Here is a 223,943-nt window from a genome sequence, read left to right on the forward strand (position 1 = left end):
CATCTGCGGGCTGCAGGTGCACGTCGGGGTGAGCGACCGCGACCTCGCGGTGCAGATCGCCCAGCGCGTGGCACCGACGCTGCCCGCGCTGCTGGCCCTGAGTGCGTCGAGTCCGTTCTGGAACGGGCAGGACACCGGGTACTCCTCGTTCCGCAGCATCATCTGGCAGCGGTGGCCGTCCGCCGGCAGCTTCGGTCGGGTGTCGAGTGCGGCGGAGTACGACAAGGTGCTCGACGACCTCATCGCGTCGGGCGTGATCGCCGACAAGAAGATGGCGTACTTCGACGTCCGGCCCTCGTCCCACGCGCCGACGCTCGAGCTCCGGGTCTGCGACGCCACCCCCGTGGTCGACGACGCCGTCCTGATCGCCGGGCTCTTCCGCGCCGCGGTCCGCAAGGCCGAGCTCGCGGTCGAGTCCGGCGCCGAGTGGCACCCGCGCAGCGAACCGCTGCACCGGGCGGCGATGTGGCAGGCCGCCCGCAGCGGTCTGAGCGGCGAACTGCTCGGGCTCGGGCAGCACCCGGAGCGCCTTCCGGCAGAGATCGCGGTCCGACAGCTCGTCTCCCGCCTGCGTCCCGAGCTCGAGGAACTCGGCGACTGGGCCACGGTCGCCGACCTGGTCGAGGACACGCTCGCTCGGGGCACCTCCACCGACCGGCAACGCACCGCGTACGCCGAGCGCGGCAGCCTGGACGACGTCGTCGCCCAGGTCATCGCCGACACCGCGGGGACGCCCTCCGGCCACGAGGAACACCCCGTGGTCGCGATCCCGTCCTACCGGGTGCGCGCGGGCGACGAAGCGGTCGGACCCGGTGCCCGCCCGCGCCCCGCCTTCCGCGACCTGGCCGCGTTCTTCCGCGGCTGGGACGCCGACACCACGATCGAGCGCTGCGCCGCGCGGGACGTCTGGACCCGCGAGCACGAGGTCGGGTTCGTCGTCGACGGCGGCGTGCAGGTCTTCGGGTGCGACCTGGTGCCGCGCACGATCAGTGCCTACGAGTGGGCCCAGCTCGAGGCCGGTCTCGCCCAGCGGGCACGGGCCATCGAGCTCTTCCTGCGTGACGCGTACGGCGCCAGACGGATCGTCACGGACGGTGCGATGCACCAGGACGACTTCGTCGGGGCGAACGGCTGGGACCCGGATGCGGCTCGGCTCCCCGCCGATGCCGTCCGGGCGTCGGTGATCGGCTTCGACCTGATCCGGAACGAGTTCGGCGGGTGGCGCGTGCTCGAGGACAACGTTCGCTCGCCCTCCGGTGTCGCGTACGGACTCGCCCTGCGCGAGATGATGGACGACGTGGTGCCGGACGCCCCCCGCCCCGACCGGTTGCGCGACCCGCACACCGTCCTCGGTCTGCTGCGTGACACCCTCTGCGCGAACGCGTCCGCCGTCACCGGCCACCCGGACCCGGTCGTGGCCCTGGTGTCGGACGGCCCGGGCGCCGGTGCCTGGTACGAACACCGTCGCCTGGCTGACGGCGCCGGCATGCGGCTGGTGTCCGAGTCCGACCTCGACGTCCGCGACGGGCAGGTGGTCCATGCCCCGTCGGGCGAGGTCCTGCACGCGCTCTACCTGCGGATCGACCGCGACGTCAGCGCGCTGCGGACCGACGCGACCCCGGACCTCGGCGCGCGGATCCTCGACGCGGCGCAGGCGGGCACGGTGCACCTCGCCAACGCGCCGGGCAACGCGCTGGTCGACGACAAGGCGATGTACGTCTGGGTGCCGGACCTGATCTGGTACTACCTCGAGCAGAAGCCCCTGCTCGAGTCCGTGCCGACGTACCGCACCGGCATCGAGGTCGAGCGGCTGTCCGTGCTCGACCGCGTCGGCGAGCTCGTCACCAAGCCCGTCGACGGCGAGGGCGGCCGCGACGTGATGATCGGTCCGAGCGCGAGTGCCCCCGAGGTCGCGGAACGCCGACGCGCGATCGCCGCCGACCCCGCGGGCTGGGTGGGGCAAGAGGTCGTGCAGCTGTCGTCGCACCCCACCATCGGCCCCTCCGGCCTCGACCCGCGGCACGTCGACCTCCGGGCGTTCGTGTACGTCACCGGGACCGGCCCGGACGACGTCCACCTGGCCGACGTCGCGCTGACCCGCGTCGCCCCCGAGGGCAGCATGGTCGTCAACTCCTCGCGGGGCGGCGGCGCCAAGGACACGTGGATCATCGACGCGGAAGCAGCGCGCTGATGTGCGGGCTCGCGGGCGAGATCCGCTTCGACGGCACCGCACCCGACGTGGTCGCGGTCGCCCGGATGACGGGCTGCATGGTGCACCGGGGCCCCGACGGCGACGGCCTGTGGGCCCGCGGCCCCGTCGCGCTCGGCCACCGACGTCTGTCGATCGTCGACCTGTCCACCGCCGGGGCGCAGCCGATGGTCGTGGCGCGGCTGGGTCTCACGATCGCCTACAACGGCATGGTCTACAACTACCGGCAGCTCCGCGACGAGCTGCACGGCAAGGGCCACACCTTCGACTCGACGTCGGACACCGAGGTCATCGTCGCCGCGTACGCCGAGTGGGGCACCGCGTTCGTCGAGCACCTGGTCGGGATGTTCGCGATCGCGATCTGGGAGCACGCCAGCGGGCGGCTCGTCCTGGCGCGGGACCGCCTGGGCATCAAGCCGCTCTACGTCGCTCCTGTGCCCGGCGGGCTCCGGTTCGCGAGCTCCCTGCCCGCGGTCCTGGCGGGCAGCGGCGGCGGCAGCCATGACGTCGACACGTCGATCGACCCGGTCGCCTTCGCGTCGTACATGACCTTCCACTCGATCGTCCCGGCTCCGCGCACGATCCTGTCCGGTGTCGGCAAGCTCCCGCCCGCGACCGTCCGGGTGGTCGAGCCCGACGGCACGACCACGGACACCGTGTACTGGGAACCCCGGTTCGAGCGTGACCCGGCCAAGGCCGACTGGTCGGACCAGGACTGGCAGCACGCCATGGTCGAGTCCCTCCGCACCGCGGTCGGACGGCGCATGGTCGCCGACGTCCCCGTGGGCGTGCTGCTCTCCGGCGGCATCGACTCCTCGCTCGTGGTCGCCCTGCTCGCCGAGGCCGGTCAGCGCGACCTCGCCACGTTCAGCATCGGCTTCGAGGCGGCCGGCGGTGAGTCCGGCGACGAGTTCGAGTACTCGGACCTGGTCGCCCGGCACTTCGGCACCGACCACCACCGCATCCGCATCCCGTCGTCGCGGCTGCTCGACGGCATCGACGGCGCGGTGGCGGCGATGAGCGAGCCCATGGTCAGCCACGACTGCGTCGCGTTCTGGCTGCTGTCACAAGAGGTCTCGCAGCACGTCAAGGTCGTGCAGTCCGGGCAGGGTGCCGACGAGATCCTGGCCGGCTACAGCTGGTACCCGCCGCTGGCGGACGTCCCGCGGGACCAGGCCGCCGAGGCGTACCGCTCGGTGTTCATGGACCGCCGCTGGCCGACTCTGCAGGGACTGCTCGGGGAGCGCTGGCGCAGCGACGACGACACCCCGTCGGCGTTCGTCGACCGCGAGTTCGCCCGCCCCGGTGCCGACGACAGCGTGGACGCCGCACTCCGCAGCGACACGACCATCATGCTCGTCGACGACCCGGTCAAGCGCGTCGACAACATGACCATGGCGTGGGGGCTCGAGGCCCGCGTCCCGTTCCTCGACCACGAGTTCGTCGAGCTGGCCGGGGCGGTCCCGACGGCGCTCAAGCTCGCCGACGGCGGCAAGGGCGTGCTGAAGCGCGCGTCGCGCGGCATCGTCCCCGACGCCGTCATCGACCGCACCAAGGGCTCGTTCCCCGTGCCGGCGATCCGGCAGCTCGAGGGCCCCTACCTCGAGCGCGTCCGCGTCGCGCTGCACGCACCAGAGGCGCGCGAGCGCGGCCTGTTCGACCCGGCGACGGTGGAGCGGATGCTCCGCGACCCGAACACCACCAGGACCGAGATCGGCGCGAACGCGCTCTGGCAGCTCGGCCTGATCGAGATGTGGCTGCAGCACCAGGGGGTGCGGTGAACCGGGCAGGAGGCCCCACCGACGTCGCCAGGCGGGCGACGGTCGTCGGGTCGGTCAGGACCGAGGCCGCGGCCGACCTGGGCGAGCGGCTCACGGCCGCCTGGGGGTCGTGGGGCCCGACGATGACGCGCAACGCGCGCCGTGTCGCCTTCGTGAGCGATCGGTTCGGCACCCCAGAGGTGTTCGTGCAGGACGTCGTGGTGGACGGCCCACCCCCCGAGCCGACCCGCATCGCACTGTCCGACGACCCGGTCATCCGGGTGTCGTGGTCCTCGGACGGCGAGTGGCTCGCCGTGGCGATCGCGACCGACGGCGGCGTGAAGCAGCAGGTCTGGGTGGTCCGTCCCGACGGTTCCGACGCGGCGCAGATCGCCGGGTCGCGGTACCAGCACGCCGAACTCGGACCGTGGAGCCGCAGCGGGCACCGCGTCGTGATCACCCTGCCGTCGACCGAGCCCGAGCAGCCCGCCCGCGCGTACCTGGTGGACCCGGTGTCCGGCGACCGCGACGACCTGGCGGTCGGCGAGCTCATCCACGTGCTCGACCTGTCGGTCGAGGAACGCTTGGTGGTGCTGCGCGACGGGCAGCGCGGGCAGGAGTTCGTCGTCGCCGTCGACCGGTTGACCGACGAGAGCCACCCGCTGCTGACGGACCCGCCGTCCGGATCCGCCGAGATCGCGTTCCTGCGGCCGTCCCCGGCGAGCGAGACCAGCCCGCTCGTGGCGTACGTCGCCACCGAGGCCGGTGCTCCGCGCCGCCAGCTCGTCGCACAGCCCGTCGGCCCGCACGGGTGGCGCGGACGGTCCCGACGCATCGTCGGACGTGACGACGCCGAGCTCGAGTTCCTCGACGCCGACGACGCCGGCCGCACGCTGCTGCTCGGGTGGAACGTCGACGGGCGCAGCGAGCTCGAGCTCGTCAACACGCACGACGCCTCGCGCACCCCGGTGCCGGACCTGCCCGGTGCGGTCGTCACCGACCCGGTGCTCAGCCGCGACGGCCGCAGCGTCATCCTCGCCGTCGAGGGACCGACCAGCCCCCGCGGTCTGTGGCGTCTCGACACGAACGCCCTGACCTGGAGCCGCGTCACCGACGCCCCGGCACTGCCGGACACCCCGCTCGTCGAACCCGTGTTGCAGCGCTTCGCCGCACGCGACGGACTGGAGCTGACCGGATGGCTCTACCCGGCGGTCGAGCCGGCCGCGGCGTCACCGGCGGCTGACGACGTCGACCGGGCCGTTCCTCCCGTCCGTCGCGCAGCGATGGTCCACCTGCACGGCGGGCCGGAGTCGCAGGAACGGCCGACGTTCTCGCCGCAGCACCAGGCGCTCGCCGCGGCGGGCATCACCGTCTTCGCACCGAACATCCGGGGTTCCTCCGGGTACGGCGCCGCGTTCGTGCACGCGGACGACCTGGCCCTGCGGTGGGACGCGCTGGCCGACGTCGTCGACTGCGCCCGGTGGCTCGTGTCGTCGGGCTGGGCAGACCGGTCGCGCGTCGCGGTCGAGGGCCGCTCGTACGGCGGCTACGCGACCAACGCCTCGTTGGCGTTCACCCCGGACGTCTTCGCGGCCGGGGTCGCGGTGTGCGGCATGAGCGACTTCGCGACGTTCTACCGCGACACCGAACCGTGGATCGCGGGAGCCGCGGCGACGAAGTACGGGCACCCGCTGCACGACCACGAGCTGCTCGCGTCGCTGTCGCCGATGCGCGCGGTCGACGACGTGACGGCGCCGCTGCTCGTCGTGCACGGCGAGCTCGACACCAACGTGCCGATCGGCGAGGCGCACCAGCTCGTCGCCGCACTGCGCGACCGGGCGCACGACGTCGAGTACCTCGAGCTCGCGGGCGAGGGGCACGAGTACCGCCGGGCGACGTCGCGTGCGGAACTCGTCCGGACGATGGTGTCGTTCCTGGCCTCCCGTCTCGGGTGAGACCCGGCGTTCCCTAGGATCGAGGACGTGACCACCACCGTGCCCGGCTTCCCGACGGGACGCATCACGCAGCGCGGGCTGCGCGACCGCGTGTACGACCGGGTGCTCGACGTGCTGATGGGGCACGACGTCGAGCCGGGCATGCGCCTGTCGATCGACGGGCTCGCCCGGACGCTCGGTGTCTCGCCGACCCCGGTGCGCGAGGCGCTGGTGCAGCTCGAGCGGACCGGCCTGGTGGTGCGCGAGGCGAACAAGGGGTACCGCGTGGCTCCGCCGCTCGCCGGCGACCAGCTCGAGGCGCTGTTCGACGCCCGGCTCATCATCGAGAGCGGCGCGGTCGACCTCGCGGCCCGGGGTGACGTCGGCGCGCTGCGTGCGCGACTCGAGGCGGCACTCGGGCAACAGGCGGCGGTGGTCCGGGAGATCGCGGCCGTGGGGGTGCAGGCCGCGCCCGAGGAGCTGATGGCCCGGTTCTTCCGGAGCGACTGGCAGTTCCACCAGGTCGTGTTCGACGCCGCACGCAACCCGTTCCTGCAGGAGATGTCCGAGGTCATCACGACGCGGGTGCACCGGATGCGGCAGATCGTCGAGGGCGGCGACGACGACACCGACCGTGCCGTGCACGAGCACCAGGCGATCGTGGACGCGCTGGGGGTCGATCCCCAGACGGCGGTCGCCGCGATGCGGACGCACATCGACGCCGTCCGCGAGCGGTCGCGGGCGGACGCGTCCCACACGCCCTGACGGTCGCGCTGGAGAGCGTCGTCCTGATCGTCCTGATCGTCCTGATCGGCCTGATACGGGGGGACGCCCGTGCCGAGGTTCGGGTCAGCGGCACGGGCGTCCTGATCCTCCGAGCCCGGTCTCCTTCGGAGCCCCCGTGCGGGGGGTTTGGTCCGATCGCTTGCGGTCTCGCCGTGTCGGAGTACGGTTCCTATAGGAAAGAGGTTCACCGCCGAACCGCCGCATGCGAAGGAGCATCCCGTGAGCACACCGCAGGACTGGGTCCAGCAGGACTGGGACACCACGACCTGGACCGCCGAGACGTGGCCGATCGCCGTGTGTCTGCACGGGTTCGCCCCCGTCGGCCGCGACGGTGTCGCCTTCCACGACGCCGACCCCGCGGTGTGGGACGACGTCTTCGGCCAGATCGCCGCCGCCGGGTTCTCGCTCGCCGAGCTCGCCGACAGCCACGTCCGCCCCGCCGACTTGGAACCGTCCCGCCGGGACGAGTTCTTCGCGGTCGCGCGGTCGCACGGCATCGGGATCCCGTCGGTGCACCTGCAGCGCCGGAGCATCATCCAGCCGGGGCACGAGGCCGAGAACCTGGCGTATGCGCACCGCACCATCGACGCGGCGGCCGAGTGGGGCATGCAGGTGTTCTCGACCGGGCTGCACCAGCCGTTCAGCGACGCCCAGAAGCAGGCGCTCTGGTTCTGGACGGCGCAGGGTCCGAAGGACCCGGACGACCCGGAGGTCTGGGCCGCCGCGGTCTCCCGGCTGCGGGAGCTCGGGGAGCACGCGGCCTCGGTCGGGCTGCCGATGGCGCTCGAGCTCTACGAGGACACCTACCTCGGCACCGCCGACAGTGCGGTCCGCCTGGTCGAGGAGATCGGGCTCGACACCGTCGGGCTCAACGCCGACGTCGCGAACCTGATCCGCCTGCACCGTCCGGTCGAACCGTGGCGGGAGCTCTTCGCGAAGACCATGCCGTACGCGAACTACCTGCACGTCAAGAACTACACGCGCGACGAGGCAGCGGACCAGAGCTGGTCCACCTCGGTCCCGAGCACGATGGAGACCGGGCTCATCAACTACCGCCAGGTCCTGCGCGACGCGGTGGCCGACGGCTTCCGCGGCATCGTGATGACCGAGCAGTACGGCGGCGACAGCCTGGGCGTGTGCGCGACGAACCAGGACTACATCCGAGGTGTCCTCGCCACCGCGGACCTCAGCACCACCACCACCGAAGGAGCAACTCGATGAGCACCCTCGACATCGCCGTCGTCGGATCCGGCTACATGGGGGGCGGGATCGCTCAGGTCCTGGCCCTCGCAGGACACACCGTCCGCATCAGCGACGTGTCCGGGGACATCGCTCGCGCGAACCTGGACCGCCTGCTCGGCGAGACCGCGCAGTTCGTCGCCGACGGGCTGTTCCCGGCGGACGCCGTCGAACGGGTCCGCGAGCACCTCAGTGCTGCCGAGACCATCGAGGAAGCGGTGGCCACCGCCGACTTCATCGAGGAGGCGGTGCCCGAGAAGCTCGCGATCAAGCACGAGACCCTCCGCCGCATCAGCGCCGCCGCGCGTCCGGACGCCGTGATCGGATCGAACACCTCGACGATCCTCATCGAGTCCCTCGCCGAGGCCGTCACCGGTCCCGAGCGCTTCCTCGGGGTGCACTTCTCGAACCCCGCGCCGTTCATCCCCGGCGTCGAGCTCATCCCCCACCCGACGACGAACGACCACGCGGTCGAGGTCGGCGAGGTCGTCGTCGCCGCCACGGGCAAGCAGTCCGCACGCGTCAAGGACTCGACCGGGTTCGTCCTCAACCGCCTGCAGTACGCCCTGTTCGACGAGGCCACGAAGATCGCCGACGAGGGCATCGCGACCCCTGACGACATCGACACGATCGTCCGGACGACCTTCGGCTTCCGCCTGCCGTTCTTCGGCCCGTTCGCGATCGCCGACATGGCCGGACTCGACGTCTACGCGTTCTGCTTCGAGTCGCTGCAGACCCGCTGGCCCGAGCGCTTCGCGACCCCGCCGTCGCTGCAGCAGCACGTCGACGCGGGCGAACTCGGCACGAAGTCCGGGTCCGGCTACCTCGACGTGCCGGCGGACCGCACCCCCGAGCTCGTCGCCTACCGCAACCGCGCCTACGTCGCCATGCAGAAGCTCCTCGACGAGCTCGGCCCGGCGCCGATCCACTGAGGAGCACGGACATGACCACCACCGACCAGCGCCGAACCGTCGTCCTGACGGGTGCCGCATCCCCACGCGGGATCGGGCGCGCCACCGCACACCACCTGGCCGAGGCCGGATGGGACGTCGGGATCATCGACCTCGACCACGACGCATCGCAGGCCGTCGCCGCCGAGGTCCGGGACGCCCACGGTGTCCGCGCCGTGGGCGTGGGCGCCGACGTCAGTGACGAAGCCGCCGTCCGGTCCGCGTTCGACGCCATCGAGGCCGAGCTCCCGCCGCTCGTCGCACTCGTGAACCTAGCGGGCGTCTCGTCGGCGCACGCGTACCTGGACCTCCCGCCGGGGGAGTGGCACCGTGTGCTGTCGATCAACCTCGACGGCGTGCACTTCGCCAGCCTGCGCGCCGCGGAGTCGATGGTGGCGAACGGGTACGGGCGGATCGTGAACCTGTCGTCGGTCTCCGCCCAGCGCGGTGGCGGCACCTTCAGCAAGACGCCCTACACGGTCGCGAAGGCGGGCGTCATCGGGCTCACCCGGGGGCTCGCCCGCGAACTCGGGCCGCGCGGTGTGACCGTCAACGCGATCGCACCGGGACCGATCGACACCGACATCATGGGCGGCACCCTGACCGAGGAACGCAAGACCGCGATGGCTGCCGACGGGGTCCTGCCCCGCATCGGGACGCCGCGGGACATCGCCGCCGCGGTGGCGTACCTGATCAGCGAGGACGCCGGGTTCGTCACCGGTCAGACGCTGAACGTCGACGGCGGCCTGTACATGCACTAGGGCCAGCCGCCCACGGGTCGCGCGCCGACGACGCGACGCGTGCCTCCCGTCCGGACCACCGAACCACCGAACCACCGTCCACCGGTCCCGGACCCCCCGCACCAGCACCGTGCTCGCAAAGGAGCGAACCCCGTGTCACTGCCCCATGCCCCCGCGCTCGGATCAACCAACGACCCCGGCCTCAAGTCCGCCATCGGCAAGGCGACCAAGCACCTCATGCCGATGCTCGTCATCCTGTACTTCGTCGCATTCCTCGACCGCACCAACGTCGGGTTCGCGGAAGAGGCGCTGAGCGTCGACCGCGGCATCTCGGACGCGGCCTTCGCGCTCGGTGCCGGCATCTTCTTCATCGGCTACGCGATCTTCGAGATCCCGTCCAACCTGCTGCTGAAGCGCTTCGGCGCCCGGTTCTGGCTGGCCCGCATCGCGATCACGTGGGGCATCGTCGCCGCGCTGTTCGCCTTCACCACGAACGACACGATGTTCATCGTGCTGCGGTTCATCCTCGGCGTGACCGAGGCCGGGCTGTTCCCGGGCGTGATCATGTACCTCTCCGAGTGGTTCCCGAACAAGGTCCGCGTGCGGATGTTCGCGATCTTCTACCTGGCCCAGCCGTTCTCGCAGATGATCGGTGCGCCCCTGTCCGGCGGCCTGATCAGCGTCGGCGACCAGGCCACGCCCTTCCACGGCTGGCAGGTCATGTTCGCGGGCGAGGGCGTCCTGGCGGTGCTCGCCGGCATCGCCGCGCTGGTGTTCCTGACGAACAGCCCGCAGAAGGCAAAGTGGCTCGACCAGGGTGAGAAGGACTCGTTGACCGCAGCCATGGCCCGCGAGGACACCGCCCGCAGCCAGGACGGCCCGACCGGCATCTGGAAGGCGATGGCGAGCGGCCGCGTCTGGTACTTCACGGTCATCTACTTCTGCCTGCAGGTCGCCGTGTACGGCACGACGTTCTACCTGCCGCAGCAGGTGTCCTCGCTGCTCGGGCAGGACGTCGGCTGGCAGGTGGGGCTCGTGACCGCGATCCCGTGGCTCGTCGGGCTCGTCGCCTGCTACCTGGTGGGCTCACGGGCGGACACGGTCGGACGGCGTCGACGCTGGGGGACGATGTTCTACCTGACGACGGGGCTGTCGATCCTGGGGTCCGCCTGGGCCGGTGCGAACGGCCAGCCCGTCCTCGGCATCCTCTTCATCACGCTGGCCGTGGCGAGCTTCCTGGCGGTCGGCCCGATCACGTGGGCCTACCCGACGGCGTTCCTGACCGGTGCGGCGGCAGCGGCAGGCATCGGCCTGATCAACTCGCTCGGCAACCTGGGCGGGTTCGTCGCCCCGATCATGCGGACCGCCATCAACGAGGTCGTCCCGACGGACAGCGGTGCGTTCGGCATCGTCTCGCTCGGGGTGCTCGCCTTCCTGGCCGCGGTGATGATCTTCTGCACGAAGTACTTCCGCGAGGCCCGGGCCGACGAGCTGCTCGACACCACCCACGTCGCGACGAAGGAGCCGACCCGATGACCCGGCTGTTCAACGACCCCGCCGACTTCGCCGACCAGGCCACCGAGGGGTTCGTGGCCGCCAACGGCCGCTGGGTCCGCCGTGTGCACGGCGGCGTCGCGCGGGCGACCACGAGCCCGGACGGCACGGTGGCCGTGGTCATCGGCGGCGGCTCCGGTCACTACCCGGCGTTCGGCGGACTCGTCGGACCGGGCCTGGCCGCGGGTGCTGCGCTCGGCAACCTCTTCGCCAGCCCCAGCGCCCAGCAGGTCGCCGGCGTTGCGCGAGCGGCCGACCACGGGGGCGGGGTGCTGCTGAGCTACGGCAACTACGCCGGTGACGTCCTGAACTTCGACGCCGCGGCCCGCACCCTCGAGCAGGAGGGCATCCCGGTGCGCACGGTGCGGGTGACCGACGACGTCGTCTCGGCCCCGGCGGACCGCCAGCACGATCGTCGTGGGATCGCCGGTGACCTCTGCGTGTTCAAGGTGGCGGGGGCGGCGGCCGAACAGGGCCGTGACCTCGACGCCGTCACCGCCGTCGCGGAGCGGGCCAACGAGCGGACGCGGTCCTTCGGCGTCGCGTTCTCCGGCTGCTCGCTGCCCGGCGCGGACGAGCCGCTGTTCACCGTGCCCGAGGGGCGGATGGCGATCGGGATGGGCATCCACGGCGAACGCGGGATCGACGAGACGGACGTGCCGAGTGCCGACGGGCTCGCCGACCTGCTCGTGTCGCGCTTGCTCGACGAGCTCCCCACCGGCGTCCGGGTCGACGGAGCGCGCGTGGTGCCGGTCCTGAACGGGCTGGGGAGCGTCAAGTACGAGGAGCTCTTCGTCGTCTACCGGTCCGTGCAGCGGCTGCTCGCCGACGCCGGCGCGGTCCTGGTCGAACCCGAGGTCGGCGAGCTGGTCACCAGCTTCGACATGGCCGGGGTGTCGCTGACGCTGTTCTGGCTCGACGACGAGCTCGAGGAGCTCTGGGCAGCGCCCGCCGACACCCCCGCGTACCGCAAGGGCGGGGCGACACCGCAGGAGCGCGTGCCCGCGTCGGACGCCGAGGCCGACCTGGAGGCCGTCCCCGTCGGTCCGGCATCCGACGCCTCCCGCGCGGTCGCCGCCGACGTCGCCGCGGCGCTCGCCGCGACCCGTGCCGCGATCGACGAGCACGCGGACGAGCTCGGCCGCATCGACGCGGTCGCCGGGGACGGCGACCACGGCATCGGCATGCAGCGGGGTGCGCACGCCGCCGACGAGGCCGCCGCCGACGCCGTCGCACGCGGTGCCGGGCTCGGCAGCGTCCTGCGGATCGCCGCGGACGCCTGGTCCGACCGGGCAGGCGGCACGTCCGGCGCGATCTGGGGCGCCGGCCTGGAGGCCCTGGGTCGCGTCCTCGGGGACGACGAGCGCCCGACGGGTGCGCGCGTCGCGGACGCGGTGCACGCCGCCACCGAGGCGGTGCTCGCCTTCGGCGCGGTCCCCGGCGACAAGACGATGGTCGACGCCCTGGTGCCGTTCGACTCGGTCCTGCGCGAACGGCTCGAGGCCGGGGACCCGTTCGCCGGTGCCTGGCGTGCTGCGGCGGACGCCGCACGGGCCGCCGCGGACGACACCGCCGCGATGCTGCCCCGGAAGGGCCGCGCCCGGACCCACGCGGACCAGGCCGTCGGCACCGTGGACCCCGGCGCGCTGTCCTTCGCACTCGTCGTCGCCGCAGTCGCCCCGTGACCACGATCGGCGTCTCGCTGAAGACGTACTTCTCCCACGCCCGCACGCTGTCCTGGGCGGGTGCCGTCGCGGACATCGCCCGGCGGCACCCCGCCGTGCAGTCCGGCGCGGCGACGCTGTTCGTCGCACCGACGTTCCCGGCGCTGGTCCCCGTGCGGGACCTGCTCGTCGGATCGGGGGTCCGGCTCGCCGCGCAGGACCTCGGGTCGTCCGACGCGGGACCCTTCACGGGCGAGGTCTCCGGCGCCGAGCTGCACGAGATCGGGGTCGACCTCGTCGAGATCGGGCACGCCGAGCGACGCGCACTGTTCCACGAGACGGACGAGGTTGTCGCGGCCAAGGTGCACGCGGCATTCCGCAACCACCTGCGGCCACTGGTGTGCGTCGGTGAGACGACCCGGTCCTCCCGGCCGGACGGCGCCGTGGCGGACGTGTCGGCGCAGCTCGACCGGGCGCTCACCGCGTCCGACGCCGCCGGCGCGACCGGTCCGCTGACCGTGGCCTACGAGCCCGTCTGGGCGATCGGCGCGGCCGAGCCCGCTCCCGAGGACCACGTGGTCGCCGTCCTCGACGGCCTGACCGCGCACCTGGCAGCGCGGGCGGACCTGGTCGGCAGCGACGTCCTGTACGGCGGGAGTGCCGGTCCCGGCCTGCTCACCCGCGCCCAGGGCAGGATCGGCGGGCTGTTCCTCGGCCGGTTCGCCCACCACCCCGCGGCCGTCGAGCGGGTCCTGGACGAGGTCCTGGCCCTCGGCTGACCCGCGCAGTACGGTTCCTGCATGAGCGCACCCGTGCCGTACTTCCACTTCCCCGGGACCGCCGCCGACGCCCTCGACACCTGGCAGCGGGTGTTCGGCGGTTCGGTCGAGCGGCACACGTTCGCCGAGTTCGGTCGCCAGGACGGACCACCCGACGCGGTCGCGCACGGCGAGCTGCGCGGCGCGGTCGACCTGTTCGCCGCGGACACCGCCGACGGCGAGAGCCCGACCGCGGTGGACGGCGTGCTGTTCGCGCTCCTCGGGGCGGCGGACGCTGCGACCTCGGCGCGGTGGTTCGATGCGCTCGCCGAGGGTGGCACGGTGGTGGACCCGCTGACGCTCCGGCCGTGGGGCGACCACGACGGGCAGGTCCGCGACCGCTTCGGGGTCACCTGGCTGATCGGGTTCCAGGGACCGGCGGCCGACTAGGCGTCGCGCGCGCCGGCCAGGCCATGGTCGTGCGCGTACACGACGAGCTGGACACGGTCGCGCAGGGCGAGCTTGCCGAGGATGCTCGAGATCTGGGTCTTGACGGTGGACTCCGTGACGAACTCCCGGCCCGCGATCTCGGCGTTCGACAGCCCGCGTGACGCCCAGCCGAACACGATGCGCTCACGGTCGGTCAGGGTCTGGAACTCGGGCGGCTGCGGCGCCGGCGCCCGTTCGACGTCCGCGCCGAAGAGCTGCGACAGGTCGTTCGGCGCGATCACCGAGCTGCCCTCGTGCACCGCCCGCACGGCCGCGAACAGGAACGGCGGCGTGGTGTCCTTGAGCAGGAACCCGCTCGCGCCCAGGCGGATCGCGGTGGCCGCGGCCGGGTCGAGGCCGAACGTCGTCAGCACGACGACGCGGGGGAGCGGACCGTCGACCGCGCCCGAGAACAGCCGGCGGACGGTCTCGACGCCGTCCATGCCCGCCATCCGCATGTCGAGCAGGACGACGTCCGGTCGGAGCTCCGGGATGAGCGCGAGTGCCTCGGCGCCGTCGGACGCCTCGCCGACGACGACCATGTCGGGCTGTGCGTCGAGCACGACCCGCAGCCCGGCGCGGAACAGGGACTGGTCGTCGGTGAGCAGGATGCGGATCGCGTCGGTCATCGGTTGGTCCCCCCATGGACGTCGAACGGGATGCGTGCGCGTGCGGTGAACACGGCGTCGAGGACGGCGGCGTCGAACGACCCACCGAGTGCGGCCAGCCGGGACTGCATGCCGACCAGGCCCCGGCCGGAGCCTGCGGTGGAGGGCCGCGGGTCGATCCCGAGCCCCTCGCCGACGGCCGGTTCCGCGCTGGGCACGGCGTTCTCCACCTCGAGCACCAGGTCGGCGGAGCGCCAGGTCTCGCGGACCGTCACACTGCCGCCGGGAGCTCCGTGCCGGAGCGCGTTCGTCAGCATCTCCTGCAGCACGCGCCGCGCGGCCGTGCCGGTCTCGTGGCCGAGGGAGCCGGCGGCACCGCGCACACTGTGGTCGACGGCGACACCGGCCTCGCGGATGCCCTGCACGATCGCGTCGAGCGACGCCGGGTCCGTCCCGATGTCGGAGCCGTCGATGTGGCCGAGCACCTGACGTACCTCGACCAGGGAACTGCGGGCGGTGCTGGCGATGGTGGCGCTGACCTCGCGGATGCGGGCCTCGTCGGCCAGGAACGGCACGGAGTCGGCCTGCGCGATGATCACGGCGAGCGAGTGACCGACGACGTCGTGCACGTCCCGGGCGATGTCGGCGCGGATGCGTTCCGACTCGGCCTCGTCGACCGCGCGGGTGGCGACGGCCTCGGCGCGGCTCGCGACCTCTTCGGCACGGGACGCGGCGGCCTCGGCGTCGGCACGGCGCACGGACTCCCGGACCTGGGACCGCACGGCCCGGGCGGCGAGGCCGACGGCCCACACCGACAGCAGCGCCAGCGCCGGGGCGGCGAGGACGATCGCCGCCTGGTCACGGGGGCCGTTCAGCAGCAGCAGGTAGCGGTAACCTGTTCTGGACAGGTACAGCGATGCGGTCACGCCAGCGACCACCGACAGCACCCCGGCGAGCACCACCTCGATCCGCGTCCCGACGATCGCCACCGTGCCGACCACCACGAACAGGGCGATGTCGACGAGGGACGGGCGTTCACCGCCGAGCACCTGGACGACGCCGAGCGCGACCGCGATGAGCATCGCACCCGACGGGGACATCCGTCGGACCGCGATCGCGAGCGTCGCCGCGGCGACGGCCGGCAGGCTGGCGTGCTCGAGCTCGAGGTCGATCGGCGCCAGGAACACCAGCGCGGCGACGAGGGCCCAGGCCAGGTCGACGACGATCGACCGCGGGGACAGCGCCCTGGTGAACCCGCGCCCGTCCCTCACGGCTCGATCATCGCACGGCGACGGACGCCGAGGCGGGGGCGTCCGCCCGGGTCTCGGGAGCGTGGGTGCCGCCGATCGCCCAGCACGCCACACCGGTGACGACGGCGATGGCGACGAGGGTGACGGCGGTGGCGCGGGTGGTCGAGTGCATGCTCCCAGCCTCATGGGCCGGGACCGTCCGGGCATCGACCGCTCGACCGAAGCGGCTCGGTCGTGGGGTGGAGATCGCGTCAGGACGGGACGGGAGGCCCGGTGCCAGCTGGCACCGGGCCTCCCGTCCCGTGGGGGGACCGCCGTCAGGCGGCCTTGATCAGGCCGTTCGGGTTCAGGATGTACTTCGTCGCCGCGCCCTTGTCGAACTCGGCGTAGCCGCGCGGGGCGTCCTCGAGACCGATCGCCTTCGCGTTGACGTTCGCCGCGATGCTCGTCCGGTCGTGCAGGATCGCCATCATCAGCTGCCGGTTGTACTTCATCACCGGGCACTGGCCGGTGGTGAAGGACAGCGACTTCGCCCAGCCGGTGCCGAGGCTCAGCGAGAGCGAGCCCTTCTGCGCGGCCTCGTCGACCCCGCCCGGGTCACCCGTGACGTAGAGCCCGGGGATGCCGAGGGCTCCACCGGCCGCCGTGACGTCCATCAGCGAGTTCAGCACCGTCGCGGGTGCCTCGTCACTCGATCCCGCGCCGTGCCCCTTGGCCTCGAAGCCCACGGCGTCGATGCCGCAGTCGACGAGCGGTTCACCGAGGATCTGGTCGATCTGGTCGGCCGGGTCGCCCTTCGTCAGGTCCACGGTCTCGCAGCCGAAGCTCCGCGCCTGGGCCAGCCGGTCGGCGTTCATGTCGCCGACGATGACGACGCTCGCGCCGAGCAGCAGCGCACCGGTCGCCGCCGCGAGTCCGACCGGTCCGGCGCCGGCGACGTACACGGTCGAGCCGACCTCGACGCCAGCGGTGACCGCACCGTGGAACCCGGTGGGGAAGATGTCGGACAGCATCGCCAGGTCGAGGATCTTCTCCATCGCCTGGTCCTTGTCCGGGAACTTCAGCAGGTTCCAGTCGGCGTAGGGCACGAGCACGTACTCGGCCTGCCCGCCCACCCATCCGCCCATGTCGACGTACCCGTAGGCACTGCCGGGACGGTCCGGGTTGACGTTGAGGCAGATGCCGGTCTTGCGCTCCTTGCAGTTCCGGCAGCGCCCGCAAGCGATGTTGAACGGCACGGACACCAGGTCGCCGACCTTGATGAACTCGACGTCCGGGCCGACCTCGACGACCTCGCCGGTGATCTCGTGACCGAGCACCAGGTCGGTGGGGGCGGTGGTGCGACCGCGGACCATGTGCTGGTCACTGCCGCAGATGTTGGTCGCCACCGTGCGCAGGATCGCGCCGTGGTTCACCTTCCGCCCGACGTTCGCCGGGTTGACGCCCGGTCCGTCGTGCAGCTCGAAGGTCGGGTAGTCGACGTCGATGACCTCGACCTGCCCCGGTCCCTTGTACGCGACTGCGTGGTTCGTTGCCATGTGGTCCTCCTTGATCACAGTGCGGCGGCGCCGCCGGCGGCGGTGCCGTGGTCAGGTGGTCCGTCCTGGGGCGGCTCCGCCCTGGGGCGGGTCCGCAATGGGGGCGAACGGTCAGAACGTGCGGATCGGGATCTCGGCGGGCGCGGCGAGCAGGTCCTTGACCTCGTCGTCCAGCTTCACCAGGGTGATCGAGGCGCCGGCCATGTCGAGCGAGGTGCAGTACTCGCCGACGTAGCTGCGCACGGGGGTGATGCCCTGCGCGACGAGCTTCTCGTGGGCGATCCCGTACAGCAGGTACAGCTCGCTGATCGGGGTGCCGCCGAGCCCGTTCACCATGAGCGCGACCTCGTCACCGCTCGAGAACGGCAGGTCCGAGACGATCGGTTCGAGCAGGATGTCGACGATCTCGTCCGCGGGCACGATCTTCTGCCGTGCGCGGCCGGGCTCGCCGTGGATCCCGACACCGACCTCGATCTCGTCGTCGCCGAGCTCGAACAGCGGCGACCCCTTCGCCGGCGGCGTGCAGGCGGTCAGCGCGACGCCCATCGTGCGCGTCACCGCGTTGACCTTCTCGCCGACCCGGACGACCTCGTCGAGGTCCGCACCGGCCTCGGCCGCGGCCCCGACGGCCTTGATGACGAAGAAGTTGCCGGCGACCCCGCGGCGACCGATCGTGTACGTGGAGTCCTTGACGGCGACGTCGTCGTCGATGAAGAGCGTCTTGACCTTGATGCCCTCGGCCGCGGCGAACTCCTCGGCCATCTCGAACGCCATCTTGTCGCCCGTGTAGTTGTTGACGAGCAGCAGCACGCCCCTGGGGCTGTTCACCCGGCGGGCAGCCGCGATCACGTAGTCCGTCGGCGGCGCCGCGAACACGTCACCGGGGCAGGCGGCGTCGAGCATGCCCCTGCCCACGACCATCACGTGCGCGGGTTCGTGCCCCGAACCGGATCCCTGCACGATCGACACCTTGTCGTCGTTCGGGGCGTCGGCCCGGACCACGAGGTTGAACTCGGGGTCGTAGGTGAGCGTGTCGGGGTTCGCGAGTGCGAGTCCCTTGAGCATGTCGGGCACGAACTGCTTCGGGTCGTTGACGAACTTCTTCATTGCGGGTGCCTCACTCCTTCGTGATGGATCGCGGGGTGTCTCTGGTCGGGGTCAGGATCGGGTCGGGTTGGATCGGGTCGGGTCGGGTCTCACCAGGTGTCGGCGATGCGCTCGGCCAGCACCGCCACGGCGACGGCGCCCGGGTCCGGCGACCCGATGCTGCGCTCGCCGGTGTAGGACGCGCGGCCGCGGCGGGCCTGCAGTGCCGACGTCGCGTCTGCTGCGCCCCGGGCGACCTCGGCCGCGTGCCGGGCGATCGCGCCGCCGTCGGTGCCGTCCGCGGCATCGGCCTCGATCGCGTCCGTCATCGGGACGATCGCGTCGAGCAGGGTCTTGTCGCCGAGGTCGGCACCGCCGCGCTTCTTGATCCCCTCGACCGCGGCTCGGAGCATCGCGACGACGTCGTCGGCGCGCAGGTCCGGCTTGCCCTTGACGACCACGGCGGCCCGCAGGAAGGCCGTGCCCCAGATCGGGCCGGACGTGCCGCCGATCCGGCTGCTCATCGTCATCGCGACCTGCTGCAGGAACGCACCAGGGTCCTCCTGGTCGTACCCGTCGAACTCGGCGAGCACGTTCTCGAACCCGCGCGCCAGCGAGTACCCGAAGTCGCCGTCCCCGGCGACGGCGTCGAGGTCCGAGAAGTACGTCTCGTTGTCGACGCAGGTCTGGGCGATGCGCTGGACGACGGTCGCCAGTCGGGTGGTGGTCTCGGTGGTCACGGTCGTCCTCCGGTCAGACGCAGCAGTTCGGTGAGGGTGTCGAGCGTGACCTGGCCGGTCGGCTCGACGTGGTGCGGGTCCTGCAGCACCCGGTCCGGTGTGTCGGGCAGGTCGCCCAGGCTGTCGACCACGAGTGCAGCGCCGGTGAAGTCCTCGTCGGCGGTGTAGCTGCTGATGGTCACGACGGTCGTGAGCCCGGCGCCGACCGCGGCACGCAGGCCGTTGGCGCTGTCCTCGACCACGACCACGTCGGTGGGACTGACGCCGAGCTCGCGGACGGCGAGCTCGTAGACGTCCGGTGCGGGCTTCTTGCGCGGCACGACGTCGCCGGCGAAGACCGCGAACCACGCCGCCGCGTCCTGGCCCACGACGTGCTCGAGCACCGCGCGCACGGACGATTCGGCGGAGGTCGACGCCACCGCCAGCAGCCAGCCCGCGTCGTGCGCCTCGTGCACGATCCGTGCGATCCCGGGACGCCCCGGCAGGTCTCCGGCCCGGACCCGGGCGGTGTACCGGCGCGTCTTCTCGGCGTGCCAGTCCGTGACGGCGGCGCGCTGCGCCTCCGGGTCGGACGGGAGGCCCGCACGGGTGACGAAGTCGGGTGTCAGCAACGACGTCAGCCGTTCCTTGCCCCCGCCGATCCGCAGGACGCTCGCGTAGTCGTCCTCGCTCCAGTGGACGGGCAGACCGAAGTGCTCGAAGGTCTCGTTGAAGGCGGGCAGGTGCCCGTCCCGCTCGGTGTCGGCGAGCACGCCGTCGCAGTCGAAGACGAGTGCGGGCGTCATCGGCGGTCGGCCTGGCCGTCGGCCTCGAACCACTGCACGTGCTCGGCGATGACCCCGCTCACGGCCGACTCGATCGCGGCGACGAGCTTCGGCGGGTCCCAGCTGTCCGTCTCGCGCGCGTGCTCCAGGTGGTCCAGCGACGCCTGCATGTAGGCGTGCTTGACGGCCGTCGAGATGTTGATCTTGGACACTCCGGCACGGATGAAGGCGCGGAAGTCGGAGGCGCGCAGACCGGTGCCGCCGTGCAGGACGATCGGTCGGTCGGTGAGCGCGGCGAGTTCGGCCGCGCGCTCGGGCAGCAGCACGGGGTCGGCCTTGTACAGGCCGTGGCTCGTGCCGAGCTGCGGCGCGATCAGGTCGGCGTCGGTCTGCTCGGCCACCGCGGCCAGGCGCTCGACCGAGTAGGCGTGCCGGGAGTCGTCGCTGCCGACGCCGTCCTCGACGCCCAGGATGTTCTCGACCTCGGACTCGACGTCCACCCCTGATGCATGGGCGGCGATGGTCACCTCGCCCGTCTCGCGCACCGCGTCGTCGAGGTCGCGGTCGGACGCATCGAAGAGGACGCTCGACCAGCCGGCGGCGATGACGTCGTCGAGGACCCGACGGTCCGGGCAGTGGTCCAGGTGCAGGGCGACCGGGACGGCGACGTCGCGGGTCAGCGCCCGGAACAGGTCGGTGGTGAAGGCCGTCCCGGAACTGCGGACGGTCTTGACGGAGATCTGCACGATGAGCGGCGCGTGGGTGCGTTCCGCAGCGGCGATCACCGCCCGCATGCTCAGCTCGTCGAAGACGTTCACGGCCGGGACCGCGTAGCCGGCGTTCCGGGCGGTCCTGGTCAGGGCCTTGGTGGACACGTCCATCGGCACTCCTCACTCCGTCGTGGGATGGTCGTCAGCATCGACGACGTGATCGGACTGTACCTGTCTAGACAGGGCTCGACAAGTACACTGTCCGATCATCCGGCGAGAGTCGGCCGAGCAGCGAGGTGGTCCGTGATCGACGCAGTGGAACGCGACTCCGTCGTGCCCATCTACCAGCAGCTCGAGGACATCTTCACGGCGAAGATCGCGAGCGGCGAGTGGCTGCCGAGTCAGCGGATCCCGTCCGAGAACGAGCTCAACCGGCACTACGGGCTGAGCCGGATGACCGTTCGCGGGGTGCTCAACAAGCTCGCCGCCGACGGCCTGCTGACCCGCGTCCCGGGCAAGGGCACCTTCGTCGCACCGGACAAGATCAACGCCGTGTCGCCGGCCTACCGCGGCATCCGCGAGCAGCTCGAGGTGCTCGGGTACGACATCACCACCGAGCTCGTCGCGCTCGACCGCGGACCCGCCCCGGCACGCGTCCGGGACCGCCTGGGACTCGGCGCGGACGACGACGTGTTCGCCATCGTGCGGCTGCGGTCCGTCGACGGCAAGCCGCTCAGCGTGCACCGCTCGTTCGTCCCGGCCACGATGGCACCGACCCTCGACACGCTCGACGTCGTCGGGGAGCAACTCTGCGTGGTGCTCGAGGACTCGTTCGACCTGGCGATGCACGACGTCGCCGAGGCGCTCGAGGCCGTCGCGGTCGCCGAGTCCGACGCCACGTTGCTCGACCTGCGCCGCGGTGACCCGGCGCTGCAGCTCACCGACGTCATCTCCGACCGGGCGGGCACGACGTTCGAGTACTCGACGATCGTGTTCCGTGGGGACCGGATGCGCCTGCAGTTCGACTACACGCGGCCCTGACCGACCACGTGGAAGCCTCGGACGACGTCAGTCGACGCGAGGCCAGTCCGACGTGCGTCCGAGGCGTCCTACGCGGTTGATGAAATCATCGCGACTGGCAGTGGCCCCTGGTAAATTTATCAAGCAGCGTCCCACTCAGACCGACACGGACCCGAGCATCCGGTGCGCGATGGAGATCGACTCGCCGGACACGACCGACAGCGGCGACGACAGGAACGCGACCAGGTCGGCGATCTGCTGTGGGCTCGACTCGCCACCGGCGCCGCGCTGCACGGAGCCCGACGGCTCGTCCGTCACCGTGCCGGGGTTGACCACGTTGACCGTGACCCCCGATCCGGCGGACTCGTCGGCCAGGTTCTTCGCGATGACGTTCGTCGCTGCGTTGCGCAGTGATGCCGTGATGTTGCCCGAGATGTAGGCGTTCTGCCCGCTGATCACGACGACCCGCCCGAAGCCGGCGTCGCGCTGCCCGGGGAGCACGGCGTTCGCCACGCGCAGGAACCCGAGGGCCTTGCCGTCGATCGCGTCGGCGACCTGGTCGGGGTCGGACTTCTTGGCCGGGTCGAGCGTTCCGGCACTCGGGGCTGCGGTCACGACCAGGACGTCGATGCGCCCGTGCCGGTCGAGGACTTCCCGGACGCCAGCGTCAACCGACTCCTGCGACGCGGTGTCGATGGCCACCCCGTCGGCACCGGCGCTCCGCGAGGCGACGACGACGGTGGCCCCTTCTGCGCGGAGTCGGTCTGCGACGGCGGCGCCGATGTAGCCCTTCCCCCCGACGACGAGTGCGACACGGTCTGCGAGTTGGAGGTCCATGCTCCGACGCTATCCCCGACCGGCTCGGCCGTCCCAGCGCTTCAGTGCGCGAAACGTACAAGTCCCGAACTGTTCGTTGCGCGAACCGTTCGCGTTCTGAAACACTTTCACCGTCCGATACGGACGCATGGACACGGTCAGGAAGGTGGAAGCACGCATGCGCAGCACGTACCTCGGGATCGAGCACCGTACCCGACCCGCCGGCTCCCACCCCCGGGTCGGCCTGACGCCCCCGTCCGTCATCGAGGCCTTCGTGACGGCCCGGATCCAGGACCCCTCGCTGCTGTCCCGCCGGACGGAGCCGTCCTACGCCGACTTCTTCTCCGTCCCCCGTTCCTGACCGGGAGTCCGTGACCACATGCCGTTGACCGTCGTCCGCCGCGAGCACCACCACCTGTACAGCCGTCTGCCCCGCTCGGCCGACGCGCGACGGGCCGTCGACGCCCTGCTGCGCCTGCAGCACGCCGAGGAACAGCAGATCGAGCACGCCCGTGCCGAGAGCGGGCTCGCCAAGAACGAGTTCCTGGCCGTCCGGTACCTGCTCCAGGCGCACCGGGACCAGCGGGCGATGGGGCCGAAGGACCTCGCCGTGATGCTCGCGGTGTCGAACGCGTCGGTCACGAAGCTCGTCGACGCGCTGGTCGAGTCCGGCGACGTCGTCCGGACGGCACACCCCACCGACCGGCGTGCGCAGGTGCTCGAGCCGACCGAGCAGGCCGCAGCCAAGATCGATGCCGCGTACGCGCGGTTCCACGAGATCGTCGTCGAGGTCTTCGACGGCCTGTCCGACGACGACAACCGCGCGGTCGCGCAGGCGCTCGGCCAGGTCGTCGACGGACTGTCCCGGGCGGTGCCGGAGCCGGCCGACGAGTACACCGTGGGTGTGGCGGCCGACGCGACGAGGTGACGGATAGGAGGCTCGGTGACGGCTCGCGCCGTGCCTCCCGTCGGTTTCCCCCACCGGAAACCTTCCAGCGGTAAGTTGGCAGGATGACTGCCGCCGAGGACGCCGAGACCGCGCCTCGGCGCGGGTACCGCAAGGGCGCGGAGCGACGGACGCAGATCCTCGACCAGATGATCCGGATGGTAGCCGAGCAGGGTGTGGACGCGTCGTCGCTCCGGTCCGTGGCCGAGGCCCTCGGCATCACCCACGCCGCGCTGCGGCACTACTTCCCGTCGCGCGACGAACTGCTGCTCGCCGTCTACCGCGAGCACGAGGTCCGTGAGCAGGGGGCGCCCGACCGGCTGAAGTCGGCGATCGGGGACATGCGGGAGAGCGCCGGGCGCAACCGGGAGATCCCGGGGCTCGTGCAGCTCTACACGACGCTGGCAGCCGACGCCGTGGGTGAGGGGCATCCGTCGACGAGTGCGTTCATGCGGGAGCGGTTCGCCCGGCTGCGCGGCGAGCTGTCCGAGTTGATCGCGCGGGACCAGGCGGCGGGACGCATCCGCGCCGACGTCGACCCGACCGACCTGGCATCGCTGAGCATCGCCGCGTCCGACGGGTTGCAGGTCCAGTGGCTGCTCGATCCGGACGCGGTCGACGGCGAGCGGGTGCTGCGGTTGCTCGAGTCGATGGTGCCCGCGTCCGAGGACTGAAGTAACAGCTCGGTAACGGTGCAGGATCCGACCCATCCTCTCCGGCGGGGGTGCCGAATCATTGTCACCAGCCGGGAAACACCCGGAGCGCTCACCAGCCGCAGGTCGCTGGTTCTCCACCCCTTGTCGGGGTGTGTTCGGCGTGCACACAGCAACAGCGCGTCGAGCGCGACAAGCAAAGGACTCACCACCATGCGCAAGATCACCAAGACCACCCTCTCGGTCGCCGCTGCCGGCGCGATCATCCTCGGCGGTGCCGGGTTCGGCATCACCGCCGCGAACGCCGCGACGCCCACGATCCACACGGTCGCGTCGTCCTCGTCGAAGATCCCCGCCCCCGTCGCATCGGTCCCCGAGGTCAAGGGCGGGAACACCTCCGTCGCCCTCGACTCCGGCTTCACCGACGCCCTGACGAGCCTGGGCCTGACCCCGGGTGTGTCGGGTTCGGCGAAGCTCGCCGACGGCGCCGTGTCGTTCCCGATCACCGCCGGGTCCGTCACCTACTGGTCCCCGGACGGGTCGTACCGTCCCTACGTGCAGGGCCTGCTGAACCACAACGGTTCGGGTCTGACCCTCGCCGCGGGCGGCACGACGGTCACGCTGGAGAACTTCGTCGTGAACCCGGGCTCGTCCAAGCTCTACGGTGACGTCCTGGTCAACGGTGAGGTCGCCGCGTCGAACGCGTACCTGTTCTCCCTGCACGGTGGCACGCTCAAGCCGCTGCAGCTCGAGGGCGACAACGCGATCCTGACCGGCACCACGGTCCACGTCTCCGACGACGCCGCGAAGCTGCTCAACAGCACCTTCAAGACCGACGCCGTCAAGGGCGGCCTCCTCGTCGGTACCGCCACCATCACCGCCCAGATCAAGTAACACCCCCCGCACCACCAGCGCACAGCACCACGCCGAACACCCCTGCGACGCACCGTCGCGGGGGTGTTCGTCGTCGTGCGAGGTCACACCCCGCACTGGGGTGTACCGATCTGTCCGCCACGGCCTAGTGTGAGCGCTCCACCGGCAGGGAGACGCTCATGCACCACACGCACTCCGATGACCAGCTCGCCTCGATCGCGTTCACCACGGCCTACCGCCAGCACAGCGTCGGTCTCCGGCGATTCGTCGGGGCGATCATCCTCGACCGGTACATGGCGGAGGACGTCGTCCACGAGACGTACCTCGAGCTCTGGCGCCACCCGGAGCGCTTCGACCCCACCCGCGCCGACCTGCAGTCGTGGTTGCGCACGATCGCGCACCGGCGTGCGGTCGACCGGATCCGGAGCACCCAGAGCGCCCGTGACCGTGACGTGCGCGTCGGCACCCGCGACCACCACGACGTCGACCGCTCCAGCGACCAGTGGGACGCCGTCTTCGGTCGACCCGAGCTCCGTGCGGCGCTCGCGACCCTGACCACGAAGCAGCGCGATGCCGTCGTCCTCCGCTACCTGGGGGAGCACAGCACGCCCGAGGTGGCGGAACACCTCGGGGTCAGCGTCGGGACCGCGAAGACCCGCGTCCGTGACGGTCTGCTGGCCCTCCGCGTCCAGCTCCACGAGCCGTCGTCCGTGGCGTGACGGACACGACGACGGCCGGCCCCCGCAGGGGGACCGGCCGTCGTGTCGTCGAGCGGTCTACGCCCCGGCGGTCAGGACCGCGGCTGCGGGGTCGAAGTCCTCGGGGAGCGGCGGGATGGCGTCCACGGTCGACGCGATGTCCACGGCACTGCCGTTCGCAGCGGCGTCGCGGATGCCGAGCAGCACGTCCAGCACGTGCAGCGCGGTCGCACCCGAAGCGCGCTCCGGACGGTCCTCGGCGATCGCGCGGGCGAGCTCGACCACCCCGGTGCCGCGGCCCCAGGTCGAGCCGACGGCGGTGATCGTCTCGGGCTCGTCCTGGCCGTAGCGCCAGAGGGTCGAATCGCCTTCGAACGTGTTCGGGTCCGGCAGTGAGATCGTCCCGAGCGTGCCGTTGATCTCGACGAAGCCCATGCGGGGCAGCGCGTGCTGGAACGAGAACGTCGACTGTGCGGACTGCCCGCCGGCGAACTCGATGAGTGCCGCGTGGTGCGTCGGGACCTCGACCGGGAACGTCTCGCCCGCGCGGTCGCCGGACGCGATGGTCCGACGCTCGAGCGACTTCGACGACACGGCCTGCACGCGGGTGGCGGCACCGAGGGCGTGCACGAGCGTGGTCACGTAGTACGGGCCCATGTCGAACAGGGGCCCGGCGCCGGTGGCGAACAGGAAGTCCGGGTTCGGGTGCCACGCTTCGGGCCCGGGTACGTGGAACATCGTGGTCGCGGTCAGCGGCTCGCCGATGTCGCCGCGGGCGATGGCCCGCAGCGCCGTCTGGATGCCGGCCCCGAGCACGGTGTCCGGTGCCGTGGCGACACGCAGCCCCTTCGCCTTCGCGGACGCGAGCACCGCGGCCGCGGAGTCGTGGTCGGTGGCGATCGGCTTCTCGCTCCACACGTGCTTGCCCGCGTCGATGATCTGCTGGTCGACCTCGGCGTGCGCGGCCGGGATCGTCAGGTTGATGACGATCTGCACGTCGTCGCGCGCCAGGAGCTCGTCGACCGAGCCGGAGTTCGGCACGCCGTACTCCGCTGCCTGGGCCGCGGCACGGTCGAGCAACACGTCGGCGACGAAGCGGACCTCGACGTCGGCGAACTGCGTCAGGTTCGTCAGGTACTGCGTGGAGATGTTGCCGGCACCGATGATGCCGATCCCGACACGGCTCACTTGTCGTTGTCCTTGAGCCAGGCGAGGGACTCGGCGATGCCCTCGAAGACGTCGCCCTTGTACGCGTCGAACTCGACGACGCGGATGGCCTGGGGAGCTGCCGCGAGGATCGATGCCACGTCGACGTCGCCCTGGCCCGCGGGGGTCTGGTTCTCGAAGGCGCGCTGCAGTGCCTCGGGGACGATGAGGGCGCTCTCGGACGAGGGGAGGGCGTCGCGGATGTCGCCGTCGACCTGGCCGTCCTTCACGTGGATGGCGACGACGCGGTCACCGAGGGAGCGGAGCACGGCGGGGGCATCGGCACCGCCGACGGTCGCCCAGAAGGTGTCGAGCTCGAGCACGGTCTCCGGGGCGAGCTGCGCGACGAAGTGCTCGTAGACCGTGCGGCCGTCGACCTTGTTCGTGAACTCCCACTGGTGGTTGTGGTACCCGAACTGCAGGCCACGGGCCGCGGCTTCGGCGGTGAGCTCGTTGACGCGTTCGGCGATCTTCGCGACGTCGTCGGCGGTCTGCCAGCGGTCGGTCGGGATGAACGGGTCGATGACCGTCGTGATGCCGAGACGCTCGGCAGCGTCCCAGATCGGCGCGGTGTCGGTGGCGTCGATGACCGCGACGTGACCGGAGGGTGCCTTCAGGCCGGTCGCGGCGAACGCACGCTCGAGGTCGGCGGCACGTTCGACGAACGCGTACGGCTCGACGTTCTCGTAGCCGATCTCGGCGACACGGGCGATGGCCTTGTCGAGGTCGGCGGCGATCGCGTCGCGCAGTGAGTACAGCTGCACAGAGGTGGTGGGCATTGCTCGAAGCTCCTTCGGTCCTGACTGGGTGTCGCGGTCCGTCGAGGAGCGATGCTCCACGGCGAGATCGATGACGACGCTACACGGAAAACCACCCGCTGTGTAGTTTTCCAGGCGGGGAGTTCAGCGACGGGTGTTGTGGAAGGTCGTTTCCATGTAGGCTCGCGCTCGGCAAAACCGTACACGGTACGGTTTTCATCGACTCAAGGAGGCGTCATGAGCACACCCGAACCCGCGGAGACCCCGACCCTGGTGCACCCCGAAGCGGGCATCACCCAGCCGGTCAGCACCCTGAAGGTGGGGATCGGCTACCAGGTCGCCCTGTTCCTCGGGCAGTTCGGTCTGTTCGTGGCCCTCATGGCGCCGGTGTACGTGAGCATGCAGCTCAAGGCGCAGGCGCTCGTCGGTGACGACGCGGCGAACGTCATCGGCACGGTGCTGCCGATCGGCGCCTTCGGTGCGCTCATCATGAACCCGCTGGCCGGCGCGCTGTCCGACCGCACCCGCACGCGCTGGGGACGTCGTCGTCCGTGGATGCTGACCGGTGTGGTCGTCTTCGCGATCGCGCTGGCGTGGATCGCGTTCGCCCCGGACACGCTCCAGCTGACGCTCGGGTGGCTGCTCGCCCAGCTCGCCGCCAACACGGTGCTCTCGACCCTGACCGCGAGCTTCGCCGACAACGTGCCCGAGTTCCAGCGCGGCAAGTCGTCGAGCATCATCGCCCTCGCGCAGAACCTCGCCGTGCTCGCCGGGACCTACCTGTCCGTGTTCTTCGTCGCGAACCTGCCCGTGCTGTTCATCGCGCCGGGCATCCTGGCGATCATCCTGGTGGTCGTCTACGCCGTGGTCGCCCGCGACGAGCTGCCGACGTACACGCTCAAGAAGTTCACGTTCCTCAACCTCATCGCGTCGTTCTGGACGAACCCGATCAAGAACCCGGACTTCGCGTTCGCGTGGTGGTCGCGCTTCCTCATCATCTTCGCGACCTTCATGTTCACGACGTACCGCCTGCTCTACATGCAGGAGCACATCGGGATCGCCGACGCGGGCGAGGCCACCGCGGCCGTGGCGTTCGGCGTGCTGCTGTACACGATCGCGCTCCTGGTCAGCGCGGCGGTCTCGGGCTGGCTGTCCGACCGGCTCGGGCGTCGCAAGGTCTTCGTCGCCGGCTCCACCGCCCTGTTCGCGGTCGGCCTGGTCGTCCTGGCCCACGCCGAGACGGTCAACGGCTTCTACGTCGCCGAGGTCGTCATGGGCTTCGCGTACGGCATCTACTCGGCGATCGACACCGCGCTCGTCGTGGACGTGCTGCCGAACGCGGACCGTCCCGGCAAGGACCTCGGCGTGATCAACATCGCGAACGCGCTCCCGCAGTCCCTGGCACCCGCCGCCGCGCTGTTCTTCCTGAAGATCGGCACCGACGGCACGGCCGACAACTACCAGCTGATGTGCTGGGCGGCCGGGGCCGTCGCGATCGTCGGCGCCCTCGTGGTGCTGCCGATCAAGCGGGTGCGCTGACGCGCTGACCCGCCGGCGCCCGCTGACGCCCACCCGCGTCGCACCCGCGTCGCACCCGCCTCGCACCCCCTCGCGGACATCGCGCCCCGTCTCCTCGGGGCGCGATGTCCGTCCCGGGGTGCGGACCCGATCTGACCAGACCGGCCGCACACCGGACTCGCCGTTGTCGATCCACCGGGCTCGCACCGAGCCTCCCGGGCTAGCGTGGGCTGGTGCTCGACGACCTGACCCCGACCTTCGACAGCCCAGCAGGACGGATCCGCGGGGTCCGCGACGGTGCCGTGACCCGGGTGCTCGGTGTGCCGTACGCCCGCGCCGAGCGGTTCCGGCCCCCGCAGCCCGTCCCGGTGTTCGCCGAGGTGTTCCAGGCCGACCGGCCCGCGCCCGTCGCCCCGCAGCCGCGTGCGGACGTGATCGACCAGCTCCTGCACGTCGTCGAGGCCGAGGTCGACGAGCACTGCCAGGCGCTGTCGATCACGCTGCCCGGGGACGCCCGCGCCGACGAACACCTGCCCGTGATGGTCTACGTCCACGGCGGGTCCTACGTGATCGGTGGCGGCGACCTGCCGATCAATGACGCCTACGACCTCGTCAGCGAGCAGCGCGTCATCGTCGTGACGGTGACCTACCGGCTCGGCGTGCTGGGGTTCCTGGGCGACGGTGAGCGCGTGCCGGCGAACCTCGGGCTGCTCGACCTGATCGAGGCCTTCCGCTGGGTGCGCGCCAACATCGCCGCGTTCGGCGGCGACCCGGAGACGGTCACCGCGTTCGGCCAGTCCGCCGGTGCCGACGCGATCGCGCACCTGATGATCAGCGACGGAGCCGAGGGGCTGTTCCGCCGTGCCGTCATCCAGAGCGCTCCGCTCGGCTTGTCCCGTGGCCGTGCGCGGATGAACCGGGCGATGGTCCGCGCCGTCGGCGAGCTGTCCGCGGACACCCCGCTCGACGACCTGCTCGCCCGACAGGCCCGCGGCACCAGGGTCGCCGCGCCGTACGGACTCCGAGGCGGCATGCCGTACGGCACGCAGTACGGACAGGCTCCGCTGCCGGCCGAGCGGGACCTGGCAGACGCCTGGCGCCGGGTCGCGCCGCGGTACGACGTCCTCATCGGTTCCGGCTCGGACGAGGCCGGCATGTACGTGCCCGTGACGCCCGGGCTGCGTCGGGTGGTCCGGAACCGCGTGGCCCGGGCACTCGTGCGCTGGTGGGTCGTGCGGCCGCTCACCGCGGTGATCTACGGGCGCGATGCCCGGGCCTTCGCGGAACGGCACCGACAGGCGGGCGGCACGGCGGTCGTCTACCGGCTGCTGCGCGGCGCCACGGCGTCGCCGACGGGGGCGGTGCACATGAGCGACCTGCCGCTGCTGCTCGGGCGCAGGGAAGCGTGGGCCGGCAGCCGGTTCGTCCCCGAACGGGACTGGCCCGAGGTCGAGCGCCGCGGCCCGCGCGTCCGGGCGATCTGGGCCGAGTTCGCCCGGACCGGGCGGGTGGCCGCCGCCGACGACGAGACGCTGACCTTCGACCGCGGCTGAGGTGACCGCCTGGAGGCCCGGCACCGGTTCTCCGGACCGGCACCGGGCCTCCAGGCGGTCACGACCCCACCGTCCACCGGGCGCGCGCGATCCCCCGAACGGGCGGTCGCGTGCCCGTCGCTGGCGCAGGAGAATCGACGCATGTCAGCGACCGAGGCCGACCTCCGCGACCGCATCGTGTCGGCGGGGATCTTCGCGTACCGTGCCGCCGACTTCCACGAGGTGGACGCCGATGCCGTCTCCCTGCACGCCGACGTCACCGTCGAGGACTTCCGCCGCGCCTACCCCGTGTGGGAGCTCTTCATCATCGCCGTCATCGACCGCTGGTCCTCCGCGCAGCAGGCGGCCTTCCGCCACATCGCCGAGCAGGAGGGCGCGGTCGCCCTCGTGCGCGCCCGGCTCGAGACGGGCCTGGCCGACCCGGCACTCGTCCGCCTGCGCCTGGCACTGCTGAGCGCGGCGTCCAACCCGACGCACGCGGCCGCCGGCTGGTTCCGTCGGCAGTACGCGCTGACCTTCGAGGACCTCACCCTCGCGCTCGTCCGTGACGTCGTCCTCGGCCGGGAGAGCCGTGGCGTCGCGCCGCGCCTCGTTGCCGAGCAGCTGCTGGCACTCTACGAGGGGCTGCAGATGCAGTCGCTCCTGCGGGACGACGTCGACCTGCTGCCCGGCTTCGACCGCGCCGTTGCCCGGATGCGGGTCGGGTGGCGCTCGGCCCTGACGGACGAGGTCACGGCGCTGCGGTAGGCGCCGGTCGCGCGCGGCCGCTCCTCGGCTCGATCGGCGGCCAGCGGAGTCCGACCGACGGACTGGAGGCCCGGCGCGGCATGCCGAGGATGTCTCCCGTTGCTGGGATGGTCACGCCATGGAGTACACCGACTACGACACCCGGCTCGCCGCCTACGGCGTGGCCGTCCGCAACGGGCGCGTCCTGCTCGCGATGCAGCGGTTCCCCGAGGCCGGCACGTGGGCGCTCCCCGGTGGCGGGGTCGAGTACGACGAGAGCGTCGAGCAGGCCGTGGTCCGCGAGTTCATGGAGGAGACCGGGTACGAGGTCGCCGTCGGTCAGTTGCTCGGCGTGCGGCACCTCCTGGTGCCCGCGGAGCGACGCATGCACGAGAACGGCCGACCGATGAAGGCCGTGCAGGTCGTCTTCCGCATGACGGTCACCGGCGGCGAGCTCCGCGACGAGACCGACGGCTCGACCGAGCGCGCCGAGTGGATCCGGATCGCCGACCTGCCGCACCACCGTCACGGGCTGGTCGTGCCGATCGCGCTCGGGTGGGCCGGCGAGCTCACCGCCTGAGGTCCGGCCGTCACTCCGCGATGACGCTGAACACGTTGCCCGACGGGTCGGTGAACCACGCGATGAGCGGTCCGCCCTTCCGGTTCACGCCCTTCTCGTCGGTCATGCCCTCGTAGTGCAGGAACGTCACGCCCCTGCCGGCGAGCTCGTCCACCGCGGCGTCGACGTCCGGCACCGGGAAGTTCAGGACGGTGAACGCGGCGGGCTCGTGCGCCGGGCCCTTCGGGTAGACCAGCACGTGCCGACCGTCGCCGAGCTGCAGCCCGAGCATCCCGTGGTCCTCGGTCACGTCGAGCCCGAGGACGTCCGTGTAGAACGCCTTCGCCTCGGCGGTGTCCCGGACCGAGAACCCGCTGAACGCCTTCGTCGCATCGATGCTCATGCTCGACAGTGAACACCTCTGCGAGGATGACGGTGTGCGCGCGCAGGGAACGGTCGACCAGGCCGTCGACCGCGCGGTCGGACTCGCCGCGTCGGGGGCGCGGGCCGTGCTCGGCATCGCCGGCGCGCCGGGAGCGGGCAAGAGCACGCTGGCCCGCCGCGTCGTCGCCGAGGTCGACGCGCGCCTGGGCTCCGGCACCGCCGTGCAGGTGCCGATGGACGGCTTCCACCTGGCGAACAGCGCGCTCGACGCCCTGGGCCGTCACGACCGCAAGGGCGCGATCGACACGTTCGACGCCGACGGCTACGTCGCCCTGGTCCGCCGACTGGTGGACGCGACCGAGCCGGTCGTGTGGGCGCCCGACTTCGACCGTCGCGTCGACGAGCCCGTCGCGGGCAGCATCGCCGTCCCGCGCGACACCCGGCTCGTGGTCTCCGAGGGCAACTACCTGCTCGACGAGGACACACCGTGGTCCGCGCTGCCGGGACTGTTCACCGAGACGTGGTTCTGCGCCGTCGCCGACACCGTCCGCGTCGACCGCCTGGTCGGTCGGCACATGCGGCACGGCCGCGACCACGAGGCCGCCCGCAGCTGGGCGGTGGAGGTCGACGGCGTGAACGCTGCACGGGTCGCACCCACGGTGGGCCGGGCCTCCTGGACGATCCTGACCTGACCACCACCGAGAGGAACCCCGCATGACCATCGCCATCACCGGAGCCACCGGCAACATCGGGGGCGCCGTCGCCCGCGCGCTCGCCGCGGACGGCGTGCCGTTCCGCATGGTCGTGCGGGACGCGTCGCGTGCACCCGAGCTCCCGGGCACCGAGGTCCGGACGGCCACGTTCGCCGACGCCGACGCGTCGCGCGCGGCGCTCGAGGGCGTCGACGTGCTGCTCATGGTGTCCGGAGCGGAGGCCCAGGACCGCCTCCAGCAGCACCGCACCTTCGTGGGCGCCGCCGCCACTGCCGGGGTCCGGCACGTCGTCTACACGTCGTTCTCCGGCGCGGCCGCTGACGCGACCTTCACCCTCGGGCGCGACCACTGGGCGACGGAGGAGGCGATCCGGGCGACGGGGATGGCGCACACGTTCCTGCGCGACAACTTCTACCTGGACTTCGTCGAGGACCTGGTCGGCGAGGACGGCGTGATCCGGGGACCGGCCGGCGACGGCGCCATGGCCGCGGTCGCCCGTGCCGACGTGGCCCGGGTGGCGACCGCGGTGCTGGCAGACCCGAGCGCGCACCTCGACCGGACGTACGAGCTGACCGGGCCGGTGGCGATCACCCTCGAGCAGGCCGCAGCGACGGTCAGCGCGGAGCGGGGCCGAGCGGTGTCGTACCACCGGGAGACGCTCGACGAGGCCTACGCGTCGCGGGCGCAGTGGGACCCGGAGCCCTGGCAGGCCGACGCCTGGGTCAGCACCTACACGGCGATCGCCGAGGGTGCTCTCGCGCGGGTGTCCGGCGACGTCGAGCGGGTGACGGGTCGTGCGCCGATGACCCTGCAGGACGTGCTGCGCGCGGGCTGACCACGTCCTTGGGAGGTCGAATCGCGCGTTGGTGCTGGGAAGAACGGACCCGGTACGCGCGATTCGACCGACCACGCGCGGAAGCGCTGGCGGGCTGACGCGTCAGGGCACCCGGCGGGCGGCCAGCGTGCCGACGACACCGAGCACGAGCACCGCGACCAGGACGGTCAGCAGCGTGGCCGTCCAGCCGCCGGTGGCGTCGTGCAGGGCCCCGGCGACGAGGGGCCCGGCCGACCCGAGCAGGTACCCGCCGCCCTGCACGAACGCGGACATCCTGCGGGCGTCGACGTCGTTCGAGACCAGCCGCACGATGATGATGAAGATGACGGTGATGCCGCCACCCTGTGCCGCACCGCCGAGCACCGACCACAGCAGCCAGAGCTGCGGCGCGAACAGCAGGCCGAGGGGCATCGCGAGCCAGAAGAACGCGACGAGGGACAGGATCGCGCGCGGACGCCAGCGCGACGCCAGCACCGGCACACCCAGGGCCCCGACGACCGCCAGGATCTGGAACACCGACGAGCTCGCCCCGGACGACGCCTTCGAGAACCCGATCTCGTCGTGCAGCAGCGTCGGGATCCAGGCGGTCAGCGCGTAGTACGAGAACGCCTGCCCGCCGAAGGCCAGCGTCAACCCGATCGTCACCCACCGCGCCGGTCGAGCGGCCCGCGCCGTGTCCGTGGCGGTGTGCGTCGTCGTCCGGATCGATCCGGTGTCGAGCACCTGGTCGATGGGACCGGTGACGGGCAGCGGCTCGGCGGGTGACCCACGGCGCGGGCCGAGCCAGGCCGCGCGGGTGCCGACGGCGTACGACCACCCCAGCGCGGCGACGACCGCGAGCACGCCCCAGAGCGCGATCGCGACCGGCCAGCCCCACAGCGCGGCGATCGGTGCGGTCCCGAGCGAGGTGGTCATCGACCCGACGTTGAGCGCCGACGTGTACACGCCGGTGACGATGCCGACGCGCTCGGGGGAGGTGTCCCGCCGGATGACGACCGGGATCACCACGTTCCCGATCGTGATGCCGATGCCGATCACCGCGGTGCCGACCAGCAGCGCCGCAGCGCTCGGTAGCGACCGGACGACGGTGCCGACCAGCACGATCAGCAGTGAGAGCGACACCGCGCGCTCGGGCGTGGCCTTCGCGATCACCCAGCTGGCGAGCGGCGTCGCCAGCGCGAAGCAGAGCACCGGGATCGTGGTCAGCAGTCCGGCGACCGTCGTCGTCAGCCCGAGGTCGAGCCTGATGTCACCGATCACCGGCGCGGGCGCCACGATCGGCCCGCGGAAGTTCAGCGCGACCAGGACGATGGCGACGGGCAGGACCCACCCGGCGCGGCGGAGGGCGGTGGCGCCGCTCACGACCGGACGGCCGCGCTGGCGGCGGCGTCGGGGGCATCCGATCCCGGCAGCAGGATCGGCAGCAGGTCCAGCGGGGTGGCGGCCCGCGCGATGGTGCCCTCGGCCTCGGCGGGGGAGCCGTAGCCCCACTCGGCGAACACCGTCGGCACGCCGTGCACGGCGGCGCCCTCGACGTCGTGCAGCCGGTCCCCGACGAGCACCGGACGCGAGATGTCGAACCCACGGGCATCGAGTCGTCGCAGGGCCTCTTCGACCACGTCGGCCTTCGACGACCGCACCTCGTCGTCGCTGGCGCCCGTGATGACGTCGATGTCCCCGGTCAGGCCGTAGTGGTCGAGGATGTACGTCGCCGGGGTCTCGGGCTTGCTCGTCGCCGTCGAGATCGGCAGTCCCGCCCGGTGCAGGGTGCGCAGCACGACGTCGATCCCCGGGAACATCGCCGAGTCGAGTGCGCCGTGGGACAGGTAGTGCTCGCGGTACACCGACAGGGTGCGCTCGGCGAGCTCGTCGTCCATGCCCATCGCGATGTGGAACGTGTCGAGGATGGGCGGCCCCACGAAGGACAGCAGCGTCTCGTGGTCCGGGACGGGGACGCCGACCTGCCGGAACGTGTACGTCAGGCTGTCGAGGATGCCCGGTGCCGAGTCGCTGATGGTTCCGTCGAGGTCGAAGAGGATGGCGCTGAACGGGCTTGTCATGACCTGTCCACCCTATCCGGGGCGGTGGACGCGTCCCCTCGGGTCCGCAGCCGACGCGACGATGGCGGACGGGCCTCGCGTCAGAACAGGCGGGTGTGCCCGCCCTCGATGCCGCGCATCGCGTCGTAGTCGAGGACCAGCACGCGGATGCCGCGGTCCTCGGCGAGGGTGCGTGCCTGCGGTGCGACGGTCTGCGCCGCGAGCACGCCCTGCACCGGGCGCAGCATCGGGTCGCGGTTCATCAGCTCGAGGTACCGCGTCAGCTGCTCGACCGCATCGATGTTGGCGTTGCGCTTCATCTCGACCGCGACACTGGCGCCGGCATCGTCGCGCGCCAGGATGTCGACCGGGCCGATGGCCGTCATGTACTCGCGCCGGACCAGGGTGTGCCCGTCGCCGAGCAGCTCGATCTGCTCCGACAGCAGCTGTTGCAGGTGGGCCTCGACCCCGTCCTTGACGAGCCCCGGGTCCACGCCGAGGTCGTGGCTGTCATCGGCGATGACCTCGTACAGGCTGACGACGAGCTTGTCCTGCGTCTTCTTCTGCGTGACGGTCCAGACCTGTTCGATGCCGGCCTCGGCCTGTTCGTCGGTGGGCTCGCCGATCTCGATCGAGCAGGGCGGGCTCATCCAGTTCAGCGGCTTGTAGCTGCCGCCGTCCGAGTGGACGAGCAGCGAGCCGTCGGCCTTGAGCATGAGCAGGCGCGTGGCGAGGGGCAGGTGGGCCGACAGGCGACCGGCGTAGTCGACGGAGCAGCGGGCGATGACGAGACGCACCCGGGAAGCCTAACGGCCCTGGAGGCCCGGCTCGGCTCCGTCGGTCCGGGTCGCGTCCGGCGTCGACTCGCGTGCCGCGCCCGATGCCAGACCGGCCGCGATGATGAACACGAACACGATGAGCAGGCCGTTGAGCAGTCCGAACTGCTCGCCGACGAAGCCGATGATCGGCGGGCCGGCCAGGAACGCGACGTAGCCGATGGTGGCGACGGCGCTGACCTTGGCGGCTGCGGTGCGGGGGTCGTCGGCGGCGGCGGACATGCCCATCGGGAAGCCGAGGCTGGCCCCGAGCCCCCAGAGCACCACGCCGACGATCGCCAGGGGGACGCTCGGCACGAAGATGAGCATGCCGAGGCCGACCACCGCGACGGCCGCGCTGGTCCGGAGCACCGGCACTCGGCCGAACCGGTCGATCAGCGGGCTGCCCGCGACACGTCCCACGGTCATCGCGGCGAGGAACACGGTCAGGACCGCCGAGCCGCTCGCGTTGTCCAGGCCGTGGCCGTCGATCATCGCCAGGGGCAGCCAGTCGTTCGCCGAGCCCTCGGCCAGGGCCATGCCGAGCACGATCACGCCGATGAGCAGGGTCGAGGGCTGCTTCCAGACGGCCCAGCGCGAGATGGGGAGCTGCACGGGGCTGGTGTCCGTCGGCTCGGGCTCGGTGATGCGCTCGTCACCGAACCAGCGCACGGCGGTGCCGAGCGCCACGCAGGTGACGACGCCGATGACGATGAAGTGCAGCGCGACGGGGACCTCGAGCCGCTCAGCGAGCGCGCCGAGCCCCGCACCGGCGAGCGTGCCGAGGCTGAACGCGGCGTGGAAGAGCGGCATGATCGTGCGGCCGCCGAGTCGCTCGGCCGTGGCGCCGGTGACGTTCATCGACACGTCGCACAGCCCGTTGCCGAAGCCGAACGCGATCAGGCAGACCCAGATCGCGGCGAAGCCCCACCCGGAGCTCACGGCGATGCCGGCCATCACCAGACCGAGTGCCAGGCAGACGGCGGCGATCTGCACGCCCCGCTTCGCGCCGAGCCGTCCGACGATGTGCCCCGCGAAGGTCAGGCCGGCGATGGAGCCGACGCTCATGCCGACGACGAGCAGGCCCATCTCGAACGTGCTGGCGTCGAGTTCGTCCCGCACGCTCGGGATGCGGCCGAGCCACGTGGCGATGGCCAGGCCCGACAGGGTGAACACGACGAACACCGCGTTGCGCCAGGCGGTGGTGGTCGGGATCGTCCGGGTGGCTGACGCCGTCGTCATGGTCTCGGTCCTGTCGAATCGATTCGAGTGGGGTTCTCGGATACGCTAACCGGCGATGGACGACACGGCAACACCACGCGGCGCGTCGGACCCGGGCGCGGGTGCGACGGGCTCGACGGGCGCGGACGCGGACGGGCGCCGGGGGGCGGCCCGAGCGGTCCGTGCTGCTCGACCGACGCTCGTCGCGGTCGCGCGTGCCGCCGGGGTCGCTCCGTCCACGGCGTCGCTCGCCTTCAGCGGGACGGGCCCGGTGTCCGACGAGACCCGCGCTCGGGTCCTCGCCGCAGCGGCCGAACTCGGCTACGACGGGCCCGATCCGCGGGCGCGCTCGCTGCGCCGGGGCCGGTCCGGGGTGATCGGGGTCGTGATGGACGACCGGCTGAGCGACGCCTTCCGCGACCCGGTGAACGTCCTGACGCTCGACGGCATCGCGGAGGTCGCGGGCGAAGCGGGTGCGTCCCTGCTGCTGGTCCGCAGCCCGCTCGACGACGAACGCGGCGCGGGGCCGCTCGTCGACGCTCCGATGGACGCCGTCGTGCTGGTGGGCTGCAACGTGCGGGTCGACCCGGCGGTCGCCGTCCTGCGGCGTCGGGGGATCCCGGTCGTCGCGATCGAGGCCGACGACATCGAGGGCGCGGTCCCCATCCAGCTCGACAACCGCGAGGGCTCCCGCCGAGCCGCCGCGTTCCTCCGTGACCTCGGGCACGAGTCGGTGACGGTCGTGACGCTGCCGCTCGACGCATCGCACCACCGCGGCCCGATGTCCGCCGAGCGGTTCGCCGCCGGTGCCGCGCACACGACCATGGAACGGCTGCGCGGTGTGCGCGGCGTGTACCCGGACGCCGTCGCGATCGAGGCCGGCGGCAGCTCGGTCGAAGAGGGCCGCATCGCCGGAGACCTGCTGTTCGGGCCCGGCGGGACGCGTCCGACCGCGGTCGTGGCGCAGAGTGACCTGCTCGCGGTCGGGGTCATCTCGGCCGCGCTCGAGGCCGGGCTCCGCGTCCCCGAGGACGTCAGCGTGGTGGGCTTCGACGGCATCCGCGTGGACGACAGCCTGCTGCACCGCTCGCCGATCCGGCAGCTGACCACGCTCGTGCAGCCCTTCGTGCAGAAGGGCCAGGCGGCCGCGCGGGCAGCGCTCGCCATGCTCGAGGGCGCTTCACCCCAGGGTGCGTCGTTCCGCTCCGAGCTCCGCGTCGGCGACACGACGGGCCCCCCGCGCGCGTCCTGAGCCCGGTCGACGAACCTCGCACCGTGCCGGTTCGCCGGCCGCTCGTGCGAGTTTGGTGGCTCGGTGCGAGCTTGTTTCCTCGCACGGAACCGCCAACCTCTCACCGAGCGCGAACCTCGCACCGTGCGCGAGCCCCGCACCGGCCGCGAACCTCGCACCGTGCGACCGCACGCCCCCACCCCCGTCACCGCGTCAGGGCCACCGCGATCCACCCCGGCCGGTGCGCCCGGACCCCGAGCGTGACCGCCCGCACGCCGATGTACCCGAAGGCGAACACCGCCCACAGCGCCACGAGCCCGTGGCCGAACGCCCACAGCAGCGGCAGGTACACGACCAGGTTCACCCCGCCGGCGATCGCCAGGTACCGGGCGTCACCCGCGCCGATCAACACCCCGTCGAGCACGAACACGTAGCCCGCCACCGGCATCCCGACCGCGATGAGCACCAGCACGAGCGGCAGCGCCGAGCGGACCGCCGCCGAGTCGGAGAACACCGGCCCGAGCACCCCGCTCACGGCGAGCGTCAGCGCCCCGAGCAGCACGCCGCCGGCGATCCCGAGCACCACGAGTCGGGTCGTCACCAGGCGGACCCGCTCGGCGTCCCGGGCGCCGAGCGCGTGCCCGACGAGCGCCTGCCCGGCGATGGCCAGGGCGTCGAGCGCGAACGCCAGCGTGCTGAACACCGTCAGCCCCACCTGGGTGGTCGCGAGCCCGGTCGTCCCCAGCCCCGCCGCGACACCGACGGTCGCGAGCATCGCCACGCGCAGTGACGCCGTCCGCAGGAACAGCCACGCGCCCGAGCGCAGCGCCCGCACCACGCCGGAGGTCCCCGGACGCAGCGCAGCGCCCACCCGCCGCGCTGCCCGGACCGCGATCACGATGTACACCGCCGCCATCGCCCACTGCACGACGACCGTGCCGGCCGCCGACCCCGCGACACCCCACCCGAAGCCGTAGATCAGCAGTGCGTTGAGCAGCCCGTTCGCCACGAAGCCGACCGTCGCGACGACGAGCGGCGTCCTGGTGTCCTGCAGTCCGCGCAGCAGCCCGGTCGACGCGGTCACGAGCAGGATCCCGGGCAGCCCGACGAGCGACACGGTCAGGTACGACGTCGCCGCACCGGACACCGCCGCGTCCGCGCCGAACAGCGCCACGAGCGGTCCAGCGAGCGGCCACCCGACCAGGGCCAGCACGACCCCGAGTCCGAGCGCGAGCCACATCCCGTCGATCCCGGCGTGCACGGCGCCGCGTCGGTCACCGCCACCGAGCGCGCGGGCCACCGCGGGCGTCGTCGAGTACGCCAGGAACACGAGCAGTCCGGTGACAGTCTGCAGCACCGCGCTCGCGAGCCCGACCGCGGCGAGCGGGGTCGCCCCGAGGTGGCCGACCAGGGCCGTGTCCGTCAGCAGGAACAGCGGCTCGACGACGAGCGCACCGAGCGCCGGCAGCGCCAGGCGGACGATGTCGCGGTCGACGGCGCGACGGGACGGGGGCATCAGGTCATCATGCCGGACCGGCCGGGAGGCCCTGGTCGCCCCGCGTGCACACCGTGCGGTGCGTGGACACGGCGCCCACGGCCTCCCGTCCGGGGGCGAGACCGTACCGGCTGCGCGTCAGTCGGCGCGCGGTTCGGCGGGGACGCCGCCGGTGGCGGCGTGCGCGGTCTCCGACGCGTCCGGGACCGCGGGGTCGGTGCCCCGGGCGCGACCGATCAGGTCCATCAGGTGGTAGACGACGATCGCGGCGACGGTACCGACGATGATGCCGCCGAAGCTGGCCTGCCCGAACGAGAACGTGAAGTCCGCGATGCCGATGATGAGCGCGATGCCCGCGGTGAGCTGGTTCTTCGGCTTGGCGAAGTCGACGCGGTTCTCGACCCAGATGCGGATGCCGATGACGCCGATCAGGCCGTAGAGCGCCGTGGTCGCTCCGCCCAGGACACCCGCCGGCACGCTCGAGATGACCGCGCCGATCTTCGGGGACAGCCCGAGCAGCACGGCGGCGATCGCGGCGACCCAGTACGCGGCGGTCGAGAAGACCCGCGTGGCCGCCATCACGCCGATGTTCTCGCCGTAGGTCGTGGTCGCTGACCCGCCGCCGACACCGGCCAGCACCGTCGAGATGCCGTCCGCCATCAGGGCCCGGCCGGTCAGCGGGGTGAGGTCACGGCCGGTGAGCTGTCCGACGCCCTTGACGTGCCCGACGTTCTCGGCGACCAGCGCGAGCACGACCGGCACGAACGCCAGGTAGATCGGCAGCTGCGCGGGGTCGAACGCCGGCGCGGTGAACTCGGGCAGGCCGATCCAGGGCTTGTCGGCCACCGTCGAGAAGTCGACCTGCCCGCCGATGAGCGCCGCGACGTACCCGATGACGACACCGATGACGATCGACAGCCGCCCGAGCAGGCCCTTGAAGAGCACCGTGACCAGGATGATCGACAGCAGGGTGATGAGCGCGACGACGGGGGACTTCGTGAAGTTGTCGCGGGCCGCCGGCGCCAGGTTGAACCCGATCAGGGCGACGATCGCGCCGGACACGATCGGCGGCATCAGCCGGTCGATCCACCCCGCGCCCGCCAGGTGCACGACCAGGCCGACCACGGCGAGCAGGGCACCGACCACGATGATGCCGGACAGGGCGAGCGGGATGCCGCCGATCTTCGTCGCGGCACCGATCGGCGCGATGAACGCGAACGAGGAGCCGAGGTAGCTCGGCAGCCGGTTGCCGGTGATGAGCAGGAACAGGATCGTCCCGATGCCGCTGAACAGCAGGGTGGTCGACGGCGGGAACCCGGTCAGCAGCGGGACCAGGAACGTCGCGCCGAACATCGCGACGACGTGCTGGACGCCGAGCCCGATCGTGCGCCCCCAGGTCAGGCGCTCGTCGGGCGCCACGATCGTCGTCGCGGAGACGGTCGTGCCGTCGCCGTGCAGCTTCCACGGAAGTCCCATGCGACGACCGTACCGGCCGGGCGCGGATCCCCGACGCGGGGTGGACCGCAGGGCACCGGTGACTATCGTGGATCGCATGACCGACGTCGCAGGCACCACAGGGATCCAGACCGACGAACTCGACGAGACCGTGCAGCCCGGGGACGACCTGTACCGCCACGTCAACGGACGGTGGATCGACGCCACGCCCATCCCGGACGACAAGGCGCGCTACGGCTCGTTCACCGTGCTGGCCGAGGCCGCCGAGGTCGCCGTCCGCGAGATCATCGAGCGCTCGCAGCAGGCCGCACCCGGCACCGAGGAGCGCAAGGTCGGGGACCTCTACACGTCGTTCACCGACGAGACCGCACTCGAGGCACTCGGCACCGGCCCGATCGAGCCCCTGCTGGCCGAGGTCGCCGCCGTCGAGACCACCGCTGACGTCATCCGCATGGTCGGCCGCTTCGAGCGACTGGGCCTGCCGAGCTTCCTGCAGCTCTTCGTCGACAACGACCCGGGCGACCCCGAGTCCTACGTGGTGTTCCTCGAGCAGTCCGGTCTCGGGCTGCCCGACGAGTCGTACTACCGCGAGGAGCGCTTCGCCGACATCCGCGACAAGTACCGCGAGTTCGTCGCGGCGATGTTCCCGCTCGCCGGGTACGACGAGAGCGCCGACCGCACCGAGCACGTCATCCGGCTCGAGACGGCGCTCGCCGGCAAGCACTGGGACAACGTCGCCACGCGGGACAGTCAGAAGACCTACAACAAGCTGCCCTGGTCCGAGGTGGCGGCACTCGCTCCCGGCATCGACCTGCAGCTGTGGTGGGAGGCGATCGACGCCCCGCTCGGCGCGTTCGAGACGGTCGTCGTCCGCGAGCCCTCGTTCCTGACCGGCCTGGCCGAGCTGCTGCAGTCCGAGACCCTCAGCGCCTGGAAAGACTGGCTGGCGTGGCAGGTCATCCGGGGTTCGGCGCCCTACCTGACCAGTGCCTTCTCGGCGACGAGCTTCTCGTTCTACGGCACCGCCCTCACCGGCGCACCCAAGCAGCGCGAGCGCTGGAAGCGGGGCGTCTCGCTCGTCGAGGGCGCGATGGGCGAGGCCGTCGGCCGGATCTACGTGCAGGAGCACTTCGACGAGACCTCGAAGGCGACGATGGACGACCTCGTCGCGCACCTGGTCGAGGCGTACCGGCAGAGCATCACCGCGCTCGACTGGATGACCGACGAGACCCGTGGCCGGGCCCTCGAGAAGCTCGACAAGTTCACCCCGAAGATCGGCTACCCGGTGCGGTGGCGCGACTACTCCGCGCTGCCGGTCACGGCGGACGACCTGCTCGCGAACGTCCGCGCGGTGGCGAGCTTCCAGGTGGACCGCGAGCTCGGCAAGATCGGCAAGCCGATCGACCGCGACGAGTGGTTCATGACCCCGCAGACCATCAACGCCTACTACAACCCGGGCTTCAACGAGATCGTGTTCCCGGCGGCCATCCTGCAGTTCCCGTTCTTCGACGCCGGCCGGGACGCCGCCGCGAACTACGGTGCGATCGGTGCCGTCATCGGGCACGAGATCGGGCACGGCTTCGACGACCAGGGCTCGCAGTACGACGGTGACGGGCGCCTGCAGAACTGGTGGACCGAGGCCGACCGTGCCGCGTTCGAGGAACGCACGAAGGCCCTCATCGCGCAGTACGACGCTCTCGTGCCGGCCGAGGTGCCGGACAACCACGTCAACGGGGCGCTCACGATCGGTGAGAACATCGGCGACCTGGGTGGGCTGTCCATCGCGTGGAAGGCCTACCTGCTCTCGCTCGACGGCCACGAGCCCGCCGTGATCGACGGGCTCTCCGGTGCAGAGCGGTTCTTCCTGAGCTGGGCCCAGGCCTGGCGGATGGCGATCCGACCGGAAGAGGCCGAGCGGCTGCTGACGATCGACCCGCACTCGCCGAACGAGTTCCGCTGCAACCAGGTCGTCCGGAACATCGACGTGTTCCACGAGACCTTCGGCGTGACCGAGCAGGACGCGATGTACCTCGACCCCGCCGAGCGCGTCGCGATCTGGTGATGGTCGAGCCCGACGCGGCCCCGTCCTCGCGGCGGCGACGCCAGGACGGTCGCGCGGGCGCGGGGAGCCGTGCACGTGGTCGCCACCGCGGCGGCGGCGAGGACCGGTTCTCCGCGACGGTCGAGGCCCTCGGGGGACTCGCGCTGGACGGAGCCGGTGTCAGCGCGTCGGTCATCGACACCTCGAGCGGTCGAGCGCTGCTGGCCGTCGACGACCGCATGGTCCAGTCCGTCGGCGGACTCGGACGGGTCCTGCTGCTGATCGAGGTCGCGGCGCGGCTCGAGGACGGTCGGCTGCACGGGGACCGGCTGCAGCGGATGGCGCGCGACACCGCCGCGGGGCCGGGCCTCTGGCAGTTCCTGCAGGAGCCGACGATGCAGGTGTCCGACCTGGCGACCCTGGTCGGGGCGACCGCCGACGCGTGGGCGACGAACGCCCTGCTGTCGACGGTCGGCATCGACGCCGTCCGTGAGCGCGCCGAGTCGCTCGGGGTCGAGCGGTCCGCGTTCATCGACCGTGTCCGTGACCGCCGGGGCCCGGACGACGCGCCCGACGTCGCCGTGGCGGCGGCCGGCGAGCTCAGCTGGGTGATGCGGGGCCTCGCGCTCGGCGAGGTCGTGGACGAGGGCGTGTCGAACCGTGTGCTCGGGTGGTTGTCCCTGGCGAGCGACCTCAGCCTGGTCGCGGGGTCGTTCGGTCTCGACCCCCTCGCGCACCGGGCGCTCGACCACGGTCTGCAGGCGGTCGCCGTCACCGGGACGGGCCCGGGAGTCCGTTCCGAGGCGGGGGTCCTGCGCGGTCCCGGCTCGTCGGTCAGCTACGCGGTGACCGTGACGTTCGAGGACGACACCCTCGACCGGCGTCTGGCCGTCGTCGAGGCGCTGCGGACCATGGGCACCGAGGTGCTCGACGCGGTCCACGTGACCGTGACCCGCTGACCCGCTGACCCGCTGACCCCACGCACGAACGCCCCGGCCGTGTGACGGTCGGGGCGTTGCGTGACGGAGGCAGGTCGTGCCTCCAGGCCGGTCAGCTGTGCTTCTTGGCGGCCTTCTCGAGCTTCTTGCGGAGCTTCTTCCGCGACTTGCGGGCGTGCGGGTCGTTCCACATCTTGCGGGCGGTCTCGCCCTTGGACTGCTTGATCACGGTGCGGTTGGACCGCGAGCCGAACCAGAACCCGATGAGCACGATGGCGGCGATGACGAGCAGGCGGTTGCGCATGGTGAGTCCCTTCAGTGTCGGATCCCGGCCGGTCAGCCGGTGATCCGTCGTACGAGGTCGGTGATGATCGGCCACACGTCGCCGGCCCGGTCTGCCGAGCCGATCGCGACGGTGACGAGCGGGTAGGCCGTCACGGCGAGGGTGACGAGGACCGCGAGGACGACCGGCACCCACGCTGCCACGCTACGACGCCGGGTGACGGCGAGGATCAGCAAGGCGAGCACGACGACCCCGCCCAGGATCGTCACGAGGGTGACGCGGACGAACGGGAACGGCACCAGGCCCGCGGTGGTGGCCGTGACGCCGGCCAGGAAGCCCGTCAGCGGCAGGAACGCGCCGACGAAGAGCAGGAGGACGGCGAGGACGCCGACCACCGCGGCGATCCAGACGCCGCGGGCGCGCGGCGGACGTTCCCGACCGAAGCGACGGCCGCGGCGTCCGGACCACACGGTCATGCGCGTGCGTCCGTGTCCCGCGCCGTGGCTGCGGCGTCGTGTGCGTCGTCGGCAGCGGCCTTGGTCGCGTCAGCGGCGTGGGCAGCGGCGTCCGCCATGTCGTCCGCGGCGCGCTTGGTGGCGTCGACGGCGTCCTCGGCCTCGGGGCTGACCGTGTCAGCAGCGTCTGCCTTCGCCGCGACCGTGTCAGCAGCGTCGTCGGCCTTCGCCGTCGCGGTGTCGACGGCGTCGCCGGTCTTGTCGGCGACGACCTCAGCCGCGTCCTGGGCTGCGTGCCGTGCGTGCGTCGCGGCCTCCTTGGCGGAGTCCGCAGCGTCCTCGGCGGCGTCGGCCGCGTCCCCGGCTGCTTCGGAAGCGCGGTCCAGCGCGTCGGAGCCGGCTTCCTTCGCGCGGTCCAGCGCGTCCGACCCGGCTTCCTTCGCGCGGTCCACGCCCTCGGCGGTGGAGTCACGGACCTCGGCTGCGGCCTCGCGGGCGCGGTCGGCGGTCTCGGACGCGGTGTCGCGCACCTGGTCGAGCGCCTCGGCGGCGGCCTCCTTGGTACGGCCGGCGGCGTCACGGGTGCGGTCCGCGACGTCGGCGCCGACTTCCTGTGCCTTCGCGGCGGCGTCGGACGCGGCGTCCTTCACCGACTCGGCGGCGTCGGACGCGACGTCCTTCACCCGGTCGGTCGCCTCGGACGCCTTCTCGCGGGCGGCGTCGACGGCCTGGGAGACCTTCGAGGGCTCGTCGTCGAAGGGGCCGTGCACGTCGGTGACACGGACCTCGACGGTCGCCGGCTTGCCGGCCACCTGTGCGACGGCGTGCGCGACCTGCGAGCGGACCTCCTCGGCGACCCGCGTGACGGGTTCCGGGTAGGTGACCACCAGGGACACCTGGACGGCGAGGGCGCCGTCGGTGTCGTCGACCTTCACGCCCAGGGCGCTTGCGGTCCGGCCGAGTCGGGAGCGGACCTGGTCGGCCGCGCGTTCGAGCACGCCACCCAGGTGGTGCACCCCGTCGACACCGATCGCGGTCACGGCCGCGGTGCGTGCCGCGACGGTGAGGGCGCTGGCGTCCTCGGGCAGTGGTTCGGTGAGCGACGCGGGCAGTGCCACGTCGACGACCTGTGTGCGGGCGTGGGTCTCGTTCTCCATGATGTCCTCCTCGGTCCGGACAGGAGACGACGGGGCACCCGATCGCGGATGCCCCGTCGTCGTCACTGCAGCTGCCTAGTTCTTGAAGACGTCCTTGACGTCCTCGCCCGTCTGCTTCGCGCTCGCGGCGGCCTGGTCCTTCTTGCCCTCGGCGACCTTGGAGTCGTCGTTGGTGGCGTTGCCGAAGGCTTCCTTCGCCTTGCCGGCGATGTCCTGAGCAGCGTTCTTGATCTTGTCGTCGAGACCCATGAGGGTGTCCTTCCGGTGGTCGGGCTCATGCCCGGGGTGGTGTTCGAGGAGGAGGTGGGCCGGGAGGCCCGTGGTGCGTCCGGAGACCGGGGTCAGTGGACGCGGACCGACTTCGCCAGCGCGGAGCGGGTCCCGCCGGTCAGGTGCACGAGCACCGGAACCGGGCGGCCGAGGGTGCGGTCCAGCACGGCGAGCGTGCGGTCGACCGCGTCCAGCACGGCGACAGCGTCGCCGCCGCGGCGCACCGCGACGCGGATGCGAGCGGCACGCTGCTTGCGGACCTGGTAGACGTCGACCTTCGCGTTGACGACGTCGCCGACACCGCTGAGCTCGTGGTCCACGACGTCACGGACGAGCGCGACGTTGATGGTGACCGCGTCGTCGCCCGAGCGTTCCCGCACGGCGACCGAGGTCCCGCCGCCGCCACGGGTGAAGACCCAGATGAGCGACAGGACGATGACGACGGCGCACACGGCGGCGACGATCCACAGCGAGGCCGCGGGCACGTCGACGCTGCGCGGGAAGGTGACGTAGGGCTTGATCGCGTCCCGGACGGCCGGCAGGACGCCGGCGCCGATCGCGAGTCCGACCACGACGGCCACGAGGCCCAGGACGAACAGGATGATGCGGTTCATGGTGCGGTTGCTCTTGGTCATGACAGCCTGCCCTGTTCTGCGATGCGGACCTTGACGCGGCGGCCGAAGCGCTCGTCGAGCCGACCGAGGCGTTCCTCGACGGCGGACTTCACCGCGGACTCGTTGACGGCGACCCCGGAGACCGGGACGATCCGGACCTCGGTGGTGGTGCCGCGCGAGCTGGCCGTGGTGTTGTCCTCGGGCACACCGGCGGCGGAGCTCGCCGCGTTGGCGGCGGTCGCGGCGATGATGCGGGTGTCGATGACGACGGCACCGCGGTCGTGCGGCACCACCGAGCGGTGCTGTCGTCCCGGCTTGAGGGCCAGGACGACCAGGATGACGCCCAGGACCACGAGGACGACTGCGATCACCTCGGCGATCGTCAGGAACGCGGAGTCCGGACGGAGTGCCGTGTTGACGGCGGTCTGCGGGTCCGCCAGGAGCGGAGCCGAACCGACCGCGCGCAGGACCGACTCGGTGCCGATCCATGCCGCCACCAGGACGAGGACCACGAGCGCGATGGACACCGCGGTCGACCGGGAGCTGTGGATGCTCCGGCGACGGATGCGACGCTCGACGCTGTTGTTGCTCATGATGTCTCCTACCGGACTCGGGTGTCGCGCTCGCGCACGATCCCGGTCAGTTCGATGTGGGCACTGCCGACCTGTCGGCCGGTGAGGGCGCCCACCCGGTCCTTGACCTCGGACGCGGCAGCCGTCGCGCGGCCGACGATGTCGTCAGCCGCGGCGATCGGCCCCGTGATGTCGAGGGCGAGGAGGCCCTGGTGGTCGCCGAGGGCGACGCGGACCTGCTTGGCCGGAGCGCCGAGGCGCTCGGCGGCGACGGCGCGGGCGCACGAGGTCAGGGCCCGCGCCGTGATCTCGACGCGGCCCGGGACGTCCGGGCCGCCGGTCACCGGGAGCTCCGGCGTCCGGTCAGCACGTCGGTGAGGGCGCCGCGGTCGATCTTGCCGGAGACGAGCGCTGCGACGAGCGCACCGATCGCACCGAAGACGATGACCAGGACGAAGCCCCAGAACCCGAACTGCAGTGCGACGACTGCCAGGATGGCGCCGATCAGGGCGCCGATGAAGGTGGTGCTCATGCGACTCGCGACTCCTTCTTGTCGTCATCGTCGTCGTCGTCGCCCGGGATGAAGACGTCCTGGACGGTGACGTTGACCTCGGCGACCTCCATGCCGACGATCTGCTCGAGGGCACGGGCGACCGAGGAGCGGACGCCGTCGGCGACCTGCTGCAGCGGCACCGGGTACTCGGCGACGATGACGATGTCGGCGGCGACCTGCTTCTCGCCGACCTCGACCTTGACGCCCTGACCCAGGTCGCGCTGACCGATGGCGTCGCGGATGGCGCCGATGGCGCGGGCTGCGCCGCCGCCGAGGCCGTGCACGCCGTTGACCTCGCGGGCGGCGATGCCGGCGACCTTCGAGACGACGGTGTCGTCGATGACGGTCTTGCCGGCCGTGGAGCCGGAGGTGTTCTGGCTGCGGGCCGCCGTGGTGGCGGTGGAAGCGGTGGTGTTCGTGGTGTCGGCCATGGGGTCTCCTTCCGAAGTGCCCGCCGGGTGTTCCCAGCGGTTGCTGTTCACGGATGAGACGGGCTGGATCCGAGAGAAGTCACGCCGCCGTCACGCTTCCCAGCGAGCTGCCAGGCTCGGGCCGTTCCGGGCTGTCTTTGTCCCCCGGAAGCCGGACACGTCAGCGGTCAGCGCGCTTTTCGTCCGCCCCGTTGCGCTCGGCACGTTCCGCGCGGACACGCCGGAGTGTGGCCATCGGGCTGCTCCCGCACTCGGCCTGGAACAGCTGCTGCAGTCGACGTGGTCGTACCCCGACGGCATCGGCGATGCGCTCGATCGTCACCGGTTCGTCCGCGTGGTCCTCGATGAACGACAGTGCCCGCCGCACCCGCTCGGACACCGCGCCGGTCCCTGGTCTCGGTCCCCGTGCCTCCCGCATCGTCGTCCCGGGGCTCTCGCCGAAGCGCTCGCGGTAGGCGGTGGCGAAGCGGCCCGGGTTGGAGAAGCCCCACATCCGGGCGACGTCGGACACGCCGCCCTCGACGCCCCCGTGCAGGAGCACCTGCCGCGCCCCGTCGAGCCGGGTGTCGCGGAGGAACCGGCTGGGAGTCACGCCGAGCGTGCGCAGGAAGACGTCCTGCAGGCTGCGCTCGGACAGCCCAGCGGCCTCGGCGATCGCCCGGACTGCCGGCCGCTCGCGTGCGTGCTCCTCGATGAAGCGGATGGCGTCCCGCAACCGGCTGGCCACCGGGACGTCGTCGCCGCGGTCACGCAGGGGGAAGGTGTCGAGGATCACGACCGCGAGGCGCCGGTTCAGGGCGGTGCGCATGGCTCCCTGCACCCGCTCGTCGAGCAGCGCCGGGCCGAGTTCGCGGATCAGACGACGCAGCGGCTCGCGCCGGGCGATGAGCTCGTCCTGCTGCTCGAACAGCATCGGGCCGTCGGGCTGGTGGTACCCGAGCTCGCGGCCGACCCGGCGGAGGAACGCGTCCGCGACGTGGACGCCGTTGTAGACCGTCTCCTCGGACTCGAACCGGTAGGCCTCGGATGCCGAGGCGATGTAGGGCGACCCCGGCCGCACGACACGGACCCGGTCGGCGAAGTGCATCTCGAGGTGTCCCTGTGCGAGCCAGAAGACGACGTGGTCCTCACGTGGCCCGATCACGCCGGACCGGCGCCCCCCGGTGGCCCGCATCGTCCGCAGGGACAGGTCGTCGTCCCCGACGACGAGGTACTCGTAGTGCGTGCCCGGCGCGGCCTCGGTCTCGGTCGCGAAGTCCGAGCCGTGGTACTCCGAGCTGAAGATGGCGGCGTAGTCGGAGCCGTCGTCGTCCGTGAACCGCTGCTTGCGGAATCCGTTGCTGGACGACGTGCTCACACAGACATCATCACATCCCCGTCGTCAGGACGTCGCCTGCCCCTCGGGGACCAGGGCCTGCACGGCGAGCAGCGTCGCGGACGTGTTGCCGCAGGCGCGGTAGTCGGTGTCCTTCACGAAGAGCGACTCCTTCGACCCGGGCGGGTACACGCGGAAGCCGTCGGGCGTCGTGGCGTCGCAGTCGGCCGCGCTGTAGTTGCCGGCCTGTCCGATCTTGAGCGGTGCGACTGCCGCCTGCCCCGGCGTGAGCGTCACGGTCGGGTTCGGCGACCCCTGCTCCTGCGTGGCCGCCGCGCCGATCTGCTTCCCGGTGCCGCCCCCGACGAACGAGACGCCGGGCCAGCCCTGCAGCGTGCACGTGGTCGAGCCGGTGTTGGTCAACACGAGGTGCACGATGACGCTGCCCGCCGCACCACCGCTGCCGGGCGCGATCGACCCCGTGAGGTCGGCAGTGGCGCACCGACCGGAGGCCGTGCCGCCCGTCCCGCCGGCACTGCCCGTGCCGCCCGTCGCGCTCGGCGTGGACGAGGGGGATGCCGGCGTGGGGGTGGCGGTCGGGGTCGCGGTGACGGTGCGGGTGGCGGTGGCGGTGGCGGTCGCCGTCGCGTCGGAGCTCCCGCCCGACGCGCACCCGGCGAGCACCCCGACGGCAGCCAGCGCGACTGCGCCGATGACGATCGGTCGTGCGGTGTGTTGCATGCCCACAGGAAACCACTTCCACACCGGTACGTCCGAGGGAGCACTCAGGGACCCCGAGCACACTCGCGGGCGTGCGGCGCAGTGGCCGTCACACCGATCTGGAGGATCACCATGGCAGGCAAGCACGAGCAGGTCCGCGGCGAAGCAGACCGGTCCGACGGCGTCGAGACGCGGGCGGGTGCCTTCACCGACAGCGACATCCCGGGCGAGCCCACGGTCCACTCCGACGAGCCCGTCGGCGAGTTCGTCGGCAGTGACATCCCGGGCGAGGACGTCCCCACGAGCACCCAGACGGACGGTGAGTACGTCGAGTCCGACATCCCGGGTGAGAACGACCCGCGTCCGTCCGGCGAGGTCGGGCACTACGTCGACTCCGGATCCGGCACCGACGACACAGAGAACGGCTGAACAGCTGACGGCTGAACAGCCGGACGTCAGTCGAGCAGGCCCGCCCGGACCAGCAGGCGGAGGGTCTCGATCCCGGCGGGTGGGCACCGGTCCGCGTCGGCGGCGGTGACCCACTCGACCTCGTCCACCTCGGCCGAGGCGACGGGTCGGGCCGTGTCCAGGACCCCGGGCGTCCGGGCGACGAACAGGGTCATCGCGACCACCGTGCCCGGCTCCTGGCCGTGCGCCGGTTCGGTCACGACGGCGAACTCGTCGACGTCGTCCGGCGTGAACGTCAACGACGTCTCCTCGCGTGCTTCGCGCACGACGGCCTGGACCGCTGACTCACCCGGTTCGACCTTGCCGCCCGGCAGGTAGAGCACGTCTCGTCCGCGCGCGCGGACCATCAGGACCCGGCGGTCGCGCACCAGCACCAGGGCGCTGACCTGGAGGATCAGCTCGCGTCCGCCTCGGAGTCGTTGCGCGGGCAGGCGGTACGGTCCGCCAGCGGGACGACCGGAGCGGCGACGTCCGGCAGGGCCTCCGGCTCGGGCCGCACGCCGAACAGTGCGTCGAGCGCCCCGACGAACTCCTCGCCGCGACCGGCTCGACCGAGTTCCCGCGCGCGCACCGACGGGCGATGCAGCAGCACCCCGACCAGGTGACGCAGCGCACGCTCGGTCTGTTCGGCGGACTCCGGCGTGACGTCGCCCCGTCGGGTGGAGCGCTCGATCTCGTCGTCGAGGATGCCGAACACGTGCTTGCGGAAGGCCACGAGCGCCGGCGTGGTCGACTGCTCGAGCGCCTGGGCGCGGAAGCGGGAGACGGCGTCGTCGACCATCGCGCGGGCCTCGGACTCGGCGTTCAGCTCGGCGACCGGGGCGTGGATGCTGATCGTCTCGAGGTCGAGCAGCTCGACGCCGGCGACGTGCACGGCCTCGGGGTCGACGTTGCGCGGCAGCCCGAGGTCGATGACGATCCGGCGGACACCGTCGTCGAGGTCGCCCGCGCTGATGACCGGTGCCTCGTTCGACGTGCAGGTGATGACCACGTCGCTCGAGGCGATGGCCTGGCGCAGGTCGTGTGCGGCGACCAGGTCGTGCTTGGTGGCGAACCACGGTGCACGGCCCGATGGCGAGTAGACCTGGATGCGCTGCGCGCCGCGGTCGCGCAGCGCGGCGATGGTCGTGGCGGCGTAGCTGCCGGTACCGACCAGGAGGACGTGCGCCCGGCCCCAGTCCGTCACGCGGGAGGACGCGAGCTCGAGTCCGAGGCGGACGAGCGAACGGCCGGCGGCGCCGATGCGGGTGCGGGTCTTGACGCCGCGCGAGGTGTGGGCGGCCTCTTGGAACAGCCGCTCGAGGTCGGACGTCGTCGTGCCGTTGGCGCGGGCGTCCTCGAGTGAACGACGGACCTGCCCGGAGATCTCGGTCTCGCCGATGACCACGGACTCGAGCCCGCTCGACACGGCGAACAGGTGCTGCACGACGTCCTTGCCGTCGAGCACCGTGACGGAGTCGAGGACGTCGGTGCCGGACAGACCGCTGGCGGTTGCCACCGCGTCGACCGTTGTGGCCACGGCCGAGTCGCCGTCGTCGCCGGCGATGTCGAGGTATGCCTCGAACCGGTTGCACGTCGCCAGGACCACGGCGCCGTCGAGGACGTCGGAGTCGGTCACCAGACGGGAGGCGGCCGCGGGCGCGCCGATGCTCAGTCGCTCCAGGAGATCGAAGCTGGCGTTGCGATGCGACGCCGTGAGACAGATGAGCACGTACTCGAGGGTACCGCGCCCGACCGACAGTCGCTGCTGCGACAATCGACAGGTGACCGATGCACGCACCACAGCCCTCCCGTCCACGCACCCCCTGGCCGACGGACGCACCGCCGGATCCGCGCTGGTGCGGGCTCTGCGGGGGGACCGACCGGAGACGCTGCCGGTCTGGTTCATGCGACAGGCCGGGCGTTCGCTGCCCGAGTACCGCGAGCTCCGGGTCGGCACCGACATGCTGGACGCCTGCCTCGACCCGGCGATGGCGTCCGAGATCACCCTGCAGCCGGTCCGTCGGCACGGCGTCGACGCGGGCATCTTCTTCAGCGACATCGTCGTGCCGATCAAGCTGGCGGGCGTCGACGTCGAGATCGTCCCCGGCCGCGGTCCGGTGCTCGGGTCGCCCATCCGCACGCCCGCCGACGTCGACGCGCTGCAGGACCTCGACCCGGACGCGCTCGCGCCGATCCGCGACGCCGTGGCCCGCACCGTCGCCGAGCTCGGGTCGACGCCGCTCATCGGGTTCGCCGGCGCGCCGTTCACCCTGGCCGCCTACCTGGTCGAGGGCGGCCCCTCGAAGGACCACATCCGCGCACGCACGCTCATGCACGCCGACCCGGAGACCTGGTCGCGACTGCTGTCGTGGGCGGCCGGGGTGTCCGGCACGTTCCTCCGGGCGCAGGTGCTCGCGGGGGCGTCGGCCGCGCAGCTCTTCGACTCGTGGGTCGGCTCGCTGTCGCGGGCGGACTACGTCGAGCACGTCGCACCGCACTCGGCCGAGGCGCTGTCGCACGTCGCCGACCTCGGGGTGCCGCGCATCCACTTCGGCGTCGGCAGCGGCGAGGTCCTGCGGGACATGACCACCCTGGGCGACGAGTCCGCGGGCCCCCGCGTCGACGCCGTGGGAGTGGACTGGCGTCTGCCGCTCGACCAGGCCGTCGAGCGCGTCGGCACCGGCGTCACCGTGCAGGGCAACATCGACCCGGCCGTGCTCGCCGCCCCGTGGGACGTGCTCGAGTCGCACGTCCGCGACGTCGTCCGACGTGGCGGCTCCGCGCGCGCCCACGTCGTGAACCTCGGGCACGGGGTCCCGCCGGAGACGGACCCCGCGGTCCTGACCCGGGTCGTCGAGCTCGTGCACTCGCTCGGCAGCGGGGTGTCGGCGTGACGGACGCCGTCGTCGTCGGTGGCGGGTTCGCCGGGCTCCTCGCCGCACGCGACCTCGCCAAGGCCGGCGTGCACGTCGTCCTGGTCGAGGGTTCCGGCGACCTGGGCGGCATGGTCCGCCGGCACACCGTCGCCGGGATCGAGCTCGACATGGCGGCCGACTCGTTCGCGACCCGCACGGACGCCGTCGCGACGCTCGCGATCGAACTCGGCCTCGGCAACGAGCTGGTCGACCCGGACCCGCGCGGTGCCTGGCTCATGACGCGGGACGGTCGCACGGCGAAGATGCCCGCGACCGGTCTGCTCGGGATCCCCGGCACGCCGATGGCCGCCGACGTCATCGCCGTCGTCGGGCAGCGCGCGGCGATCCGGGCGCAGATGGACTCCCTGCTGCCGTCCCCGGTGGGCGCCCGCGCCGCATCGCTCGGTGAACTCGTCCGACGACGGATGGGCGCGCGGGTCCTCGACGACCTGGTGACCCCGGTCGTCGCCGGCGTGCACTCGACGCACCCGGACGACCTCGACCCCGACCGCGTGGCTCCGGGGCTCCGAGCGGCGCTGCAACGACAGGGGTCGCTCGCGCGCGCCGTGCTCGCCCTGCGCGAGCGCGCCACCGCCGGGTCCGCCGTGCAGGGCATCCGCGGCGGCATCGTCCGGCTGGTCGACGAGCTCGTCGCCGACCTCGACACGTACGGCGTCGACGTCCGCCTGCACACGCGAGCGACCCGCGTCGAGCGGGCCGCGGTCCAGGTGGTCGGTCCCGACGGCGCCGCCGAACGGTTGGTGGCCGACCACGTCCTCGCCACGGTGCCGGACCCGGAACGACCGGTGTCGCCGACCCGCTCGGGCATCGAACTCGTGACCCTCGTCGTCGACGACCCGGCGCTCGACGCCGCCCCGCGCGGCACGGGTGTGCTCGTCCACCCGGACGCCACCGGTGTGCGGGCGAAGGCGATCACCCACGCCACGGTCAAGTGGCCGTGGCTGGCCGATGCGGCCGGCGGACGCCACGTCCTGCGGCTCAGCTACCGCACGACCGCAGCCGACGCGGCGGACGTGGCCACGAGCCTCCCGGTCGACCCGTCGGACGCGACCGGCGTCCGCGCCGTGACCGACGCCGCGGCGCTCCTCGGTGTGCCGTTGAAGACCGCGCGTGTCGTCGGCGCCGCGACAGTCCGGTGGCACGGCCCGGACACCCAGGCGGCGGGTCTCGCCGAGGGCGTCGTGGGCATCGGCGAGGCGTCGAGCGGACGGGGTCTCGCGGGCATCGTCGGCACCACCCGGTCGCGCATCCGGGACCTCCTGGGTTCCTGAGCGGACCCCGCACCCACCGAGGGCTACTGTTGGTCAGACGTCGACACATTCCGCTCGGCGTATGACCACTGCACACTTGAACTCTCGGAGGAACCATGCGAGGCAGGCTCCTGTTCGTCGCCGGCGCAGCACTCGGGTACGTCCTGGGATCGCGAGCCGGACGGGCGCGGTACGAACAGATCAAGACCGTCAGCGGCAAGATCTGGAACAACGGGAACGTCCAGAAGGGCGTCCACACGGTCGAGGAGTTCGTCGCCGACAAGACGCCGGACGTCGCCGAGTTCGTGGGTGAGCAGACGAAGAAGGTCGTCCGCAAGGTCGGCCAGAAGAAGGACCAAGCGACCTCATGACGGACACCCGTGACCGGAAACCGCGATCGCTGTTCGGTCTCGTCGGGGACGTGCCCCAGCTCGTCAAGAACCTCGTCAAGGGTGAGATCGCACTCCTGAAGGCCGAGCTGACCGGCAAGGCCAAGGTCTTCGCTCTGGCGGCCGCGCTGCTCGTGGTGGCGCTGGTCATCGTGCTGTACGCGATCGGCGTGCTGCTGACCGCAGCGGTCATGGGCCTCGCGACCGTCATGCCCGCGTGGCTGGCAGCCCTCGTGCTCGCGTTCGTGATGCTCGTCGTCGCCGCGATCCTGGGCTTCGTCGGGTGGAAGCGGTTCAAGAAGGGGCTGCCCGTCACACCCAAGCGCACGATCGCCAGCGTCAAGAACGACATCAACGCGGTCAAGGGGCTCGGCAAGAAGCCCACGCCCGAGACCCAGCACGCGTCCCGCAACCCGGACGTCGGCGGCCGGTTCTGACGCTGCCGCGTCGCGACCCCGGCACCATCCTTGGAGTACCTGTGACCGACCAGCACCCGCACGACCGACTCGCCGACGACGTCGCCTCGACCCGGGCCCAGCTCTTCGACACCCTCGACGCGATCGAGGACAAGCTCAACGTGCCGAAGCAGCTCGGCATCGCCGCATCGAAGGTGAAGCGTGGCGTCCTCGAGAAGCGTCCCCCGTACCTGGTCGGTCTCGCAGCGGGCGTGGCGGTGGTCGGGGGTATCGTCGTGACGGTGCTCCGACGGCGGTAGGTCCGGATCACCGGGCCCACGGCCCAGGGGCGCCCGCCGGCCCGGTGCCCATCGGCGCAGGAACCGGCGCACCAGTTCCTGCAACCGATAGGACCAAGGACCACATGAGTTCCGACGTGCCCACGCAGGGCGTGCCCGATCAGGGCGCAACCGCGTCCGCCCACCCGCACGAGACCGCTCCGGACTCGGGGATCGACCCGAACCTGCTGACCGCCTACGCGCTGTGGGCCGTCTTCCGGCGTCCCGTGGGTGCGGTCCCCACCCCGGGTGGCGACGCCGTCGCCGAGCTCGACGCCGTGGTGGCCGCGGGTGCCGACCAGGGTGTGACGATCCGCGGCTTCTACGACGTCTCCGGCTTCCGCGCCGACGCCGACGTCATGATCTGGCTGCACGGCGACGACGCCCAGGTCATCCAGTCCGTGCTCCGCAGCATCCGCCGCACCGCGCTGTTCCAGGACGCCGAACCGGTGTGGCACGTCATGGCCATGCACCGCGAAGCCGAGTTCAACAAGCGGCACACCCCCGCGTTCCTGCGCGGCAAGGACCCCGAGGCCTGGATCACGGTCTACCCGTTCGTCCGCTCCTACGAGTGGTACCTGCTGCCGGAAGCGGAGCGCTCGACGATGCTCCGCGACCACGGTGTCGCCGGTGCCAAGTACCGTCGGGTCCTGACGAACACCATCGCGTCGTTCGCACTCGGCGACTACGAGTGGATCCTGCCGCTCGAGAGCCCCGACCTGGTCGACCTCGTCGACCTGATGCGTGACCTGCGCTACACCGAGGCCCGCATGCACGTGCGCGAAGAAGTGCCCTTCTACACCGGTCGTCGCGTGACGACCGCCGAACTCCCGGAGGTCCTGTCGTGACCGACACCACCCTGATCACCAACGGCCAGGGCGTCCTCGCCGCCACCCCGGCTGCGGCCTCGGGCCCCGAGCACGTCGAGACCCCGACCGCGTACGACGCCATCCTGCTCGCGGGCTTCGGCGGTCCCGAGGGCCAGGACGACGTCATCCCGTTCCTGCGCAACGTCACCCGCGGGCGCGGGATCCCGGACGAGCGCCTCGAAGAAGTCGCCCACCACTACCGGCACTTCGGCGGCGTCAGCCCGATCAACGCCCAGAACCGCGCGCTCAAGGCCGCGCTCGAGGGCGAACTCGCGAAGCGTGGCATCGACCTGCCCGTGCTGTGGGGCAACCGGAACTGGGAGCCCTACCTCGAGGACGCCTTCACCGAGGCCGGCGAGAAGGGCTACACGAAGCTCATCGCCATCGCCACGAGCGCGTACTCGTCGTTCTCCAGCTGCCGGCAGTACCGCGAGGACTACGCCCGCGTGCTCGACGCCACCGGGCTCATCGACACCATCCAGATCGACAAGGTCCGGCAGTTCTTCGACCACCCCGGATTCGTCCGCCCGTTCGTCGACGGTGTGCGCGACGGCCTGGCCCGGGCGATCGCCGAGAACGACGGGCTCGACGTCGCGACCGAGCTGCACGTCCTGTTCTCGACGCACTCGATCCCCTCGACCGACGCAGCGAAGTCCGGACCCGACTTCCGCGGCTTCGGGGACGGCGGCGCGTACGCGGCCCAGCACCAGGCGGTGGCGCAGGTCGTCCTCGACCAGGCCTGGGCCGAGCTGCTCGAGCAGCCCGAGCACGCACACCTGCAGGGCACGGCGAAGCCGGCCTGGAAGCTCGTCTACCAGTCGCGGTCCGGCCCCCCGTCGCAGCCGTGGCTCGAGCCGGACATCAACGACTTCCTGAACGAGGACCTCAAGGGCGGCCCCACCCGCGCAGTGCTCATCGTGCCGCTCGGCTTCGTGAGCGACCACATGGAGGTCATGTGGGACCTCGACGAAGAAGCGACCGAGACCGCCGGCGAGCTCGGCTTCTGGTCGCTCCGCACGCAGACCCCCGGCGTGGACCCGGCGTACGTCGCGGGCCTGGTCGACCTCGTGCTCGAGCGGGTCAACGGCCTGTCCAAGGCCGAGCGGCCGCACATGACCGACATCGGTCCCTGGTACGACGTCTGCCGTCCGGGGTGCTGCGAGAACGAGCGCGCCGGGTTCAAGCCGGCGGCCGCCGGCGTTGCCCCGTGACCACACCCACCGACCAGTCCGACGCCGTCCGGCCCATCCGCCTCGGCACCCGCGCCAGCCGCTTGGCGGTCGCCCAGTCCCAGGACGTGGCGGACCGTCTGGCCAAGGCGGCGGGTCGTCCGGTCGAGCTCGTGACCGTGACCAGCGAGGGCGACACGAACCGTGCCTCGCTCGCCAGCCTCGGCGGGACGGGCGTGTTCGCGTCCGCGCTGCGCGAGGCCCTCGTCGCCGGCCAGGTGGACGTCCTCGTCCACTCCCTCAAGGACCTGCCGACCGCGCCGTACCCGGGGCTCACCATCGCAGCGGTGCCCAAGCGTGCCGACGCCCGTGACGTCCTGGTGGCCCGGAACGCGGCCACGATCGAGACCCTGCCCGAGGGCGCCAAGGTCGGCACGGGTTCGCCCCGCCGTGCGGCGCAGCTCCGGGCCAAGCGTCCCGATCTCGACGTCGTGGACATCCGCGGCAACATCGACACGCGGCTCGGCCGGGTACAGGACGACCTCGACGCCGTCGTGCTGGCTGCGGCCGGGCTCGGGCGCATCGAGCGGCTGGCCGAGGCGACCGAGCTCCTCGACCTGGGCTTCTGGCCGAGTGCTCCGGGGCAGGGTGCACTCGCGATCGAGGTCCGAGCGGACGAGTCCGACCGGAACCTGGTGGCTGCACTGCGCAAGATCGAGCACGCGCCCACCCGCCTGACGGTGTCCGCCGAGCGTGAGGTGCTCGCGAAGCTCGAGGCCGGCTGCTCGGCCCCGATCGGAGCGACCGCCATCGTCGACGCCGAGATGCTCCTCGTGTCGGCCACGGTCTACCGCCCGGACGGCTCCGAGTACCGCACGGCGTCCCACGCCGCGGTGCTCGACGGCTCCGCTCAGGACCGCCTGTCCGAGGCGCTCCAGGTGGGTGGCCGTGTCGCCGCCGAGCTGCTCGAGAACGGCGCGGGTGACCTCGCCGACCTCGCCGACAGCGTGCAGTAGGACCCGCCACGGACACGCGCTCGCCCGTCGTCGTCATCCCCCGGGGTGGCGCGTGGGGCGAGCGCGTCGCCCTGGCCGCTCGGGCCCGCGGGCTCGACCCCCGGATCGTGCCGCTCATCGCGACCGAGCCGCCGCTGGATCCGGCACCGCTGGACCGTGCCGTCGCGCGGCTGGTCGCGGCCACGAGCGACCGGTCGGACTCGCCTGCTGACGGCGTGCGAACCAGCGTCGATGGTTACGCATGGATCGTCGTCACCAGTGCGGTCGCGGTGACGGTCCTCGCCGGCCGCGTCCCCGGCCTCCCGTCCGGTGTCCGGGTGGCGGCGGTCGGCGAGGCGACCGCTCGAGCCGCGCGTGCTGCCGGTTGGCGCGTGGACCTGGTGCCGGACGACGCGTCGGCGGCGGGCCTGGTGGCGGCACTGCCGCACATGGACGGCACCGTGTTGTTCCCCCGGTCCGAGATCGCCGCGCCCACCCTGGTCGACGGCCTGCGCGCACGCGGGATCGACGTCGACGACCCGGTCGCGTACCGTACCGTGGGGACCGGCGACGAGCCGGTCGTCCTCGACGCGGTGCCTGGCGCGGTGCTCGTGACGAGCGGCAGCGTCGCCCGCGAGATCGCCCGCCGGATGACCCCGCTCGACCCCACGACCCTGGTGGCGTGCATCGGGCCCGGGACCGCCGCCGACGCCCGTGCCGCCGGACTCCCCGTGCACGTGACCGGAGCCTCGCGCTCCGCAGAAGCCCTCCTCGACGCCGTCGTCGAGGCCCTCGACCCCTCCACTCCCGATCAGGAAGGCCACCCGTGACTGGACGCTTCCCCCAGGTCCGCCCGCGTCGACTGCGCGCGACCCCCGCCATGCGACGCCTGGTGGCCGAGACCCGGCTGCACCCGGCCGAACTCGTGCTGCCGATGTTCATCCGCGAAGGCGCCACCGACGCCGTCGACATCTCGAGCATGCCGGGCGTGCAGCAGCACTCGCTCGACTCGTTCCGCCGGGCGCTCGTCGGGGCGGCCGAGCAGGGCGTGGGCGGAGTGAACCTGTTCGGCGTCCCCACTGCGAAGGACGCGACGGGGTCTGGCGCGACCGACCCCGACGGCATCCTGAACGTGGCGATCCGGGTCGCGAAGGCCGAGGTCGGTGACGCCCTGGTGGTGCAGTCCGACCTGTGCCTCGACGAGTTCACCGACCACGGGCACTGCGGCGTCCTGGCCGCCGACGGCTCGGTCGACAACGACGCCACCCTGCTGCGGTACCGCGACATGGCGGTCGCCCAGGCCGAGGCCGGCGCCGAGCTCGTCTGCCTGAGCGGCATGATGGACGGCCAGATCGCGGCGGCCCGCGACGCGCTCGACACGGCCGGTCACAGCGGGACGGCACTGCTGGCGTACGCGGCGAAGTACGCCTCGGCGTTCTACGGCCCGTTCCGCGAGGCCGTCTCGTCCTCGCTCGTCGGGGACCGTCGGACGTACCAGATCGATGCCGCCAACGGGCGTCAGGGACTCCGCGAGGTCGCCCTCGACGTCGACGAAGGTGCCGACATCGTGATGGTGAAGCCGGCGATGAGCTACCTCGACGTGCTCGCCGAGACGGCCGCCACGTCGCCCGTCCCGGTCTGGGCCTACCAGATCTCGGGCGAGTACGCGATGATCACCGCGGCCGCGCAGAACGGGTGGATCGACCGGGACGCCGCCGCCATGGAGTCCCTCGTCGGCATCAAGCGCGCCGGGGCGGACGCGATCCTGACGTACTTCGCCGTGGACATCGCACGCAAGCTGAACCAGGAGGCCGGTCTCCGCACCTCCGGCACCACCGCCGACGTCCCCGGCATCGCATCGACCGGGAAGGCCCCCGAATGACCGCCACAGCCACCGCGACCAACGACCAGCTCTTCGGCCGCGCCAAGAACAGCATCCCGGGCGGTGTGAACTCGCCGGTCCGTGCGTACGGCTCGGTCGGCGGGACGCCTCGCTTCCTGGTGTCGGCGAAGGGCCCGTACGTCACCGACGCCGAGGGGCGCGAGTACGTCGACCTGGTCGCGTCGTGGGGCCCGGCGATCCTCGGGCACGCGCACCCCGGCACGGTCGAGGCCGTCCAGCAGGCCGCCGCACGCGGGCTGTCCTTCGGGGCGTCGACCCCCGGCGAGACCGAGCTGGCCGAGCTCGTGAAGCAGCGGGTCTCGGTCGACGGCGACGGCCCGATCGAGAAGATCCGCATGGTGTCCACCGGCACCGAGGCGACCATGACCGCGATCCGTCTGGCACGCGGCTACACCGGCCGCGACCTGCTCGTGAAGTTCGCCGGCCACTACCACGGCCACTCCGACTCCCTGCTGGCCGAGGCCGGCTCGGGCGTCGCGACGTTGGCGATGCCGGGCAGCGCGGGCATCACCGCCGAGACCGCGGCCCAGACGCTGGTGCTGCCCTACAACGACCTCGACGCCGTCCGGGCCGCGTTCGACACGCACTCCGGGCGCATCGCCGCCGTGATCGTCGAGGCCGCCGCGGCGAACATGGGCGTGCTGGCCCCGGACCGCGGGTTCAACCGCACGCTTGCCCAGATCACCCAGTCGCACGGTGCGCTGCTCATCGTCGACGAGGTCCTGACCGGGTTCCGCGTCGGTTCGGCCGGGTGGTGGGGGCTCGAGGCCTCCCGCACGGTGCCGGACGGCGCCGGCTGGAAGCCCGACATCATCACGTTCGGCAAGGTCATCGGAGGTGGCATGCCGCTCGCCGCGCTCGGTGGCAAGCGCGAGGTGATGGACTTCCTCGCCCCGCTCGGTCCCGTCTACCAGGCCGGCACCCTGTCCGGGAACCCGCTCGCAGTCGCTGCGGGCATCGCGACGCTCCGTGCGGCGACGCCGGCCGTGTACGAGTCCCTGAACCGGACGGCGGCGGTGATCTCGTCCGCGACGAGCGAGGCACTCAGTGCCGCCGGTGTCGCGCACACCGTGCAGCACGCGGGCAACCTGTTCTCCTTCGCGTTCACCGACACCGCGCCGCGCAACTACGACGACGTCCGCGCGCAGGAGACCTGGCGCTACGCCCCGTTCTTCCACGCCATGCTCGACGCCGGCGTGACCCTGCCGCCGAGCGTGTACGAGGCCTGGTTCGTCACGGCCGCGCACGACGACCGCGCTGTCGACCGGGTGCTGCAGGCGCTGCCCGCCGCGGCGCGCGCGGCCGCGAGCGCGCAGCCGTAGACCGGCGCACGCACTGGACGGGAGGCCCGTGGCGCGACCGCCACGGGCCTCCCGTCCGTCGTGCGGACCGGACCGGCGTGTCAGAGCGGCCAGGTCAGCCAGAGGAACACGATCGCGACGGGCTGCAGCCCCAGGGAGGCCGCGCACGCCACGGCGAACCGCCGCCGCGTGCCCGTGAAGGTCGCCGAGGCGAGCGCGGGAGCGGCGGGCAGCAGCAGCCGGAACAGGCTCTGCTGCGGCAGGAACACGGCGACCACGTACAGGCCGTACGACAGCACCGCGGCCCGGAGCGGCACCGCAGCACCCCGTGAGCGGCGGACCGCCACGACCGCCACCGTGCCGAGCGTGACCGCGGCGACGACGACGTCCACGACTCTGCCGAGCGACCACCCGAGCAGGAAGGACGGGGTCAGGGGCACGAAGTCGACGACGCCGACGATGTCCCGCCACCAGGAGAGCTCCGTCAGGACGTAGGCGTCCGGCGTGTGGGTCACCGCGGACACGACGACGGGCCATGCCAGGCCCGCTGCCGCGGTGACGAGCCCGGCGCCGACCAGGGCGGCCCACCGGCTCCACCGCATCCGGCGCCGCCGCAGGACGGCCTCCAGGAAGACGACGCCGAGCGCGGCCGGGATGAACAGCGCCCCGGGCCGGACGATCGACGCGGCGACCGCGAACGGGACGAGTGCGACCCACCGGCCCCGCACGAGCAGCGCCAGGGCGGTGAAGGCCAGCGCCAGGAACAGGGTCTCGGCGTAGGTGACGTGGAAGACGATCGACAGCGGGTTGCACGCGAACAGCGCCGCGGCCCGGACGGCCCGGTCGGTGCCGAACTGGTGGACGACCACGGCGTAGAGCGCCAGGACCGCGACGGCACCGGCCACGAGGGTCACCAGCGCGCCCGCTGCCGGGAAGTCGAGTCCCGTCCACGCAATCACCCACCGGGTGACGGCCGGGTACCCGGGCAGGAACGCCCACTCGTTCTGCTGGACCAGGCCCTCGGCGGTCCGTGGCAGGGTGCTCGGGTACCCCTCGGTGGCGATGACCTGGTACGCGTGGCCGTCCCACCACTGCAGGAAGCCCCCGAAGGACCGGCCGGTGTCGTAGTTCGTCCAGGGCCACCACCCGGACCGTGCGCCGACGTGGGCGAGCGCGAGCAGGCTCACGGTGACCAGGCGTGCGGCCGCGTACCAGGCCAGGAGGACCGCGACGGCGCGCGCGTGCACGGATCGGGAGTGCGTCGACCACACGGTGGCCGTGGACAGGGGAGCCGGGAGGGTCGTGGCCGGGGTGATCTGCACGGATGCAGAATATGAACGGCCGGTCCACCACCGCGTGGTACCACGGTGCCGGAGCGGTCACGCCGCCGTGCCGACGTCGCGAGCAGCTCGTGCGGTGTCGTCAGCGCTGCACGGCTCGCCGTGCGTGCCAGCGGCCCTCGGAGCGGACGATCGCGAGCGGGAAGTCGAAGGCGTGCGACACCGCTGACGACGTGATCACCTGGTCGGCATCCCCCTGGGCCACGACGGCCCCGTCCCGCAGCAGCATCGCGTGCGAGGTCGACGCCGGCAGGTCCTCGAGGTGGTGCGTGACCATCACGCTGCCGAGGTCAGGGTGGCGGTGCCGGAGCGCGTCGACGGTCTCGAGCAGGTGTTCGCGTGCGGCGACGTCGAGCCCGGTCGCCGGCTCGTCGAGCAGGAGCAGCTGCGGGTCCGCCATCAGCGCACGGGCGATCAGCGCGCGACCCCGCTCGCCCTGCGACAGCACCGGCCAGCGGGCGTCCCGGCGTGCGGTCAGCCCGACGTCGGCGACGTGTTGGTCCGCGCGCTCGAGGTCGTCGGCGGTCGGTTCCCACCGCGGCATGAGGTCGGTCGTCCCGGTGCGCCCGGTCAGGACGGTCTCGTGCACCGTCAGCGGGGTGAGCATCCGGTGCCGGGGGTCGACGTGCGCGATGTGTTCGCGGAGTTCCCGGACGTCGACACGGCCCAGGCGACGTCCCAGGATCTCGACCGACCCGGCGGTGGGGTGCCCGGTGGCCCCGAGGACGGCCAGCAGCGTGGACTTGCCCGCGCCGTTCGGTCCGAGGAGTGCCCAGTGCTCGCCTCGACGTACCGTCAGGTCGACGTCGTGCAGCAGGTCTCGGCCGGACCGGGTGACGCGGACGGCGGTGGCGCGGAGCAGGACGTCGGACATCACTCCATCGTGCCGTACCGCGCGCGGACCTCGGCGACGTGGGCGTCGATGTGCAGGCCGTACGCGTGCATGGCCTCGGTGGCGACGTCGGGGTCGCGCTGGTGGACCGCGTCCGTCGCGAGCTCGAGGAAGTCATCGAGCGCGAACTGCCGGAAGGCCGTGCGGTCCTCCATGATGTACGCGGTCCGGTCCAGGGCGATGCGGCCCGAGTCGCGCAGGAACGAGTTGCCGAGTCGGTCGACGCAGGACCGCGCGAACGACAGCAGTGCGACGACGTAGCCGAAGTCGCGCGCGCGACCGAGACGGCCGATCCGGCGCAGGGTGGCGACGGCCACCGCGGCGTCCGCGTCGGACAGGTCGGCGACCATCCGTCGGAACGCGGCCTCGAAGACGCCGGTCGCGACCTGGACGGAGTCCTGCCAGTCGCGCAGGTCCGGTGTGCGGACGACCACGGTGTCCTGCGTGCCGGGGACAGCCCGCAGCAGGCTCATGAGCTCGAGACGACGGACGATCGGCACCAGGCGGGCGGCGGGCAGGTGGAACCGCCGGGCGAGGTCGCGCACCGAGACGGGTTCACCGGCCGACCACGTCCCGTCGCGGACTGCGCCGAGCACGTCGAACCACGCGGCATCGGGCTCGTCGTCCACCAGCACGGTCGCGTCCGTCGCCGGCGCGGGGTTCCGGAGCACGTCCGGGTCGTCCGTCCCGGTCGCCGCCGCCACGTCCGTCAGGTGGTCGGGCCACATCCGCGCCAGGACGTGGACGGCCTGCTGGGCGCTGACGACGTCAGCACGCTGGACAGCCCGCGAGGACGCCGCGAGCCAGCGGTCGATGCCGTCGACCCGCCACCGTGGCGACGGGTCGAGGCCGTACCGGTACTGCTCCAGCGTCCGGTGCAGCAGTCGTCCGACGAAGTGGTTGGGCGTCTCGTCAGCCCAGAAGGCGATGGTGGCGAGCATCGACGTGTCCAGCCCGTCGGAGCGCAGTCGGACGTCGCGGTCGGCCGCGGCGACGAGCTCCCGGTACCGGCGCGCCTGGTCGGGAGTGAGATCCGGCACCGTCGCTCGGAACGCGATCTCGAGCAGGTCGAGCACGGCCCAGCTGCCCTCGGCCCACCGCTCGGGCGTGAGGGGCTCGAACCGCACGGTCGTCGGGCCCGTGCGACGCGCCAGACCGAGGTACACCAGGCGGAAGAGGGCGCCGCGCAGCTCACCGAGACCCGCGTCGACGCGGTGTTCGAGCTCGAGCTCGTCGTGGTCGGTCCCGCGCTCGAGACTGCCCTCGCGGATCGCGGCGAGCAACCGACGGTAGGTGCCCTCGAACGGCTGTGGGTCCGCGTCCTCGCCGACGGGCAGCATGGGTCAGGCGCGCGCGGCGCGGACCGACTCGATGTGCTGCTCGAAGTTGCGGGTCAGGGCACGGCCGGCTTCGGCGGCGGTCTCGCCGTCGCGCTCCGGCAGGGCCTCGCGCAGGATCGAGAAGAACGCCTCCGATCCGTACTGCTCGAAGGCCGGCGTCGGGTTCAACGTGAAGCGCACGCGTTCGAGCGCACCCTGGGCTGCGTTCTGGACGAGCGGGTTGCCGGAGTGGGCGATCGCGAACTCGACGATGTCGGTCACGGCGCCGCTGAAGCCGTTGTCGCGGACCTTGCGGAGTCCGTCCGCCCGGTCGAGCAGCCGCTCCAGGGCATCGGCGTCGTCCTCGGAGTACTCGGGGACGCCCCACCGCAGGCTGAGCTCGAAGAAGCCCACCATCGCGCGGGTCGCGGTCACCCAGTCGTCGAGCGTGGGGGTCGCGACCCGGGTGTACCGGTTCGCCTCCATCTCGACCAGGCCGATGTCGACGAGCTTCGCGATCGCCTCGCGGATGGGCGTCCGACTGACGCCGAGCCACTGCACCAGTTCGTCGTCGTTGAGCCGCTCACCGTGCTGCAGGGTGCCGTCCCGGAGGGCGGCGAGCATCTTCTCGTAGACGACGTCGCGCAGGAGCTTGCGGGGCGAGGTCTCGACCGTGGACTTGGGGACCGGCATCAGGAACTCCACTCAGTGGCGCGTGTGTGACATGCCGATCCTAACGTGTTGATGTGCAAGCGCTTGTGAAATGCGGTGCGACTGCATCTCAGCGGCGGACGTCGACGATCGTGCGTCCGTGCACCCGTCCGGCGACCACTTCTGGGCCGACCGCGATCGCGTCGGACAGCGTGACCGTGCGCGTCACGTCGGTGAGCAGCGCGGGGTCGAGTTCAGCGGCGAGCAGGTCCCAGGCCTGCCGGCGGAGCGCAGCCGGGGCGTCCACCGAGTTGATGCCGAGCAGGGAGACCCCGCGCAGGATGAAGGGCAGCACGGTGGTGTGCAGCTCGACGTCCTGCGCCAGGCCGCACGCCGTCACGGCCCCGCCCCACCGGGTCGACGCGAGCAGGTTCGCCAGGGTCGCTCCACCGACGCTGTCCACCGCGCCGGCCCAGGTCGCCTTCTGCATGGGCCGGCCGCGGTCGCTGAGCGTGGCACGGTCGACGACGTCCGTCGCACCGAGGGCACGGAGCGCATCGGCGTTCCCGGTGCGGCCCGTCGACGCGGTCACCCGGTACCCCCGACCGGCCAGCAGGGGGATCGCGACCGACCCGACGCCGCCGGAGGACCCGGTCACCAGGACCGGCCCGTCGGTGGGGTCCACGAACCGTGCGAGGGCGAGCACGCTGAGCGCGGCGGTGAACCCGGCGGTGCCGATCGCCGCCGCGAAGTCGTCGCCGACGCCGTCGGGCAGCACGACGAGGGCGTCGGCGGGCACGACGGCCCTGGTCGTCCAGCCGCCGTGCCGGTTCTCGCCCGCGCCGGCACCGTTGAGCACCACGCGGTCGCCGATCCGGACCTGGTGCACGCCCGGTCCGACCGCGGCCACGGTGCCGACGACGTCGATCCCGGGCACGAGCGGGTCGATCCGCGCGACGCCGGGGTCACGCGCCAGGGCGAGCCCGTCCTTGTAGTTGACGCTCGAGTACACGACGTCGACGAGGGCCTCGCCCTCACCGGCGTCCGGGACGTCGACGTCGGTGACGGTGGGGGCGGCGGAACTGGAGACGAGGACGGCGCGGGTCACGCGCCGAACGCTACCCGCGCCTCCAGGCCGTGGACCGCACTGACCGGCCCGAACCGGTGCGTCAGCCGAACAGGATCGCGGCCTCGTCGAAGCGCGACTGCGGGACGGTCTTGAGCTCGCCGAGCGCGTCCGCGAAAGAGACGTGCACGATCTCGGTGCCGCGCAGCGCGACCATGCGTCCCCAGCGCTCCTCGACGACGGAGTCGACCGCGGCCAGCCCCAGGCGCGTCGAGAGCACCCGGTCGTAGGCGGTCGGCGTGCCGCCGCGCTGGATGTGCCCGAGGGTCGTCGCGCGCGTCTCGATGCCCGTCATCTCCTCGATCAGCGGCGCGAGGCGCTCGCCGATGCCGCCCAGCCGCGGACGGCCGAACGCGTCGAGGCCGCGCTCGGAGTGCGCGTTGTCCTCGTGGTCGGGGACGAAGCCCTCGGCGACGACGACGAGCGGGGCCCGTCCGCGGTCGTACGCCGACCGCACCCAGGCGGCGATCTGCGCGAGCGAGGTCTTCTGCTCGGGGATCAGGATCGCGTGCGCGCCCGCGGCCATGCCGGACTGCAGCGCGATCCAGCCCACGTGCCGTCCCATCACCTCGGCGACCATGCAGCGGGAGTGCGACTCGCCGGTGGTGCGCAGGCGGTCCATGGCCTCGGTCGCGATCTCCACCGCGGTGTCGAAGCCGAACGTGTAGTCCGTCGCGCCGAGGTCGTTGTCGACGGTCTTCGGGACACCGACGATCTTCAGCCCGGCGTCGGTCAGGCGCTTTGCTGCCGCAAGGGTGCCCTCGCCGCCGATCGCGATCAGGGCGTCGATCCCGTGGCGCTCGAGGACGCGCTGGATGTTCTCGACGCCGCCCTTCTCGCCCTCGAACGGGTTCGTCCGGCTGGTGCCGAGGATCGTGCCGCCCTGCTTGGCGATGCCCTGGATGTCCTTGCGGCCGAGCGGGACGATGTCGCCCTCGACGACACCGCGCCAGCCGTCCCGGAACCCGACGAACTCGTACCCGTGGATCGCGATGCCCTTGAGGACCGCGGCCCGGATCACCGCGTTGAGTCCGGGGCAGTCGCCGCCGGACGTGAGGATGCCGATGCGCATGGGGAACTCCGTTGTCGGGTGGGTGGGACAGGACCCATCTTGGCCGACGGTGGTTTCGCTTACCATCCCTGTCATGCAGCAGGTCCGTCTCGCCCCGCGTCCGTCAGGGGACACCCGGCTCGACACCGTGTACCGACCAGCAGGACCCGTGGACGTGGCCGCGACGCTCCGGCCCCTGCAGCGCGGCTCCGGCGACCCGGCCTTCCGCGTGGTGGGGTCGGACGTCTGGCTCGCCCTGCGGACGCCGGCCGGCCCGGCGTCGGTGGCGATCCGCCAGGCTGGCGACACGATCGCGATCTCGGCGTGGGGCGACGGCGCCGCGTGGGCGGTGCAGCACGGGCCCGACCTGGTCGGCCGCGGGGACGACTGGAGCGACCTCGACGTGTCGGGACACGGGTTCCTGGCCGACGCCCGGCACCGGCAGCCCGGGCTCCGGCTGTGCCGCACGAACACCGTGGTCGCGATGCTCGTGCCGGCGGTCATGGAGCAGAAGGTCACGTCACGCCAGGCCTGGGGTGCGTGGCGGTACCTGCTCCGCCGCCACGGCACGCCCGCACCCGGTCCCGCCCCGGCCGGCATGGTCGTGCCGCCCTCCGCCGACGAGTGGGCGCGGATCCCGAGCTGGGAGTGGCACCGCGCGGGCATCGAACCGGGACGCTCGGCCACGGTCATGCGGGCGGTCCGGGTCGCGCCGGCCATCGAGCGGACCCTGGCGCTCGGCCGGGGCGGGTCCGTCGTCGCCGCGCGGCTGCAGACGATCCCGGGCGTCGGGGTGTGGACCGCTGCCGAGACGACGCAGCGGTCACACGGCGACCCGGACTCGCCGAGCGTCGGTGACTTCCACGTGCCAGCGCTCGTCGGCTGGGCGCTGACGGGCGGGCCCGTCGACGACGACGGCATGCTCGAACTGCTCGAGCCCTGGCGCGGTCACCGGCACCGGGTCGTCCGGCTGATCGGCGGCAGCGGCTTCCGCAAGCCCGCCTTCGGTCCGCGCATGACGATCCAGGACCACCGGGGCCACTGACGGGTCCGACGCCGGCCGGTCGGAGACCCGGGTCGGACGCCGACCGGTCAGAGACCCGGGTCGGTCGGGCCGAGCGCGTCCTGGACCCGCGCGCTGACGGACCGCAGCGTGTCCGCGTCCCCCGCCACGGGCCTCCAGAACAGCTGCTCGAGTGCGGCGGTGTGTGCGCGGATTCCGGCGAGCACCGCGCGCCGACCGTCCGGGGTCATCACGACCCAGCTGCCGCGCCCGTCGGTGGGGCAGTCGGAGCGCTCGACCAGCCCGCGGCTCACCATGCGCGTGACCTGGTGGCTCACGCGCGACTTCTCCCAGCCGATGCCCGCGGCGACGTCGCGCACGCGCAGGCGGTGGTCCGGCTGCCGGTGCAGGCCGATCAGGATCTCGAACTCCGGGACCGAGATGCCGGCGCCCTGCTGCACGGCGTGGTCGAGGGCCCGGTCGAGCCGGCGCCAGACGTCGTGGTAGGCGTCCCACGTCGCCCAGTCGTGACGGTCGGCCCCCTGCTTCGGCATCCCCCCAGCGTATCCATCCGGGTCGCAGGTGGCGCATCGCTGACACGTCGCTGACTGTTGGCCCGCACCCGGCGCGCTCCGAGGTCGCGTCGGCCCCGCGGCATACGATCGGAGGATGCCGCGCGCCCGCCTCCAGGACTGTTCCGACGACGCCGCTGCCCTCGTACGACGGTGGCTCGCAGCGTCCGCGGACGTCAAGCCCGATCCCGGTGCGGCGCGGCTGGCCGATGTCCTCCGTGACGAACAGGGCCTGGACTTCACGCTCGGCTTCATCGACCGCGTGGTCCGCCCCGAGGACCCCCGCGTGGCCGCGCGGCACCTCGAGCAGCTCAGCCAGGGCGTGCCGGACGCGCTCGCCTGGTACCTCCGCGGCGCCGTGTCCCTCGGCGGCGGCTTCGCGACGATGGCACCGTGGGCCGTCATCCCCACCGCGCGCCGGATCCTGCGCCGCATGACCGGTCACCTGGTCGTGGACGCCGCCCCGTCGAAGCTCGGGCCGGCACTCGCCAAGCTCCGCGCCGACGGCACCCGCCTCGACGTCAGCCTGCTCGGCGGGCCGGTGCTCGGCAGCGCCGAGAGCGACCGCCGGCTCCAGGGCGCCATGGACCTGCTCGCCCGCGACGACGTCGACCGCGTCTCAGTGGCCATCGGCACCGTCGTGCCACAGTCGGCACCGTGGGCGTTCGAGGAGACGGTCGCACGCGCGGTCGACCGACTGGTCCCGCTGTACCGTCTGGCGGCGTCCGCCCCCACGCCCAAGACGATCACGCTCGACCTCGACGAGCACGGCGACCTCGACCTCGCCGTCACGGTCTTCCGTGCCCTCCTCGACCGGCCGGAGTTCCTCGGGCTGCACGCCGGCATCGTGCTGCAGGCGTACCTGCCCGACAGCGCCGGGGCGCTCGAGTCCCTGACGCAGTGGGCGCTGACCCGGCGGGCGCACGGCGGCGCACCGATCACGGTCCGGCTGGTCAAGGGCGCGCACCTGGCTGCGGAACGCGTCGACGCGATCCTGCACGACTGGCCCCTCGCCACGTGGGGCAGCAAGCGTGAGACCGACACGGCCTACCTGCGCATGCTCGACGCCGCGCTGACGACCGAGCGCACGGACGCCGTCCGGATCGGCGTGGCGAGCCACAACCTGTTCGACCTGGCCACCGCGTGGGTGCTCGCCCAGCGCCGCGGGGTCACCGACGCCGTGCACGTGGCGATGCTGCTCGGGATGACGGCGACGCACGCCGACGCCGTCCGCGCCGAGGTCGGCGACCTGGTGCTCTCGACCCCGGTCGTGCACCCGGACGACTTCCGCGGGGCGATCGGGTACCTCGCCCGGCGACTGCAGGAGCACGCCGGCGGTGACAACGCCATGTCCACGGCGTTCGAGATCGGCCACGACCAGGCCGCCCTCGACCGCGAGCAGGCACGGTGGACGGCCTCGGTCGACGCCCTCGACACCCCTGTGCCGCCGACCAACCGCACGCAGGACCGTCGACTCTCCCCGGGCGACCCCATCCCGCGCGACGCCTTCCGGAACGCCCCCGTCACCGACCCGACGCTGCCCGCCAACCGGCAGTGGGCCGCGGACGTGCTCCGGCGGGTGCCCCGTTCGCAGCTCGGCGCGCAGACGATCCGCGGGTCGCGGGTGCTCGACCGCACCAAGCTCGAGCGGATCGTCCGCAGCACCGCCCAGGCCGGCGTCAACTGGGGGCGGCAGGACCCGGTCGACCGCGCCGAGCTGCTCGAGCTCATCGGGCACGAGCTCGAGGGCCGCCGCGCCGACCTGGTCGAGGTCGCCGTCGCCGAGACCGGCACCACGCTCACCGAAGCCGACGCCGAGGTCAGCCGGGCGATCGACTTCGCGCACCACTTCGCCGACCGCGCGCGGCACCTGGTGGACGTCACCGGCGCGACCTTCGTCCCGCCGCGCCTGACCGTGGTCGTGTCGGAGTGGACGGAGCCCATCGCCGGACCTGCGAGCGGCGTGCTGGCGGCGCTCGCCGCGGGCAGCGGGGTGCTGCTCAAGCCGGCACCCCAGGCCAAGCGGTCTGCGGCCGTCGTGGCCGACGTCCTCCACGACGCCGGGGTCCCGCACTCCCTGCTCCAGCTCGTCGACCTGGACGAGGACGTCCTCGGCCGCCAGCTCATCGCGCACGCGGCGGTCGACCGGATCGTGTTCTCCGGCGCTGCCGACACCGCCCGGTCGTTCACGTGGTGGCGTGCCGGGCTGCCCCTGACCGCGGCCACCGGCGGCAGGAACGTCGTCGTCGTGACCCCGTCAGCGGACGTCGAACTCGCCGTCCGGGACATCGTGCGCTCGGCCTTCGTCCACGCGGGGCAGCGCCCCGACGCCACGTCGCTCGTGGTGCTGGTCGGGTCCGTCGCCGAGAGCGAGGGGTTCCGCCGACAGCTCGTCGACGCTGCCCGGACGGTCCGCGTGGCCTGGCCGGACGACCCCACGGCGCAGATGGGCCCGCTCGTCGCCGAACCGACCGGTCCGCTCCTGCAGGCCCTCACCGAGCTCGAGCCGGGGGAGTCGTGGTTGCTGCAGCCCGCCCCTCTCGACGACTCCGGCCGGCTCTGGTCGCCGGGCATCCGCGACGGCGTCCGTGCCGGCAGCGACCGGCACCAGACCGACCACGCGGTGCCGGTCCTCGACCTGATGCACGCCGAGACCCTCGACGACGCCATCGCGATCCAGAACGGGACCGACCACGGGCTCGTCGCGGGTATCCACTCCCTCGACGTCGACGAGGTCGGGGACTGGGTGCAGCGGGTCCGCGCGGGCAGCCTCGTCGTCAACCGCGGCACCACGGGCTCGGTCGTCGGCCGGAGCCCCCTCGGCGGCTGGAAGCGCTCAGCGGTCGGCACCGGAACGAAGCCCGGTGGCCCGATGTACGTCGCGACGCTCGGCCGCTGGGAGCCCACACCCCGCACGGTGCACAAGAGCATCCAGCTGCACGGCCTGTCCCAGCGCGTGACCGCGGTGATCGAGGCGGCGCGCAGCGGGCTGTCCTTCGAGGAGTTCGACCAGGTCCGTGCCGGAGCCACCAGCGACGTGCAGGCCCGCGCGGCCGAGTTCGGCGTCTCGCACGACCCGGCCGGGCTGGTCGTCGAGCGGAACGTGCTGCGCTGGCGGCCGCAGTCCGTCATCGTGCGCCAGGCCGAGGACGCGTCGAACGGCGATCTCGTGCGCGCGCTCGTCGCGGCCACGGCCAGCCGCGCGCACGTGCTGCTGAGCACGTCGCGGCCGTTGCCCGCGCCGCTCACGCAGCTGTTCGCGGCACGCCGGTCGCCACTCGACGTGGTCGACCACCTGGTGGAGTCGGACGAGGAGTTCCTGCGCCGCGCAGCCTCGGGTGCGGTGTTCCAGGACAACTGGTCCGACCCCGACGACGAGCCGCAGGACGCGATCGAGCTCGTCCTCTCCCAGGGTCGCGAGCGTCCCGCGCACACGGTGTTCGGTGGGCCGGGAGCCCGCATCCGGCTGATCGGCGGCGACGCCCTGGCACTCGAGGAAGCGCTGGGCGCGAGCATCGACGTCGCGGTGTTCGCCGCGCCCGTCGTCGAGGCCGGCCTGATCGAGATGCTGCCGTACCTGCGTGAGCAGTCGGTGTCGATCACCGCACACCGGTTCGGCGAGGTCGACTCGGAGTTCAGCCACCTGCGCGTCTGAGGAGCGCGCGCAGGCCGCTCGTGTCCGGGACGACGTCGGGTTCCCGCTCCGCGCGCCACCGGCCGACCAGTTCCAGCGCGCGCAGCGCGGTCCCTGGGACCAGCGGGCTGGCCGTCAGCGCCGCCACCTCGGCAGCCCGTGCGTCCCAGGGGGTCGGCGACGGGTGGTGGTCCGTCCCCGTGGCGGCGTCCGCGGTACGCATCGACTCGACCAGGGCCTCCCGTCCGATGCCCAGCACCAGGTGGAGGCCGATGAGCCGGTTCCCCCGTCCCAACCGCACCGCGGCGAGTGCCGCGTCGAAGCGGACGGCGAGGTCGGCTGGCGGTGCCGGCAGCACCACGTCGGCCCCGTCGACCGTCAGGTCGACGAACCGCCCGTCGGCGGTGACCAGCCGGACGACCGCGCCGGATGCCTGCCATGCCCAGAGGCGCGCACCGAGCAGTCGCTCGACGTCGAGGGGACCACGGGACTCGACGCGCACGTCCAGGTCGCTCCAGCCGTCGGTGCTGTCCGTCGTCACCGATCCGTACGGGGCGACCGCGGCGAGCAGCGGCGATGCGCGGAGCCGGTCGAGCAGGTCGTGCCGCCAGTCGCTCATGCCCGGCCCTCGCTCCTCGGCCTGGAGGCCCTGGGCACCTTCCGCGACCCCGTCACCTGAGTGACGTGGTCGCGTCAGCGCTCGGGCTCAGTCCTCGGTGTCGCCGCGGTCCTCGTCCTCGACGCCGGTCTCGTCCATGCGGTCGCGCAGGTGGTCGGCCATCGACGCGGCACCCTCGTGTCCGTGGTCGTGGTTGACCTGCTCGATGAGGCCCGAGAGCTTCTCGTGGTTGGTGGCATCGGTGGCGCCGTCCATGACGGGCTCGGTCTGTTCTGCGTCGTTGCTCATGTGACGGACGCTACGCGGCGATCCGGGGAGCGTCTCGGGGTTCAGCCGGTTGACGCCCGAAGTGGGGTACCGACCTGTCTGTCCCCCTAAGGGCGGACCGGGTACAGTCGTCATCAGCGAGCCACCCCCGATCGGCGGGTCCCCTGCCCCCGAGGCTCGTGAGAGCGTCGACGCTCCGGCTCTTGAGCGTCCCCTGTGCTCGAGCCGGAGCGCGACCGCCCATCGCCGGAGCCGCAGAGCATGCAACCAGGCAGCGCCCCGATCGGTCCGCGTGCTGCCGGTCAGCGCTTGCGGCCGGACCCGACCAGGGCGACCTCGGCGATCGCCAGGGCGAGCGCGATCACGAACTGACCGACGGCGACGCGGCGCCACCGCCGTCCCACGAACATGAGCGGCAGCATGGTGACCGCGTGCGTGGCGTCCACCGCCGCCCCGAGGGTGTGCGCGTCGCCGGAGCCGGCCCGCGAGAGCACCCCGGCCTGCACCAGCTGCCGGACCCCGAGGACCCGGTGGAACGTCGCGGTCGCCGGGTCGGACCCCGCGCGGATCAGGTGCAGCGCCCCGAGTACGGCACGGGCTCCCTCGACGACGGTGGCACTTCGGCGACGGTCGCGTGCGCGGCTCATCGTCGGCGTCCCACGGCGAGCACGGCTGCTCCCGCGACGCCGAGTGCCGCGCCGATCAGACCGTTGCCGAGCCGGCGGTGCTCCACCCACCAGGTCTGCGGGGACCAGGCGTGGGCGCTGTCGTCGAACACACCGTGCGCGCCGTGGTCGCCGGCGACCGGCTCGTAGAGGTTCGAGGGGAGGGACTCCCCGTCCTTCTCGGCGATCTGCTGGCCGGACACCAGGGTCTTCGCCGCGTACCAGTCGGCGAACCGACCGCTGATGCGGTTGCCGAGGATGGTGTACACCGTCGACTCGCCGACCCAGGTCCGACGACGCGGTCGCTCGGCCGTGGCGGCGATGGCCCGCGCACCGACCTCGGGCTGGTAGATCGGGGCGACGGGCTGCGGGTGGTGCGGCAGGTTCGACTTCACCCACTCGAACTGGATCGTGTTGAGCGCCGGCATGTCGACGCGCGACACCTGCACCTTGCTGCCCTGCTCGATGAGCTCGGAGACGACGGACTCGGTGAACCCGACGATCGCGTGCTTCGCGCCGCAGTACGCCGCCTGCAGGGGGATGCCCCGGAAGCCGAGTGCCGAGCCGACCTGGATGACCTGCCCGCGGTCACGCGGGACCATCCGCGACAGGGCCGCCCGCGTGCCGTTCACGAAGCCGAGGTACGTCACGTGCAGCGCGCGCTCGAAGTCCTCGGGTGCGGTGTCGAGGAAGCGACTGAACACCCCGACCATCACCCCGTTCACCCACAGGTCGATCGGACCGAGTTCGGCCTCGATCCGGTCAGCCGCCACCTCGACGGCTTCGCGGTCGGCGACGTCCACCGACAGCGCGAGACCCCGACGCCCGGCTGCCACCACCTCGGCGGCTGCGGCGTCGACGCCCTCCTGGCCGCGGGCGATCACGGCCACGTCCCACCCGCGCGCCGCGAGTTCCCGCACCGTCGCCCGTCCGAGTCCCGCTGATCCACCGGTCACCACTGCCACACGTGTCATCTGCCCGTTGTACCGGTACCGCCCCCGGAACCACCCCAGCCGCAGCGCCCCGTGGACCTCCGGACGGGCAGACTGGGCCGGTGGAGACGCACGACCAGGACGAACGCGAACCGGCGCCGCCGAGCTGGGTGCTGCGGACGCCGACCCGGCAGCGCGAGGTCTGGACGCTGCCCGCCCTCGCGCTCGTGCTCGCCGTGGGGCTGATCGTCTTCCCCGTGCTGTTCGGCGACCAGCTCGCGGCCGTCGTCGGCATCGTGACCGGTGGCCTCGTCGCCGTAGGTGCCGTCGCGCTCGCGGTCGCCGGTCTCCGCGCGTACTCGGAGCAGTCCCGAGCCGCGTCGTGGCGGCTCCACGTGGTGCGCGTCGTCGTCGGGTTCGGCACGGCGACGATCATCACGGCCGGCGGTCTGATCGCGGGAGCGTCCGTCGGCACCGCGGCGGGCGTGCTCGGAGTCGGTACGCAGGTCTTCCGGAACGCACGATCGGTTCCCCGGCTCGATCGTCTCGTCGCCGCGGTCACTGCGTTCGTGATGGCGGTCACATCGGTGGTGCTGGTCCTGCTCGGGATCCTGCTGCCCGCGGTGCCCCACCACCGCGCGTCGGTGTGGGTGGGCGGCGGATGGGTGGTCGCGGTCGTCGCCGCGGCCATTGCGGTGGTCCAGTTCCGCGCCGCGTCCCGGGCACCGCGCGACTGACGGTCGACGCACCTTCCGCCCTGACCACCGGTGGAACGACATCCGCGCTGTCGTACGACATCGCTCCTGTCGTTCGGGCGGCGGCGTACGGCCGGCGCGACAACTGCGCTGTCGTACGACATCGGTCCTGTCGCACCAGCACCCGCCCGACCGGCCCGACCCGAGTCAGCACCAGCACCCGCCCGACCCGCAGCACCCGCCCGCAGCGCCCGACTCAGCGCCGTCCGGCCCCGAAGCGCGTGGTCACCCCCGGCGAGTACAGCACCGAGTCCGGCTCGAGCTCCGTCAACGCGAACGGCAGCCCCGCGGCGCCGACCAGGTCGTCCCGCAGCGACACCACCGACGCCCGGTGCAGTGCCCACGACGCGTGCTCGTTCGGCCAGAACCGCGTCGCACCCGCCCGGTGCACGTGCATGCCCCACCGCGCCGTCAGGAAGGTCTCGAGCGCGGTCGGCTCCGCGACCTCCGCTCCGACCTGCACGTCGAACATCGACCGCAGATGGGTCCCGTGCCGGCGCATCGCGTACCCGACGCGCCCGTCGCCCGTGCGCATCTCGGCGTTCGCCCACCAGTACGGCAGGCCGGTCGCGACGCGCGCTCCGACCGTCGGCAGGAGCTTCCCCGCGTCGAGGGACAGGAACACCACGCCTCGCCGTCCCTGGTCGTCCCGCGTGTAGACGCGCACGTTGACCTCCACGAAGTCACCGATGCGCCCGGTCCGCCCCAGGGGGCCGAGCGGCGGGAACCGCGTGTCCGTGAACCGGAAGCCGATCAGCCCGACCCAGGTGGTCGCGTCGTCGTCGGTGCCGTCGAGCGCCATGGTGTCCGGCCGCGTCCCGGCCGGCAGCAGCGGCGCGACCGCCGACGCGTCGACCCGCCAGTGCACGAAGACCACGTCGAGCCAGTCCTGCGAGATCCACGGCCGTCCGGTCAGGTCCGGTGCCGCGGCCGTCACGGACTGGAGGACCGGTCCGCTCCCGCCGACCCGGCCGGCGGTCACGACCCGCTCCGGTCGTCCAGGTGGGTCGCGACGGACACGTCGTCCCACCCCTGCTGCGGGGTGTCGCAGGTGTCGCGGAAGACGTACTGCGACGGCCGCTTCCGTTCGCTCGACGTCCAGTCGATCGCGGGTCGTCGACGCTCGGGCGGGAGGTACCCGATCCGGTACACGGCCATGAGCTCGAGTTCCGACGGCACGCGCAGCAGGTCCTCGATCTCTGCCCAGGCACCGGGGGCCTCCATCGGGAACGACACGAACTGGATGCCGAGGCCGAGCTCGGTCGTGGCGAGCCAGATGTTCTCCATCGCCGCGCCCATGCTGAACACCGAGTAGAAGCCGGAGAGCTCCTCCTTCCGGTACTCGTGCCGGTCGAGCATCACGCCGAGCAGCAGCGGGGAGCCGGCGACGAGCTTCCGGTTCTCCTCGCCGAGGGTCTGCGGCACGCGCAGGGTGTTCATCAGCAGCTGCCCGCGCCTGGTGAAGACCTGCTTGGTGAACGGCTTGAGCGGACCGGGCAGCTTGTCGAAGAGCATCCCGTCCCGGCGCTCGTCCATCTCCTGCTGGCTGAACCGGAAGTACGGCTTGTAGCGCTGGAAGAACGTGCCCTCGGCCATCGTGCGGGTCATCGAGCGCCCGCTGATCTCCGCGACCCGGTCGATCGTCGTCCGGTCCTCGACCAGGACGAAGCGCCACGGCTGGCTGTTGAGCTGCGACGGAGCCCGACCGGCCAGCTCGACGAGCAGCCGCTGGTGCTCCTCGGAGACGGGGTCGGGCTGGAACGCCCCGTTCGTGGTGCGTCGCCGCCGGATCGCTTCGAACAGTTCCACCGTGTGTCCTTCCTCGCGTCTCAGCGCCGCGCGAGCAACGCCCCCAGGTAGGACGGTGCGGCGGCGACCGCGACGCTCCAGTGTGCTCTCGACCTCGGGTCCGTGCGTGGAGCGACCGCCAGCGGGACGAGTGCGGGCAGCAGGAACAGCGCCGACCGTGAGCGGGTCCACAGCGGGGTGGTGGCCGCGACGCCCGTCAGGGTGGCGGTCACGACGAACAGGCCGTGGTGCACCACCCGGAGCTTCTTCGTCCGGATGACACCGACTGCGACGGCGGTACCCCACAGGCAGTTGGTGACGTAGGCGATCGACGCGGCCGCGACCAGACGGCGGGCGGGACGCGATCCTGCGTGCGTCGGGCCGGGCCTCCAGGACGTCGAACGGAACCGGGACACGGCGGTGACCTACGCGGACTCGCGCGAGACCAGGCGGGAGAGCACGATCGCGCTGCGCGTGTGGTCGACCTGCGGCGCGAGCCGGACGCGGTCGAGCGCTTCTTCGAGCGCCGGGAGGTCCTTCGAGCGCATGTGCACGACGGCGTCGGCGCTGCCGGTGACCGTGCCAGCGTCGACGACTTCGGGGACGGAGTCGAGCAGCGACCGGAGTTCGTCGGGGGAGACCGTGCCGCGGCAGTACAGCTCGACCCAGGCCTCGGTGCCGCGGTCCTCAACCGCGGGGTCGACCTTGATCGTGAAGCCGCGGATCACGCCGTCGGCGACCAGACGGTCGACGCGGCGCTTGACGGCCGACGCCGAGAGCCCGACGACCGACCCGATGTCGCCGTAGCCGGCGCGGGCGTTGTCCCGGAGTCGATCCAGGATGCGGTGGTCGAGCGAATCCATTGCCGCAATGCTACGCGTGGTTTCTTGCGAGGAGCCCGGCTGCACGCACGAAACGTGCGCGCGTCCACAGGCTCCAGGCCTCGGGCGTTCCCTAGACTGAGCCTCGGCGTCGACCTGGTCCGCCGCGGTACCGGTGAGTGAGCCTGCATCTCACCGAGATCACCTCAGGAGTGGTTCCTGGCAGGCTCGGGCCCGAAGTCCCCCAGGAGGACTCCAGTGTCGAACGCAGCAACCGAGACCGTGGCGGCTCCGGCCCGCACCGCCACCAAGCGCACGATCCTCATGTGCAAGCCGGACTTCTACACGGTGAGCTACCGGATCAACCCGTGGATGCACCCGGAAGAGCCGACGGACACGTCCAAGGCCGTCCAGCAGTGGCAGTCGCTCGTCGCGGTCTACGAGCAGCTCGGCTTCGACATCTCGTACATCGACCCCATCGACGGCCTGCCGGACATGGTCTACGCGGCGAACGGCGGCTTCGTGCTCGACGGTGTCGCGTACGGCGCCAAGTTCCAGTACCCCGAGCGGCAGCCCGAGGGCCCCGCGTACATGGACTGGTTCCGCAGCGCCGGCCTGACCGTCGCAGAACCGCGTGAGACGAACGAGGGCGAAGGCGACTTCCTGCTCATCGGGAACACGATCTACGCGGGTACCGGCTTCCGGTCGGACAGCACCTCGCACGAAGAGCTCGCCGAGGTCTACGGCCGCGAGGTCGTCACCCTCAAGCTCATCAACCCGAGCTTCTACCACCTGGACACCGCCATCGCCGTGCTCGACCCCGAGCCGTCCGCGGACGGGACCAGCAACATCGCGTACCTCGAGAGCGCGTTCGACGAGCCCTCGTTGGCGATCCTGCGCGAGCGCTTCCCGGACGCGATCATCGCCACGGAGGAGGACGCCGCGATCCTCGGGTTGAACTCCTACTCCGACGGCTACAACATCGTGATCGCCTCGCGTGCGACCACGTTCGCCGAGCAGCTGCGCGAGAAGGGCTACAACCCGATCGGCGTCGACCTGTCCGAGCTGCTGCTCGGCGGCGGCGGCGTCAAGTGCTGCACGCTCGACCTGCACCCGGTCGGCACCGGCAACTCCGTGGCACGGTCCTGATGACCACCGCATCCACGGCGCTCGGCACCGCGACCGCTGCGGCGCTCGCCGTCGAGGACCGGGCCCTCGCCCACAACTACAGCCCCCTGCCCGTCGTGATCGCCTCCGGAGACGGCGCGACCGTCACCGACGTCGACGGCCGCACCTACCTGGACGGCCTGGCGGCGTACTCAGCGGTGAACTTCGGCCACGGCAACCCGCGGCTGCTCGACGCCGCGCGGGCGCAGCTCGACCGCGTCACGCTGACCAGCCGTGCCTTCGTCAACGACCGCCTCGGGCCGTTCGCGGCGAGCTTGGCCGAGCTCACCGGTACCGACATGGTGCTGCCGATGAACACCGGTGCCGAGGCCGTCGAGTCCGCGATCAAGGTGTCGCGGGCGTGGGGCTACCGCGTGAAGGGCGTGCCGGCCGACCGCGCGACGGTCATCGTCGCGAGCGGGAACTTCCACGGGCGGACGACGACGATCATCTCGTTCTCGGACGACCCCGACGCCCGCAACGACTTCGGTCCGTACACGCCGGGGTTCCGTACCGTGCCCTACGGTGACGCCGAGGCCCTCCGTGCCGCGATGGACGAGACCGTCGTCGCCGTGCTGCTCGAACCGATCCAGGGCGAGGGCGGCGTGGTCATCCCACCCGCGGAGTACCTGCCGTCCGTGCGCGACATCTGCGACGAGTTCGGTGCGCTGTTCGTCGCCGACGAGATCCAGTCCGGGCTCGGGCGCACCGGCCACACGCTCGCGGTGTCGCGCGTCGGTGTGCGCCCCGACCTCATCACCCTCGGCAAGGCGCTCGGCGGCGGGATCGTCCCGGTCTCGGCTGTCGTCGGCTCGCGTGACGTGCTCGGCGTCCTGCGTCCGGGCGAGCACGGGTCGACCTTCGGCGGCAACCCGCTGGCCGCGGCCGTCGGGGCCGAGGTCGTCGCGATGCTCGCCGAGGGCACGTTCCAGCAGCGGGCACTCGACGGTGAACCGCTGCTGCGCGGGCTGCTCGAGGACCTGGTCGGCAAGGGCGTCGTCGCACACCGCGTCGCCGGGCTGTGGGCCGGCATCGACATCGACCCGGTGATCGGCACCGGCAAGGAGATCGCGAAGGCCATGGCGGCACGCGGGGTCCTCGTCAAGGACACCCACGGGTCGACGATCCGCTTCGCGCCCCCGCTCGTCGTGACCGACGACCAGGTCGCCGAGGCGATCGACGCACTGGGCTCGGTCCTGCGCGACCGCAGCTGACGCGCCGGACCCGCACCGGGCCTCCCGTCCGTCGGTGTCGTTTGGACCCGCACAACCGGAACCGGCTCGCACCACGTGATCACGTGGTGCGAGCCGGTTCGCGTTGTGCGTCGACGTGTCGAACCGCGGTTCGCGGGCCGTGTGTCAGACCGCCCAGCGCTCCGCGAGCTGGTCCATCAGCGCATCGAGACGCTCGTCGACGACCTGTTCCTCCGGGTGCGCCTCGTACCAGGCGATGACCTCGCGCACACCCTGCCGGTAGGGCGTCCGCGGCCGGTACCACGGCACGAGCGAGCGGATCTTGCTGTTGTCGAACACCGAGCTGTTCGCCTTGTCGCCGAGCAGCGCCGCGCCCCACTCGGCGTCGACGGCGTTGATCGCGTCCGCCGGCACGTGCACGATCTGCAGGTCCTCGACGCCCGCCGCTGCTGCGATCTCGTGCGCGATCGCGTTCCAGGTCGGGGCCTCGTCGCTCGTGATCGTGAACGCCTCGCCGATCGCCGACGCGTTGTCGAGGAGCCCGGTGAACCCGACCGCGAAGTCACGGCTGTGGGTGAGCGTCCACAGGCTGCTGCCGTCGCCCGTGATGATCACGGGCTTGCCCGCGCGCATCCGCGCCACCGCGGTCCACCCGCCAGACAGCGGCAGCTTGGTCTCGTCGTAGGTGTGTGAGGGCCGGACGATCGTCACCGGGAAGTCCTGCTCGCGGTACGCCTGCATGAGCAGGTCCTCGCACGCGATCTTGTCCCGCGAGTACTGCCAGAACGGGTTCTTCAGCGGCGTCGACTCCGTGATCGGCAGGTGCGTCGCCGGGGTCTGGTACGCCGAGGCCGAGCTGATGAACACGTACTGGTTGGTCCGCCCGGCGAAGAAGTCGATGTCCGCCTGCACCTGGTCCGGGGTGAACGCGATCCAGTTCACCACCGAGTCGAAGCGGCGGTCACCGAGTGCCGCCGCCAGGGCGTCGCGGTCCGACACGTCGGCCTGGAGGCGCTCCACACCCTCGGGGAGCGGCCTGCCCCCGGTGGTCCCGCGGTTCAGGACGGTGACGTCGATCCCCTGTCGGGTCGCCTCCGTCACGCACGCGGCACTGATGACGCCGCTCCCGCCGATGAACAGGACACTCGCTCCGTTGCTGGTCATGTGCCCACGAAACCACGTTCCGGACACGGCACCGTGCAGCTTCGCGGTGCCGTGACCGTTGCCCAGTGCCGCGGACGCCGCCGTTGCTGGGCTGTCGAGGGTCGCCGCGGGCTACCGTCGGACGCGACGCCGCACCGACGCGGCACGGGAGGAACACAGCACATGGAGTACCGCTACCTCGGCAACTCGGGCCTCAAGGTCTCCGAGATCACCTACGGCAACTGGCTGACCCACGCGTCCCAGGTCGAGAACGACGCCGCGATCGCCTGCGTCCGGGCCGCGCTCGACGTCGGCATCTCGACGTTCGACACGGCCGACGTCTACGCGAACACCGGCGCCGAGACCGTCCTGGGCGAAGCCCTCAAGGGGGAGCGTCGTCAGTCGCTCGAGATCGCCACGAAGGTCTTCGGACCGACCGGCCCGAAGCAGCACAACGACACCGGGCTGAGCCGCAAGCACATCCTCGAGTCGATCGACGGCTCGCTCGGCCGCCTGCAGACCGACTACGTCGACCTGTACCAGGCGCACCGCTTCGACCACGAGACCCCGCTCGAAGAGACCATGCAGGCGTTCGCCGACATCGTGCGGCAGGGCAAGGTCCTGTACGTCGGTGTCTCGGAGTGGACCGCCGACCAGCTGCGGGCCGGAGCCGCACTGGCGAAGGAGCTCGGGTTCCAGCTCATCTCGAACCAGCCGCAGTACTCCGCGCTGTGGCGGGTCATCGAGGGCGAGGTCGTCCCCACCTCGAAGGAGCTCGGCATCTCGCAGATCGTCTGGTCGCCCATCGCCCAGGGCGTGCTCACCGGCAAGTACAAGCCGGGACAGCCGCTGCCCGAGGGATCGCGTGCCACCGACGACAAGGGCGGCGCCGACATGATCAAGCGGTTCATGCGGGACGAGGTCCTGTCGTCCGTGCAGGAGCTCGAGCCGATCGCGAAGGAGCTCGACCTGTCGATGGCGCAGCTCGCCGTGGCGTGGGTCCTGCAGAACGAGAACGTCGCCTCGGCGATCATCGGTGCATCGCGCCCGGAGCAGGTGCACGACAACGCCGGCGCTGCTGGCGTGGAGATCCCGGCCGAGCTGATGTCCCGCATCGACGACGCCCTCGGTGGTGTCGTGGAGCGCGACCCGGCCAAGACGAACGACAGCAGCCCGAAGACCCGCGAGGCCTGACCCCGGCACAGAACCACGAGACGGACACGGCACCGCGAACGACCATGGTGCTGTGTCCGTTCCGGGGTTCCGTGCGGACCTCCCCGGAAACGGAGAAGGCCCCTCACTCGCGTGAGGGGCCTTACTCCGTGGCTGGACACGGCATCGATCCGTGGACCTTTCGATTTTCAGTCGAACGCTCTACCAACTGAGCTATCCAGCCGTGGCGACCCTGACGGGACTTGAACCCGCGACCTCCGCCGTGACAGGGCGGCACGCTAACCAGCTGCGCTACAGGGCCATGTTGAATTGCTGTTCGATGCTGATCCGTGCTGCTTGCTGTCTCACGAGGAGTGACCCCAACGGGATTCGAACCCGTGCTGCCGCCGTGAAAGGGCGGTGTCCTAGGCCACTAAACGATGGGGCCGCAAGCAGTACATCGCTGCACCGGAGACCAAGCATACGGAAGCCCTGCGTGGATGACAAATCGAGTCCCCCGAGCCCCGGCCGCCCGGCGTGTCGCCGCGTCATCGTCCCCGTCGGCGGGCTTCACTCGCGACGGACCCGGCAGTGATCCGGGACCCGATTCTGCGCCGTCGGTGTTCGAGTGCGACCATCGTCGTCGGCCCTGTCCCTCGTGCGAGGGGCTGCCCCGGGCCGGCACCTGTTGTTACTGTTGCGGTTGTTGACAGTGTTACGTGCGTGAGCCATGCCGCGCTGTTACGAAATCGAGATGTATGTCGACCTCACTCACTCTGATCCCCCGCTTCCGCCGCCGCGTCATCGCCGCCGCGGTCGCCGTCGTCCTCACCGCAGGGGCGATCGCCGCGTTCGCACCCGCTGACGGGGCATCGGCGACCAGCTACCCGAGCTGGGACGACGTGCAGGCCGCCAAGGCGTCCCAGTCGGCGCAGCAGGACAAGGTGACGGAGATCAAGGGCCTGATCGCCGACCTGACGAGCCAGGCCGCCGCCAAGCAGAAGTCGGCCGAGGCCGCCGGCACGGCGTACCAGACGGCGCAGACCAAGTACGACGCCGCGACGCTGCAGCAGCAGAAGCTCCAGCAGCAGGCCGACGAGTCCGAGAAGACCGCCGCCCAGTCCGAGGCACAGGCCGGACAGCTCGCGGCGCAGCTCGGGCGAGCGAGTGCGAACGACGTCACCACCGACCTCCTGACGCACCCCACCGACTCGAAGGACTACCTGTACGAGCTCGGCGCGATGTCGAAGCTCAGCGAGCAGGCCGACGGCATCTACTCGCAGGCGACGCAGGACCGCGGCACGGCACAGGCCGAGTCGGACAAGGCGGACGTCGCGAAGAAGGCCCTCGGGGACCTGGCTGACGCCGCCCAGCAGAAGATGCGGGCTGCCCAGTCCGCCGCCGATGCTGCTCAGACGGCCGTCGACGCACAGAACGACAACCAGTCGCGGCTCGAAGCGCAGCTCACACTCCTGACGTCGAACGCCACCGACGTCGAGGCCAAGTACAACAAGGGCGTCGAGGTCGAGAAGGCCCGCCAGGCCGCGCTCGCCAAGCAGCGCGCCGACCAGGCCCGAGCGGCGGCAGCGGCTGCTGCGGCGGCCGCGCGGAACGCGCCCGCGCCGAGCAGCGGCGGGTCCAGCGGCGCCGGGTCCAGCGGATCCGGCGGCGGTGCCCCGACCTCGTCCGGCTGGGTCCGCCCGAGCGCCGGCTACCAGACGAGCCCCTACGGCTACCGCATCGACCCGTACACCGGCGCACACGCACTGCACGCCGGCGTCGACCTGGCACCGGGCTGCTACTCGCCGATCTACGCCGCGCACGAGGGCACCGTGACCTTCGCCGGCAACGGTGGCGGGTACGGCAACGAGGTCATCCTCGACAACGGCGGTGGCATCTCCACCGCGTACGGCCACATCGTCAACGGCGGCATCATGGTCGGCAACGGCCAGCACGTCTCCGCCGGGCAGCAGATCGCCCAGGTCGGTTCGACCGGCTGGTCCACGGGCTGCCACCTCCACTTCGAGACCCGGGTGAACGGCGCCGCCGTCGACCCGGTCCCCTTCATGGCTGCGCGGGGGATCTCGGTATGACCGTGTGCGCGCCCGAGAGGCACTGACACCACATGAAGAAGCCTGCGCGTTCCCTCGCCTGCGGCATCGCCACCGTCTCGTTGCTCGGCATCGGACTCTCGGTGGGGATCGCGGGACCAGCCGGAGCGACCCCCGCGAAGGCCCCGTCGTGGGCGGACGTGCAGGCGGCGAAGTCCGACCAGGCCGAGTCACAGCAGACGGTCGACGAGCTCGCCTCGCGCCTGTCATCGCTGCAGGACTCCGCCGACCAGGCCGGCGTCGTGGTGCAGCAGGCCGGCCAGACCTACGCGTTGGCCGCGTCCGAGCAGCAGGAGGCCCAGTCCACGCTCGACGACCTGACCTCGCAGGCCAAGCGGGCGAAGGCAGCAGCGGACGAGTCCGCAGGCCAGGTCGCTGCGCTCGTGGTCGAGCTCTCGCGGAGCGGCGGTGGTGACCTGTCGACGAGCATGCTCGTGGACGCCTCGGACGCGAAGGACCTGCTCTACCAGGTCGGCACGATGACGCACCTGTCCGAGCGGTCGGCCACGGTCCTGGCCAAGGCGCAGGCGGACCAGAACACCGTGGACGCACTCGCAGCGCAGAAGCGCCAGGCGACCACGGCCCTGGCGACCGCGACCGACGCCACGAAGACCGCCCTCGACACCGCGAACTCCGTCGCGGCCCGGGCGAACGGCAAGCTCCAGGACGCGCAGAGCCAGCAGGACGAGGTGCTCGAGCAGCTCGCCTTCCTCAAGGGCACGACGGTGGCAACCGAGAGCGCGTACTACAGCGACCAGCGCGCGAAGCAGGCGGAGACGCAGCTCGCGGCGCAGGCGACGAAGGACGCCGCCAGCGGAACGGGTGCACCCACGCGCACGACGACGTCGAACAACCCCGCACCGAGCACCGGCTCCGGCAACACCGGCGGCGGCAACAGCGGCGGCAGCAACACCGGCGGCGGCAACACCGGCAGCAGCAACCCGGCCCCGGCTCCCGCGGCCCCCGCACCCGCCCCGGCGAAGCCGAGCACCCCGTCGAAGCCCGCACCGGCTCCCGCCCCCGCCCCGGCCCCGGCCCCCGCCCCGAGCACCCCGTCGAAGGCGGCCGGCGCGATCGCCTACGCCCGTGCCCAGCTCGGCAAGCCGTACGTGCTCGGCGGCGCCGGTCCGAACACGTGGGACTGCTCCGGCCTGGTGATGATGGCCTACAGCTCGCAGGGCATCTCGACCGGCGGGCACAACGTCGTCTGGCAGTACAACCACTTCGCGTCCATCGGACGCCTGGTCCCGTTGTCGCAGCGGCAGCCCGGCGACATCCTGTTCTACTCGAAGACGGGTACGGCCTCGGGTGGCTACCACGACACGATCTACACGGGCGGTGGCCGCATGATCGAGGCTGCGCGCCCCGGGGTCGGCGTCGTCGAGCGCGCGGTCTGGGGCACCGGTGACCTGCTGCCCTACGTCGCCCGCCCCTCCGGCTCGATGTAGCTCCCGCACACCGAGGCGCATCGCGCCCCACAACGAACATCGCGCCCCGTGGAGACGGGGCGCGATGTCATTGCGGGGGTGCGATCGGCTGGCGACGGCGACGCCGCCCGCTGAACGACCGGTGTCAGTGCGCGCTGGGCACGTACGCGGCCTGGCCGGCCGTGACGATCGCCTCGGCCTCGGCGGCGTCGCCCCAGCCCTCGGCCTTGACCCACTTGTTCGGCTCGAGGTCCTTGTAGCGCTCGAAGAAGTGCGCGATCTCGGCCTTGGTCTGCTCGTCGACGTCCGAGATGTCCTGGATGTGCGCCCAGCGCGGGTCCTTGGCCGGGACGACGAGGACCTTCGCGTCGATGCCGGCCTCGTCGCTCATCTTGAAGACGCCGACCGGGCGGACCTTGACGCCGACGCCCGGGAACGTCGGGTACTCGAGCAGCAGCAGTGCGTCCACGGGGTCGCCGTCGTCCGCCAGGGTCTGCTCGAAGAAGCCGTAGTCGGTCGGGTAGACGAACGACGTGAACAGCACGCGGTCGAGGTACACGCGACCGGTCTCGTGGTCCACCTCGTACTTGTTGCGGCTGCCCTTGGGGATCTCGACGACGACGTCGTACGCGGCCATGTCTGCACTCCTGGTGTGTCGGTGGGGCTGTCGGTGGTCCCGAGAGCGCGGCTAACGTTACCGGGTGAACTCTCCGCGTCCCCGGCTCGACCCCGCCGTCGCCGCGACCCGGCTGGCGGTCCGCAGCCTGCTCGCCCGGGCACGGGACGAGCGGCTCGTCCACGACGGTGACCTCGTGCTCGTCGCGCTGAGCGGCGGGCCGGACTCGCTCGCGCTCGCGGCGGCCACCGCGTTCGAGGCGACCAAGCAGGGGCTCCGCGCCGGCGCGGTGGTCGTGGACCACGCGCTGCAGGCCGGTTCCGAGGCGGTGGCGAGCCGGGCCTCCAGGCAGGCCGCCGAGCTGGGACTCGACCCGGTGACGGTCCGGCGGGTCATGGTCGGCTCCGACGGTGGTCCCGAGGGTGCCGCCCGGGAGGCCCGCCACGCGGCCGTCGCCCAGGTCGCGTCCGACGTCGGGTCACCCCTGGTGCTCTTCGGTCACACCCTGGACGACCAGGCCGAGACGGTGCTGCTCGGCCTGCTGCGCGGCAGCGGGCCGGACAGCCTGTCCGGCATGCCGCCGCTCGCGCGGCGCGACGACGGACCGGCCTACGGTCGACCCCTGCTGACGGTCCGGCGTCACACGACCCGGCAGGCCTGCGCGGCCGCCGGACTCGCACCGTGGCACGACCCCCACAACAACGACGGGGCCTTCACCCGCGTGCGTGTCCGGAACGCCGTGATGCCGGTGCTCGAACGGGAGCTCGGTGCCGACGTCGCCGAGGCCCTGGCCCGCACGGCCGACCAGCTGCGCGAGGACGCGGCGGCGCTCGACCACTTCGCCGAGGAGATGGCCGAGGACCTCGCCGAGCACTCCGAGGCCGGCATCGCACTGTCGGTGCGGCAGCTGCAGGCGAACCCGCCGGCCCTCCGCCAGCGCCTGGTGCGTCTGGCGGTCGAGAGCGAGTTCGGCGTGACGCTGTCCCGCGTCCAGACGCTCGAGGTCTGCCGGCTCGTGACCGAGTGGAACGGGCAGGGGCCGATCGACCTGCCCGGCATCCGGGTGTCCCGCGACGGCGACCGGCTGTCGTTCTCGGCCGCCTAGGGCCGGTTAGGCTGGACCGGTGGAACTCTCCGACGTGCAGGACGACCTCTCCGAAGTGCTCTTCACCCCCGAGCAGATCGACGACAAGATCGCCGAGCTCGCCGCGGCGGTCGACCGCGACTACGCCGACAAGGACCCGCTGCTGGTCGGCGTCCTCAAGGGCGCGGTCATGGTCATGGCGGACTTCTCCCGCCACCTGACCCTGCAGGCGAAGATGGACTGGATGGCCGTGTCGTCGTACGGCTCCGGCACGAAGTCGTCCGGCGTGGTGCGGATCCTCAAGGACCTCGACACCGACCTGCACGGTCGCGACGTCATCATCGTCGAGGACATCATCGACTCCGGGCTCACGCTGTCGTGGCTCAAGCAGAACCTCGAGTCCCGCGGCGCCGCCAGTGTCGAGATCGTCACGCTGCTGCGCAAGCCCGAGGCCGCCAAGGTCCAGGTCGACGTCCGCTACGTCGGCTACGACATCCCCGACGCCTTCGTGGTGGGCTTCGGGCTCGACTACGACGAGCGCTACCGCAACCTCCGGGGCATCGGCGTCCTGGCCCCGCACATCTACTCGTAGACGAACCGGGAGTTCGCCCGCAGAGGACACCCATTCTCGCCACAGAATCGCGGCCGTATGCTGGCGAGCACGCAACTCCGGCAGAGAAAGGCTCGGGCCACAGCGCCCGGATCACATGGACTTCAAGCGCATCCTCCGCGGGCCGTACCTCTACGTGCTCATCGCACTCGTGGGGATCTGGATCGGATGGGCCTTCATCAGCCAGTCCGGCACGCAGCAGATCGACACCCAGAAGGGGCTCGAGCAGCTCTCTGACGGCAAGGTCTCCTCTGCGGTGGTCAACTCCACCGAGCAGCGGGTCGACCTCACGCTCAAGGACGGCGGCACGACCGAGCAGTTCTACTACTCGACGCCGCGTGGTGCCGAAGTGGTCGACGCGATCGCCCAGGCCGACCTCCCCAAGGGCTACAACGACACCGTCCAGCAGTCGAACTGGTTCGTCTCGCTCGTCCTGACGCTGCTGCCGTTCCTGCTGATCCTCGGCCTGTTCTGGTTCCTGCTCTCGAGCGCCCAGGGCGGCGGCTCGAAGGTCATGCAGTTCGGCAAGTCCAAGGCGAAGATGAACAACAAGGAGAACCCGCAGGTCTCCTTCGCGGACGTCGCCGGCTCGGACGAGGCGATCGAGGAACTCCACGAGATCAAGGAGTTCCTGAAGGAGCCGGCCAAGTTCCAGGCCGTCGGCGCGAAGATCCCGAAGGGCGTGCTGCTGTACGGCCCTCCCGGAACCGGCAAGACCCTCCTCGCGCGCGCCGTCGCCGGCGAGGCGGGGGTCCCGTTCTACTCGATCTCCGGCTCGGACTTCGTCGAGATGTTCGTCGGTGTCGGTGCCAGCCGCGTGCGTGACCTCTTCGAGCAGGCCAAGGCCAACTCGCCCGCCATCGTCTTCATCGACGAGATCGACGCCGTCGGTCGTCACCGTGGTGCCGGCATCGGCGGTGGCAACGACGAGCGCGAACAGACGCTGAACCAGCTGCTCGTCGAGATGGACGGCTTCGACGGCAAGACGAACGTCATCCTGATCGCCGCGACGAACCGTCCCGACGTGCTCGACCCCGCGCTGCTGCGCCCGGGCCGCTTCGACCGCCAGATCGGCGTCGACGCGCCGGGTCTCGCCGGCCGCAAGCAGATCCTCGAGGTCCACGCGAAGGGCAAGCCGCTCGCCGCGAGCGTCGACCTCGAGCTCCTCGCCCGCAAGACGCCCGGGTTCACCGGTGCCGACCTGGCGAACGTCCTGAACGAGGCCGCGCTGCTCACGGCCCGCTCGAACGCGCAGCTCATCGACAACCGTGCCCTCGACGAGGCCGTCGACCGCGTGATGGCTGGCCCGCAGCGTCGCACGCGCATCATGTCCGACCAGGAGCGCCTGATCACGGCCTACCACGAGGGCGGCCACGCCCTGGCGGCGGCGGCGATGCGGCACACCGACCCGGTCACGAAGATCACGATCCTGCCGCGCGGCCGCGCCCTCGGCTACACGATGGTGCTCCCGCTCGAGGACAAGTACTCCGTCACGCGCAACGAACTGCTCGACCAGCTCACCTACGCCATGGGTGGCCGCGTCGCCGAGGAGATCGTCTTCCACGACCCGACCACGGGTGCGTCGAACGACATCGAGAAGGCCACCGGCACCGCCCGCAAGATGGTCACCGAGTACGGCATGAGCCAAGCCGTGGGGTCCGTCAAGCTCGGCGCCGGGTCGACCGAGCCGTTCGTCGGTCGTGACATGAGCGGCGGCACGGGGCGCGACTACTCGGAGAACATCGCCGAGATGGTCGACGCCGAGACCCGTGCCCTGCTCGAGGCCGCGCACGACGAGGCCTACCAGGTGCTCAACGACAACCGCGACATCCTCGACCGCCTGGCCGGTGAGCTCCTCGAGAAGGAGACGCTCGACGCGCCGGAGCTCGTGGAGATGTTCAAGGACGTCCGCAAGCTGCCGGAGCGCCCGCAGTGGCTCTCCAGCGACAAGCGTCCGGTCAGCACGCTCCCCGCGATCGACGTCCCCGGCAAGGCGGCGAACACCGCGTCCGAGTCGAACGACCGCGAGCAGTCGAAGACCCCGCGTCACCGTCCGTTCGGCAACCCGGGCATCGCTCCCGCCTAGGCCCGGATGACCGACCTCCCGACGAGACGGGACCGCCGCCTCGCCGCGCCCGTCCGTCGCCATGACCCGGGTGTGCCCCAGAGCGGGCGCACCCGGGTCATGGGCATCCTCAACGTGACGCCGGACTCGTTCTCCGACGGCGGGCTGCATGCTGCGTACGACGCCGCGGTGGCGCACGCGCGCGATCTCGTCACGGCGGGCGCGGACCTCGTCGACGTCGGTGGCGAGTCCACCCGACCCGGTGCGGAGCGCGTGCCGGTCGAGGTCGAGCAGCAGCGGGTACTCCCGGTGATCGAGCAGCTCGTCGCCGAGGGCATCGCGGTCAGCGTCGACACCATGTACGCGGCGACGGCCGAGCGCGCGGTCGAGCTGGGTGCCGTCATCGTGAACGACGTGTCCGGCGGGCTGGCCGACGACGACATGGCCCGGGTCGTGGCGTCGACGGGCTGCGGCTTCGTCGTGATGCACTGGCGGGGCCACAGCGACCGGATGTACCGCGACGCCGTGTACGAGCACGCGGTCGACGAGGTCCGGCGCGAGGTCGAGATGCGGGTCGCCGAGCTCATCGTGCTCGGGGTGCGCCAGGAGCAGGTCGTCATCGACCCGGGGCTCGGGTTCGCCAAGGAGGGCGCCCAGAACTGGGAGATCCTGGCGGGGTACGAGCGGTTCGCCTCGATCGGCCTGCCCGTGCTCGTCGCCGCGTCGCGCAAGCGGTTCCTGGACGGTGTCGGCAGCCCGGCGGGCGCACCACCGGCGGAGCGCGACCTCGCGACCGCCGCCATCAGCCTGTTGGCAGCAGAACGCGGCGCCTGGGGCGTCCGCGTGCACGACCCGGAACCGACGCGGGCCGTGCTCGACGTCTGGGAAGCCTGGAGGGCAGCTCGATCGTGAACGACACCATCCGCCTGACCGGGGTCCGCGCCCGCGGCCACCACGGGGTCTTCGACCACGAGCGCGCCGACGGGCAGGACTTCGTCGTCGATGTCGCGGTCGAGATCGACGCCCGCGCAGCCGCCGGTCCCGACGACCTCGACCAGACCGTCCACTACGGGGTGCTCGCCGAGCAGGTCGTCGCCGAGATCGAACGCGACCCGGTCGACCTGATCGAGACCCTGGCCGAGCGGATCGCCGCCGCGGTGCTGACCCACCGCGCGGCGCTGGCGACCGAGGTCACGGTGCACAAGCCGCAGGCGCCCATCACGGTGCCGTTCACCGACGTGTCGATCACGATCCGCCGCGAGCGGATGGCGGTCGACCCGGTCCCCGGAGCCGCGACGCCCCAGCCGCCCACGGCCCCCGTCGACGACCCGGACGCCGCGTGACCCGCGCCGTCGTCGCCCTCGGCGCGAACCTCGGTGACCGGGGGAGCACCCTCCGTGCCGCGGCCGCCGCCGTCGTGGCGATCCCGGGCGTCACGGCGGTCGCGTCGAGCCACGAGGTCGAGTCGGTCGCCCTGACACTCGACGGCCTCGACACGGCGAAGCCCCGGTACCGGAACGCGGTCGTCGTGCTCGACACCGAGCTGGGGGCCCAGGCGCTGCTCGACGCGCTGCACGTCGTCGAGGACACCCACGGCCGCACCCGCGAAGTCCGGTGGGGCGACCGCACGCTCGACCTCGACGTCATCACGTACGGCGACGAGCGCATCGCGACCGAGACGCTGGACGTGCCGCACCCGCGTGCGCACGAGCGGGCCTTCGTGCTGGCGCCGTGGCTCGACGCCGACCCCGGCGCGGTGCTGCCCGGTCGCGGGCCGGTCGCCGACCTGCTGGCCGCACTCGGTGACGACACGGAGCGCGTCGACGAGCCGCGCCTGCTCGACGGTGACGACACGGAGCGCGTCGACGAGCCGCGCCTGCTCGACGGTGACGACACGGAGCGCGTCGACGAGCCGCGCCTGCTCGACGGCGTGACCACGGCCTCCCGTCCGGACGCCAACCCGACCACCACCGGAACGGACGCCACCCCGTGAAGACCACCCGCGCCTCCACGCTGATCAGCCTCGCCGTCGTCGCCGGCATCGCCGGCTTCGCGCTGAACGCCGCCCTGGCGTCGCGCCAGGCGCCCGCACTCCTGCTCGTCAGCCCCCTCGGCTTCGCCCTGGCGCTCATCGGCGTGGTGCTCATCGCCCTGGCCCTGCCGGTCCGACGCCACGCGCAGGGCGTCCCCGGCCGCCGCGTCGACCCGATCTACGCGACCCGCGTCGTGGTCCTCGCCAAGGCCTCGAGCATCTGCGGCGTGCTGTTCGGCGCCTTCGCACTCGGGCTCCTCGTGTACCTGCTGACCCGCTCCGTCGTCCCTTCGCTAGGCTCGACCCTGCCGAGTGCCGTGGCGGTCGGTGGCGGGATCGTGCTCACCGTGTGCGCCCTCGTCGCCGAACGCATGTGCATCGCTCCACCGGACGACGACGACCCGGACGACCCACGGGGCGGCACGACGGCACGATGACCACCAGGAGGGCCCGATGCCGCGCGAACGACTCGACGAGCACGGACTCGGGCTGACCGGAATCGACTGGACCCGGGTGTCGTCGAAGCTCGTCTGGACCGAGCTCGTCACCACCGTCCTCGCCGGTGTCGTCGTCACCGCTGGCTGCATCCTGATCGGGGTCGCGAACGGCGGTCCCTCGGACACGGCCGGACTCGTCTGGACCCTGATCGGTGCCGCGGTGGGCATCGCCACGCTGGTCACCGCGATCCTGACGCCCCGCCGGGTCCGCGCGATCGGGTACGCCCTGCGCGAGGACGACTTCGTGCTCCGCAAGGGCCTGATGTGGCAGCGCTTCACCGCGGTGCCCTACGGTCGTCTGCAGCTCGTGGACGTGAACCGCGGGCCGCTCGACCGCATGCTCGGGATGAGCGAGCTGAAGTTCGTGACGGCGGCCGCGTCGACCAACGTGCGCATCCCGGGCATCCCCGCCGAACACGCCGACGAGCTCCGGGACCGGCTGGTCGAACTCGCCGAGTCCCGCCGCGCCGGGCTCTGAGGGCACCGTGACGTTCCGACCCGGGCCGACGCCGCCCGCACCCCCGCGCCACGGCAACGCGGCCGCAGCCGCGCCCCTGACCGACGGCGAGTGGCACCGGCTGCACCCGCTGACGCCGCTGCTGCGCGGTGGCATCTTCCTGATCGTGGTGCTCGGCATCGTGCTCAACAACCTGCGCGACACCCTGGTCGAGATGGTCATCCCGGGTGGCGGGCCGCAGGAGGACGGCGACCCCGTCCGGTACGTCTACGAGCACGGCGCGGTCGGGTGGGTGCTGCTCGGGATCGTCGGGTTCCTGGTCGTGCTGATCGGCCTGTTCTACCTGTCCTGGCGGATGCACGAGTTCCGGGTGACGGGCGAGATCGTCGAGGTGCGCTCGGGTGTCCTGTTCCGCAACCACCGCAAGGCCCGGCTCGACCGGATCCAGGGCATCAACATCAGCCGCCCGCTCATCCCGCGGCTGTTCGGCACCGCCAAGCTCGAGATCGCCCAGGCCGGCAACGACGCGAACGTCCAGCTCGCCTACCTCGGGGCGAAGGCCGGTGACGACCTGCGGCAGCGCATCCTGGTCCTGGCGTCCGGAGCCCAGGACGACGAGTCCGGCCCCGACCACCCCGCGTCGAACGGTCTGGTGCAGGACCGCGTCTCGGAGTTCCTGTCGCCCGAGCTCGACCCGGCGTCCGTGCACGCGACGCGCATCGTCCGGGTGCGGCCCGGCCGGCTCATCGCGTCGACACTGCTCTCCGGCACGACCGTGTTCATCCTGCTGCTCGTCGTCGCGATCATCGTCAGCATCGCGGTCACGGGCGAGTACTTCCTGCTGGTGTCCCTGTTCCCCGCGGTGATCGGCGCCGGCGGCTACTACGTCCGCAAGTTCTCCAAGTCGCTGCAGTACACGATCGCGGACACCCGCGACGGCATCCGCATCGGGTTCGGTCTGGTGTCGACGACGAACGAGACGCTGCCGCCGGGCCGCATCCACGCGGTCAGCGTCGCGCAGCCGTTGCTGTGGCGACCGTTCGGCTGGTGGGACATCCGCATCAACCGGGCGACGAACGCCGGCAACGGTGCGTCGAACAACCAGCAGGTGTCCTCGATCGTGCTGCCGGTGGGGACCGCCGAGGACGTCCGACAGGTCCTCGAGATCATCCTGCCCACGCTCGTCGGCAGCGCGGTCGTCGGACCCGGCGCCTCGAAGGACCGGATGCGCGAGGGGTCCGCCGAGGCCGTCGACGTCGTGGACGACAGCCTGACCACCACGGGTGACCAGGGCGGCTTCCGGCACTCGCCCCGCCGCGGTCGCTGGCTGCGCCCGCTGTCGGCCCGCCGGAACGGGTACCGCTTCGTGCAGGGCGCCGTGCTGCTGCGGCTCGGGGCCGTCTGGCGCACGCTGGTCGTCGTGCCGTTGCCGCGCGTGCAGAGCGTCAAGGTCTCGCAGGGTCCGGTCGAGCGCCTGCTCCGGTTGGCGTCCGTGCACGTGCAGACCGTGTCCGGTCCGGTCACGGCGACGGTGGGCGCGATCGACGCCCGCGACGCGCAGCAGCTGTGGGCCGAGACCGCCGAGCGCGCGCTCGAGGCCGCGGCCACCGACACCTCGCACCGCTGGCGGTCCGCCTCCGCACCAGCAGGCGGACAGGAGGCCCGGGGCGCTGCCGCCGCACCGGCTGCGGGACCGCAGGTGGCGGGACCGGAGCGGCACGGGCCTCCTGACCGGGCACCTGCGCCCGCCGGGTGGGGCGACGTCCCGCCCACCGGAGCCGTCCGGTGAGGGCCGGACGTCTGGGCGTCGGGGTGGTCGGAGCGGGCCGGGTCGGGCCGGTCCTCGGTGCGGCCCTGGCCAATGCCGAGCATGCCGTCGTGGGGATCACCGCGGTGTCCGAGACGAGTGTCGACCGGGCCGAGGCGCTCCTGCCCGGCGTGCCCGTCCTCGAGACGCCGGCGCTCGTCGAGCGGAGCGAACTCGTCCTGCTCGCGGTGCCGGACGACCAGCTGGTCGGCCTCGTGCAGGGGCTGGCGGACGCGGGCATGTGGCAGCCCGGGCAGCTCGTCGTGCACACGAGCCCGGACCACGGCGTCGGCATCCTCGCGCCCGCCATGGCCGCCGGCGCGATCCCGCTCGCCATCCACCCGGCGATGGCGTTCACCGGCACGAGCATCGACCTCGTCCGACTGCGTGACGCCTGGTGCGCGGTCACGGCGCCCTCGCCCGTCCTGCCCATCGCCCAGGCGCTCGTCGTCGAGATGGGGGCGGAGCCGTTCGTCGTCGCCGAGCAGGACCGTCCCGCCTACGCCGATGCCGTGCGCGCCGCCGTGAGCTTCTCGACCGCGATCGTCGACCAGTCGGCCGGCACCCTGTCCGGGATCGGTGTCGAACAGCCCGGTCGGGTGCTCGGGGCACTCGTGCGGTCGGCCGTCGACAACGCGCTCGCCGCGGCCGACGGGCAGTCGCGGCTGTAGGCCCCGGCACCGTCCCCGCGGTACAGCCCCCGCGGTACAGCCCCCGCGGTACCGTCCCCGCGGTTCCGGGGGATCGCACGTGGCCGGGTAGCATCGACGCGTCCCCCCACGACCTCCGGAGCCGCACCAGCATGACCGACGAGACCGCCACCACCGACACCGACGCTGCCGCGCTCGCCGACGCTGCCGCGCTCGCCGAGCAGGAGACCAGCGAGCAGCGTCAGGTCCGCCTCGACAAGCGCGCGCGACTGCTCGACGCCGGTGTGCAGGCCTACCCGGCCGAGCTGCCGATCACGACGACCATCCCCGCGGTCCGGGCAGGGCACGAGCACCTCGAGACCGGTCAGGAGACGGACGACCTGGTCGGCGTCGCGGGCCGGGTCGTGTTCTCGCGCAACACCGGCAAGCTCTGCTTCGCCACGCTGCAGTCCGGCGACGGTGCCCGGATCCAGGCGATGGTGTCCCTGGCCGAGGTCGGCGATGAGTCGCTGGCGCGGTGGAAGGAGTTCGTCGACCTGGGCGACCACGTGTTCGTGCACGGCCGGGTGGTCTCCTCACGCCGGGGTGAGCTGTCGGTCATGGTCGACGACTGGGCGATGGCGTCGAAGGCGATCCTGCCGCTGCCGAACCTGCACAACGAGCTCGGCGAGGAGACCCGGGTCCGCCAGCGGTACCTCGACCTGATCGTCCGCGACCAGGCGCGCGCCACCGTCCGCGCCCGCGCCGCCGTGATGACGTCGCTCCGGCAGACCTTCGCGTCGCACGAGTACCTCGAGGTCGAGACCCCGATGCTGCAGACCCAGCACGGCGGCGCCTCGGCCAGGCCCTTCGTCACGCACTCCAACGCGTTCGACACCGAGCTGTACCTGCGCATCGCGCCCGAGCTGTTCCTGAAGCGGGCCGTCGTCGGCGGCATCGACCGGGTGTTCGAGGTCAACCGCAACTTCCGGAACGAGGGCGCCGACTCGTCGCACTCGCCTGAGTTCGCGATGGTCGAGGCCTACCAGGCGTACGGCGACTACGAGCAGATGGCCGACCTGACGCAGGAGCTCGTGCAGAACGCCACGCGTGCCGTCACCGGCGGTGTGCTCGAGGTCACGCTGCCCGACGGGTCGACCTACGACCTCGGTGGGGAGTGGCCGCGCATCGACATGTACGGCTCGCTGTCCGACGCCGCCGGTCGCACGATCAGCCCGTCCACGCCGCTGTCCGAGCTGCAGGAGCTGGCCGCGGCCGAGGGCGTCGAGGTCGCGCACGCCACGCACGGCAAGTACGTCGAGGAACTGTGGGAGCACTTCGTGATCGACTCCCTCGACCGGCCGACGTTCGTCATGAACTTCCCGGTCGACACCTCGCCCCTGACCCGACAGCACCGCAGCCGTCCGGGCGTCGTCGAGAAGTGGGACCTGTACGTCCGCGGGTTCGAGCTCGGGACGGCGTACTCCGAACTCGTCGACCCCGTCGTGCAGCGTGAGCGCTTCGTCGAACAGGCCGAGCTGGCCGCGGGGGGCGACCCCGAGGCGATGCGCGTCGACGAGGAGTTCCTGCGCGCGCTCGAGCACGCGATGCCCCCGTCCGGCGGGATGGGCATGGGGATCGACCGGCTGCTCATGGCCATCACGGGCCTGGGCATCCGCGAGACGATCCTGTTCCCCCTGGTGAAGTAGTCCCAGCTGGCGCCTCGTCGCGCGGGGTTAGGATGCCCGTGTGCCGCATGGAGTCGTGACCGGGATCATCTTCGCCCTGACGCCGACCGTCGTGGTCGGCCTCGTGTTCTGGTTCGTCATGCGTGCGATCATGCGGGCCGACCGCACCGAGCGCGCCGCGTACGCCAAGGTCGAGGCCGAGGAACGCGCGCGCTTCGAGCGTGAGCACGGCAAGCCCGCTCCGGCACCCGCCTCGGCGGAGTAGCCCGGGCGTGCACACCACGTCACCGTCCGTTCACCGGGCGGTGGCACCGTCGTCCCATGCACCCGTGGACGCCTGAGTCCGTCGACCCCGTGGACCTCGACCCGACCGACGCGTTCGGGCACCCGGCGTTGGCCGACCCCGCGCGCGACGACGGCGCCTGGGACGACGGGGACGACGACGACATCGACGTCTGAGCGTCGCCGGGCGTTCACGTGGCGGTTGCCGTCCGGTGTGAGCATCATCGCCATGCCCAACACCCCGATGACTCGTGTCCGCAGCCTGGTCGGCGACATCGAGAGCGAGTACGACGAGTACGACCGCGATGCCGACCTCGAGGTCTCGAAGCGCCGAGAGGGCTGGCTCGAGCCCTCCTGGTGACACCCCACCCGCCTGCTGTTCGGGGTACGGCGACCGGATCGACCTGATCCGGATCGACGTACCCCTTTTGCTTGTCCACGAAGCGCTGCACCCCGGGGTACAACGTTGCGCGGTTGCGGGAAACATCCCCGCAACACCGGAAACACGGGGACATCGGCGTCATCTCGGGGATCGGTCGTCCCGCGGCCACGAGGGTGCCGTACCCCGCGGGGGACGGTTCCGATGGTGAAGCACGGAGAACCCTGGGAATCGATCCCGCCGGTTTGTGGGGTACACCCTCGGACCGCTCTACTTGGTCTCACCCACCGCCGTCACCGTCACTGCAGGGAGAGTCACATGACGATCGCAACGACAGCACCGAGCACGACATCGCGCCGGACGAAGAAGGCCGCGAAGACCGAGACCGCGAAGGTCGAGAGCACGACGCTCGACGCCGTGGCCGAGGTCGAGGCGGACGAGCAGCTCGCCGGGGTCCGTGGTGCATCGGTCGACCAGGTCGGTGACTACCTCCGTCACATCGGGCGTCTGGCACTCCTCACCGCCGAGGAAGAAGCCGACATCGCCCGCCGCATCGAGGTCGGCCTGTTCGCCGGCGAGAAGCTGGCCACCGAGGCCGGCCTCCCCAAGGCCCTGCAGCGTGAGCTCAAGTGGCTCGTCCGCGACGGTGAGCGTGCCAAGGAGCGCATGATCACCTCGAACCTGCGCCTGGTCGTCAGCATCGCGAAGCGCTACTCGCAGCGCGGCCTGCCCTTCATGGACGTCATCCAAGAGGGCAACCTCGGCCTGGTCCGCGCGGTGGAGAAGTTCGACTTCACGCAGGGCTACAAGTTCTCGACGTACGCCACGTGGTGGATCCGCCAGGCCATCTCCCGCGGTCTCGCCGACAAGGCCCGCACGATCCGCATCCCGGTGCACACCGTCGAGCTCATCAACAAGATCTCGCGCACCGAGCGTGACCTGACCGTCGACCTCGGCCGCGCGCCGATGCCCGAGGAGGTCGCGGCAGAGCTGAGCATGTCGGTCGAGGAGCTCGTCGACCTCAAGGGCCGCTCGCACGAGCCGGTCTCGATCCACACCGTCGTCGGTGACTCGGACGACAGCGAGCTGGGCGACTTCATCGAGGACGAGGACGCCGCGTCCCCGAACGAGCTGACCGAGACCACGCTCCTGCACCGCGACATCCGCTCGATCGTCGCTGAACTGCCGAGCGACGAGGCCAACGTGATCCGCATGCGCTACGGCCTCGACGACGACAAGCCGATGACGCTCGACGAGATCTCGAAGATCGTGCACACCACGCGCCAGGCGGTCAGCCGCGTCGAGTCGCGTGCCAAGCTGCGCCTCTTCGCCAAGGCGGTCTCGCAGGACATGCAGCTCTACCTGACCGAGTAGCGCGCAACAGCTTCGGTCGGTGCCGTGCGCGGTGCCGACTGGGGGAACCCGGGTCGTCCTGTGGGAAGGCGATCCGGTGGGGTGATGGGAACGGCCCGCTCGAGCACTGCTCGGGCGGGCCACATCCATGTCCGGGGACGGCTCAGTCCTCGACCTCGCGTCGCAGCTTCTGCCGCAGGTCGCTCGGGATCAGCTCCACGAGCTGGTCGGGTCGGACGGGCAGGTCCAGCAGGCTCAGCTTCACCCGCCCGGTGCGTCCGTGCCGCTCGGCGTCGAGCCGGACGACGCTGCCGGCGTCCTTGCGCAGCCGCATGTCGATCTGCGCGCCCGTGGCGACCTCGCCGACGACGAGTCCGTCGACCTCGAGTGCGGCGCTCCTGGTGCCCTCGGCGATGTCGAACCGGTAGCGCTCGCGGGCTGCGAGCACCACCGCGCGGTCGATGCCCGCCATCGGCGCGACCGGCGTGACGACGGACCCGGAGAGCGCGGGGGACAGGACCGGACCGCCCGCGGCGTAGTTGTACGCGGTGGAGCCGGCCGGGGTCGCCGCGACGATGGCGTCCGCGCGGTAGTACCCGTACCCGAAGCCGCCCACGCTCAGGTCGGCGGAGACCTGCCCGGCGCCGGGGCGGCGGACGATGGTCAGGTCGTTGAAGGCGAGGTAGTCGGTGCGGGCGCCGCTCCACGTCAGCTTGGCCTCGAGCGCGTGGTGCGGCTCGAGCTGGTACTCGCCGGCGGACAGGCGTTCGAGGGCGGCCTCGAGCTCCGGCGGCTCGATCTCGACCAGGAACCCGACGTTGCCGTGGTTGACGCCGAGCACCGGCACCGGGCGCTTCGCGACGAGGCGCATCGCCCCGAGCATCGTGCCGTCCCCACCGAGCGCGACCACCAGGTCGACGATGTCGGTGAACTCCTCGTCCTCGACCACGTCGATGACCGCGCCGATGCGGGCGGCGTCGATGCGGCGGGCGACCAGGCGTCCACGGCCGGAGGAGTTCCAGCGCTGCAGGGTCGTGACGGACTCCTGCACGTTCTTGGTCGGGTGCACGACGAGACCGACGACGGGCTGCTCCATGTGCCGGATGCTACCGGGCGGACCTGCCCGCCACGCTGCGGGGCCGGTCGTCCCGGCGACCGGGAAGCGCACCGCACGCACGGGGGTCACGCCCACGGCGAACAGGGGCAGCCCGAGGGGGGAGCGCTGGTTACTCTCGATGTACGTGACCGGACTCACACGAGCCCGGTGCAGCTGTCGGCCCGGTACGAAGGGCCAAGGGAGAGCACATGTTCGAGAGATTCACCGACCGAGCCCGTCGTGTTGTCGTCCTCGCTCAAGAAGAAGCGAAGATGCTCAACCACAACTACATCGGCACCGAGCACATCCTCCTCGGCCTCATCCACGAGGGCGAGGGCGTCGCCGCCAAGGCGCTGGAGTCGCTGGGCATCTCGCTCGACGCCGTCCGCGAGCAGGTCCAGGACATCATCGGGCAGGGCCAGCAGCAGCCGACCGGGCACATCCCGTTCACGCCGCGCGCCAAGAAGGTCCTCGAGCTGTCCCTGCGCGAAGCGCTCCAGCTCGGCCACAACTACATCGGGACCGAGCACATCCTGCTCGGCCTCATCCGCGAGGGCGAGGGTGTCGCAGCCCAGGTCCTCGTGAAGCTCGGCGCCGACCTGAACCGGGTGCGCCAGCAGGTCATCCAGCTCCTGTCCGGCTACCAGGGCAAGGAAGCGGTCGCCGTCGGCGGCGAGCAGCAGCAGAACGCGCAGCAGGGTTCGCAGGTCCTCGACCAGTTCGGTCGGAACCTCACCCAGGCAGCGCGCGACGGCAAGCTCGACCCGGTCATCGGGCGCGAGAAGGAGATGGAGCGGGTCATGCAGATCCTCTCCCGTCGCTCCAAGAACAACCCCGTCCTGATCGGTGAGCCCGGCGTCGGCAAGACCGCCGTGGTCGAGGGCCTCGCCCAGGCCATCGTCAAGGGCGACGTCCCCGAGACGCTGAAGGACAAGCAGCTCTACTCGCTCGACCTCGGATCGCTCATCGCCGGGTCCCGCTACCGCGGTGACTTCGAGGAGCGCCTGAAGAAGGTCACGAAGGAGATCCGCACCCGCGGCGACATCATCGTCTTCATCGACGAGATCCACACGCTGGTCGGTGCCGGTGCAGCAGAGGGCGCGATCGACGCCGCGTCGATCCTCAAGCCGCTGCTGGCCCGCGGTGAGCTCCAGACCATCGGTGCCACCACGCTCGACGAGTACCGCAAGCACTTCGAGAAGGACGCCGCACTCGAGCGTCGCTTCCAGTCGGTCACGGTGAACGAGCCGTCGCTGCCGCACACCATCAACATCCTCAAGGGCCTGCGCGACAAGTACGAGGCGTTCCACAAGGTCTCGATCACCGACGGCGCGATCGTGTCGGCGGCGAACCTGGCGGACCGTTACGTGCAGGACCGCTTCCTGCCCGACAAGGCGATCGACCTGATCGACGAGGCGGGCGCTCGCCTCCGGCTCTCGATCCTGTCCGCGCCGCCGGAGCTCCGCGAGTTCGACGAGAAGATCTCGACCGTTCGCGGGTCGAAGGAAGCCGCCATCGAGGAGCAGGACTTCGAGAAGGCTGCCAGCCTGCGCGACGAGGAGAAGAAGCTCCTCGGCGAGCGTCTCCGCCTCGAGAAGCAGTGGCGTGCAGGTGACGTGGCCGCCTCTGGCACCGTCGACGAGGGCATCATCGCCGAGGTCCTGGCCCAGGCCACGGGCATCCCGGTGTTCAAGCTCACCGAAGAGGAGACCTCGCGTCTCGTCTTCATGGAGAAGGCCCTGCACCAGCGCGTCATCGGTCAGGAAGAAGCCATCTCGGCCCTGTCCAAGACCATCCGTCGCACCCGCGCCGGCCTCAAGGACCCGAACCGCCCCTCGGGCTCGTTCATCTTCGCCGGCCCCACGGGCGTCGGCAAGACCGAGCTCGCCAAGGCCCTGGCCGAGTTCCTGTTCGACGACGAGGGCGCGCTGATCTCCCTCGACATGTCGGAGTTCGGTGAGAAGCACACCGTCTCGCGCCTGTTCGGTGCCCCTCCCGGGTTCGTCGGGTTCGAGGAGGGCGGCCAGCTCACCGAGAAGGTGCGTCGCAAGCCGTTCTCCGTGGTCCTGTTCGACGAGATCGAGAAGGCCCACCCGGACATCTTCAACTCGCTGCTGCAGGTGCTCGAAGAGGGCCGCCTGACCGATGGTCAGGGCCGCGTCGTCGACTTCAAGAACACCGTCATCATCATGACCACGAACCTCGGTTCGCAGGGCATCGCCGGTGGCCCGGTGGGCTTCCAGGTCGAGGGTGACTCGGGCGTCGGCTACGACCGCATGCGGGCGAAGGTCAACGAGGAGCTCAAGAAGCACTTCAAGCCCGAGTTCCTGAACCGCGTCGACGACACGATCGTGTTCCCGCAGCTGTCGCAGCCCGAGCTGCTGCAGATCGTGGACCTGTTCGTGAAGCGCCTGTCCGACCGCATGCTCGACCGCGACATGACCGTCGAGCTGACCCTGCCGGCCAAGGAGCAGCTCATCAAGGTCGGGTTCGACCCGGCCCTGGGTGCTCGCCCGCTGCGTCGCGCGATGCAGCACGAGGTCGAGGACCAGCTCTCCGAGCACATCCTGCAGGGTGAGCTCACCGCGGGCGACCACGTCAAGGTGGACTTCCGCGAAGGCAAGTTCGAGTTCGAGACCGGGCGCCAGCCGGGCCGCGAGGAGGTCCTCGCCGGAGCCGCTGCCGTGGAGTCCGGAACGGACGCCGCCCCGCAGGGCGAGATCGAGTCCTAGGAGCCACACCAGACAGACGGGAGGCCCGGTGCCAGCTGGCACCGGGCCTCCCGTCTGTCTGGTTGCCGGTCGGTCAGAGCTGGTCGCCTCGTTCGGCGTCGCTGTCGACGTCGCTGTCGGCGGTGCCGTCGGAATCACCGGTCAGTCCGTCGGCCAGACCGTTGGTCTGGTCGAAGGCGTGCCCGATCGATTCGTCGTTGAGATCGGCGAGGGACCCGTTGTCCTCGCGGTGTTCCGGGTTGGTGTCCTTGTCCATGTGCCGGACGGTACGCCGGAGGCCCGTGCTGGTTCCCAGCACGGGCCTCCGGTCGTTCAGCAGGGGATCAGGCCTGCACGTCGCCACGCCAGCCAGCGTCGGCGGGAGCGGACTCGACACGCTCCTTGTAGTTCTGCAGGTCCTTCTTGACCGCGTGGCCACCGACGCCCACGGCCGAACCGAGCTTCTCGAGGAAGCCGGAGGGCTGCCAGTCGATCTGCACGGTGACGCGGGTCTCGGCGTCGGCGAGCTTGTGGAAGGTGACGACGCCGGCGTGGTCGGTCTCGCCGTCCTTCACGGTCCAGGCGACGCGCTCGTCCGGGTGCTGCTCGGAGATGACGGCGCGGAACTTGCGCTCCTGACCGGCGACCTTGACGGTCCAGTCGGTGGTCGTGTCGTCGACCTGGACGATCTCCTCGACCTCGTCGAGGAAGTGCGGGAACTCCTCGAAGCGGGTCCACTGCCCGTAGGCGGCGCTGACGGGGACGTTGACGTCGATGGTCTCGATGATCTGCGGCATGACGTCGACGGTAGGCGGTGGGGGCTGGGCGTGGCACAGGCTCGGGCTGGCGCGAACGGGACTCGGGCTAGTGTTGACGGGATGAGTGAGCACGGGAAGCACGCGTTCCACGAGCGGGACGACCACGGCATCCTGGTGCGCCCTGCGCTGGCGTCGGACGTGCCCCACATCCAGCGGCTCATCTCGCCGTACGTCGACCGGCGGATCCTGCTCGGCAAGGAGAACGTCGCTCTGTACGGCTCGATCCAGCAGTTCCGGATCGCCGAGGGTCCCGACGGCACCCCGATCGGGTGTGGGGCGCTGGCGGTCTTCTGGGACGACATCGCCGAGGTGCGCACGCTCGCGCTCGACGCGGACTGGATCCACAAGCGGGTCGGGCACCGCATGCTCGAAGCGCTCGAGCACGACGCGCGAGAACTCGGCGTTGCGCGGATCTTCTGCCTGACGTTCGAGGTCGACTTCTTCGCGAAGCACGGGTACCTGGAGATCGGCGAGCAGGTCGTCGAACCGTCCGTCTACGCCGAGCTCGTGCGGTCGTCGGACGAGGGCGTGGCGGAGTTCCTCGACCTGGCGCGGGTCAAGCCGAACACGCTCGGCAACACGCGCATGCTGAAGATCCTCTGACGCTTTCCGTCGGCCGTCGGCGGGGTTCCGTCGCCGGGCGCCGGGCGTCTCCTACCCTGTGCGCATGTCGTCGTTCCGCCACCCCGTGGGCCCGCAGAAGCCGGGCGTGTACTGGCGCCGTCGTCTGACCGTGCTCGGGGCCGTCGCGATCGTCGTGATCGTGGTCGTGCTCATCGTCGTCGGTCGGGGGAACGGTGCTCCGTCCGTCGCCGCGTCGGGCTCCCCGTCCGCCTCGCCGCGGGCCGCTGCGTCGTCGCCGGCGCCCGCTGCTTCGGCGTCGTCCGCGCCGTCGTCGGGGTCGTCGTCGCCCGGTCCTTCGGCTTCCGCTTCTGCTGCTGACGGTTCCGCCGCAGACGGGGACACCTGCGGCAAGGGGCAGATCGCGCTCAAGCCGGTGCTCGACAAGAGCGCCTACGGCCCCACCGAGGACCCGAAGATCGCGATGTCGATCGAGAACACCGGATCGAAGTCCTGCCACATGGACCTCGGTTCGGCGCAGCAGGTCCTGACGATCAGCTCCGGCGAGGAGCAGTACTGGTCGTCGAAGGACTGCCAGACCGGTGGGACGAACCAGGACGTCACGATCAAGGCCGGGCAGACCCTGACCACGCCGGCGATCGCGTGGGACCGCACCCGGTCGTCGACGACCACGTGCGACTCGTCTCGGCCGTCGGTGACCGGTGGGGGAGCGAGCTACCACCTGCAGGTGTCCGTGGGGAACATCACGTCGGCGGACTCGGCGCAGTTCATCCTGAACTGATCGGGGGTGGTCGTCCGGCGACGGCTGCTATCCTGGTCGTAAGTGGATTGGGAATGCCCGATCGGCGTCGAACCCCCGGCATGCCGGGGGTTTTCGCTTGCCAGTGGCAGGGTGCCGGCCGGCACGTTCTCCGTCGTCCGCTCAGGGATAGACCTTCAGGCCCCACCCGTGGACGCTGCCGTCGCGAGACTTCGGCATGCGGTCGACGAGGCGTTCCCAGGCCCTGTTCGGCTGTTCCGGTTTCAAGAGGTGCGTCCCGATGGGCCGGGCGACCAGGTCCGCGATCTGGAGGCCGGTGCTGTTTGCTTGCTTGCTGGCGATCTGGAAGCGGAAGGACTCGGCCATCCCACGCATCCGAGTGCGATCCATGATGCGGTCGAACTCATCCTGCAGTTCGCGGTCTTCCTTCTTCCCCCTGCTCTCGAAGACGACGACCGTCTCTCGACGGGCAGCGCCACGCTGTTGGAGTTGCAGGAACACACGCTCCAGCCCGTACTCGAGCGCCACGTCGTAGGGGCTGACGGCCTCCCCTGTGCGACGGAGGAACTCGTGCTTCCGGATCGCCGTCGCCACGATCCCGAAGCGTTCCTGGAACACGGCGTCGATCCGGTCCATGAAGTTGGCCCGGACGGAGGCGTTGAGCAGGACGTCGAACGGTGGGGCTGCCTGGCGGAGCTCGCGTTCGTGCAGCACGACCATGTCGTGGTTGAAGAAGTCGAACTTGATCCGCTGCACGAGGGGAACGATGCGGTCAACGTAGAGGTCGATGGGGAAGATGCAGAACGCGAGGACGAACATCGGGTAGTCCGGGTTGATCTTCGTCAGGCTGTGGTCGCCACTCTCGTCGACGTAGACGATGTACCCGCTCGACATGAGACCGCAGCATATCAGTGCAGCATGCCGGTACTCCGCGCCGGTGGCGGCCCCAACTCCCTCGGCCTAGGTCAGTCGAACTTCGGTGTGGTCACCTTGCAGTGGACGGGCTGCCCGGGCTGGCCCTGCTCCTCGGCGATCACGCGCTTGCCGTCGAGCAGGATGCGGCAGGTCGCCGTCTGGCCGTCCTCAGGGGTCGCCATGACGGAGGCCGGGTCCTCGGCGAGGACGATCGACTCGTGCGTCCAGGTCGCGCCGTCGTCACCGTTGCCGGCACCGGGCTTGGTCGACGCGGTTGACAGCGTCCGCTTCTCCGGCGCGTCGCCGCGGCTCTCGGAGCCGACGAAGGCGACGTCTCGCAGGGTGCTGGCGTCTGCGGTGTCAACGCTGACCTCGTAGGTGACGGCCCAGGCATTGCCGACCTGCTGGTGGATCTGGGCGCAGCCCGTCAGAGCGAGGGCTGCAGCGCCCAGGACGAGTGCGGCGGACGTGCGGCCGATGGTGGTGCGAAAGGTCATACAAACACAATCGCGGCCGGCCGATCGAACTTCGTCATGACGAAGGTTCGATCGAGTCCGACCGCGGTCGTGTTCGGGGTCAGCCGACCGGATGACGGTCAGCGTTCCCCTGGGGTTCAGCCGATGACGGTGATGTTCTCCGCCTGCGGGCCCTTGCGGCCCTCAGTGATCTCGAACTCCACCTTCTGGTTCTCTTCGAGGCCGCGGTAGCCGCTGCCCGAGATCGCCGAGAAGTGCGCGAAGACGTCGGCGCTGTTGTCGTCCGGGGCGATGAACCCGAAGCCCTTTTCGTTGTTAAACCACTTGACGGTTCCAGTTGCCATGATGGCGTTTCCTTAACTGTTCTTGCTTTCCATCGCGGTATGACACGCAGACGGAGCCTCGTCGTATGTCGACGAGGATGATGCGCCACGCGGGCAGGTGCCGGCGGGACGGGTGCGGGATCAGACGGTGGGTCGAAGACCCGGTTGCACTGACCCATGAGTCTGGTTGAGGGGCAAAACCACCTCGTCCAGACGTTGGACGCCGCCGAAGCGGTGTGACCAACGTAGCGTGTCTGGGGAGGAAGGGCCAGACGAGGTCGCCGGTATCCGGGGAAATCTGGTGAACTTGATGGTGATGGCAGAGAAGGAACAGCGATTCCGGAGCGAACAGCTCGAGGAAGCGCTTGCGCAGCAGGACGTGGCAGCGGTGGCGTACGCCCTGCGACATGACATCGTGATCGTGCCGCGGCTGGTCACCGGCAAGAAGGACATGCAGGTGCGCGTGTTCGGTCGGGAAGGGTCAGAGCAGCGCATCCTGCTGCTGTTCTCGTCGGCTGACGCGTACACGGCGATGGTCCCGGACGAGAAGGTCCGGCAGGTCATGGTCTACGACGCGGCTCGGCTCGAGGAGTTCCTCGCCGCGCACCTGGACACGCTCGAGGGTGTGTTCTTCGACATCGCGGGCCCGCACACGATGCAGTCGTCGCCGGCGGACCTGCTGGCCGCATTGCGCGCGTGACGCGGTGACCGCCGACTAGAAGGCGGCGTCGAGCTCGCGTTCGCGGACGGACTTCGTCATCGAGAACGCGACGCGCAGTGCTTCGCGCAGGTGTTCGGCGTCGGCGCCGAGCACGGTCGTGAAGCCGAGTCGTCGGGCCTCGTTCGCGCGCTGCTTGGCGCCGGTGGCGGGGCGGATCTCGCCGGCCAGGCTGATCTCGCCGATCGCCGCGAGCGTGTGCGGGTACGGACGGTCGCGTGCCGCGCTGGCGAGGGCCAGCACGATCGCCAGGTCGGCGCCGGGTTCGGTCAGCTTCATGCCGCCGACCGTGGAGACGTAGACGTCGGCGTCGGACAGCTTGATGCCCGCACGGCGTTCGAGCACCGCGAGCAGCATCGCCACGCGTGAGGAGTCCACGCCGTTGACGACCCGGCGCGGCTGCGGCGCCGAACTGGGGACGACGAGTGCCTGGACCTCGACCGGGAGCGCGCGCCGTCCCTCCATCGCGACCGTGATGCACGTGCCGGACACGGGCGTGCCGTTGCGGGACATGAACAGGCCACTGGGATCCGGGACCTCGTGGATGCCGTCGCCCGCCATGTCGAAGCAGCCGACTTCGTCCGTGGGGCCGAAGCGGTTCTTCAGCGCGCGGACGAAGCGGAGTGCGGTCTGGCGGTCGCCCTCGAAGTGGCAGACGACGTCGACCAGGTGCTCGAGCAGCCGAGGACCCGCGATCGAGCCGTCCTTGGTGACGTGCCCGACGATCAGGACCGGCAGGTTGCGCTGCTTGGCTTCGCGGATCAGGGTCGATGCGACTTCGCGGACCTGGGAGGTGCCGCCCGCGATGCCGTCGACCGAGGCCGAGGAGATGGTCTGCACCGAGTCGGCGATGAGCAGGTCGGGCTGGACCTGGTCGATCTGGCCGAGGATGACGCCGAGGTCGACCTCGCTCGCCAGGAAGAGCTCGTCGTGCATGGCGCCGGTCCGCTCGGCGCGGAGGCGGACCTGGTCGACGGACTCTTCCGCGCTGACGTAGAGCACGCGCTTGCCGGTCGCCGCGGCACGCGAGGCGACCTCGAGCAGGAGCGTCGACTTGCCGACGCCGGGCTCGCCGCTCAGCAGGACGGCCGCACCCGGGACGATGCCGCCGCCGAGCACGCGGTCGAATTCGCCGATGCCGCTGGTCCAGCGCGGGACGGCTCCGACGCGGGCCTGGGTGATGGGCTGCGCGATGCGGGTCCCCGTGACGGCGACGGCACTGGTGCCACGAGCACTCGCCGTGACGGCCGAGGTGTCCTCGACCGTGCCCCAGGACTGGCACTCACCGCAGCGGCCGACCCACTTGATCGTGGTCCACCCGCACTCGGAGCAGCGGAACGTGGACTGGGGGCGGGCCATGCGTCGAGGTTAGGCGTCGCCGCCGACATCAACCGACCGCTCCTGCGACCCGTCGGCGCGGGTGTCCTGCGCCCCGACGGCAGGGATCGACCCCGTCACGCGGTCGCGCAGGCGGTCGATGCGGTTCGGGCGGTGCGCGTGCTCGAGCTCGTCCACGTCTGCCGTGTCCTGCTCGGCGCGCGCGTTCGCGACGGCTCCGGCTTCACGCCCGAGGTCCTCGGCCTCGCGTGCCGACAGGTAATGCCGGATCGCGGCCACGGTGTCGACGCGGGCGTCGATCGCGGGCTCGAAGGCGCTCGCCCAGATCTCGTAGCCACGGTCGTTCGGGTGGAACAGGTCGCCGTAGGTGTTGAAGAACGTGCGCCGGATGCCGACGCGCTTGGTGATCGCGTGCAGCGGGGCGACCGTCAGCCCGAGTTCGTCCGCGACGCGGTGGATGATCTCGTTCGCGACAGCGACCTTGCGCTCACGGTCCGGCGAGAACATGCACGGCAGTTCGGCGACGACCGCGTGCGAGGGCACGGCGGCGTAGATCGCCCGGATGTTGCGCTCGAACTTGTCCGGGTGGAAGTCGGCGATGTCGTTCGCGCCGATCGACACCGTGCAGACGTCGGGCGTGAAGTTCCGGAGTTTCGGGAGCTGGTCCTTCTTCGCGCCCCAGGTCGTCGCTCCGGACACGCTGAGGTTCGCGACGCGGACGGTGGTGCGGGAGCGGTGCTTGATGCGACGTGCGAGCAGCCCCACGTAGCCCCGTGACGGTACCGTCGCGCCGACGCCCTGGGCTGCGGAGTCGCCGATCGCCAGGTACGTCAGCTGTCCCTCGTGGTGGAGTCGCTCGCGCCACCACTCGGCGTGGGTCGGGAGCATCTCGACGACGCGTTGTGAGGCGGCGCGCTGTCCCTTGACGCCGGCCCGGGCGCCGATGGCCGCGCCACCGGCGACCACGAGGCCGCCGCCGATCGAGGAGAGCAGTGCGATGAGGGTGCGGGACTTCATGACGAGGACGGTACGCCCGCGGGACTCGTCGGATCAGAGCAGATGCTGGGGGTGGGGGACGGGCCCTGGGGCCGACCATCTGTGGAGGGCGGGCAGCCCGCGGTGTCGCGAGGGGCCTCCCGGATCGTGTACCCTCGATCCCGGTACCGTGTCCGAGCGGCCGAAGGATCATGTCTCGAAAACATGTGTGGGGGCAACTCCACCGTGGGTTCAAATCCCACCGGTACCGCCATCGAAAACCCCCGTTCACGCGGGGGTTTTCTACTTTTGCGGAGCGTCCCTGGTGCATCTCTGGTGCACTTCCTTGGTGCCCTGCTTCAAAGTGCGCCCCCGCGACCGCCTGCCCTCGGCAGGTCAGTTCGGCGGGTTCCTCCCAGGCTGGTGCCCAGATCTACTCGCCAGTTGCACGAGCGGGGGTGGTGAGCGGAGGCGCTCGCTTGTGCCCCTCCTGCTGCGGGTCGAATCGAACGCCACCACCGGCTCGCGTGGCACAGCGTCCTTAGCAGTGCCCACATGTGCGGCAAGGTGTCGAGAGGGGCCCTGAAACAGCGTGTGCTCGGCACGTCGCGACCGTAGCTGTGTGGCGTACCCCACAAAAGCATCGTCCCGGCGACGATACGAAGATGCGACGATCGCGGGCGCCGCCGTCCTGCCGACCGGCGACTCTCAGCCTCGAACGGAGCGCCTGTGGAGGTTCTGGCTCTCATCTGTGAGTATGAGTCGCGTATCGCGCTAGAAAGACTGGGCAAGGGAGACAGCTGCGTGTGGTCAGACAACGAAACCGATAAAGACTTCCTCAATTTCGGCGGCGTCGCCGAGTCCATCGCGCAGATCGTCATCGATGCCGACACGCGTCCCGTCTCGATCGGCGTTTCAGGTTCCTGGGGTGTCGGCAAGTCATCAATGATCAAACTGACGCAGGCAGCGCTGAAGCAGCGAGCTGGCTCAGACGACTTCGTTTTCATCGAGTTCAACGCCTGGTTGTACCAAGGATACGACGACGCACGGACCGCGCTCCTTGAAACCATCGCTGAACGGCTGATTCAAGAAGCGACGGCTCGAGAAACCGGACTGGATAAAGCCAAAGACTTCCTGAAGCGCATCAAATGGCTTCGGCTCGCCAAGATAGTCGCGGTTCCCGCTGTAGCTGCTGCGCTGGGCTTGCCTCCGGTTGGGCTGGGAGGGGAAGTCGCGGCAATTATCGACGACATCAAGGATGGTGACGCTGACGAACAGACCCTGAAAAGCGCCGTCACTGCTGCAAAGGCAGCCGCAGCCGCGGGCCGTGTCCTGCTTGACCCTAAGGAGGACTCCTCACCGCCGAGGCAGATTGAAAGGCTGCGGGAATCCTTCGAGGAAGCGCTAGAGGAAATGGGGGTCACCCTCGTGCTTCTCGTCGACGACCTAGATCGATGCTTGCCTGACACCGCTATCTCGACCCTTGAAGCGATACGGTTGTTCCTCTTCCTCCGCCGGACTGCATTCGTTATCGCTGCCGACGATGGCATGATCAAACACGCGGTTCGCAAGCACTTTGGCGATCTTACGGACGAGTCGCTCGTTACAAACTATTTCGACAAGCTTATTCAGATTCCGATTCGCGTGCCCGCGCTTGGCACACAAGAAGTGCGCGCATATATGATGATGCTTTTCATCGAGAATAGCTCCCTCAGTGATGACGAAAAGGATCGCCTCAGGGCTGCGTTGGCCGGCCGACTCAAAGAATCATGGCGCGGCAAGAGTGTCAATCGCGCCTTTATTCGTGATCAGGGAGTCGAGCTTCCTGCGCCGTTAGTTCTTCAACTCAATACAGCCGAGCGGCTTGCTCCTGTTATGACATCCGCAAAGGGGATCGCAGGCAACCCCCGCCTAATCAAGCGGTTCCTCAACGCTTTGGATATTCGATTGTCGATTGCGAAGGCCCAAGGTATCGATGTTGATGAGCAAGTACTTGCGAAGCTGCTTCTCTTCGAGCGGCTCGCTACTCCTCAGGCGTACGCCGCATTGACGGCCGCGGTGAACGCCGAGGGTGACGGCAAGCCCAGGGGTCTTGGGGAGTGGGAAGTGGCCGCAGCCGCAGGCGAATCACTGGACCTCGATGGTCCCTGGGCAGGCCCGTTTGTGGCGGACTGGATCGGCCTCGCACCGCCACTTGCCGACGAGGACCTCCGTGGCGCCCTGTATGTGGGGCGAGAGAATGCACCATTGATCACAGGTGAAGACCGTCTCTCGTCGGAAGCTGCTGAACTCCTGACAGCCCTTATTGAGGAGCCAGGTGGTGCTGCGCTTCTTACCGACAATCTCGCCGCTCTTCCGCGGCCGGAACTGTCGATCATTATGGAGCGCCTCTTGGCAAAGGCCCGTCAGGAAACCTCATGGGGAACGCCACCCGTGCTCGATGCCTGCTTGGCTATAGCTGAGGTCGATCCGGAAGGCCAGGGTCAGATCCTCGCGGGGTTCCTGGGAGGGCGACCAGCTGCGCAGATCAGCCCGGGCATCGTCCCGAGAATCGCGCAATACCCCTGGGCAAAAGTGGTGTTCGGAGCATGGAACGCCTCCGACGAAATCGACGCGCCTGTGAAGCGGGCGATCAAGCAGAGGACGGAACGTGGGAACGTCTAAGAGCAGCACCGGTCCAGGTGCAGGCGTTTCGCTCGTGCCGCCGTGGGCCGACCCGCCGCGGGACGATGCACCACCGGTCATCGGCGACCCCGCGGCTGATGAGGGCCAGTCGGCACCGGAACCACCAGCAGCTGACCCGAAGGCGGCACCTGCTCGTTTTCGTGCAACTCGAAGCAACGCGACGCGCTTCGCGCGCTCAGGGGACACAGACGCGCTTCGCCGCTCCCTTTCTCACTACGTAACTTCCGGGTACGGCGGCAGCAGAACGCTCACGCGCCGACTGTCTGGCACGGCTCGCACAGCTGGCAGGCTTTCGTCGCTTCTAGGCTCCGCACCGGGTGGCGACGCCGCTGCTCTCCGTGACAGGATCATCGCCAACAGTGGGAACGCGGACGCGATCCTCAACGCAGTCGTCGAGGCGGTCGCGCCAACCGACGGCACTCAGGACACCGAGGCTGCCCGGTTCTCTGTGCACACCGCCCTGAGCGACTTACTCGGCAGATTCCCCGACGCCGACCTCATCGCACTCTCAGATGCGCAGCGCGACTTCGTCATTGAGCGGTATACCGCGCTCGACGTCACAAATCGTTTCCTGCTCGATGTCGGGAAAACGATCCGGGACAAGGCGCCTGACGCAGTAACCGCAGCTCGCCGCGCACGCCAAGTTCGGGAGTTCATCCAACAGGAGATCGCCGCAGCCTTCCGCGCCGTACGAGCCAAGGGGAGACCGGTGGACTCCAACGGCGTGTCGGTGCTCGTTCGGGATGCGCTGCGTGAGGCTTTTACAGTATTTGAGGACTACACGTCATGAGATTCCAAAGTGGACCGGCGACGTCGCTGCAGAACCTTGGCGATGCAATCCCAATCTCTCTCTTCGCCGTGCCGGACCTAGATGCCGGGGCTACCGCTGGCAAGGCAATACGTGAATCAGTGCAACACCGCGGTCTCGCACCAGACCCCGCCGCCTGGGACTTTCTTGCTATCGCGTTGTCCGTGATCACTGCTGACGGCATCAGCCGTCGAGGGGATAGCCCAGATGGATGGACGCGCGAGATCGCGATCGACATCGCCGTCAGAGAGCCAGAGGCCTGGGCCTCGCAACTTCTAGGCCTTAACCGTGCGCTGGGATTCCTGACCACGGACAGGTGGTCGCTGTCCGTCCGGGATGGAGGGGACGCGATCGACGTTCCTCTCGAGCCGTACCGTTACGACGTCGACGCGGTGGCCCTACTTTCAGGTGGCCTAGACTCTCTCATCGGTGCGATCGACCTGACCGACTTGGGCTCGAAGCTGCTCGCAACGAGCCATGTCGTGCGTGGGGATGCCGAGAAACAAGAACGTTTTGCGCGTGAGCTGGGAATCGAGCACCTGCCGCTCAATCATAACGCCAGTACTGAACGATCGGTAAAGGAGACATCTCAGCGCGCGCGATCACTGATCTTTCTCGCGTACGCCATTGTTGCCGCGACCTGCACCGACCGATATCGGGCGGGCGAGACCGTTCCGATCTATATGTGCGAGAACGGATTTATTGCTATCAATCCTCCGCTCACTACGTCGCGGATCAGCAGCCTCAGTACTCGCACCGCCCGGCCAGAGTTCCTGAACGCCATCGAGCGAATCCTTCGGAACGTCGGGCTCAACCTTCAAATCATCAACCCTTACCTTCTCAAGACGAAGGGCGAGATGATGCAGGAGTGCTCGGATCAATCGAGACTCGAGGCACTGGCCCATGTGTCGACGAGTTGCGGACGATTCCAGAGGTTCAACTACACGCACTGCGGGCGCTGCGTCCCATGCCAGATCAGACGAGCCTCGTTTCTTACTTGGGGCCACGATGATCCAACGCGGTACTACTTCCACGAAATCGGCAAGCTAGACTCCGAACACGCTGGCTTCGACGACGTGAGATCGGTCGCAATCGCTCGCCTCGAGATCGAAGAGGCTGGATTTGATCGCTGGGTTGGGCCGACGCTCAGTTCATCCGCCTTCGCTGACCCCGCGCCGGTCGCGGCGATGCTCAAACGCGGCATGCTCGAGCTTGGAGCACTTCATGATGCTTATAGGATCAGATGATCGACTTTCATTGCCATCTAGACCTCTATCCGAACCCCGACCCTGTCGCCACAGCTGCGTTCGAACGAAATGTGGGGATCGTATCGGTCACCACGACGCCCTCTGCTTGGCCGGGAACAGCAGAACTGGGTAGTAAGTATCCTCACGTTCGAACAGCTCTAGGCTTGCACCCTCAACTGGCCGAAGAGCGCGAACATGAACTGTGGCAGTTCGATCGATATCTCGTCGAAACTGACTTCGTCGGGGAGGTAGGACTCGACGGATCTCCCGATCTCCGCGCAACACGGGACGCTCAACTACGCGTCTTTCGACACATTTTGCGGAGTGCCCGCGAGGCGGGGGGAAAGACGGTGACCGTTCACAGCAGGCGGGCTGCCAGCGCTGTCCTCGATGAACTTGAGGTTCTGCCTCCCGGTCTGGTGATTTTGCACTGGTTTTCCGGGACAGCTGGTGAGGCGCGGCGGGCGTCAGAAGCAGGTCACTACTTCAGTGTTGGTCCTGCGATGCTCAGGGGAGCAAAGGGCCGCAGCCTCTTGAGCACGATTCCTCGCGATCGGATCCTGCTCGAGACTGACGGACCGTTTACTCGGATCAACGGCAGGTCTCTGATTCCGACGGACATTCAGGACTGTCTTGAAGAGCTGTCGCACTTTTGGGGCCTTCCTCTGACCGACGCGCGTCTCGTCGTTCGCGAGAACGAACGACGTGTGCTCGCAACTTCAAATTAGGAACCGTTCCGTATCCGGCGGGCTGGAGGCGGAGGGGATGACGTCGCGGCAGATCGAACATAAGAGCTTCAAATCGGCAGCAACGAGAACAGCCGGCCACCCGTCTGGGTGGCCGGCTGTTTTGCGTGGGGAGTGGCGTCAGTGTGCGGCGTCGTACGCGTTGCGGACGACCTGGCCGATTCGGCCGCGCGAGGAGACCTCGTGGCCGTTCGCGTTGGCCCACTCGCGGATCTTCGCGAGCTCGTCCGAGTTCCCGCGCTTGGGCGCGCTGCCGCTGCTGGTCCGCCCGGACCGGCCGCTCACCTTGCGAGCGGCGGCAACGTAGTCAGAGAACGCTTCGCGGAGCGCGTCAGCGTTGTCGTCAGTCAGGTCGATCTCGTAGTTGCTGCTGTCGAAACCGAAGGTGACGGTACGGCCCTTGTCGTCTTCAATGGTGTCGCCGGTGAGGTCATCGACGAGGTGCGTGGTGACTTTCTGCGCCATGGGAACGCCGCCTTTCAGTAGGGAGTGTTCGTCTACTGTCGCAGACTGATGCTCGTCCCTGTCCGACCAGTAGCGGTTGTGGCTCCTTTTTCAGCCTGGGAAGACCAGCGGTCGCAGAGCGAGGCGGACCAGTAGAGGGCCTTCCTCGTCTTGGTGCTGAAATGTGAAGGCAATCTCGTCCGGGGTGGCGTGAGAACGAATCAGCACGAGGCTCGCCCGTTCCATCGCTCGGACGAACCCGTACTCGGCTTCGCTGCTCCGTTCGTGCTGAAAGATCTCGAGCACGATTCCGGGCGACTTGGAGTAGACGTGGATTCCCATGTGGGGCAAGGCGTATATCGCTCCGATGTGACGTATCAGGATGCTTCCGTACCGGGTGCGGTACCTCGCTTCGACGGGGACCCATGCCGCTTCCTCCGCGGTCACGCGGCCACCCTTCGAGTAGTAGCTACCCGGTGTGCCGGTATCGAGCGCCCTGACCGCATCGCTCCAGTCATGATGCGACACTCCTGCAAGGATGACGGCTGCGTCGATGCCCTCCCGGAACAAGACGACGCCCCGGTTACTCGGCCCGAACCGTAAAGCGGGGATGCCGTTCCGCCAGGTGCCGTCGTCGAATTGAGGGGTAAGCGACGCAGCGAGCTTTGGGATGTCGAGTCCTGTGCCCGGATGGATGATCAAGACTTGCTGGCCGGGTTCGACGTACTGGATGGAGTGCTCGGTGCTCCCGGGGGTGTGGCCGGATGCGATCGTCCACAGGCGGTCGAAGATGGCGCTCTCGAAGACCCACTGTTCCGTGGACGGCGTCATGAGTTTCGAGTCCGCGTGCAGGAGCTCGCTCGCTCGCTGTTCCGTCATGCCGGTTAATTCGCTCAACGTTTCCGTATTCACGGACCAGATCGTTGCACCTGTTGGCAAGGCGCGCAACGTCGAGAGGTTGAACGGAGCGCGGATTACGAATTCTCGTTCGTATACGAGGAGATTTGGCAATGTTTCCCGCTTTCGACATAGCGACGGGAGCGCGACGTGCAAAGCCCGAACCTCACGCTCGAGGTCAGCCTCAGGTTTCTCAACCTGCCCAATCACGTACGCGCCCCTCGATTCCCGGATGATTCGCAGGAATATCAGACAATGCTCGTTGACGAGCATAAATTGCAGGTCGCTCTGCTCCAGAGAGCGCTTCGCGAGAGCGGAGCCGCCCTACGGTGTCCGCGGTGGAGAACTGGGCGGGCATCCTCGAGGGATGTTGATAGACGAACTCCGCCTGCGGTTCATGCGGCGGCAGCTCGGTATTGGGTGGGCTCGTCGGCGGTCGCCGTCCCTCGGTTGCATGATCACGCCGCACCCAGACACGTTTATCGGCGGCCGGCCGGCGACGCCCGTCGACTGGATTACCGCAGGCCAGGACGTGCAGCCGCTGCTCGACCTGCTTCGGATACGGCGTCGGACGTGAGGGGCATGCCACCGGCCAGCCCCTCAGACTCCGAGTCGTGGGAGGGCAAGGCTCCTCGAACGGCAGGGCCGCAGGTCACCGATCCGGTGCTGGTCGGCCTTCTGGAAGCGATCCACTCCGGGTCGCTGCGTCCGTCTGAAGCGATGGCGCTGACGCGGGACCACATCAGAACCAGCCGCCCTAACAACGCCGACGACGCAACAGCCACGCGAGCGATCGCGCTAGCGGATGCCGCCCATGGCGCTGAGGGGATCGCCGTCATCGATCCGTATGCCCGTGAAGTCGCGCGGTGGGTCGCCGAGGGACGGATGAGCGGCGACGAAGCGGTTGCCTTCGTTGACGCACTCGTCGATGCCGGTGCATACCTCGCGGATCTGGATGGGCAGCCAGGCGCGGGCTACCAGGCTGCGATTGCGCAACTGGGCGTCGATCCGATGGGAGGGGTCGAACGCGGCGACGTCCGGAAGCCCGTGCGCTCGGCTCGCCGTCCCGAGGATCCCCAGTCGGAAGATGGACGCCTAGCGAAGTCCGTCACTTCGGCGCCTAGCGACCTGGGTGCCGCGCAGTTCCCCTCCGACTCAGGCCTGAACACGCTCTTTGACCGGATCGGGCCGTTCTATGACGCCGCTGGCCTACGGGACTCGTTTCACATCAGTAGCGAGGCAGTTGACGCGCAGGTTCGAAGCGGAGGACTGATCGCCGTTGTGACTGCGGACGGCTTCCGCCTCTTCCCCGCGTTCCAATTCAATGCAGTGGGCCGGCCCCTCCCTCGACTGCACGAGGTGCTCGCGGGGCTTGATCCGACTCAGGTCGACCCATGGGGCGACGCCGTCTGGCTGAACGCTCCGAGCGATGACCTCGACGGCCTCACCCCCGCAGCCACGCTACGAACCGCACGAGCCGACGACGTGATCCGCCTCGCCCGTCAAGCAGGAGCCTTCCGATTTGGATGAAGCATGTCGGGCGGCAGCGTGCTGGCGCACTTCGCCGGCCGGACCGTTGAGATACGGACGCGACCCGATGCGAGCCTCGTCGACGGCGATCGCTTCGACGGCCCATGTGCCTGTCGTCTGCATCACGGCGTCGAGGATCAGGTGGGCCACCTCCTGTCGCCTCCACCGCATCCACGACGCCCGAGTCTCCGATGGTTGACCGGCATCAGCGTGTTGATGAGCGCATCGGGGTACTGGGTGATCCCCACGCAGACCTGCAGTGGATCAAGCTCGCAATCCGGAACCTTCACCGTGCCGGCATTCGGCAGATTCATGTGCTTGGCGACTTCGGCTTCCTCTCCACTGGCAGCCGGCACGAGCTCGACCGGCTCCGGCTGCTCACGATGCAGCTCGAGTCCCGGGACATGTTCTTGTACGTCACGGGCGGGAACCACGAGGGGTACCCAGCACTGCAGCGCTTGTTCCCGGTGGACGAATGGGGGTACCGGAGGCTCTCACGGCGGATCATCTGGCTCCCGCGCGGATGGCACGGAACAACCGCTGTCAGCACAGTCGTTGCAAGCCTCGGCGGCGCCAACAGCATCAACCGCGGCCGCCGTAACCCGTCGGTGTCAGGACACGTCGCTACCTGGCACCCGGAGGAACAGATCACCGAACACGACCTTGAGATGCTCGGATCGGGTCCGGTGGACATCCTTCTCGGCCACGACGCACCCATCAGCAAAGCACACAAGCGGCACACGGCAAGACAACGACGAGCCTGGACTCCCGACGGCCTCGCCTACGCCGCAACCGGCCAAGCCATGTTCCACCGCAGTGTCCACCAAGTCCGCCCGAAACTTGTCCTATCCGGGCACTACCACCACTACCTCGACACCACCGTGCGGCTCCAACCACACGGCGGCGAAAGCGCCACGGTCCGGAGCGTGATCCTGGACCGCAACCGCACCGCCCACAGTGTCGGCATCGTCCACGTCGATCAGCTCGAGGTCGACCTACGGCCTGCCCTGCCGCCTGGCCTCCGACGTGACCGCACCCCCGCAGGGAAGGGCGATTCGCTGCCTCACCGGCGCCGCTGACTTCGAGAGCCGCATCCGCATCCGCGAGACGAGAAGCTCGAGCCAGCCGCGTTTCGCGAATGACGCGGCTTGCATAGCCCGTGGCGAGCACGGAAAAGTTGTAGAAGCCGTGCAGGAGCATCGCTCCGATGAGGGTGCCCGCGACGCGGCGGAGGACATAAAGGCCGGTTCCGAAGGGGGACAGCGCTGAACCCCCGGAAGCTCATCGACCCAGATCCTGCTCGGCAAGAGCATGAGCGCCGTGGATCAGCCCAAACGCCAGCGACGACAGGAGCCATACCCATCCCTCGTCCAGCCGGGAACGCAGGCCGGTGAGGGTCCTGGGGTCATTTGATGGCGCGGTTTCAAGATTGAGCCAGGAAGCGTGGTGTCATTCGGTGGCGCGGGGTCGAGATTGAGCCAGGAAGCGTGGGATCATTTGGTGGCGGGCGGTGGAGACTGAGCCCCGAACCGTGGGGCCATTGGTGGCGCGCGGTCGGAATTGAGCCCGGAACCGTGGGGTCATTTGGTGGCGCGCGGTCGAGATTGACCCCAAACCGTGGGGTCATTTGGTGGCGGTCACGTTCCGGGTCATCCTCAACGGGCGTGCTCGAGCGGTTGCCAGTGGCTGCGCGTGTGCGCGTTTCAGGCTTCGCCGTCGCGGAGCCGTTGTTCGACGCGGCCGTGGACCACGTCAGAGTAGCCATTCCGCTCGATTTCACGGCGGATGAGGACTCGTATCGACATACCTGCGTCGTGCTGACGCTCCCACCAATCGAGTACGGACGTGTCGACCTTCGGGTCGAGATTCGCTTGCGCTCGGACGTACGGACCGTGCTCTCCGTGCTGGCCATCGTGTCCTCTTCCGATCAGGGGTCTCACCCCAGTGTCCCGTCCGCGTCGAGTGCCGTTATAACGACAAGCCGATCCATCCGCGTTCGCGCCCCGAGATGGGGGTTCGTGCCGCGGTCGCGACTCTGACTGGATGGACGCATGGATACGCACGAGGGGAACGCGGCCGGCACGTCGGCGCAGCGTGAGTACGAGCGCCGGCGGGCGAAGGACGAGGCGAAGGTCCGGGAGACGTGGGGGAGTGGACGCATCGGCAGCATCGCGGTGGCCCTGTCGTCGGAGCGCCAGAGCACGACGGCGTGGAAGTCCGGCGCGACGGGGGAGTCGAAGGTTGGAGCTCACCTCGAGGCGATCGCCTCGGACCGGATCATCGTGCTGCACGACCGCCGCATTCCGCGGGCCAAGGCGAACATCGACCACATCGTCGTCACCCGCGCCGGCGTCTGGGTCGTCGATGCCAAGCGGTACCAGGACAAGCGGCCCGAGTTGCGCGTCGAGGGCGGTCTGTTCCGACCACGCGTCGAGAAGCTCATCGTCGGCGGTGACCGCACGAAGCTCGTCGACGGGGTGCTCCGTCAGGTGTCGCTCGTGAGGGAGATGCTCGGCCAGCAGGTGGGCGCCGTCCCCGTGACCGGTGCGCTCTGCTTCGTCGACGCCGACTGGCCGATGTTCGGCGGCTCGTTCCGCATTCGTGGCGTTGAGGTGCTGTGGCCGAAGAAGCTCGTCAGTTCCCGCGACCGAAGTCGCTGCTGTGAGCCGCTTCGCTCTGTGTCATCCTTCTGACTTCGCTATGTGGCGTGATCGCGTCCCGGTAGACGAGCCCGATGCGGTCACGCGGAAGGATCATCTACCCTCTGCAGCTCGCAGCGCGCGCAGGTGCACCGCGGCCCAGGAGCGAAACGGCTTCCACGCCTCGGTGATCTCGTCGATCGAGCGATCGGTTCCGTAGCGTCTCGGGATTTCGTCGCTCAGCTTGCCCTCGTGGCGCGGCAGGACGTCGGGGAAGTTCGCGCCGCGGATCACTACGAGCTCGGCTGAGAACGGCCCCATTCCGAGGATGCTCTGTACCTGGTCGAACGCGTTGGCCGGCTGCAACGAGCGGAGGTGCGAGCCGGTGAGCTGGCCGTCGAGAGCGGCTTCGGCGATCGCCCGCAGGTACTCCGCCTTGCGGTCCGGCAACGTGAGCGTCGTCGCGAGCAGGGTGGCCGGCGTCGGAAAGGCTCCGTCGTCGCCGAGCTGCTGCGTGAGCCGCGTCTTGATGGCCGCTGCCTGCCGGGTCTGCAGGCGGCGCGACAGCACCGACCACACGGCCGCCTCGTAGGGCGAGAAGAAGCCGCACGGTCGGAACCCGCGGAGCTGCGCTTGCGCATCCGCGATGACCTCATCGCGCGCCGCGACGTCGGACCAGCCGCGCCCGTCGATGTCGATTGACAGCAGTCGACGGACCTGGTCGGTCGCTGCATCCAGGTCCCCGGTGCCCTCGACCACGATGCGGACGGACGGCCCGTCTTGGGTGACGACGGCGTCCACCCGCTGCCAGTCCGTGTCGCACAAGAAGGTGGTCTGAATGCCCTGGGACAACGTCTGTGACGCGAGCTTGCCGGGGGCGAAACCCTCCCAGAATTGTCTGGTGATGGCGAGGGACCAGGGCCCGATGACCTCGTGGAGGGTCTCGAGTCGAGACATCGATCAGGCCCCGTCGCTCGACCTGACGGCGACGCCGTAGGGGGCGGTGGCCGTGCAACCGGAGTGTCCGGCCATGACCACGAATGGTGACGCATCGAGTTCGAGGATGTTCATATCGTTCACTTCCGTCTTCTCGAGAGGAACAGCCATCTCTCGGCGGTGCGTTGAGTCGTGCGAGTGCCCGGCAAAAATGGCAGATCGGTCAGTGCACCGACACCGCTGCCTCGGTGTCGGGCCCCTGGGGTAGCAGCTCTGACTTCGAACCACGGATGAACACGGCCGCGATGATCGACGCGAGCACCAGTCCGATCGCCGCAGCGAGGAACGCGACGGAGTACCCGCTGGTAAACGCGTCAAGTTGTGACCCGCCGGCGCCGAAGTCGGCCACGCGTGCGGCGTAGAGGGCGGTGAAGACCGACAGCCCGATCGACCCACCGATCTGCAACGCCGAGTTCAGCGTGGCCGAGGCAGCGCCGGCGTCGTGCGGCTCGACACCCGTCAGCGCAAGGTTCTGCAGCGGGACGAAGACGAACGCCATGCCAAGACCCAGCACGATCAACGCCGGCAGCACCTGCACCAGGTACGAGCCATCGGCAGTGACACGGCTGAGGTAGGCGAGGCCGACGGCGGAGACCAGCGGTCCGCCGATCATCATGGGACGCGGGCCGATGGTGGACAACAGCTTCGTCGCCACCGGCACCATGACCATGATGCTGAGCGTGATCGGCAGCGTCGCCAGGCCGGCGAGCAGCGGGTCCATCCCGAGCACGATCTGCAGGTGGAACGAGACGTAGAGCATGGCCCCGATCATCACGCTGCCGACGATCATCTGGACCAGGAACGCGCCACCGCGAACCGAGTCGGCGACGACCCGGAGCGGCAGCAACGGCTGCGCCACACGGCTCTCGATGACCACGAAGAGCACCAGCAGACCGGCACCCAGGGCGAGGAACCCGACCGTCTGGATCTGGCCCCAGCCCTGCTCGGCGAGGCTGAACCCGTACACCAGCGAACCCAGCCCGAGCGTGACCGTGACGGCCCCGATCAGGTCGTAACGGTTGTTGCCCGCGGTCTGGGACTCCGTCACCAGCAGCATCCCGCCGACGAGTCCCACGACCACGAAGAACACGTTCACGAGCAAGCACCAACGCCAGTCGGCGAACTCGGTGAGCACACCGCCGAGCACGAGTCCCACGGCCGCACCAGCGCCCGCGACCGCTCCGAAGACCGCGAAGGCGGTGTTCCGCTCCCGCCCGCTCGGGAAGGTCACGGTCAGCAGAGCCAGAGCAGCCGGGGCGAGCAGGGCTGCGAAGACGCCCTGGAGGCCTCGGGCCACGATCAGTTCGGTGCCGTTCTGGGCGAGGCCGCCGAACGCGGAAGCCGCACCGAAACCGAGCATCCCGACCAAGAAGGTGCGCTTGCGACCCCAGTAGTCCGCGACCCGACCGCCCAAGAGCAGGAGGGCACCGAACGCGAGGGCGTAGGCAGTCACGACCCACTGGCGTTCGAGGTCGCTGAGGCCGAGTTCCTGCTGCGCCTGCGGCAGGGCGATGGTGACGATGGTGCCGTCGAGCACCACGACGAGTTGGGTGAGCGCGAGGACGACGAGCGCCCACCAACGCTTGGGAGATGCGGATGTGCTGGGCGCGGTCCGCGACGACATGGCCATGGAAAAAACCTCCGGGCTTCGATTGGGAATGCCGGAGGTTTTCAGCCTCGGATCGACTGCGCTGGAACAGCAGGTCGACCACACCGATCGGAATCGGTCAGACCATCAGGGTACCCCACACCCCGGCCGGTCGCCCGACCTGCGGACCGCCTCGTCAGCGCTACGATCGACTCGTTCACCTTCGTGAAGCGGTCGCCCTGCTCGGGCGGTCCGGGGCTGGAAACCCTCGCATCCAGCCCCGTTGACTCTGCGTCGAATGACGTCGCGAGAGGTGGCTGGCGTGCGTTCCAAGCACAGGAAGCAGCCATGAGCATGCACACCCAACTCCCGTCCACCACCTCTGCCCTGACCGACCGGGTCGTCATCATCACCGGAGGCTCCAAGGGCCTCGGCGCAGCGATCAGCGCCCGCTGCGCGGCAGCAGGAGCCCGAGTCGTCCTCGTCGGCCGCAACGGTCAGGCACTGCGTGAGCACGCCGCGACGCTGGGGCAGGCTGCCAGCTGGATCCAGGCAGACCTGAACGACCCGGCGGCGCCGACCGAGGTCCTCGCACAGACCCTGGAACGCCATGGACGGATCGACGGGTTGGTCAACAACGCGGGCACCGCGCACTTCGCACCGATCGAGCGAATCAGCGCGAGTGACATCGACCTGACGATGTCACTCGACGTCCGCGCACCGCTGCTGCTTGCCGGCGCGGCCGCGCTGGTGATGCGTGAAGGCGGGAGCATCGTCAACGTCTCGTCCACATTGTCTGCTGTCGGTAGCCCGGCAACGGCGCTCTACGCGGCGGCGAAGGGAGCACTCGATGCGGCCACTCGCGCCTTGGCAGCGGAGCTCGGCCCCCGCAACATCCGTGTGAACGGTGTCCGGCCCGGTCTGACCCGCACCGAGGCGACCGAACTCGCCCACAGCGACGGCGTCTTGTTCGAGACGTACCGAGCAACGGTTCCCCTGGGCCGCACTGGGACCGGCGCCGAGGTCGGCGACGCGGTGGTGTTCCTGCTGAGCTCGGCCGCCGCGTTCATCACCGGGCAGACGCTGGCTGTCGACGGAGGGCACACCACCTCCAACCTCGCCGTCCGCCCATCGGCCGATCGGCACTAGGGCAATCGAGAACAGGCCCCTCACCCGCGTCGTTCAACCGAGCGACCGGTGCGGGCTCGGCCATGGGCCGACCAGATCACAGGCGCCGCCCGGTGTTTTCTTGGACGTCTCGATAGACGATCGGCTAGCGGACGGGGTGACCGAGGAGTGGCGTCCAGAGTTCGTACCTCCGACCGATGCACAGGCACGAGACCGGGTAGCAGGGTGGCTAGTCATGGGGAGCGCCGTGCGTCATCAACACGACCGACATGCGGTCACAGGACTTGCAGTCGTTGCCGCGTGGGTGCTGCTCTTCTGGGTAGCTCAAGCGCACTACGCTCCTCTCGAGGCCGCTTACCAAGCTCACCTCGACACCCTGAACAACCCGCCGATCCTTTAAGATCCACCCGCCCAAGTTGCCCTTGCTGAGTTCTTCGTGGGTACTGTGCTTGTGCTCGCCGTGCCAGCAGCTGCTACCGCGCTTTGCGCTGGGCTCAGCACCGCGCGGAACAGCCGAGGCGTGACTTGGGTGCGAGTTCTCGGGTGGACGACGTTCGCGATTGGTGCCGTCGGAGCGTTGCCCGCGCTCCTCGCTGGCCTCTTCGGTGCGGTCGGAGCGTTCTTCAACGCGCTGACTTTGCTTGGCTAACGACGCGCTCGGTGACGCGGATAGTTTCGCAAGCGGATCGGCTACCGAGACGGCTTGAGGCGAGCGTCAGGGCATGAGGTCCGGCACACTGTCGCCATGAGGCAGCACGACAACGACGACCTCTTTCCGCTTGGGCCTCCTGGCCGCCGCAGGCTTTCGACCCAGACTCCGCCGGGTTGGAAGGATCTTGCAGTCACCCTGACGTTGTTCGGTCTGAGCCTGCCGTTGCTCGTTGTCGGCTGGTTCGGCGTCCTGCTGTCGATGTTCGCCTTCGACGCGTGCGGGGGCGGAGGGTGCAACTACTCCGCCGGATCGATTGCCTATGTCGGCTTCCCGATCGCGGCTGTCGTCAGCATCGCGCTGTGGGCGTCGGTTGCTGAGCGCCGCCGACGCACCCGTCGTCGCGCGTGGGCCACTGGAGTAGCAGCGATCCTCACCATCGTCGCCCTGTTCGCTCTCGCTGCGACCGTCGTCCACTTTGCAGCACAGCCGAACTGAACTGCTCAGTCAGGCTGCCGGAGGCAGGCATCGACTTGCGTGCTCACGTCTCGCTGGCCGATCGGCTACCGGGCGAAGGACGCCAGCTTCATCGGGAGACGCAGTGTGCTTGGTGCTGGATCAGGTTCCGCTCAAGCGTTGTTGCTCATCAGGGCTTCCTCGTGCTGGACGAACCCGTCGGGCGCATCTGTTGACAGCCGGCCAGCGATCGTCGCGGCGAGGAGCGCGGCGAGGAAGGGCACGAGCGTAATCGCGGAGGAGACCGCCGCCTTGACTGAGAAGGCGAGCTGGGTTCCGTACACGCCGGTCGACAGCGGGAACACGAGGACCGAGGCCAGGACCGGCAGGAGCAGCAGCGACCAGGTCCAACCCGGCCGACGGAGGACGACGAGCCAGACAGCGAGCCATGCACCCGTGATGATGCCCAGAGAGAGTGCGGGGTGCACCGGCGGGTTGAAGAACCCGGTCTGGATCGACCACCACAGAGCCGTCACGGCCAGGACGACCAGCGCACCCATCGCCCGGCGGCGGATCGGCGCCCCGGTGACGAGGAGGACACTCGCGCTCACGGCGAGCCCGGGCACCACGGTGAGGACGATCGAGATCAGCAGGACCACCGGGACGCTGCCCGCGAGCCCGTTGTAGCGCTGCACGAGCCCGAGTCCCAGGCCCCCGGCCAGGAAGGACACCGCGGCGAGGACCAGGAGGACCGGGATCGTCGGGATCGTGTGCGGTGTGCTGCGGACGGAGCCGGGCATCGTGGTCATGGTGTTCCCCCAGGTGGATCGGTGGCCGGCGCGTCGGTGGAAGAGCGCCGTGGTGAGTGCGCCGAACGCGAGAGCGGTCGGCGAGAGGTCGAGCTCGTGTGCGTCACGGACGTCGGCGAGCCACTGCTCGTGTCGGGGGGCACGCTGCTCCAGCGGCGAGGCGGCGACGGCAGCGGAGACGAGCAGCCGGTCGAGCGCGCTCACTGGGCCACCGGCCGGTGCGTCGGACGGGCGGTCCCCGCAGTGCGTGCCGCAGCACGGGCCGCATCCCCGCGGGCCTGCACCAGTTCGCGCGCAGCCACCGCGCCGTCGGCCGTGAACTCGTGGAGTCGTCGCCGTGGACCGGAGCGGTCAGCGTCGTCATCCCACGAGGAACGCGTCCAGCCCTGTTGCTCCAGGCGCTCCAGGATCGGGTACACGGTGCCGGCCGGTCGTCCGGTCGCCTTGATGACGAGCAGCCCCCAGGTCGGTCCGTCGCTCGCGAGCAGTGCATCGAGCACCTCGAGCGTGGGAGCGGTCACGCGTCTGATCGGGTCCATCCCCTGAATCTACCTATGTAGTACAAGAAGGTCAAGGGCCTGTAGCAGCTTCTGTGGTGGGCGTCCGGTCGACCATCCCTACCCGGATACTCGGTGCATGCGACGCAAGAACCGGCACCCTGGCAGCCTCAGCAACTGGCCTGAACCACGTCCCGAGGTCTTCGAGATCGACCCGCGCGTACCGGCCGCATCGTCCTGGCCTCGCCGCGGCATCATCGGATCAATCGAGTCAGGTCCGCATCGAGGACAGATGGTCATCGCCCATGCAGCACGCGGATGGACCGGACGACTCGTCGGCTACACCCTGCAACTACCCGTCGACCAGATGTACGACGCCGACGAGTGCCACCTCATGGACGATGACGTCTTCGACGATCGGATCCCAGGCCGGGAGGGCGGTCTCGTCGACGAGCTCACCCGCCTCGTGGACGTGACGTGGTCGACCGACGAGGAAGCGGACGCCGCCATGTGGGCCGAGATCGACGCCCAGCGAGTCCGCTGGCGTGACGAGAAGAAGCGGGCCAAGCGCGTCCGGTAGGGGACCCTCATGCGGACAGCTGCGAGCTCCGTTCAGGGTGCCTGTTCTGCCGATACGCCGAGCCGCACCGCCAGCTCCATCGAGCGCAGACGAGCCGGTGAGAAGTCATAGGGCATGGCCTGGATCGCCTCCGCCGCGCTGGTGACCCGTGTGTCCTTCGCCGTGTCGGAGTCGGGCGCCGTGTCGGTGTCTTTGGGCAGGTGCAGTTCGTCCCAGGCATCGAAGAGAGCGTCGTCCTCCTCCAGCTGACCGGACTCCTCGATAACGCTCATCAGAGTGGTCTCGAAGGCGTGCCGCTCGGCCGCCACCTGCGCCACGCGAGGGTCATCGACGGCGACCGTATCGTCGAGTGCCGCTTCAGCGGCGTCGACGCGGTCGGACTCGGTGCGCAGTTCGGGGTGAAGGGCGAGGGTGAGGAAGCGGCTGGCCTGAGCGATGGCGCCGAGGGGACCGAAGATGCGCTCGGTGACCAGGAGGGTGTCGAGGTCGTCCTGGCGCAGCGAGCCCACGGGTGCGGCCTCGAGGCGGCTGGAAACGAAGTCGTCGAGCAGCCCCAGCCGGCTGCCGAGGGTACGCATGCGCTGCACGGAGCTCAGCTTCTTCTGCAGCTCGGCCATCTGCGCGACGAGGGTGTCCTCGAGCCGCGCGAGGACACCGGCGACCTCGTCGTCGCTGTCAGCGTCGGCGGGTGCGCCACCGGTGAACGCATCGCGGACGTCGTCGAGGGCGATGCCGGCGTCGGCCATGCGTCGGATCCAGAGCAGTCGGATGATCTCTGCATAGCCGTACCGGCGTCGACCGTCGCTGCCTCGCTTGCGCTCCGGGAGCAGGCCGACCTGGTGGTAGTGGCGGATTGCGCGCGGAGTGGTGCCGACGAAGGCCGCGGCGTCGCCGATCAGGACCTCACGGGGAGGCGTCGGGAATGGGTGCATGGCGGGCCTCCGGGCTGGGGACGAAACTTAACGTGCTTCGAGCAGACCACATGACGCTGCGGCAGGTGCAAGCCGATCTCACGTAGGACGCTGACGCCGGTCAGCTGGCGTGTACATCGCTCGCCTGCAACACCTGTTGTTGAGGGCTGCTAGATCAGTGGTGAGGATCGGCGACTTATTGCTTTACGGGCCGAAGATGTGACCGGTGAGTAATCCCTATCCGGACACCTTCGCAACGCGCTCAGCCGACGGCCTGAAGCCGGTCGACGGGGACCGCTATGCAACTAGACGGCACGAGCGATGCGCCCGGTCTCGCCTACCGGAGCCGCACACTGGGTGTTGTCAGCCGGTAGTGCGGGAGTTGCGGCGGTCGAGCCCGCGCGTCACGGCCCCGAGGACCCAGTCGATGAACCAGCCGACGAACCCGATGACCGGGATGAGCACGATGATGACCACCCATACGACCTTGTTGGTCCCGCTCCGGCGCCGATCACGAGCAAGCTGAACGAGCGCGACGATGATGAAGGCGAGATAGACGGCGATGACGAGCAGGTGCCATGCGGCGAGGTTGTTCACGGGCGCCGGGTCCTTTCGTATGTGGAGGGTCGAGAATCAAGGCCTGGTTGAACATTAGAAGGCGACCGCGGCTCGATGCGTCCCCCTGGGGTGTGACGCGACATCGGCACGACGGTACGACGAACGTCGGCCCGTCGAGGACGGTCCGGCACATCCAGGGCTCGGGACTCTCGACCGGGAGACGATCGTCGACCGGGGCTTGAGGGTCGCCGTCGAAGCCGTGCCGGGTAAGGGTCGGTGCATGGGGCTCAGGCAGCAGAGGGCCATGGGAATGAGCACGAGACCCGGCGTCAGCGTGGCCCGTGCTCAAGCGCACGGTGGACGACGGATAGCTGAATCGGAGTCAGCTGTTGCCTGACATGGAGCTCCAGCGACTCCCCGGCTTCTCGGGTCAGCCGTGTAGGCGTGAAGAACTGACGTAGCTCTCCGATCGTTTGCACCAGCGCATCCACCGCCGCTTCGATCTCTGCTCCTTGGGCGTCTTCGGTGAGGCCGAGGAGGACAGCAGCGGCCTCAACGACCTGTGGGACCTCTTGGCCTGCCAGAACCGCCTCTCCCGCTGACGCCCCCTCCTCGAGGAAGAGCTCGAGAACGACGGCGGCGTCGCGTTCAGCCTCCACGGATTCCGACGGCACGTCCTCCCGATCGCTTAGGGCAGCGATGTAGGCGTGGGCGTAGGCGGGCGTGTCCGCCTGACGCCCTTGTCGCTGTAGGTCCCCTATGGCTTCGCGTCGCGCTTGGAGCTCATCGATCTGTTCGGCGTATCGCGCGTCGAGCAGCGCTAGCTCCTCCTCGACATCCATCTGCGGATCAATGCGACCCAGCGGCACTCCGAGATCTGCCAGGCGTCGCACCCGGAGGACCCTCACGAGGTCCGCAGCTGTGTACTCCCGGTAGCCGTTCGTGGACCGCTGCGATTCAGGGACGAGGCCGATCTGGTGGTAGTGGCGAAGGGTGCGCACGGAAACACCCGCCAGCCGAGCAAGGTCGCTGCTTCTCACACGGGCACCTCTTCTCGCTCTCGGGTGACCTTCGTGAGCCATGGTGTCATCCGCCACAGTACGAAGGTCATTATGGCAAGCACTATGACAGGAACTACGACGACAGGGCCGGTCGGTGCCGAGACCGTCGCCAGCTCGCCGGCGAGGATGACCGGCACCAGGAGGACGGTGTTGTTCACGGCATGGATCAGGACAGGGACCTCCAGGCCCCCGGTCCGCTCTGCCAGGACGGCGAAGCTGATCCCGGCCGCGACGTAGTAGCCGACAGCCCAGCGGTCGGAGGCGCCATGAATCAGTCCGAACTGGAGCGCGGTGATGGTGGTGGCAATGATGAACGCGACGACCGGCCGGGCGAAGCGAGCCCCGATGGCTCGGAAGATCAGTCCTCGGAAAAGGAACTCCTCACCGGCCGATTGCAGGGGGATCGTGACTAAAGCGACCAGGCAGAGAACAATGTTGAGTGCCGTCCAGCGGGGAGAACCAGTTCCGAGTGAGGGCTGGATGATGAGCGCGTAGACGAGCCACGGAGGAAGGACGACAGCGGCCGCTCGCGCCAAGACGACCCAGCGGAAACGTCCCGCAATGGACGACAGCGCTCCCGGGGCGGCCCCGTAGGCGAGCTTGTGCAGCAGCATGCTCACGGGCACGAGGAGGGCGATGAGGAGGTTCCCAGCGGCCCAGAATCCGATCGTGAATGACGGGTTTGCGGGATCGAACGGGGTGACGCCGATCAGCTTGTCTACCGCCCTGCCGATCGGGACTGCCGCTACGCCAAGCAGGAGGACCATGATGACCAGGCCCCCGCCGGCGGCCAGGAGGGTGCGCCACAGTTGAGGCCGGTGCCTCAAGGACTGGACGTACCCGGAGAGACTGGATCGTTGTGCTGAAAGCCGTGCGTTCATGAGGGGTTCTTTCTGATGAGAGAGGGTGCACTCCCCAGGCAAGACCGTGACGCTACGTCGGAGTCAAGCGCGGACGGCGAGTTCCTCAGCCAGTTCCAGGTGCAACTTTGCTGGGCAGGAGGGCGTGCGGTGCTGACGCTCATCGCTGGCGAGACAGTTGACTTGCCGCTCCGGCAACACATAGTGTTGCCGATATGGAAACCCCTTCGAACGGTAACCCGTCCCAGCCCATCGACCCAATCGCCGCGCTTCAAGTCGCGAAAGACGCCCAGACCCGTATGGCCGCACGTGTCCGGTCCCCGTGGTGGGTGCACGTACTCCGGGGCCTCCTCGTCGCGGCTGTCGTCTACGGCCTCGGCGCCCCCGACAGCACCGCCTGGACGCTACTCGGCGTCGTCGGCCTCATCACCCTTTCCCGCCGACGCGTCCGTGACATCGGCATCGCTCGCGCAAACCCCGAGCGCTGGAGGTTCCTCGCCCTCGGCGCCCCGTGGTCGGTCATCGCCTTCGTGGTCATCGTCGCCGCGATGGTCTTCGGCGTCGTAGTCCGCGACGAGCCCCTCTGGCAGGTCAGCGCCGTTGCAGCCGTGGCCGGCATCGTCACCCTCGTCCTCGGACCGGTCGCCGACGCGGCAGCACGTCGCCGCATCGCCGAAAACCTCGGCCTGTGAGCTCCCCCGAGCCGGTATTCGACGCGGTCATCCACGCACCGCAACGACTCCAGATATGCGCCATGCTCGCCCGAGGCGGCGAGGTCGAGTTCGGCGTGCTCCGCGAGGGGCTCGACGTCTCGGATGCCACCCTCAGCAAGCACCTCCGCACCCTCACCGACGCCGGCTACGTCGACCTCCGCCGCGTCAAACGCACCCAGGGCCAAGCGCGCACCTGGGTCTCGCTGACCCCAGCAGGGTTGCAGGCGCTGCGTGGACACTTCGCGTTCCTGCAAAGTATCGCGCCGTAGAACCGCACCCGTCCCAGCAATGGATCCGCTACCGGACTCGGCAGCGTCGCGCACGCGGGCCACTGGCTACGACCGAGGTCACTGCCTCGCTGAGGCCCTCCTCCGCGCCGGGGCTTCCGGAAGTCTCCGTCTCACATAGCTGGTCCGCGATCTTTCGCACTGAAGGTGCGTCATGCGGACGTGTCATGCAAGCTGCCCGGTCCTGGCCTTGCGGGCAGGACCGTGGCGACACCCGCCCGCGCGCACGGCGACAAGTTGCGTGCGGAGGAGACACGTTATTCGCACGGCGACATCAGCCTGTTCTCATGTCACCCCCCGCCTACAGCCTCCGAGAATGCGTATTATCGGAACTGAGCCGAGTTGCGGTTAAAGAAGCATTGCCGTCGTGCCATGTCGTCTAGTACCTAGCTTGTCCGGGTGTCACCCGTCGGTTCAACGACAGGCGTTATCCGCCGGACCTTCCTCGTGCACGAGGGGCCCTCGAAAAGCTGCACGACACTGCGGCAAACAGCCTGCTACCCAAGTAGGGCAAAGGCGGCCGCCGTGCGAGGATCGTGAAGCTGAGTGAGACCGTCGGGCGCGACGAGAGTAAAGCGTGAGGCCTTCGCACGCACTTCGGTCTCAAAAGCGCAGTAGTGGATGGCCTCGTTCGATCGAGTGATGTCTTGTTAGTTGAGTCCTCAGACGGTGAGCGGCTTTACCCGTCGTTCCAGTTTGGAGCAGCTGGTGCGCCGCTTCCCGGGCTGCGGAATGTGCTTGATGCGCTGGATCCTGAGCGTGAGGATCCCTGGGGAGACGCGGCTTGGCTCAACGCGCCTGCAGAGGAACTTGGCGGAGCTACTCCTGCGCAGGCGCTTCTGTCCGATCGCATGGTCGCGACCGTGCGACTTGCGGAACGGGCAGGCGAGTTTCGGCTCGGCTAGCAGCACCCAGAACGTTGCGAACGCGTCAGGCGAGGGTCGCGATGTGCGACAGTCCAGCCTCGAGCGCCTGCTCGCCACTCAGCTCACCTCGGGCGATCTGGAGGAGCAGGGCTGTCAGCGTGGGCTCGACCAACTCGAGCTGGGCGTCGAACGCTTCCGGGCCCGAGGCACGACGGAATGCTCTGTCGACGCGGAACGCCTCTCGCGAGCGAAGCGATGCCTCCGCCCTCGACACCGTGCCGGCGTCAACCGCGGCGTAGAGCTCGTTGAGCATCGGGGTGGAGTCGACCGTGTAGCCGGGATCGCGATCAGCGTCCTGCGATAACAGTGCCCCGCTGTCGACCAAAGCTGCAAGGAACAGCACCGCTTCGTCCCCAGTCATCGTCCCGTCGGCAACACGGCGAGCAAGGTCCCGGGCGTCCGGGTCTGTGACGGCGAGGCCCTCGGCCCCGAGCGCCCCATCGGCGAACGACACCCGGCGCGAGACTTCGTCGGGATCAGCCGTGGCAACCCGATGGACGTCCATGTACGCACGCGCGTCATCCAGCGCGTCACCCGCAGAGATACCTCCGGCCACAAAATCCCTCACGATGCCCCGCAACACGGGATCGGTGACCTTCTGCTCCATCCTGGCGAGCACAGGATCGACGCCGCGATCCTCGTCGTCGGGTGACGAGTCAGTGGCGTTTCGCTCCATACAGCGCTCCCGTCCAGGCACATCGATTCTACAAGCGAGGTCTCTCGATCGAGGGGGCATCAGGCGTCCGCGTCACGGTCACCATACGGACACACGGTATTGGCTGTCAGTCTCGGAGGGCGTCAGGAGGCCGCGAAAGGACCACGCTCTGGCCTCCTCGCACCCTCCTATGCAATCGAGCTGCGTAGTGGCCGCATTGTGACCGTCTGACGGTCACTGGGGACCGTCTAGTGACCGTCTCGCGTCCCCACGATTCACGTTGCGGGCTTCAGGGAGTGGGCTGTCGTCGTCGATGAGCCGGCGTACCTCGGCGCGTGCCTTCCGCGCCCGCGCCATGTCATCGTCGAACGCTTCGCGGAGTGGCCGTCCGCCGACCTTCGTCTTATCGAGCCAGCGGTCGACGTCGGCCGGGACGCGCTGCAGTCGTTCGTTCGTTGCTCGCAGCAGCTCCCGCTCCTGCTCGGTTTCTTCGATCGCCCTTTGCGCTGCGAACCGCGATCGTGAAGCGGCGTGCTGCGCCGTCTCAGCGGCATCCTGCGCCCGCCGCGCGTCTGCCGAAGCAGCGTCCAGTTCTCGCTCTCTGGCCGCGATCGAGTCCTCACGGCCGTCGAGGTTCTTTGCCCGGTTCTCAAGGCTGACGAGCAGCGTCTCGTACGTTGACTTTTCCGCTTCCGCGTCCTCCGTCGCGTCGCGGAGACGGTTGGCCTTCGCCTGGAACTCGCTGCTGCTCAGGTGCTCCCTTGACCGCTCGGTGACGCGCATTTCAACGTCGTAGCCCACCGACTCCATGTGCTCACGGAGTTCCTTGTGCTGCCGCCGGAGGTCAGCCGGCGACTTGAAGAAGTCCTTCTGAGAGAGCCGACCATCGGCCGTGACCGGTGTCACGAGGACCTGTAGCTGGGGGCTGTACTCGTCGAGATGCAGCGAGAACCCGACGATGTTCTCGTGGCTGAACTCCTTGCAAGCCCACACCAGCGACGCATCCATGAACTCGATGGCGTCCTCGTTGGGTCCGGTGGTCTTCCACTCCGGGTTGTGATCGTCGAACCACTTCGGATCCAGCTGCAAGATCAGGCCTCGGATCGGCACGGCGTCCTTCCGCTTCCGCCCCGTGACGGTTGCTCGTCGCGATACGAGGTAGTCCTCGAGCTCCTGCGAGGGAGGCCGGCCGTCGACGGACTCGAGGGCTCGGAACCCGCCGGCGCCATCGTTGACACGCGTGAAGTTGAACCGGGTGCGCTCGGGAACGATGTTCTTGTTGGCGTGCGCGAAGGCGAAGCCCGCCTTCTCGTCCGCGTCGCGCGCGATGTGGCGGAAGAAACTCTGGCGGTGCCCGCCTCCGTCTCCCACCTTGTGGGAGGCGTCGAACGTCATCGTGTAGCTCATGCTTCACCAGGCTCGACGTCGATCGTGGGGTGCACCGACTTCGTCGCTGCACCCCACGATGCCTTCGGCGACTCTCCCGAGGGGCTTCCGTTGCCGCGACTCCGACCACCACCCCAGTGCACCTTCGGGAGGGTGGCGGTCTCCTTCGCGGCAACGAAAGGTGTAGCCCCATACACTTTGGCGTCGCTTCGCTCGTCAAAGCTCCTGGTGCCCTGCGGGGCGCCGACACGCTGAGCGCGTCGAGGGCACCCTGAGACGGGTGCCTTAGGCCGAGCGCGCTGGTCGCGCGCACGGCTGCCGCGAACGTCCGAACGATGAAGTGCGACAACGCTCGACCGTCCGTTGTACGAACCGCACGAGGTGTCCGCCGTGACCGCGTGCTGAGCGGCTGCTTCAGGAATCCGAGCAGTTGTGCTCGCCGATCTCCAGAAGTCGGGGACGCCGTTGGTGCTGACGATGCTCCTCAGGGCGCAGGGTGTGTTGGACCGACTGACATACACGTCGATGTCTCCTCAGGTCCTAGGCTGCGCTCTGGTCGACGATGAGACCGGTGCGTACGGCACCCTTGTTCGTTCGCGTCGCGGTCACCCCAAGCCGGTCGAGGGCCTCGCCGAACTTGGTTCGGCCGAGCACATGGACTCCGTGGATGCCCTCCTTGTCCGCCCAGTCCAAGAACGCGTAGTGGAGGATGGTCGTGGTGTCGCCTCCCGAGGAGGTGTCCGTGCAGCGCGCCTCTACAAATCGGCGAACGTCGTCCTGCGACTCGGCATAGTCCTGAGTCGCCGCGAGGACCGACGCGGGTTCATCAAGGCCGTTCGCGAGGTAGTCGGCCAAGCCCTCGACGGCCCACGCGAGCACCGCGTCAGCGTCGTCCTTCAGCTTCGAGCCGAGGTACGGGTCCTGCTGGTCCTTCGGCACTACAACCCTGAACGGCACGACACGGACGCGCGCCCACGTAGCCGGGTCGTTCGCCGGAAGCTTCGGCAGGTAGTTCGTGATCATCAGGATCAGGAAGGCCGGCGAGAACTCGAACGGGGATCCGTAGAGCTCACGGGCGGTGATGCGGTCGCCCCCGGTCATGCGCTTCATGAAGGCGGCCGAGATCCGCGCCTTCTCCTCGAGCTCCGACGCGACAAGGAGGCGGACGCCGCGGAGCTTGGCCAGCCCAGGCGATGCGCTCTGCGAATTGCCGCCCCGCTGCACCTCGAAGAGACCGTCCTCGGCCACAGCCGCGTAGTCGCCCAGCGAGTGCATAACGGCGCCGTAGGCCACGCCCTTGCCGTTACGGCCAGTTCCGGTCGCGATGGTGAAGATGTTCTCGATCACCTCGCCGATCAGGGCAAGACCGTTGATCCGCTGGAAGAACCCCTGCACATCGGCATCGGGCAGTACCTGGTTCAGGAACCCGTCCCATACGGAGGACTGCCGCGGATGCGTCGGGTCGAAGGAACCGCGCGTGATCCTCGTGATGAGGTCTTCTGGGTCGTGCGGGCGGACCTGCATGGTGTTCAGGTCCAACGTGCCGTTCGGCATGTTGAGGACGTGTCCATCGGCGTCGAGCTGGTCGATCGTCGCGGTCATCCCCTGCAGGTTCGACGCGATCTTCAAGACCCCTGCGAGGCCGCTCGCGCTCTCGCATGCCTTGACCAGAGTGAGGAGGTTCTTGCCCTGTCGCTCCAAGATCTCATCGTGGTCGAACCTGCCCGACGCCATCATCTCCGTCCCCTGCTCCCGGAGGCGGAGGAGGGTCTTGAGGAGCGCATCCTGGGTGAGGCCAGTGTCGTCGACCCAACGCTGGCCGTTGAAGGCCATCCATCCCTTGTTGCGGACGAACAGGAAGCGGCCGCGGTGGTCGACCGCGAATTCGTGGGCGACCTGCGCCTGGTTTCGGTGCGACTTCGCTCCTCCCTCCAGCTGCTCCTGAAGGGTCGGCTGCGATACGGTTGCGGTGTTGTTCATCGTCATCTTTCTGGGTGATCGATCGGCCCCGGTGTCTTCAGCACCGGGGCCTTTTTCGTTGTGAGTTGAGGGCACGAGAAGCGAGCCGTCCAGGCGGCCCTCGAAGCGGTGCTGCGTCGGCGTCGGCGGCGTGCGGTCGCGCACCCCCTCCCGCACGGGTAACCGGTGCAGGGCATGCCTGTCGGAGTCGCTCGGACGACGTTTTGAAGCCAAGCGGGCGCTGTGCGGGTCGGCGGTGCCGATCACAGAGGTGCACAGGACGATCGGTTACCTGGTGTTGGTCGCGCAGAACATTGGCACGCGCGCCGCCCTGCAGGGCGGCGTCGGGTGTGACGTTTGTGACGTTCTGGTCCCGAACTCTCGAAGGAAGAAAGATCGAGGAGAGTAGGGAGTGAAAGTTCGGTTGCAAGACGTCACTAACGTCACGGGACTGAGATACGGCGCCGTCGGCGTCTCGCTGGGCGCGACTCCCTACGAGCGCTGAAACAGGGTGGGCGAGCCCCACGGAGCACTCTTGCGGAGCGGCGGCCCGCGAGCAGCTCGCCGCCGCCCAGGCAGCCCGCCCGACCGTGCCCGAGCATGGCTTGCTGGAGTCCACGCTGCCGTGGAGTGCGGCGACTCCGCTTTGCAGAGTGCTCGTGACGCTTGAAGTGGGCATACCTGTTCCTTGAATCGATGGATTCAAGGAGACCGAAGTAGCCGATCCCGTTAGCGGATGCTTGGCGTGTCTCTCAAGTCAGGACGCCGTTGTCCCTAGCCCGTTTACGTCATTGAGGCCGATGCCAGGTTACAACAGGTGTGGCCGTTTGCTTCCAACTCTTTACCAATCGGTGTGTCCTCGAAGGAGGGAGTGGCAGTACTTTCCGGAATTCGGCGGTACATCCGGTACATCCCACCGACGCGATCGTCCGCTTCCGCGCCAAGCGCTCGAAGCGGCATCAATTGTCGCGAAGCGGTCCGTTCTTGCTGTATTATGGGAGCCAAGCCCAAATGACAGAAAAGGGCCAGAGTCAACGGGCTCGACGAGTGGACACGCCAAGCAACCGCTAACGGGTTCGGCTACACAGGTCCCCTCGAAAGTTCAAGCTTTCGAGGTTCAACTATGTCCACTGCCCCTGTCATTGCAGCTTCCCCGCTCGACTCGCTTCTCACGGCTGATGAACTCGCCGAGCAGCTGCACACTACGACCCGCAATCTGCGTGAGTGGCGCTCGACGGGACGAGGCCCACGCTTCGTCAGAGTAGGACGCCTGCCGCTCTATAGGCGAGAAGCCGTCGAGCTTTGGCTGGGCGAACAGGAGTACGCCAGCACCGCCGACGAGCTGTGCTAACCGATGGGCACCGTGAAGCCGTACGCGACGAAGACGCGGGGCCGGCTCTACGAGGTCTGGTACACCAAGCCAGACGGCACCCGCGGCCATGACCGCGGGTTCAGGCTCAAGCGTGAAGCTGAGGCGCACCTTGCGACCGTCGAGGTGTCAAAGCTCAAGGGCTCCTACGTCGACCCTTCGGACGCTCGCGTCACGATCGGCGAACTCGGGCCAGCCTGGCTCGAGCGTCATCGGGCGAAGCTGACCGAGAGCAGCTTCCATTCTGTTGAGAGCAGCTGGCGCGTGAACGTCGAGCCGCAGTGGGGCAAGTACGCGGTCGGAAGGGTCTCGAGACGCGACGTGCAAGTGTGGCTCAACGAGCTCGCCGGGCGGCTCTCTCACACCTCTATCGCGCGTGCACGAGACCTGCTCGCCGGCATCTTCGACGACGCGATCGAAGACAACCGCGTCACGAAGAACCCCGCGCGCGGGCTCGCCATCAAGAAGAAGCCGATTCCCGATGAGGTGTTCCTCACGCATGCACAGGTCGAGGCACTCGCCCTCGAAGCGCGTTACGCGGACCTCGTGCGCGTCCTTGCGTACACGGGACTTCGGTGGGGAGAAGCGACGGCGCTCCGTGTGCGCAACATTGACCTCCAGCGCCGCCGGATCAACATCCGCGAGGGCGTCACGGAGGTCAACGGGCAGCACGTCCTCGGCGGCGTGAAGTCCCACGAACGCCGATCCGTGGCGTTCCCCGACTTCCTCGATGACGCCCTCGCGGCTGCATGCGACGGCAGGGACCACGACGAGCGCCTCTGGTCGTCCCCAAGCGGCGGGTTCCTCCGGCCCGGCCACTCGCAGCAGGGCTGGTTCGCGCAAGCGGTGAAGCGCGCAATGGCGGCTGATCCGAGATTCCGTCGAGTCACGCCGCACGACCTCCGGCATACTGCTGCGTCGTTGGCGATCAGCGCCGGCGCAAACGTGAAGGTGGTCCAGCGCATGCTCGGTCACAAGTCGGCGAAGGTGACGCTCGACACGTACGCGGCTTTGTTCCCGGACGACTTGGACAACGTGACCGCGGCGCTCAGCCAGCAGCGGACGCAACACCTTTCGCATCGCCCGTCGGGTAATTGAGATGTGTACGAGAGCGGCGCTGTTTGTTCGGTCACCTCTCGAATTCGCGGACGAAGTCTCCACCGAGAGCAGCTACAGGTCGTGGTCGTCGAACTCAAGACAAGGATCTTCAAATCGGAGTACCTCGGCCGGGTCGGTTTCGTCGTTGCTCTCATCGGCGATCAAGTCTGCCGAAGGCACAACCACCCGACGAGCTCGGTGGTGAACTCAGGGATGAAGAGCTGGTCCGTGGCCAGGTGCTACTGAGCTCTGGAGCACGAGGGCGGCTGCGCCGATGGCCGCTGAATCGCGGGGGTTGGCTGCGATCTCGATCGTGGTCCCGTGAGCTTGCCGTGCGAACGACGTCTGTTCGATCCGTGCTCTGGCAGCGCGTGCGTACATCGAGCCAGCAATGGCGAAGCTGGGCCCGGCCAGCACGATGCTGTCCAGGTCGAACACGTTGTTGAACGACACCACGGCGGCTGCGAGTCGATCCGCAGAGTGTTCCAGGAGCCCTCTGGCTGCTTCGTGCCCGTTGACGGCGGCGCGCGCGAGTCGATCGAAGTCTGAACCCGTGGTGTGCTCAGTGAACTCCAGACCGAGTCCGGCGAAGCGCCTCGGTGCCGTTCCGGCATCGGAGAGGACCGCAGCGGGGGCGGCGTACCGCTCGACGCATCCGACGTTGCCGCAGGAGCACGCAACGCCGTCGGCATCGATGGTCATGTGTCCGAGCTCGGCAGCGTTGGAGCTCGATCCGCGCAGGAGCGCACCGTCGAGGACCACTCCGGCACCGATGCCGGTCCCCATGTAGACGGTCGCGAACGTCTCGGTACGGGCGATGCGTCGCGTCCAGAACTCACCGACCGCGGCGGCGGCGGCGTCGTTGTCGAGGAGCACCGGGACGGGCAGGAGCGCCGCGAGACGTTCGAGCAATGGGAAGCCCTCCCACCGGCGCAGGGTCGGGGACCGGAACATCGTCCCGCCGGCGGGGGAGAGGGGCCCGGGAACCACCACCCCGACGCCAGCGATCGTGTCCACCGAGATGCCCGCGATGTCGATGAAGGATGCGAACTGCGCTGCGAGACGCTCGACCACGTCCTGCGGCTCGGCCACGGCGGCGCCGTCGACCAGTTGCCGTGCGACGGTCCCGCCTCCGGCGCCCGCGGCGACGAAGGTCATCGCCTCGAACCCCAGCTGGATGCCGACGGCGTAGAGCGCAGTCGGGTTGATCTCGAGGAGCGTCCGTGGCTTCCCGCCGGTCGACGCGACGCGTCCGCTCTCGCGGAGCACCCCCGTCTCGAGGAGGTGCCGCACGATGTTCGAGATCGAGGGCTGGGTCAGCCCAGTCGCCTGGGTGAGTTCCACACGGCTGATCGGGCCGGAGGACCGGACGATGTCGACGACCAGGGCTCGGCTCCCTGGACCGGAGGCGATCATCTCGGGCCGCGCCATCGATCGCCTCCTCCGTGGTCTCATCGGGTGGTGCAGGCGCGAGGGTCGTGTCCGCAGTGTCACACTAGCTGCGCCCCAGCAGCCCGGAGACGACAGGATGAGTACATGGGACTCCCGATCGGCTTGACGTTGGTCCGCACGAGTGAGATCTACGGAGCCGAGCCCTGGTTCCACGAACTGACTGCCGGGATCGACCAGGTCGTCCGTCCCCTCGGCCGCTCCGTGCTGCTCCGCGTCCTCGCGACTCGGGAGGACGAACTCCGGTGGCTGCGGCAGTGGCGCGAACGTGACGCTGTCGCCGGGGTGGTCCTCGTCGACCTGATCGCCGATGACCCTCGAGTGGATCTGGTCAGGACGATCGGCCTGCCCGCGGTCTCCGTGTCGTCGCCGGACGTGTCCGACGGCCTCCCCGCTGTCTGGACGAACGACGACGCCGCGATGCGCTCAGCGGTCCGCGCACTCCACGACCTCGGTCACACCTCGATCGGACTCGTGAGCGGACCGCTCGAGCTCGCGCACACCGTGACCCGCGCGCTGGCGTTCACCGCGGTGTGCGACGAACTGCAGCTCGAACGGCACTTGGTCTCGGGCGACTACTCGACGGAATCGGGCGAGCGGGCCTTCGCCGCGCTCCTCGCCATCGACGAGCCGCCGACCGCTGTCGTCTTCGACAACGACCTCATGGCCCTCGGCGGTCTGGCTGAATCGCGTCGGCGAGTGATCGCGATCCCGGACGAGATGTCCCTCGTCGCGTGGGACGACTCGGCACTCTGCCAGCTCTCCGAGCCGCCGCTGTCGGCGCTCGGCCACGATGTGCAGCGAATCGGACGCATGGTGGGCGAGGCGCTTGTGGCGGTCCTGGCCGGAGAAGAGCCACCCACGCTCGAAGCCCCTGCGATCGAGTTCGTGGCACGGGAGAGCGTGGCCGCCCTCCACCGTTGACGGTCCGCCTCGATGATCTGTGTGCCTCAACAGTACATCGATTACTAATCTAAGTATTGACAGCGGGTCTGTTGCCGGTCAGTCTTGCCTGACGCTCGCCGCACCGCCCCCCGGGCACCCGAGCGCCGATGAACGAAGGAGTTCGCCATGAAGAAGACCGTGATCGCTGCAACCGGAGGCATCGTCGTCGCGGCGCTCGCACTCGCCGGGTGTTCCGCTGGTTCCGCTCAGGACAGCGGCAAGCCGTCCGGCGCCATCACCGTGCTCACGAACCGCACCGACCTCGTCAACACGACCTTCAAGGACTACGCCAAGGAGTTCGAGAAGAAGTACCCGGGGACGACGGTCAAGTTCGAAGCGCTCACGGACTACGAGGGTGACGCGAAGATCCGTCTGAGTTCGAAGGACTACGGCGATGCGCTCCTGATCCCGAGCTCGACGGTGACGAAGGACAAGTACGCGTCCTACTTCGAACCGCTCGGCAAGACCACCGACCTGGAGAAGAAGTACAACTTCATCGGTGACGGGTCGTACGACGGCGAGGTCTACGGCCTGTCGACGTTCGGGTCCGCGATGGGCATGGTGATCAACAAGACCGTCTGGAAGGAAGCCGGGATCACCACCCCGCCGACGACGCAGGACGAGTACTTCCAGGACCTCCAGGCAATCAAGGACAAGACCTCCGCCATCCCGTACTACACGAACTACAAGGACGGATGGCCGCTGGCGACGCTCGAGGGGAACCTCGGCACCACACAGGGCGCTGACGTGCGGATGAAGCTCGCCAGCGAGAACAGCCCCTGGAAGCCGGGCACCGACCAGTACAAGATCGATGACCTGCTCTACAAGACCGTTGCGAAGAAGCTCAGCGAGCCGGACCCCACCACGACGAACTGGGAAGAGTCGAAGGACCTGCTTGCGCAGGGGAAGGTCGGCTCGATGATCCTCGGCTCCTGGGCTGTGACCCAGATGCAGGACGCAGCGAAGAAGGCCGGCAAGTCCGCGGACGAGATCGGCTTCTGGCCGATGCCCTGGCAGACCGACGGCAAGTTCACCTCCGTCACCGCGACCGACAAGCTCCTCGCGGTGAGCAAGAACTCCGACAACAAGGCCACTGCGCGCGCCTGGGTGAACTGGTTCATCAACGACTCCGGCTACGCGAAGAGTCAGGGTGCCATCAGCCCCGTCAAGGCCGACCCGACGCCGGACACGCTCAGTGACTTCAAGACCCTGGGCGTGAAGTACCTCCAGCTGAACCCCGACCCCAAGGGCAAGGAAGCGCTCTTGACCAACATCGCCAATGCCGCGCAGGTGGACGTCTTCGGCAACATCTACCGCCAGAAGCTCATCGACACCGCTCGTGGAGCCGCTTCCGGCGACGAGACGTCCTTCTTCGCGAACCTCAACAAGGAGTGGGCAGCAGCACGGAGTCAGGTGTCGAAGTGACCGGTCTCGCACCGACGCCCTCCTCGGCCGGGGCCGCAGCCGCTGCCCCGGCCGAGGGGCGGACCCGATCCAGGAAGGTCCAGCCGCGCTCCAGCCGCGGATGGCGCAGCACCCCGTGGCTCTTCCTCGTCGTCCCGCTGGCGTTCCTGATCGTCCTGACCTACGTCCCCGTGGTCAACATGTTCTGGTACAGCGTCACCGACTGGGACGGCCTCGCACCGCAGAAGACCTTCGTCGGACTCGACAACTACCTCCAGATCTTCACGAAGCCGGCCATCTTCCAGGTCTTCTTCGTCAGCCTCTACTACCTCGTCGGAGCGCTCGCGCAGCTCATCATCGCGCTCTACCTCGCGACGCTGCTCAGCTTCAAGACCCGACTGGGCAACCTGTTCAAGGGCATCATCTTCTTCCCGTACCTGATCAACGGCGTCGCCATCGGGCTGGTGTTCCTCTACTTCTTCCGCCCTGGAGGCACCCTCGACGCACTCCTCGGCGCTGCCGGACTGCAGCACACACCGCAGTGGCTCGGCGACCCGTCCGTGGTGAACGTCTCCCTCGCAGCATCCAGCGTCTGGCGGTACATGGGACTGAACTTCGTGCTGTTCCTCGGCGCCATCCAATCCGTGCCCGCTGAGCAGTACGAAGCCGCAGACCTCGACGGGGCGACTTCATTCGACAAGTTCCGGTACATCATCGTGCCGAGCATCCGACGCATCCTCGGGCTCTCGTTCATCCTGGCCATCGCCGGCGCACTGTCGGCCTTCGAGATGCCCTACATCATGACCGGCGGTGCGAACGGATCCGAGACGTTCGTGATCCAGACCGTCAACACCGCGTTCAAGTTCTCCCAGGTGGGCCTCGCATCCGCGATGGCGGTGGTGCTGCTGGCGATCGTGCTCGTCATCACCGGCATCCAACGATGGCTGTTCCCCGACGAGAAGAAGGAGCAGGCAGCATGACGACTGCGACACCGTTGCGGACCCGGATCAGCAGGCGTTCCGGAACCACCGCCAAGTACCTCAGCCTCATCGTGGCGTGCCTGTTCGCGGTGGTCCCGCTCCTGACCATCGTGATGCTCGCCTTCAAGACCGACCGCGAGTACCGGACGACCAGCCCGCTGACGCCGCCGTCGAACTGGCTGAACTTCAGCAACTTCGTGACCGCCTTCACCCAGGGCGGCATGGTGCAGGGGTTCATCAACACCGGGATCATCCTGGTCGTCTCCGTCAGCGGCACGATCCTGATCGGGACGATGGCCGCATACGCCATCGACCGGTTCCGGTTCCGCGGCCGTCGACTGGTGTTCGGCGCGTTCCTCCTGGCCACGTTGGTGCCGTCGGTGACCACGCAGGTCGCGACGTTCCAGGTCATCAACACCCTCGACCTGTTCAACACCCGCGGCGCAGCGATCGTGCTCTTCATGGGCACCGACATCGTCGCGATCTACATCTTCCTCCAGTTCATGCAGTCGATCCCGGTCTCCCTCGACGAAGCCGCGATGCTCGACGGCGCCAACCGGTTCACGGTGTACTGGCGGATCATCCTGCCGCTGCTCCGACCGGCTATCGCGACGGTGGTCATCATCAAGGGCATCGCCGTCTACAACGAGTTCTACATACCGTTCCTCTACATGCCCTCGCAGGACCTCGGCGTCATCTCGACGTCCCTCTTCCGCTTCATGGGCCCGTTCGGCGCCCAGTGGGAAGTCATCGCTGCAGGCACGCTGCTGGTCATCATCCCCACGTTGATTGTCTTCCTCTTCCTCCAGCGTCACATCTACAACGGCCTCACGGCAGGAGCAACCAAGTGAGCACAACCGCCCCGACCACCACTGCCGAGACCCGACGCGCACTCCATGACGGCTGGACACTCCGCGCCACCAGCGGTGACGCTCCCGTCGACGTCGCACTGCGCTCCATCCCGGCCACCGTTCCCGGGCTGGTCCACACCGACCTGCTCGCTGCGGGCATCATCCCCGACCCGTACCTGGACCGGAACGAGCAGAAGGTCACCTGGATCGGTGAGACCGACTGGGAGTACCGCACCACCTTCGCGTGGGAGCCGGACGGGCACGACAACCACGACCTCGTCTTCGAAGGCCTCGACACCGTCGCAACGGTCACCCTGAACGGCCGGGAGCTCGCCCGCACGTTCAACCAGCACCGCACCTACCGTCTGCCTGCGGACGGGGTCCTCATCTCCGGCAGCAACGACCTCGTCGTGCACTTCGCATCACCCGTGGCGTACGCGGACCAGGCCAGTCTCGATCTCGGGTACCGGCCCCACACCTACTTCCACCCCTTCAACGCGATCCGCAAGGCAGCGTGCAACTTCGGCTGGGACTGGGGGCTCGACGCCGCCTCATCCGGCATCTTCAAGCCCGTCACGCTGCACGCCTGGTCTGGTGCTCGCATCGATGCCATTAGGCCGACCGTCACCACCGACGGAACGGACGGCGACGTCGAGATCGCGATCACGCTGCACCACGCCGGGGACGTCCGACCCGTCACCGCCACCGCCACGCTCACCGCCCCCGACGGAACCGAGCACACCGTCGATGCGATCATCGACGGCACGGACGGCACCATCTCCATGCACGTCGACGACGTCGCGCTGTGGTGGCCTCGCGGTCACGGCGATGCGGTCCTCTACGACCTCGAGGTCAGCATCGCCGCCGCTGGCGACGACGCCGGCAACGTCCTCGCCTCGTGGCAGAAGCGGATCGGCTTCCGTACCGCCACCGTCGAGATGCTCCCCGATGCTGACGGAACGAGCTTCCAGGTCGTTGTCAACGGCCAGCCAATCTGGATCCGGGGCGCGAACTGGATCCCCGACGATGCATTCGTCACCCGGGTCACGCGGGACCGGGTCGCCGCTCGCCTCGACCAAGCCGAGTTCGCCAACATGAACCTGTTGCGCATCTGGGGCGGCGGCTACTACGAGTCCGACGACTTCTACGACCTCTGCGACGAACGCGGCCTCCTCACCTGGCAGGACTTCCTGTTCGCCTGCGCCTCCTACGCCGAGGAGGAGCCACTGCGTTCCGAGATCGAAGCGGAGGTCCGCGACAACGTCACACGGATCATGTCGCATCCGTCCCTGGTGCTCTGGAACGGCAACAACGAGAACATCTGGGGCTACGAGGAATGGGGCTGGGAGAAGCGCGTGCAGGGCCGCACCTGGGGCCTTGGCTACTACCTCGACCTGCTGCCCCGCGTCGTCGCCGAGCTCGACCCGCAGCGTTCCTACACGCCCGCAAGCCCATGGTCCGGCAGCATCGACCGTCCCGCGAACGAGAACGATCACGGCTCCGTCCACCTGTGGGAGATGTGGAACCGTGTCGACTACCCGCACTACCGCGACACTGTGCCTCGCTTCGTCGCGGAGTTCGGCTGGCAGGGGCCCGCCACGTGGTCGACCATCAACCAGGCCATCTCGGACACCCCGCTCACTCCGGAGTCGCCGGGCATGATCTGGCACCAGAAGGCGCAGGACGGCAACGACAAGCTCACCGACGGCCTCGTAGCGCACCTGCCCCTCCCGGACCACACCGAGGACTGGCACTGGGCGATGTCCCTCAACCAGGCCAACGCCGTCGCCTTCGCGATCGAGCACTGGCGGTCCTGGTCACCGAAGAACACGGGGTCGATCGTCTGGCAGCTCAACGACTGCTGGCCCGTCACGTCCTGGGCTGCAGTCGACGGCTACGGCCGCGCGAAGCCCCTGCTCTACGCCCTGAAGCACGTCTACGCCGACCGCCTCGTCACGATCCAGCCGCGCGGCACCGGCCTCGTCACGGCCGTAGTGAACGACTCGTCGGCTGCGTGGAACGGCGACGTGATCCTCCGCCGCCTCGCCTACGACGGCACCGAACTCGCCACGACGACCGTGACCGTGGCACTGCCAGCACGGAGCACACAGACCGTGGACGTTCCCGCTGACGTCGCCGCATTCGGCGAGGCCGCGGCCGAGTTGCTCGTCGCAGAACTCGACGGCGAGCGTGGATTCTGGTTCCCGGTGGAGCAGCGCCACTCGCAGCTGCCAGCAGCGAACCTACGCACGGAAGTCGCTGCGGTCGCCGGCGGGTACGACGTCACGGTGACGGCGGCATCGCTTGTGCGCGACCTCGCGCTCCTGGTCGACAAGGTCGACGTCGACGCAACCGTCAGCGACATGATCGTCACACTCCTTCCCGGAGACAGCGTCACGTTCCACGTCACGACGGCGAGGACGTTGACCCCGGAAGTGCTGACATCGGCAAGCGTCCTGCGCACGTCGAACCAGCTCGTCACTGACTGGGCATGATCGTGACCGATCTTGCACTGGCCGTCGATCTCGGCGGCACGAAGGTCGAGACCGCGCTCGTCGAAGCGTCCGGCGCGATCGTCGACGGAAGTCGGCACCGTGTGCCGACGGGTCGCGATGCCGAACCCGACGCTTTCGCTGAAGCCCTGTCGCACGCGATCCGACAGACGCTCGCCCTGACTCCGGCCGACTCGACGCTCATCGGGGTGGGCGTCGGTTCGGCCGGGCCAATCGATCTCGCACGAGGCAGGGTCAGCCCGAAGAACCTCCCGGCCCTGGCCGGCTTCAACCTCCGGGACGCCGTCTCCAGAGAACTGCCGGGCCTGGCAGTGCAGCTGCGTCTCGACGGCACCTGCATCGCGCTTGCCGAACACTGGCTGGGCGCAGCTGCCGGATCCGCGAATTCGATGTCCATGGTGGTCTCCACCGGTGTCGGCGGTGGCCTCATCCTGGGCGGAAAGCTCGTCTCCGGCCGAAGCGGCAACGCAGGCCACATCGGTCAGATCCACGTCGCTGGCTTCGGCGCGGAGTCGAGCAGCGCCGACGCGACCACGCTTGAGGCGAGCGCATCCGGGACCAGCGCGGTCGGATGGGCGCAGCGCCTGGGCTGGCCGGGACGTTCCGGGGAAGACCTCGCGGTGTCCTGCGCAGCAGGAGACGACATCGCCTGGCGGGCCGTGCGGCGTTCCGCCGCAGCCGTCGGTCAAGCCATCGCCAGCGCGACGACCTTGCTCGACCTCGAGATCGTCGCCATCGGCGGCGGCTTCTCCCTGGTCGTCCCCGACTACATCGATCTCGTCCGTACCGCAGCGCTGGAAGCAACCGTGTTCGAGTACGCGACCACGGTCCGCATCGAGCCCGCGCGTCTCGGCGCCGACGCGCCCCTCCTCGGCGCAGCCGCGTTGATCCACCGGTCTGCGATGGCGGCCACCGACTCTCCCATCAGCCACCTCGTCACCATCAGCTGATCTGTTGCGGCAGCCGTCTACCCGCTCCTCCAGCCGCAGAAGTCTGAGCACCGATGCAGCGCACAACATCCCACACCACGACGGCCAGTCCAAGTCCGCCGCGCCGAAGCTGGGTCCGTTCTGCACAAGGGAACCTCACGATGCCGCGATGCGGCCTTCGTGACCCTGCTGCGGGGGAGCAGCGCCGCCAGTGACGCCCTGCTCTCCCGCGGCGACCACCCGGGTGGCACTTCCCTCCCGTGGAACGCGACAGCGAGTCTCAGCGTGCGGCCTCGAGCAGGTCGCCGCGGGGACCGAACGGTCGAACCACGAACCAGAGGGCGACGACCACGAAGACCTGCGCGAAGAGGATGACGCCGACGGTGGCTGCCAGCGGGGGAAGCAGTGAAGCTCCGATGACTGCTGTCGACAGCACCCCCAGACCCTGGCGGCTTGCGTTCAACCAACTGGCGGCGGTACCGATGTCGCTTCCGCGGCGCGACAACGCCCAGGTCTGCACGGCTGGGGTGTTGAGCCCGAGGAAGAGTGTGAAGCTCCAGAGCAGCGCCAACACGCCCCAGAAGCTCGCGGTTCCGGTCGCGACCATCGTCGCGAGCCCAATCGCTGAGACGAGGAGGCCCGAGGTGGACAGCGCGACCAGCCATCGTAATTCCACCCGCGATGCGAGCCGAGCACCGAGCTGCGACCCGACCATCATGCACAGTGCGTGCGAGGCAAAGGCCACACCGTATCCGGTCGTAGTCAAGCCGAAGTGGCGTTGGAAGATCACCGATGAAGCCGACAGGTACCCGTACATGCCGCCCCACGACGCCGCTGTCACCGCGACCAACCCCACGAACTGTCGATCGCGGAGCAGGGACACGACACCGCTGATGCGAGTCCGCATAACGTTGACGCGAACCGTTGGCCGAAGCATGGTCTCGCCTGCGATCGACCGCGTCGCGACGCCGAGGACGAGCCCGTACACGGCCAGCAGGACAAACACACCCCGCCACGTCACAACGGTCAGCAGGAACGATCCCAGGAGCGGCCCGACCGCGATCGCGATGCCCGACACGAGTGTCATCGAGGCGATGGTCCGCAGCATGCGAACGCCGCTGAACCGGTCCCGGACCATCGCTATTGCGAGCACTCCCACGGAGGCCGACGCCGCACCTTGGAGGACGCGCGCAACGGTCAGGACCGTGATGTCCGGCGCCAGCGCGCACGCGAAAGACGCAGCCACGTGTACGGCTGTGGCGACCGTCAGCGGCGTGCGGCGCCCGACGACATCGCTCCACGCTCCCGCGAGCAGCTGCCCGACGACCATGCCGATCATCGCGCCGGTGAAGGTGAACTGGATCGACGACTCGGGCACCGCGAGTTCCGCCGCGATTCGCGGAAACGCAGGAAGGTAGATGTCGATCGTGAGCGTACTGAGGGTCTGCAGGAAACCGAGGGCTGCCGCGAGGACTGCCGGGCGAGGCTCTGACCGCATCACAACGTCGCGCCGACCCGCTCCCGACGCATCGGGTCGGTGATGAACGCACTGAACGCCACAGCGCCGGCACCGATCACCAGTTGCTGCTCTCCGAGCGCGGGTGTCTTCAAAACCGGCGGTTCGCTGGATGACATCAGGTTCGCGCTCACCGCACGCTCGAGGTGCTCACGGCCGTGATCGAGCAGGACACCGAAGAATCCGCCGAGCAGGATCAGTTGCGGGTCGTACGCGAAGGTCGCAGCTCGCAGCGCCACACCGAGGTAGTCAGCCTGGCGTACGAGGAAGCGTTCGAAGGCGGCACTGGGGTCGGCACGGATGGCATCACGGATGCGCTGAAGACTCCCGTCTCGCGCTCCGAACACAGATGCCAGCTGATGCTGCGATACGACCGTCGTGAGGCACCCAACGCTCCCGCAGATACATGTTGGGCCGTCGTTTGCGACGGTGACATGCCCAAGACGCGCGGCGGATCCCGAGCGGCCGTCGAGGATGTGGCCGTCGACCATCGCGGCGGCTCCGATGCCGCCGGGGCCGCCGTAGAAGGAGACGATGTCATCCGCACCGCGGGCTGCGCCCCAGAGCGTCTCCGCGTGGAGCCCGACCTGCGAGTCGAACGCCAAGACGGACGGGAAACCAGTGGCGTCCTGCAGCAACTGAGCGAAGGGTGCGTTCCGCCACCGCAGATGCGGGGCGTTCAGGACGAAAGTCTTGTCTTTCGTCACGCGCCCCGGGATGGCCGCGCACAAGCCGACGACGACCGCGTCACCGTGTCGCTGGCGAAGTTGCTGCAGAAGCTCCCCAACCAGAGCGGCAGCTTCTTCGGGAGTGGGTACGTCCGAAGAAGCCGCGTGGGCCTCGTCGACCACCCTGCCGTCGAGCGATACGAACGCGACGTGGACACCGTCGACATCGGTGTTGACGCCGACGCCGAGGTAGCGATCCGTCGCAGCCACCGACGCGGACGGACGCCCCTTCGCTCCGAGGTGATCGTCGAAGCGCTGCGTGACGATGCCTGCCGATTCCAACTCCTCGACCAGAGAAGCAACGCTTGAGCGTGCAAGACCCGTTGCTCGCGTGATTTGAGACCGAGTCGTTGCACCATCGCGGTGCAGAACGGACACAACCGATGACAGGTTCTGGCGACGAACAGCGTCGATGCTTCGACCGACTGGCGGGATGAGCGACATGGTTCCTCCGAAGACCGAATGGTGTCATAGTAGCCATATGTTCACGTCTCGAACAAGCGACCGTCGGCCTCAAGCGCGTCTCTGGACCGGAAACGGGAGCTTCCAAGACGAGTACCACGACTTCGATTCGACGTCTGCGCACATCGCCGCCATCCTCGAAGCCGTCGGCGTCGAGGTGCTCACCGAACCGATTGACCAGGCCATCGCGACCGAGCCACACGCCGATCTGATCCTGGTGAATACGGCAAAACGTCGACCAGCATCGCGGGAGTCCGACGCACTCGTGAACGCGCGTTTGGCGGACATGCTCCATTCGAGCACGCCCCTGCTTGCCTTCCACGTATCAGCGACGGCGTTCGCAGAGGTGCCAGCATGGGAACAGCTACTCGGCGGGCGATGGGTTGCGGAACAGACCTGGCACCCGCCGATCGGTCCAGCACGGATCGAGCCCACGGAAGCTGGAACAGAGCTTCGTGCTCCAGCGCGAACGTTCTCGCTCTTCGACGAGCGCTACACGGACCTGCGAGTGTCTCCATGGACGCGGATCCTCGCCGAGCATGAGCAGGACGGGAACAGGCATCCAGTCGTCTGGACGCACGAGTTCCGCGGACTCCGAACGGCGTACGACGGACTCGGACACGACCTCCGCTCCTATGAGTCCGACGAGCACATCCAACTCATCCAGGCTATCGTTCGGTGGCTCCTCCCAGATTTTTCTTTGTCCGAGACGTGAACATATGTATGCTCGACTCACACCATTGGAGGAGACCGCGATGACGCGCACGAACACCGGCTTGACCGCTCGGACACCACAGGGGACCGTCGTCGGACGCTCCGTCTCCACCCCAGACGGCAGCGCAGTCGCCTTCCTCGGCATTCCGTATGCACACGCTGAGCGCTTCAAGGCTCCGCAGCCTGCGATGTCGTGGCCGGGGGAGCGTCTCTGCGTCGCCGCCGGGCCGGCAGCTCCGCAGGATCCGATACGCGCAGACGTCATGGATGAGTCGGGGTGCTTGAACGCCAACGTCTGGGTTCCGGCAAATGCCGCAGCTTCACCGCTTCCCGTCCTCGTCTGGATCCACGGCGGAGGGCACCTGTACGGGTCGAACACGAATGCGCTGTGCGACGGCGCTCGACTCGCGGCGGCAGAGGGAATCATCGTGGTCGCGATCAACTACCGGCTCGGCGCTCTTGGCTACCTCAGCCTTGCGAGCGTCCTGGGATCCGAATACGCCGACAGTTCGAATCTGGCGCTGCTCGACGCAGTCGCAGCGCTGCGCTGGGTGAGCGTGAGCATCGCAGAGTTCGGCGGGGATCCTGCGCGGGTCACCATCATGGGGCAGTCCGCCGGCGCCGTCATGGTCGCGAGTCTTCTCGCGATGCCATCGGCTAGCGGACTCTTCTCTCGGGCGCTCATCGAGAGCGGCAGCGGAGAACGGGCGCGGGATGCAGGTCACGGCGAGCGTCTCACCGCAGATCTCCTCACGGAACTCGCTGCAACGCCGACCGATCTGCTCACGATGCCCGCCGAGCAGATCGTGGCTGGTCAAGAGGCGCTGGTCAGGAGACGTTCCGCCGGCCGCCCGAACCTCGATCTCGCCTTCGCGCCACTCATCGACGGCCGGACGCTTACCGCCCGACCAGTCGACTTGATCCGAGAAGGCGCCTCCGCAGACGTCGAGCTTGTCATCGGCACCAACCGCAACGAAGCATCCGGGTTCGTCGACCTTCGAGCCGAACCCGCCGTCGACGTGCTCGAAGCGCACGTCGAGCAGCTCATGCACGGGTCGCCCGCAGCGTCGGTCGTGACCTACCGCGCCGCGCTCGATGCAGACACCAACCGCCCGAACAGCCTCGCCGAGACCCTAGAAGCCTGCATGGCAGACCTCATCTACCGGCAGCCCTCCCAACGTCTGCTCGACGCGCGTCGAGACGCGTCAGCGTGGACACGCTCGTACCTCTTCGAATGGCAACGCCCGGACGCCGATTGGATCAGGCGTGCCGGCCACTCGCTCGAGCTCCCGTTCATCTTCCGACACATCGACGACAGCGCCGATGCGGAAGCCGAAGTAGGGGTCGAGCCGCCACTGCAACTGCGGGACCAGATGAGCGCCATGTGGGGCGCGCTGGTTCGCGACGAGGATCTCCAACCCTGGCCGACCTATGGAGAGCACCGCCGCACCGCGATCTTCAGCGAACACTTCCGCATCGAATCTGACCCCCGCGGCTCCATCCGTCGACTGGTCGCGCAGCACAACGCCTGAGCGGCCACCCTCCACCCACTCACCCCGCACCGCCACTGACACTTCGAAGGAGAAGTGACATGCCTGAATCCCCGACCCGAACCTCGTTCTCACGCCGAAGCATCCTCGCGTTCGGAATGGCGAGCGCTGCCGGGCTCGCGCTCACCGCCTGCACCGGCGGCGGCGCCGTCATCTCCCAGAGCCTCCTCGCGGGCGGCGCAGTGCGGCTGCCAACGTACCGGAAGGCTCGAGCCGCGATCGGCGCGAACCGCTTGACCAGCACTGTCGAAGGGCTGCCGGACATCTACACGTCGTCTCCGACGAGGTACTTCACGAGTGTCGACGCGCCTCCAGCGGCGGGCTCCACGATTCGCACACTGCAAATGCTCTGGTTCTCCCCTCCCGCGCCCGAGGGAAAGAACCCAGTGTGGAGGCGACTCAACCGAGACCTCCGCGCAAGTTTTGACCCGCTGCTCGCCAGTGCGGACAACTACAACAGCAAGCTCGCGACCGTCCTCGCCGGCGGGAAACTCCCCGACCTGATGTTCGTACAGGACCAGGTGCCCGTCGGTGCCCAAGCCTTCACCGCTGGGGCGTTCGCTGACCTCAGCCACTATCTCTCCGGCGACAAGATCCTCGACTACCCGAACCTGGCGAACATCCCGACGTACGCCTGGAAGGCCGCGCTGAAGAACGGTCGTATCGCCGGGATCCCACACGTCAACCCAGCGGTCACCTCCGCTCCGACCATTCGGACTGACCTGATGCAGCTCGCCGGCTTCTCTCAACAGCCGACGTCGACGACGGAGCTGCTGGACATGTTCACCGCGATCGGGAAGATCGGGTCCCATCAAGGCAAACGCGTCTGGGCCATCGGCGGACTCGGCACCGGTCAGATCCAGACGCTCGCACGATGGATGTTCGGCGTGGGTGCGGACTGGAGGATCGACAACCGCGGAAATCTCACCTACTTCCTCGAGACGGACGAGTTCGAAGAGGCCGTCGGCTACCTCCGACTGCTTTGGCAACGCGGCGCATTCCACCCCGACGCGCTCGCGCTCGGTACCGACGTGCAGCGCAGCAAGGAGAAGCAGCTCTGGACGGAGGGGCACTTCGCGTTCGAGCACGACTCGCCACCATGGCTGGCGCAGCAAGGTATGGAACAGGTCGAAGAGGGCACGAAGGGGGCCGCAGTCGACTTCCTCGTCCCGCCGGTGGCTCCCGGCCGTTCTCTGGCCGTCGCACAGGATCCCGGCTACTGGGGCATCGTCGCCATCGCCGCCGCCGCGGAGAAGGACCCGCGGCGGATGCGGGAACTCCTCGGCGTCTGCAACTACTTCGCCGCGCCGTACGGATCGTCCGAGGCGCTCTTCCTCGGCAGCGGCATCGAGGGATACAACTTCCGGTTCGGCACCGGGCACGCCGTCGAGCCCATCGACAACGCTGATGCCACCACCAATCTGCAAGGCCTCCGATGGCTCGGGGCGAACGCACCGTCGTACATCGCGCTCGATGCGAAGAACGCCAAGCGGAAGGACAGCCTCCTACACGAGTTGGAGCTCCTGACCACTGCAGCGAAGGTCGACCCGACCGTCGGGATGTACTCCCCGACACAGGTCAGCACGTCCGCGCAACTCACCGCCCTCAACGAGGACTGGCGCAACAAAGTGGTCTCCGGCCGCGCACCGCTTTCAGCCATCGCGACGTGGCGCAAGCAATGGCGCGCCAACGGCGGCGACCAGGTCCGGCACGAATTCGAGAAAGCGATCCGCGATGCGAAGTGATGCGAGCACCGTCAACCCCGCGGTTGAATCCGCCATCGAAGAGTCGATCGTCGCCCAGAGCGCACCGGACGTCCGCGCCGAGTCAGGTCCAGTCCGGGGGAAGCGCTCGCTTCTCGCGCGGATGAAGCGAGAACGGTCGATGTACCTGTTCATCCTCCCCGGGATGCTCTTCTTCCTCGTCTTCTGCTACGTCCCACTCCTCGGCAACGTCATCGCGTTCCAAAACTTCTCACCCTTCCTGGGGATCAGCCGCTCCCCTTGGGTCGGGCTACAGAACTTCGCGAACATGTTCACCGACCCCGAGCTCGTCCGCGCGATCATCAACACGATCGAGATCTCGTTCCTACAGATCGTCTTCTCGTTCCCAGCGCCGATCCTGCTCGCGTTGCTGCTGAACAGCTTGCTATCGGACCGGCTGCGCCGATTCGTGCAGTCGGTGGTCTACCTGCCGCACTTCATCTCATGGGTGATCGTAATCGCGATCTGGCAGCAGATCCTCGGCGGCGCCGGCCCTGTGGCCGGGCTCTTCGCGAGCATCGGCTTGGACCACGTCAACATCATGGCCAACCCCGATACGTTTAAGATCCTGGCCACGTCCCAAGTCATCTGGAAAGACATGGGTTGGGGAACGATCATCTTCTTCGCCGCGATCTCCGGCATCCCCCGAGAACTCTACGAAGCAGCAGCGTGCGACGGCGCGAGCTCGTGGCGCCGCACCTGGCACGTCACCCTTCCAGGGCTCGTTCCCGTCACCTCGCTCCTGCTCGTGCTCACCGTCGGGAACGTGCTTTCCGTCGGTTTCGAGCAGCTGCTCCTGCAGCAGCCCATCGTCGGAGCCGACGCCTCGCAAGTCATTGACACGTTCGTTTACTTCCGCGGTGTCGTCGGAGGCGACTGGGGCCTCGCAGCCGCGGCCGGCCTGGTCAAGGGCGCCATCGGCACACTTCTCGTCCTCGGGGCCAACAAGGTCGCCAAGAAGATCGGAACAGGAGGGATTTTCTGATGGTCGCCATCGAAGCCCGTCACGCACGACGCCAACGACCGCAACGCGCCCGCGACGCACGACCGCCATGGGTCGAAGTCCCATCCGTCGCCATCCGACTCGCGAAGATCACCGTCATCGCCATCATCGTGGTCGTGATGCTCTACCCCTTCATCTACATCATCGCCATGAGCTTCGCGTCCGCGAACTCCGACCTCAGCGGCTTCTGGCCCACGGCGTTCTCATTCGACGCCTATCAGTCCATCCTCGGCGGCGGCGTGGTCACCCGAGCGTTGATGGTGAGCGCCTTCGTGACGATCGTCGGTACGTTCTGCTCGTTGGCACTCACGACCACCCTGGCTTACGGACTCACACGGACCCGCGACGTGCCCTTCGCACGCGCAATCCTCCTCCTCGTGCTCGCCACCATGTTCTTCGGCGCCGGCATCATCCCCAACTTCCTCGTCGTGAAGTCCCTCGGACTCATCGACTCGCTCTGGTCGCTCATCCTGCCCGTGATGGTTTCGGCCTTCAACGTGGTCGTCGTCCGGAACTTCTTCATGGGCATCCCCGCAAGCCTCCTCGAAGCAGCACGCATTGACGGAGCATCGAACTGGACCATCTTCCGAAGCATCATCCTGCCGTTGTCCAAGCCGGTCCTCGCCGTCATAGGGCTGTTCTCCGCCGTGGGTTACTGGAACAGCTACTTCAACGCTCTGCTCTACATCAGCGACACGGCGAAGTGGCCGATCCAAGTCGTCCTGAACCAGTACGTGATCCAGGGGTCGCTCCTCGCGAACCTGCAGGGAAGCAACATCGTCACTCCGCCATCGCAATCCGTCCAGATGGCAGTCGTGGTCCTCGCAACGCTGCCCATCCTGATCGTCTACCCCTTCCTGCAGCGGCACTTCGCCCACGGGATGCTCACGGGGGCGGTCAAGGAATGAGCGGTCGATCAGAAGCCGCGCGGCCGTTCGGCGCCACCGGCCTTCAAGTACCCCCGATCACCATCGGAACCGCCCGTTGGCGCGATGGGACCGGGCGGGTGGCTCGCGCGGCACACACGGACGCGTTGCTGACGAGCCTGACCGACGCTGACCAACCGTTCGTATTGGACACAGCGAACAGCTACGGCAACAGCGAGCAGCGCATCGGCGACTTCTACGCGTCCCGAGGAGGCGTGCCAGGACACGCCCTCATCCAGACCAAGGCCGATCGCGACTTCGCGACCGGGGACTTCTCCGGCGCCCGGATGCGACAGTCCCTGCAGGAGAGCTGCGATCGGCTCCGACTCCCGGCGCTGCCCATGGTCTACATCCATGACCCAGAGAACACATCGTGGGATCAAGCGATGGCAGCCGACGGGCCGGTCGGAGCCCTGATCGAAGCACGGGAGGAAGGGCTCATCGAGCACCTGGGGCTCTCGGGAGGAACCGTCGATGTGATGGAGCGGTACGTGAGGACGGGCCACTTCGAGGCGCTGGTCACCCACATGCGTTGGACGCTCGTTGACCGATCCGCCGACGCGCTGCTCTCTGCCGCACACGAGCGCGGAATGGGCATCATGAACGCTGCCCCCTACGGAGGGGGGCTCCTCGCCCAGTACCCGGCAGCCACGTCGCGGTACGCATACGGCGAGGCAGCTCCCGAGGTGGCCGCCGCCGCAGATTCGATCGGCCGCGCCTGTGCCGATCACGACATCCCCATCGCAGCCGCAGCACTCCAGTTCTCCGCGCGAGACGACCGCATCGACTCCACGATCGTCGGTGTGCTCGAGCAGAACGACTGGAACGCGACGAGCGAGCTCCTCCGCGTCGCCGTGCCGCAGTCGTTGTGGGACACCGTGGAGGCGGTCCTGCCGCCGGCGTCGCTCTGGCAGCGCTAGGTCGAGAAGCTCGGGCAGAACCTCATCACGCGTGCCGCCGAGTGCGGGAGCTCAACCAGCTCGCGATCGCAGCTCGCATCGAGACAGCGCGCATGCCGGCGCCGGCGCCGGCGCCGGCGCCGGCGCGAGCAACGCGACGAGCGGCGCTGCACCGAACCACCATCGAACGAAAGGACCACGTATGAGACGCGCTGCAACCCACCTCCCCGTTGACGGAGGCAAGCAGGCCTGGATCGGGGTGAACTTCTGGTCGAAGACCGGTGGGCCGCTGATGTGGCGCCACTACGACGGGGAGGTCATCAGTGCGGAACTCGCGCAGCTCAAGCAACACGGGATCAACCTCACCAGGAGCTTCCTCTTCTGGCCCGATTTCCATCCGCAGCCGGATGAGCTGTCTGAGGAGATGCTGGCCAAGTTCGCGGACTTCCTGCGTCGGCACGAGCGTGCAGGCGTCCAGACCATACCAACGTTCATCGTCGGGCACATGTCCGGTGAGAACTGGGACCCTGTGTGGCGGAACGGTCGAGACGTATTCGGCGACGTGTGGTTCGTCGGCCGCCAGGCTTGGTACATCAAGGAAGTCGTACGACGATTCGCCGCCGACCCCGTCATCGCTGGCTGGCTCTTGACCAACGAGGTGCCCATCTACGCCGATTGGCAGTCACGCGGTGTCGGCACCCTGGACGCCGATGACGTCTCGGCGTGGGCACAGATCCTGATCGACGCAGTCCGTGCTGGCGGCGGACAGCAACCGGTCTCGATCGGCGATGGTTCGTGGGGTGTGGAGGTCACCGGGAAGGACAATGGGTTCCGGAGCCGTCAGCTCGAGCCGCTCGTCGACTTCCTCGGCCCGCATGTCTACCGCATGGAAGACGACCAGGTCCGACAGCATCTCGGAGCCGCGTTCATCTGCGAGCTCCTCGACTTCCATGAGAAACCGGTCGTGCTCGAGGAGTTCGGCGTCACCAGTGACTACGTCGGGGAAGAGAACGCTGCGCACTACTACCGACAGGTCCTGCACAACACACTGCTCGCCGGTGCGACCGGCTGGATCCCCTGGAACAACGTCGACTACGACGCGCAAGCCGAGATCGCACCGTACTCGCATCACCCGTTCGAGATGCACTTCGGGCTCATCGATGACCAGGGGAGACCGAAGCTCCAGCTGCTCGAGGTGCAGAAGTTCGCGGCGCTGCTCGAACGAGTCCAGTTCTCCCAACTCCAGCGGCCTGACACATCGACCGCGATACTGGTCTCGTCGTTCTTGGAGGCGATGTACCCGTTCACCACACCCGAGGACGGACCGACCGTGTTCACTGTCGCACGGCAGTCCTACGTCGCCGCGCGAGAAGCTGACCTGCCCGTGGCAGTGGTCCGAGAAGCAGATGGAGTGCCGAGGGATGTGCGGCTCATCATTGTGCCCGCGACGAAAGCCCTCCGGGCCGACACATGGCCGGAGCTCATGGACCGGGCGGAGAGCGGAGCGCTCGTGTATGCCTCGTACTTCAACGGCGTTCATGCCAATCAACGAGGGTCCTGGTGGCCGAAGCTCGATGAGACATTCGGTGTGAAGAAGCAGCTCCGGTATGGTCTCATCGCTCCAGTGGAGCACGACACCGTCACGATCGAGTTCCTCACGGATCTCGGTGACATCGCCCGCGGGGAACGCCTCACCTTCGCCGTCGGAGGTACCGCAGACGGGCGCTCGTTCCTCCCGGTTGAGCTCGACGGTGCTGAGGTGATCGCGGTCGACGGCGATGGTTGGCCTGCGCTCGTTCGTCGGAACGTCGGTGCGGGAGCACTGGTCCTGTCGACCTACCCGTTCGAGTACTTCGCGGCGTCGACGCCCCGGGTCAACCCGGAACCGACAGCGCGCCTCTACGCTGCTCTCGCCAACGAGGCAGGAGCGACTCCTGAAGTCACCGTGGAGAGCCCACTTGTCCTCACCGCAGTCATGGAGCACTCCGACGGCCGCCGGTTTGTCTGGTTCGTGAACCAGAGCGATTCGACGATGGACGTCGGTCCAAAGACCTCCGCGACGATGCGGACTCTCGACAGTGGGGCTCCTATCGCCACGGTGCGGCTCGAGCCGTTCGGCGTGGAAGTGTTGGAGTTGCTTTCGTGATCGGCACGACCTCGGGCCGCCCCGACACCTGGGCCAGCGCCGACCGCGGGCAGCTCATCGACAGGGCCGAGGTGATCGTCACCAGTCCCGACCGCAACTTCGTCACGCTGAAGGTGACGACGGCCGACGGGGTCACCGGTCTCGGCGACGCGACGCTGAACGGTCGCGAGCTGTCGGCTGCCGCGTACCTCACCGAGCACGTCGTGCCGCTGATGCTCGGGCGCGATGCCAGCCGCATCGAGGACGCCTGGCAGTTCCTCTACCGCTCGTCGTACTGGCGTCGCGGCCCGGTCACGATGGCCGCGATCGCCGCCGTGGACATGGCGCTCTGGGACATCAAGGCGAAGGTCGCAGGGATGCCGCTGTACCAGTTGCTCGGCGGAGCGTCGCGGACCGGGCTGATGGCGTACGGGCACGCGTCCGGCAAGGAGCTGCCGGAGCTCTTCGACTCGATCCGGGCGCACCAGGAAGAGGGCTACCGCTCGATCCGCGTGCAGACGGGTGTGCCGGGGCTGGAGTCGATCTACGGCATCGCCTCGAACGCGACCACCGAGGGCAACTCCGGCGTCCGCTACGACTTCGAGCCCGCCCAGCGTGGTGCGTTCCCGGCGATGGAGGACTGGGACACCCGCGCGTACCTGCGGCACCTCCCGACCGTCTTCGAGGCAGTCCGCAACGAGTTCGGTCCCGAGCTGCCGCTCCTGCACGACGGGCACCACCGGATGACCCCGCTGCAGGCCGCGAAGCTCGGCAAGTCGCTCGAGCCGTACGACCTGTTCTGGCTCGAGGACTGCACCCCGGCGGAGAACCAGGAAGCCCTCCGGCTCGTCCGGCAGCACACCACGACGCCGCTCGCGATCGGTGAGGTCTTCAACACGATCTGGGACTTCAAGGACATCATCCGCGACCAGCTCATCGACTACGTCCGCGGTGCCGTCACGCACATGGGTGGCGTGACACCGCTGAAGAAGACGATGGACTACGCGGCGATGTACCAGATCAAGTCCGGGTTCCACGGGCCGACGGACATCTCGCCGGTCGGTCTCGCGGCGCAGATGCACCTCGGGATGGCGATCCACAACTTCGGCATCCAGGAGTACATGCAGCACGGCGACCGCACGAACCAGGTCTTCCAGCAGACCTTCACGTTCACCGACGGCTACCTGCACCCGGGCGACCAGCCGGGTCTCGGTGTCTCGCTCGACGTGGACGAAGCGGACAAGTACCCCTACGAGCAGGCGTACCTGCCGTTCAACCGCCTGGCCGACGGCACCGTCCACGACTGGTAGGAGCCAGGGCAGCTGCCGTCCGGACGGCAGCGTGGGTACGCGCGTGGTCGGACGGGACAGTTGCCCTGCGCGACTACCGCCTTGTGCAAGTCTGAGTCGGCCTGTCCCAACAGCGTGACGCTCATCACGAAGTTGAATGCACCGATCATTCCCTCAGCGGCCTCTGAGCACTGCCTCCGCCTCGGTCGTCATCGCGCAGAGTTCAACAGCCGGCTCTGACAGCACCGGCCTCACCGCGTCGAGGAGCGGAGCCATGAACTTCGTCGCGACAGCGACGAGGTCGGGATCGGCAGTGAGCGGTGAGCCGCTGTTGAACGGCGGCTCCGGGTCGTACTCCATCGAGAGCTGCGCGAGCTCGGCCGCCTCCGTGTTGACGAGTTCAGCGAGCAACGTCAGTCCGAAGTCGATGCCCGCGGTGACGCCGCCGCCAGTGATGAGGTTTCCGTCCGTCACCACTCGAGCGCTCGTCGGCTCCGCTCCGAAGATGGAAAGGAGATCCCTCAGGGCGACCAGATGAGTGGCCATTCACGTGCAGGCCGACTCCCACGCAACACCGTGACCAGTAAGCGACGCGCGAATTGAGAGCGCAGAAGAAATCCGCTCTCTGCCGTCCGCGGTGATCGTTCCGCGCAACGCTTCACCCACCGATGATCTCGCGGTGTCTGCCGGTTCAGCGAGAACCCATGCGAGGTGTCACTGCTTGCGACGATTGGGCAGTACGCAGGCGTGCACTTCCCTGCCGGGACGCAGATGCTTCGACCACACGCCGCCCCCGACGGTCAGGGCGGCTTCGGTGTGCAGAGTGTGCCCGCGGTGGTTCGACTGGCCTGAGGGCGTGCCCTTCCTGCGCTGCCGGACGCTGAACCGGCCATCCCGGACGACCAGACGCGGACTGCGTTCCGCCGAGAGGGCGTGTCGAGGATCACCGGCATGCCCATCGGGAGCGCAATGGGGGCCGCGGCCGAGCAACGCGTACCGGATGCTGCACCGTCATCCAGAAGTGGCGCCGTCCGCGGGAGCCGTGGTGCATTTTGGTGCACCATCACCTGGCGTGGGCCGGCTTCGACCGGCCGGACTTGGCAGCAACACGCCTGTGTTTGCGGCGACCGGGCGCTCGGTCGAGGCCGGATGGACGCGCGCGAATGGGTTCAAATCCCACCGGTACCGCCACAGAGAACCCCCGCTCTTGCGGGGGTTCTCTTCTTTGTGGCAGCAGCTCTTGTGCGAACGCGATGCGCCCCTCGCCGCTGATGGAGAGCCGGCCTCCTACCAGGACCCAGGCTCGCGGGAGTCCAGGCCAGCTGGTGATCGCTGCCCCGGGACCGACAGCGCACACCCAGGTGCGCACAGACGGACGGGAGGCGCGGTGCCAGCCGGCACCGCGCCTCCCGTCCGTCAGTTGCTAGCGCTGCTTCGCGGCGAGCTTGCGCTCCTTGACCGCACGGAACCACGCGTTCGAGGCCGGCAGGAAGGTCAGCACGGCCGCGACGATCGACGCGAGGACGCCGAGGATGGCGACGACGCCCCCCACGACCCCGGTGAGGCCGAGGATCGTGATGATCAGCAGCACGATGCGGGCCCAGTTCGCACCACGGCGCATGAGCAGGTCGAACACCACGAACGCGATGATGAACAGCACGCCGACCACGATGCTGGCCACGAACGACGCCTGCACCACGGCGTCCACGTCGATGCCGTTCGTCGATCCGCCGGTCCGGTCGATCGCGTCCTGGGCAGCCTGCTTGGCCTGCGGCAGCTGCGTGGCGCTGACGATGATGCTGATGATGTGGATCAGTGCCGTGACCAGGTACAACCAGAACGCGATGGTGACGAGCCGGGGTGCGGCCGCGGGCGCGGACGACTGGTACGGGTTCGACTGGTAGGGGTTCGACGTCATGCTGGTGGTCCTCCTCCGGCCTCGACCTTCGGGACCGTCCGCTCAGATACTGCCCGGTTCCCGGCGTTCGTGACCGGAAGTCGCGTTCGGAGCGGCGCGGGCCGGGCTGGCGGGGGCCCGACTACCGCCCCTCGACGTCGAAGACGACCACGCGCTCGCTGTTCGCACCGATGTGCTCGGCGACCGGCCGGTGCTCGGGGTGCGGCAGGTAGCCGGCCAGGGCGTCGCGGTCGCGGAACCCGACGACGAGCATCCAGTCGAAGTCGCCCTCCTTGCCCTCGGTGCTGATGCTCGTGCCGGACGACACGGAGAGGACGCCGTCGACCAGGGGCAGGTGCTCCTGCGCGATCGCGTCGGCCTCGGCGGAAGGGTCGGTGCCGTCCCGCCACTGCACCAGGACAACATGGGTCACGCCGGGCGTGCTGACTGCGTCTTCGTCGGTCATGCCCTGCAGCCTGCCACGGCCGTCGACCGCGACCCTCAGCCCCGCGCGCTCGCCGGTCGGCGCACCAGGTAGTGCAGCGCCACGGCCCCTGTCTGGAAGGTGCGCGAACCGAGCAGCTCCAGGTCGACCCGTCGCTCCGCCATCGCGAAGAAGGGGATGCCGCCGCCCACGAGCACCGGCGAGACCCGGACGCGGTACTCGTCGATCAGCCCGAGCCCCGCCGCCGCGGCCGCGAGGGTCGCCCCGCCGATCGCGATCTCGCCGTCGCCGGGTTCGGCGCGCAGCCGTTCGACCTCCTCGCGGAGCGTTCCGGTCGCCAGCCGGGTGTTGCTCGCGTCGACGCTGGTGAGCGTGCGGGAGAACACGACCTTGGGCAGCGCGTTCCACAGTGCCGCCCACTCGCGCTCGGCATCGCCCCACGTGGCCGCCTGCACCGGGTCCTCCCAGTACACCATCGTCTCGTGCAGGCGCCGCCCGAGCAGGTGCACGTCGACGCCGCGGACCTCGTCGATCGACGCGCGGAACTCCTCGGCGTCCGGGGCGCCCCAGTCGAAGCGCCCGTCCGGCCCGACGACGAAACCGTCGGCGGTCATGCCCATGGAGTACGTCACGCGTTTCATGCCGCGGAACCTACGCCGGTGGTGCGGTCGGCGCACCTTCCTGAGCCGGTGCGCATCACCCCTGCCTAGCGTTCGGACCACCACTCACGAGAGGCATCATCATGGCAACAGGAGTTGCAGCAGTCTGGGTCCCCGTCACCGACATGGCCCGTGCGGTCGCCTTCTACCGCGACACCCTCGGGCTCGAGGTCACCAGCCAGGACGACGACTGGAGCGAGATCGACGCGAACGGCCTGCGCATCGGCCTGAACGCGCGCGAGTCCGCCAGCGCGTCGAGCGACGGCGGCGCAGTCGTGTCGTTCCAGCCCAACGGCAGCATCGAGGACGAGGTCGCATCGCTCAAGGAGCGCGGCGCCGACATCCAGGGCGAGATCAGCGAGCACCCGTGGGGCAAGATCGTCCCGTTCAAGGACAGCGAGGGCAACGACCTGCAGCTGTACGCACCGCCGACCAGCTGACCGGTCGCGTCGCGACCACGGAACGGACGGGAGGCCCGGTGCCAGCTGGCACCGGGCCTCCCGTCCGTTCTCCACGACGTCCCGCGACGCTGCCATCCGTGGCCGTCGTCCCGCTACCGTGGTCCCCATGACGACGACGGGGGTGGCCGCGCACGAGGGCTGGTCGCGCCTGCCCGTCGGCCGCCGTGAGTACCGGCAGGACGTGGTCGTCGCGCTGGTGCTCGCCGGCGGGATCGCGATCTCGGCCGTCCTGTCCGGCGCTGCCGGCATGTACGACGACCAGGCACCGTGGTGGGTCTCCGCGCTCATGGTCGTCGCGAACGCCGGGCCGCTGGCGTTCCGTCGCCGCTTCCCGATGACGGTGGCGGTGCTCGTCGCGCTGGCGTTCGTCGGCACGCAGCTGCTGCGCGTGCCCGAGGCCATCTTCATCAACTTCACGCTGTTCATCGGCCTGTACACGGTGGGGGCGTGGTGCTCCGACCGGGTCCGTGCCGAGTTCGTCCGGTGGTTCGTCATCGTCGGCATGTTCATCTGGCTGTTCCTGGCGATCGTGTTCCGCTGGTCGGTCCCCAGCGCACTGCCGAACCAGGGCGACTCGCTCATCCCGCCGTTCGTCGCCAACGCGCTGCTGTCGATCATCATCAACCTGGTGTACTTCGGTGCCGCCTGGTACTCGGGCAACCGGGCGTGGACGTCCGCGGTGGCGAAGCACGCGCTGCAGGAGCGCACAGCCGAACTCGCCGTCGAGCGGGAGCGCACGGCGGCCCAGGCCATCACGCTCGAACGGGTGCGCATCGCCCGTGAACTGCACGACGTCGTCGCCCACCACGTGTCGCTGATGGGGGTGCAGGCCGGCGCCGCTCGTCGGGTGCTCGAGCGCGATCCGGACCAGGCCGCGGCGTCGCTCGGCGTGGTCGAGGCCAGCGCGCGCACGGCGGTCGAGGAACTGCGGCGGATGCTCGGCACCCTGCGCGAGGGCGATGCGGCCGCCGGGTCCGACGGACCTGACTCGGAGCGGATCGCCCGCACCACCGCACCGAGCACGGACAGCATCGCGCGGATCGCCGAGCTCGCCGACGCCGCCACGACCGCCGGGCACCCCGCCCGGTACTCCGTCGTCGGCGACGTCCGACCGGTGCCGCCGACCGTCGCGACCGTCGCCTTCCGCATCGCACAAGAGGCAGTGACCAACGTCCTGAAGCACGCCGGGCCAGACGCGCGCGCGGACCTGCGGCTGCGGTACCTGCCGGACGCGATCGAGGTCGAGGTGACGGACACCGGGATCGGGAGCCGCGCCTCCCGTCCGACCACCGTGGACGCGACCGGTGACCCGGACCGTCCCGCGGGCAGTGGCCTCGGTCACGTCGGGATGCGGGAGCGGGTGTCCGCCGTCGGTGGCACGGTCGAGATCGGGCCACGTGCCCGAGGAGGGTTCCTGGTGCGCGCATGGCTGCCGACGACGTGACCGTGCGGGTGGTGCTGGCCGACGACCAGGACCTGGTGCGGGCGGGGTTCCGCATCATCCTCGAGTCGGAGCCGGGCATCGTCGTGGTCGCCGAGGCGGCCGACGGCGCTGCGGCGGTCCGGGCGGTCGAGCAGCACCGCCCCGACGTGGTGTGCCTGGACGTCCAGATGCCGACGGTCGACGGCATCGAGGCCGCGCGTCGCATCACGGCACTGCGGGAGCCGCCCGCGGTCCTGATCCTGACCACGTTCGACAACGACGACACCCTGTTCGACGCGCTCGACGCCGGAGCCAGCGGCTTCCTGCTCAAGAACGCGACCCCGGAGCAGCTGGTCGACGCCGTCCTGACGGTCGCGGCGGGCGATGCGCTGCTCGCCCCCGACGTCACGCGGCGGGTGATCAGCCGTGCGACGACGGGGACGGTGCCGGTCATCGCACCGCACGCCGCGGTCCCGGGGCTGACGGAGCGCGAGACCGAGGTGCTCCGGTTGCTCGGTCGCGGGTGCAGCAACGCCGAGATCGCGACGCAGCTGTTCGTCGGCGAGGCCACGGTGAAGACCCACGTGTCGAACGTGCTGCAGAAGCTGCAGCTGCGCGACCGCGTGCAGGCCGTCGTGTGGGCGTACGAGCACGGGGTGGTCCGCTCCGGCGGGTGAGGCGCGCCCGGTCGTGCTCGAGCTCGGCATCGTCCCGGCTCCGTCTCGGCTCCGTCTCGGCTCCGTCCGGCTCGTCTCCGTCTCGGGGTGGAGGCCCGGGTTCCGCCCGGCGTGGGAGGTGCGGACCGCGGGTCCTCCGTAGCGTCGGAGGTGCGGTGGGAAGCCTCCCACCGCCGGAAGGGGACACGATGCTCAGGGTCGAGGGAGTGACGAAGCACTTCGGCGAACGCCGGGTGCTCGACGACGTGACGTTCGAGGTGGGCCGAGGCCGCCTCACCGGCTTCGTCGGCGGCAACGGCGCCGGCAAGACCACCACCATGCGGATCATGCTCGGCGTGCTCGACGCCGACGGCGGGTCCGTGTCCATCGACGGTCAGGCGATCGGTCCGGCCGACCGCCGTCGCTTCGGGTACATGCCCGAGGAACGCGGCCTGTACCCGAAGATGCCCGTCGCCGAACAGGTCACCTACCTGGCGCGGCTGCACGGGGTCGACCGTCGGGCGGCGGCGGCGCGCACCGCAGAACTGCTCGACCGGCTCGAGCTCGGTCAGCACGCCGACGACCCGGTCGAGAAGCTCTCGCTCGGCAACCAGCAGCGCGTGCAGGTCGCCGCCGCGCTCGCACACCGGCCCGAGGTCCTGGTGCTCGACGAGCCGTTCTCCGGGCTTGACCCGATGGCGGTCGACGTCGTGCTGGGCGTCCTGCGCGAAGCAGCGGCCGACGGGGTCCCGGTGCTCTTCTCCAGCCACCAGCTCGACGTCGTCGAACGGCTGTGCGACGACGTCGTGGTCATCGCCGACGGCAGCATCCGCGCCGCCGGTCCGCAGGACGAACTCCGTCGGGCCGCTGGCCCCGCGGCGTGGGAACTGCTCGTCGACGGCGACGCCGCGTGGCTGCGCGACGAGCCCGGTGTGCACGTGCGCGAGTTCGACGGCGGCTACGCGGTCTTCGAGGCCGACGAGGCCGTTGCCCAGCGCGTGCTCCAGCGCGCCGTCACCACCGGGACGGTCGGGTCGTTCGGCCCGCGCGTGCCCCGGCTCAGCGAGGTCTTCCGGGAGGTCGTCCGATGAACAACTCCTTCACCATGGCGGTCCGCCTGGTCACCGTCCGCGAGATCCAGGCCCGGCTGCGCAGCAAGGCCTTCGTCGTCTCGGCGGTCATCCTGCTCGTGATGGTCGTGGCGTCGATCGTCGTCGGCGGGATCGTCGGCAAGTCCACCGCCGGCAGCACCACCCCGGTGGCGGTCGTGAACGGCGTCACGCTGCCCTCGTCCGGCGGCCTCGACGTGACGCAGGTCGACGACCGAGCCGCGGCCGAGAAGCTCGTCCGGTCCGGGGACGTCGACGCCGCGATCGTGCCGGAGTCCGGGCCGCTCGGCTTCGAGGTGATCGGCCTCGACCAGGCGCCGACCGACGTGATCCAGGCGCTCAGCGTCTCGCCCAGGGTCGAGCTCCTCGACCCGAACGCGATGGCGCCCGGGTTGATCTCGCTCATCGGGATCGCGTTCGGCATCGTGTACTTCGCCGCTGCCGTGACCTTCGGGCAGTCGATCGCGCAGAGCGTCGTCGAGGAGAAGTCCACCCGGGTGGTGGAGATCCTGATGGCGGCGATCCCGGCCCGTGCGCTGCTCGCCGGCAAGGTGATCGGCAGCAGCATCATGGCGCTCGGGCAGGTGGTGGCCATCGCGATCGCCGCAGCCGTGACGCTCGCCGTGACCGGGCAGGACAACCTGTTCGGACTGCTCGGACCGAGCATGCTGTGGTTCGTCGTGTTCTTCGCGTTCGGGTTCGTGCTGGTGGCGTCGCTGTTCGCGGCCTCGGCAGCGCTGGTCTCGCGGCAGGAGGACGTCGGCAGCGTCACGACCCCGGTGATGATGCTGCTGATGATCCCGTACTTCCTGATCATCTTCGCGGCGGACAACCCGACGGTGCTCGGCATCATGTCGTACGTGCCGTTCAGTGCCCCGATCGGCATGCCCATGCGGATCTTCCTGGGGACCGCCGAGTGGTGGGAGCCGATCCTGTCGCTCCTCGTGGTCGTCGTGTCCGCCGCCCTCGTGGTGGTCGTCGGTGCCCGGGTCTACGAGAACGCCCTGCTCCGCACCGGTGGCCGCGTGAAGCTCACGGAGGCCATGCGTCGCTGACGCGCAGCCCGGTCGTCCTGGTGTCAGTCGGCGACCGACACCGTCCGGCCCGTCCGGACCGACTCCTGTGCGGCGAGCACGATCGCCAGGGTCCGCAGCCCCACCCGGACATCGGGCTGGGGCTGCGTGCCGTTGCGCACCGCGTCGAGGAACGTGCGGAGCATCGCCTGGTCGAGGTCCGCGCCGTAGCGGGCCTCGATCGGCAGGCCGGTGTCCGCGGCGATCCCGTGTGCGGCCGGCCCGAACGGGTCGATCGACACGGTGCCGCCGGTGCCGGCGACGTCGAGGGTCAGCCCGCCCCACACCGCCGAGGTGTCCGGCTTGCTCCACGAGCAGTCGATCGCGGCCACGACGCCGTTGTCGTACGTGATGGTCACGAGCGCTGCCGTCTCGGCTCGGGCTCGGTCGGCGTGCAGGGTGCGGTTCGCGACCGCCGTGACGGTGAGCGCCCGGGCGCCCATCAGCGCGTCGAGCAGGTCGGCGAGGTGCACGACGTGGTCCGCGAGCGCTCCACCGCCGGACAGCGCCGGGTCCGTGAACCACGCCCGGGTCAGCGGGAGCATGCCGTTGTTGGTCCCGCGCACGGCGAACAGCTGCCCGATCGCGCCGGCGTCGTGGGTGGCCTGCAGCCGTGCGAACGACGACGCGAACCGCACCGGGAACGCGACCATGAGCATGACCCCGGCGGCCTCGACCGCGTGCCGGATGGCCAGCCCGTCGGCCCACGTGGTCGCGAGCGGCTTCTCGCAGAGCACATGGGCGCCGGCTGCTGCTGCGCGCTCCACGAGCTCGCGGTGACGGGCGTTCTCGCTCGCGACCACGACAGCGTCGGGCGCCCAGGCCAGCAGCTCGTCGACCGACTCCGCGTACCCGACCCCGAGCGCGTCGGCCAGGTCCCGCCCGCGCAGTTCGCCCACCGAGTCACCGGTGCTGACGCCGTCGGGGTCCGAGCCGCGCACCTCGACGTCGGGCATCGCCGCGAGCGCCTGCAGGTACCCGATCGCGTGCGTGTGCGCGAAGGACAGCACGCCGATCCGCAGCGCCGTCACGACAGCACCACCGGCTGTCCGGTCTCGATCGACGTGATCGCCGCGTTCGCGATCCGGACCGCGGCCGCGCCGTCCTCGGCGGTCACGCGCGCTGCCGGGCCGCCGCGGAACGACCCGATGAACTCGGCGAGCTCTGCCGCGTACGGGTCGTCCGCCGGGTCGATCGCGGGCAGGAACCCGTCGACGTCGCCGGGTACGGCCAGGTCGGCGCGCAGGTCGAGCTCGTCGCGGGAACGGTGGGACAGGCTGCCGCGGGTGCCCGTCACCGCGTACTCGGTGGTGAACGGCAGGTGCTGCGGACCCCAGATCCCCGCCACGTGGCTGATCGCACCCGAGGCGTGGGTCAGGAGCACGTGTGCGGCCTCGACGGGCTCGTCGGCGGTGCCGGACCGCACGCGGACGGCTGACACGTCGGTCACCTCGCCCGCGACCCACCGGGCGATGTCGAGGTCGTGGATCATCTGGTCGAGCACGATCCCGCCGGACAGCGCGTGGTCCGCGAACCACGGCGTCCGGATCGGGAACGCGCCGGACCGGACGAAGCGCAGGACCGCCAGGTCGCCCAGGAGGCCCGTGGTGACTGCCTCGTGCAGCCGCACGTACGCGGGGAAGAAGCGCACCACGTGGGCCGGCACGAGCTGCCGGCCGGCGTCACGAGCGCACCGGACCAGGTCTGCCGCGTCGGCGTCGGTGCGCGCGAGGGGCTTCTCGGACACGACGTCCTTGCCGGCGGCCAGCGCGGCGCGGACCACCTGGGCGTGCGTGGCGGTCGGCGTCACCACGTCCACCACGTCGACGGCGTCGAACAGCTCCTGCAGCGAGTCCACCACGGTGATCGACGTGCCCGCGGCCCGTGCGGCATCGGCGTTCGCGTCGGCGAGCTGCTGGGCTCCGGCGTGGGCGAACACGGTGACCGGGCCGAGCCGCAGCAACCCGGGCAGGTGGGCCACTGCGATGCCGCCGGCGCCGACGAGTCCGATCCGGACGGGGGTCGGTGACACGGGGGCTCCTTCGCGTGGGCCGGGTCGACGGTTGTCGGGTGTCGACGCTGACGGCCAGTCGCCATGCTAGTCAGCGCACGCGACGCCCGGGTGCCGGCTCAGACGTCCGACCGACGCAGGCGGACGGCGGCGGCGACGCCGGCGACCGCGAGCCACAGGGCCACCGTGCCGAACGGCTGGCTCCAGTCCGGCGTGCCGGCGACGAGCGCCACCGTGCTGTCCGTGAAGAGCGAGTCGGTCAGGTAGCCGTCGCCGATCCGGACGCCGCCCAGCAGCCCGCTGACCAGGAAGAGCCCGAACACCGCGGTGACCGCGGTCGGTGCGACGCGACGGATGAGGAAGCCGAGGAACAGCCCGAACAGCCCGGTGGCGGCGACTGCGGGGCCGGTCGCGAGCACGGGCAATGCCGCAGAGCCGAGGATGCCGTTCGCAGCGGCTCCGACGAGACCGCCGACCCAGCCGACAGCCAGGCCGATCAGCACGACGGCCAGGCTCTTCGCGAGGAAGAGCGCGGTGCGCCGGGGTGCGGCGGTGACGGTCGTCCGGACGGCCCCGGTGGCGTACTCACCCGCGATCGACAGGCCGCCCACGAGCGCGAGGACCGCACCGCCGACCATCGAACCGCTGGCGACAGAGACGCCGGGGCTGAAGTGCGCCGCCGCGATCGTGGTCAGTGCGGCGGCGGGAGCGGCGAGCAGGACCAGCCAGCGCAGCGCCGGCACGGACCATGTCCCGTGCAGTTCGGAGCGCAGCGTGCCGGCGAAGGAGAGGGAGGTGGTGGTCATCGGATGGCTCCTGCGTCGTGGGTGGTGTGGCCGGCGGTGAGGTCGAAGAAGACGTCCTCGAGGGTGGCGTCGCGGCGGGGGGACGCGGCGAGCAGCTGGTCGGTGGTGCCGTCGGCGACCTTGCGGCCGTTCCCGATGACCACCAGGCGGTCGGCGGTCGCGGCGGTCTCGGCCATGTTGTGGCTGGAGAGCAGCACGGTGCGGCCCTGGGCGGCGTACGAGCGGCACAGCTGCCGGACCCACACGACGCCCTGGGGGTCGAGACCGTTGACCGGCTCGTCGAGCATCAGCACCTGCGGGTCGCCGAGCAGTGCGGTCGCGATGCCGAGCCGCTGACCCATGCCGAGCGAGAAGGTGCGGATCCGCTTCGTGGCGACGCTCGCCAGGCCGGTCATCTCGAGGACGGTGTCGACCCGGCGGCGGCCGATGCCGTGCGTCAGGGCGAGCCCGGTCAGGTGCGCCCGGGCGGTCCGGGCGGGATGGACGGCCTTCGCGTCGATCATCGCGCCGAGCAGCTGCATCGGGGCGGGCGACTCGACGTAGGGACGGCCGCCGACGGTGACGGTGCCGGAGGTCGGGCGGTCGAGGCCGACGACCATCCGCATCGTGGAGGACTTGCCGGCGCCGTTCGGGCCGAGGAAGCCGGTCACCGTCCCCGGCTGGAGCGCGAACGTCAGGTCCTCGACCACGGTCTGGGCGCCGTGCCGCTTGGTCAGGTTGCGTGCTTCGATCATGGGTTCGACGCTACGGAGCGCGTCGACGTGGCCCATCGCCCCGCAGGGCCGCCGCAGTGGTACCCGGGTACCGCCGTCAGACCAGACCGAGGTCGTGCGCGCGGATCACGGCGTGCACCCGGTCCCGCAGCTCGAGCTTCGCCAGGACCCGGCCGACGTGGGTCTTCACCGTCGACTCGGACAGGAACAGCTCGGCCGCGATCTCGGTGTTGTTGCGGCCGCGCCCGATCGCGACGAACACCTCGCGTTCGCGGTCGGTCAGTGTGCCCATCCGCGGGTCCTCGGTGGTCGGGCCGGGGAACTTCCCGCGGTGCAGTTCGATCATCTGGCGGGTGACCCGCGGCGACACGATCGCGTCCCCGGCGGCGACGGTCCGGACGGCGTGCACGAGCTCGTCGGGGCGGGCGTCCTTGAGCAGGAAGCCGCTCGCTCCGGCGTTCAGCGCGCCGAAGGCGTACTCGTCGAGGTCGAAGGTGGTGAGGACGAGCACCGCTGCCCGGGACCCCGAGGCCACGATGCGCCGGGTTGCCTCGAGGCCGTCCATCCCGGGCATGCGGACGTCCATCACGACGACGTCCGGGTCGAGTGCGGCGGTGCGTTCGACGGCCTCGTGCCCGTTCGCCGCCTCGCCGACCACGCTGATGTCCTCGGTCGCGCCGAGCACCATCGCGGTCCCCATCCGGATGAGGTCCTGGTCGTCGACGAGCAGGACCCGGGTCATGCGTCTCCCTCTGCACGCAGGACCACGCGCACCCGCCAGCCGTGGGGTGCCACCGGTCCTGCTTCCACGTCGCCATCGTAGAGCGCCGCCCGTTCCCGCAGCCCGACGAGTCCGCGTTCCGATCCCTGCGACGGCACCGGTCCGGGCGCTCGGCCGTCGTCCTGCACGACCACGACGACCTGATGGCCGGTCCGTGTGACCTCGACGTCGACGGTCGTGACGTCCGCCGCGTACCGGGAAGCGTTCGTCAGGGACTCCTGCACGATCCGGTAGACGGTGCCGGCCAGGCTGCTCGGCAGGGTCTCGACACCGTCCGTGCGCAGCGTGACGGGGAGCCCGGCCGCGCGCTGGTCGGCGACCAGGCGCTGCAGGTCGTCGATCGACGGCTGGGGCAGCTCCGGCGTCCCCGGTTCGTCCACGGGGGCGGACCGCAGCACCCCGAGCACCCGGCGCATGTCGGCGAGCGACTCCCGCCCGACCGTACCGACCCGCCGGACGGCCTCCCGCGAGCGCTCGGGGTCCTGGACGGCGAGGGCGTCCGCGCCGTCAGCCAGCCGGATCATCACCGAGAGCCCGTGGGCCACGACGTCGTGCATCTCGCGGGCGATCCGGGCACGTTCGTCGGCGACGGCGTCCTCCGCCCGCCGCTCCTGTTCGGCGCGCGCCCGGTCGGCCAGTTCGACGAGCGCCTGCACGTAGGCCCGACGCGTGCGGATCCAGAGCCCGAGCACCATGCCGACCAGCAGCACGACGGCCCCGAGGAACGCGCGGGTCGGGTCGTGGAACCCGACGACGCCCGCGACGACGAGCACGACGACGGTCGCGGCCGCGCCGGTCCAGGCCGTCCGGACACCGACCCGGGTGACGACGGTGACCACGACCAGCAGGACGAGGGGTGGCAGCGGGATCGGGAGCGCGACTGCTGCGGCGACGGCGGCCACCGCGAGCGCGACGACCGGTGTCCGTCGCCGGAGCGCGCCGACGACGACCCCCGCGACGAGCAGCACCGCCGCGCCGAGGGGTGCGCGGTCGAACGCCTGCAGCGACAGGAGCTGGCTCGCGGTCACCAGTTCGTAGACGATCACGAGCAGCACGTCGACGGTGCCGGGCCGCTCGGCGACCCAGCGCTCCAGGGCACCCGGGCGCGGTGGTGCAGGGGACGCGGTCGTCACGCGCCCACGGTACCGCGCGCTCAGGAGCCAGGCTCCGGGAAGGCACGAAAAATAAACACAATAAACACGGATTTGATATCGTGTCCCAGTGACATCGCGTACCGGACCCGAGCCGAGCCCCTTCAGCCCAGGATACGGGCGGCGCCCGTTGGTGTTCGGCGGGCATGACGAGGAACTCGCCGAGTTGACGGCCGTCTTCGAGACGCTGGACTTCGGCGAGAACCAGTCCGTCCTCATCTCGGGTCTCCGTGGCGCAGGCAAGACCTCCATGTTGGCCAAGCTCCAGGACTCCGCGAAGGACAACGGGTGGCTCGTCATCAGTGACGATGCGAGCGCGGGGCTCATGGACCGAGTCATGGAGACCGCTGTCCCCACACTGCTCTCGGAACTGAGCCACGAAGCTCGAGGGCGTCTGACCGGCCTCGGTATCTGGCAGCTCAATGCCCAGTGGGAGTACGTGGATCGTCATCGGGAGGTCAAACCGCTCCTCCGCCGGGATCTCGTCGCACTGTCCGCCGAACTCGCCACGCAACGCCGTCCCGCCGGCCTGTTGATCACGATCGACGAGGTGTCGTCTGGCAAGGTGCGGCTGCGTGAGCTCTCGCGGTTCGCTCTCGAGGTGTCGCACGCGATCAGCGAGGGCGCGAACGTGATGATCGTGTTCGCAGGCATCAAGGTAGACCTCGATGCGCTCGTCGAACAGGAGCACACGACGTTCCTCCGTCGATCACGCGAACTCGACTTCCGACGGCTGACTCCTCGACAGACCCAGCACGTGCTCGCCGAGTCGATCCACATCGGTGGGAAGCAGATCGAACCCGAGGCGCTCACGCTGCTCGTGACGATCTCGCAGGGCTACCCGTACCTCGTTCAACTGGCCGGGGACTTCGCCTGGCGGAGCAGCGGATCGTCCTCGACGATCACCACCGCAGACGCGCATGCAGCGCACAGTCGTGCCATCACCGCCGTCGAACGCCGGGTCATCAGCCGGGTGTACCAGGACCTGTCGGACAAGGACCAGGAGTTCGTCACCGCGATGGCAGCGGACGAGGGTGGCAGGAGCAAGATCGCTGACATCGTGCGGCGCATGGGGGTGTCGGACCAGTACGTGCAGGTCTACAAGAAACGCCTCATCGAGAGTGGCTACGTGCAGGCAGACGGTCGCGGCCACGTCGTCTTCTCACTGCCGTACCTCGGGGACTACATCCGATCGATGACCGCGGAGCCATCCGGCGCGCCGGTGTCGGACGACTGGGGTGACTTCCCGCCGCCGAGCGCGCACGCTCCCGCGTGACCCGAGACGGACGGGAGGCCCGGTGCCAGCTGGCACCCGGCCTCCCGTCCGTCACCGCGGTGCATGCGGATCAGGCGGCCGCCTGTTCCAGCACCGCCTCGGCCCGCTCCGCGCTCCCCGCGGCCAGCCCGCGGTCGATCCGTCCGCGCGAGGCCAGCCAGATGACGACGCCGGCGAGGAAGACCAGGACCTCGGTGATCGTCAGCGCCCAGATGATGCCGGCGAGGCCGAACCACAGGTTGCCGAGCAGCACGATCGGGATGAAGAGGATGCCCTGCGCCATGGACATCGCGATCGCCGGGGTGACGAGGCCGGCCGCCTGGAACAGGGACGTGAACAGGCCGGTGAAGCCGTTCACGACCGTGGCGACGAGCTGCGCGACCAGGATCGTCAGGCCGATGGCCAACACCGAGTGGTCCGAGGAGAAGACCGTGAAGACCTGCTCGCGGAAGACGAACACCGTGCCCGAGAACAGCAGCACGATCGCCCCCACGGTCAGCGCCGATGCCCGCAGCGCCGAGCGCAGGCGCTCCCGGTCGCCCTTGCCGTAGGCGTAGGCGAGCAGCGGCAGCACCCCGATCGTGACGCCCATCACCAGGAACTCCGGCACCTGGGCGATCCGGACGGCGACGCCCATCGCCGCCAGCGGGTCGTCGCCGTACTGCGCCGCGAGGTTGTTGAGCACGAGGGTCGTCACGATGAGGAACCCGGCCTGCAGCAGCTCGCTGACGCCGATGCCGAAGACCGGCCCGAGGACGGCGGGACGGAGCGTGAACCAGCGGACCGACAGGGAGACGTTCTCGCTGTGCTTCCCGAGCCACAGCACCCAGTAGACGATGCTCACGGCGTTGGCGAGGCCCACCGCGAGTGCGGCGCCGGCGACGCCCCAGTGCAGCACCAGGATGAAGAGCACGTCGAAGACCAGGTTGCCGATCGTCGACAGGACCAGGCCGACCATCGCCTGGCGGGCGGCACCCTCGGCCCGGACCATCTGTTCGAGACAGAACGCGGCGGCCAGGACCGGGACGAAGACGAGCATCACGCTGACGTAGGCGCTCGTGGCGGGCACGGCGGCGGCATCGGCACCGAGGACGCCGACGAGGGGCCCCAGGAACAGCAGGCCCAGGCCGCCCAGGACGATCCCGGTGACGACCGAGCCCCAGACCGCGAAGGACGCGACGTGCTTGATCTCGCCCGCCTGGGCCGGATCCTGCTCGGAGGCTCCGAGCAGGCGGGACATCAGCGCGCTGCCACCCACCCCGAAGACGCCGCCGATGGCCATGACGAGACCGAGGAGCGGCGTGCCGAAGGTGATCGCGGCGAGGAGCGCGGTGTCGTGCTGCGCGCCGATGAACCCCGCGTTGATGACGTTGTACAGCGCGCTGACGACCATCGCCGCGGCCATCGGCACACACAGGTGCACGAGGGCGCGGGCGATGGGGGCAGCGGACAGGTACCAGCGGTTCGACTGCGCTGCGGTGGTGGTGGAGCTCATGGACCGCCCCCTTCCGGGCAGGACGGAGCGCGCGCCGACGGTGTCGGCACGGCAGGACGATGGGGCGCGTGCGGCGGGTGCCGTCGCGTGGGCAGGCTGGCGCCACCGACGGAGGCCGGGAGGCTCGGCTGCGGTTACCGGGTGGGTTCCGGCAGCTCCGCGGTCACCTTGCGGAGGAGGTCGCGGAGCGTGGCGCGCTCGTCCGGACTGAGCGGCGCGAGCAGGCGGTCGTCGAGGGCGAGCATCGCGTCCTCGAACCCGGCGATCAGTTCGATGCCGGTGGGTGTGGCGTACACGAGCTTGGTCCGGGCGTTGCCGGCGTCGGCTCGTCGTTCGACGAGGCCGCGTTTCTCGAGCCCCTGCAGCAGGCTCGAGACGCTGGCGGCACTGGTCCGGGTCATCGCGGCGATGTCACGCTGGATGGCTCCGGGGTTCTGCTGCAGGTACCCGAGCACGAAGCTCTGCTCGTGCGTCAGCTCGCGCTCACGCACCCAGTCCTCGGCGGCCTTGCGCTGGGCCCACCCGATCCAGCGCATGAGCTGGAGGGGTGTGTCGAAGTGCGGTGCCTGCATGATCAGGACTCTAACTGTTCGAATTCAAACTGTCAACGCCCTCGTGCCCACGTGCGGGGCGGAGGCGTCGGACGGCCGTGACGACCAGGACCACGACGGCTCCGAGCAACAGGCCGAAGACCGCCGACGCTGCCGTGTCCACGAGCCACTCGACGACCGGTCCGGCGGGCTCGACCGCGTGGGTCAGGACGTGCAGCAGGTCGTACGGGCCGTGCCAGAACGTCTCGGCCAGGTTCGCGATCACCAGGTGTCCGCCGACCCAGAGCATCGCGACGGTGCCGACGATCCCGATCGTCCGGAACACGGCGGGCATCGAGCGCACCACGCGGTCGCCGAGTCGTCGCAGCCCCTGGGACGGGTGTGCCATGAGCCGCAGCCCGACGTCGTCGATCTTCACGAGCAGTGCCACCGCGCCGTAGACCAGCGCCGTCATGCCCAGGGCGATGAGGGCCAGGGCGGCGAGCGTGAGCCAGAAGCCCAGGCTGGTGTCGAGGCTCGCGAGGGAGATGAGCATGATCTCGGTGCTGAGGATCAGGTCCGTGCGGATCGCGCCGAACACGAGCTTGCGTTCGTCGCGGGAGTCGTCGTCGGCGGACACGTGGTGGTGTCCGAACCACTCGGCGACCTTCTCGGCGCCCTCGAAGCACAGGTACGTGCCGCCGACCACGAGCAGCCACGGCAGCACCCACGGCGCGAACGTCGACAGCAGCAGCGCCACCGGGATGATGATGACGAACTTGTTGAACAGGCTGCCGAGGGCGATCTTCCCGACCACGGGGAGCTCCCGAGCGGGCGCGAGGCCCTGCACGTACTGCGGCGTGACCGCGGCGTCGTCGATGACGACGCCGGCGGTCTTCGCGCTCGCCTTGAGCGCGGCGGAGAGGATGTCGTCGACGACGGCGAGCAGTCCAACGGACATGTGCGGCTCCCGGTCTCAGGCGGCGGGGGTCGGTGTCGGCATGCTGTGCACTCTAGGCGGTCCGGTTCCTCACCGCGGGCGGCGTCTCGCGGCCACGGCGCAGCGGCGCGGGTCAGGCGTCGAGCGCGGCCCGAGCCGCGGCGACGACCGCCGCGTCGGTGACGAAGTGCGCCGAGCCGTCGTCGCCCGCACCCATCGGCACGCCGTCGTGCGCGCCGCCCGACGACCGCTTCGCCGACAGGTGCACGGCAGCGACTCCGGTGGCGACCAGCGCGGGGACGTCGTGCGGGGTCACCCCGGCGCCGGCCATCACCTGCACGGGCCCGGCGGCGGGCACCATGCGGGCGATCGTCGACGCGCCGGCCGCGGCCGTGGGGGCGCCGCCCGACGTCAGCACGCGGGTGAACCCGAGGTCGGCGAGCAGGGCGACGGCGGCGACGGGGTCGGCGGCGTGGTCGACCGCGCGGTGCAGGGTGACCTCGGCCGAGGAACGGACGGAGCGGGCCGCGTCCACGAAGCGCCGGAGGGCGTCGACGTCGAGCGTGTGGTCCGGGCGCAGCGCACCGACCACGACGCCGGCGGCACCCGAGCGGAGCACCGCGGTGACCTCACGGACCATCAGGTCGATCTCGTCGCCGTCGTGCACGAACCCGCCGGGACGGCACCGGACGAGCGCGTGCGCGGCGATGCCCGTCTCGTGGGTGGCCTCGACGAGGGCCTGCGACGGGGTCAACCCACCGAGCTCGAGACCGACGCACAGCTCCACCCGGTCGGCCCCGGCGTCCCGGGCGACGACCGCACCGGCCGGCGACGTGACCGCGATCTCGAGGGCAACTGGGGCAGTGGTCACGCGATGTCTCCGAGCGGTTCGTTCGACGGGGGGATGATCCGGGCACCGAGGTCCGGTGCCGTGGGGAACACTCGATCGTAGGGGTACATCGGCCGGACGATCCGGTGGTGGCCGAGGCGCTCCAGGTCCTGGTCGACCCCGCCCGGCGTCAGCGCGAGCATCCAGTCGGCGGCCATGTCGAACAGCTCGGGCTCGAGGTACCCGATCTTCACGACGACGACGTCGGCCTCGCGCGGGTTCAGGTCCAGGTCGGTGAAGTCGTGCTCGTGGTGGTACGGCTTGCGCAGCGCCGTCAGGATCGCGAACACGCTGCCGACCTGCAGCACGACCTCGGTCTCGGCGTCGCGGTCGCCGTGCTTGATCGCGTGCACGCGACCGGTCATCGTGATCGGTCCAGCGTGGATGTCGTCCACCGCGGCGCCGGCGGTCACGGTGACGGTCGCACCGACGCCCGCCTCGACGGCCGTGGCAACCGCAGCCGGTCCCGGCACACTCGCGTAGATGACGACCGGGCCGCTCGGATCGGCGAACGCGGGGTGCGCCAACACCTGCGTCAGCCCCCAGGTCATGTCGCCCGAACCGCCGGCGGTCGGGTTGTCGCCCGAGTCGGAGATGAAGTACGGCCGGGCGGCACCGGGTGCCAGCGCCGCGGCGAGGCACTCGTCGAACGAGCCCGTCGGCGCCACGAACACGAAGTCCTCGCGCACGTCCCAGAACGCGCGTGCCAGCCGTTCGGCGCCGGCGGCCACGGCGTCCTGGTCCCATCCGGTCACGACCGTGACGGCACGGTCGCGCGGCTGGTCGGCCCACGCGTACCCGACCCAGATCGCGGCGTCGAGCACACCGGCGGTCGCCTCGACCTCCGGTACCTGGGCGTACAGCGAAGCGGCGGGCTCGAGCCGTGTCGACGTCTGTTCGCCGGGCAGCAGCACCGGGATCGGCACCCAGGCCTTGACCGGACGCTGCGAGCCGACCGGGCGTGTCGAGAGGACCTCGACCAGGTTGCGGACGGCGCGCTCCTTGGTGTCCATCGCGTCCTCGTGCGGGGCCATCCGGTAGCAGGTGACCAGGTCGACCTGGTGCGCGAGCTCGGCGGTGACGTTGCCGTGCAGGTCCATCGACGCCGACACGATCACGTCGGGGCCGATCACGTCGCGGATGCGTCCGAGCAGGTCGGACTCGGCGTCGTCCAGCCCCTCGACGACCATTGCCCCGTGGATGTCGTACCAGAGGCCGTCCACGGACGTCGTCGCCACGATGGAGGACAGCCGCGCGACGATCTCGTCCGCGAGTGCCTCGTAGGAGTCCCGCGCGACGATCCCGCCGGGCAGCGCGTGCCCGATCAGTGCGCCGTGGAAGTCCGCGTCCAGCGACGCCAGGAACGGGTACCGCGCCACGACCTCGTCCCCGCGGTCCGGGTGGAAGGCCGGCGCGAGGGTCCTGGTCGGGGTGAAGGTCGAGGTCTCGATGGCCAGCCCGGCGATGGCGATGACCGGGCGGCGGTCCGGCGACGCGGACGATGCGATGGTGGTCGTGTCAGACACGGACGCTCCTGTTCCTGGTGGTCGACTGGGGGATCGGGGCGGACAGTTCCTGCAGCGAGGCCGTCAGACCGCGCTGCAGGGCGAACTGTCCCGCGCCGACGAGACCCGCGTCCGCGCCGAGCGACACGCGCTCGATGGCGAGGTGCTCGGTCATGAGCGGGTGGCAGCTCTCGTAGAGCTGGCTCCGCACGGCCGCGACGAACGGGTCGAGGGTGGAGAGGATGCCGCCGAGGTACACGGCATCCGGGTTGAAGAAGTTCACGTTGGCGGCGAGGACCTCGCCCAGGTACCGCCCGGCCAGTCGGACCGCCCGCGTGGCCTCGGGGTCGGCGTCCGAGGCGAGCCGGACGACGTCGGCGGTCGAGGTGACGGGGGCGCCGGCGGCGGACAGGATCCGGACGAGCGCCGCCCCGGACGCCACGGTCTCCAGGCACCCGGTGTTGCCGCAGGAGCAGGGGGTGTCGCCCGCCGCGTCGATGCGCACGTGCGTGATGTCGCCCGCCGCCCCGGTCGAGCCGCGGTACAGCCGGCCGTCGATGACGATGCCGGCGCCGATCGCCGACCCGGCCTTGATCGTGATGGCCTGGCGTCGGCGCGGGTCCTGCACGGTCTGTTCGCCGGCGGCCATGCAGTTCGCGTCGTTGTCGACGGCCGCGGGGACCCCGAACCGCTCCTCGAGCCACGACGCCACCGGGAAGCCGTTCCACCCGGGCATGCGGCTGGGCAGGTCGACGACCCCGGCCTCGACGTCGACCGGCCCGGGCAGGCTCAGCCCGACACCGCGCAGGCCGTCGCGTCCACGCGACTCGACCAGCTGTTCCAGCAACTCCGCCAGCCGTGTCAGCCCGGCGGTGGGGCCGTCGGAGAGCGCGAACGGGACGTTCGCGACCGACTCGAGCGAGCCTCCCGGCAGGACGATGCCGATCCGCGCGTGTCCGCCACCGACGTCGGCGGCCACCGCGTACTCGTCCGCCCCGCCGATCCGCAGCACCTTGCGGGGGCGACCACCGGTCGAGACGTCGGTGCCCTCCTCGGCGAGGATGCCGTGTTCGAGCAGCTGCCCGACGACGTGCGAGACGGTCGAGGGCGCGGCGCCGAGCAGCTGCGCGATCTCGGTGCGGCTGGACGCCTGACCCGATGCGACGAGTTCCAACACCCGCGAACTGAGGTCGGCCACGACTTTCTCCAATCAGGCACGAAGCACGACCGGAACGGCCGTCTGGCAGGAACTCTACGGTCCGGGCAGACACGTTCCGTTTCGCCCGTTCGGCAGAAACAGACTATTTACACGGGAACGTTTGTTTTTCCAACGACTTTGGCCATTGACTGTGCGCATCCCGACGTCCCTGTTCAAGGAGTCCACATGATGAAGCCCCGTCGCTGGGCACTGCTCACCGGAGCCGCGCTCGCGGTGAGCGCCCTGCTCGCCGGCTGTTCCGGGGGCGGTTCCGCCACCTCGAACGCGAAGTCCGACGAGATCAACTACGCGCTGCCGGCCAACTTCACGCCGAACTGGATCCTGCCGATCGGCACCGCGGCGCACCTCAACACGAACAACGGCTCGATCGCGCAGTCGCTGTACGAGCCCCTGGTGGCGTACGACGGCTCGACGGGCAAGATCGCGTGGAACAAGGCGGGATCGGTCGCCACGGCCGCCGACTTCGCCAGCGACGGCACCAGCGTCACGATGACGCTCGGGGACCGGCACTGGTCGGACGGCAAGCCCATCACCAGTCGCGACGTGGAGTTCTGGTTCAACCTGATCAAGGCGAACAAGGACCAGTGGGGCTCGTACTCCGAGGGCAAGGCACCGGACAACTGGACCTCGTTCAAGGCCGTCGACGACACGCACTTCACGATCACGTTCGACAAGGCCTACAACGCCGACTGGATGCTCGCCAACCAGCTGAGCCACATCATCCCGCTGCCGCAGCACGCCTGGGACAAGACCAGTGCCGGCGCGAAGGTGACCGACGCGGACGAGACCACCGCCGGCGCCAAGTCCGTGTGGAAGTACCTCAACACCGCCGCAGGCAAGATCTCGGACTACGCCAGTGACGACCTGTGGAAGACGATCTCCGGCCCCTACGGCGTGACCTCGTTCACGACCGCCGGCAAGGTGCAGCTCACCGCCAACAAGCAGTACGACGGCGGCGAGAAGCCGTCGATCACGACGGTGAACCTGCTGCCGTACACGACCACCGATGCCGAGACCAACGCGGTCCGCTCGGGTGCGGTCGACTACGGCTACATCAACGCCACCGACCTCGACCAGAAGGACTCCTTCACGTCGAAGGGCTACGACGTCAAGCCGTGGACCGGCTGGGCGATCACGTACATGCCGTACAACTTCAACAACCCGACCATGGGCGCCGTCTTCAAGCAGCTGTACGCCCGCCAGGCCGTGCAGATGTCGATCGACCAGGCCTCGCTCTCCAAGGTCGTGTTCAACGGCACCGCCACCTCGACCTACGGTCCGATCCCGCAGGCGCAGGAGTCCGACTACGTGTCCAGCACGCAGAAGGACAACCCGTACCCGTTCAGCACGTCGAAGGCCAAGGCCCTGCTCACCAGCCACGGCTGGACCGCGAAGGGCGGCACGATGGTCTGCACCGACGCCGGATCCGGCGACAGCCAGTGCGGCGAGGGCGTGGCAGCCGGCACGAAGTTCACGATGTCCGTCCTGTCGCAGTCCGGCTCGACCGTCACCGACAACATGATGAGCGCGATCCAGTCGTCGCTGCAGAAGACCGGCATCGGCTTCACGATCAAGACCGCGCCGGTGTCGAGCGTGCTGTCGCAGACCCCGACCTGCACCTCGGACCAGGCGAGCTGCGACTGGGACCTGTCGTTCTTCGGCACGGCGGGCAGCTGGTACTTCCCGGCCTACCCGACCGGTGAGTCGCTCTTCCAGACCGGCGGTTCGGCCAACTTCGGCTCGTACTCCAACAAGGAGGTCGACTCGCTGATCAACGCGACGACGACCTCGACGGACGCCGCAGCGGTGCAGGACTACAGCGCCGCCGTCGCCAAGGACCTGCCGGTGATCTGGCTGCCCAGCCCGGACTACCAGATCTCGGTGGTCAAGCAGGGTCTGACCGGGTTCGACCAGGACTCGCTCGCCAACTTCCACCCGGCCCAGTGGAAGTGGAGCAAGTAGGTCGCTCACGCGACCACGGCCGGGAGGCGCGGTGCGGGTCCGACCCGCACCGCGCCTCCCGGGTCCCACCGTCGGAATCGACCAACGGAAGCCGCATGACCACAGTCCTCTACCTGACCAGGCGGGTGCTCCAGGCACTCGCGGTGGTCCTCATCGTCACGATCGTCGTGTTCTGCCTGCTGCACGCCCTGCCGGGCGGCCCTGCCCGCGGCGTGCTCGGTGTCTCCGCGACCCCCGCGCAGATCGCCGCGTTCAACCAGCAGCAGGGACTCGACCAGGCGCTGCCGATCCAGTACTTCCGGTTCCTCGGGCGGCTGTTGAGCGGCGACCTCGGCACCTCGTACACGCTCAACGAACCGGTGTCGCAGCTGATCCGCGAACGCCTGCCGAAGACCCTCGTGCTCACCGGCCTGTCCGCGGTGGTCGGGCTCGTCATCGCGATCCCGGTCGGCATGTGGCAGGCAGCCCGTCGCAACGGCGCGGTGGACTACACGGTCACGGCACTGGCGTTCGTCTTCTACTCGACGCCGGCCTTCTTCCTCGGCCTGATCCTGATCGTGGTGTTCACCCAGCAGCTGCCCTGGCTGCCGTCGCAGGCGCCGACCGGCTCCACGCTCGCCGAGGTCTTCCAGGACCCCGCCGGACTCGTGCTCCCGGTGCTGACCGGTGCGCTCGCGATGATCGCGGTGTTCAGCCGGTACATGCGGGCCTCGACGCTCGAGAACCTGCAGGAGGACTACGTGCGCACGGCCCGCGCCGGCGGGGCGTCGACGGCGACGATCCTGCGCCGGCACGTGTTCCGGAACTCGCTGACGCCGGTCGTCGCGATGCTCGGCTACTACCTGCCGGTGCTGTTCGGCGGCGCGCTCGTCACCGAGCAGCTGTTCAACTACCCGGGGATGGGGCTGCTGTTCTGGAACGCGGCCCAGTCCTCGGACTACCCGACGCTGCTCGGCTGCGTCCTCGTCATCTCGATCGCGACGGTGATCGGCACGCTGCTGGCCGACGTCGCGCAGTCCCTGATCGATCCCCGAGTGAAGGCGGACCGCGCATGACCACCGTGCAGATCGCACCGGAAGCCCCCGGCGCCCCCGTCTCGGTCGCCGCGACCGGGTTCCGCCTCGCCGCCCGCCGGTTCTCGCACAACACGCTGGCGGTCATCGGCCTCGTCGTGATCGTGGTCATCGTCCTGTTCTGCTTCGTCGGCCCGTTCCTGTACCCGACCGACCAGACCCACACGCAGCTGTCCCAGGCGAACCTCGGCCCGAGTGCCGGACACTGGCTCGGCACCGACGCCGTCGGCCACGACGTGGTCGGCCGGCTGATGTACGGGGGCAAGGTCTCGCTGCTGGTCGGCATCGCAGCCGGGGTCCTCGCGACGGTCGTCGGCACCCTGTGGGGCTCGATCGCCGGGTACGTCGGCGGCTGGGTCGACGCGGTCATGATGCGCATCGTCGACGCCGGCATCGCGATCCCCGCGCTGTTCATCCTGCTCGTCATCTCGGCGATCACCACGCCCGGTGTCGCGGGGCTCATCGTGATCCTCGGCCTGGTGTCGTGGCTCGTGCCCTCGCGCCTGATCCGCGCCGAGACCCTGACGCTGAAGAACCGCGACTACGTCCTGACGCTCCGTGCGATCGGCGGCTCGCACGCCCGTGCCATCGGCAAGCACCTGCTGCCCAACTCCGTGTCGACGATCGTGGTCGCCGCGACGTTCCAGGTCGCCGACGCGATCCTGCTGGTCGCCTACGTGTCCTACCTCGGCCTCGGGGTGCAGCCGCCGGCGACGGACTGGGGCGGGATGCTCTCGGCGGGACTCACCGCCGCGTACTCGGGACGGTGGTGGCTGATCGTGCCACCGGGTCTCGCCGTGATCCTGGTCGTCTGCGCGTTCAACGCCGTGGGCGACGGGCTGCGGGACGCCTTCGACGTGAGGGGACGAGGATGACCGACATCCTGCAGATGACCGACCTCGGGGTCACGTTCACCACCGAGTCCGGCCCGGTCGACGCCGTCCGCGGGGTCTCGCTGGCGGTCGCTCCCGGGGAGACCCTGGCGCTCGTCGGCGAGTCCGGCTCGGGCAAGTCCACCGTGGCGCTCGCCGCGATGGGGCTGCTCTCCGGCAACGCGACGGCCACCGGCAGCGCCGTGGTCGACGGCCATCAGGTGATCGGTGCCGGGGAACCCGCACTGCGCGGACTGCGCGGCAGCACGGTGTCGATGGTGTTCCAGGAGCCGGCGACGGCCCTCGACCCCCTGACCCGGGTCGGTGCGCAGATCGCCGAGGTCATCCGGAACCACCGGCAGGCGTCGGTGTCCCAGGCGTCCGCCGAAGCCGTCGAACTGCTCCGCAAGGTCGGGATCCCGGAGCCCGAGCAGCGCGCGAAGGCCTTCCCGTTCCAGCTCTCCGGCGGGCAGCGGCAGCGCGTCGTCATCGCGATGGCGATCGCGAACGCGCCGAAGCTCCTGATCGCGGACGAACCCACCACGGCGCTCGACGTCACGGTGCAGGCCGAGGTCCTCGAGCTGCTGCGCGCGCTCGCCGTGGACAGCGGCACCGGCGTGTTGCTCGTCACGCACAACATGGGCGTGGTCGCGGACTTCGCCGACCGGGTCGCCGTGATGCTGCAGGGCGAGATCGTCGAGACCGGCAGCGTCGAGGACGTGCTGCTCCGCCCGCAGCACGAGTACACGAAGCGGCTGCTCGCCGCCGTGCCGCGGCTCGACACCCCCGAGACGGTCGCGATCCGCGAGCGGGCAGCGGCACCGGCATCGGGACCGGGCGCGCCAGGCGTCCCGGCCGGTCCGGACGGGAGGCCCGATGCGGCTCCGGTCGTCGACCTGCGGGACGTCTCGGTGACGTTCGGGCGCGGTGCGCGGGCGGTCCACGCCCTGCAGGGCATCGACGTCGTGGTCCACGCGGGCGAGACCGTCGGCCTGGTCGGCGAGTCCGGTTCGGGCAAGTCCACGGCGGCGCGGGTCGCCCTCGGGCTCATCCCGCCGACCTCCGGCACCGTGAGCCTGTTCGGGCAGGACCTGCGCCGGACGCCCCGACGCGACCGGCGGGCACTGCGCGCGGGCATCGGCGTCGTGCTGCAGGACCCCGTGGCCTCGCTGGACGCCCGCATGTCGGTCGGCGAGTGCATCGCCGAACCCCTCGCAGTGCACCGTCGCGGCATGTCGGCATCCGAGCGGCGCACGCGCGTCGACGAGGTCCTCGACGCCGTCCGGCTTCCCCGGGCGCTGGCGAACCGGGCACCGCGCGAGCTGTCCGGTGGGCAGCGTCAGCGCGTCAGCCTTGCCCGGGCGCTCGTGCTCGAGCCGCGGTTGCTCGTCGCCGACGAACCGACCTCGGCGCTCGACGTCAGCGTGCAGGAGGCGGTGCTCGAGGTCCTCACCGAGCTGCAGGCCGACTTCGGGTTCGCGTGCCTGTTCGTCTCGCACGACCTGGCCGTCGTGCAGCACTTCGCCGAGCGGGTCGTCGTGATGCGGCGCGGGGTCATCGAGGAGCAGGGCACGACGGACACGACCCTGCTGCACCCGACGACCGACTACACGCGTCGGCTGCTCGCCGCCGTCCCCGTGCCCGATCCCGTGCTGCAACGCCGGCGGCGGACCGAGCGTCTCGCGACGCTCGCGGCGGTGTCCTCGTGACCCGGCTGCTGGCCGGCATCGACGTCGGCGGGACGAACACCAAGGTCGTGCTCGCGACCGCCGCGCTGCAGGTGGTGGACCGCATCGACCTGCCGACACCCGCCCACGCGGGTGGGGCGGCGATCGTGGCGAGCGCCCTCGGCGCCGTCAGCGGTCTGCTCGAGTCGCACCGGGCCTCCCTGGCGGGCGTCGGGATCGGCGCGGCCGGCGTGGTCGACGCGGCCACGGGCACGGTCCTGGTGACCGGGAACTCGTTCACCGGCTGGGCCGGGTACGGGGTGACCGAGGCGGTGACGCAGGCACTCGGTGTCCCGGCGACGCTCGACAACGACGTGAACGCGTTCCTGCTCGGCGAGATCGCCGCCGGAGCGGTCGTGGGGGAGCGCAACGTGCTCGGCATGACGCTCGGCACCGGTGTCGGCGGAGCCCTCGTGCTCGACGGCACGCTGTTCGCCGGACCGCGCGGTGCCGCCGGCGAGATCGGCCACGTGCCGGGGTTCGGCGACGGGCTGTGCACCTGCGGGCAGCACGGGCACCTCGAGACCATCGCCGCCGCGCGTGGCATGGCCGACCGGTACGAGGCCGTGACCGGCCGCCGCTTGCCCGTGCACGCGATCGCCGACGCCGCACGCGCGGGTGACCCCGAGGCCGCGTCGGTGTTCCGGACCGCCGGGTGGGGGATCGCCCGCGGCATCCTGCTCACCGCGGGGATCCTGGACGTGACGACGGTCGTCATCGGGGGCGGTGTCGCGCGCTCGTGGGACCTGCTCGCTCCGGCGATCGAGGCGGCGATCGCCGCCGAACCGCCCGTCTCCGGGGCGGCCATCCGGGTCGAGCCGGCCCTGCTCGGGTCGGACGCGGTCGCGCTCGGGGCCGCGGCACAGGTGCGCGCCCGGGTGCTCGACGCCGAGCTCGCGTAGCGGCGCGCGGCGCTTGGCGCTCCCCACGGAACCACAGAACGGACACAGCATCGTGCGCTTGCACGGTGCTGTGTCCGTTCCGTGGTGCTGACCCCGTCGACCTGATCGTGACGGGGTCGACTGGGTCAGGCTCGGCGGGTTCCGACGCGGGGCAGGACCAGTCCGAGCACGATCATGGCGACCGCGAGGACCGCGTGCAGCACGTTGTCAGCGCTGTTCAGCGGGACGAAGTTCGCGGCGCTCGCCATGTTCGCGGTGAACAGGCCGTAGACGAAGAGCACCGCGTAGACGATGCCGCCGACGAGCAGGTACAGCCGGGCACCCGTGGCGGTGCGTGCGGCGAGCAGCCCGACGATGCCGAACAGCAGGTGGACGATGTTGTGCAGGACCGAGACCTGGAACAGGCCGAGCAGGTGCGCCATCGAGCCGTTGCCCGCGGCCGACATCGTGCCCATGTCCATCGTGAGTCCGGGGACGAAGCCGGCGATGCCGACGATGAGGAACACGACGCCGAAGACGAGGGCGCCCTTCTGGGTCCAGGTGGAGCCGTAGCCGGTGCGGCCGGCTGCTGTGTGCGCTGTCATGACGAGACCTTTCGTGGTGGTGAGTCGTCGTGTTCGGCAACCCGTGGCAGATCGTATGCACAGGGGATTCGGAGCGCTCGCCGTGCCGGTTTGCAGCCTTGACCAGGAACAGGTCCCGACTCGTACGATCGACGAGTGGCCACCAGCGCAGATCCCGTCGTCCTCCTGACCGCGTTCGAGCCCTTCGGTGGTGCAGCGCGCAACCCCTCGTGGGATGCCGTCCAGGCCGTCGCATCCGCGTGGGACGGGCCCGGACGGGTCGTCGTCGAGCAGCTGCCGGTCGTCTTCGCCGAGGTCCGCGCCGCGATCGTCGCCGCGGTCACGGAGCACCGGCCGACGCTCGTGATCGCCACCGGTGTCGCCGAGGGCCGGACGACCGTGTCCCCCGAACGGGTGGCCGTCAACATCGACGATGCGCGCATCCCGGACAACGCCGGAGCTCAGCCCATCGACGAACCGATCGATCCGCGCGGCCCCGACGGCTTCCTGACGACCCTGCCGATCAAGCGCATCGTGCGTGCCGCGACCCGGGCCGGTGTGCCGGCGGCTGTGTCGAACACCGCGGGCACCTTCACCTGCAACCACGCCTTCTACGAGCTCATGTCGATCGCCGCCAACGAGGGCTTCCGTGCCGGTTTCGTCCACGTCCCGGCGACGCCCGAGTCGGCGACCGGCGACGTCCCGACCCTGCCGCTCGACGACCTGGTGACCGCGCTCACCCTCGCCGTCCGCGAGTCGCTCGACCCCGCCCCCGACGCCGTCGTCACGGGCGGCACCGAGCACTAGCACCCCGATGCGTCCGTCGAAGTGCGGACTGGTGCGACCCCTGAACGGGGGATGAAGATGCTCTTCAGTTGCACAGCGCAACGGGTCAGTCCCGGTCAGTGGAGTGGGTCCGACCCCGACAGAGGAGTCGTCATGAAGAAGTCCATCGCAGCGGCGTTCGCCGCGACCCTCATCGCCGGCGGGCTGTTCGCCGCCGCACCGGCATCGGCCCTGACAGCCAGCCCCCAGGTCGTCGGCGGCGAGCGTGCCACGAACACGTGGGCGGTCCAGCTCGAGGCGTCCGGCGGGTCCATCCCGTCGGGCTACGTCAGCAACTGCACCGGCGAGCAGATCACCGCCTCGTGGGTGCTGACCGCCCGGCACTGCATCGACGGCATCGGTGCGATGAACGTCTACCACTCCAACTCGACGTCGAACCGCGGCGCCGCATCCGTCGTTGACCGGGTGTCCGCCGCACCGACGGGCGACATCGCGCTCGTGCACCTGCGCACCGCGTCCGCGCTGTCGTCCTACGCGCCGCTCGACCTCGCAGCGACCGCGAAGTCGAGCGGCACCGGCACGATCCAGGGCTACGGCCTGCGGGCGAACGCGACGCAGTCCGACGGGCTGTACCAGGCGAGCGTCTCGCTCACCGGCGCCAGCACCGACGCCTACAGCGGCCGCGCGCAGCACGTCACCGGTGTGAGCGGCGCGTCGAACCACGGCGACTCGGGCGGCCCGCTGATCGTGAACGGCAAGGTCGTCGGCGTGTGCTCGACGGGCGACAGCGCCGACCCGGGCGCGAACACCCGGGCCGGCTCGAACTACGCGCTGCTGACGCAGTCCGCGTCCTGGATCCGGTCGACTGCCGGCGTCTGACCCGCTGACGGGACAGGAGGTCCGGTGCCACCTGGCACCGGACCTCCTTTCCGTGCTGTGGTCGCGCTCATGGCGGGCTCCGGCCCGACCTGAGCGCACGTCCGTACGGTGCCGAGGAACGTGGAGCCATGAGCCAGTACGACAAGCGCGACCCGAACTCCCTCTACCCCGCACCGCCCTACCCGAAGCAGGAGCAGTCCCTGCCGGGTGCCGCCTGGAAGATGGACCCGAAGCCCGACCACGGCGAGCAGAGCTACGTCGGCAAGGAGCGCCTGACGGGCTTCCGCGGGATCGTCACCGGCGCGGACTCCGGCATCGGCCGTGCCGCCGCGATCGCGATGTCGCGCGAGGGCGCCGACCTCGTCCTGTCCTACCTGCCGGACGAGCAGGAAGACGCCGAGGAGGTCCGCGACCTGCTCGAGTCCGAGGGACGCCGGGCGGTCCTGGTCCCCGGCGACATCTCGGACGAGCAGTACTGCAAGGACCTCGTCCAGCAGGCCGTCGACGAGCTCGGCGGACTGGACACCCTGGTGATGGTGGCCGGGCGCATGGAGAGCAACGAGGACATCCTGACGCTCGACACGCAGATGTTCGACTCGACGTTCAAGACGAACATCTACTCGCTGTTCTGGTTGACGAAGGCCGCGGTGCCGCACCTGGAGCCGGGGTCGACGATCGTGACGACCGGCTCGATCCAGGCGTCGACACCGTCGCCCGACAAGATCGACTACGCCGTGTCCAAGGGCGCGATCAAGCTCTTCACCGAGGCCGTCGCCCAGCAGCTCGCCCCGAAGGGCATCCGCGTGAACTCGGTTGCCCCGGGACCGGTCTGGACGCCGCTGCAGCCGGGCTCCGACGACGCCGAGACCGTGTCGCACTTCGGTGAGCAGTCGCCGTTCGGCCGCCCCGGCCAGCCCGCCGAACTCGGTGCTGCCTACGTGCACCTGGTGAGCCCGGAGTCGAGCTACCAGTCGGGTTCGACCATCACGATCGCCGGAGGCACACCCGCGTTCTGAGTCACGCCCGCGTCCCGACGCCCTCCGCTCCCAGCACACCGAGGAGCGCGAGGGCGTCCGCGTCCGGTGACCCCGCTGGCGCCGTGTAGAGCACGAGGAACTGGTCCCGGTCCGTCAGCGCCAGGCTGTCGCAGTCCACGGTGACCGGGCCGACGGCCGGGTGGTGGAAGGTCTTCGTCAGCATCGGCGCCGTCCGCACGTCGTGCTGCTCCCACAGTCGGGCGAACTCGGTGCTGCCGGTCCGCAGTTCCTCGACCAGGTCGGACACCGTCGGGTCGGCGGGGTACCGGGCCCGCGCGCTCCGGAGGTGGACCACGACGTCGCGCTGGAACTCGGTGCCGTCCGCGATGCCGAACGGCGGCTGCTCCGGCTGGCCCCCGACCGGGAAGGCCTTCCTGGCGAGGTTCCGCTCCGACGGTGGGCGCTTGCCGAAGTCCTCCATGAGCGCGGCGGCGAGTGCATTCCAGGCGAGGACCTCGAACGTCGCTGAGATGACGATCGCTGCGGTCTGCGGGAGTCGTTCGACGACGGCGAGGATGCTCGGTCGGACGTCACGCCGGACGAGTCCGTGGTGCAGCGGAGCGGTGCCGGCGAGCAGGTGCAGGTGCTCGGACTCGGCGTCGGTCAGCAGGAGCGCGCCGGTGATCGCGGCGAGGACCTCGGCCGACGGTCGTGGCGCGCGGCCCTGCTCGAGGCGGATGAAGTACTCGGTCGAGATGTGCGCCAGGACGGCGACCTCCTCGCGCCGCAGCCCCGGAGTCCGTCGCCGCGGGCCGGAGGGCAGACCCACGTCCTCGGGTCGGAGTCGTTCGCGCCGCGACCGGAGGAACGCGGCGAGTTCCTGCTTGTCCATGGTCCGAGTCTGCTCGCTCCCACGATCCCGATCCTGGTACGGCTCGTACCTGGCTCCGTCGACCCACCGGGCCGGACGCTGAGGGCATGACGAACGACACCACCACCCACACGCCCATCGGCCTGCTCTCCGGCAAGGTCCTGTTCATCACCGGTGCCAGCCGCGGCATCGGCGCTGCCGCGGCCCGGCTCTTCGCCCGCGAGGGCGCCGCGGTCGTGCTCGCTGCTCGCAGCACCGGCGCACTCGACGCCGTCGTCGCCGCCGTCCGCGCGGACGGCGGCACCGCCGACGCCGTGGCACTCGACCTCGCCGACCCCGACAGCATCCGCGGCGCCGTCGCCCGGGTCGACGACCTGCACGGCCGTCTCGACGGGGCGTTCAACAACGGCGCGGCGATCCAACAGCCCGGACCCCTCGACACCACCAGCGACGAGGACCTCGACGAGCAGTTCGCGGTGAACTTCCGCGGGCACTGGGTCGCGATGACCGCCGAGGCCGCGCTGATGCGTCGGGCGGGCGGTGGCGCGATCGTGAACACGTCGAGCATCGGCAGCCGACGCGCGAACCCGGCCCTGCCCGCCTACGGCGCGATGAAGCGCGCGCTGAACAGCATCACCGAGACCGCCGCCGTCACCTGGGCGCCCGAGCACATCCGGGTGAACGGCATCACCCCCGGTGGGACGGCCACCGAGATGATCGACGCGTGGGAGGCCGCGACGCCCGGCATCGCGGCGCAGATCAACGCCTCGGTGCCGCTCGGTCGGATGGCGGAGCCGGCGGAGGTCGCCGAGGTCGCCGCCTGGCTGCTGAGCGACCGCGCCTCCATGGTCACCGGCGCGATCGTCCCCGTCGACGGCGGTGCTGGCGCCTGACCGCGTCGGGGGGACGTGCGCGCTACTCGACCAGCGCCTGGGTCCCGAGCACGATCGCGAGCGAGAGCCGCTCCGCGTCCGCCGTCCCCGGCTCGGCGGTGTAGGCCATGATCCGCAGGTCCTCGGGCCCGACCACGAGCGTGTCGCAGTCCACCTGGATCGGCCCCACCGTCGGGTGGTGGATGGTCTTCTGCCGCGTCGGGTGGTCCGTCGGTGCCGGGGCGGCGGACTCCCACAGCGCGACGAAGCGCGGGCTCGCAGCGCGCAGGTCCCGCACGAGCTGCTGCAGCTGCCGGTCGAGCGGGTAGCGCGCGGCGGTCGACCGCAGGTCCGCCACCACCCGCTCCTCGAAGGCCCCCTGTTCAGCCGGGGTGTGCACGGCGCGACTGCCCGACCCGACCAGGTGCCGCCAGACCGTGTTCCGGTCGTGCCCGCGGAGCGCACCGATCGGCCCCATCAGCGCGTCGTACGGCAGGTTCGCGACGAGCAGGTTGCCCGCGGCGTCGAGCACGGCGACCGGGGTGTCGGCCAGCCGGTCGAGCAACCGCTGCACGCTCGGCGGGATCCGCGTGGGGACGACGTCCGCGCCGGGAGCGGCGTGTCCGGCGAGCGCGTAGAGCAGCTCGCGCTCGGCGTCCGCCACCCGCAGCGCCCGGACCAGCGCCTCGACGACCTGGGCGGACGGCGACGTGGCACGGCCCTGCTCGAGGCGGGTCAGGTAGTCGGCGGAGATCCCGGCCAGGCCAGCCAGCTCCTCGCGCCGCAGTCCGGTGGCCCGCCGGCGAGGCCCGATCGGCACCCCGACCGACGACGGGGCGACGTGGTCGCGCAGCCGCCGCAGCGTGCTCCCGAACTCCGAGTGGTCCATGCCGACAGTCTGCCTCGCGGGGACCGGCCGGGGCCTGGCCCTGCCAGTCCTACGACAACGGGGCGGCTGTCTGCCCGGCAACGGACGGGCGCACGCTGCGGTCATGACAACGACACTCGTGACCGGGGCCTCCCGAGGCCTCGGCAAGGAAACCGCCCGTCAACTCGTCGCCGCCGGGCACACCGTCTGGGTCGGCGCTCGCGACCTGCGGGCCGGCACCGCGGTCGCCGAGGAGCTCGGCGCGCGGGCCGTGCAGCTCGACGTGACCGACGACGCCTCGGTCGCCGCCGCGTTCGCACACCTCGATGCGGCGGGCGGGCTGGACGTGCTGGTCAACAACGCCGGCATCGCGATGTGGGGGCTGAACGGTCCCGACGCACTCGCCGTGTTCGACGCGAACGCGGTGGGCATCGTCCGGACCACCGAGGCGGCGCTGCCCCTCCTGCGCCACTCGGCGAGCCCGCTCGTCGTGAACATCGGCAGTGCGCTCGGCTCGTTCGCCGCGACCCACGACCCCGCGAAGCCCGCATCCACCGTGAACGCGATCGTCTACGGTGCGAGCAAGGCCGCCGTGTCCATGCTCACGGCGCAGTACGCCCGCGCCGTCCCGGAGGTCCACTTCGTCGTGGTCGAGCCCGGCTACACCGCGACCGAGCTCGGCGGGGCGCCGAACCCACACGGTCGCCCGGTCGAGGTCAGTGCGGCGACGGTCGTGGCCGCGGCATCGGCGGGCCCGGAGGGCCCCACCGGCGTGTTCCTGGAGGACGGCGAACAGCTCGGGTGGTGACGACCCCACGCTGGGTGTGACGGACGGGAGGCCCGGTACCGACCCGGGACGCGCCTCCCGTCCGCGACGCGGTCACGTCCACCGCACCAGTCGGCCGGCCAGGCCGGATGGCCGGTCGACGGACCACGGTCAGCCCGACGGGCGATCCGCCCGGAGCGTCCGATGGTGTTCGATCGCGGGATGACCTCCGTCTCCGTCCCCGATCGGTGGCGGAGCACCGACAGGGCAGGGCGCCTGCGGGACGCGGGCCTGGCGCTCGTCATCGCGACGGCGTCCACGGCGTGGATCTGGCACCGGCTCGGGTTCCCCGCTCGCGGGACGGCCTGGGCCGAGGACTCCGGCCGGTTCCTCGAGCAGCGCATCGCGTCGGGTCCGATCCGGACGCTGTGGCACCCGTACGACGGGTACCTGCACCTCGTCCCACGGGTGCTCGTGGACGTCGCCGTGGCGATCCGCCCGGTCCACGACTACGCGACGGTGGTCGACGCACTGTCGTGCACCGTGATCGGCCTGGTCTGCGGTGCGGTGTTCCTGCTTGCGGGTCCCATCGTCCGGGCCTGGCCGCTCCGCGTGCTGCTCGCGGTGGTGCCGGCGATCTCCCCGATCGGCATCGTCGAGATCGCGGGCAACACCGCCAACCTGCACTGGTACCTGCTGTTCCTGGCCCCGTGGCTGTTCGCGGCACGACCCCGGTCGTGGTGGTCGGCAGCCGTGCTGGCGGCGACGGCGCTCGCCGTGACGCTGACCGAGATCCAGACCGCGGTGTTCCTGCCCCTGTTCCTGCTGGCCCGACGCGAGCGACGTGCACTGCCCGTGCTGGGTGCGGCGGTCCTCGGCATCGCGGCCCAGGTCGTGGCGACCGTGACCCATCCGCGGCCACCGGCGACGAGCATCACCAGCCCGAGCGACATCGTGCTGGGCTACCTGACGCAGGCCTTCGCCGGCGGCTGGACCCCACGGGTGCAGCGGGTCGGGATGGCCGTCCTCGACCACGGCTGGTGGGTCCTCGTCGTCCCCGCGGTCGCGGTCCTGGCCGCGCTGGCGGTCGCCACCCGTGTCGGCGGACGGCAGCGTCGCTGGATGTCGGTCGCCCTGGTGGGTGGGTCGGTCGTGGTGTGGACCGCGGCGTTCGCGCTCAACCACGTCGACGACAGCGACTGGTCCGCGTTCACCCGGCAGCAGTACGCGGGCACCGGCCCGTACCGCTACGCCGCCGCCGCGTCGATGCTGCTCGTCGCAGCCGTCGTGCTCGCCGCCGACGCCCTGCTGGCCCGTGGCCGGTGGTGGGCGGTGCCGGCATGGCTGCTCGTCGCGAGCGTGGTCGCGGCCGGCGTGCTCGGTGCCCACACCGTGGAGCGCCGGGACGCGGGCCCGGTCTGGGCGACACAGGTCGAGCAGGCGGTGCCCCGGTGTCGCGCGGACCCGACCCGGTCCGTCCAGATCAGCGCCGCGCCCATCCGGCCCACGTGGCGCGCCGACGTGCCCTGCTCGTGGATCCTGCCGTCGGCGGGTCCCGTCAGATGAACTGCCGGAAGTTGGTCGAGGCCAGGTCCAGCAGCTCGTCGCCGCGGCCGCTCAGGACGGTACGGATCGCGTAGAGCGTGAAGCCCTTGGCCTGCTCGAGCGTGACCGCCGGCGGCATCGACAGCTCCTGGCGGTCGGCCTTGACCGACACCAGCGCCGGGCCGTCGTGCGCGAGGGCCGCTGCCATCGCCGACTCGAAGTCCGCGGACTCGTCGACGCGGAAGCCCTTGATGCCGATCGCCTCGGCGACCTTCGCGAAGTCGGGGTTCCGCAGCTCCGTGCCGAAGTTCACGAAGCCCGCCGCCTTCATCTCGAGCTCGACGAAGTTGAGCGACGAGTTGTCGAACACGACGATCTTCACCGGCAGCTCGTTCTGCACGATCGTGATCAGCTCGCCGAGCAGCATCGTCAGCCCACCGTCACCGGCCATCGCGATGACCTGCCGGTCCGGGAACGCGGTCTGTGCGCCGATCGCCTGCGGCACCGCGTTCGCCATCGTGCCGTGCACGAACGAGCCGATCAGCCGTCGCTTGCCGTTCAGGGTCAGGTACCGGGACGCCCACACGACCGGCGAGCCGACGTCCGGGATGAACACGGCGTCGTCGGCGGCGAGCCGGTCGAGCACGCGCGTGACGTACTGCGGGTGCAGCGGCTTGTGCTTCCCCGCGGGGACGGCCAGGTCGTCGAGCTTCTCGCGGGTCTTCCGGTAGTGCTTGCGGGCGTCCTCCAGATGGTGCGCGGGCTTGGCGCCGTCGAGCAGCGGGATGAGCGCGAGTGCGGTGTCCTTGACCGTGCCGACCAGCCCGATGTCCACCGGGTGCCGGCGCCCGAGCTGTGAGCCGCGGATGTCGACCTGCACGTGCTTCGCCTTCGCCGGGAAGAACTGCTGGTACGGGAAGTCGGTGCCGAGCATGAGGACGACGTCGGCGTCCTCCATCGCGCGGTACCCGGACGCGAAGCCGAGCAGCCCGGTCATGCCGACGTCGTAGGGGTTGTCGTACTCGATGTGCTCCTTGCCGCGCAGGGCGTGCACGATCGGGGCCTGCAGCCGCTCGGCCAGGGCGACGACCTCGTCGTGGGCCCCGGCGACACCGGCGCCGGCCAGGATCGTGATCTTGTCGGCGCCGTTCAGCAGGTCCGCGGTGCGCTGGAGCTCGGCCTCGGACGGGAGGACGCGCGGGGTGGCGTGCTCGATGCGGGTGGTCCGGGTGTCCTTCGCCTCGGCGAGCAGCACGTCCCCGGGGATGACGAGCACCGCGACGCCGCGCTTCTCGATCGCCTCACGCATCGCGATCTCGAGCAGGCGGGGCATCTGCGTCGGGTCGGCGACGTACTCGACGTACACGGAGCACTCGCGGAACAGCTCCTGCGGGTGGGTCTCCTGGAAGTACCCGGAGCCGATCTCGGCCGTGGGGATGTGCGCGGCGATCGCCAGCACGGGCACGCGGGAGCGGTTCGCGTCGAACAGCCCGTTGACCAGGTGCAGGTTGCCCGGGCCGCAGCTGCCCGCACACACCGCGAGTTCCCCGGTCAGTTCCGCCTCGGCCGACGCGGCGAACGCGGCCGCCTCCTCATGCCGGACGTGTTCCCACCGGATGGTGCCGTCCTTGCGCAGGGCGTCGGTGAACCCGTTGAGGGAGTCTCCCGGCAGGCCGTAGACCCGCTGGACGTCGTTCAGGCGGAGGGTGGCGACGATGTTCTCGGCAACGGTGGGCATGCGGTTCCTCTCGTGGTGGACACCTCCCGGTGTAGTCGTCCCGCGCGGGCGGCGACCGGACGGCGCGTGGCCGGTTGCATCAGGACCGAGTGTGTCTGAGCGCTTTCGGATGGGCTCGACGTGCTCCGTGTGCGCGCTGGTCCTCCGGGGCTGCGACCATGGACGGATGATCGACGACGCGCCGCCGCTCCGACCCCGCCGCCGAGAGCCCGACGCGAACGGCATCCTGGTGCGCTCCCCGTACCCGCTCGCGATGCTGGCGATCGGCATCGGCGCCGTCGTCGTGCTCACCGTGGTCGGCTTCTTCCTCGGCACCGTGGACATCGGGCTCGCCCGCGCCCTCAACGCCCTGCACACCGGTGCCCTCCGCGCCGTCACCGACGGGGTCTACCACGCGATCAGCCCCGCGCCCGCGATCGTCGTCACCGTCGTCGTGACCGGCGTGATCTGGGCCGTGCAGCGCAACGTCCGACCCGCGGCAGCGTTCGCCGGGGTCGTCGCGATCACCTGGGTGCCGTCGGCGATCGTCAAGGAGATCGTGCACCGCACCCGACCCGACGTGTCCGTGCTGCCGCACCCGTTCCCCGTGCAGCCGGACCCGGGGTACCCGAGCGGCCACACGGTGTTCATGGTGGCCTTCACGATCGCGATCTGCTGGGTGCTGCGCGACACCCGGTGGCATGCGTTCGCCGTGACCGTCGGCACGATCGCCGTCGTCGTGGTGTTCTTCTCGGTGACGATCGACGCCGTGCACTACCCGACCGACGCACTGGCCTCGGTGGCGTGGGCGCTCGCCGTGGCCCCGGCCGCGCGGGTGCTCTGGGTGGACCTGCTCATGCCGCGGCTGCCGTACCTGCGGCCCGCCAAGCCCGTCGCCCGCTGACGCCGCCGGCTCTGATCTGCGGTCGGGTCTGCCACGGGTGGTCGAATCGCGCGTGGTCGGTCGGAACTTCCGACTGACGACGCGCGATCCGACATCCTCTGCGCGGAACGTCTGCCGCGTCAGTCCGCGCGAGCTGCCCGTCGACCCCGCGCCGCCAGCAGCGCGACGACCGCGACCACGGCGGCCGCGAGCATCACGACCGCCAGCGGCGCCGCCGTGCTCGACCCGCCGATGCTCACGAGCGGTGACACCAGTGCCGCGAGCCCGAACTGCAGCGCACCGAGCACCGCCGAGGCGCTGCCCGCGGCGGACGGCACGGCTCCGAGTGCCAGGGCCGTCGCGTTCCCGAGCACCAGCCCGAGGCTGCCGACCGCGGTGAACAGGGGCACGGCGAGCAGGAACACCGGGGCTGCGGTGACGACGAGCAGCGCGAACGCCACCGTCGAGGCCAGCACCAGGACGATGCCGAGCGACAGCACCCCGGTTACGGAGCGACGCTCGGTGAGCTTGGCGGACAGCACGCTGATGCCCATGAGCGCCAGCGCGTTCAGCCCGAACGCCAGCCCGTAGCCGACCGTGCCCAGGCCGAGCATGTCCTGGTACAGGAACGGCGACGCCGAGATGTACGCCATCATCACGGCGAAGGCGAACCCGAACACCGCGGTGTAGCCGAGGAACGTCCGCGAGCGCAGTGCGGTGAGCGGCGAGGACGACGACGAGCGTGCGGCCCGGAGGGCGTCCCGGTGCGAGCGCAGGTGCGTCTCGCGGATGACGGCGAGCACCGCCACGAGCATGACGACCGACAGCCCGAGCACGATCGTCAGCAGGCCGCGCCACCCGATCGGACCGGTGAGCAGTCCGCCGAGCAGCGGGGCGACGACCGGCGCGACACCGCCGACGATCATCATGAGCGAGAACGCCCGGGCCGCGGGCTTCCCGGTCGCGAGGTCGGAGATCACCGCGCGGCCGATCACCATGCCGGCGGCTCCGCCGAGCCCCTGTAGCAACCGGGCGACGATCAGCACGGCCACGTTCGGCGCGAGCACGGCGGCGACGCTGGCGAGCACGCACAGCGCTGCGCCGGCGATCAGCGGGGGCACGCGGCCGAAGCGGTCGGACAGCGGACCGAAGACGAGCTGCCCGGCGGTCACCCCGACCAGGAAGGCGGTGAGGGTCAGCTGCACGGTGGTGGCGGACGCCTCGAGCTCCCGCGTCATCTCCGGGAACGCGGGCAGGTACAGGTCGGTGGCGAACGGTGCCACCGCGCTGAGCAGGCCGAGCACCAGCAGCAGCGCTGTCGTGATGCCCTGTGGTCGTGTCGTGGGTGTCGCGAGGTCCGCGCGGATCGAGCCGGTGTTCGTCGTCATGGTTATGAAAGCATAACTGATGGATGGCCGGCGGTACAGTCGCTGCATGGAGCCCGCACCGACCGACGACGTCCTCGCGGAGTTGGCCGACGTCGTCCTGCGCATCTCCCGGGAGGTCGACCCGAACGCCCCGCATGCGCTCGACATCGTGCCGCTGACCGGGACGGAAGCGCTCGTGATGCGGTGGATCGACCGGCACCAGGGCACCTCGCCGAGCGCCACGGCCGAGGCCACCGGGCTGCAGCGGAGCAACCTCAGCGCGGCACTCCGCTCCCTGGTGGCGAAGGACATGGTGGACCGGCGCGCCGACCCGCAGGACGCCCGGCTCGTGCAGCTCTTCTCGACGCCGCGGGCGAAGGAGAGCATCGCCGTGTTGCACGCGCACTGGGCCGAGCAGCTGCGCGGCGCCCTCGGCACGGACCACGCGGGCGTCACCGCGACCCTGGCGCTGCTCACCCGGATCGACGACGGGCTGCGCCGGTAGTCAGCGCGGTCGACCAGTCCGTCCCGTGGGCGCGCTCCGATCCCTCGCGGGGCCCGCGTGCCAGGCTCGGACCATGACCTACATCGCCAGCGACGACCGCTACGACTCGATGACGTACCGCCGCACCGGCCACTCCGGCCTCGACCTGCCGCTGCTCTCGCTGGGGTACTGGCACAACTTCGGCGACGACGTGCCCTTCGAGACGCAGCGTGCCGTCAGCCGCCGTGCGTTCGACCTCGGCATCACCCACCACGACCTCGCGAACAACTACGGCCCGCCCTACGGCGCCGCCGAGGTGAACTTCGGCCGCCTGATGCGTGAGGACTTCGCGCCCTACCGCGACGAGATGGTCATCTCGACCAAGGCCGGGTGGGACATGTGGCCGGGCCCGTACGGGCAGGGCGGCGGGTCGCGCAAGTACGTGCTCGCCTCGCTCGACCAGTCCCTGACCCGCATGGGCCTCGACTACGTGGACGTGTTCTACTCGCACCGCCTCGACGCCTCCACCCCGCTCGAGGAGACGATGGGCGCGCTGCACACCGCCGTTCAGCAGGGCAAGGCGCTGTACGTCGGCATCTCGTCCTACGACACCGAGCGCACCCGCCAGGCGGCCGCGATCCTGCGCGACCTCGGCACGCCGCTGCTGATCCACCAGCCGTCGTACTCGATGCTGAACCGTTGGATCGAGACCGAGGGGCTGCTCGACACCGCCGGCGAGCTGGGCTTCGGCGTCATCGGGTTCACCGCGCTCGCGCAGGGGCTCCTGACGGGCAAGTACCTGGACGGGGTGCCGGCCGACTCGCGTGCTGCCGCGGGCAAGTCCCTCGACGCGTCGAGCATCACGCCCGAGGTCGTCGAGCACCTGCGCGCGCTCAACACCGTCGCCGAGGCGCGTGGACAGACCATGGCGCAGCTCGCCCTGTCGTGGGCGCTCCGCGACGAGCGGGTGACCTCGCTCGTGATCGGGGCATCGCGGGTGTCACAGCTCGAGGACAACGTGGCGGCACTCGGCAACCTGACGTTCTCGGACGACGACCTGCGCACGATCGACGAGCACTCCGTCGGCATCGCGGACGTCGACCTGTGGGCAGGAGCGCGTGCCGGCGACGTCTCCTGACGGATTACATCGCGGTTGACATGGCATCTGAAATCCAATATGTTGAACCCACCGAGCCAGATCAGGTGCTCGACAACCCAGGAGTCATCATGAGCGTCGTCGCCGCGATCGTCCGCCCCGCCACCGTCGTCGTCCCGAGCCGGCTGCTGAACGCCGTGCTCTGCGGGCTCGAGGCCGCGGGGGCCCGGCTCCCGCACGCGCTGGCGGTCCCCGTCATGGTCGCCCACGACGCGGTCGCCGCGATCGCCTACCGCTGACGTCCGCCGACTGCGGACAGGAGGTCCGGTGCCAGCTGGCACCGGACCTCCTGTCCGTCTCCGGCCCGCCACCAGAGCCCGGTCGGCCTCAGCCGACCACCCGCTCGACGGTCCGTCCGCGCAGCCGCTCCCGCGAGAGCGCCGGCAACAGCGACCCCGTGTCCCGCTCCAGCACATGCGTGCCCGGTGCCACCACCAGGTCGACCGCGTCGAGCAGCCCGTCGTCGAGCACGACATCGGCCGCCTGCGCGTAGGCGTCCACGTGCGAGGTCGTGCGCGGCCCGACCACCACCGACGCGATGTCCGGGTGCGTGAGCGCGAAGCCCACGGCGAGCTCGAGCAGGGTCAGGCCGGCCTCGTCAGCGAGCCGGCCGAGCCGGTCGGCGACCGCGAGCTTGTGCCGGTTCCCCGGGCTGTCCACGGCGAAGGTCTCCGGCTGCGCCACCGCGTGCGGTGACCGAGGCTGCGGTGACCCGGCGCGGTAGGCGCCCGCGAGCCACCCGCCCGCGAGCGGCGACCCGGCCAGCACCCCGAGGCCGAACCTGCGGGCGACCGGGAGCACGGTGCGCTCTGCCGTCCGCGTCAGCAGCGAGTAGGGCACGTGGGTCGCCGTGGCGCGCTTCGTCCCGGCGCGGAGCCACTGCGCCTCGACGAGCTCCTCGGCGGGGAAGCCGGGGATCCCGAAGCTGCGGATCTTGCCCTGCGCCACCAGGTCGGCGAGTGCGTCGAGGGTCTCGTCGAGCGAGGTCGTCGGGTCCGGGCGCGCCGGTTGGTACAGGTCGATCACGTCCGTGCCCAGGCGGTGCAGGCTCCGCTCGACGGCGCGGAACATCCAGCGCCTCCCGGCGCCGCGGTGCGCGCGGTCGTCGTCCACCGGGTCACCGAACCGGACCGACACGAAGACCTCGTCGCGGCGTGCGGCGATCGCCGCCCCGACCGCACGCTCGGCCGCGCCCCCGCCGTCCGCGTCCGATATGTCGACGGCGGTGACGCCGCGTTCGAGCGCGGAGTGGACCAGGTACTCGGCCTCGTCCAGGTCACGTGCCGCGATCCCGGCGACGGCGTGCGTCCCGAGCGTCAGCGCGCTGACCGGCGCCCCCGTCCGCCCCATCGTCCGCTGCTCCATGCGCGCCACGATATGGGTGCTCTGGACGGCAGCGGCCGCCGGTGACGAACCGTGACACGGCCGGCTCCGTGACGCCGTGTGACGCGTGTGCCCCGAGCCGCGACCCCCCGTGACGCTGCGTTGCGACGCGTGTCGCGACGGTCGCGCCGTCGCCGACGCGGTGCCTACGGTCCTCGACATGACCCGATCCGACACCCGGCGGCCGATCCACCGCCGTCCGACCCGACGCACCACCGTCGCGGTGGTCGCCGCGCTCGCCGCCGGCGCACTGCTGGCCGGCTGCTCCGCCGGTTCGACCGCGGCCACGAGGGACTCCGGCCCCGTCCGCGGCGGCACACTCGTCTACGCGACGGACCGGGAACCCACCTGCCTCGACCCGCACAACTCCGGGGACATGCCGCAGACGTACATCGCGCGCCAGTACCTGGACTCGCTCGTGTCGTTGCAGAAGGACGGCAGCGTGCAGCCGTGGCTCGCCACGGGGTGGACGATCTCGGACGACGGCACGCAGTACGACTTCACGCTGAAGCAGGGCGTGGAGTTCACCGACGGCACCCCGTTCGACGCCCAGGCGGTGGTGGACAACTTCACGCAGATCCTCGACCCGGCGACGCAGTCGTCGACCGACCTGCTGTACCTGACCGGGTACTTCGACAAGGCCACCGCGATCAGCGACCACGTCGTCCGGATCACCCTGAAGCGCCCCTACTCGCCGCTCCTGGCCGCCCTGTCGCAGGCGTTCTTCGGCATGGAGTCACCGAAGGCCATGGCCCGTGGGCTCGCGGCGAACTGCGAGTCCCCGGTCGGCACGGGGCCGTTCGAGGTGGCCGGGTGGAACCACGAGCGCGACGTCGAGCTCGTCCGGAACGACTCGTACAACAGCGCCCCGGCTGACGCGGAGCACCAGGGGCCCGCGTACCTGGACGGCATCACGTGGAAGTTCCTCAAGGACAACACGACGCGGTACGGCGCGCTGAGCTCGGGCGAGGCGGACGTCATCTTCAACGTGCCGCCGGAGAGCGAGGGGCTGGCGAAGGCGGACCCGTCGATCGAGCTGCAGTCGTTCGTGCACTCCGGCTCGCCGTTCAGCCTCGACCTCAACACGCAGAGCACCGTCTTCAGCGACATCCGGGTGCGGCAGGCGTTCGTGCACGCCTCCGACGCGAAGGAGGCCGTCGAGAGCGCCTACAACGGGGTGTTCCCCTACGAGGGCAACGCCGTCTCCTCGGGCACGCCGCACTACGACGCCGCGTACCACGAGCCGTTCCCGTACGACCCGGCAGCGGCGAAGCAGCTCCTCGACGAGGCCGGCTGGACCGGACGCGACGCGGACGGCTACCGGACGAAGGACGGCGTGACCCTGACGGTGAAGCTGCCCTACAACGCGGACTCCGCGGAGACCCCGCCGGCGGACGTCACGATCCTGCAGGACATCCAGGCGATGGAGAAGCGCGTCGGGATCAAGGTCGTGCTGCAGGCGCTCGACTCGTCCTCGATGAACGCGGTGTGGGGCAACCCGAAGGCGTACGACCTGCTCGGGAACTACTGGAACAGCCCGACCCCGCACGTGATGTACATCAAGTACTCGAAGGCGACCTACGACGTCGACAACGGCCAGAACTCGGCGTTCGCGTACGACGACGAACTCGACCGGCTGCTCATCGCGGGCACCGCGACGACCGACCCGGCGAAGCAGGCGACCGCGTACGCGAAGGCCCAGCAGATCCTGACGTCGAAGGCCTGGAGCCTGCCGCTCTACCCGATCCAGACCCGGCTCGGCATCGCCGACCGCGTCAGCGGCGTGTGGATCGAACCCAGCGAGGGCGAACCCGTCCTCTCCGACGCCTACCTGATCGACGGAGGCAAGTGATGGTCATCCGAGTCACCAGACGCATCGTCGAGGCGGTGGTCCTGCTCCTCGCCGTGGGCACGATCGTGTTCTTCCTCGAGCACGCGGTCCCCGGCGACCCCGCCGTCGCGATCCTCGGCGGCGCCGCAGCGCACCCGACGAAGGAGGCCGTCGCCGCGGTCACCGCGCAGTACGGCTTCGACCGGCCGCTCCTGGCGCAGTACGGCGACTTCCTCGCAGGCCTGTTCCGGCTCGACTTCGGCGAGTCCTACACGCTGAAGCAGTCCGTCACGAGTGTCATCGCCGGGCAGATCGGCCCGACGCTCGCCCTCACGGTGACCGCGCTCGTCCTGGCCTGGGTGCTCTCGATCGTCTCGACCCTGCTGACCGCGGGGCGGCCGGGCATCGTCGGCCGGATCGGCTCGGTGGTCGAGACCGTCGCCGCCGGGCTGCCGCAGTTCTGGCTCGGACTCGTGCTGCTGCTGGTGTTCGCGGTGCAGCTGCACTGGTTCCCGGTGATCGGCTCGGGCCCGCTCGGCATCGTGTTGCCGGCATTCACCCTCGCGATCCCGCTCGCCGGGTTCCTCGGCCAGGTGACCCGCGACGAGTTCGAGGACAAGCAGCAGCAGCCGTTCGTCCTGTCCGCTCGGAGCCGCGGGCTGTCCGAGAACGCGATCCGCGGGAGGTACGTGCTCCGGCACGCGGCGCTCCCCGGTGTCACGCTCTCCGGCTGGGGTCTCGGCTCGCTGGTCTCCGGCGCCGTCATCGCCGAGGTCGTCTTCGCCCGACAGGGCATCGGTCAGGTCCTCGTCACCGCCGTCAGCGCGCAGGACCTGCCGCTCGTCATCGGCATCACGTTCGTCGTCGCACTCGTCTACGTCGTCGCGAACATCCTCACCGACATCGCATACGTCGTGGTCGACCCACGACTGCGCCGCACGACCGGAGCCGCAGCATGACCACGACGACCATCGCACCCAGTGAACCCCGTGCCCTGCAGCCCGACCCGGCACCCGCCGAAGCCGGCGTACGGAAGGTGCGCCGAGCCTCCCACCCGTTGCGACGCGTGTCGTTCTGGGTGGCGGCCGCCTTCATCGCGCTCGTCGCGGTGGCGGCCCTCTGGCCGTCCCTGCTGGCGCCCCAGGACCCACTCGCCATCGACCTCGGCAGGAGCTTCGACGCGCCCAGCGCGCAGCACGTCTTCGGGACCGACCAGTCCGGCCGCGACGTGTACTCGCGCGTCGTGCACGGCGCCGGCCAGTCCGTCCTGATCGGCGTCGGTGCCACCGCACTCGGGCTCGCCGGAGCCGTCCTGCTCGGAGTCCTCGGCGGGCTCGGCGGCCGTGCCGTCGACGCCGTCGTGACCCGCGTGATCGAGGTCCTCTACGCGTTCCCGGGCATCCTGCTCGCGCTCATCCTGATCGCCGTGTTCGGCTCGAGCGCGGGGACGCAGATCCTCGCCGTCGGCATCGCGACCGTCCCCGGGTACGCCCGGATGGTCCGCGGGCAGGTGCTCGCCGTGCGGAACGCCGGGTACGTGCAGTCGGAGCGGGCGCTCGGCCACTCCTCGGCGCACGTCCTGTTCCACACCCTGCTGCCGAACGCCTTCCGGCCGCTCACCGTCCTGGTCACGCTCGGGATCGGGCAGGCGATCGTCTGGGCGTCGGCCCTTGGATTCCTCGGCATGGGCGTCCAGCCGCCCGCTCCGGAGTGGGGCGCGATGCTCAACGCCGGCCGCAACGACCTGCAGCAGGCGTGGTGGCTCGACTTCTGGCCCGGCGTCGTGATCGTGCTCCTCGCGTTGTCGCTGACCGCCGTCGGTCGCGCCGTGCAGACCCTGACCCAGCCTGGAGGCCCCCGGTGACCGCTCCTGACCTGCTCACGTCCGCCACGTCCTCCGTCCCGTCGGGTGGTGCCGCTCGTCCGACCGGTCCCCTCGTCGAGGTCCGGGACCTCTCCGTCGCCTTCGGCGACCGCACCGTCGTGCGGGACGTCTCGTTCACGCTCGAACCAGGCCGCTGCGTCGCGATCGTCGGCGAGTCCGGCTCCGGCAAGAGCGTCACCGCCAGGTCGTTGCTCGGGTTGAACGGCCCGTCGTCGTCGACCACCGCCGCGGCGCTCTCGCTCGGCGGTCGCGACCTGCGCGACCTGTCCGACCGTGCGTGGCGCGGGGTCCGCGGCAAGGACGTCGGCTACGTCCTGCAGGACGCCCTCGTCTCGCTCGACCCGCTCCGGAGGGTCGGCGCATCCGTCGCCGACGCACTCCGCGCGCACGGGGTGGGCCCGCGCTCCGCCCGTGAGCAGCAGGTGCTCTCGCTGCTGGGCCGCGTGGGGATCCCCTCGCCGTCGCTGCGTGCTCGGCAGCTGCCGTCCGAGCTCTCCGGCGGGCTGCGGCAGCGTGCGCTCATCGCCGCCGCGATCGCCCTCGACCCCGCGGTGCTCATCGCCGACGAGCCGACGACCGCGCTCGACACCACGGTGCAGGCGCAGATCCTCGCGCTCCTCGACGAGCTCCGTGCCGGGGGGACCGGTCTCGTGCTCATCAGCCACGACCTCGGCGTCGTCGAGCAGTTCGCGGACGAGGTCGTCGTGATGCAGCACGGCGTCGTCGTCGAGCAGGGGTCCGTCGCCGCCGTCCTCGGCGATCCGCAGCACGCCTACACGAAGCGCCTGCTCGCCGCGATCCCCTCCGCCCACGCACCCGGAGCACGGTTGTCGGACGCACCGCCGGCGACGCTCGCGCCGCGTCCGGCATCGCGCCCGGTCCCGGTCGCCGGCTCCGTGGTGCTGTCCGTCTCGCACGTCAGCAAGCGGTACCGCGGGCCCGACGGAGTCGTGCGCACCGTCGTGGACGACGTGTCGTTCGAACTCCGGGCCGGCGAGACACTCGGCATCGTGGGGGAGTCCGGGTCCGGCAAGTCCACGACCGCGGCGATCGCCCTCGCACTGACCCCGCCGTCCTCGGGGCAGGTGCTGTTCGAGGGGCGGCCGTGGTCAGTGCTGGCGGAGCGTGCGCGCCGGGCCGACCGCCCGCGGATCGCGACCGTGTCGCAGGACCCGCTGTCCTCGTTCGACCCCCGGCGCACCGTGGGCGAGCTCGTGCGCTCGGCGCTCGTCGGCGCGCGGTCCGCGCGAGCGGTCGACGCCGCCGGTCCGCCCCGCGCTGCCGGCACGGACGCGGCACGGGTCGATGCGCTGCTGCAGGGTGTCGGGCTGGACCCGTCGCTCGCCGGCCGACACCCGCTCACGCTGTCCGGCGGTCAGCGGCAGCGCGTCGCGATCGCCCGGGCACTCGCCACCGATCCCGATGTGCTCGTCCTCGACGAGGCCGTCAGTGCGCTCGACGTCTCGGTCCAGGCGCAGGTCCTCGACCTGCTCGCCGACATCCGCCGCGAGTACGGCACCGCCGCGCTCTTCATCTCCCACGACCTCGGTGTGATCCACCACGTCAGCGACCGCGTGCTCGTCCTGCGCGACGGTCGGGTCGTCGAGGAGGGGCCGGCCGACCAGGTCTTCCGCTCCCCGAGCGACCCGTACACGCAGGGGCTGCTCGACGCGGTCCCCGGCGTCAGCGTGCACCGGGACCCCCGAACCCTCCAGAAGGAATCATGACCACCACCGCACTGCCCACCCGTGCGTCGCTCCTGGCGCAGTTCGCCCCGGTCTTCGAGCGCATCGCCGCCGGCGCCGTGGACCGTGAGCGGTCGCGGACCCTGCCGCACGAACAGGTCCGGTGGCTCGCCGACGCCGGGTTCACCGCGGTGACCGTCCCCGTCGCGTCAGGCGGTGGTGGCGCGACCGTGAGCGACCTCGTCGCGCTGCTCGTCCGGCTCGCCGAGGCCGACTCGAACATCCCACAACTGCTCCGCGCGCACTTCTCCTTCGTCGAGGAGCTGCTGCTCGACCCGGGCGTCGTCCGGCGCGAGGACTGGCTCGCCCGCATCGCCGCCGGGGAGGTCGTCGGGAACGCCAGCCACGAGCGGAGCAGTGCCGGCGTCGGGTCCCTCGCGACGCACCTCGTGCCGGACGGCGACGGCTGGCGGCTGCACGGCGAGAAGCACTACAGCACGGGCACGATCTTCGCCGACTGGACCACGGTCACCGCGCGGACGCCGGACGGTCACACGGTCGGGGTCACCCTTCGGGTCGACGACCCCGGCGTCCAGGTCCGCGACGACTGGAACGGGTTCGGCCAGCGGCTCACCGGCAGCGGGACCACCCGGTTCGACGGCGTCCGGGTGGAGCTGTGGCAGCTCCGACCCGAGCGCGCCGAACGACGCACGGTGCTGCCCGCGTTCCTGCAGACCGTGCTGCTGGCGTCGCTCGCGGGGGTCGCCGCCGCTGCCGCCCGGGACGCCGCCGACTTCGTGCGCACCCGGACCCGGCACTACCAGCACGGGGTCGGAGCGACCGCCGCGTCGGACCCGCTCGTGCAGTCCGTGGTCGGTCGGATCGCGGCGGACGCCGTGGCCGCCGAGGCGCTCGTGCTCAGCGCGGCCGCCGCCATCGACGACGCCCACGACGCGGTCGTCTCGGACGCGCCCGACACGGGCGAGCGCATCGACGCGGCCGAGCTCCGGACGATCGCGCTGCAGTCGACCGTGGTCGAGGCGGCGCTCCGGGCGACGACCACCCTGTTCGAGGTCGGCGGGGCGAGCGCGACCGACCGCGACCGGGCGCTCGACCGGCACTGGCGGAACGCGCGGACGCTGTCCTCGCACAACCCGGTCGTGTTCCAGCAGCGCGTGATCGGCGACCACCTGGTGAACGGCGCACCCCTGACGTACTTCTGGGCAACGGGCGAGGCGCGCTGACGCCCGGTCGCGCGGCGGACGGCCGCTGGTACTCTGGTCCGCAGCAAGTGTGTATCTACCGGCCGCCGCACCTCGGCGGACAGCGGCGGCACCCGATGGGTCCGCCGGACAGCTGCGGGCCGAGAAGGCACACCTCGACATGCTCCAAGCGCGTTCCTCTGACGCTTCGTTGATCGCCCTCGCCGGACGGTCCTACTTCCCGATCGCATTCATCGCGCGGCTCCCCTTCGCGATGATGGTCGTCGGGGTCCTGACGCTCGTCGTCGCCTCGCGGGACTCCGTCGCGCTGGGTGGGATCAACTCCGCCTTCGTCGGCATCGGCTCGGCCGTCTTCGGCCCGATGGTCGGTGCCGCGGCCGACCGGCTCGGCCAGCGGAAGGTCCTGGTACCCGTCGGCCTGGCGAACGCCGCGCTGCTCGGCGTCTTCCCCCTGGTCGTGCAGAGCGCCGCGCCGGACCTCGCCGTGCTGGCGCTCTCCTTCCTGATCGGGGCGTCCGCACCGCAGGTCGCCCCGATGTCCCGCACACGACTCGTCGCGATCGTCCGCCAGCGCATGACGAAGGACCGCCACGAGCGGGTCCTGTCCGGCACGATGGCGTACGAGTCAGCCGCGGACGAGACGGTGTTCATCATCGGGCCGTTCCTGGTCGGACTGCTCGCGAGCGCGATCGCCCCGTGGGTCGCCGTCGCCGGCGCCTCGGCGCTGACGTTCGTGTTCGTCACGGCGTTCGCACTGCACCCGACGGGCCGCCTGTCGCTCGGGCACCGCGACGACGTCCCGCAGGCCCCGGCCCGACAGCTGCTCCGCCCGCGGCTGGTCGTCGTCGTGGTCGGCATCCTCGGGATCGGCTTCTTCTTCGGGTCGACGCTGACCTCGTTGACCGCGTTCATGGGGACCCATGGTGAGTCCTCGCAGGCCGGGCTGCTCTACGGCGTGATGGGCATCGGTTCCGCCGGGCTCGCCCTCGGGTCGGCGTTCTTCCCGCGGTCCTTCGGCGTCGGGTGGCGCTGGCTCGTGTTCGGTGTCGTGCTGCTCGGGGGCGCGATCGCCTTCGCGTCGGCGGACTCGGTGCTCGCCGTCGGCATCGTCCTGGCCGTGATGGGCGTCGGCATCGGCCCCACGCTGGTCGCGCAGTACAGCCTGGGGTCGGATCGCTCCCCGGTCGGCCGGTCCGCGACGACCATGACGATCCTCGGGTCCGCCGTGATCGTCGGGCAATCGCTCACGTCCGCCGTCGTCGGCGAGGTCGCGGAGTCCGCCGGCACCGGGGCAGCGATGCTCTTCCCAGCCCTGTCAGCCGGCATCGTGGTGCTCGCCGCCGTCGTCAACCTGCTGCTCACGCGCCGCGACGCGACCGTCTGACGGACGGGAGGCCCGTGGCGGCGCCGTCTCGGGCCTCCCGTCCGGCTCGTCGCGTCTCGCACGGTGCGCGGTTCGTCGGCCGGTGCGTCGTTGGCCGTTCCGCACGGTGCGTGGTTGGTGGCCCGTGCGCGGTTGTGTGTCCGGTGGCAGGTTGTTGCTCGTCACCAGGCGGTCAACCTCGCACCGGCGCGCAACCTCGCACCGTGCGCGACCCCAACCTCGCACCGTGCGCCGCCGCGCCGCGCCGCGCCGCGACCGCGCCCCCGCCGCGCCTACTCGGTGTCGTCGACCAGCAGGTCCTCGTGGCGGTACTCGCCCGACCGGACACCCGCCCGCGCGATCATGTGCGTCGACACCGGCACCAGGAACAGCTGGAACACCATGATCGGCAGCACGACCCAGAACGCCGTCCAGGTGCCGACGGCGACGACGATCGCCGCGAGGGCGAGTGCGAGCCCGAGCACCTGCGGCTTGGCCATGGCGTGCAGTCGGACCAGCGGGTCGGGGAAACGGACGATCCCGACCGCCGCGCCCAGGGAGAGCACCGCCGCGACCAGCAGCAGGACGAGCGCGATCCACGCCCGGACGCCCGCCGTGTCGATGAAGGACTGCAGGACCTCGGTCACGACTCGCTCCGTTCCGGGGTGGTCACGTCGGTGCCCTCGTCGGACGGGTCGGACGAGGGCGTGACTGCGCGGGCCACGGCCACCGTGGCGAAGACGCTCGTCGCCGCGATCACCACGAGCACCGGGATGGCGGTGAGGTCGCGACGGACGGCCATCGCGACGGCGATCACCACGAGCACGGTGGTCAGCACGAGGTCGGAGCCGATCATCCGGTCGAGGATGGTCGGTCCGCGCACGATCCGGAACACGGCCAGCACGAGGGTCGCTCCGAGGAGTGCGAGCACGAGCGCGACGCCGATCCCCATCACGATCAGGCCGGCGTTCACCGTGTCACCTCCGGCACCGGGTCGGACAGTTCGCGCACGTCCTGCTTCGACCCGAGGGCGCGGATCACCAGGGCGTCGATGCGCAGGGCCATCTGCTTCTCACTGTCGACCTGTTCCTGCCGCTCGGTGTCCAGCACGTGCAGCAGCAGTCGCCGCCGGTGCAGGTCGACGTCGGCGACGTACGAGCCCGGCACCAGCGAGATCGCCAGGGTCGCGAGCGTGAACGTCATCTCGGACGTGGTGTGCAGCTGCACGAGGACGATCGAGCTGCGCCGCACCCCGCGTGGCCGGAACGCCACCCACGCGACCTTGAAGGACGCCGCGATGACGAGGCCGGTCCAGACGACCAGGAACCGCAGCGCGTGCAGCACCGAGAACCGGGGCGACAGGGGGACCGGCGGGAGCGGCAGGGCCTGCGTCACGAGCAGCGCGACGACGACACCGCACAGCAGCGTCAGGGGCGTCCACGATCCCCACAGCAGCGCCCAGAGCACGGTCAGGCCGATGCCGAGCGGCACCTCGTAGCGCCAGGCGACGACGATGCGTCGCGCACGGCTGATGCGTCGGGTGTCGTCGGTCACGGCGTGCTCCCGAGGACGGCCTGGACGTAGGAGGCGGGCGACTCGAGCGAGGCCGCAGCGCGGGTCGCGTAGCCGTAGAGCGGTCCGGCGACCACCGTCAGCGCCACCGAACCGAGGACCGCGACCGTCGTCACACCGACCAGCATGCGCGGCAGGCGCACCTTCTCGCCGGTCCCGAGTGCCGGCCGGGAGGCCCCGCTCACCGGGGCAGCGTCGGTGACGGTCACTGTGCCTCCCGCGACGACACTGCCGTCGGCCTCCGACCGCGTGACCGGCGCCGGTTCCGGCGCGCGCAGGTGCTCGTGCGGCTCGGCGACCGAGGCGTGCGGTGCCGCCGCCTCGGCGGCGGGCTTCGGACGCCAGAACGCGGCGTCCCACACCCGCATGAGCGCGTAGAGGGTGAGCAGCGAGGTCACGACGCCGGCGCCGATGGTCACGTACGCCATCGGACTGCCCGACTCGGCGGCGGCGCGGAACAGGCCGAGCTTGCCGATGAAGCCGGAGAAGGGCGGGATGCCACCGAGGTTGAACGCCGGCACCAGGAAGAGCGCCGCGAGCAGGGGCGTGGCCTTGAGCAGGCCGCCGAGGGACCGGGTCGACGTGGTGCCACCGACGCGTTCCATCAACCCCGACACCAGGAACAGCGTGGTCTGCACGACGATGTGGTGCACCGTGTAGAACACCGCGGCGGCCGTGCCCGCGACCGTCCCGAGGCCGATGCCCATCACCATGAAGCCGATGTGACTGATGAGCGTGAACGACAGCAGCCGTTTGACGTCGGTCTGCGACACCGCACCGAGCACCCCGACGACCATCGTCAGCGCGGCGACCACGAGCAGCACGGTGTTGAGCTGCGGGCGCGGGAAGATGATGGTCTCGAGGCGGATGATCGCGTAGATGCCGACCTTCGTCAGCAGTCCCGCGAAGACCGCGGTGACCGGCGCCGGGGCGGTCGGGTACGAGTCGGGCAGCCAGAACGCCAGCGGGAAGACAGCGGCTTTGATGCCGAACCCGATGAGCAGCATCGTGTGCAGCAGGAGCTGCACGTGCTCGGGCAGCCCGGCCATCCGCTCGCTGATCTGGGCGATGTTGACGGTGCCCGTCGCCCCGTAGACCAGGCCGATCGCCGACAGGAACAGCGCCGACGCGATCAGGCTCGTCACGATGTAGGTCGTGCCGGCCCGGACGCGCTGCTCGCTGCCGCCGAGGGTGATGAGCACGTAGCTGGCCACCAGGAGCATCTCGAACGCGACGTACAGGTTGAACAGGTCGCCGGCGATGAACGAGTCGAGCACGCCAGCGGCCAGCACCAGGTAGGTCGGGTAGAAGATCGTGACCGGGGCCTCGCCGTCGTCGGCGGCCAGGCCCTGTCCGATCGAGAACAGCAGCACCAGCAGCAGCACGCTCGCGGAGACGGTCAGCAACAGGGCGCTCAGCCGGTCGACGACGAGTGAGATGCCGTACGGGGCCTGCCAGCCGCCGACCTGCACCACGATCGTGCCGTGCTGGTCGACGAGCACCATGAGCGTCGCGGCGACCGCGAGCGCGATCACCAGGACGGCGACGGTGATCGCGCGCTGGAGCTTCTGGTGTCGGAGCAGGCCGAGCGCGACCGCGGCACCGAGCAGCGGGACCAGTACCAGCAGTGGGGCGAGGAAGGTCATCGGCGTTCCTCTCGCTCGGCGTGCGGTTCGTGGTGGCGCTCGTGGCCGTCGTCGGACTCGGGGTCGGTGTCCGTCTCGGGGTCGTCGTGCTCGGCGCTCGAGCGGTCCCGGCGGATCGCGACGTCGGCCTCGTCCACCTCGACCTCGTCGGCGCGCGACAGCGTCCACGAGCGGTGGATCAGCGCGAGCAGGAAGGCGCTGACGGCGAACGTGATCACGATGGCGGTCAGGGCGAACGCCTGCGGGAGCGGGTCCGTGATGACCTCGGCGGACTTGCCGATCGGCGGGTTCCCCGCGGCGCCGGACATCACCAGCAGCAGCAGGTTGAGCGCGTTGCCGAGCAGCAGGAAGCCGAGCAGCATCCGGGTCAGGGAGCGTTCGAGCAGCAGGTACACGCCGCACGAGAAAAGCACGGCCATCGCGATGACGAGGACGAGGGTGACGGTCATGCGGAGACCTCTTCCTGGTCACGGCCGGCTTCGATGGTGTCGCGGGTCGGTACGCGGGAGTCCTCGAGCCGCTGCCGGTCGACCTCGGCACCCAGGCTCCGCAGCACGTCGAGCACGAGCCCGACGACCACCAGGTAGACCCCGATGTCGAAGAACGTCGCCGTGACGAACTCCACGTGCCCGAGCACCGGGACCGTGGCCTCGAAGAACTCGGAGTACAGCGCGTCCTTGCCGAAGAACAGCGGGACGATGGCGGTGACGGCGGCCGTGGCGACCCCCAGGCCGAGCAGTCGCCCGGCGCGGACGGGAGCGGCGGCGCCGAGCTCGGCCGCGCCGCCGGCCAGGTAGCGGGCGGCGAGGGCGATCCCCGCGACGAGCCCGCCCGCGAACCCACCGCCGGCCGCGTTGTGCCCGGCGAAGAGCAGGTACAGGGAGAGCACGACCAGCCCGTGGAACAGCAGTCGGACGACCACGTCGAGCAGCGCGGAGCGACCGGTGGGCAGGGCCGCGCTGGTCGGCAGCCAGGCGCGCGGCTCACCGTCCGTGCGTTCGTCGGCACCGGGGGCCCGGTCGCGCAGTCGAGGCAGGGTGTCCTCACGCGAGTTGACGAAGATCAGGCTCGCGACGCCGGTGGCCGCGGCGACGACGACGGTGAGCTCGCCGAGGGTGTCCCAGCCGCGCAGGTCGACGAGGGCGACGTTGACGACGTTGAGCCCGTGCCCGAACGAGCTGGTCAGCGCCGGGATGTCCGGCCAGATCGGGGTGGCGGTGCGTGCCGAGGCGGACACCACGACCACGATGGCCAGGGTCAGCCCTGCCAGCCCGGCGAACAGCGCGCGGAGGACCCGGAAGCGCGAGGGGTTCGCGGTGTTGATCCGCGGGGGGAGGCGCCGGAGCACCAGCACGACGGCGATGAGCGTTACGGTCTCGACGACGAGCTGCGTGAGCGCCAGGTCGACCGCCCCGTGCAGGACGAACAGCACGGACATGCCGTAGCCGGTGACGCCGACCAGCACCGCGGCGGCGAACCGGGTCTTGGCGGCCGTGACGGCGATCGCGGCGACGGCCATCACGACGACGACCGGGATCTGCCCCCACGAGTCGGCGAAGCGCACGTGGAACTGCCACGGACCGCCGACGACCAGGTTGGCGAGCGCCCCGGCGACGAACACCGACAGGATCACGGTCAGGTAGTAGGGGAGCGAACCGCGCTGCAGGTTGGCGGTGAGGGTCGTCGCGCCGCGGTCGAGCCCGCGCATCAGGCGTCGGTAGGTGCCGGCGGCGCTCGGGGACCCGGCGAGCCGGTGCTGGAGGGCCTCGACGCGGACGCGAGCGGCGAAGAGCGCCACGCCGCCGAGCAGGGTGAGCGCGGAGATGCCGAGGGCGGGCTCGAGTCCGTGCCAGAGCGCCAGGTGGGGGACTGGTTCGTCGCCCGGCAGCGACGACGCGGTGGCAGCGGGCTCGATGCCGTGCGCGACGAGCGGGGTCAGGAGACCCAGGGCGAGTCCGGTCAGGCCGAGGACGGACGGCACGACACCGAGACCGTGCAGGGCGTGCGGCTCGGTCTGCTCGACCCCGCGCTTGGTCGCGAAGGTGCCCCAGAAGAAGCGGAGCGAGTACGCCGCGGTCAGGACCGACCCGACGGTGACCCCGACGAGGGCGACCCACGCCCATGCGGCGTCCGGGCCGTGCAGGGCCTCGACGAAGCCGGTGAGCACGGCTTCCTTCGCGACGAAGCCGATGGTGGGCGGGATGCCGGCCATCGAGACCAGGGCCAGGACGGCGACCGTCGCGAGCCACGGCATCCGCCGCCCGAGTCCGCTGAGCCGGGCCAGGTCGCGCGTGCCGGTGACGTGGTCGACCGTGCCGACGACCAGGAAGAGCGTGGACTTGAAGGTGGCGTGCGCGACGAGCAGCGCGATCCCGCCCAGGGCCACCGCGGGTGCGCCCCACCCGGCGGCGAGCACCAGGAAGCCGAGCTGCGCGACCGTGCCGTAGGCCAGCAGCAGCTTGAGGTCGGTCTGGCGAAGTGCCCGGTACCCGCCGACGAGCATGCCGAGCACCCCGAGCACGGTGATGGTCTCGCGCCAGCCGTCGAGCAGCGCGAACGCCGGTGCCAGGCGGGCCACGAGGTAGATGCCGGCCTTCACCATCGCCGCGGCGTGCAGGTACGCGCTGACCGGTGTCGGGGCCGCCATCGCCGCGGGGAGCCAGAAGTGGAAGGGGACGATCGCGGACTTCGTCAACGCGCCGACAAGGACGAGCACCACCGAGACCGTGACGACGGTGCCGGTCGGTGCCTGCGCGACGATCGCGGAGAGCTGCGTCGTGCCCGCGGTGACCGACAGCATGACCAGGCCCGCGAGCATCGCCAGACCGCCTGCGGTCGTGACGACGAGTGCCTGCATCGCCGCGGCCCGACTGGCGCGCTTGGCGGCGTCGTGGCCGATGAGCAGGTACGAGAAGACCGTGGTCGCTTCCCACAGCACGAACAGCACGATGACGTCGTCGGCGATGACCAGGCCGTACATCGACCCGGCGAACGCCGTCAGGACCCCGGCGAACCGACCGAGTCCGGGTTCGTCGTCGCCGAAGTACGACGCGCAGTAGACGAGCACGAGTGCGCCGACGACCGACACCACGAGCGCGAGCACCCACGAGAGGGCATCGACACGCAGGGCGATCGCCAGGTCGAGCTGTGGGATCCACGAGAACGACTCGGTGACGCCGCTGTGCAGTGCGCGGTCGGTCTGGGTGACCGTCAGCACGGCGGCAGCCACCGGGGGGACCGCGGCGACGAAGAACACGCGGCGACCGAGCAGCGGTGTGAGTGCCGGTACGAGGAGTGCGACGACGGCGAACGCGACGAGGACGGTGACCATGGGGCGCCTCCTCGGGGTCGGGCGTGCAAGTCCGGCTCTGGGTGGCTCCCAGGCTACCGAGAGCCGGATGCACAGAACCTGTGCGGCCGGACAGGATGCCCGACCGCGGGTCAGACTGCGAGCACCACTCTGCCCGCACCGGCCGCACCCTGTCCGGCGGCGCCGCTACCGCCCGTGCGCGCGGGACGGGATCTGCGTCGCGAGCTTGCCCCCGGACACGTCGAGCAGGGTGCCCGTGATGTACGCCGACGCGTCGCTCGCCAGGAACACGAGCAGGTCGGCGACGTCGTCCGGGGTCTCCCACCGCCGCAGCGACAGCGTGTCGAGCAGCCGGTCCTGGGCCTCGGTCGACATCGTCGCGAAGCCGTTCATCGCCGTCGGCACCATCCCTGGCGCGTACGCGTTGACCGTGATGCCCCACGGCCCGAGCTCCGATGCCAACACCCGTGTGAAGGCGACGACCGCCGACTTCGAGGCCGCGTAGGCCGCACTCCCCACGCTCGGCACGATCGCCGCGAACGACGCCGCGTTGATGATCCGGCCGCGCCCGGCCCGCTGCATCACCGGCGCCACCGCCTGGCTCATCAGGAACGTCCCGCCCAGGTTGACGTCCATGCACCGCTGCCAGTCCGGCCACGACAGGTCCGCCACCAGTCCGTCGACGTTGATGCCGGCGTTGTTCACGAGCACGTCGACCGTGCCGTGGCGCTCGACGACGGTCGCCACGGCAGCGGCGACCGACTCCGGGTCCGCGACGTTGCACACGACCCGGTCGGGGTCGTCCGGGCCGTCGAAGGCCAGGTCGAGCGCCACGACCCGCGCGCCCTCCGCCCGGAAGCGCTCCGCGAGCACGCTCCCGATCCCGCGGCCGGCTCCGGTGATGACGACCACGCGGTCGCCGAGGTCGAGGTGCATCGTCGCTCCTGTCCGGCCGGCGGACGTCGCCGACTCCATCACCTCTACCATTCCCCACATGACGAACGCAGCGCCAGACCGGGTCCTCTGGGTGACGGGCGGCGGCAGCGGCATGGGTGCCGCCGCGGCACGCGCCGCAGCCGCGAGCGGCTGGACGGTGGTGCTCAGCGGGCGCCGAGCCGACCGGCTCGACGGGGTCGCCGACGAGATCCGGCAGGCGGGTGGCTCCGCGGACGTGCTGCAGCTCGACGCAGCCGACCGGGAGGCCGTGGTCGCCGCCGCCGCGACGCTCACCGCACGACACGGCCGGTTGGACGGCCTGGTGCTGGCCGCCGGGCTGAACGCTCCGGAACGACGGTGGGAGGACCAGTCCGTCGACGGGTTCCGCGCGATCCTCGACACCAACCTGACGGCGGTCGTCAGTGTCGTCGACGCCGCGCTCCCGGCACTCCGTGCCAGCGGTGCCGGCGTGGTGGTCGTCGTGTCCTCGTACGCCGGCTGGTCGTTCCAGCCGGGCGCCGGCGTGGCGTACTCGGCCTCGAAGACCGCGCTCGGGTCCGTCGTCCGGAGCCTGAACCAGCAGGAGGCCCCGCACGGCCTCCGCGCGACGCACCTCTGCCCGGGGGACGTCGCCACGGACTTCCTCGACCAGCGCCCGCAGGTCCCCGACGCCGCTGCCCGCGCCGTGATGCTCACCCCGGAGGACATCGGTCGCACGATCGGGTTCGTGCTCGACGCCCCGGCACACGTGCGCGTCGACGAGCTCGTGATCAGCCCGGTCTCCCAGCGCTGACGC

Annotated in this window: 221 protein-coding genes and 4 tRNA genes (1 of these 225 cut by a window edge); 121 read left to right on the forward strand and 104 right to left on the reverse strand. The window is 70.2% G+C overall.

Annotated features, from left to right (window positions below; translation table 11 throughout):
* The 11 genes from DEJ13_RS00265 to DEJ13_RS00315 all read left to right on the forward strand — a co-directional run.
* Window positions 1-2,191: the 3' portion of a carboxylate--amine ligase/circularly permuted type 2 ATP-grasp protein gene (locus DEJ13_RS00265; protein ID WP_111106152.1), read on the forward strand. Its footprint begins 359 nt before the window's first position; only the last 2,191 of its 2,550 coding nucleotides appear in the window; the start codon falls outside the window, past its left edge; it ends in the stop codon at window positions 2,189-2,191.
* Complete coding sequence (locus tag DEJ13_RS00270) at window positions 2,191-3,990, forward strand: N-acetylglutaminylglutamine amidotransferase (RefSeq protein WP_111106153.1); 1,800 nt, start codon at window positions 2,191-2,193, stop codon at window positions 3,988-3,990. Before DEJ13_RS00265 ends, DEJ13_RS00270 begins: the two co-directional genes overlap by 1 nt.
* Window positions 3,987-5,924, forward strand: a complete 1,938-nt coding sequence (locus tag DEJ13_RS00275; protein WP_258374032.1) for a S9 family peptidase — start codon at window positions 3,987-3,989, stop codon at window positions 5,922-5,924. Before DEJ13_RS00270 ends, DEJ13_RS00275 begins: the two co-directional genes overlap by 4 nt.
* 27 nt (window positions 5,925-5,951) lie before the next feature.
* Complete coding sequence (locus tag DEJ13_RS00280) at window positions 5,952-6,668, forward strand: GntR family transcriptional regulator (protein WP_111106155.1); 717 nt, start codon at window positions 5,952-5,954, stop codon at window positions 6,666-6,668.
* 240 nt (window positions 6,669-6,908) lie between these two features.
* Entirely contained in the window at window positions 6,909-7,910 is a 1,002-nt protein-coding gene (locus DEJ13_RS00285) for a sugar phosphate isomerase/epimerase family protein (protein WP_056120913.1), read from the forward strand.
* Window positions 7,907-8,860, forward strand: a complete 954-nt coding sequence (locus tag DEJ13_RS00290) for a 3-hydroxyacyl-CoA dehydrogenase family protein (protein ID WP_056120912.1) — start codon at window positions 7,907-7,909, stop codon at window positions 8,858-8,860. Before DEJ13_RS00285 ends, DEJ13_RS00290 begins: the two co-directional genes overlap by 4 nt.
* Before the next feature lie 11 nt (window positions 8,861-8,871).
* Window positions 8,872-9,639 (forward strand): SDR family NAD(P)-dependent oxidoreductase, encoded by a 768-nt coding sequence (locus DEJ13_RS00295; RefSeq protein ID WP_056120910.1) that lies wholly within the window; start codon window positions 8,872-8,874, stop codon window positions 9,637-9,639.
* A gap of 132 nt (window positions 9,640-9,771) precedes the next feature.
* A complete protein-coding gene (locus tag DEJ13_RS00300) occupies window positions 9,772-11,154 on the forward strand; it encodes an MFS transporter (protein WP_111106156.1) in 1,383 nt (460 codons plus the stop codon).
* Window positions 11,151-12,857 carry a dihydroxyacetone kinase family protein gene (locus DEJ13_RS00305; RefSeq protein ID WP_111106157.1) on the forward strand — a complete coding sequence of 569 codons (1,707 nt, stop codon included), beginning with the start codon at window positions 11,151-11,153 and terminating at the stop codon, window positions 12,855-12,857. Before DEJ13_RS00300 ends, DEJ13_RS00305 begins: the two co-directional genes overlap by 4 nt.
* A complete protein-coding gene (locus DEJ13_RS00310; protein WP_111106158.1) occupies window positions 12,854-13,615 on the forward strand; it encodes a triose-phosphate isomerase family protein in 762 nt (253 codons plus the stop codon). Before DEJ13_RS00305 ends, DEJ13_RS00310 begins: the two co-directional genes overlap by 4 nt.
* 21 nt (window positions 13,616-13,636) lie before the next feature.
* Complete coding sequence (locus DEJ13_RS00315; RefSeq protein ID WP_111106159.1) at window positions 13,637-14,044, forward strand: VOC family protein; 408 nt, start codon at window positions 13,637-13,639, stop codon at window positions 14,042-14,044.
* On the opposite strand, the gene DEJ13_RS00320 is transcribed toward DEJ13_RS00315, so the two are convergent.
* The 8 genes from DEJ13_RS00320 to DEJ13_RS00355 all read right to left on the reverse strand — a co-directional run bounded on the left by DEJ13_RS00320 (window position 14,041) and on the right by DEJ13_RS00355 (window position 20,950).
* Window positions 14,041-14,712, reverse strand: coding sequence for a response regulator (locus DEJ13_RS00320; RefSeq protein WP_111106160.1), 672 nt, complete (start codon window positions 14,710-14,712; stop codon window positions 14,041-14,043). The two genes, DEJ13_RS00315 and DEJ13_RS00320, sit on opposite strands and share 4 nt — an antisense overlap.
* A complete protein-coding gene (locus DEJ13_RS00325) occupies window positions 14,709-15,962 on the reverse strand; it encodes a sensor histidine kinase (protein ID WP_111106161.1) in 1,254 nt (417 codons plus the stop codon). Before DEJ13_RS00325 ends, DEJ13_RS00320 begins: the two co-directional genes overlap by 4 nt.
* A gap of 7 nt (window positions 15,963-15,969) precedes the next feature.
* A complete protein-coding gene (locus DEJ13_RS00330) occupies window positions 15,970-16,113 on the reverse strand; it encodes a hypothetical protein (RefSeq protein WP_156463526.1) in 144 nt (47 codons plus the stop codon).
* A 145-nt stretch (window positions 16,114-16,258) separates the two neighbouring features.
* Window positions 16,259-17,479, reverse strand: a complete 1,221-nt coding sequence (gene fdhA / locus DEJ13_RS00335) for a formaldehyde dehydrogenase, glutathione-independent (RefSeq protein ID WP_111106162.1) — start codon at window positions 17,477-17,479, stop codon at window positions 16,259-16,261.
* 111 nt (window positions 17,480-17,590) lie between these two features.
* Window positions 17,591-18,586 carry a dihydroxyacetone kinase subunit DhaK gene (gene dhaK, locus DEJ13_RS00340; protein WP_111106163.1) on the reverse strand — a complete coding sequence of 332 codons (996 nt, stop codon included), beginning with the start codon at window positions 18,584-18,586 and terminating at the stop codon, window positions 17,591-17,593.
* Between the two features lie 89 nt (window positions 18,587-18,675).
* A complete protein-coding gene (dhaL, locus tag DEJ13_RS00345) occupies window positions 18,676-19,305 on the reverse strand; it encodes a dihydroxyacetone kinase subunit DhaL (protein ID WP_111106164.1) in 630 nt (209 codons plus the stop codon).
* Window positions 19,302-20,090, reverse strand: coding sequence for an HAD-IA family hydrolase (locus tag DEJ13_RS00350; RefSeq protein ID WP_111106165.1), 789 nt, complete (start codon window positions 20,088-20,090; stop codon window positions 19,302-19,304). Before DEJ13_RS00350 ends, dhaL begins: the two co-directional genes overlap by 4 nt.
* Window positions 20,087-20,950 (reverse strand): class II fructose-bisphosphate aldolase, encoded by an 864-nt coding sequence (locus tag DEJ13_RS00355; protein WP_111106166.1) that lies wholly within the window; start codon window positions 20,948-20,950, stop codon window positions 20,087-20,089. Before DEJ13_RS00355 ends, DEJ13_RS00350 begins: the two co-directional genes overlap by 4 nt.
* Before the next feature lie 132 nt (window positions 20,951-21,082).
* Here DEJ13_RS00355 and DEJ13_RS00360 point away from each other — a divergent pair, with 132 nt between their 5' ends.
* Window positions 21,083-21,820 (forward strand): GntR family transcriptional regulator, encoded by a 738-nt coding sequence (locus DEJ13_RS00360; RefSeq protein WP_162241689.1) that lies wholly within the window; start codon window positions 21,083-21,085, stop codon window positions 21,818-21,820.
* A gap of 135 nt (window positions 21,821-21,955) precedes the next feature.
* On the opposite strand, the gene DEJ13_RS00365 is transcribed toward DEJ13_RS00360, so the two are convergent.
* A complete protein-coding gene (locus DEJ13_RS00365) occupies window positions 21,956-22,636 on the reverse strand; it encodes an SDR family NAD(P)-dependent oxidoreductase (RefSeq protein ID WP_111106167.1) in 681 nt (226 codons plus the stop codon).
* 157 nt (window positions 22,637-22,793) lie between these two features.
* Here DEJ13_RS00365 and DEJ13_RS00370 point away from each other — a divergent pair, with 157 nt between their 5' ends.
* The 5 genes from DEJ13_RS00370 (at window position 22,794) to DEJ13_RS00390 (ending at window position 25,806) form a co-directional block, all read left to right on the forward strand.
* On the forward strand, window positions 22,794-22,976 hold the full coding sequence (locus DEJ13_RS00370; protein WP_146245179.1) for a hypothetical protein: 183 nt from the start codon (window positions 22,794-22,796) through the stop codon (window positions 22,974-22,976).
* Between the two features lie 18 nt (window positions 22,977-22,994).
* Entirely contained in the window at window positions 22,995-23,543 is a 549-nt protein-coding gene (locus DEJ13_RS00375; RefSeq protein ID WP_056120874.1) for a MarR family winged helix-turn-helix transcriptional regulator, read from the forward strand.
* 83 nt (window positions 23,544-23,626) lie between these two features.
* Window positions 23,627-24,235 carry a TetR/AcrR family transcriptional regulator gene (locus DEJ13_RS00380; RefSeq protein WP_056120872.1) on the forward strand — a complete coding sequence of 203 codons (609 nt, stop codon included), beginning with the start codon at window positions 23,627-23,629 and terminating at the stop codon, window positions 24,233-24,235.
* Window positions 24,236-24,427: 192 nt separating this feature from the next.
* Window positions 24,428-25,108, forward strand: a complete 681-nt coding sequence (locus tag DEJ13_RS00385; RefSeq protein ID WP_111107600.1) for an ABC transporter substrate-binding protein — start codon at window positions 24,428-24,430, stop codon at window positions 25,106-25,108.
* A 158-nt stretch (window positions 25,109-25,266) separates the two neighbouring features.
* Window positions 25,267-25,806, forward strand: a complete 540-nt coding sequence (locus DEJ13_RS00390; protein ID WP_111107851.1) for a sigma-70 family RNA polymerase sigma factor — start codon at window positions 25,267-25,269, stop codon at window positions 25,804-25,806.
* A 57-nt stretch (window positions 25,807-25,863) separates the two neighbouring features.
* Here the strand turns inward: DEJ13_RS00390 and DEJ13_RS00395 are convergent, their stop codons facing one another.
* Both DEJ13_RS00395 and DEJ13_RS00400 read right to left on the reverse strand, forming a co-directional pair.
* Entirely contained in the window at window positions 25,864-26,973 is a 1,110-nt protein-coding gene (locus tag DEJ13_RS00395; protein WP_111107852.1) for a Gfo/Idh/MocA family protein, read from the reverse strand.
* Window positions 26,970-27,770 carry a sugar phosphate isomerase/epimerase family protein gene (locus DEJ13_RS00400; protein ID WP_181437120.1) on the reverse strand — a complete coding sequence of 267 codons (801 nt, stop codon included), beginning with the start codon at window positions 27,768-27,770 and terminating at the stop codon, window positions 26,970-26,972. The genes DEJ13_RS00395 and DEJ13_RS00400 overlap by 4 nt, the downstream gene beginning before the upstream one ends.
* Window positions 27,771-27,986: 216 nt before the next feature.
* Between DEJ13_RS00400 and DEJ13_RS00405 the strand changes: the two genes are divergently transcribed.
* From DEJ13_RS00405 to DEJ13_RS00420, 4 genes are all read left to right on the forward strand, one after another.
* Window positions 27,987-29,288 (forward strand): MFS transporter, encoded by a 1,302-nt coding sequence (locus DEJ13_RS00405; RefSeq protein WP_111107853.1) that lies wholly within the window; start codon window positions 27,987-27,989, stop codon window positions 29,286-29,288.
* A gap of 212 nt (window positions 29,289-29,500) precedes the next feature.
* A complete protein-coding gene (locus tag DEJ13_RS00410; RefSeq protein ID WP_235515583.1) occupies window positions 29,501-30,820 on the forward strand; it encodes a carboxylesterase family protein in 1,320 nt (439 codons plus the stop codon).
* A 141-nt stretch (window positions 30,821-30,961) separates the two neighbouring features.
* Window positions 30,962-31,567 carry a hypothetical protein gene (locus tag DEJ13_RS00415; protein ID WP_111107854.1) on the forward strand — a complete coding sequence of 202 codons (606 nt, stop codon included), beginning with the start codon at window positions 30,962-30,964 and terminating at the stop codon, window positions 31,565-31,567.
* 118 nt (window positions 31,568-31,685) lie between these two features.
* Complete coding sequence (locus DEJ13_RS00420) at window positions 31,686-32,126, forward strand: NUDIX hydrolase (protein ID WP_056126675.1); 441 nt, start codon at window positions 31,686-31,688, stop codon at window positions 32,124-32,126.
* Between the two features lie 10 nt (window positions 32,127-32,136).
* On the opposite strand, the gene DEJ13_RS00425 is transcribed toward DEJ13_RS00420, so the two are convergent.
* Complete coding sequence (locus DEJ13_RS00425; protein WP_056126673.1) at window positions 32,137-32,508, reverse strand: VOC family protein; 372 nt, start codon at window positions 32,506-32,508, stop codon at window positions 32,137-32,139.
* A 34-nt stretch (window positions 32,509-32,542) separates the two neighbouring features.
* On the opposite strand from DEJ13_RS00425, the gene DEJ13_RS00430 reads away from it, so the two are divergent.
* Both DEJ13_RS00430 and DEJ13_RS00435 read left to right on the forward strand, forming a co-directional pair.
* Window positions 32,543-33,181: a nucleoside/nucleotide kinase family protein gene (locus DEJ13_RS00430; RefSeq protein ID WP_258374183.1), complete on the forward strand. Its 639-nt coding sequence runs from the start codon at window positions 32,543-32,545 to the stop codon at window positions 33,179-33,181.
* Between the two features lie 22 nt (window positions 33,182-33,203).
* Window positions 33,204-34,037 carry an SDR family oxidoreductase gene (locus DEJ13_RS00435; protein ID WP_111107856.1) on the forward strand — a complete coding sequence of 278 codons (834 nt, stop codon included), beginning with the start codon at window positions 33,204-33,206 and terminating at the stop codon, window positions 34,035-34,037.
* Window positions 34,038-34,139: 102 nt separating this feature from the next.
* Here the strand turns inward: DEJ13_RS00435 and DEJ13_RS00440 are convergent, their stop codons facing one another.
* From DEJ13_RS00440 to DEJ13_RS00455, 4 genes are all read right to left on the reverse strand, one after another.
* A complete protein-coding gene (locus DEJ13_RS00440) occupies window positions 34,140-35,399 on the reverse strand; it encodes an MFS transporter (protein WP_056126667.1) in 1,260 nt (419 codons plus the stop codon).
* Window positions 35,396-36,097, reverse strand: a complete 702-nt coding sequence (locus DEJ13_RS00445; protein WP_111107857.1) for an HAD hydrolase-like protein — start codon at window positions 36,095-36,097, stop codon at window positions 35,396-35,398. Before DEJ13_RS00445 ends, DEJ13_RS00440 begins: the two co-directional genes overlap by 4 nt.
* Before the next feature lie 80 nt (window positions 36,098-36,177).
* Entirely contained in the window at window positions 36,178-36,873 is a 696-nt protein-coding gene (nucS, locus tag DEJ13_RS00450) for an endonuclease NucS (RefSeq protein WP_056126662.1), read from the reverse strand.
* A 9-nt stretch (window positions 36,874-36,882) separates the two neighbouring features.
* Window positions 36,883-38,133, reverse strand: coding sequence for an MFS transporter (locus DEJ13_RS00455; RefSeq protein ID WP_111107858.1), 1,251 nt, complete (start codon window positions 38,131-38,133; stop codon window positions 36,883-36,885).
* Between the two features lie 55 nt (window positions 38,134-38,188).
* Here DEJ13_RS00455 and DEJ13_RS00460 point away from each other — a divergent pair, with 55 nt between their 5' ends.
* Window positions 38,189-39,364, forward strand: a complete 1,176-nt coding sequence (locus DEJ13_RS00460) for a LacI family DNA-binding transcriptional regulator (protein ID WP_111107859.1) — start codon at window positions 38,189-38,191, stop codon at window positions 39,362-39,364.
* 184 nt (window positions 39,365-39,548) lie between these two features.
* Here the strand turns inward: DEJ13_RS00460 and DEJ13_RS00465 are convergent, their stop codons facing one another.
* Together DEJ13_RS00465 and DEJ13_RS00470 are read right to left on the reverse strand one after the other, a co-directional pair.
* Window positions 39,549-40,859 carry an MATE family efflux transporter gene (locus tag DEJ13_RS00465; protein WP_111107860.1) on the reverse strand — a complete coding sequence of 437 codons (1,311 nt, stop codon included), beginning with the start codon at window positions 40,857-40,859 and terminating at the stop codon, window positions 39,549-39,551.
* Between the two features lie 117 nt (window positions 40,860-40,976).
* On the reverse strand, window positions 40,977-42,314 hold the full coding sequence (locus tag DEJ13_RS00470; RefSeq protein ID WP_056126656.1) for a uracil-xanthine permease family protein: 1,338 nt from the start codon (window positions 42,312-42,314) through the stop codon (window positions 40,977-40,979).
* Window positions 42,315-42,390: 76 nt separating this feature from the next.
* Here DEJ13_RS00470 and DEJ13_RS00475 point away from each other — a divergent pair, with 76 nt between their 5' ends.
* Entirely contained in the window at window positions 42,391-44,355 is a 1,965-nt protein-coding gene (locus tag DEJ13_RS00475; protein ID WP_056126655.1) for a M13 family metallopeptidase, read from the forward strand.
* On the forward strand, window positions 44,355-45,293 hold the full coding sequence (locus DEJ13_RS00480; protein ID WP_056126653.1) for a serine hydrolase: 939 nt from the start codon (window positions 44,355-44,357) through the stop codon (window positions 45,291-45,293). Before DEJ13_RS00475 ends, DEJ13_RS00480 begins: the two co-directional genes overlap by 1 nt.
* Window positions 45,294-45,384: 91 nt before the next feature.
* Here DEJ13_RS00480 and DEJ13_RS00485 read toward each other — a convergent pair whose 3' ends face one another.
* The 11 genes from DEJ13_RS00485 to DEJ13_RS00535 form a co-directional block, all read right to left on the reverse strand.
* On the reverse strand, window positions 45,385-45,576 hold the full coding sequence (locus DEJ13_RS00485; protein WP_056126650.1) for a hypothetical protein: 192 nt from the start codon (window positions 45,574-45,576) through the stop codon (window positions 45,385-45,387).
* A gap of 32 nt (window positions 45,577-45,608) precedes the next feature.
* Complete coding sequence (locus DEJ13_RS00490) at window positions 45,609-46,031, reverse strand: MFS transporter permease (RefSeq protein WP_111107861.1); 423 nt, start codon at window positions 46,029-46,031, stop codon at window positions 45,609-45,611.
* Window positions 46,028-47,167 carry an Asp23/Gls24 family envelope stress response protein gene (locus DEJ13_RS00495; RefSeq protein WP_111107862.1) on the reverse strand — a complete coding sequence of 380 codons (1,140 nt, stop codon included), beginning with the start codon at window positions 47,165-47,167 and terminating at the stop codon, window positions 46,028-46,030. The genes DEJ13_RS00490 and DEJ13_RS00495 overlap by 4 nt, the downstream gene beginning before the upstream one ends.
* Before the next feature lie 75 nt (window positions 47,168-47,242).
* Window positions 47,243-47,416: a CsbD family protein gene (locus DEJ13_RS00500; protein WP_056126645.1), complete on the reverse strand. Its 174-nt coding sequence runs from the start codon at window positions 47,414-47,416 to the stop codon at window positions 47,243-47,245.
* A 92-nt stretch (window positions 47,417-47,508) separates the two neighbouring features.
* The gene (locus DEJ13_RS00505; RefSeq protein WP_111107863.1) at window positions 47,509-48,072 is read right to left on the reverse strand and encodes a hypothetical protein; all 564 of its coding nucleotides are present in this window, start codon (window positions 48,070-48,072) and stop codon (window positions 47,509-47,511) included.
* Window positions 48,069-48,644 (reverse strand): DUF6286 domain-containing protein, encoded by a 576-nt coding sequence (locus tag DEJ13_RS00510; RefSeq protein ID WP_056126641.1) that lies wholly within the window; start codon window positions 48,642-48,644, stop codon window positions 48,069-48,071. Before DEJ13_RS00510 ends, DEJ13_RS00505 begins: the two co-directional genes overlap by 4 nt.
* An 8-nt stretch (window positions 48,645-48,652) precedes the next feature.
* A complete protein-coding gene (locus DEJ13_RS00515; protein WP_056126639.1) occupies window positions 48,653-48,967 on the reverse strand; it encodes a hypothetical protein in 315 nt (104 codons plus the stop codon).
* The gene (locus tag DEJ13_RS00520) at window positions 48,964-49,155 is read right to left on the reverse strand and encodes a DUF2273 domain-containing protein (protein WP_056126637.1); all 192 of its coding nucleotides are present in this window, start codon (window positions 49,153-49,155) and stop codon (window positions 48,964-48,966) included. Before DEJ13_RS00520 ends, DEJ13_RS00515 begins: the two co-directional genes overlap by 4 nt.
* On the reverse strand, window positions 49,152-49,607 hold the full coding sequence (locus DEJ13_RS00525; protein ID WP_056126635.1) for an Asp23/Gls24 family envelope stress response protein: 456 nt from the start codon (window positions 49,605-49,607) through the stop codon (window positions 49,152-49,154). The genes DEJ13_RS00520 and DEJ13_RS00525 overlap by 4 nt, the downstream gene beginning before the upstream one ends.
* Window positions 49,608-49,767: 160 nt before the next feature.
* Complete coding sequence (locus tag DEJ13_RS00530) at window positions 49,768-50,964, reverse strand: helix-turn-helix transcriptional regulator (RefSeq protein WP_056126633.1); 1,197 nt, start codon at window positions 50,962-50,964, stop codon at window positions 49,768-49,770.
* 24 nt (window positions 50,965-50,988) lie between these two features.
* Window positions 50,989-51,663, reverse strand: coding sequence for a DUF4232 domain-containing protein (locus tag DEJ13_RS00535; RefSeq protein WP_111107888.1), 675 nt, complete (start codon window positions 51,661-51,663; stop codon window positions 50,989-50,991).
* Window positions 51,664-51,774: 111 nt separating this feature from the next.
* Between DEJ13_RS00535 and DEJ13_RS00540 the strand changes: the two genes are divergently transcribed.
* Window positions 51,775-52,071, forward strand: a complete 297-nt coding sequence (locus DEJ13_RS00540) for a hypothetical protein (protein WP_056126631.1) — start codon at window positions 51,775-51,777, stop codon at window positions 52,069-52,071.
* Between the two features lie 26 nt (window positions 52,072-52,097).
* Here the strand turns inward: DEJ13_RS00540 and DEJ13_RS00545 are convergent, their stop codons facing one another.
* Window positions 52,098-52,541: an NUDIX hydrolase gene (locus DEJ13_RS00545; RefSeq protein WP_349815057.1), complete on the reverse strand. Its 444-nt coding sequence runs from the start codon at window positions 52,539-52,541 to the stop codon at window positions 52,098-52,100.
* Window positions 52,505-53,821 carry a glutamyl-tRNA reductase gene (locus DEJ13_RS00550; protein ID WP_056126724.1) on the reverse strand — a complete coding sequence of 439 codons (1,317 nt, stop codon included), beginning with the start codon at window positions 53,819-53,821 and terminating at the stop codon, window positions 52,505-52,507. The genes DEJ13_RS00545 and DEJ13_RS00550 overlap by 37 nt, the downstream gene beginning before the upstream one ends.
* Window positions 53,822-53,873: 52 nt before the next feature.
* On the opposite strand from DEJ13_RS00550, the gene hemE reads away from it, so the two are divergent.
* The 11 genes from hemE to hemL all read left to right on the forward strand — a co-directional run bounded on the left by hemE (window position 53,874) and on the right by hemL (window position 63,658).
* A complete protein-coding gene (gene hemE / locus DEJ13_RS00555; protein ID WP_056126629.1) occupies window positions 53,874-54,986 on the forward strand; it encodes a uroporphyrinogen decarboxylase in 1,113 nt (370 codons plus the stop codon).
* Window positions 54,983-56,299, forward strand: coding sequence for a protoporphyrinogen/coproporphyrinogen oxidase (locus DEJ13_RS00560; protein WP_111107865.1), 1,317 nt, complete (start codon window positions 54,983-54,985; stop codon window positions 56,297-56,299). Before hemE ends, DEJ13_RS00560 begins: the two co-directional genes overlap by 4 nt.
* A gap of 95 nt (window positions 56,300-56,394) precedes the next feature.
* The gene (locus DEJ13_RS00565) at window positions 56,395-56,649 is read left to right on the forward strand and encodes a hypothetical protein (protein WP_056126623.1); all 255 of its coding nucleotides are present in this window, start codon (window positions 56,395-56,397) and stop codon (window positions 56,647-56,649) included.
* Window positions 56,646-57,104 (forward strand): phage holin family protein, encoded by a 459-nt coding sequence (locus tag DEJ13_RS00570; protein WP_056126621.1) that lies wholly within the window; start codon window positions 56,646-56,648, stop codon window positions 57,102-57,104. Before DEJ13_RS00565 ends, DEJ13_RS00570 begins: the two co-directional genes overlap by 4 nt.
* Before the next feature lie 41 nt (window positions 57,105-57,145).
* Window positions 57,146-57,382 carry a DUF3618 domain-containing protein gene (locus DEJ13_RS00575; protein ID WP_181437121.1) on the forward strand — a complete coding sequence of 79 codons (237 nt, stop codon included), beginning with the start codon at window positions 57,146-57,148 and terminating at the stop codon, window positions 57,380-57,382.
* A gap of 104 nt (window positions 57,383-57,486) precedes the next feature.
* On the forward strand, window positions 57,487-58,248 hold the full coding sequence (gene hemQ / locus DEJ13_RS00580) for a hydrogen peroxide-dependent heme synthase (RefSeq protein ID WP_111107867.1): 762 nt from the start codon (window positions 57,487-57,489) through the stop codon (window positions 58,246-58,248).
* Entirely contained in the window at window positions 58,245-59,480 is a 1,236-nt protein-coding gene (locus DEJ13_RS00585) for a ferrochelatase (protein WP_181437122.1), read from the forward strand. The genes hemQ and DEJ13_RS00585 overlap by 4 nt, the downstream gene beginning before the upstream one ends.
* On the forward strand, window positions 59,477-60,454 hold the full coding sequence (hemC, locus tag DEJ13_RS00590) for a hydroxymethylbilane synthase (protein ID WP_111107868.1): 978 nt from the start codon (window positions 59,477-59,479) through the stop codon (window positions 60,452-60,454). The genes DEJ13_RS00585 and hemC overlap by 4 nt, the downstream gene beginning before the upstream one ends.
* Before the next feature lie 71 nt (window positions 60,455-60,525).
* Complete coding sequence (locus tag DEJ13_RS00595) at window positions 60,526-61,263, forward strand: uroporphyrinogen-III synthase (protein ID WP_502868740.1); 738 nt, start codon at window positions 60,526-60,528, stop codon at window positions 61,261-61,263.
* Complete coding sequence (gene hemB / locus DEJ13_RS00600) at window positions 61,260-62,315, forward strand: porphobilinogen synthase (RefSeq protein WP_258374184.1); 1,056 nt, start codon at window positions 61,260-61,262, stop codon at window positions 62,313-62,315. Before DEJ13_RS00595 ends, hemB begins: the two co-directional genes overlap by 4 nt.
* Complete coding sequence (hemL, locus tag DEJ13_RS00605; protein WP_111107871.1) at window positions 62,312-63,658, forward strand: glutamate-1-semialdehyde 2,1-aminomutase; 1,347 nt, start codon at window positions 62,312-62,314, stop codon at window positions 63,656-63,658. The genes hemB and hemL overlap by 4 nt, the downstream gene beginning before the upstream one ends.
* Window positions 63,659-63,738: 80 nt before the next feature.
* Here hemL and DEJ13_RS00610 read toward each other — a convergent pair whose 3' ends face one another.
* From DEJ13_RS00610 to DEJ13_RS00635, 6 genes are all read right to left on the reverse strand, one after another.
* Complete coding sequence (locus DEJ13_RS00610; protein WP_111107872.1) at window positions 63,739-64,959, reverse strand: hypothetical protein; 1,221 nt, start codon at window positions 64,957-64,959, stop codon at window positions 63,739-63,741.
* A gap of 100 nt (window positions 64,960-65,059) precedes the next feature.
* Entirely contained in the window at window positions 65,060-65,851 is a 792-nt protein-coding gene (locus DEJ13_RS00615) for an ABC transporter ATP-binding protein (RefSeq protein ID WP_111107873.1), read from the reverse strand.
* Complete coding sequence (locus DEJ13_RS00620; protein ID WP_111107874.1) at window positions 65,851-67,209, reverse strand: GntR family transcriptional regulator; 1,359 nt, start codon at window positions 67,207-67,209, stop codon at window positions 65,851-65,853. The genes DEJ13_RS00615 and DEJ13_RS00620 overlap by 1 nt, the downstream gene beginning before the upstream one ends.
* Before the next feature lie 3 nt (window positions 67,210-67,212).
* Window positions 67,213-67,881 (reverse strand): GntR family transcriptional regulator, encoded by a 669-nt coding sequence (locus DEJ13_RS00625; RefSeq protein ID WP_082518338.1) that lies wholly within the window; start codon window positions 67,879-67,881, stop codon window positions 67,213-67,215.
* Between the two features lie 88 nt (window positions 67,882-67,969).
* Complete coding sequence (locus DEJ13_RS00630; protein ID WP_056126601.1) at window positions 67,970-68,947, reverse strand: MDR family oxidoreductase; 978 nt, start codon at window positions 68,945-68,947, stop codon at window positions 67,970-67,972.
* 61 nt (window positions 68,948-69,008) lie between these two features.
* Entirely contained in the window at window positions 69,009-70,037 is a 1,029-nt protein-coding gene (locus DEJ13_RS00635; protein ID WP_111107875.1) for a 6-phosphofructokinase, read from the reverse strand.
* A gap of 73 nt (window positions 70,038-70,110) precedes the next feature.
* Here DEJ13_RS00635 and DEJ13_RS00640 point away from each other — a divergent pair, with 73 nt between their 5' ends.
* Complete coding sequence (locus DEJ13_RS00640; RefSeq protein ID WP_258374185.1) at window positions 70,111-71,061, forward strand: DNA-3-methyladenine glycosylase family protein; 951 nt, start codon at window positions 70,111-70,113, stop codon at window positions 71,059-71,061.
* A gap of 47 nt (window positions 71,062-71,108) precedes the next feature.
* Here DEJ13_RS00640 and DEJ13_RS00645 read toward each other — a convergent pair whose 3' ends face one another.
* Window positions 71,109-71,573, reverse strand: a complete 465-nt coding sequence (locus DEJ13_RS00645; RefSeq protein ID WP_111107876.1) for a MarR family winged helix-turn-helix transcriptional regulator — start codon at window positions 71,571-71,573, stop codon at window positions 71,109-71,111.
* 115 nt (window positions 71,574-71,688) lie between these two features.
* On the opposite strand from DEJ13_RS00645, the gene DEJ13_RS00650 reads away from it, so the two are divergent.
* The gene (locus DEJ13_RS00650) at window positions 71,689-75,246 is read left to right on the forward strand and encodes a proline dehydrogenase family protein (RefSeq protein ID WP_111107877.1); all 3,558 of its coding nucleotides are present in this window, start codon (window positions 71,689-71,691) and stop codon (window positions 75,244-75,246) included.
* Here the strand turns inward: DEJ13_RS00650 and DEJ13_RS00655 are convergent.
* The 4 genes from DEJ13_RS00655 to DEJ13_RS00670 all read right to left on the reverse strand — a co-directional run bounded on the left by DEJ13_RS00655 (window position 75,227) and on the right by DEJ13_RS00670 (window position 77,750).
* Complete coding sequence (locus tag DEJ13_RS00655) at window positions 75,227-75,844, reverse strand: hypothetical protein (RefSeq protein ID WP_111107878.1); 618 nt, start codon at window positions 75,842-75,844, stop codon at window positions 75,227-75,229. The genes DEJ13_RS00650 and DEJ13_RS00655 overlap by 20 nt on opposite strands.
* An 87-nt stretch (window positions 75,845-75,931) precedes the next feature.
* Complete coding sequence (locus tag DEJ13_RS00660; RefSeq protein ID WP_056126587.1) at window positions 75,932-76,132, reverse strand: hypothetical protein; 201 nt, start codon at window positions 76,130-76,132, stop codon at window positions 75,932-75,934.
* A 281-nt stretch (window positions 76,133-76,413) separates the two neighbouring features.
* Complete coding sequence (locus tag DEJ13_RS00665) at window positions 76,414-76,758, reverse strand: hypothetical protein (RefSeq protein WP_111107879.1); 345 nt, start codon at window positions 76,756-76,758, stop codon at window positions 76,414-76,416.
* The gene (locus tag DEJ13_RS00670) at window positions 76,755-77,750 is read right to left on the reverse strand and encodes an SDR family oxidoreductase (protein ID WP_111107880.1); all 996 of its coding nucleotides are present in this window, start codon (window positions 77,748-77,750) and stop codon (window positions 76,755-76,757) included. The genes DEJ13_RS00665 and DEJ13_RS00670 overlap by 4 nt, the downstream gene beginning before the upstream one ends.
* An 80-nt stretch (window positions 77,751-77,830) precedes the next feature.
* Here DEJ13_RS00670 and DEJ13_RS00675 point away from each other — a divergent pair, with 80 nt between their 5' ends.
* A complete protein-coding gene (locus DEJ13_RS00675; protein ID WP_111107881.1) occupies window positions 77,831-78,445 on the forward strand; it encodes a hypothetical protein in 615 nt (204 codons plus the stop codon).
* A gap of 214 nt (window positions 78,446-78,659) precedes the next feature.
* Here DEJ13_RS00675 and DEJ13_RS00680 read toward each other — a convergent pair whose 3' ends face one another.
* Genes DEJ13_RS00680 through DEJ13_RS00695 form a run of 4 tightly spaced genes read right to left on the reverse strand, consistent with a single transcriptional unit; the run spans window position 78,660 to window position 81,114 of the window.
* Entirely contained in the window at window positions 78,660-79,445 is a 786-nt protein-coding gene (locus DEJ13_RS00680) for a YqjF family protein (RefSeq protein WP_258374186.1), read from the reverse strand.
* Entirely contained in the window at window positions 79,442-80,272 is an 831-nt protein-coding gene (locus DEJ13_RS00685; protein WP_111107882.1) for a nitroreductase family protein, read from the reverse strand. Before DEJ13_RS00685 ends, DEJ13_RS00680 begins: the two co-directional genes overlap by 4 nt.
* Window positions 80,273-80,292: 20 nt before the next feature.
* Window positions 80,293-80,667 (reverse strand): hypothetical protein, encoded by a 375-nt coding sequence (locus DEJ13_RS00690; RefSeq protein WP_056126577.1) that lies wholly within the window; start codon window positions 80,665-80,667, stop codon window positions 80,293-80,295.
* Between the two features lie 9 nt (window positions 80,668-80,676).
* Window positions 80,677-81,114, reverse strand: coding sequence for an Lrp/AsnC family transcriptional regulator (locus DEJ13_RS00695; RefSeq protein WP_056126575.1), 438 nt, complete (start codon window positions 81,112-81,114; stop codon window positions 80,677-80,679).
* Window positions 81,115-81,330: 216 nt separating this feature from the next.
* On the opposite strand from DEJ13_RS00695, the gene ddaH reads away from it, so the two are divergent.
* Both ddaH and rocD read left to right on the forward strand, forming a co-directional pair.
* Window positions 81,331-82,221 (forward strand): dimethylargininase, encoded by an 891-nt coding sequence (gene ddaH, locus DEJ13_RS00700; protein WP_056126574.1) that lies wholly within the window; start codon window positions 81,331-81,333, stop codon window positions 82,219-82,221.
* Window positions 82,221-83,453: an ornithine--oxo-acid transaminase gene (gene rocD / locus DEJ13_RS00705; protein ID WP_111107883.1), complete on the forward strand. Its 1,233-nt coding sequence runs from the start codon at window positions 82,221-82,223 to the stop codon at window positions 83,451-83,453. The genes ddaH and rocD overlap by 1 nt, the downstream gene beginning before the upstream one ends.
* Window positions 83,454-83,597: 144 nt before the next feature.
* Here rocD and DEJ13_RS00710 read toward each other — a convergent pair whose 3' ends face one another.
* Complete coding sequence (locus DEJ13_RS00710; RefSeq protein ID WP_111107884.1) at window positions 83,598-84,596, reverse strand: NAD-dependent epimerase/dehydratase family protein; 999 nt, start codon at window positions 84,594-84,596, stop codon at window positions 83,598-83,600.
* 162 nt (window positions 84,597-84,758) lie between these two features.
* Here DEJ13_RS00710 and DEJ13_RS00715 point away from each other — a divergent pair, with 162 nt between their 5' ends.
* Window positions 84,759-85,769 carry an aldo/keto reductase family protein gene (locus DEJ13_RS00715; protein WP_111107885.1) on the forward strand — a complete coding sequence of 337 codons (1,011 nt, stop codon included), beginning with the start codon at window positions 84,759-84,761 and terminating at the stop codon, window positions 85,767-85,769.
* A gap of 129 nt (window positions 85,770-85,898) precedes the next feature.
* Here the strand turns inward: DEJ13_RS00715 and DEJ13_RS00720 are convergent.
* The 3 genes from DEJ13_RS00720 to DEJ13_RS00730 form a co-directional block, all read right to left on the reverse strand.
* A tRNA-Phe gene (locus DEJ13_RS00720) sits at window positions 85,899-85,971 on the reverse strand.
* 1 nt (window position 85,972) lies between these two features.
* Window positions 85,973-86,049, reverse strand: a tRNA-Asp gene (locus DEJ13_RS00725).
* Between the two features lie 53 nt (window positions 86,050-86,102).
* A tRNA-Glu gene (locus tag DEJ13_RS00730) sits at window positions 86,103-86,175 on the reverse strand.
* A 310-nt stretch (window positions 86,176-86,485) separates the two neighbouring features.
* On the opposite strand from DEJ13_RS00730, the gene DEJ13_RS00735 reads away from it, so the two are divergent.
* Window positions 86,486-87,820, forward strand: coding sequence for a M23 family metallopeptidase (locus DEJ13_RS00735; RefSeq protein WP_111107886.1), 1,335 nt, complete (start codon window positions 86,486-86,488; stop codon window positions 87,818-87,820).
* Window positions 87,821-87,852: 32 nt separating this feature from the next.
* On the forward strand, window positions 87,853-89,286 hold the full coding sequence (locus DEJ13_RS00740; RefSeq protein WP_284158122.1) for a C40 family peptidase: 1,434 nt from the start codon (window positions 87,853-87,855) through the stop codon (window positions 89,284-89,286).
* Between the two features lie 124 nt (window positions 89,287-89,410).
* Here the strand turns inward: DEJ13_RS00740 and DEJ13_RS00745 are convergent, their stop codons facing one another.
* Entirely contained in the window at window positions 89,411-89,902 is a 492-nt protein-coding gene (locus tag DEJ13_RS00745; RefSeq protein WP_056126560.1) for an inorganic diphosphatase, read from the reverse strand.
* A 64-nt stretch (window positions 89,903-89,966) separates the two neighbouring features.
* Here DEJ13_RS00745 and tilS point away from each other — a divergent pair, with 64 nt between their 5' ends.
* The 15 genes from tilS to DEJ13_RS00820 all read left to right on the forward strand — a co-directional run bounded on the left by tilS (window position 89,967) and on the right by DEJ13_RS00820 (window position 102,785).
* Window positions 89,967-90,986, forward strand: a complete 1,020-nt coding sequence (gene tilS, locus DEJ13_RS00750; protein ID WP_111108217.1) for a tRNA lysidine(34) synthetase TilS — start codon at window positions 89,967-89,969, stop codon at window positions 90,984-90,986.
* A 19-nt stretch (window positions 90,987-91,005) separates the two neighbouring features.
* The gene (gene hpt / locus DEJ13_RS00755; RefSeq protein WP_056126556.1) at window positions 91,006-91,557 is read left to right on the forward strand and encodes a hypoxanthine phosphoribosyltransferase; all 552 of its coding nucleotides are present in this window, start codon (window positions 91,006-91,008) and stop codon (window positions 91,555-91,557) included.
* 115 nt (window positions 91,558-91,672) lie between these two features.
* The gene (gene ftsH / locus DEJ13_RS00760) at window positions 91,673-93,661 is read left to right on the forward strand and encodes an ATP-dependent zinc metalloprotease FtsH (protein WP_056126554.1); all 1,989 of its coding nucleotides are present in this window, start codon (window positions 91,673-91,675) and stop codon (window positions 93,659-93,661) included.
* A gap of 6 nt (window positions 93,662-93,667) precedes the next feature.
* Window positions 93,668-94,552: a dihydropteroate synthase gene (gene folP, locus DEJ13_RS00765; protein ID WP_111108216.1), complete on the forward strand. Its 885-nt coding sequence runs from the start codon at window positions 93,668-93,670 to the stop codon at window positions 94,550-94,552.
* Window positions 94,549-94,983, forward strand: a complete 435-nt coding sequence (gene folB / locus DEJ13_RS00770; RefSeq protein ID WP_258374223.1) for a dihydroneopterin aldolase — start codon at window positions 94,549-94,551, stop codon at window positions 94,981-94,983. Before folP ends, folB begins: the two co-directional genes overlap by 4 nt.
* On the forward strand, window positions 94,980-95,633 hold the full coding sequence (gene folK, locus DEJ13_RS00775; RefSeq protein WP_111108215.1) for a 2-amino-4-hydroxy-6-hydroxymethyldihydropteridine diphosphokinase: 654 nt from the start codon (window positions 94,980-94,982) through the stop codon (window positions 95,631-95,633). The genes folB and folK overlap by 4 nt, the downstream gene beginning before the upstream one ends.
* Window positions 95,630-96,109, forward strand: a complete 480-nt coding sequence (locus DEJ13_RS00780; RefSeq protein WP_056126547.1) for a DUF3180 domain-containing protein — start codon at window positions 95,630-95,632, stop codon at window positions 96,107-96,109. Before folK ends, DEJ13_RS00780 begins: the two co-directional genes overlap by 4 nt.
* Before the next feature lie 16 nt (window positions 96,110-96,125).
* A complete protein-coding gene (locus tag DEJ13_RS00785; protein WP_111108214.1) occupies window positions 96,126-96,647 on the forward strand; it encodes a PH domain-containing protein in 522 nt (173 codons plus the stop codon).
* A gap of 7 nt (window positions 96,648-96,654) precedes the next feature.
* Window positions 96,655-98,415: a PH domain-containing protein gene (locus DEJ13_RS00790; protein ID WP_056126543.1), complete on the forward strand. Its 1,761-nt coding sequence runs from the start codon at window positions 96,655-96,657 to the stop codon at window positions 98,413-98,415.
* The gene (locus DEJ13_RS00795; RefSeq protein WP_056126541.1) at window positions 98,379-99,104 is read left to right on the forward strand and encodes a Rossmann-like and DUF2520 domain-containing protein; all 726 of its coding nucleotides are present in this window, start codon (window positions 98,379-98,381) and stop codon (window positions 99,102-99,104) included. The genes DEJ13_RS00790 and DEJ13_RS00795 overlap by 37 nt, the downstream gene beginning before the upstream one ends.
* A 131-nt stretch (window positions 99,105-99,235) precedes the next feature.
* Window positions 99,236-100,771, forward strand: coding sequence for a lysine--tRNA ligase (gene lysS / locus DEJ13_RS00800; RefSeq protein WP_111108213.1), 1,536 nt, complete (start codon window positions 99,236-99,238; stop codon window positions 100,769-100,771).
* A gap of 40 nt (window positions 100,772-100,811) precedes the next feature.
* A complete protein-coding gene (locus tag DEJ13_RS00805; RefSeq protein ID WP_056126535.1) occupies window positions 100,812-101,015 on the forward strand; it encodes a hypothetical protein in 204 nt (67 codons plus the stop codon).
* Between the two features lie 56 nt (window positions 101,016-101,071).
* Window positions 101,072-101,209, forward strand: a complete 138-nt coding sequence (locus tag DEJ13_RS00810) for a hypothetical protein (RefSeq protein ID WP_156463724.1) — start codon at window positions 101,072-101,074, stop codon at window positions 101,207-101,209.
* Window positions 101,210-101,261: 52 nt separating this feature from the next.
* Window positions 101,262-101,393: a hypothetical protein gene (locus DEJ13_RS00815; protein ID WP_258374221.1), complete on the forward strand. Its 132-nt coding sequence runs from the start codon at window positions 101,262-101,264 to the stop codon at window positions 101,391-101,393.
* Window positions 101,394-101,729: 336 nt separating this feature from the next.
* A complete protein-coding gene (locus DEJ13_RS00820; protein WP_056126532.1) occupies window positions 101,730-102,785 on the forward strand; it encodes a sigma-70 family RNA polymerase sigma factor in 1,056 nt (351 codons plus the stop codon).
* Between the two features lie 142 nt (window positions 102,786-102,927).
* Here the strand turns inward: DEJ13_RS00820 and DEJ13_RS00825 are convergent, their stop codons facing one another.
* Window positions 102,928-103,860, reverse strand: a complete 933-nt coding sequence (locus tag DEJ13_RS00825; protein ID WP_056126718.1) for an NAD(+)/NADH kinase — start codon at window positions 103,858-103,860, stop codon at window positions 102,928-102,930.
* Window positions 103,861-104,069: 209 nt separating this feature from the next.
* Here DEJ13_RS00825 and DEJ13_RS00830 point away from each other — a divergent pair, with 209 nt between their 5' ends.
* Window positions 104,070-106,592, forward strand: coding sequence for an ATP-dependent Clp protease ATP-binding subunit (locus tag DEJ13_RS00830; RefSeq protein WP_056126530.1), 2,523 nt, complete (start codon window positions 104,070-104,072; stop codon window positions 106,590-106,592).
* A 73-nt stretch (window positions 106,593-106,665) separates the two neighbouring features.
* Here DEJ13_RS00830 and DEJ13_RS00835 read toward each other — a convergent pair whose 3' ends face one another.
* Together DEJ13_RS00835 and DEJ13_RS00840 are read right to left on the reverse strand one after the other, a co-directional pair.
* Window positions 106,666-106,848, reverse strand: coding sequence for a hypothetical protein (locus tag DEJ13_RS00835; protein ID WP_146245336.1), 183 nt, complete (start codon window positions 106,846-106,848; stop codon window positions 106,666-106,668).
* Window positions 106,849-106,915: 67 nt separating this feature from the next.
* On the reverse strand, window positions 106,916-107,368 hold the full coding sequence (locus DEJ13_RS00840; protein WP_056126528.1) for an SRPBCC family protein: 453 nt from the start codon (window positions 107,366-107,368) through the stop codon (window positions 106,916-106,918).
* 81 nt (window positions 107,369-107,449) lie between these two features.
* On the opposite strand from DEJ13_RS00840, the gene DEJ13_RS00845 reads away from it, so the two are divergent.
* Together DEJ13_RS00845 and DEJ13_RS00850 are read left to right on the forward strand one after the other, a co-directional pair.
* Window positions 107,450-107,992, forward strand: coding sequence for an amino-acid N-acetyltransferase (locus DEJ13_RS00845; protein ID WP_181437158.1), 543 nt, complete (start codon window positions 107,450-107,452; stop codon window positions 107,990-107,992).
* 64 nt (window positions 107,993-108,056) lie between these two features.
* Window positions 108,057-108,752 carry a hypothetical protein gene (locus DEJ13_RS00850; protein WP_111108212.1) on the forward strand — a complete coding sequence of 232 codons (696 nt, stop codon included), beginning with the start codon at window positions 108,057-108,059 and terminating at the stop codon, window positions 108,750-108,752.
* Window positions 108,753-108,893: 141 nt separating this feature from the next.
* Here the strand turns inward: DEJ13_RS00850 and DEJ13_RS00855 are convergent, their stop codons facing one another.
* The 3 genes from DEJ13_RS00855 to DEJ13_RS00865 all read right to left on the reverse strand — a co-directional run bounded on the left by DEJ13_RS00855 (window position 108,894) and on the right by DEJ13_RS00865 (window position 110,466).
* On the reverse strand, window positions 108,894-109,625 hold the full coding sequence (locus DEJ13_RS00855) for a DUF3800 domain-containing protein (protein ID WP_111108211.1): 732 nt from the start codon (window positions 109,623-109,625) through the stop codon (window positions 108,894-108,896).
* 71 nt (window positions 109,626-109,696) lie between these two features.
* The gene (locus DEJ13_RS00860; protein WP_111108210.1) at window positions 109,697-110,143 is read right to left on the reverse strand and encodes a hypothetical protein; all 447 of its coding nucleotides are present in this window, start codon (window positions 110,141-110,143) and stop codon (window positions 109,697-109,699) included.
* A gap of 116 nt (window positions 110,144-110,259) precedes the next feature.
* Entirely contained in the window at window positions 110,260-110,466 is a 207-nt protein-coding gene (locus DEJ13_RS00865) for a cold-shock protein (protein WP_056126521.1), read from the reverse strand.
* Window positions 110,467-110,761: 295 nt separating this feature from the next.
* Between DEJ13_RS00865 and DEJ13_RS00870 the strand changes: the two genes are divergently transcribed.
* Complete coding sequence (locus tag DEJ13_RS00870) at window positions 110,762-111,145, forward strand: SseB family protein (protein WP_181437157.1); 384 nt, start codon at window positions 110,762-110,764, stop codon at window positions 111,143-111,145.
* Between the two features lie 15 nt (window positions 111,146-111,160).
* Here DEJ13_RS00870 and radA read toward each other — a convergent pair whose 3' ends face one another.
* Window positions 111,161-112,522, reverse strand: a complete 1,362-nt coding sequence (gene radA / locus DEJ13_RS00875) for a DNA repair protein RadA (RefSeq protein WP_111108208.1) — start codon at window positions 112,520-112,522, stop codon at window positions 111,161-111,163.
* 9 nt (window positions 112,523-112,531) lie between these two features.
* On the reverse strand, window positions 112,532-113,518 hold the full coding sequence (locus DEJ13_RS00880; RefSeq protein ID WP_111108207.1) for an SGNH/GDSL hydrolase family protein: 987 nt from the start codon (window positions 113,516-113,518) through the stop codon (window positions 112,532-112,534).
* Window positions 113,519-113,660: 142 nt separating this feature from the next.
* Here DEJ13_RS00880 and DEJ13_RS00885 point away from each other — a divergent pair.
* From DEJ13_RS00885 to qatD, 5 genes are all read left to right on the forward strand, one after another.
* Window positions 113,661-113,750: transfer RNA gene (locus DEJ13_RS00885), tRNA-Ser, on the forward strand.
* A gap of 530 nt (window positions 113,751-114,280) precedes the next feature.
* Window positions 114,281-116,140 (forward strand): KAP family P-loop NTPase fold protein, encoded by a 1,860-nt coding sequence (locus DEJ13_RS00890; protein ID WP_111108238.1) that lies wholly within the window; start codon window positions 114,281-114,283, stop codon window positions 116,138-116,140.
* On the forward strand, window positions 116,127-116,951 hold the full coding sequence (qatB, locus tag DEJ13_RS00895) for a Qat anti-phage system associated protein QatB (protein WP_111108237.1): 825 nt from the start codon (window positions 116,127-116,129) through the stop codon (window positions 116,949-116,951). The genes DEJ13_RS00890 and qatB overlap by 14 nt, the downstream gene beginning before the upstream one ends.
* Entirely contained in the window at window positions 116,948-118,216 is a 1,269-nt protein-coding gene (gene qatC, locus DEJ13_RS00900; protein ID WP_111108236.1) for a Qat anti-phage system QueC-like protein QatC, read from the forward strand. Before qatB ends, qatC begins: the two co-directional genes overlap by 4 nt.
* A complete protein-coding gene (qatD, locus tag DEJ13_RS00905; protein ID WP_111108235.1) occupies window positions 118,213-118,944 on the forward strand; it encodes a Qat anti-phage system TatD family nuclease QatD in 732 nt (243 codons plus the stop codon). The genes qatC and qatD overlap by 4 nt, the downstream gene beginning before the upstream one ends.
* A 138-nt stretch (window positions 118,945-119,082) precedes the next feature.
* Here qatD and DEJ13_RS00910 read toward each other — a convergent pair whose 3' ends face one another.
* Window positions 119,083-119,427: a histone-like nucleoid-structuring protein Lsr2 gene (locus tag DEJ13_RS00910; RefSeq protein WP_111108234.1), complete on the reverse strand. Its 345-nt coding sequence runs from the start codon at window positions 119,425-119,427 to the stop codon at window positions 119,083-119,085.
* Between the two features lie 90 nt (window positions 119,428-119,517).
* Entirely contained in the window at window positions 119,518-120,576 is a 1,059-nt protein-coding gene (locus DEJ13_RS00915) for a hypothetical protein (RefSeq protein ID WP_146245339.1), read from the reverse strand.
* Between the two features lie 309 nt (window positions 120,577-120,885).
* On the opposite strand from DEJ13_RS00915, the gene DEJ13_RS00920 reads away from it, so the two are divergent.
* The 3 genes from DEJ13_RS00920 to DEJ13_RS00930 all read left to right on the forward strand — a co-directional run bounded on the left by DEJ13_RS00920 (window position 120,886) and on the right by DEJ13_RS00930 (window position 124,526).
* Window positions 120,886-121,833: a hypothetical protein gene (locus DEJ13_RS00920; RefSeq protein ID WP_146245338.1), complete on the forward strand. Its 948-nt coding sequence runs from the start codon at window positions 120,886-120,888 to the stop codon at window positions 121,831-121,833.
* A gap of 191 nt (window positions 121,834-122,024) precedes the next feature.
* Window positions 122,025-122,912, forward strand: a complete 888-nt coding sequence (locus DEJ13_RS00925; RefSeq protein WP_181437160.1) for a metallophosphoesterase — start codon at window positions 122,025-122,027, stop codon at window positions 122,910-122,912.
* Window positions 122,913-123,884: 972 nt separating this feature from the next.
* Window positions 123,885-124,526 (forward strand): nuclease-related domain-containing protein, encoded by a 642-nt coding sequence (locus DEJ13_RS00930; protein WP_111108229.1) that lies wholly within the window; start codon window positions 123,885-123,887, stop codon window positions 124,524-124,526.
* A 60-nt stretch (window positions 124,527-124,586) separates the two neighbouring features.
* Here DEJ13_RS00930 and DEJ13_RS00935 read toward each other — a convergent pair whose 3' ends face one another.
* Complete coding sequence (locus DEJ13_RS00935) at window positions 124,587-125,429, reverse strand: DNA-3-methyladenine glycosylase family protein (protein WP_111108228.1); 843 nt, start codon at window positions 125,427-125,429, stop codon at window positions 124,587-124,589.
* A gap of 202 nt (window positions 125,430-125,631) precedes the next feature.
* Window positions 125,632-127,098, reverse strand: a complete 1,467-nt coding sequence (locus DEJ13_RS00940) for an MFS transporter (RefSeq protein ID WP_284158125.1) — start codon at window positions 127,096-127,098, stop codon at window positions 125,632-125,634.
* A gap of 306 nt (window positions 127,099-127,404) precedes the next feature.
* On the opposite strand from DEJ13_RS00940, the gene DEJ13_RS00945 reads away from it, so the two are divergent.
* Both DEJ13_RS00945 and DEJ13_RS00950 read left to right on the forward strand, forming a co-directional pair.
* Complete coding sequence (locus DEJ13_RS00945) at window positions 127,405-128,205, forward strand: SDR family NAD(P)-dependent oxidoreductase (protein WP_284158126.1); 801 nt, start codon at window positions 127,405-127,407, stop codon at window positions 128,203-128,205.
* A gap of 724 nt (window positions 128,206-128,929) precedes the next feature.
* Window positions 128,930-129,331, forward strand: coding sequence for a hypothetical protein (locus DEJ13_RS00950; RefSeq protein WP_146245253.1), 402 nt, complete (start codon window positions 128,930-128,932; stop codon window positions 129,329-129,331).
* A 131-nt stretch (window positions 129,332-129,462) separates the two neighbouring features.
* Here DEJ13_RS00950 and DEJ13_RS00955 read toward each other — a convergent pair whose 3' ends face one another.
* Together DEJ13_RS00955 and DEJ13_RS00960 are read right to left on the reverse strand one after the other, a co-directional pair.
* The gene (locus DEJ13_RS00955) at window positions 129,463-130,302 is read right to left on the reverse strand and encodes a hypothetical protein (RefSeq protein WP_111107153.1); all 840 of its coding nucleotides are present in this window, start codon (window positions 130,300-130,302) and stop codon (window positions 129,463-129,465) included.
* Window positions 130,299-130,637 (reverse strand): PadR family transcriptional regulator, encoded by a 339-nt coding sequence (locus tag DEJ13_RS00960; protein WP_111107152.1) that lies wholly within the window; start codon window positions 130,635-130,637, stop codon window positions 130,299-130,301. The genes DEJ13_RS00955 and DEJ13_RS00960 overlap by 4 nt, the downstream gene beginning before the upstream one ends.
* Window positions 130,638-130,887: 250 nt before the next feature.
* On the opposite strand from DEJ13_RS00960, the gene DEJ13_RS00965 reads away from it, so the two are divergent.
* Entirely contained in the window at window positions 130,888-131,175 is a 288-nt protein-coding gene (locus tag DEJ13_RS00965; RefSeq protein WP_111107151.1) for a hypothetical protein, read from the forward strand.
* Window positions 131,176-131,207: 32 nt separating this feature from the next.
* On the opposite strand, the gene DEJ13_RS00970 is transcribed toward DEJ13_RS00965, so the two are convergent.
* From DEJ13_RS00970 to DEJ13_RS00985, 4 genes are all read right to left on the reverse strand, one after another.
* Complete coding sequence (locus tag DEJ13_RS00970) at window positions 131,208-132,107, reverse strand: helix-turn-helix domain-containing protein (RefSeq protein ID WP_111107150.1); 900 nt, start codon at window positions 132,105-132,107, stop codon at window positions 131,208-131,210.
* A gap of 342 nt (window positions 132,108-132,449) precedes the next feature.
* Window positions 132,450-132,683 (reverse strand): PLDc N-terminal domain-containing protein, encoded by a 234-nt coding sequence (locus tag DEJ13_RS00975; RefSeq protein WP_181437053.1) that lies wholly within the window; start codon window positions 132,681-132,683, stop codon window positions 132,450-132,452.
* Window positions 132,684-132,973: 290 nt separating this feature from the next.
* On the reverse strand, window positions 132,974-133,726 hold the full coding sequence (locus tag DEJ13_RS00980; RefSeq protein ID WP_111107148.1) for a MerR family DNA-binding transcriptional regulator: 753 nt from the start codon (window positions 133,724-133,726) through the stop codon (window positions 132,974-132,976).
* Window positions 133,681-134,586, reverse strand: coding sequence for a CPBP family intramembrane glutamic endopeptidase (locus tag DEJ13_RS00985; protein WP_111107147.1), 906 nt, complete (start codon window positions 134,584-134,586; stop codon window positions 133,681-133,683). Before DEJ13_RS00985 ends, DEJ13_RS00980 begins: the two co-directional genes overlap by 46 nt.
* A gap of 278 nt (window positions 134,587-134,864) precedes the next feature.
* Here DEJ13_RS00985 and DEJ13_RS00990 point away from each other — a divergent pair, with 278 nt between their 5' ends.
* Both DEJ13_RS00990 and DEJ13_RS00995 read left to right on the forward strand, forming a co-directional pair.
* The gene (locus DEJ13_RS00990) at window positions 134,865-135,257 is read left to right on the forward strand and encodes a hypothetical protein (RefSeq protein ID WP_111107146.1); all 393 of its coding nucleotides are present in this window, start codon (window positions 134,865-134,867) and stop codon (window positions 135,255-135,257) included.
* A complete protein-coding gene (locus DEJ13_RS00995) occupies window positions 135,254-135,547 on the forward strand; it encodes a transcriptional regulator (protein WP_111107145.1) in 294 nt (97 codons plus the stop codon). Before DEJ13_RS00990 ends, DEJ13_RS00995 begins: the two co-directional genes overlap by 4 nt.
* Window positions 135,548-136,495: 948 nt before the next feature.
* Here the strand turns inward: DEJ13_RS00995 and DEJ13_RS01000 are convergent.
* From DEJ13_RS01000 to DEJ13_RS01010, 3 genes are all read right to left on the reverse strand, one after another.
* Window positions 136,496-137,167: an antitoxin VbhA family protein gene (locus tag DEJ13_RS01000; protein ID WP_111107144.1), complete on the reverse strand. Its 672-nt coding sequence runs from the start codon at window positions 137,165-137,167 to the stop codon at window positions 136,496-136,498.
* A gap of 213 nt (window positions 137,168-137,380) precedes the next feature.
* A complete protein-coding gene (locus tag DEJ13_RS01005) occupies window positions 137,381-138,553 on the reverse strand; it encodes a plasmid recombination protein (RefSeq protein ID WP_111107143.1) in 1,173 nt (390 codons plus the stop codon).
* A gap of 519 nt (window positions 138,554-139,072) precedes the next feature.
* On the reverse strand, window positions 139,073-140,758 hold the full coding sequence (locus DEJ13_RS01010) for a DNA primase family protein (protein WP_146245251.1): 1,686 nt from the start codon (window positions 140,756-140,758) through the stop codon (window positions 139,073-139,075).
* Between the two features lie 1,087 nt (window positions 140,759-141,845).
* On the opposite strand from DEJ13_RS01010, the gene DEJ13_RS01015 reads away from it, so the two are divergent.
* Entirely contained in the window at window positions 141,846-142,958 is a 1,113-nt protein-coding gene (locus tag DEJ13_RS01015; protein WP_111107141.1) for a tyrosine-type recombinase/integrase, read from the forward strand.
* Between the two features lie 207 nt (window positions 142,959-143,165).
* Here DEJ13_RS01015 and DEJ13_RS01020 read toward each other — a convergent pair whose 3' ends face one another.
* A complete protein-coding gene (locus DEJ13_RS01020) occupies window positions 143,166-144,389 on the reverse strand; it encodes an ROK family protein (RefSeq protein ID WP_111107140.1) in 1,224 nt (407 codons plus the stop codon).
* Window positions 144,390-144,494: 105 nt separating this feature from the next.
* Here DEJ13_RS01020 and DEJ13_RS01025 point away from each other — a divergent pair, with 105 nt between their 5' ends.
* The 6 genes from DEJ13_RS01025 (at window position 144,495) to DEJ13_RS01050 (ending at window position 152,050) form a co-directional block, all read left to right on the forward strand.
* The gene (locus tag DEJ13_RS01025; protein WP_111107139.1) at window positions 144,495-145,331 is read left to right on the forward strand and encodes a LacI family DNA-binding transcriptional regulator; all 837 of its coding nucleotides are present in this window, start codon (window positions 144,495-144,497) and stop codon (window positions 145,329-145,331) included.
* Window positions 145,332-145,478: 147 nt separating this feature from the next.
* Window positions 145,479-146,777 carry an ABC transporter substrate-binding protein gene (locus DEJ13_RS01030; protein WP_111107138.1) on the forward strand — a complete coding sequence of 433 codons (1,299 nt, stop codon included), beginning with the start codon at window positions 145,479-145,481 and terminating at the stop codon, window positions 146,775-146,777.
* Window positions 146,774-147,736 carry a carbohydrate ABC transporter permease gene (locus tag DEJ13_RS01035; RefSeq protein ID WP_181437051.1) on the forward strand — a complete coding sequence of 321 codons (963 nt, stop codon included), beginning with the start codon at window positions 146,774-146,776 and terminating at the stop codon, window positions 147,734-147,736. Before DEJ13_RS01030 ends, DEJ13_RS01035 begins: the two co-directional genes overlap by 4 nt.
* Complete coding sequence (locus DEJ13_RS01040; protein ID WP_258374116.1) at window positions 147,733-148,587, forward strand: carbohydrate ABC transporter permease; 855 nt, start codon at window positions 147,733-147,735, stop codon at window positions 148,585-148,587. Before DEJ13_RS01035 ends, DEJ13_RS01040 begins: the two co-directional genes overlap by 4 nt.
* The gene (locus tag DEJ13_RS01045) at window positions 148,584-151,082 is read left to right on the forward strand and encodes a glycoside hydrolase family 2 protein (protein ID WP_111107135.1); all 2,499 of its coding nucleotides are present in this window, start codon (window positions 148,584-148,586) and stop codon (window positions 151,080-151,082) included. Before DEJ13_RS01040 ends, DEJ13_RS01045 begins: the two co-directional genes overlap by 4 nt.
* Entirely contained in the window at window positions 151,079-152,050 is a 972-nt protein-coding gene (locus DEJ13_RS01050) for an ROK family protein (protein ID WP_111107134.1), read from the forward strand. Before DEJ13_RS01045 ends, DEJ13_RS01050 begins: the two co-directional genes overlap by 4 nt.
* A gap of 259 nt (window positions 152,051-152,309) precedes the next feature.
* Here the strand turns inward: DEJ13_RS01050 and DEJ13_RS01055 are convergent, their stop codons facing one another.
* Entirely contained in the window at window positions 152,310-153,527 is a 1,218-nt protein-coding gene (locus tag DEJ13_RS01055) for an MFS transporter (RefSeq protein WP_181437050.1), read from the reverse strand.
* Complete coding sequence (locus DEJ13_RS01060) at window positions 153,527-154,717, reverse strand: ROK family transcriptional regulator (RefSeq protein ID WP_111107132.1); 1,191 nt, start codon at window positions 154,715-154,717, stop codon at window positions 153,527-153,529. Before DEJ13_RS01060 ends, DEJ13_RS01055 begins: the two co-directional genes overlap by 1 nt.
* 37 nt (window positions 154,718-154,754) lie before the next feature.
* On the opposite strand from DEJ13_RS01060, the gene DEJ13_RS01065 reads away from it, so the two are divergent.
* From DEJ13_RS01065 to manD, 8 genes are all read left to right on the forward strand, one after another.
* Window positions 154,755-155,450, forward strand: coding sequence for a ThuA domain-containing protein (locus DEJ13_RS01065; RefSeq protein ID WP_181437049.1), 696 nt, complete (start codon window positions 154,755-154,757; stop codon window positions 155,448-155,450).
* Between the two features lie 40 nt (window positions 155,451-155,490).
* The gene (locus tag DEJ13_RS01070; RefSeq protein WP_181437048.1) at window positions 155,491-156,981 is read left to right on the forward strand and encodes a carboxylesterase/lipase family protein; all 1,491 of its coding nucleotides are present in this window, start codon (window positions 155,491-155,493) and stop codon (window positions 156,979-156,981) included.
* Window positions 156,982-157,040: 59 nt separating this feature from the next.
* Window positions 157,041-158,744, forward strand: a complete 1,704-nt coding sequence (locus tag DEJ13_RS01075; protein ID WP_111107130.1) for an extracellular solute-binding protein — start codon at window positions 157,041-157,043, stop codon at window positions 158,742-158,744.
* 139 nt (window positions 158,745-158,883) lie between these two features.
* Window positions 158,884-159,747 (forward strand): ABC transporter permease, encoded by an 864-nt coding sequence (locus tag DEJ13_RS01080; RefSeq protein WP_258374115.1) that lies wholly within the window; start codon window positions 158,884-158,886, stop codon window positions 159,745-159,747.
* Complete coding sequence (locus DEJ13_RS01085) at window positions 159,747-160,673, forward strand: carbohydrate ABC transporter permease (RefSeq protein WP_111107128.1); 927 nt, start codon at window positions 159,747-159,749, stop codon at window positions 160,671-160,673. The genes DEJ13_RS01080 and DEJ13_RS01085 overlap by 1 nt, the downstream gene beginning before the upstream one ends.
* The gene (locus DEJ13_RS01090) at window positions 160,670-161,611 is read left to right on the forward strand and encodes an aldo/keto reductase (protein WP_111107127.1); all 942 of its coding nucleotides are present in this window, start codon (window positions 160,670-160,672) and stop codon (window positions 161,609-161,611) included. Before DEJ13_RS01085 ends, DEJ13_RS01090 begins: the two co-directional genes overlap by 4 nt.
* Window positions 161,612-161,792: 181 nt before the next feature.
* Complete coding sequence (locus DEJ13_RS01095) at window positions 161,793-163,736, forward strand: cellulase family glycosylhydrolase (protein WP_111107126.1); 1,944 nt, start codon at window positions 161,793-161,795, stop codon at window positions 163,734-163,736.
* A 56-nt stretch (window positions 163,737-163,792) separates the two neighbouring features.
* Window positions 163,793-165,025 carry a D-mannonate dehydratase ManD gene (gene manD / locus DEJ13_RS01100; RefSeq protein WP_111107165.1) on the forward strand — a complete coding sequence of 411 codons (1,233 nt, stop codon included), beginning with the start codon at window positions 163,793-163,795 and terminating at the stop codon, window positions 165,023-165,025.
* Between the two features lie 153 nt (window positions 165,026-165,178).
* Here the strand turns inward: manD and DEJ13_RS01105 are convergent, their stop codons facing one another.
* From DEJ13_RS01105 to DEJ13_RS01120, 4 genes are all read right to left on the reverse strand, one after another.
* Window positions 165,179-165,550, reverse strand: a complete 372-nt coding sequence (locus DEJ13_RS01105; protein WP_111107125.1) for a type 1 glutamine amidotransferase family protein — start codon at window positions 165,548-165,550, stop codon at window positions 165,179-165,181.
* Window positions 165,551-166,427: 877 nt separating this feature from the next.
* A complete protein-coding gene (locus DEJ13_RS01110; RefSeq protein WP_111107124.1) occupies window positions 166,428-166,922 on the reverse strand; it encodes a hypothetical protein in 495 nt (164 codons plus the stop codon).
* 121 nt (window positions 166,923-167,043) lie between these two features.
* Window positions 167,044-167,367, reverse strand: a complete 324-nt coding sequence (locus DEJ13_RS01115) for a Dabb family protein (protein WP_111107123.1) — start codon at window positions 167,365-167,367, stop codon at window positions 167,044-167,046.
* A gap of 35 nt (window positions 167,368-167,402) precedes the next feature.
* Window positions 167,403-167,987, reverse strand: a complete 585-nt coding sequence (locus tag DEJ13_RS01120) for a dihydrofolate reductase family protein (RefSeq protein ID WP_111107122.1) — start codon at window positions 167,985-167,987, stop codon at window positions 167,403-167,405.
* 101 nt (window positions 167,988-168,088) lie between these two features.
* Here DEJ13_RS01120 and DEJ13_RS01125 point away from each other — a divergent pair, with 101 nt between their 5' ends.
* The 5 genes from DEJ13_RS01125 to DEJ13_RS01145 all read left to right on the forward strand — a co-directional run bounded on the left by DEJ13_RS01125 (window position 168,089) and on the right by DEJ13_RS01145 (window position 172,709).
* Window positions 168,089-168,445, forward strand: coding sequence for a VOC family protein (locus DEJ13_RS01125; RefSeq protein WP_111107121.1), 357 nt, complete (start codon window positions 168,089-168,091; stop codon window positions 168,443-168,445).
* A gap of 127 nt (window positions 168,446-168,572) precedes the next feature.
* The gene (locus DEJ13_RS01130; protein ID WP_111107120.1) at window positions 168,573-169,910 is read left to right on the forward strand and encodes a sensor histidine kinase; all 1,338 of its coding nucleotides are present in this window, start codon (window positions 168,573-168,575) and stop codon (window positions 169,908-169,910) included.
* Complete coding sequence (locus DEJ13_RS01135; protein WP_111107119.1) at window positions 169,892-170,566, forward strand: response regulator; 675 nt, start codon at window positions 169,892-169,894, stop codon at window positions 170,564-170,566. Before DEJ13_RS01130 ends, DEJ13_RS01135 begins: the two co-directional genes overlap by 19 nt.
* 188 nt (window positions 170,567-170,754) lie before the next feature.
* On the forward strand, window positions 170,755-171,636 hold the full coding sequence (locus DEJ13_RS01140) for an ABC transporter ATP-binding protein (protein WP_056126505.1): 882 nt from the start codon (window positions 170,755-170,757) through the stop codon (window positions 171,634-171,636).
* Window positions 171,633-172,709: an ABC transporter permease gene (locus DEJ13_RS01145; protein ID WP_111107118.1), complete on the forward strand. Its 1,077-nt coding sequence runs from the start codon at window positions 171,633-171,635 to the stop codon at window positions 172,707-172,709. The genes DEJ13_RS01140 and DEJ13_RS01145 overlap by 4 nt, the downstream gene beginning before the upstream one ends.
* Before the next feature lie 23 nt (window positions 172,710-172,732).
* On the opposite strand, the gene DEJ13_RS01150 is transcribed toward DEJ13_RS01145, so the two are convergent.
* From DEJ13_RS01150 to DEJ13_RS01175, 6 genes are all read right to left on the reverse strand, one after another.
* The gene (locus DEJ13_RS01150) at window positions 172,733-173,758 is read right to left on the reverse strand and encodes a Gfo/Idh/MocA family protein (protein WP_258374114.1); all 1,026 of its coding nucleotides are present in this window, start codon (window positions 173,756-173,758) and stop codon (window positions 172,733-172,735) included.
* On the reverse strand, window positions 173,755-174,759 hold the full coding sequence (locus DEJ13_RS01155) for a Gfo/Idh/MocA family protein (RefSeq protein WP_056126501.1): 1,005 nt from the start codon (window positions 174,757-174,759) through the stop codon (window positions 173,755-173,757). The genes DEJ13_RS01150 and DEJ13_RS01155 overlap by 4 nt, the downstream gene beginning before the upstream one ends.
* 98 nt (window positions 174,760-174,857) lie before the next feature.
* Window positions 174,858-175,544, reverse strand: a complete 687-nt coding sequence (locus DEJ13_RS01160; RefSeq protein ID WP_111107117.1) for a hypothetical protein — start codon at window positions 175,542-175,544, stop codon at window positions 174,858-174,860.
* The gene (locus DEJ13_RS01165; protein WP_111107163.1) at window positions 175,541-176,278 is read right to left on the reverse strand and encodes an ABC transporter ATP-binding protein; all 738 of its coding nucleotides are present in this window, start codon (window positions 176,276-176,278) and stop codon (window positions 175,541-175,543) included. The genes DEJ13_RS01160 and DEJ13_RS01165 overlap by 4 nt, the downstream gene beginning before the upstream one ends.
* A 76-nt stretch (window positions 176,279-176,354) precedes the next feature.
* Window positions 176,355-176,999 (reverse strand): response regulator, encoded by a 645-nt coding sequence (locus tag DEJ13_RS01170; RefSeq protein WP_111107116.1) that lies wholly within the window; start codon window positions 176,997-176,999, stop codon window positions 176,355-176,357.
* Window positions 176,996-178,171 (reverse strand): sensor histidine kinase, encoded by a 1,176-nt coding sequence (locus DEJ13_RS01175; protein ID WP_111107115.1) that lies wholly within the window; start codon window positions 178,169-178,171, stop codon window positions 176,996-176,998. The genes DEJ13_RS01170 and DEJ13_RS01175 overlap by 4 nt, the downstream gene beginning before the upstream one ends.
* A gap of 88 nt (window positions 178,172-178,259) precedes the next feature.
* On the opposite strand from DEJ13_RS01175, the gene DEJ13_RS01180 reads away from it, so the two are divergent.
* Window positions 178,260-179,465, forward strand: coding sequence for an ATP-binding protein (locus DEJ13_RS01180; RefSeq protein WP_111107114.1), 1,206 nt, complete (start codon window positions 178,260-178,262; stop codon window positions 179,463-179,465).
* Window positions 179,466-179,535: 70 nt separating this feature from the next.
* Here the strand turns inward: DEJ13_RS01180 and DEJ13_RS01185 are convergent, their stop codons facing one another.
* From DEJ13_RS01185 to DEJ13_RS01210, 6 genes are all read right to left on the reverse strand, one after another.
* Window positions 179,536-180,960, reverse strand: a complete 1,425-nt coding sequence (locus DEJ13_RS01185; protein WP_111107113.1) for an MATE family efflux transporter — start codon at window positions 180,958-180,960, stop codon at window positions 179,536-179,538.
* A 134-nt stretch (window positions 180,961-181,094) separates the two neighbouring features.
* Entirely contained in the window at window positions 181,095-181,532 is a 438-nt protein-coding gene (locus tag DEJ13_RS01190; protein WP_056126490.1) for a MarR family winged helix-turn-helix transcriptional regulator, read from the reverse strand.
* A gap of 10 nt (window positions 181,533-181,542) precedes the next feature.
* Window positions 181,543-182,451 carry a DUF808 domain-containing protein gene (locus DEJ13_RS01195; protein WP_111107112.1) on the reverse strand — a complete coding sequence of 303 codons (909 nt, stop codon included), beginning with the start codon at window positions 182,449-182,451 and terminating at the stop codon, window positions 181,543-181,545.
* A gap of 112 nt (window positions 182,452-182,563) precedes the next feature.
* Window positions 182,564-183,301, reverse strand: coding sequence for a copper homeostasis protein CutC (locus DEJ13_RS01200; protein WP_111107111.1), 738 nt, complete (start codon window positions 183,299-183,301; stop codon window positions 182,564-182,566).
* Window positions 183,298-184,845 (reverse strand): M81 family metallopeptidase, encoded by a 1,548-nt coding sequence (locus DEJ13_RS01205; protein WP_258374113.1) that lies wholly within the window; start codon window positions 184,843-184,845, stop codon window positions 183,298-183,300. Before DEJ13_RS01205 ends, DEJ13_RS01200 begins: the two co-directional genes overlap by 4 nt.
* The gene (locus DEJ13_RS01210) at window positions 184,838-186,022 is read right to left on the reverse strand and encodes an ROK family protein (protein WP_082518313.1); all 1,185 of its coding nucleotides are present in this window, start codon (window positions 186,020-186,022) and stop codon (window positions 184,838-184,840) included. Before DEJ13_RS01210 ends, DEJ13_RS01205 begins: the two co-directional genes overlap by 8 nt.
* A gap of 186 nt (window positions 186,023-186,208) precedes the next feature.
* Between DEJ13_RS01210 and DEJ13_RS01215 the strand changes: the two genes are divergently transcribed.
* The 5 genes from DEJ13_RS01215 to DEJ13_RS01235 all read left to right on the forward strand — a co-directional run bounded on the left by DEJ13_RS01215 (window position 186,209) and on the right by DEJ13_RS01235 (window position 192,579).
* Entirely contained in the window at window positions 186,209-188,005 is a 1,797-nt protein-coding gene (locus tag DEJ13_RS01215) for a peptide ABC transporter substrate-binding protein (protein WP_181437047.1), read from the forward strand.
* A gap of 95 nt (window positions 188,006-188,100) precedes the next feature.
* Entirely contained in the window at window positions 188,101-189,060 is a 960-nt protein-coding gene (locus DEJ13_RS01220) for an ABC transporter permease (RefSeq protein ID WP_111107110.1), read from the forward strand.
* On the forward strand, window positions 189,057-189,953 hold the full coding sequence (locus DEJ13_RS01225; protein ID WP_056126477.1) for an ABC transporter permease: 897 nt from the start codon (window positions 189,057-189,059) through the stop codon (window positions 189,951-189,953). The genes DEJ13_RS01220 and DEJ13_RS01225 overlap by 4 nt, the downstream gene beginning before the upstream one ends.
* Complete coding sequence (locus tag DEJ13_RS01230) at window positions 189,950-191,659, forward strand: dipeptide ABC transporter ATP-binding protein (protein ID WP_111107109.1); 1,710 nt, start codon at window positions 189,950-189,952, stop codon at window positions 191,657-191,659. The genes DEJ13_RS01225 and DEJ13_RS01230 overlap by 4 nt, the downstream gene beginning before the upstream one ends.
* Window positions 191,656-192,579 carry an ROK family protein gene (locus tag DEJ13_RS01235; RefSeq protein ID WP_220037593.1) on the forward strand — a complete coding sequence of 308 codons (924 nt, stop codon included), beginning with the start codon at window positions 191,656-191,658 and terminating at the stop codon, window positions 192,577-192,579. The genes DEJ13_RS01230 and DEJ13_RS01235 overlap by 4 nt, the downstream gene beginning before the upstream one ends.
* Before the next feature lie 125 nt (window positions 192,580-192,704).
* On the opposite strand, the gene DEJ13_RS01240 is transcribed toward DEJ13_RS01235, so the two are convergent.
* Window positions 192,705-193,163, reverse strand: a complete 459-nt coding sequence (locus tag DEJ13_RS01240; protein WP_111107108.1) for a DUF4383 domain-containing protein — start codon at window positions 193,161-193,163, stop codon at window positions 192,705-192,707.
* A gap of 135 nt (window positions 193,164-193,298) precedes the next feature.
* Here DEJ13_RS01240 and pcp point away from each other — a divergent pair, with 135 nt between their 5' ends.
* From pcp to DEJ13_RS01255, 3 genes are all read left to right on the forward strand, one after another.
* The gene (gene pcp / locus DEJ13_RS01245) at window positions 193,299-193,949 is read left to right on the forward strand and encodes a pyroglutamyl-peptidase I (RefSeq protein WP_111107107.1); all 651 of its coding nucleotides are present in this window, start codon (window positions 193,299-193,301) and stop codon (window positions 193,947-193,949) included.
* Window positions 193,950-194,081: 132 nt separating this feature from the next.
* Window positions 194,082-194,807, forward strand: a complete 726-nt coding sequence (locus tag DEJ13_RS01250; protein WP_056126469.1) for a S1 family peptidase — start codon at window positions 194,082-194,084, stop codon at window positions 194,805-194,807.
* Between the two features lie 128 nt (window positions 194,808-194,935).
* On the forward strand, window positions 194,936-195,823 hold the full coding sequence (locus DEJ13_RS01255; protein WP_111107106.1) for an SDR family oxidoreductase: 888 nt from the start codon (window positions 194,936-194,938) through the stop codon (window positions 195,821-195,823).
* Between the two features lies 1 nt (window position 195,824).
* Here the strand turns inward: DEJ13_RS01255 and DEJ13_RS01260 are convergent, their stop codons facing one another.
* Window positions 195,825-196,676: a helix-turn-helix transcriptional regulator gene (locus DEJ13_RS01260; protein WP_111107105.1), complete on the reverse strand. Its 852-nt coding sequence runs from the start codon at window positions 196,674-196,676 to the stop codon at window positions 195,825-195,827.
* Between the two features lie 86 nt (window positions 196,677-196,762).
* Here DEJ13_RS01260 and DEJ13_RS01265 point away from each other — a divergent pair, with 86 nt between their 5' ends.
* Complete coding sequence (locus DEJ13_RS01265; protein WP_111107104.1) at window positions 196,763-197,548, forward strand: SDR family NAD(P)-dependent oxidoreductase; 786 nt, start codon at window positions 196,763-196,765, stop codon at window positions 197,546-197,548.
* Between the two features lie 22 nt (window positions 197,549-197,570).
* Here DEJ13_RS01265 and DEJ13_RS01270 read toward each other — a convergent pair whose 3' ends face one another.
* Window positions 197,571-198,416, reverse strand: coding sequence for a helix-turn-helix transcriptional regulator (locus tag DEJ13_RS01270; RefSeq protein WP_056126462.1), 846 nt, complete (start codon window positions 198,414-198,416; stop codon window positions 197,571-197,573).
* 103 nt (window positions 198,417-198,519) lie between these two features.
* Between DEJ13_RS01270 and DEJ13_RS01275 the strand changes: the two genes are divergently transcribed.
* Window positions 198,520-199,203, forward strand: coding sequence for an SDR family NAD(P)-dependent oxidoreductase (locus tag DEJ13_RS01275; RefSeq protein WP_111107103.1), 684 nt, complete (start codon window positions 198,520-198,522; stop codon window positions 199,201-199,203).
* A 180-nt stretch (window positions 199,204-199,383) separates the two neighbouring features.
* Window positions 199,384-200,727: a hypothetical protein gene (locus tag DEJ13_RS01280; RefSeq protein WP_146245250.1), complete on the forward strand. Its 1,344-nt coding sequence runs from the start codon at window positions 199,384-199,386 to the stop codon at window positions 200,725-200,727.
* Here DEJ13_RS01280 and poxB read toward each other — a convergent pair.
* On the reverse strand, window positions 200,720-202,444 hold the full coding sequence (gene poxB, locus DEJ13_RS01285) for a ubiquinone-dependent pyruvate dehydrogenase (protein WP_111107101.1): 1,725 nt from the start codon (window positions 202,442-202,444) through the stop codon (window positions 200,720-200,722). The two genes, DEJ13_RS01280 and poxB, sit on opposite strands and share 8 nt — an antisense overlap.
* 166 nt (window positions 202,445-202,610) lie before the next feature.
* On the opposite strand from poxB, the gene DEJ13_RS01290 reads away from it, so the two are divergent.
* Window positions 202,611-203,327 (forward strand): phosphatase PAP2 family protein, encoded by a 717-nt coding sequence (locus tag DEJ13_RS01290; RefSeq protein WP_181437046.1) that lies wholly within the window; start codon window positions 202,611-202,613, stop codon window positions 203,325-203,327.
* Window positions 203,328-203,446: 119 nt separating this feature from the next.
* Here DEJ13_RS01290 and DEJ13_RS01295 read toward each other — a convergent pair whose 3' ends face one another.
* The gene (locus DEJ13_RS01295; protein ID WP_111107100.1) at window positions 203,447-204,694 is read right to left on the reverse strand and encodes a multidrug effflux MFS transporter; all 1,248 of its coding nucleotides are present in this window, start codon (window positions 204,692-204,694) and stop codon (window positions 203,447-203,449) included.
* A 46-nt stretch (window positions 204,695-204,740) separates the two neighbouring features.
* On the opposite strand from DEJ13_RS01295, the gene DEJ13_RS01300 reads away from it, so the two are divergent.
* The 3 genes from DEJ13_RS01300 to DEJ13_RS01310 all read left to right on the forward strand — a co-directional run bounded on the left by DEJ13_RS01300 (window position 204,741) and on the right by DEJ13_RS01310 (window position 206,552).
* Window positions 204,741-205,178 carry a MarR family winged helix-turn-helix transcriptional regulator gene (locus DEJ13_RS01300; RefSeq protein WP_111107099.1) on the forward strand — a complete coding sequence of 146 codons (438 nt, stop codon included), beginning with the start codon at window positions 204,741-204,743 and terminating at the stop codon, window positions 205,176-205,178.
* A 73-nt stretch (window positions 205,179-205,251) separates the two neighbouring features.
* Window positions 205,252-206,295, forward strand: a complete 1,044-nt coding sequence (gene mgrA / locus DEJ13_RS01305) for an L-glyceraldehyde 3-phosphate reductase (protein WP_111107098.1) — start codon at window positions 205,252-205,254, stop codon at window positions 206,293-206,295.
* Between the two features lie 89 nt (window positions 206,296-206,384).
* Entirely contained in the window at window positions 206,385-206,552 is a 168-nt protein-coding gene (locus tag DEJ13_RS01310; RefSeq protein ID WP_220037592.1) for a hypothetical protein, read from the forward strand.
* Window positions 206,553-206,640: 88 nt separating this feature from the next.
* Here the strand turns inward: DEJ13_RS01310 and DEJ13_RS01315 are convergent, their stop codons facing one another.
* Window positions 206,641-207,678 (reverse strand): aldo/keto reductase, encoded by a 1,038-nt coding sequence (locus tag DEJ13_RS01315; protein WP_111107097.1) that lies wholly within the window; start codon window positions 207,676-207,678, stop codon window positions 206,641-206,643.
* Window positions 207,679-207,856: 178 nt separating this feature from the next.
* Between DEJ13_RS01315 and DEJ13_RS01320 the strand changes: the two genes are divergently transcribed.
* The 6 genes from DEJ13_RS01320 to DEJ13_RS01345 all read left to right on the forward strand — a co-directional run bounded on the left by DEJ13_RS01320 (window position 207,857) and on the right by DEJ13_RS01345 (window position 215,704).
* Window positions 207,857-209,548 (forward strand): ABC transporter substrate-binding protein, encoded by a 1,692-nt coding sequence (locus tag DEJ13_RS01320; RefSeq protein WP_111107158.1) that lies wholly within the window; start codon window positions 207,857-207,859, stop codon window positions 209,546-209,548.
* A complete protein-coding gene (locus DEJ13_RS01325; protein WP_111107096.1) occupies window positions 209,548-210,486 on the forward strand; it encodes an ABC transporter permease in 939 nt (312 codons plus the stop codon). Before DEJ13_RS01320 ends, DEJ13_RS01325 begins: the two co-directional genes overlap by 1 nt.
* On the forward strand, window positions 210,483-211,391 hold the full coding sequence (locus DEJ13_RS01330; RefSeq protein ID WP_111107095.1) for an ABC transporter permease: 909 nt from the start codon (window positions 210,483-210,485) through the stop codon (window positions 211,389-211,391). The genes DEJ13_RS01325 and DEJ13_RS01330 overlap by 4 nt, the downstream gene beginning before the upstream one ends.
* A complete protein-coding gene (locus tag DEJ13_RS01335) occupies window positions 211,388-213,139 on the forward strand; it encodes a dipeptide ABC transporter ATP-binding protein (protein WP_258374112.1) in 1,752 nt (583 codons plus the stop codon). The genes DEJ13_RS01330 and DEJ13_RS01335 overlap by 4 nt, the downstream gene beginning before the upstream one ends.
* Complete coding sequence (locus DEJ13_RS01340) at window positions 213,136-214,341, forward strand: acyl-CoA dehydrogenase family protein (RefSeq protein WP_111107094.1); 1,206 nt, start codon at window positions 213,136-213,138, stop codon at window positions 214,339-214,341. The genes DEJ13_RS01335 and DEJ13_RS01340 overlap by 4 nt, the downstream gene beginning before the upstream one ends.
* 169 nt (window positions 214,342-214,510) lie before the next feature.
* Window positions 214,511-215,704 carry an MFS transporter gene (locus tag DEJ13_RS01345; protein ID WP_284158127.1) on the forward strand — a complete coding sequence of 398 codons (1,194 nt, stop codon included), beginning with the start codon at window positions 214,511-214,513 and terminating at the stop codon, window positions 215,702-215,704.
* A 272-nt stretch (window positions 215,705-215,976) separates the two neighbouring features.
* On the opposite strand, the gene DEJ13_RS01350 is transcribed toward DEJ13_RS01345, so the two are convergent.
* The 7 genes from DEJ13_RS01350 to DEJ13_RS01380 all read right to left on the reverse strand — a co-directional run bounded on the left by DEJ13_RS01350 (window position 215,977) and on the right by DEJ13_RS01380 (window position 223,147).
* Window positions 215,977-216,330 carry a cation:proton antiporter gene (locus tag DEJ13_RS01350; RefSeq protein ID WP_082518309.1) on the reverse strand — a complete coding sequence of 118 codons (354 nt, stop codon included), beginning with the start codon at window positions 216,328-216,330 and terminating at the stop codon, window positions 215,977-215,979.
* On the reverse strand, window positions 216,327-216,656 hold the full coding sequence (locus tag DEJ13_RS01355; RefSeq protein WP_181437045.1) for an MrpF/PhaF family protein: 330 nt from the start codon (window positions 216,654-216,656) through the stop codon (window positions 216,327-216,329). Before DEJ13_RS01355 ends, DEJ13_RS01350 begins: the two co-directional genes overlap by 4 nt.
* Window positions 216,653-217,237, reverse strand: a complete 585-nt coding sequence (locus DEJ13_RS01360) for a Na+/H+ antiporter subunit E (protein ID WP_111107092.1) — start codon at window positions 217,235-217,237, stop codon at window positions 216,653-216,655. The genes DEJ13_RS01355 and DEJ13_RS01360 overlap by 4 nt, the downstream gene beginning before the upstream one ends.
* Window positions 217,234-218,901 carry a Na+/H+ antiporter subunit D gene (locus DEJ13_RS01365; protein ID WP_111107091.1) on the reverse strand — a complete coding sequence of 556 codons (1,668 nt, stop codon included), beginning with the start codon at window positions 218,899-218,901 and terminating at the stop codon, window positions 217,234-217,236. Before DEJ13_RS01365 ends, DEJ13_RS01360 begins: the two co-directional genes overlap by 4 nt.
* On the reverse strand, window positions 218,898-219,350 hold the full coding sequence (locus DEJ13_RS01370) for a Na(+)/H(+) antiporter subunit C (RefSeq protein ID WP_111107090.1): 453 nt from the start codon (window positions 219,348-219,350) through the stop codon (window positions 218,898-218,900). Before DEJ13_RS01370 ends, DEJ13_RS01365 begins: the two co-directional genes overlap by 4 nt.
* The gene (locus DEJ13_RS01375) at window positions 219,347-222,232 is read right to left on the reverse strand and encodes a Na+/H+ antiporter subunit A (RefSeq protein ID WP_111107089.1); all 2,886 of its coding nucleotides are present in this window, start codon (window positions 222,230-222,232) and stop codon (window positions 219,347-219,349) included. The genes DEJ13_RS01370 and DEJ13_RS01375 overlap by 4 nt, the downstream gene beginning before the upstream one ends.
* 165 nt (window positions 222,233-222,397) lie before the next feature.
* Window positions 222,398-223,147, reverse strand: coding sequence for an SDR family NAD(P)-dependent oxidoreductase (locus tag DEJ13_RS01380; RefSeq protein WP_111107156.1), 750 nt, complete (start codon window positions 223,145-223,147; stop codon window positions 222,398-222,400).
* 58 nt (window positions 223,148-223,205) lie between these two features.
* Between DEJ13_RS01380 and DEJ13_RS01385 the strand changes: the two genes are divergently transcribed.
* A complete protein-coding gene (locus tag DEJ13_RS01385; protein WP_111107088.1) occupies window positions 223,206-223,940 on the forward strand; it encodes an SDR family oxidoreductase in 735 nt (244 codons plus the stop codon).
* Window positions 223,941-223,943: the final 3 nt, after the last annotated feature.

The sequence above is a fragment of the Curtobacterium sp. MCLR17_007 genome (assembly GCF_003234655.2).
Taxonomy (GTDB): Bacteria; Actinomycetota; Actinomycetes; order Actinomycetales; family Microbacteriaceae; genus Curtobacterium.

What these genes read in the sequence shown, in the direction of transcription:
- DEJ13_RS00270 (WP_111106153.1), top strand. Translation starts at nt 2,191, where the DNA reads ATGTGCGGGCTCGCGGGCGAGATCCGCTTCGACGGCACCGCACCCGAC.
- DEJ13_RS00290 (WP_056120912.1), top strand. Translation starts at nt 7,907, where the DNA reads ATGAGCACCCTCGACATCGCCGTCGTCGGATCCGGCTACATGGGGGGC.
- DEJ13_RS00295 (WP_056120910.1), top strand. Translation starts at nt 8,872, where the DNA reads ATGACCACCACCGACCAGCGCCGAACCGTCGTCCTGACGGGTGCCGCA.
- DEJ13_RS00305 (WP_111106157.1), top strand. Translation starts at nt 11,151, where the DNA reads ATGACCCGGCTGTTCAACGACCCCGCCGACTTCGCCGACCAGGCCACC.
- DEJ13_RS00315 (WP_111106159.1), top strand. Translation starts at nt 13,637, where the DNA reads ATGAGCGCACCCGTGCCGTACTTCCACTTCCCCGGGACCGCCGCCGAC.
- DEJ13_RS00320 (WP_111106160.1), bottom strand. Translation starts at nt 14,712, where the DNA reads ATGACCGACGCGATCCGCATCCTGCTCACCGACGACCAGTCCCTGTTC.
- DEJ13_RS00330 (WP_156463526.1), bottom strand. Translation starts at nt 16,113, where the DNA reads ATGCACTCGACCACCCGCGCCACCGCCGTCACCCTCGTCGCCATCGCC.
- fdhA (WP_111106162.1), bottom strand. Translation starts at nt 17,479, where the DNA reads ATGGCAACGAACCACGCAGTCGCGTACAAGGGACCGGGGCAGGTCGAG.
- dhaK (WP_111106163.1), bottom strand. Translation starts at nt 18,586, where the DNA reads ATGAAGAAGTTCGTCAACGACCCGAAGCAGTTCGTGCCCGACATGCTC.
- DEJ13_RS00350 (WP_111106165.1), bottom strand. Translation starts at nt 20,090, where the DNA reads ATGACGCCCGCACTCGTCTTCGACTGCGACGGCGTGCTCGCCGACACC.
- DEJ13_RS00355 (WP_111106166.1), bottom strand. Translation starts at nt 20,950, where the DNA reads ATGGACGTGTCCACCAAGGCCCTGACCAGGACCGCCCGGAACGCCGGC.
- DEJ13_RS00365 (WP_111106167.1), bottom strand. Translation starts at nt 22,636, where the DNA reads ATGGACCTCCAACTCGCAGACCGTGTCGCACTCGTCGTCGGGGGGAAG.
- DEJ13_RS00370 (WP_146245179.1), top strand. Translation starts at nt 22,794, where the DNA reads ATGCGCAGCACGTACCTCGGGATCGAGCACCGTACCCGACCCGCCGGC.
- DEJ13_RS00375 (WP_056120874.1), top strand. Translation starts at nt 22,995, where the DNA reads ATGCCGTTGACCGTCGTCCGCCGCGAGCACCACCACCTGTACAGCCGT.
- DEJ13_RS00380 (WP_056120872.1), top strand. Translation starts at nt 23,627, where the DNA reads ATGACTGCCGCCGAGGACGCCGAGACCGCGCCTCGGCGCGGGTACCGC.
- DEJ13_RS00385 (WP_111107600.1), top strand. Translation starts at nt 24,428, where the DNA reads ATGCGCAAGATCACCAAGACCACCCTCTCGGTCGCCGCTGCCGGCGCG.
- DEJ13_RS00390 (WP_111107851.1), top strand. Translation starts at nt 25,267, where the DNA reads ATGCACCACACGCACTCCGATGACCAGCTCGCCTCGATCGCGTTCACC.
- DEJ13_RS00400 (WP_181437120.1), bottom strand. Translation starts at nt 27,770, where the DNA reads ATGCCCACCACCTCTGTGCAGCTGTACTCACTGCGCGACGCGATCGCC.
- DEJ13_RS00405 (WP_111107853.1), top strand. Translation starts at nt 27,987, where the DNA reads ATGAGCACACCCGAACCCGCGGAGACCCCGACCCTGGTGCACCCCGAA.
- DEJ13_RS00415 (WP_111107854.1), top strand. Translation starts at nt 30,962, where the DNA reads ATGTCAGCGACCGAGGCCGACCTCCGCGACCGCATCGTGTCGGCGGGG.
- DEJ13_RS00420 (WP_056126675.1), top strand. Translation starts at nt 31,686, where the DNA reads ATGGAGTACACCGACTACGACACCCGGCTCGCCGCCTACGGCGTGGCC.
- DEJ13_RS00425 (WP_056126673.1), bottom strand. Translation starts at nt 32,508, where the DNA reads ATGAGCATCGATGCGACGAAGGCGTTCAGCGGGTTCTCGGTCCGGGAC.
- DEJ13_RS00435 (WP_111107856.1), top strand. Translation starts at nt 33,204, where the DNA reads ATGACCATCGCCATCACCGGAGCCACCGGCAACATCGGGGGCGCCGTC.
- DEJ13_RS00445 (WP_111107857.1), bottom strand. Translation starts at nt 36,097, where the DNA reads ATGACAAGCCCGTTCAGCGCCATCCTCTTCGACCTCGACGGAACCATC.
- DEJ13_RS00455 (WP_111107858.1), bottom strand. Translation starts at nt 38,133, where the DNA reads ATGACGACGGCGTCAGCCACCCGGACGATCCCGACCACCACCGCCTGG.
- DEJ13_RS00460 (WP_111107859.1), top strand. Translation starts at nt 38,189, where the DNA reads ATGGACGACACGGCAACACCACGCGGCGCGTCGGACCCGGGCGCGGGT.
- DEJ13_RS00465 (WP_111107860.1), bottom strand. Translation starts at nt 40,859, where the DNA reads ATGCCCCCGTCCCGTCGCGCCGTCGACCGCGACATCGTCCGCCTGGCG.
- DEJ13_RS00470 (WP_056126656.1), bottom strand. Translation starts at nt 42,314, where the DNA reads ATGGGACTTCCGTGGAAGCTGCACGGCGACGGCACGACCGTCTCCGCG.
- DEJ13_RS00475 (WP_056126655.1), top strand. Translation starts at nt 42,391, where the DNA reads ATGACCGACGTCGCAGGCACCACAGGGATCCAGACCGACGAACTCGAC.
- DEJ13_RS00480 (WP_056126653.1), top strand. Translation starts at nt 44,355, where the DNA reads ATGGTCGAGCCCGACGCGGCCCCGTCCTCGCGGCGGCGACGCCAGGAC.
- DEJ13_RS00485 (WP_056126650.1), bottom strand. Translation starts at nt 45,576, where the DNA reads ATGCGCAACCGCCTGCTCGTCATCGCCGCCATCGTGCTCATCGGGTTC.
- DEJ13_RS00490 (WP_111107861.1), bottom strand. Translation starts at nt 46,031, where the DNA reads ATGACCGTGTGGTCCGGACGCCGCGGCCGTCGCTTCGGTCGGGAACGT.
- DEJ13_RS00495 (WP_111107862.1), bottom strand. Translation starts at nt 47,167, where the DNA reads ATGGAGAACGAGACCCACGCCCGCACACAGGTCGTCGACGTGGCACTG.
- DEJ13_RS00500 (WP_056126645.1), bottom strand. Translation starts at nt 47,416, where the DNA reads ATGGGTCTCGACGACAAGATCAAGAACGCTGCTCAGGACATCGCCGGC.
- DEJ13_RS00505 (WP_111107863.1), bottom strand. Translation starts at nt 48,072, where the DNA reads ATGACCAAGAGCAACCGCACCATGAACCGCATCATCCTGTTCGTCCTG.
- DEJ13_RS00510 (WP_056126641.1), bottom strand. Translation starts at nt 48,644, where the DNA reads ATGAGCAACAACAGCGTCGAGCGTCGCATCCGTCGCCGGAGCATCCAC.
- DEJ13_RS00520 (WP_056126637.1), bottom strand. Translation starts at nt 49,155, where the DNA reads ATGAGCACCACCTTCATCGGCGCCCTGATCGGCGCCATCCTGGCAGTC.
- DEJ13_RS00525 (WP_056126635.1), bottom strand. Translation starts at nt 49,607, where the DNA reads ATGGCCGACACCACGAACACCACCGCTTCCACCGCCACCACGGCGGCC.
- DEJ13_RS00535 (WP_111107888.1), bottom strand. Translation starts at nt 51,663, where the DNA reads ATGCAACACACCGCACGACCGATCGTCATCGGCGCAGTCGCGCTGGCT.
- DEJ13_RS00540 (WP_056126631.1), top strand. Translation starts at nt 51,775, where the DNA reads ATGGCAGGCAAGCACGAGCAGGTCCGCGGCGAAGCAGACCGGTCCGAC.
- DEJ13_RS00565 (WP_056126623.1), top strand. Translation starts at nt 56,395, where the DNA reads ATGCGAGGCAGGCTCCTGTTCGTCGCCGGCGCAGCACTCGGGTACGTC.
- DEJ13_RS00570 (WP_056126621.1), top strand. Translation starts at nt 56,646, where the DNA reads ATGACGGACACCCGTGACCGGAAACCGCGATCGCTGTTCGGTCTCGTC.
- hemQ (WP_111107867.1), top strand. Translation starts at nt 57,487, where the DNA reads ATGAGTTCCGACGTGCCCACGCAGGGCGTGCCCGATCAGGGCGCAACC.
- hemL (WP_111107871.1), top strand. Translation starts at nt 62,312, where the DNA reads ATGACCGCCACAGCCACCGCGACCAACGACCAGCTCTTCGGCCGCGCC.
- DEJ13_RS00615 (WP_111107873.1), bottom strand. Translation starts at nt 65,851, where the DNA reads ATGTCCGACGTCCTGCTCCGCGCCACCGCCGTCCGCGTCACCCGGTCC.
- DEJ13_RS00620 (WP_111107874.1), bottom strand. Translation starts at nt 67,209, where the DNA reads ATGCTGCCCGTCGGCGAGGACGCGGACCCACAGCCGTTCGAGGGCACC.
- DEJ13_RS00625 (WP_082518338.1), bottom strand. Translation starts at nt 67,881, where the DNA reads ATGCCGGTCCCCAAGTCCACGGTCGAGACCTCGCCCCGCAAGCTCCTG.
- DEJ13_RS00635 (WP_111107875.1), bottom strand. Translation starts at nt 70,037, where the DNA reads ATGCGCATCGGCATCCTCACGTCCGGCGGCGACTGCCCCGGACTCAAC.
- DEJ13_RS00640 (WP_258374185.1), top strand. Translation starts at nt 70,111, where the DNA reads ATGCAGCAGGTCCGTCTCGCCCCGCGTCCGTCAGGGGACACCCGGCTC.
- DEJ13_RS00645 (WP_111107876.1), bottom strand. Translation starts at nt 71,573, where the DNA reads ATGCCGAAGCAGGGGGCCGACCGTCACGACTGGGCGACGTGGGACGCC.
- DEJ13_RS00650 (WP_111107877.1), top strand. Translation starts at nt 71,689, where the DNA reads ATGCCGCGCGCCCGCCTCCAGGACTGTTCCGACGACGCCGCTGCCCTC.
- DEJ13_RS00655 (WP_111107878.1), bottom strand. Translation starts at nt 75,844, where the DNA reads ATGAGCGACTGGCGGCACGACCTGCTCGACCGGCTCCGCGCATCGCCG.
- DEJ13_RS00660 (WP_056126587.1), bottom strand. Translation starts at nt 76,132, where the DNA reads ATGAGCAACGACGCAGAACAGACCGAGCCCGTCATGGACGGCGCCACC.
- DEJ13_RS00665 (WP_111107879.1), bottom strand. Translation starts at nt 76,758, where the DNA reads ATGAGCCGCGCACGCGACCGTCGCCGAAGTGCCACCGTCGTCGAGGGA.
- DEJ13_RS00670 (WP_111107880.1), bottom strand. Translation starts at nt 77,750, where the DNA reads ATGACACGTGTGGCAGTGGTGACCGGTGGATCAGCGGGACTCGGACGG.
- DEJ13_RS00695 (WP_056126575.1), bottom strand. Translation starts at nt 81,114, where the DNA reads ATGGATTCGCTCGACCACCGCATCCTGGATCGACTCCGGGACAACGCC.
- rocD (WP_111107883.1), top strand. Translation starts at nt 82,221, where the DNA reads ATGACCACCGCATCCACGGCGCTCGGCACCGCGACCGCTGCGGCGCTC.
- DEJ13_RS00710 (WP_111107884.1), bottom strand. Translation starts at nt 84,596, where the DNA reads ATGACCAGCAACGGAGCGAGTGTCCTGTTCATCGGCGGGAGCGGCGTC.
- DEJ13_RS00715 (WP_111107885.1), top strand. Translation starts at nt 84,759, where the DNA reads ATGGAGTACCGCTACCTCGGCAACTCGGGCCTCAAGGTCTCCGAGATC.
- DEJ13_RS00735 (WP_111107886.1), top strand. Translation starts at nt 86,486, where the DNA reads ATGTCGACCTCACTCACTCTGATCCCCCGCTTCCGCCGCCGCGTCATC.
- DEJ13_RS00740 (WP_284158122.1), top strand. Translation starts at nt 87,853, where the DNA reads ATGAAGAAGCCTGCGCGTTCCCTCGCCTGCGGCATCGCCACCGTCTCG.
- DEJ13_RS00745 (WP_056126560.1), bottom strand. Translation starts at nt 89,902, where the DNA reads ATGGCCGCGTACGACGTCGTCGTCGAGATCCCCAAGGGCAGCCGCAAC.
- ftsH (WP_056126554.1), top strand. Translation starts at nt 91,673, where the DNA reads ATGGACTTCAAGCGCATCCTCCGCGGGCCGTACCTCTACGTGCTCATC.
- folP (WP_111108216.1), top strand. Translation starts at nt 93,668, where the DNA reads ATGACCGACCTCCCGACGAGACGGGACCGCCGCCTCGCCGCGCCCGTC.
- DEJ13_RS00785 (WP_111108214.1), top strand. Translation starts at nt 96,126, where the DNA reads ATGCCGCGCGAACGACTCGACGAGCACGGACTCGGGCTGACCGGAATC.
- lysS (WP_111108213.1), top strand. Translation starts at nt 99,236, where the DNA reads ATGACCGACGAGACCGCCACCACCGACACCGACGCTGCCGCGCTCGCC.
- DEJ13_RS00810 (WP_156463724.1), top strand. Translation starts at nt 101,072, where the DNA reads ATGCACCCGTGGACGCCTGAGTCCGTCGACCCCGTGGACCTCGACCCG.
- DEJ13_RS00815 (WP_258374221.1), top strand. Translation starts at nt 101,262, where the DNA reads ATGCCCAACACCCCGATGACTCGTGTCCGCAGCCTGGTCGGCGACATC.
- DEJ13_RS00820 (WP_056126532.1), top strand. Translation starts at nt 101,730, where the DNA reads ATGACGATCGCAACGACAGCACCGAGCACGACATCGCGCCGGACGAAG.
- DEJ13_RS00825 (WP_056126718.1), bottom strand. Translation starts at nt 103,860, where the DNA reads ATGGAGCAGCCCGTCGTCGGTCTCGTCGTGCACCCGACCAAGAACGTG.
- DEJ13_RS00830 (WP_056126530.1), top strand. Translation starts at nt 104,070, where the DNA reads ATGTTCGAGAGATTCACCGACCGAGCCCGTCGTGTTGTCGTCCTCGCT.
- DEJ13_RS00835 (WP_146245336.1), bottom strand. Translation starts at nt 106,848, where the DNA reads ATGGACAAGGACACCAACCCGGAACACCGCGAGGACAACGGGTCCCTC.
- DEJ13_RS00840 (WP_056126528.1), bottom strand. Translation starts at nt 107,368, where the DNA reads ATGCCGCAGATCATCGAGACCATCGACGTCAACGTCCCCGTCAGCGCC.
- DEJ13_RS00845 (WP_181437158.1), top strand. Translation starts at nt 107,450, where the DNA reads ATGAGTGAGCACGGGAAGCACGCGTTCCACGAGCGGGACGACCACGGC.
- DEJ13_RS00850 (WP_111108212.1), top strand. Translation starts at nt 108,057, where the DNA reads ATGTCGTCGTTCCGCCACCCCGTGGGCCCGCAGAAGCCGGGCGTGTAC.
- DEJ13_RS00855 (WP_111108211.1), bottom strand. Translation starts at nt 109,625, where the DNA reads ATGTCGAGCGGGTACATCGTCTACGTCGACGAGAGTGGCGACCACAGC.
- DEJ13_RS00860 (WP_111108210.1), bottom strand. Translation starts at nt 110,143, where the DNA reads ATGACCTTTCGCACCACCATCGGCCGCACGTCCGCCGCACTCGTCCTG.
- DEJ13_RS00865 (WP_056126521.1), bottom strand. Translation starts at nt 110,466, where the DNA reads ATGGCAACTGGAACCGTCAAGTGGTTTAACAACGAAAAGGGCTTCGGG.
- DEJ13_RS00870 (WP_181437157.1), top strand. Translation starts at nt 110,762, where the DNA reads ATGGCAGAGAAGGAACAGCGATTCCGGAGCGAACAGCTCGAGGAAGCG.
- radA (WP_111108208.1), bottom strand. Translation starts at nt 112,522, where the DNA reads ATGGCCCGCCCCCAGTCCACGTTCCGCTGCTCCGAGTGCGGGTGGACC.
- DEJ13_RS00880 (WP_111108207.1), bottom strand. Translation starts at nt 113,518, where the DNA reads ATGAAGTCCCGCACCCTCATCGCACTGCTCTCCTCGATCGGCGGCGGC.
- qatC (WP_111108236.1), top strand. Translation starts at nt 116,948, where the DNA reads ATGAGATTCCAAAGTGGACCGGCGACGTCGCTGCAGAACCTTGGCGAT.
- qatD (WP_111108235.1), top strand. Translation starts at nt 118,213, where the DNA reads ATGATCGACTTTCATTGCCATCTAGACCTCTATCCGAACCCCGACCCT.
- DEJ13_RS00910 (WP_111108234.1), bottom strand. Translation starts at nt 119,427, where the DNA reads ATGGCGCAGAAAGTCACCACGCACCTCGTCGATGACCTCACCGGCGAC.
- DEJ13_RS00915 (WP_146245339.1), bottom strand. Translation starts at nt 120,576, where the DNA reads ATGCTCGTCAACGAGCATTGTCTGATATTCCTGCGAATCATCCGGGAA.
- DEJ13_RS00920 (WP_146245338.1), top strand. Translation starts at nt 120,886, where the DNA reads ATGCCACCGGCCAGCCCCTCAGACTCCGAGTCGTGGGAGGGCAAGGCT.
- DEJ13_RS00925 (WP_181437160.1), top strand. Translation starts at nt 122,025, where the DNA reads ATGGTTGACCGGCATCAGCGTGTTGATGAGCGCATCGGGGTACTGGGT.
- DEJ13_RS00930 (WP_111108229.1), top strand. Translation starts at nt 123,885, where the DNA reads ATGGATACGCACGAGGGGAACGCGGCCGGCACGTCGGCGCAGCGTGAG.
- DEJ13_RS00935 (WP_111108228.1), bottom strand. Translation starts at nt 125,429, where the DNA reads ATGTCTCGACTCGAGACCCTCCACGAGGTCATCGGGCCCTGGTCCCTC.
- DEJ13_RS00940 (WP_284158125.1), bottom strand. Translation starts at nt 127,098, where the DNA reads ATGGCCATGTCGTCGCGGACCGCGCCCAGCACATCCGCATCTCCCAAG.
- DEJ13_RS00945 (WP_284158126.1), top strand. Translation starts at nt 127,405, where the DNA reads ATGAGCATGCACACCCAACTCCCGTCCACCACCTCTGCCCTGACCGAC.
- DEJ13_RS00950 (WP_146245253.1), top strand. Translation starts at nt 128,930, where the DNA reads ATGAGGCAGCACGACAACGACGACCTCTTTCCGCTTGGGCCTCCTGGC.
- DEJ13_RS00960 (WP_111107152.1), bottom strand. Translation starts at nt 130,637, where the DNA reads ATGGACCCGATCAGACGCGTGACCGCTCCCACGCTCGAGGTGCTCGAT.
- DEJ13_RS00965 (WP_111107151.1), top strand. Translation starts at nt 130,888, where the DNA reads ATGGTCATCGCCCATGCAGCACGCGGATGGACCGGACGACTCGTCGGC.
- DEJ13_RS00970 (WP_111107150.1), bottom strand. Translation starts at nt 132,107, where the DNA reads ATGCACCCATTCCCGACGCCTCCCCGTGAGGTCCTGATCGGCGACGCC.
- DEJ13_RS00980 (WP_111107148.1), bottom strand. Translation starts at nt 133,726, where the DNA reads ATGGCTCACGAAGGTCACCCGAGAGCGAGAAGAGGTGCCCGTGTGAGA.
- DEJ13_RS00985 (WP_111107147.1), bottom strand. Translation starts at nt 134,586, where the DNA reads ATGAACGCACGGCTTTCAGCACAACGATCCAGTCTCTCCGGGTACGTC.
- DEJ13_RS00990 (WP_111107146.1), top strand. Translation starts at nt 134,865, where the DNA reads ATGGCCGCACGTGTCCGGTCCCCGTGGTGGGTGCACGTACTCCGGGGC.
- DEJ13_RS01000 (WP_111107144.1), bottom strand. Translation starts at nt 137,167, where the DNA reads ATGGAGCGAAACGCCACTGACTCGTCACCCGACGACGAGGATCGCGGC.
- DEJ13_RS01005 (WP_111107143.1), bottom strand. Translation starts at nt 138,553, where the DNA reads ATGAGCTACACGATGACGTTCGACGCCTCCCACAAGGTGGGAGACGGA.
- DEJ13_RS01015 (WP_111107141.1), top strand. Translation starts at nt 141,846, where the DNA reads ATGGGCACCGTGAAGCCGTACGCGACGAAGACGCGGGGCCGGCTCTAC.
- DEJ13_RS01020 (WP_111107140.1), bottom strand. Translation starts at nt 144,389, where the DNA reads ATGGCGCGGCCCGAGATGATCGCCTCCGGTCCAGGGAGCCGAGCCCTG.
- DEJ13_RS01025 (WP_111107139.1), top strand. Translation starts at nt 144,495, where the DNA reads ATGGGACTCCCGATCGGCTTGACGTTGGTCCGCACGAGTGAGATCTAC.
- DEJ13_RS01030 (WP_111107138.1), top strand. Translation starts at nt 145,479, where the DNA reads ATGAAGAAGACCGTGATCGCTGCAACCGGAGGCATCGTCGTCGCGGCG.
- DEJ13_RS01040 (WP_258374116.1), top strand. Translation starts at nt 147,733, where the DNA reads ATGACGACTGCGACACCGTTGCGGACCCGGATCAGCAGGCGTTCCGGA.
- DEJ13_RS01050 (WP_111107134.1), top strand. Translation starts at nt 151,079, where the DNA reads ATGATCGTGACCGATCTTGCACTGGCCGTCGATCTCGGCGGCACGAAG.
- DEJ13_RS01055 (WP_181437050.1), bottom strand. Translation starts at nt 153,527, where the DNA reads ATGCGGTCAGAGCCTCGCCCGGCAGTCCTCGCGGCAGCCCTCGGTTTC.
- DEJ13_RS01060 (WP_111107132.1), bottom strand. Translation starts at nt 154,717, where the DNA reads ATGTCGCTCATCCCGCCAGTCGGTCGAAGCATCGACGCTGTTCGTCGC.
- DEJ13_RS01065 (WP_181437049.1), top strand. Translation starts at nt 154,755, where the DNA reads ATGTTCACGTCTCGAACAAGCGACCGTCGGCCTCAAGCGCGTCTCTGG.
- DEJ13_RS01070 (WP_181437048.1), top strand. Translation starts at nt 155,491, where the DNA reads ATGACGCGCACGAACACCGGCTTGACCGCTCGGACACCACAGGGGACC.
- DEJ13_RS01075 (WP_111107130.1), top strand. Translation starts at nt 157,041, where the DNA reads ATGCCTGAATCCCCGACCCGAACCTCGTTCTCACGCCGAAGCATCCTC.
- DEJ13_RS01080 (WP_258374115.1), top strand. Translation starts at nt 158,884, where the DNA reads ATGTACCTGTTCATCCTCCCCGGGATGCTCTTCTTCCTCGTCTTCTGC.
- DEJ13_RS01085 (WP_111107128.1), top strand. Translation starts at nt 159,747, where the DNA reads ATGGTCGCCATCGAAGCCCGTCACGCACGACGCCAACGACCGCAACGC.
- DEJ13_RS01090 (WP_111107127.1), top strand. Translation starts at nt 160,670, where the DNA reads ATGAGCGGTCGATCAGAAGCCGCGCGGCCGTTCGGCGCCACCGGCCTT.
- DEJ13_RS01095 (WP_111107126.1), top strand. Translation starts at nt 161,793, where the DNA reads ATGAGACGCGCTGCAACCCACCTCCCCGTTGACGGAGGCAAGCAGGCC.
- DEJ13_RS01105 (WP_111107125.1), bottom strand. Translation starts at nt 165,550, where the DNA reads ATGGCCACTCATCTGGTCGCCCTGAGGGATCTCCTTTCCATCTTCGGA.
- DEJ13_RS01110 (WP_111107124.1), bottom strand. Translation starts at nt 166,922, where the DNA reads ATGACGTCGAACCCCTACCAGTCGAACCCGTACCAGTCGTCCGCGCCC.
- DEJ13_RS01115 (WP_111107123.1), bottom strand. Translation starts at nt 167,367, where the DNA reads ATGACCGACGAAGACGCAGTCAGCACGCCCGGCGTGACCCATGTTGTC.
- DEJ13_RS01120 (WP_111107122.1), bottom strand. Translation starts at nt 167,987, where the DNA reads ATGAAACGCGTGACGTACTCCATGGGCATGACCGCCGACGGTTTCGTC.
- DEJ13_RS01125 (WP_111107121.1), top strand. Translation starts at nt 168,089, where the DNA reads ATGGCAACAGGAGTTGCAGCAGTCTGGGTCCCCGTCACCGACATGGCC.
- DEJ13_RS01130 (WP_111107120.1), top strand. Translation starts at nt 168,573, where the DNA reads ATGACGACGACGGGGGTGGCCGCGCACGAGGGCTGGTCGCGCCTGCCC.
- DEJ13_RS01135 (WP_111107119.1), top strand. Translation starts at nt 169,892, where the DNA reads ATGGCTGCCGACGACGTGACCGTGCGGGTGGTGCTGGCCGACGACCAG.
- DEJ13_RS01140 (WP_056126505.1), top strand. Translation starts at nt 170,755, where the DNA reads ATGCTCAGGGTCGAGGGAGTGACGAAGCACTTCGGCGAACGCCGGGTG.
- DEJ13_RS01145 (WP_111107118.1), top strand. Translation starts at nt 171,633, where the DNA reads ATGAACAACTCCTTCACCATGGCGGTCCGCCTGGTCACCGTCCGCGAG.
- DEJ13_RS01160 (WP_111107117.1), bottom strand. Translation starts at nt 175,544, where the DNA reads ATGACCACCACCTCCCTCTCCTTCGCCGGCACGCTGCGCTCCGAACTG.
- DEJ13_RS01165 (WP_111107163.1), bottom strand. Translation starts at nt 176,278, where the DNA reads ATGATCGAAGCACGCAACCTGACCAAGCGGCACGGCGCCCAGACCGTG.
- DEJ13_RS01170 (WP_111107116.1), bottom strand. Translation starts at nt 176,999, where the DNA reads ATGACCCGGGTCCTGCTCGTCGACGACCAGGACCTCATCCGGATGGGG.
- DEJ13_RS01185 (WP_111107113.1), bottom strand. Translation starts at nt 180,960, where the DNA reads ATGAGCTCCACCACCACCGCAGCGCAGTCGAACCGCTGGTACCTGTCC.
- DEJ13_RS01190 (WP_056126490.1), bottom strand. Translation starts at nt 181,532, where the DNA reads ATGCAGGCACCGCACTTCGACACACCCCTCCAGCTCATGCGCTGGATC.
- DEJ13_RS01195 (WP_111107112.1), bottom strand. Translation starts at nt 182,451, where the DNA reads ATGTCCGTTGGACTGCTCGCCGTCGTCGACGACATCCTCTCCGCCGCG.
- DEJ13_RS01215 (WP_181437047.1), top strand. Translation starts at nt 186,209, where the DNA reads ATGATGAAGCCCCGTCGCTGGGCACTGCTCACCGGAGCCGCGCTCGCG.
- DEJ13_RS01220 (WP_111107110.1), top strand. Translation starts at nt 188,101, where the DNA reads ATGACCACAGTCCTCTACCTGACCAGGCGGGTGCTCCAGGCACTCGCG.
- DEJ13_RS01225 (WP_056126477.1), top strand. Translation starts at nt 189,057, where the DNA reads ATGACCACCGTGCAGATCGCACCGGAAGCCCCCGGCGCCCCCGTCTCG.
- DEJ13_RS01230 (WP_111107109.1), top strand. Translation starts at nt 189,950, where the DNA reads ATGACCGACATCCTGCAGATGACCGACCTCGGGGTCACGTTCACCACC.
- DEJ13_RS01240 (WP_111107108.1), bottom strand. Translation starts at nt 193,163, where the DNA reads ATGACAGCGCACACAGCAGCCGGCCGCACCGGCTACGGCTCCACCTGG.
- DEJ13_RS01250 (WP_056126469.1), top strand. Translation starts at nt 194,082, where the DNA reads ATGAAGAAGTCCATCGCAGCGGCGTTCGCCGCGACCCTCATCGCCGGC.
- DEJ13_RS01255 (WP_111107106.1), top strand. Translation starts at nt 194,936, where the DNA reads ATGAGCCAGTACGACAAGCGCGACCCGAACTCCCTCTACCCCGCACCG.
- DEJ13_RS01260 (WP_111107105.1), bottom strand. Translation starts at nt 196,676, where the DNA reads ATGGACAAGCAGGAACTCGCCGCGTTCCTCCGGTCGCGGCGCGAACGA.
- DEJ13_RS01265 (WP_111107104.1), top strand. Translation starts at nt 196,763, where the DNA reads ATGACGAACGACACCACCACCCACACGCCCATCGGCCTGCTCTCCGGC.
- DEJ13_RS01270 (WP_056126462.1), bottom strand. Translation starts at nt 198,416, where the DNA reads ATGGACCACTCGGAGTTCGGGAGCACGCTGCGGCGGCTGCGCGACCAC.
- DEJ13_RS01275 (WP_111107103.1), top strand. Translation starts at nt 198,520, where the DNA reads ATGACAACGACACTCGTGACCGGGGCCTCCCGAGGCCTCGGCAAGGAA.
- DEJ13_RS01280 (WP_146245250.1), top strand. Translation starts at nt 199,384, where the DNA reads ATGACCTCCGTCTCCGTCCCCGATCGGTGGCGGAGCACCGACAGGGCA.
- poxB (WP_111107101.1), bottom strand. Translation starts at nt 202,444, where the DNA reads ATGCCCACCGTTGCCGAGAACATCGTCGCCACCCTCCGCCTGAACGAC.
- DEJ13_RS01290 (WP_181437046.1), top strand. Translation starts at nt 202,611, where the DNA reads ATGATCGACGACGCGCCGCCGCTCCGACCCCGCCGCCGAGAGCCCGAC.
- DEJ13_RS01295 (WP_111107100.1), bottom strand. Translation starts at nt 204,694, where the DNA reads ATGACGACGAACACCGGCTCGATCCGCGCGGACCTCGCGACACCCACG.
- DEJ13_RS01300 (WP_111107099.1), top strand. Translation starts at nt 204,741, where the DNA reads ATGGAGCCCGCACCGACCGACGACGTCCTCGCGGAGTTGGCCGACGTC.
- mgrA (WP_111107098.1), top strand. Translation starts at nt 205,252, where the DNA reads ATGACCTACATCGCCAGCGACGACCGCTACGACTCGATGACGTACCGC.
- DEJ13_RS01310 (WP_220037592.1), top strand. Translation starts at nt 206,385, where the DNA reads ATGAGCGTCGTCGCCGCGATCGTCCGCCCCGCCACCGTCGTCGTCCCG.
- DEJ13_RS01315 (WP_111107097.1), bottom strand. Translation starts at nt 207,678, where the DNA reads ATGGAGCAGCGGACGATGGGGCGGACGGGGGCGCCGGTCAGCGCGCTG.
- DEJ13_RS01320 (WP_111107158.1), top strand. Translation starts at nt 207,857, where the DNA reads ATGACCCGATCCGACACCCGGCGGCCGATCCACCGCCGTCCGACCCGA.
- DEJ13_RS01325 (WP_111107096.1), top strand. Translation starts at nt 209,548, where the DNA reads ATGGTCATCCGAGTCACCAGACGCATCGTCGAGGCGGTGGTCCTGCTC.
- DEJ13_RS01330 (WP_111107095.1), top strand. Translation starts at nt 210,483, where the DNA reads ATGACCACGACGACCATCGCACCCAGTGAACCCCGTGCCCTGCAGCCC.
- DEJ13_RS01340 (WP_111107094.1), top strand. Translation starts at nt 213,136, where the DNA reads ATGACCACCACCGCACTGCCCACCCGTGCGTCGCTCCTGGCGCAGTTC.
- DEJ13_RS01365 (WP_111107091.1), bottom strand. Translation starts at nt 218,901, where the DNA reads ATGACCTTCCTCGCCCCACTGCTGGTACTGGTCCCGCTGCTCGGTGCC.
- DEJ13_RS01370 (WP_111107090.1), bottom strand. Translation starts at nt 219,350, where the DNA reads ATGACCGTCACCCTCGTCCTCGTCATCGCGATGGCCGTGCTTTTCTCG.
- DEJ13_RS01375 (WP_111107089.1), bottom strand. Translation starts at nt 222,232, where the DNA reads ATGGTCACCGTCCTCGTCGCGTTCGCCGTCGTCGCACTCCTCGTACCG.
- DEJ13_RS01380 (WP_111107156.1), bottom strand. Translation starts at nt 223,147, where the DNA reads ATGCACCTCGACCTCGGCGACCGCGTGGTCGTCATCACCGGAGCCGGC.
- DEJ13_RS01385 (WP_111107088.1), top strand. Translation starts at nt 223,206, where the DNA reads ATGACGAACGCAGCGCCAGACCGGGTCCTCTGGGTGACGGGCGGCGGC.